General features: G+C 64.2%; 198 protein-coding genes, 1 tRNA gene, 3 pseudogenes and 4 riboswitches (1 of these 206 only partly in view). Of the genes and pseudogenes, 125 read left to right on the top strand and 77 right to left on the bottom strand.

Annotation, left to right across the window (positions count from 1 at the left end; translation table 11 throughout):
- The 26 genes from HHL14_RS15045 to HHL14_RS14920 all read left to right on the top strand — a co-directional run.
- Positions 1 to 1,080, top strand: partial view of a CoA-acylating methylmalonate-semialdehyde dehydrogenase gene (locus HHL14_RS15045; protein ID WP_169498405.1) — the 3' portion only. Its footprint begins 468 nt before the window's first position; the window shows 1,080 of its 1,548 coding nt (coding positions 469–1,548); the start codon falls outside the window, past its left edge; the stop codon is at positions 1,078 to 1,080.
- 144 nt (positions 1,081 to 1,224) lie between these two features.
- Positions 1,225 to 2,940 (top strand): GMC family oxidoreductase, encoded by a 1,716-nt coding sequence (locus tag HHL14_RS15040; RefSeq protein ID WP_169498404.1) that lies wholly within the window; start codon positions 1,225 to 1,227, stop codon positions 2,938 to 2,940.
- Positions 2,941 to 3,298: 358 nt separating this feature from the next.
- Positions 3,299 to 4,078 carry an ABC transporter ATP-binding protein gene (locus HHL14_RS15035; protein WP_169498403.1) on the top strand — a complete coding sequence of 260 codons (780 nt, stop codon included), beginning with the start codon at positions 3,299 to 3,301 and terminating at the stop codon, positions 4,076 to 4,078.
- On the top strand, positions 4,075 to 4,833 hold the full coding sequence (locus HHL14_RS15030) for an ABC transporter ATP-binding protein (RefSeq protein WP_169498402.1): 759 nt from the start codon (positions 4,075 to 4,077) through the stop codon (positions 4,831 to 4,833). Before HHL14_RS15035 ends, HHL14_RS15030 begins: the two co-directional genes overlap by 4 nt.
- A 93-nt stretch (positions 4,834 to 4,926) precedes the next feature.
- Complete coding sequence (locus HHL14_RS15025) at positions 4,927 to 6,141, top strand: ABC transporter substrate-binding protein (RefSeq protein ID WP_169498401.1); 1,215 nt, start codon at positions 4,927 to 4,929, stop codon at positions 6,139 to 6,141.
- A 324-nt stretch (positions 6,142 to 6,465) separates the two neighbouring features.
- Positions 6,466 to 7,350: a branched-chain amino acid ABC transporter permease gene (locus HHL14_RS15020; RefSeq protein WP_169498400.1), complete on the top strand. Its 885-nt coding sequence runs from the start codon at positions 6,466 to 6,468 to the stop codon at positions 7,348 to 7,350.
- Entirely contained in the window at positions 7,350 to 8,321 is a 972-nt protein-coding gene (locus HHL14_RS15015) for a branched-chain amino acid ABC transporter permease (RefSeq protein WP_169498447.1), read from the top strand. Before HHL14_RS15020 ends, HHL14_RS15015 begins: the two co-directional genes overlap by 1 nt.
- Positions 8,322 to 8,864: 543 nt before the next feature.
- Complete coding sequence (locus tag HHL14_RS15010; protein ID WP_169498399.1) at positions 8,865 to 10,031, top strand: ABC transporter substrate-binding protein; 1,167 nt, start codon at positions 8,865 to 8,867, stop codon at positions 10,029 to 10,031.
- Positions 10,032 to 10,494: 463 nt separating this feature from the next.
- Complete coding sequence (locus tag HHL14_RS15005; protein WP_169498398.1) at positions 10,495 to 11,655, top strand: ABC transporter substrate-binding protein; 1,161 nt, start codon at positions 10,495 to 10,497, stop codon at positions 11,653 to 11,655.
- A 231-nt stretch (positions 11,656 to 11,886) separates the two neighbouring features.
- Positions 11,887 to 12,942, top strand: coding sequence for a branched-chain amino acid ABC transporter permease (locus HHL14_RS15000; protein ID WP_169498397.1), 1,056 nt, complete (start codon positions 11,887 to 11,889; stop codon positions 12,940 to 12,942).
- A gap of 4 nt (positions 12,943 to 12,946) precedes the next feature.
- The gene (locus HHL14_RS14995; protein WP_169498396.1) at positions 12,947 to 14,731 is read left to right on the top strand and encodes a branched-chain amino acid ABC transporter ATP-binding protein/permease; all 1,785 of its coding nucleotides are present in this window, start codon (positions 12,947 to 12,949) and stop codon (positions 14,729 to 14,731) included.
- On the top strand, positions 14,731 to 15,507 hold the full coding sequence (locus HHL14_RS14990; RefSeq protein WP_169498395.1) for an ABC transporter ATP-binding protein: 777 nt from the start codon (positions 14,731 to 14,733) through the stop codon (positions 15,505 to 15,507). Before HHL14_RS14995 ends, HHL14_RS14990 begins: the two co-directional genes overlap by 1 nt.
- Positions 15,508 to 15,693: 186 nt before the next feature.
- Entirely contained in the window at positions 15,694 to 17,652 is a 1,959-nt protein-coding gene (mnmG, locus tag HHL14_RS14985; RefSeq protein ID WP_169498394.1) for a tRNA uridine-5-carboxymethylaminomethyl(34) synthesis enzyme MnmG, read from the top strand.
- On the top strand, positions 17,649 to 18,329 hold the full coding sequence (rsmG, locus tag HHL14_RS14980) for a 16S rRNA (guanine(527)-N(7))-methyltransferase RsmG (RefSeq protein WP_169498393.1): 681 nt from the start codon (positions 17,649 to 17,651) through the stop codon (positions 18,327 to 18,329). Before mnmG ends, rsmG begins: the two co-directional genes overlap by 4 nt.
- 75 nt (positions 18,330 to 18,404) lie before the next feature.
- On the top strand, positions 18,405 to 19,196 hold the full coding sequence (locus HHL14_RS14975; RefSeq protein ID WP_169498392.1) for a ParA family protein: 792 nt from the start codon (positions 18,405 to 18,407) through the stop codon (positions 19,194 to 19,196).
- A gap of 18 nt (positions 19,197 to 19,214) precedes the next feature.
- On the top strand, positions 19,215 to 20,102 hold the full coding sequence (locus HHL14_RS14970) for a ParB/RepB/Spo0J family partition protein (RefSeq protein ID WP_169498391.1): 888 nt from the start codon (positions 19,215 to 19,217) through the stop codon (positions 20,100 to 20,102).
- A gap of 637 nt (positions 20,103 to 20,739) precedes the next feature.
- Entirely contained in the window at positions 20,740 to 21,285 is a 546-nt protein-coding gene (locus HHL14_RS14965; protein WP_169498390.1) for an ATP synthase subunit I, read from the top strand.
- 165 nt (positions 21,286 to 21,450) lie between these two features.
- Positions 21,451 to 22,302: a F0F1 ATP synthase subunit A gene (gene atpB / locus HHL14_RS14960; protein ID WP_169498389.1), complete on the top strand. Its 852-nt coding sequence runs from the start codon at positions 21,451 to 21,453 to the stop codon at positions 22,300 to 22,302.
- Positions 22,303 to 22,384: 82 nt separating this feature from the next.
- Positions 22,385 to 22,654, top strand: a complete 270-nt coding sequence (gene atpE, locus HHL14_RS14955) for a F0F1 ATP synthase subunit C (protein ID WP_007180033.1) — start codon at positions 22,385 to 22,387, stop codon at positions 22,652 to 22,654.
- Positions 22,655 to 22,790: 136 nt separating this feature from the next.
- Positions 22,791 to 23,261, top strand: coding sequence for a F0F1 ATP synthase subunit B (locus tag HHL14_RS14950; protein WP_129956623.1), 471 nt, complete (start codon positions 22,791 to 22,793; stop codon positions 23,259 to 23,261).
- A 2-nt stretch (positions 23,262 to 23,263) separates the two neighbouring features.
- On the top strand, positions 23,264 to 23,803 hold the full coding sequence (locus HHL14_RS14945) for a F0F1 ATP synthase subunit delta (protein WP_169498388.1): 540 nt from the start codon (positions 23,264 to 23,266) through the stop codon (positions 23,801 to 23,803).
- A gap of 56 nt (positions 23,804 to 23,859) precedes the next feature.
- Positions 23,860 to 25,401: a F0F1 ATP synthase subunit alpha gene (atpA, locus tag HHL14_RS14940; protein ID WP_169498387.1), complete on the top strand. Its 1,542-nt coding sequence runs from the start codon at positions 23,860 to 23,862 to the stop codon at positions 25,399 to 25,401.
- A gap of 103 nt (positions 25,402 to 25,504) precedes the next feature.
- The gene (atpG, locus tag HHL14_RS14935) at positions 25,505 to 26,389 is read left to right on the top strand and encodes a F0F1 ATP synthase subunit gamma (RefSeq protein ID WP_169498386.1); all 885 of its coding nucleotides are present in this window, start codon (positions 25,505 to 25,507) and stop codon (positions 26,387 to 26,389) included.
- A 101-nt stretch (positions 26,390 to 26,490) separates the two neighbouring features.
- Entirely contained in the window at positions 26,491 to 27,885 is a 1,395-nt protein-coding gene (gene atpD, locus HHL14_RS14930) for a F0F1 ATP synthase subunit beta (RefSeq protein ID WP_169498385.1), read from the top strand.
- A 157-nt stretch (positions 27,886 to 28,042) separates the two neighbouring features.
- Complete coding sequence (locus HHL14_RS14925; protein WP_075303464.1) at positions 28,043 to 28,468, top strand: F0F1 ATP synthase subunit epsilon; 426 nt, start codon at positions 28,043 to 28,045, stop codon at positions 28,466 to 28,468.
- A 237-nt stretch (positions 28,469 to 28,705) separates the two neighbouring features.
- Complete coding sequence (locus HHL14_RS14920; RefSeq protein ID WP_169498384.1) at positions 28,706 to 30,436, top strand: AMP-binding protein; 1,731 nt, start codon at positions 28,706 to 28,708, stop codon at positions 30,434 to 30,436.
- 806 nt (positions 30,437 to 31,242) lie between these two features.
- On the opposite strand, the gene HHL14_RS14915 is transcribed toward HHL14_RS14920, so the two are convergent.
- Positions 31,243 to 32,043 (bottom strand): transporter substrate-binding domain-containing protein, encoded by an 801-nt coding sequence (locus tag HHL14_RS14915; RefSeq protein WP_169498383.1) that lies wholly within the window; start codon positions 32,041 to 32,043, stop codon positions 31,243 to 31,245.
- A 223-nt stretch (positions 32,044 to 32,266) separates the two neighbouring features.
- Between HHL14_RS14915 and hemE the strand changes: the two genes are divergently transcribed.
- The 3 genes from hemE to HHL14_RS14900 all read left to right on the top strand — a co-directional run bounded on the left by hemE (position 32,267) and on the right by HHL14_RS14900 (position 37,714).
- Positions 32,267 to 33,370, top strand: coding sequence for a uroporphyrinogen decarboxylase (hemE, locus tag HHL14_RS14910; RefSeq protein ID WP_169498382.1), 1,104 nt, complete (start codon positions 32,267 to 32,269; stop codon positions 33,368 to 33,370).
- Positions 33,371 to 33,834: 464 nt separating this feature from the next.
- A complete protein-coding gene (locus tag HHL14_RS14905; RefSeq protein ID WP_329601665.1) occupies positions 33,835 to 36,090 on the top strand; it encodes a primosomal protein N' in 2,256 nt (751 codons plus the stop codon).
- A gap of 169 nt (positions 36,091 to 36,259) precedes the next feature.
- Positions 36,260 to 37,714 (top strand): YeiH family protein, encoded by a 1,455-nt coding sequence (locus tag HHL14_RS14900; RefSeq protein WP_169498381.1) that lies wholly within the window; start codon positions 36,260 to 36,262, stop codon positions 37,712 to 37,714.
- Between the two features lie 507 nt (positions 37,715 to 38,221).
- Here the strand turns inward: HHL14_RS14900 and HHL14_RS14895 are convergent.
- On the bottom strand, positions 38,222 to 38,392 hold the full coding sequence (locus tag HHL14_RS14895) for a hypothetical protein (RefSeq protein WP_169498380.1): 171 nt from the start codon (positions 38,390 to 38,392) through the stop codon (positions 38,222 to 38,224).
- 322 nt (positions 38,393 to 38,714) lie between these two features.
- Here HHL14_RS14895 and putA point away from each other — a divergent pair, with 322 nt between their 5' ends.
- The 4 genes from putA (at position 38,715) to HHL14_RS14875 (ending at position 45,004) form a co-directional block, all read left to right on the top strand.
- Positions 38,715 to 42,644, top strand: coding sequence for a trifunctional transcriptional regulator/proline dehydrogenase/L-glutamate gamma-semialdehyde dehydrogenase (gene putA, locus HHL14_RS14890; RefSeq protein WP_169498379.1), 3,930 nt, complete (start codon positions 38,715 to 38,717; stop codon positions 42,642 to 42,644).
- A gap of 86 nt (positions 42,645 to 42,730) precedes the next feature.
- Complete coding sequence (locus tag HHL14_RS14885; protein ID WP_169498378.1) at positions 42,731 to 43,879, top strand: branched-chain amino acid ABC transporter substrate-binding protein; 1,149 nt, start codon at positions 42,731 to 42,733, stop codon at positions 43,877 to 43,879.
- 196 nt (positions 43,880 to 44,075) lie between these two features.
- Complete coding sequence (locus HHL14_RS14880; RefSeq protein ID WP_169498377.1) at positions 44,076 to 44,375, top strand: hypothetical protein; 300 nt, start codon at positions 44,076 to 44,078, stop codon at positions 44,373 to 44,375.
- 8 nt (positions 44,376 to 44,383) lie between these two features.
- Positions 44,384 to 45,004, top strand: coding sequence for a hypothetical protein (locus HHL14_RS14875; RefSeq protein ID WP_169498376.1), 621 nt, complete (start codon positions 44,384 to 44,386; stop codon positions 45,002 to 45,004).
- 76 nt (positions 45,005 to 45,080) lie between these two features.
- Here HHL14_RS14875 and HHL14_RS14870 read toward each other — a convergent pair whose 3' ends face one another.
- The 8 genes from HHL14_RS14870 to HHL14_RS14835 all read right to left on the bottom strand — a co-directional run bounded on the left by HHL14_RS14870 (position 45,081) and on the right by HHL14_RS14835 (position 56,800).
- Positions 45,081 to 46,826: a thiamine pyrophosphate-binding protein gene (locus HHL14_RS14870; RefSeq protein ID WP_169498375.1), complete on the bottom strand. Its 1,746-nt coding sequence runs from the start codon at positions 46,824 to 46,826 to the stop codon at positions 45,081 to 45,083.
- Positions 46,827 to 47,092: 266 nt separating this feature from the next.
- Positions 47,093 to 48,481: an L-serine ammonia-lyase gene (locus HHL14_RS14865; protein ID WP_169498374.1), complete on the bottom strand. Its 1,389-nt coding sequence runs from the start codon at positions 48,479 to 48,481 to the stop codon at positions 47,093 to 47,095.
- Between the two features lie 28 nt (positions 48,482 to 48,509).
- Positions 48,510 to 49,640 (bottom strand): alginate lyase family protein, encoded by a 1,131-nt coding sequence (locus HHL14_RS14860; protein WP_169498373.1) that lies wholly within the window; start codon positions 49,638 to 49,640, stop codon positions 48,510 to 48,512.
- 201 nt (positions 49,641 to 49,841) lie between these two features.
- Positions 49,842 to 52,778 (bottom strand): aminomethyl-transferring glycine dehydrogenase, encoded by a 2,937-nt coding sequence (gene gcvP, locus HHL14_RS14855; protein WP_169498372.1) that lies wholly within the window; start codon positions 52,776 to 52,778, stop codon positions 49,842 to 49,844.
- 91 nt (positions 52,779 to 52,869) lie between these two features.
- Entirely contained in the window at positions 52,870 to 53,250 is a 381-nt protein-coding gene (gcvH, locus tag HHL14_RS14850; protein WP_169498371.1) for a glycine cleavage system protein GcvH, read from the bottom strand.
- A gap of 59 nt (positions 53,251 to 53,309) precedes the next feature.
- A complete protein-coding gene (gcvT, locus tag HHL14_RS14845) occupies positions 53,310 to 54,428 on the bottom strand; it encodes a glycine cleavage system aminomethyltransferase GcvT (protein WP_169498370.1) in 1,119 nt (372 codons plus the stop codon).
- Positions 54,429 to 54,508: 80 nt separating this feature from the next.
- Positions 54,509 to 54,682, bottom strand: a riboswitch (glycine riboswitch).
- A 20-nt stretch (positions 54,683 to 54,702) separates the two neighbouring features.
- Positions 54,703 to 54,804: riboswitch (glycine riboswitch) on the bottom strand.
- A gap of 367 nt (positions 54,805 to 55,171) precedes the next feature.
- On the bottom strand, positions 55,172 to 55,522 hold the full coding sequence (locus HHL14_RS14840; RefSeq protein ID WP_169498369.1) for a hypothetical protein: 351 nt from the start codon (positions 55,520 to 55,522) through the stop codon (positions 55,172 to 55,174).
- Between the two features lie 228 nt (positions 55,523 to 55,750).
- Positions 55,751 to 56,800 carry an oxidoreductase gene (locus HHL14_RS14835; protein WP_169498368.1) on the bottom strand — a complete coding sequence of 350 codons (1,050 nt, stop codon included), beginning with the start codon at positions 56,798 to 56,800 and terminating at the stop codon, positions 55,751 to 55,753.
- A 390-nt stretch (positions 56,801 to 57,190) separates the two neighbouring features.
- Between HHL14_RS14835 and HHL14_RS14830 the strand changes: the two genes are divergently transcribed.
- Complete coding sequence (locus tag HHL14_RS14830; RefSeq protein WP_169498445.1) at positions 57,191 to 59,281, top strand: UvrD-helicase domain-containing protein; 2,091 nt, start codon at positions 57,191 to 57,193, stop codon at positions 59,279 to 59,281.
- Positions 59,282 to 59,417: 136 nt separating this feature from the next.
- Here the strand turns inward: HHL14_RS14830 and HHL14_RS14825 are convergent, their stop codons facing one another.
- Positions 59,418 to 60,314, bottom strand: a complete 897-nt coding sequence (locus HHL14_RS14825) for a c-type cytochrome (RefSeq protein WP_169498367.1) — start codon at positions 60,312 to 60,314, stop codon at positions 59,418 to 59,420.
- 306 nt (positions 60,315 to 60,620) lie between these two features.
- On the opposite strand from HHL14_RS14825, the gene HHL14_RS14820 reads away from it, so the two are divergent.
- The 7 genes from HHL14_RS14820 (at position 60,621) to rpsU (ending at position 68,063) form a co-directional block, all read left to right on the top strand.
- Positions 60,621 to 60,696 (top strand) — tRNA-Arg (locus HHL14_RS14820).
- Positions 60,697 to 60,900: 204 nt separating this feature from the next.
- Positions 60,901 to 61,071, top strand: a riboswitch (yybP-ykoY riboswitch).
- Positions 61,072 to 61,199: 128 nt separating this feature from the next.
- Positions 61,200 to 62,210, top strand: a complete 1,011-nt coding sequence (locus HHL14_RS14815; protein ID WP_169498366.1) for a sodium:calcium antiporter — start codon at positions 61,200 to 61,202, stop codon at positions 62,208 to 62,210.
- A gap of 469 nt (positions 62,211 to 62,679) precedes the next feature.
- Complete coding sequence (locus HHL14_RS14810) at positions 62,680 to 64,134, top strand: flagellin N-terminal helical domain-containing protein (protein WP_169498365.1); 1,455 nt, start codon at positions 62,680 to 62,682, stop codon at positions 64,132 to 64,134.
- 143 nt (positions 64,135 to 64,277) lie between these two features.
- Positions 64,278 to 65,873, top strand: coding sequence for a flagellar filament capping protein FliD (gene fliD / locus HHL14_RS14805; RefSeq protein ID WP_169498364.1), 1,596 nt, complete (start codon positions 64,278 to 64,280; stop codon positions 65,871 to 65,873).
- A gap of 20 nt (positions 65,874 to 65,893) precedes the next feature.
- Complete coding sequence (locus HHL14_RS14800; protein ID WP_169498363.1) at positions 65,894 to 66,193, top strand: flagellar protein FliT; 300 nt, start codon at positions 65,894 to 65,896, stop codon at positions 66,191 to 66,193.
- 297 nt (positions 66,194 to 66,490) lie between these two features.
- Positions 66,491 to 67,432, top strand: a complete 942-nt coding sequence (locus HHL14_RS14795; protein ID WP_169498362.1) for an aldo/keto reductase — start codon at positions 66,491 to 66,493, stop codon at positions 67,430 to 67,432.
- A 418-nt stretch (positions 67,433 to 67,850) separates the two neighbouring features.
- A complete protein-coding gene (gene rpsU / locus HHL14_RS14790; RefSeq protein ID WP_006050883.1) occupies positions 67,851 to 68,063 on the top strand; it encodes a 30S ribosomal protein S21 in 213 nt (70 codons plus the stop codon).
- Positions 68,064 to 68,230: 167 nt separating this feature from the next.
- On the opposite strand, the gene HHL14_RS14785 is transcribed toward rpsU, so the two are convergent.
- Both HHL14_RS14785 and HHL14_RS14780 read right to left on the bottom strand, forming a co-directional pair.
- Positions 68,231 to 68,656 (bottom strand): hypothetical protein, encoded by a 426-nt coding sequence (locus tag HHL14_RS14785; protein WP_169498361.1) that lies wholly within the window; start codon positions 68,654 to 68,656, stop codon positions 68,231 to 68,233.
- A 464-nt stretch (positions 68,657 to 69,120) separates the two neighbouring features.
- Entirely contained in the window at positions 69,121 to 69,717 is a 597-nt protein-coding gene (locus tag HHL14_RS14780; protein WP_169498360.1) for a DNA-3-methyladenine glycosylase I, read from the bottom strand.
- Between the two features lie 141 nt (positions 69,718 to 69,858).
- Here HHL14_RS14780 and HHL14_RS14775 point away from each other — a divergent pair, with 141 nt between their 5' ends.
- Positions 69,859 to 70,740: a BadF/BadG/BcrA/BcrD ATPase family protein gene (locus tag HHL14_RS14775; RefSeq protein WP_169498359.1), complete on the top strand. Its 882-nt coding sequence runs from the start codon at positions 69,859 to 69,861 to the stop codon at positions 70,738 to 70,740.
- A 57-nt stretch (positions 70,741 to 70,797) separates the two neighbouring features.
- Positions 70,798 to 71,619, top strand: a complete 822-nt coding sequence (locus tag HHL14_RS14770) for a Cof-type HAD-IIB family hydrolase (protein WP_169498358.1) — start codon at positions 70,798 to 70,800, stop codon at positions 71,617 to 71,619.
- Positions 71,620 to 71,816: 197 nt separating this feature from the next.
- Here HHL14_RS14770 and HHL14_RS14765 read toward each other — a convergent pair whose 3' ends face one another.
- From HHL14_RS14765 to aqpZ, 3 genes are all read right to left on the bottom strand, one after another.
- A complete protein-coding gene (locus HHL14_RS14765) occupies positions 71,817 to 72,110 on the bottom strand; it encodes a PXPV repeat protein (protein ID WP_169498357.1) in 294 nt (97 codons plus the stop codon).
- A 285-nt stretch (positions 72,111 to 72,395) separates the two neighbouring features.
- Complete coding sequence (locus HHL14_RS14760; RefSeq protein ID WP_169498356.1) at positions 72,396 to 73,178, bottom strand: histidine phosphatase family protein; 783 nt, start codon at positions 73,176 to 73,178, stop codon at positions 72,396 to 72,398.
- A 183-nt stretch (positions 73,179 to 73,361) separates the two neighbouring features.
- Positions 73,362 to 74,102, bottom strand: coding sequence for an aquaporin Z (gene aqpZ / locus HHL14_RS14755; RefSeq protein WP_169498355.1), 741 nt, complete (start codon positions 74,100 to 74,102; stop codon positions 73,362 to 73,364).
- Between the two features lie 293 nt (positions 74,103 to 74,395).
- Between aqpZ and HHL14_RS14750 the strand changes: the two genes are divergently transcribed.
- Positions 74,396 to 74,698, top strand: a complete 303-nt coding sequence (locus HHL14_RS14750; RefSeq protein WP_169498354.1) for an H-NS histone family protein — start codon at positions 74,396 to 74,398, stop codon at positions 74,696 to 74,698.
- A 288-nt stretch (positions 74,699 to 74,986) separates the two neighbouring features.
- Here the strand turns inward: HHL14_RS14750 and HHL14_RS14745 are convergent, their stop codons facing one another.
- On the bottom strand, positions 74,987 to 76,051 hold the full coding sequence (locus tag HHL14_RS14745; RefSeq protein ID WP_169498353.1) for a glycosyltransferase family 4 protein: 1,065 nt from the start codon (positions 76,049 to 76,051) through the stop codon (positions 74,987 to 74,989).
- An 824-nt stretch (positions 76,052 to 76,875) separates the two neighbouring features.
- Between HHL14_RS14745 and flhD the strand changes: the two genes are divergently transcribed.
- The 20 genes and pseudogenes from flhD to HHL14_RS14645 all read left to right on the top strand — a co-directional run bounded on the left by flhD (position 76,876) and on the right by HHL14_RS14645 (position 99,591).
- The gene (gene flhD, locus HHL14_RS14740) at positions 76,876 to 77,196 is read left to right on the top strand and encodes a flagellar transcriptional regulator FlhD (protein ID WP_169498352.1); all 321 of its coding nucleotides are present in this window, start codon (positions 76,876 to 76,878) and stop codon (positions 77,194 to 77,196) included.
- Complete coding sequence (gene flhC, locus HHL14_RS14735; RefSeq protein ID WP_169498351.1) at positions 77,196 to 77,828, top strand: flagellar transcriptional regulator FlhC; 633 nt, start codon at positions 77,196 to 77,198, stop codon at positions 77,826 to 77,828. Before flhD ends, flhC begins: the two co-directional genes overlap by 1 nt.
- A 134-nt stretch (positions 77,829 to 77,962) precedes the next feature.
- Positions 77,963 to 78,823: a flagellar motor stator protein MotA gene (gene motA / locus HHL14_RS14730; RefSeq protein WP_169498350.1), complete on the top strand. Its 861-nt coding sequence runs from the start codon at positions 77,963 to 77,965 to the stop codon at positions 78,821 to 78,823.
- 21 nt (positions 78,824 to 78,844) lie between these two features.
- Positions 78,845 to 79,852 (top strand): flagellar motor protein MotB, encoded by a 1,008-nt coding sequence (gene motB / locus HHL14_RS14725; RefSeq protein WP_169498349.1) that lies wholly within the window; start codon positions 78,845 to 78,847, stop codon positions 79,850 to 79,852.
- An 84-nt stretch (positions 79,853 to 79,936) separates the two neighbouring features.
- On the top strand, positions 79,937 to 80,314 hold the full coding sequence (locus HHL14_RS14720) for a response regulator (protein ID WP_169498348.1): 378 nt from the start codon (positions 79,937 to 79,939) through the stop codon (positions 80,312 to 80,314).
- A gap of 102 nt (positions 80,315 to 80,416) precedes the next feature.
- Positions 80,417 to 82,813: pseudogene (gene cheA, locus HHL14_RS14715) on the top strand (chemotaxis protein CheA); the annotation flags it as partial.
- Between the two features lie 174 nt (positions 82,814 to 82,987).
- Positions 82,988 to 83,524, top strand: coding sequence for a chemotaxis protein CheW (locus HHL14_RS14710; RefSeq protein ID WP_169498347.1), 537 nt, complete (start codon positions 82,988 to 82,990; stop codon positions 83,522 to 83,524).
- Between the two features lie 25 nt (positions 83,525 to 83,549).
- Positions 83,550 to 85,463 (top strand): methyl-accepting chemotaxis protein, encoded by a 1,914-nt coding sequence (locus tag HHL14_RS14705; protein WP_169498346.1) that lies wholly within the window; start codon positions 83,550 to 83,552, stop codon positions 85,461 to 85,463.
- A 207-nt stretch (positions 85,464 to 85,670) separates the two neighbouring features.
- Entirely contained in the window at positions 85,671 to 86,627 is a 957-nt protein-coding gene (locus HHL14_RS14700; protein WP_169498345.1) for a CheR family methyltransferase, read from the top strand.
- On the top strand, positions 86,624 to 87,349 hold the full coding sequence (gene cheD, locus HHL14_RS14695) for a chemoreceptor glutamine deamidase CheD (RefSeq protein WP_169498344.1): 726 nt from the start codon (positions 86,624 to 86,626) through the stop codon (positions 87,347 to 87,349). The genes HHL14_RS14700 and cheD overlap by 4 nt, the downstream gene beginning before the upstream one ends.
- A 5-nt stretch (positions 87,350 to 87,354) precedes the next feature.
- Positions 87,355 to 88,443, top strand: a complete 1,089-nt coding sequence (locus HHL14_RS14690) for a protein-glutamate methylesterase/protein-glutamine glutaminase (protein ID WP_169498444.1) — start codon at positions 87,355 to 87,357, stop codon at positions 88,441 to 88,443.
- Between the two features lie 62 nt (positions 88,444 to 88,505).
- A complete protein-coding gene (gene cheY, locus HHL14_RS14685; protein WP_169498343.1) occupies positions 88,506 to 88,901 on the top strand; it encodes a chemotaxis response regulator CheY in 396 nt (131 codons plus the stop codon).
- Position 88,902: 1 nt separating this feature from the next.
- Positions 88,903 to 89,613: a protein phosphatase CheZ gene (gene cheZ / locus HHL14_RS14680; RefSeq protein ID WP_169498342.1), complete on the top strand. Its 711-nt coding sequence runs from the start codon at positions 88,903 to 88,905 to the stop codon at positions 89,611 to 89,613.
- 511 nt (positions 89,614 to 90,124) lie between these two features.
- Positions 90,125 to 90,682: a DUF2844 domain-containing protein gene (locus tag HHL14_RS14675; RefSeq protein ID WP_169498341.1), complete on the top strand. Its 558-nt coding sequence runs from the start codon at positions 90,125 to 90,127 to the stop codon at positions 90,680 to 90,682.
- A gap of 14 nt (positions 90,683 to 90,696) precedes the next feature.
- Positions 90,697 to 92,001, top strand: coding sequence for a DUF3443 domain-containing protein (locus tag HHL14_RS14670; protein ID WP_169498340.1), 1,305 nt, complete (start codon positions 90,697 to 90,699; stop codon positions 91,999 to 92,001).
- Positions 92,002 to 92,175: 174 nt separating this feature from the next.
- Positions 92,176 to 93,402, top strand: a complete 1,227-nt coding sequence (gene flhB, locus HHL14_RS14665) for a flagellar biosynthesis protein FlhB (RefSeq protein WP_169498339.1) — start codon at positions 92,176 to 92,178, stop codon at positions 93,400 to 93,402.
- Positions 93,399 to 95,501 carry a flagellar biosynthesis protein FlhA gene (gene flhA / locus HHL14_RS14660; protein WP_169498338.1) on the top strand — a complete coding sequence of 701 codons (2,103 nt, stop codon included), beginning with the start codon at positions 93,399 to 93,401 and terminating at the stop codon, positions 95,499 to 95,501. The genes flhB and flhA overlap by 4 nt, the downstream gene beginning before the upstream one ends.
- Before the next feature lie 383 nt (positions 95,502 to 95,884).
- Entirely contained in the window at positions 95,885 to 97,969 is a 2,085-nt protein-coding gene (flhF, locus tag HHL14_RS14655; RefSeq protein ID WP_169498337.1) for a flagellar biosynthesis protein FlhF, read from the top strand.
- Entirely contained in the window at positions 97,962 to 98,831 is an 870-nt protein-coding gene (locus HHL14_RS14650; RefSeq protein WP_169498336.1) for a MinD/ParA family ATP-binding protein, read from the top strand. Before flhF ends, HHL14_RS14650 begins: the two co-directional genes overlap by 8 nt.
- Before the next feature lie 25 nt (positions 98,832 to 98,856).
- Positions 98,857 to 99,591, top strand: coding sequence for an RNA polymerase sigma factor FliA (locus HHL14_RS14645; protein WP_169498335.1), 735 nt, complete (start codon positions 98,857 to 98,859; stop codon positions 99,589 to 99,591).
- Between the two features lie 36 nt (positions 99,592 to 99,627).
- Here the strand turns inward: HHL14_RS14645 and HHL14_RS14640 are convergent, their stop codons facing one another.
- The 5 genes from HHL14_RS14640 to flgA all read right to left on the bottom strand — a co-directional run bounded on the left by HHL14_RS14640 (position 99,628) and on the right by flgA (position 103,170).
- The gene (locus HHL14_RS14640) at positions 99,628 to 100,038 is read right to left on the bottom strand and encodes a type II toxin-antitoxin system HicB family antitoxin (protein WP_169498334.1); all 411 of its coding nucleotides are present in this window, start codon (positions 100,036 to 100,038) and stop codon (positions 99,628 to 99,630) included.
- A complete protein-coding gene (locus tag HHL14_RS14635) occupies positions 100,035 to 100,217 on the bottom strand; it encodes a type II toxin-antitoxin system HicA family toxin (protein WP_169498333.1) in 183 nt (60 codons plus the stop codon). The genes HHL14_RS14640 and HHL14_RS14635 overlap by 4 nt, the downstream gene beginning before the upstream one ends.
- A gap of 315 nt (positions 100,218 to 100,532) precedes the next feature.
- Positions 100,533 to 100,979 (bottom strand): flagella synthesis protein FlgN, encoded by a 447-nt coding sequence (locus HHL14_RS14630; RefSeq protein WP_169498332.1) that lies wholly within the window; start codon positions 100,977 to 100,979, stop codon positions 100,533 to 100,535.
- 94 nt (positions 100,980 to 101,073) lie between these two features.
- The gene (gene flgM, locus HHL14_RS14625) at positions 101,074 to 101,430 is read right to left on the bottom strand and encodes a flagellar biosynthesis anti-sigma factor FlgM (protein ID WP_169498331.1); all 357 of its coding nucleotides are present in this window, start codon (positions 101,428 to 101,430) and stop codon (positions 101,074 to 101,076) included.
- Positions 101,431 to 101,658: 228 nt separating this feature from the next.
- Entirely contained in the window at positions 101,659 to 103,170 is a 1,512-nt protein-coding gene (flgA, locus tag HHL14_RS14620) for a flagellar basal body P-ring formation chaperone FlgA (protein ID WP_169498330.1), read from the bottom strand.
- 218 nt (positions 103,171 to 103,388) lie between these two features.
- Between flgA and flgB the strand changes: the two genes are divergently transcribed.
- The 9 genes from flgB (at position 103,389) to flgJ (ending at position 111,258) form a co-directional block, all read left to right on the top strand.
- Positions 103,389 to 103,886 carry a flagellar basal body rod protein FlgB gene (gene flgB / locus HHL14_RS14615; protein ID WP_169498329.1) on the top strand — a complete coding sequence of 166 codons (498 nt, stop codon included), beginning with the start codon at positions 103,389 to 103,391 and terminating at the stop codon, positions 103,884 to 103,886.
- Between the two features lie 91 nt (positions 103,887 to 103,977).
- The gene (gene flgC, locus HHL14_RS14610; protein ID WP_169498328.1) at positions 103,978 to 104,403 is read left to right on the top strand and encodes a flagellar basal body rod protein FlgC; all 426 of its coding nucleotides are present in this window, start codon (positions 103,978 to 103,980) and stop codon (positions 104,401 to 104,403) included.
- Positions 104,404 to 104,414: 11 nt separating this feature from the next.
- Positions 104,415 to 105,134, top strand: a complete 720-nt coding sequence (locus HHL14_RS14605) for a flagellar hook assembly protein FlgD (RefSeq protein ID WP_169498327.1) — start codon at positions 104,415 to 104,417, stop codon at positions 105,132 to 105,134.
- 52 nt (positions 105,135 to 105,186) lie between these two features.
- A complete protein-coding gene (locus tag HHL14_RS14600; RefSeq protein WP_169498326.1) occupies positions 105,187 to 106,722 on the top strand; it encodes a flagellar hook-basal body complex protein in 1,536 nt (511 codons plus the stop codon).
- A 17-nt stretch (positions 106,723 to 106,739) separates the two neighbouring features.
- Positions 106,740 to 107,498: a flagellar basal-body rod protein FlgF gene (flgF, locus tag HHL14_RS14595; RefSeq protein ID WP_169498325.1), complete on the top strand. Its 759-nt coding sequence runs from the start codon at positions 106,740 to 106,742 to the stop codon at positions 107,496 to 107,498.
- Positions 107,499 to 107,549: 51 nt separating this feature from the next.
- Positions 107,550 to 108,338 carry a flagellar basal-body rod protein FlgG gene (gene flgG, locus HHL14_RS14590; protein ID WP_169498324.1) on the top strand — a complete coding sequence of 263 codons (789 nt, stop codon included), beginning with the start codon at positions 107,550 to 107,552 and terminating at the stop codon, positions 108,336 to 108,338.
- A gap of 29 nt (positions 108,339 to 108,367) precedes the next feature.
- Positions 108,368 to 109,066, top strand: a complete 699-nt coding sequence (gene flgH, locus HHL14_RS14585; protein WP_169498443.1) for a flagellar basal body L-ring protein FlgH — start codon at positions 108,368 to 108,370, stop codon at positions 109,064 to 109,066.
- Positions 109,067 to 109,068: 2 nt separating this feature from the next.
- On the top strand, positions 109,069 to 110,238 hold the full coding sequence (locus HHL14_RS14580; protein WP_169498323.1) for a flagellar basal body P-ring protein FlgI: 1,170 nt from the start codon (positions 109,069 to 109,071) through the stop codon (positions 110,236 to 110,238).
- A 12-nt stretch (positions 110,239 to 110,250) separates the two neighbouring features.
- Positions 110,251 to 111,258, top strand: coding sequence for a flagellar assembly peptidoglycan hydrolase FlgJ (flgJ, locus tag HHL14_RS14575; protein ID WP_169498322.1), 1,008 nt, complete (start codon positions 110,251 to 110,253; stop codon positions 111,256 to 111,258).
- A 123-nt stretch (positions 111,259 to 111,381) separates the two neighbouring features.
- Here the strand turns inward: flgJ and HHL14_RS14570 are convergent, their stop codons facing one another.
- Positions 111,382 to 111,669: a hypothetical protein gene (locus HHL14_RS14570; protein WP_169498321.1), complete on the bottom strand. Its 288-nt coding sequence runs from the start codon at positions 111,667 to 111,669 to the stop codon at positions 111,382 to 111,384.
- 430 nt (positions 111,670 to 112,099) lie between these two features.
- On the opposite strand from HHL14_RS14570, the gene HHL14_RS14565 reads away from it, so the two are divergent.
- The 3 genes from HHL14_RS14565 (at position 112,100) to flgL (ending at position 116,408) form a co-directional block, all read left to right on the top strand.
- Complete coding sequence (locus HHL14_RS14565) at positions 112,100 to 112,873, top strand: flagellar brake protein (RefSeq protein ID WP_206002328.1); 774 nt, start codon at positions 112,100 to 112,102, stop codon at positions 112,871 to 112,873.
- A 302-nt stretch (positions 112,874 to 113,175) separates the two neighbouring features.
- On the top strand, positions 113,176 to 115,170 hold the full coding sequence (gene flgK / locus HHL14_RS14560) for a flagellar hook-associated protein FlgK (RefSeq protein WP_169498319.1): 1,995 nt from the start codon (positions 113,176 to 113,178) through the stop codon (positions 115,168 to 115,170).
- Between the two features lie 11 nt (positions 115,171 to 115,181).
- Positions 115,182 to 116,408, top strand: a complete 1,227-nt coding sequence (gene flgL / locus HHL14_RS14555; RefSeq protein ID WP_169498318.1) for a flagellar hook-associated protein FlgL — start codon at positions 115,182 to 115,184, stop codon at positions 116,406 to 116,408.
- A 604-nt stretch (positions 116,409 to 117,012) separates the two neighbouring features.
- Here flgL and HHL14_RS14550 read toward each other — a convergent pair.
- From HHL14_RS14550 to fliF, 17 genes are all read right to left on the bottom strand, one after another.
- A complete protein-coding gene (locus HHL14_RS14550) occupies positions 117,013 to 118,632 on the bottom strand; it encodes a type I restriction-modification system subunit M (protein WP_169498317.1) in 1,620 nt (539 codons plus the stop codon).
- On the bottom strand, positions 118,629 to 119,825 hold the full coding sequence (locus HHL14_RS14545) for an AAA family ATPase (RefSeq protein WP_169498316.1): 1,197 nt from the start codon (positions 119,823 to 119,825) through the stop codon (positions 118,629 to 118,631). Before HHL14_RS14545 ends, HHL14_RS14550 begins: the two co-directional genes overlap by 4 nt.
- A complete protein-coding gene (locus HHL14_RS14540; protein ID WP_169498315.1) occupies positions 119,822 to 121,114 on the bottom strand; it encodes a restriction endonuclease subunit S in 1,293 nt (430 codons plus the stop codon). The genes HHL14_RS14545 and HHL14_RS14540 overlap by 4 nt, the downstream gene beginning before the upstream one ends.
- Complete coding sequence (locus HHL14_RS14535) at positions 121,104 to 124,181, bottom strand: type I restriction endonuclease subunit R (RefSeq protein ID WP_169498314.1); 3,078 nt, start codon at positions 124,179 to 124,181, stop codon at positions 121,104 to 121,106. The genes HHL14_RS14540 and HHL14_RS14535 overlap by 11 nt, the downstream gene beginning before the upstream one ends.
- 807 nt (positions 124,182 to 124,988) lie before the next feature.
- Positions 124,989 to 125,771 carry a flagellar biosynthetic protein FliR gene (gene fliR / locus HHL14_RS14530; RefSeq protein ID WP_169498313.1) on the bottom strand — a complete coding sequence of 261 codons (783 nt, stop codon included), beginning with the start codon at positions 125,769 to 125,771 and terminating at the stop codon, positions 124,989 to 124,991.
- Positions 125,772 to 125,834: 63 nt separating this feature from the next.
- On the bottom strand, positions 125,835 to 126,104 hold the full coding sequence (fliQ, locus tag HHL14_RS14525) for a flagellar biosynthesis protein FliQ (protein ID WP_169498312.1): 270 nt from the start codon (positions 126,102 to 126,104) through the stop codon (positions 125,835 to 125,837).
- Positions 126,105 to 126,132: 28 nt separating this feature from the next.
- Positions 126,133 to 126,906, bottom strand: coding sequence for a flagellar type III secretion system pore protein FliP (gene fliP, locus HHL14_RS14520; RefSeq protein WP_329601664.1), 774 nt, complete (start codon positions 126,904 to 126,906; stop codon positions 126,133 to 126,135).
- Positions 126,907 to 127,025: 119 nt separating this feature from the next.
- A complete protein-coding gene (fliO, locus tag HHL14_RS14515; protein WP_206002327.1) occupies positions 127,026 to 127,634 on the bottom strand; it encodes a flagellar biosynthetic protein FliO in 609 nt (202 codons plus the stop codon).
- Positions 127,631 to 128,095, bottom strand: coding sequence for a flagellar motor switch protein FliN (gene fliN, locus HHL14_RS14510; RefSeq protein ID WP_169498311.1), 465 nt, complete (start codon positions 128,093 to 128,095; stop codon positions 127,631 to 127,633). The genes fliO and fliN overlap by 4 nt, the downstream gene beginning before the upstream one ends.
- A complete protein-coding gene (fliM, locus tag HHL14_RS14505; protein WP_169498310.1) occupies positions 128,088 to 129,086 on the bottom strand; it encodes a flagellar motor switch protein FliM in 999 nt (332 codons plus the stop codon). The genes fliN and fliM overlap by 8 nt, the downstream gene beginning before the upstream one ends.
- Positions 129,087 to 129,144: 58 nt before the next feature.
- The gene (fliL, locus tag HHL14_RS14500; protein ID WP_169498309.1) at positions 129,145 to 129,645 is read right to left on the bottom strand and encodes a flagellar basal body-associated protein FliL; all 501 of its coding nucleotides are present in this window, start codon (positions 129,643 to 129,645) and stop codon (positions 129,145 to 129,147) included.
- A gap of 866 nt (positions 129,646 to 130,511) precedes the next feature.
- Entirely contained in the window at positions 130,512 to 132,023 is a 1,512-nt protein-coding gene (locus HHL14_RS14495; RefSeq protein WP_169498308.1) for a flagellar hook-length control protein FliK, read from the bottom strand.
- 99 nt (positions 132,024 to 132,122) lie between these two features.
- Positions 132,123 to 132,572 carry a flagellar export protein FliJ gene (gene fliJ / locus HHL14_RS14490; protein ID WP_169498307.1) on the bottom strand — a complete coding sequence of 150 codons (450 nt, stop codon included), beginning with the start codon at positions 132,570 to 132,572 and terminating at the stop codon, positions 132,123 to 132,125.
- A gap of 77 nt (positions 132,573 to 132,649) precedes the next feature.
- Complete coding sequence (gene fliI, locus HHL14_RS14485; RefSeq protein WP_169498306.1) at positions 132,650 to 134,335, bottom strand: flagellar protein export ATPase FliI; 1,686 nt, start codon at positions 134,333 to 134,335, stop codon at positions 132,650 to 132,652.
- A complete protein-coding gene (gene fliH, locus HHL14_RS14480) occupies positions 134,329 to 135,012 on the bottom strand; it encodes a flagellar assembly protein FliH (protein ID WP_169498305.1) in 684 nt (227 codons plus the stop codon). Before fliH ends, fliI begins: the two co-directional genes overlap by 7 nt.
- Positions 135,005 to 136,000, bottom strand: a complete 996-nt coding sequence (gene fliG / locus HHL14_RS14475; RefSeq protein ID WP_169498304.1) for a flagellar motor switch protein FliG — start codon at positions 135,998 to 136,000, stop codon at positions 135,005 to 135,007. The genes fliH and fliG overlap by 8 nt, the downstream gene beginning before the upstream one ends.
- Entirely contained in the window at positions 135,990 to 137,786 is a 1,797-nt protein-coding gene (fliF, locus tag HHL14_RS14470) for a flagellar basal-body MS-ring/collar protein FliF (protein ID WP_169498303.1), read from the bottom strand. Before fliF ends, fliG begins: the two co-directional genes overlap by 11 nt.
- Positions 137,787 to 138,026: 240 nt before the next feature.
- Between fliF and fliE the strand changes: the two genes are divergently transcribed.
- From fliE to HHL14_RS14445, 5 genes and pseudogenes are all read left to right on the top strand, one after another.
- Complete coding sequence (fliE, locus tag HHL14_RS14465; RefSeq protein WP_169498302.1) at positions 138,027 to 138,362, top strand: flagellar hook-basal body complex protein FliE; 336 nt, start codon at positions 138,027 to 138,029, stop codon at positions 138,360 to 138,362.
- 431 nt (positions 138,363 to 138,793) lie between these two features.
- Positions 138,794 to 139,228, top strand: a complete 435-nt coding sequence (gene fliS / locus HHL14_RS14460; protein ID WP_169498301.1) for a flagellar export chaperone FliS — start codon at positions 138,794 to 138,796, stop codon at positions 139,226 to 139,228.
- Complete coding sequence (locus HHL14_RS14455; protein ID WP_169498300.1) at positions 139,225 to 139,551, top strand: flagellar protein FliT; 327 nt, start codon at positions 139,225 to 139,227, stop codon at positions 139,549 to 139,551. Before fliS ends, HHL14_RS14455 begins: the two co-directional genes overlap by 4 nt.
- A 319-nt stretch (positions 139,552 to 139,870) precedes the next feature.
- Positions 139,871 to 141,370: a flagellar hook-length control protein FliK gene (gene fliK, locus HHL14_RS14450; RefSeq protein WP_169498299.1), complete on the top strand. Its 1,500-nt coding sequence runs from the start codon at positions 139,871 to 139,873 to the stop codon at positions 141,368 to 141,370.
- Positions 141,370 to 141,639: pseudogene (locus tag HHL14_RS14445) on the top strand (EscU/YscU/HrcU family type III secretion system export apparatus switch protein); the annotation flags it as partial. The gene fliK and the pseudogene HHL14_RS14445, both read left to right, overlap by 1 nt.
- A 792-nt stretch (positions 141,640 to 142,431) precedes the next feature.
- On the opposite strand, the gene HHL14_RS14440 reads toward HHL14_RS14445, so the two are convergent.
- Positions 142,432 to 143,850: a coniferyl aldehyde dehydrogenase gene (locus tag HHL14_RS14440; RefSeq protein ID WP_169498297.1), complete on the bottom strand. Its 1,419-nt coding sequence runs from the start codon at positions 143,848 to 143,850 to the stop codon at positions 142,432 to 142,434.
- A 232-nt stretch (positions 143,851 to 144,082) separates the two neighbouring features.
- Entirely contained in the window at positions 144,083 to 145,774 is a 1,692-nt protein-coding gene (locus HHL14_RS14435; RefSeq protein ID WP_169498296.1) for an isovaleryl-CoA dehydrogenase, read from the bottom strand.
- Between the two features lie 328 nt (positions 145,775 to 146,102).
- On the opposite strand from HHL14_RS14435, the gene HHL14_RS14430 reads away from it, so the two are divergent.
- Entirely contained in the window at positions 146,103 to 147,758 is a 1,656-nt protein-coding gene (locus HHL14_RS14430; RefSeq protein ID WP_169498295.1) for a GMC family oxidoreductase, read from the top strand.
- 139 nt (positions 147,759 to 147,897) lie between these two features.
- On the opposite strand, the gene HHL14_RS14425 is transcribed toward HHL14_RS14430, so the two are convergent.
- Positions 147,898 to 148,866: a LysR family transcriptional regulator gene (locus tag HHL14_RS14425; protein WP_169498294.1), complete on the bottom strand. Its 969-nt coding sequence runs from the start codon at positions 148,864 to 148,866 to the stop codon at positions 147,898 to 147,900.
- Positions 148,867 to 148,985: 119 nt separating this feature from the next.
- Here HHL14_RS14425 and HHL14_RS14420 point away from each other — a divergent pair, with 119 nt between their 5' ends.
- From HHL14_RS14420 to HHL14_RS14365, 12 genes are all read left to right on the top strand, one after another.
- A complete protein-coding gene (locus tag HHL14_RS14420; protein ID WP_169498293.1) occupies positions 148,986 to 149,522 on the top strand; it encodes a CidA/LrgA family protein in 537 nt (178 codons plus the stop codon).
- Entirely contained in the window at positions 149,519 to 150,253 is a 735-nt protein-coding gene (locus HHL14_RS14415; RefSeq protein WP_169498292.1) for an LrgB family protein, read from the top strand. The genes HHL14_RS14420 and HHL14_RS14415 overlap by 4 nt, the downstream gene beginning before the upstream one ends.
- A gap of 78 nt (positions 150,254 to 150,331) precedes the next feature.
- A riboswitch (S-adenosyl-L-homocysteine riboswitch) is annotated at positions 150,332 to 150,467 on the top strand.
- A 33-nt stretch (positions 150,468 to 150,500) separates the two neighbouring features.
- Positions 150,501 to 151,919 (top strand): adenosylhomocysteinase, encoded by a 1,419-nt coding sequence (gene ahcY / locus HHL14_RS14410; RefSeq protein ID WP_169498291.1) that lies wholly within the window; start codon positions 150,501 to 150,503, stop codon positions 151,917 to 151,919.
- 196 nt (positions 151,920 to 152,115) lie between these two features.
- Entirely contained in the window at positions 152,116 to 152,469 is a 354-nt protein-coding gene (locus HHL14_RS14405; protein WP_169498290.1) for a phage holin family protein, read from the top strand.
- Positions 152,470 to 152,480: 11 nt separating this feature from the next.
- Positions 152,481 to 153,311, top strand: a complete 831-nt coding sequence (gene metF, locus HHL14_RS14400) for a methylenetetrahydrofolate reductase [NAD(P)H] (protein ID WP_169498289.1) — start codon at positions 152,481 to 152,483, stop codon at positions 153,309 to 153,311.
- A 374-nt stretch (positions 153,312 to 153,685) separates the two neighbouring features.
- Positions 153,686 to 155,344, top strand: coding sequence for an ABC transporter substrate-binding protein (locus tag HHL14_RS14395; protein WP_169498288.1), 1,659 nt, complete (start codon positions 153,686 to 153,688; stop codon positions 155,342 to 155,344).
- A gap of 211 nt (positions 155,345 to 155,555) precedes the next feature.
- Positions 155,556 to 157,187 carry an ABC transporter substrate-binding protein gene (locus tag HHL14_RS14390; RefSeq protein WP_169498287.1) on the top strand — a complete coding sequence of 544 codons (1,632 nt, stop codon included), beginning with the start codon at positions 155,556 to 155,558 and terminating at the stop codon, positions 157,185 to 157,187.
- Positions 157,188 to 157,349: 162 nt separating this feature from the next.
- Positions 157,350 to 158,360 carry an ABC transporter permease subunit gene (locus HHL14_RS14385; RefSeq protein WP_169498286.1) on the top strand — a complete coding sequence of 337 codons (1,011 nt, stop codon included), beginning with the start codon at positions 157,350 to 157,352 and terminating at the stop codon, positions 158,358 to 158,360.
- Between the two features lie 7 nt (positions 158,361 to 158,367).
- On the top strand, positions 158,368 to 159,285 hold the full coding sequence (locus tag HHL14_RS14380; protein ID WP_169498285.1) for an ABC transporter permease subunit: 918 nt from the start codon (positions 158,368 to 158,370) through the stop codon (positions 159,283 to 159,285).
- 1 nt (position 159,286) lies between these two features.
- Positions 159,287 to 160,294 (top strand): ABC transporter ATP-binding protein, encoded by a 1,008-nt coding sequence (locus tag HHL14_RS14375; protein WP_169498284.1) that lies wholly within the window; start codon positions 159,287 to 159,289, stop codon positions 160,292 to 160,294.
- Positions 160,291 to 161,307 (top strand): peptide ABC transporter ATP-binding protein, encoded by a 1,017-nt coding sequence (locus HHL14_RS14370; RefSeq protein ID WP_169498283.1) that lies wholly within the window; start codon positions 160,291 to 160,293, stop codon positions 161,305 to 161,307. The genes HHL14_RS14375 and HHL14_RS14370 overlap by 4 nt, the downstream gene beginning before the upstream one ends.
- Positions 161,300 to 162,637 (top strand): TraB/GumN family protein, encoded by a 1,338-nt coding sequence (locus HHL14_RS14365; RefSeq protein WP_230413047.1) that lies wholly within the window; start codon positions 161,300 to 161,302, stop codon positions 162,635 to 162,637. Before HHL14_RS14370 ends, HHL14_RS14365 begins: the two co-directional genes overlap by 8 nt.
- A gap of 80 nt (positions 162,638 to 162,717) precedes the next feature.
- Here the strand turns inward: HHL14_RS14365 and HHL14_RS14360 are convergent, their stop codons facing one another.
- A complete protein-coding gene (locus tag HHL14_RS14360) occupies positions 162,718 to 164,085 on the bottom strand; it encodes a methyl-accepting chemotaxis protein (protein WP_169498281.1) in 1,368 nt (455 codons plus the stop codon).
- Between the two features lie 295 nt (positions 164,086 to 164,380).
- Here HHL14_RS14360 and HHL14_RS14355 point away from each other — a divergent pair, with 295 nt between their 5' ends.
- The 4 genes from HHL14_RS14355 to HHL14_RS14340 are packed head-to-tail and all read left to right on the top strand — an operon-like array spanning position 164,381 to position 165,403.
- Positions 164,381 to 164,527, top strand: a complete 147-nt coding sequence (locus tag HHL14_RS14355; protein ID WP_169498280.1) for a type VI secretion system tube protein Hcp — start codon at positions 164,381 to 164,383, stop codon at positions 164,525 to 164,527.
- Entirely contained in the window at positions 164,524 to 164,811 is a 288-nt protein-coding gene (locus HHL14_RS14350; RefSeq protein WP_169498279.1) for a hypothetical protein, read from the top strand. The genes HHL14_RS14355 and HHL14_RS14350 overlap by 4 nt, the downstream gene beginning before the upstream one ends.
- Positions 164,808 to 165,113 carry a hypothetical protein gene (locus HHL14_RS14345; RefSeq protein ID WP_169498278.1) on the top strand — a complete coding sequence of 102 codons (306 nt, stop codon included), beginning with the start codon at positions 164,808 to 164,810 and terminating at the stop codon, positions 165,111 to 165,113. The genes HHL14_RS14350 and HHL14_RS14345 overlap by 4 nt, the downstream gene beginning before the upstream one ends.
- Entirely contained in the window at positions 165,110 to 165,403 is a 294-nt protein-coding gene (locus tag HHL14_RS14340; RefSeq protein ID WP_169498277.1) for a hypothetical protein, read from the top strand. Before HHL14_RS14345 ends, HHL14_RS14340 begins: the two co-directional genes overlap by 4 nt.
- 96 nt (positions 165,404 to 165,499) lie before the next feature.
- Here the strand turns inward: HHL14_RS14340 and HHL14_RS14335 are convergent, their stop codons facing one another.
- The 5 genes from HHL14_RS14335 to pxpB all read right to left on the bottom strand — a co-directional run bounded on the left by HHL14_RS14335 (position 165,500) and on the right by pxpB (position 170,039).
- Positions 165,500 to 166,456 (bottom strand): DUF979 domain-containing protein, encoded by a 957-nt coding sequence (locus HHL14_RS14335; protein ID WP_169498276.1) that lies wholly within the window; start codon positions 166,454 to 166,456, stop codon positions 165,500 to 165,502.
- The gene (locus tag HHL14_RS14330) at positions 166,453 to 167,208 is read right to left on the bottom strand and encodes a DUF969 domain-containing protein (RefSeq protein ID WP_169498275.1); all 756 of its coding nucleotides are present in this window, start codon (positions 167,206 to 167,208) and stop codon (positions 166,453 to 166,455) included. Before HHL14_RS14330 ends, HHL14_RS14335 begins: the two co-directional genes overlap by 4 nt.
- Before the next feature lie 355 nt (positions 167,209 to 167,563).
- The gene (gene pxpA / locus HHL14_RS14325) at positions 167,564 to 168,316 is read right to left on the bottom strand and encodes a 5-oxoprolinase subunit PxpA (RefSeq protein ID WP_169498274.1); all 753 of its coding nucleotides are present in this window, start codon (positions 168,314 to 168,316) and stop codon (positions 167,564 to 167,566) included.
- A gap of 14 nt (positions 168,317 to 168,330) precedes the next feature.
- A complete protein-coding gene (locus HHL14_RS14320) occupies positions 168,331 to 169,389 on the bottom strand; it encodes a 5-oxoprolinase subunit C family protein (protein WP_169498273.1) in 1,059 nt (352 codons plus the stop codon).
- Positions 169,386 to 170,039: a 5-oxoprolinase subunit PxpB gene (gene pxpB, locus HHL14_RS14315; RefSeq protein WP_169498272.1), complete on the bottom strand. Its 654-nt coding sequence runs from the start codon at positions 170,037 to 170,039 to the stop codon at positions 169,386 to 169,388. Before pxpB ends, HHL14_RS14320 begins: the two co-directional genes overlap by 4 nt.
- A gap of 228 nt (positions 170,040 to 170,267) precedes the next feature.
- Between pxpB and HHL14_RS14310 the strand changes: the two genes are divergently transcribed.
- Positions 170,268 to 170,780, top strand: coding sequence for a winged helix DNA-binding protein (locus HHL14_RS14310; protein ID WP_169498271.1), 513 nt, complete (start codon positions 170,268 to 170,270; stop codon positions 170,778 to 170,780).
- Between the two features lie 61 nt (positions 170,781 to 170,841).
- Here HHL14_RS14310 and HHL14_RS14305 read toward each other — a convergent pair whose 3' ends face one another.
- Positions 170,842 to 171,465 (bottom strand): 5-formyltetrahydrofolate cyclo-ligase, encoded by a 624-nt coding sequence (locus HHL14_RS14305; RefSeq protein ID WP_230413046.1) that lies wholly within the window; start codon positions 171,463 to 171,465, stop codon positions 170,842 to 170,844.
- Between the two features lie 20 nt (positions 171,466 to 171,485).
- On the opposite strand from HHL14_RS14305, the gene HHL14_RS14300 reads away from it, so the two are divergent.
- From HHL14_RS14300 to HHL14_RS14285, 4 genes are all read left to right on the top strand, one after another.
- A complete protein-coding gene (locus HHL14_RS14300) occupies positions 171,486 to 173,459 on the top strand; it encodes a lytic transglycosylase domain-containing protein (protein WP_169498270.1) in 1,974 nt (657 codons plus the stop codon).
- Between the two features lie 93 nt (positions 173,460 to 173,552).
- Positions 173,553 to 174,506 carry a complex I NDUFA9 subunit family protein gene (locus tag HHL14_RS14295; protein ID WP_169498269.1) on the top strand — a complete coding sequence of 318 codons (954 nt, stop codon included), beginning with the start codon at positions 173,553 to 173,555 and terminating at the stop codon, positions 174,504 to 174,506.
- 33 nt (positions 174,507 to 174,539) lie between these two features.
- Positions 174,540 to 175,193 carry a glutathione S-transferase family protein gene (locus HHL14_RS14290; protein WP_169498268.1) on the top strand — a complete coding sequence of 218 codons (654 nt, stop codon included), beginning with the start codon at positions 174,540 to 174,542 and terminating at the stop codon, positions 175,191 to 175,193.
- Positions 175,190 to 176,422, top strand: a complete 1,233-nt coding sequence (locus HHL14_RS14285) for a multifunctional CCA addition/repair protein (RefSeq protein WP_169498267.1) — start codon at positions 175,190 to 175,192, stop codon at positions 176,420 to 176,422. The genes HHL14_RS14290 and HHL14_RS14285 overlap by 4 nt, the downstream gene beginning before the upstream one ends.
- Before the next feature lie 41 nt (positions 176,423 to 176,463).
- Here the strand turns inward: HHL14_RS14285 and HHL14_RS14280 are convergent, their stop codons facing one another.
- Both HHL14_RS14280 and HHL14_RS14275 read right to left on the bottom strand, forming a co-directional pair.
- Positions 176,464 to 176,658 (bottom strand): DUF2905 domain-containing protein, encoded by a 195-nt coding sequence (locus HHL14_RS14280; protein WP_167047497.1) that lies wholly within the window; start codon positions 176,656 to 176,658, stop codon positions 176,464 to 176,466.
- Between the two features lie 31 nt (positions 176,659 to 176,689).
- Complete coding sequence (locus tag HHL14_RS14275; RefSeq protein WP_169498266.1) at positions 176,690 to 177,895, bottom strand: class I SAM-dependent methyltransferase; 1,206 nt, start codon at positions 177,893 to 177,895, stop codon at positions 176,690 to 176,692.
- 13 nt (positions 177,896 to 177,908) lie between these two features.
- Between HHL14_RS14275 and HHL14_RS14270 the strand changes: the two genes are divergently transcribed.
- From HHL14_RS14270 to glmS, 5 genes are all read left to right on the top strand, one after another.
- Positions 177,909 to 178,748: an SDR family oxidoreductase gene (locus HHL14_RS14270; protein ID WP_169498265.1), complete on the top strand. Its 840-nt coding sequence runs from the start codon at positions 177,909 to 177,911 to the stop codon at positions 178,746 to 178,748.
- A gap of 92 nt (positions 178,749 to 178,840) precedes the next feature.
- Positions 178,841 to 179,236: a dihydroneopterin aldolase gene (locus HHL14_RS14265; protein WP_169498264.1), complete on the top strand. Its 396-nt coding sequence runs from the start codon at positions 178,841 to 178,843 to the stop codon at positions 179,234 to 179,236.
- Between the two features lie 3 nt (positions 179,237 to 179,239).
- Positions 179,240 to 180,253: a tRNA 2-thiocytidine(32) synthetase TtcA gene (gene ttcA / locus HHL14_RS14260; protein ID WP_169498263.1), complete on the top strand. Its 1,014-nt coding sequence runs from the start codon at positions 179,240 to 179,242 to the stop codon at positions 180,251 to 180,253.
- Positions 180,254 to 180,407: 154 nt separating this feature from the next.
- A complete protein-coding gene (glmU, locus tag HHL14_RS14255; RefSeq protein WP_169498262.1) occupies positions 180,408 to 181,769 on the top strand; it encodes a bifunctional UDP-N-acetylglucosamine diphosphorylase/glucosamine-1-phosphate N-acetyltransferase GlmU in 1,362 nt (453 codons plus the stop codon).
- A 59-nt stretch (positions 181,770 to 181,828) separates the two neighbouring features.
- A complete protein-coding gene (gene glmS, locus HHL14_RS14250; RefSeq protein WP_169498261.1) occupies positions 181,829 to 183,646 on the top strand; it encodes a glutamine--fructose-6-phosphate transaminase (isomerizing) in 1,818 nt (605 codons plus the stop codon).
- A 184-nt stretch (positions 183,647 to 183,830) separates the two neighbouring features.
- Here the strand turns inward: glmS and soxR are convergent.
- Positions 183,831 to 184,283 (bottom strand): annotated as a pseudogene (gene soxR / locus HHL14_RS14245) (redox-sensitive transcriptional activator SoxR); the annotation flags it as partial.
- 151 nt (positions 184,284 to 184,434) lie between these two features.
- Positions 184,435 to 185,421, bottom strand: coding sequence for a hypothetical protein (locus HHL14_RS14240; protein WP_169498260.1), 987 nt, complete (start codon positions 185,419 to 185,421; stop codon positions 184,435 to 184,437).
- A gap of 372 nt (positions 185,422 to 185,793) precedes the next feature.
- Between HHL14_RS14240 and HHL14_RS14235 the strand changes: the two genes are divergently transcribed.
- The 3 genes from HHL14_RS14235 to HHL14_RS14225 all read left to right on the top strand — a co-directional run bounded on the left by HHL14_RS14235 (position 185,794) and on the right by HHL14_RS14225 (position 190,158).
- Positions 185,794 to 187,707 (top strand): alkaline phosphatase family protein, encoded by a 1,914-nt coding sequence (locus tag HHL14_RS14235; protein WP_329601663.1) that lies wholly within the window; start codon positions 185,794 to 185,796, stop codon positions 187,705 to 187,707.
- Between the two features lie 175 nt (positions 187,708 to 187,882).
- Positions 187,883 to 189,007, top strand: a complete 1,125-nt coding sequence (locus HHL14_RS14230) for a cytochrome-c peroxidase (protein WP_169498259.1) — start codon at positions 187,883 to 187,885, stop codon at positions 189,005 to 189,007.
- Between the two features lie 284 nt (positions 189,008 to 189,291).
- The gene (locus HHL14_RS14225) at positions 189,292 to 190,158 is read left to right on the top strand and encodes an MFS transporter (RefSeq protein WP_169498258.1); all 867 of its coding nucleotides are present in this window, start codon (positions 189,292 to 189,294) and stop codon (positions 190,156 to 190,158) included.
- Between the two features lie 10 nt (positions 190,159 to 190,168).
- Here the strand turns inward: HHL14_RS14225 and HHL14_RS14220 are convergent, their stop codons facing one another.
- Both HHL14_RS14220 and HHL14_RS14215 read right to left on the bottom strand, forming a co-directional pair.
- On the bottom strand, positions 190,169 to 190,765 hold the full coding sequence (locus tag HHL14_RS14220; protein WP_230413045.1) for a hypothetical protein: 597 nt from the start codon (positions 190,763 to 190,765) through the stop codon (positions 190,169 to 190,171).
- An 86-nt stretch (positions 190,766 to 190,851) separates the two neighbouring features.
- A complete protein-coding gene (locus tag HHL14_RS14215; RefSeq protein WP_169498256.1) occupies positions 190,852 to 191,112 on the bottom strand; it encodes a DUF6723 family protein in 261 nt (86 codons plus the stop codon).
- A gap of 429 nt (positions 191,113 to 191,541) precedes the next feature.
- Here HHL14_RS14215 and HHL14_RS14210 point away from each other — a divergent pair, with 429 nt between their 5' ends.
- The 3 genes from HHL14_RS14210 to HHL14_RS14200 all read left to right on the top strand — a co-directional run bounded on the left by HHL14_RS14210 (position 191,542) and on the right by HHL14_RS14200 (position 194,360).
- On the top strand, positions 191,542 to 192,225 hold the full coding sequence (locus HHL14_RS14210) for a lytic transglycosylase domain-containing protein (RefSeq protein ID WP_169498255.1): 684 nt from the start codon (positions 191,542 to 191,544) through the stop codon (positions 192,223 to 192,225).
- A gap of 217 nt (positions 192,226 to 192,442) precedes the next feature.
- On the top strand, positions 192,443 to 193,330 hold the full coding sequence (locus HHL14_RS14205) for a DUF2242 domain-containing protein (protein WP_169498438.1): 888 nt from the start codon (positions 192,443 to 192,445) through the stop codon (positions 193,328 to 193,330).
- 778 nt (positions 193,331 to 194,108) lie between these two features.
- A complete protein-coding gene (locus tag HHL14_RS14200; RefSeq protein ID WP_169498254.1) occupies positions 194,109 to 194,360 on the top strand; it encodes a hypothetical protein in 252 nt (83 codons plus the stop codon).
- Between the two features lie 70 nt (positions 194,361 to 194,430).
- Here the strand turns inward: HHL14_RS14200 and HHL14_RS14195 are convergent, their stop codons facing one another.
- Positions 194,431 to 195,360, bottom strand: coding sequence for a DMT family transporter (locus HHL14_RS14195; RefSeq protein ID WP_169498253.1), 930 nt, complete (start codon positions 195,358 to 195,360; stop codon positions 194,431 to 194,433).
- A gap of 235 nt (positions 195,361 to 195,595) precedes the next feature.
- On the opposite strand from HHL14_RS14195, the gene HHL14_RS14190 reads away from it, so the two are divergent.
- Both HHL14_RS14190 and HHL14_RS14185 read left to right on the top strand, forming a co-directional pair.
- Entirely contained in the window at positions 195,596 to 196,348 is a 753-nt protein-coding gene (locus tag HHL14_RS14190) for an IclR family transcriptional regulator domain-containing protein (protein WP_169498437.1), read from the top strand.
- Positions 196,349 to 196,616: 268 nt separating this feature from the next.
- Positions 196,617 to 196,832 (top strand): hypothetical protein, encoded by a 216-nt coding sequence (locus tag HHL14_RS14185; RefSeq protein ID WP_169498252.1) that lies wholly within the window; start codon positions 196,617 to 196,619, stop codon positions 196,830 to 196,832.
- Positions 196,833 to 197,040: 208 nt separating this feature from the next.
- On the opposite strand, the gene HHL14_RS14180 is transcribed toward HHL14_RS14185, so the two are convergent.
- The gene (locus HHL14_RS14180; RefSeq protein ID WP_169498251.1) at positions 197,041 to 197,319 is read right to left on the bottom strand and encodes a hypothetical protein; all 279 of its coding nucleotides are present in this window, start codon (positions 197,317 to 197,319) and stop codon (positions 197,041 to 197,043) included.
- 79 nt (positions 197,320 to 197,398) lie between these two features.
- Entirely contained in the window at positions 197,399 to 198,157 is a 759-nt protein-coding gene (locus tag HHL14_RS14175; RefSeq protein ID WP_169498250.1) for a Mut7-C RNAse domain-containing protein, read from the bottom strand.
- 93 nt (positions 198,158 to 198,250) lie between these two features.
- Between HHL14_RS14175 and HHL14_RS14170 the strand changes: the two genes are divergently transcribed.
- Positions 198,251 to 199,120 carry an NAD(P)-dependent oxidoreductase gene (locus tag HHL14_RS14170; protein WP_169498249.1) on the top strand — a complete coding sequence of 290 codons (870 nt, stop codon included), beginning with the start codon at positions 198,251 to 198,253 and terminating at the stop codon, positions 199,118 to 199,120.
- Between the two features lie 211 nt (positions 199,121 to 199,331).
- Positions 199,332 to 199,967, top strand: coding sequence for a LysE family translocator (locus HHL14_RS14165; protein ID WP_169498248.1), 636 nt, complete (start codon positions 199,332 to 199,334; stop codon positions 199,965 to 199,967).
- A 331-nt stretch (positions 199,968 to 200,298) separates the two neighbouring features.
- On the opposite strand, the gene HHL14_RS14160 is transcribed toward HHL14_RS14165, so the two are convergent.
- From HHL14_RS14160 to HHL14_RS14135, 6 genes are all read right to left on the bottom strand, one after another.
- Positions 200,299 to 201,123: an OmpW/AlkL family protein gene (locus HHL14_RS14160; protein ID WP_169498247.1), complete on the bottom strand. Its 825-nt coding sequence runs from the start codon at positions 201,121 to 201,123 to the stop codon at positions 200,299 to 200,301.
- A gap of 197 nt (positions 201,124 to 201,320) precedes the next feature.
- Positions 201,321 to 202,577, bottom strand: a complete 1,257-nt coding sequence (locus HHL14_RS14155) for a DUF2957 domain-containing protein (RefSeq protein ID WP_169498246.1) — start codon at positions 202,575 to 202,577, stop codon at positions 201,321 to 201,323.
- A 149-nt stretch (positions 202,578 to 202,726) separates the two neighbouring features.
- Positions 202,727 to 204,106 carry a DUF2957 domain-containing protein gene (locus HHL14_RS14150; RefSeq protein ID WP_169498245.1) on the bottom strand — a complete coding sequence of 460 codons (1,380 nt, stop codon included), beginning with the start codon at positions 204,104 to 204,106 and terminating at the stop codon, positions 202,727 to 202,729.
- 497 nt (positions 204,107 to 204,603) lie between these two features.
- Positions 204,604 to 205,551: an N-acetyl-gamma-glutamyl-phosphate reductase gene (gene argC, locus HHL14_RS14145; RefSeq protein ID WP_169498244.1), complete on the bottom strand. Its 948-nt coding sequence runs from the start codon at positions 205,549 to 205,551 to the stop codon at positions 204,604 to 204,606.
- Between the two features lie 336 nt (positions 205,552 to 205,887).
- On the bottom strand, positions 205,888 to 206,460 hold the full coding sequence (locus HHL14_RS14140; RefSeq protein ID WP_169498243.1) for a flavodoxin family protein: 573 nt from the start codon (positions 206,458 to 206,460) through the stop codon (positions 205,888 to 205,890).
- A gap of 275 nt (positions 206,461 to 206,735) precedes the next feature.
- Positions 206,736 to 207,332, bottom strand: coding sequence for a YbhB/YbcL family Raf kinase inhibitor-like protein (locus tag HHL14_RS14135; protein ID WP_169498242.1), 597 nt, complete (start codon positions 207,330 to 207,332; stop codon positions 206,736 to 206,738).
- Positions 207,333 to 207,608: 276 nt separating this feature from the next.
- Between HHL14_RS14135 and HHL14_RS14130 the strand changes: the two genes are divergently transcribed.
- On the top strand, positions 207,609 to 208,298 hold the full coding sequence (locus tag HHL14_RS14130; RefSeq protein WP_169498241.1) for a response regulator: 690 nt from the start codon (positions 207,609 to 207,611) through the stop codon (positions 208,296 to 208,298).
- 144 nt (positions 208,299 to 208,442) lie between these two features.
- On the opposite strand, the gene HHL14_RS14125 is transcribed toward HHL14_RS14130, so the two are convergent.
- Complete coding sequence (locus HHL14_RS14125) at positions 208,443 to 209,129, bottom strand: orotate phosphoribosyltransferase (RefSeq protein ID WP_169498240.1); 687 nt, start codon at positions 209,127 to 209,129, stop codon at positions 208,443 to 208,445.
- 323 nt (positions 209,130 to 209,452) lie between these two features.
- Here HHL14_RS14125 and HHL14_RS14115 point away from each other — a divergent pair, with 323 nt between their 5' ends.
- Together HHL14_RS14115 and HHL14_RS14110 are read left to right on the top strand one after the other, a co-directional pair.
- On the top strand, positions 209,453 to 210,715 hold the full coding sequence (locus HHL14_RS14115) for an MFS transporter (RefSeq protein WP_169498239.1): 1,263 nt from the start codon (positions 209,453 to 209,455) through the stop codon (positions 210,713 to 210,715).
- A 387-nt stretch (positions 210,716 to 211,102) separates the two neighbouring features.
- The gene (locus HHL14_RS14110; RefSeq protein ID WP_169498238.1) at positions 211,103 to 213,385 is read left to right on the top strand and encodes an NADP-dependent malic enzyme; all 2,283 of its coding nucleotides are present in this window, start codon (positions 211,103 to 211,105) and stop codon (positions 213,383 to 213,385) included.
- Positions 213,386 to 213,561: 176 nt separating this feature from the next.
- Here HHL14_RS14110 and HHL14_RS14105 read toward each other — a convergent pair whose 3' ends face one another.
- Complete coding sequence (locus tag HHL14_RS14105) at positions 213,562 to 217,164, bottom strand: indolepyruvate ferredoxin oxidoreductase family protein (RefSeq protein ID WP_169498237.1); 3,603 nt, start codon at positions 217,162 to 217,164, stop codon at positions 213,562 to 213,564.
- Between the two features lie 391 nt (positions 217,165 to 217,555).
- Between HHL14_RS14105 and HHL14_RS14100 the strand changes: the two genes are divergently transcribed.
- Positions 217,556 to 217,756, top strand: coding sequence for a hypothetical protein (locus tag HHL14_RS14100; RefSeq protein WP_169498236.1), 201 nt, complete (start codon positions 217,556 to 217,558; stop codon positions 217,754 to 217,756).
- A 176-nt stretch (positions 217,757 to 217,932) separates the two neighbouring features.
- Here HHL14_RS14100 and hppD read toward each other — a convergent pair whose 3' ends face one another.
- Positions 217,933 to 219,030, bottom strand: coding sequence for a 4-hydroxyphenylpyruvate dioxygenase (gene hppD, locus HHL14_RS14095; protein ID WP_169498235.1), 1,098 nt, complete (start codon positions 219,028 to 219,030; stop codon positions 217,933 to 217,935).
- A gap of 211 nt (positions 219,031 to 219,241) precedes the next feature.
- Here hppD and HHL14_RS14090 point away from each other — a divergent pair, with 211 nt between their 5' ends.
- Positions 219,242 to 219,739, top strand: coding sequence for an Lrp/AsnC family transcriptional regulator (locus tag HHL14_RS14090; protein WP_169498234.1), 498 nt, complete (start codon positions 219,242 to 219,244; stop codon positions 219,737 to 219,739).
- Between the two features lie 126 nt (positions 219,740 to 219,865).
- On the opposite strand, the gene HHL14_RS14085 is transcribed toward HHL14_RS14090, so the two are convergent.
- From HHL14_RS14085 to paaA, 8 genes are all read right to left on the bottom strand, one after another.
- Positions 219,866 to 220,534, bottom strand: a complete 669-nt coding sequence (locus HHL14_RS14085; RefSeq protein WP_169498233.1) for a GNAT family N-acetyltransferase — start codon at positions 220,532 to 220,534, stop codon at positions 219,866 to 219,868.
- 362 nt (positions 220,535 to 220,896) lie between these two features.
- Complete coding sequence (locus HHL14_RS14080; protein WP_169498232.1) at positions 220,897 to 221,508, bottom strand: TetR/AcrR family transcriptional regulator; 612 nt, start codon at positions 221,506 to 221,508, stop codon at positions 220,897 to 220,899.
- A gap of 11 nt (positions 221,509 to 221,519) precedes the next feature.
- A complete protein-coding gene (locus tag HHL14_RS14075; protein WP_169498231.1) occupies positions 221,520 to 222,335 on the bottom strand; it encodes a DUF1835 domain-containing protein in 816 nt (271 codons plus the stop codon).
- Positions 222,336 to 222,547: 212 nt separating this feature from the next.
- Entirely contained in the window at positions 222,548 to 223,636 is a 1,089-nt protein-coding gene (gene paaE / locus HHL14_RS14070; RefSeq protein WP_169498230.1) for a 1,2-phenylacetyl-CoA epoxidase subunit PaaE, read from the bottom strand.
- A gap of 1 nt (position 223,637) precedes the next feature.
- The gene (paaD, locus tag HHL14_RS14065; protein ID WP_169498229.1) at positions 223,638 to 224,204 is read right to left on the bottom strand and encodes a 1,2-phenylacetyl-CoA epoxidase subunit PaaD; all 567 of its coding nucleotides are present in this window, start codon (positions 224,202 to 224,204) and stop codon (positions 223,638 to 223,640) included.
- A gap of 7 nt (positions 224,205 to 224,211) precedes the next feature.
- Positions 224,212 to 225,015 carry a 1,2-phenylacetyl-CoA epoxidase subunit PaaC gene (paaC, locus tag HHL14_RS14060; protein ID WP_169498228.1) on the bottom strand — a complete coding sequence of 268 codons (804 nt, stop codon included), beginning with the start codon at positions 225,013 to 225,015 and terminating at the stop codon, positions 224,212 to 224,214.
- Between the two features lie 8 nt (positions 225,016 to 225,023).
- Positions 225,024 to 225,308, bottom strand: a complete 285-nt coding sequence (gene paaB / locus HHL14_RS14055; protein WP_169498227.1) for a 1,2-phenylacetyl-CoA epoxidase subunit PaaB — start codon at positions 225,306 to 225,308, stop codon at positions 225,024 to 225,026.
- A 36-nt stretch (positions 225,309 to 225,344) separates the two neighbouring features.
- The gene (gene paaA / locus HHL14_RS14050) at positions 225,345 to 226,343 is read right to left on the bottom strand and encodes a 1,2-phenylacetyl-CoA epoxidase subunit PaaA (RefSeq protein WP_169498226.1); all 999 of its coding nucleotides are present in this window, start codon (positions 226,341 to 226,343) and stop codon (positions 225,345 to 225,347) included.
- Positions 226,344 to 226,583: 240 nt separating this feature from the next.
- Between paaA and HHL14_RS14045 the strand changes: the two genes are divergently transcribed.
- The gene (locus tag HHL14_RS14045; protein WP_169498225.1) at positions 226,584 to 228,206 is read left to right on the top strand and encodes an NAD(P)/FAD-dependent oxidoreductase; all 1,623 of its coding nucleotides are present in this window, start codon (positions 226,584 to 226,586) and stop codon (positions 228,204 to 228,206) included.
- Between the two features lie 123 nt (positions 228,207 to 228,329).
- Positions 228,330 to 229,610 carry an SGNH/GDSL hydrolase family protein gene (locus HHL14_RS14040; RefSeq protein ID WP_169498224.1) on the top strand — a complete coding sequence of 427 codons (1,281 nt, stop codon included), beginning with the start codon at positions 228,330 to 228,332 and terminating at the stop codon, positions 229,608 to 229,610.
- 13 nt (positions 229,611 to 229,623) lie between these two features.
- Here the strand turns inward: HHL14_RS14040 and HHL14_RS32840 are convergent.
- Positions 229,624 to 229,803: hypothetical protein (locus HHL14_RS32840; protein WP_206002325.1), on the bottom strand; the 180-nt coding region annotated here is incomplete at its 5' end.

Raw genomic sequence — 229,803 nt, 5'->3', positions numbered from 1 at the left:
CCGCTCGGCGTGGTCGCCGGCATCACGCCGTTCAATTTCCCGATGATGGTGCCGTGCTGGATGTTCCCCGTCGCGATTGCGTGCGGCAACACCTTCGTGCTGAAGCCGTCGGAGCGCGATCCGTCGGCGGCGAACCGGCTCGCCGAACTGCTGAAGGAAGCGGGGCTGCCGGACGGGGTGTTCAACGTCGTGCACGGCGACAAGGTCGCGGTCGATGCGCTGCTCGTGCATCCGGATGTGAGCGCGCTGTCGTTCGTCGGCTCGACGCCGATCGCCGAATACATCTACACGGAAGGCACGAAGCACGGCAAGCGCGTGCAGGCGTTGGGCGGGGCAAAGAATCACCTCGTCGTGATGCCCGATGCCGATCTCGACCAGGCGGTCGATGCGTTGATCGGCGCGGCCTACGGTTCGGCCGGCGAGCGCTGCATGGCGATCTCGGTGGCGGTCGCGGTGGGCCATATCGCCGATGAGCTGATCGAACGTCTGACGCCGCGCGTGCAGAGCCTGAAGATTCTCAACGGCATGGAAGCGGCGGCCGAGATGGGCCCGCTCGTCACCGGCGCGCATCGCGACAAGGTGGTCGGCTATATCGACGCCGGCATCACGGCGGGTGCGAAGCTGGTGGTCGACGGACGCGGTCATCAGGTGGCCGGTCACGAGCAGGGCTTCTTCCTCGGCGGCACGCTGTTCGACGACGTGTCGCCCGACATGAAGATCTATCGCGAGGAAATTTTCGGGCCGGTGCTGTGTGTGGTGCGCGTGCCGGATTTCGCGTCGGCGGTCGAGCTGATCAACGCGAATCAGTTTGCGAACGGCGTGTCGCTGTTCACGTCCGACGGCGGTATCGCGCGGGCATTCTCGCGGCAGATCGAAATCGGCATGGTCGGCATCAACGTGCCGATTCCGGTGCCGATGGCGTGGCATTCGTTCGGCGGCTGGAAGAAGTCGCTGTTCGGCGATCATCACGCGTACGGCGAGGAAGGCGTGCGCTTCTATACGCGCTACAAGAGCATCATGCAGCGCTGGCCGGACAGCATCGCGAAGGGTGCCGAATTCACGATGCCGGTCGCCAAATAAGCGGGTGGTTTGCGTGGGCACGTGCGTCATCGCGCGTGCCCGCGAACAAAAAATAAAAGCCCGTCGTCGTGCCTGCAGTTGTGCCCACGGCAGAGCGAACTTCTATTCGCGCGGGCGGCGGCAAAATGCTTAGGAGACTGAACGATGAGTCACAGCGACAGTACGCTCGCGTCCGCCCGTCGACTCGAAGGCGAGTTCGACTACATCGTCGTTGGCGCGGGCACCGCGGGTTGCGTGCTGGCCAACCGCCTCACCGAAGATCCCGACGTCAGCGTGCTGCTGCTCGAAGCCGGCGGCAAGGACGACTATCACTGGATCCACGTGCCGGTCGGCTACCTCTACTGCATCGGCAACCCGCGCACCGACTGGCTGTACAAAACCGAGGCCGAGCCGGGCCTGAACGGCCGCGCGCTGTCGTATCCGCGCGGCCGCGTGCTGGGCGGCAGCTCGTCGATCAACGGCATGATCTACATGCGTGGCCAGCGCGAAGACTACGACGAGTGGGCGCGCGTGACCAACGACAGTTCGTGGTCGTGGGATGCGGTGCTGCCGGTCTTCAAACGCAGCGAGGATCATCACGGCGGGGCCAACGAATCGCATGGCGCGGGTGGACCGTGGCGCGTCGAAAAACAGCGCCTCAAATGGAAGATTCTTGAAGAGTTCGCGCAAGCCGCGCAGCAAACCGGCATCCCCGCCACCGACGATTTCAACCGCGGCGACAACACCGGCGTCGGCTACTTCGACGTCAACCAGAAGCGCGGCATTCGCTGGAATGCATCGAAGGCATTCTTGCGGCCCGCGATGAAGCGGCCGAATCTGACGATCATCACCGGCGCGCACACGCAGCGCGTGGTGTTCGAAGGACGCCGCTGCGTCGGCGTCGAGTATCGGGGCGGCGACGTCGATTACGTCGCGAAGGCGCGCTGCGAAGTGCTTCTCAGCGCGGGCGCGGTCAACTCGCCGCAGCTGCTCGAATTGTCCGGCGTCGGCAACGGCGCGCGTCTGCGGAATCTCGGTATCGAGGTCGTCAACGATCTGCGCGGTGTCGGCGAAAATCTGCAAGACCATCTGCAACTGCGCATGGCGTATCAGGTGCAGGGCGTGCGCACGCTGAACACGATGTCCGCGCACTGGTGGGGCAAGCTGATGATCGGCGTGCGCTACGCGTTGTTGCAGAGCGGGCCGATGTCGATGTCGCCGTCGCAACTCGGCGCGTTCGCGAAGTCCGATCCCGACGACCGCTCGCTTACGCGTCCCGATCTCGAGTATCACGTGCAGCCGCTGTCGCTCGATCGCTTCGGCGAGCCGCTGCATCGCTTCAATGCGTTCACCGCGTCGGTGTGTCAGTTGCGGCCCACCTCGCGCGGCAGCATCCACATTGGCTCGGCCGACGCATCGGCGCCGCCGTTGATCGCGCCGAACTATCTGTCCACCGATTACGACCGTCACGTCGCCGCGAACGCGTTGCGTCTCACGCGCCGCATCGCCGCGGCGCCCGCGCTCGCGCGCTATCAGCCGAAAGAAATTCTGCCGGGTCTGCAGTATCAGAGCGAAGCGGAATTGCAGCAGGCCGCGGGCGCGGTCGGCACGACGATCTTCCATCCGGTCGGCACCTGCCGCATGGGGACGACCGACGATCCCACGTCGGTGGTTGACAACCGCCTACGAGTTATCGGAGTGGAGGGCCTGCGTGTCGTCGATGCGTCGGTGATGCCGAACATCACGTCGGGCAACACGAATTCGCCGACGCTGATGATCGCCGAGCGCGCGAGCGACATGATTCGCGAGGATCGTCGCGCCCGCGTGAGCGGCAGTGTGTTCGCGCAAACCAGCGGCGCTGCGTCGATGTCCGCTGTGTGACAGCACCGATCAGGTGCGCAGACGTGCGAAGAAGTGCGCAGAAGAGCGAAGCAAAGTGTGAATCAAATGCAAAGAGACACACGACACGCGCGCATCGCATCGGTCATGTTTGCTGCCATCGTGGAGCGTGCGCCGCGCACGCACGGCACGGACCTTGCCCACTAAGTGCAAATCCCAATGAATGCGCTGCATCATTGGCGCGACAATGGCAGCCATGCTGCGTGTCGCGCCGTGGATTACCGTCCTGATTGGTGCAGCACGCCAACGAGCGGCAAGGGGTGCCGCCGTCATAACAAGTCGCGCAGGGTTCCGCGCGGAACGATCGTAGTGCTTCGCCTTACTCCGTATGGAAGGGAACATGATTCTCGGCGATACGATTCTCGAAACGCGCGGCCTCACCCGTGAGTTCAAAGGCTTTGTCGCCGTGAACGGAGTGAACCTGCGCGTGCGCCGCGGCTCGATCCATGCGCTGATCGGCCCCAATGGAGCAGGCAAGACCACCTGCTTCAATCTGCTCACCAAATTTCTCGAACCCACCGCGGGTCAGATCGTCTTCAACGGCGTCGACATCACCGGCGAACGTCCCGCGCAGATCGCGCGGCGCGGCATCATCCGTTCGTTCCAGATTTCCGCGGTATTTCCGCATCTGACGGCATTGCAGAACGTGCGTGTCGGTTTGCAGCGCTCGCTCGGCACCGCGTTTCACTTCTGGAAGAGCGAGCGTACGTTGCGGCGCCTGAACGATCGCGCGATGGATCTGCTGACCCAGGTCGGCCTGACCGATTTCGCCGATGTATTGACCGTCGAGCTCGCCTACGGTCGCAAGCGTGCACTTGAAATCGCCACCACGCTCGCGATGGAACCGGAGCTGATGCTGCTCGACGAACCCACTCAGGGCATGGGTCACGAAGACGTCGACCGCGTGACCGCACTGATCAAAAAAGTATCGGCGGGCCGTACGATCCTGATGGTCGAACACAATATGAACGTGATCGCCGGCATCTCCGACACGATCACCGTACTGCAACGCGGCGAAGTGCTGGCCGAGGGCAGCTACGCGGAAGTGTCGAAGAATCCGCTCGTGATGCAAGCCTATATGGGCAGCGCCGACGCGGCGCTCGCCGGAGCCCACGCATGAATACGACGGTCGAGCGCGAAGGGCTCGAAGCGAGCGAGACGAACAGCGGCGCGGCGGCGCTGGAAATAACGGGGCTGCAAGCCTGGTACGGGGAATCCCACATTCTGCACGGCGTCGATCTGAAGGTCGGCCGCGGCGAGGTCGTCACGCTGCTCGGACGCAACGGCGCGGGCCGCACCACGACGCTGCGCGCGATCATGGGGCTGACGGGGCGCCGCACCGGTTCGATCCGCATCGGCGGTCGCGAAACGATCGACCTGCCCACGCATCGCATCGCGCACTGCGGCATCGGCTATTGCCCGGAAGAGCGCGGTATTTTTTCGAGCCTGTCGTGCGAGGAAAATCTGCTGCTGCCGCCGCCCGTCGGCGACAAGGCGCACATGATGTCGCTCGAGGAAATCTACGCGATGTTCCCGAATCTGCACGAGCGGCGCATGAGCCAGGGCACGCGGCTCTCGGGCGGCGAACAGCAGATGCTGGCGGTCGCGCGGATCCTGCGCACTGGCGCAAATCTGCTGCTGCTCGACGAGATTTCCGAAGGCCTCGCGCCGGTGATCGTGCAGGCGCTCGCGCGCATGATTGTCACGCTGAAGGAGCGCGGCTACACGGTCGTGATGGTCGAGCAGAATTTCCGTTTTGCCGCGCCGCTCGCGGACCGTTTCTATGTGATGGAGCACGGCATGATCGTCGAGCATTTCGGGGCCAGCGAACTCGAAGGCAAGATGCCGGTGCTGCACGATTTACTGGGCGTATAAGCGCGCATGCGCACGCATCGCGAACCTGTGCGGGCGCAGTGGCACGCGCCCGACTGCCTCTGATAACCACAAGCGAAGAACCAGGAGACACGCATGAAAAAGAACCCACTCGCGCGCATTGCCTCGCTCTGTTTCGCGGTCGCCGCCGGCACCGCGCTCACGCTGGGCAGCGCGCAAGCGGCCGACGATGCCGTGAAGATCGGCTTCATCACCGACATGTCGGGGCTGTACGCGGATATCGACGGGCAGGGCGGTCTGGAGGCGATCCGGATGGCGGTCGCCGACTTTGGCGGCAAGGTCAACGGCAAGCCGATCACGGTGCTGTACGCGGATCACCAGAATAAGGCGGACATCGCGGCGTCGCGCGCGCGCGAATGGTTCGATCGCGATGGCGTCGACATGCTGATCGGCGGCACCAACTCGGCAACCGGTCTGTCGATGAACACCGTCGCGGGCGAGAAGCACAAGGTCTATATCAACATCGGCGCCGGCGCCGATACGCTGACCAACGAGCAGTGCACGCCGTACACGGTCCACTACGCGTACGACACGACCGCGCTCGCGAACGGCACCGGCTCGGCGGTGACGAAGCAGGGCGGCAAGACGTGGTACTTCCTGACGGCCGACTACGCGTTCGGCAAGGCGCTCGAAAAAGCGACTTCCGACGTCGTGAAGGCGAACGGCGGCCAGGTGCTCGGCGCGGTGCGTCATCCGCTGTCGGCGTCGGACTTCTCGTCGTTCCTGCTGCAGGCGCAGGCCTCGAAGGCGCAGATCCTCGGTCTCGCGAATGCGGGCGGCGACACGGTCAACTCGATCAAGGCCGCGAAGGAGTTCGGCATTCCGAAGACGATGAAGATCGCCGCGCTGCTGATGTTCATCGACGACGTGCACAGCCTCGGGCTCGAAACCACGCAAGGTCTGGTGCTGACCGACAGCTGGTACTGGAACAAGAACCCCGACACGCGCAAGTGGTCGCAGCGCTACTTCGACAAGATGAAGAAGATGCCGTCGAGCCTGCAGGCCGCCGACTACTCGGCGACGATGAACTATCTGAAGGCGGTGCAGGCAGTCGGCTCGAGCGATCCGGACAAGGTGATGGCGCAACTGCGCAAGGCGAAGATCGACGACTTCTACGCGAAGGGCTACATCCGTCAGGACGGCAGCATGATCCACGACATGTACCTGATGCAGGTGAAGACGCCGGCTGAATCGAAAGAGCCGTGGGACTACTACAAGATCATGGCGACGATTCCGGGCGACCAGGCTTTCACGACCAAGGCGCAGACGCGCTGCGCGTTGTGGAAGTAAGCGCGGGTTTGTACACGGATCGGCAACAGGCGGTCAGCTGACCGCTGCAATCTGAAACATCCGCCGCTGATCGGCTCACGAGCCGCCGCGAATGCACTGCGTGGTCTTGCGGCGCGTTCGCGGTGGGGTAGGGGTTCATGCCAGCGGCAACGCGTTTCATTGACCGGCGAAAGAGTGCGCGGGCGACGAGCGCGCGAGAGCGGGAAGGGCGCAATGACGCGTGATGAACGCGACGCCGCGCGCATCTCGATGCGCACCGCTCGCCGGCCGGATCGTGCGTGACCGATCTCACCTTGACGATCGCTTGAAGGGCGAAGGGCTTCAATGGACATCTTTGGCGTTCCGCTACCGGCGATGCTGAGCCAGCTTCTGCTCGGGCTCGTGAACGGCTCGTTCTACGCGATTCTGAGCCTTGGGCTGGCGATCATTTTCGGCCTGCTCAACGTGATCAACTTCGCGCATGGCGCGCTGTTCATGCTCGGCGCGATGCTCGCGTGGATGGGGCTGTCGTATTTCAATCTGCCGTACTGGGTGATGCTGGTACTTGCGCCGCTGATCGTGGGCGTGTTCGGCATTGTGATCGAGCGCTCGATGCTGCGCTGGCTCTACAAGCTCGATCACCTGTACGGGCTGCTGCTGACGTTCGGTCTCACGCTCGTGATCGAAGGCGTGTTCCATTCGATCTACGGTTCGTCGGGCCAGCCGTACGACGTGCCCTCGGCGCTCTCGGGCGCGACCAACCTCGGCTTCATGTTCCTGCCGAACTATCGGGCGTGGGTCGTGGTGGCGTCGCTCGTCGTGTGTTTCGCGACGTGGTTCGTGATCGAGAAGACGCGGCTCGGCGCGTATCTGCGCGCGGGCACCGAGAACCCGAAGCTCGTCGAGGCGTTCGGCGTCAACGTGCCGCTGATGATCACGCTGACCTACGGCTTCGGCGTCGCGCTCGCGGCGTTCGCCGGCGTGCTCGCCGCGCCGGTGATCCAGGTGTCGCCGCTGATGGGCCAGCCGATGATCATCACCGTGTTCGCGGTGGTCGTGATTGGCGGGATGGGCTCGATCATGGGTTCGATTCTCACCGGCCTGCTGCTCGGCGTGATCGAAGGGCTCACGCGTGTGTATTACCCGGAAGCGTCGGCGACGGTCGTCTTCGTGATCATGGCGCTGGTGCTGCTCGTGCGTCCGGCGGGTCTTTTCGGCAGGGAAAAATGATGCAGAGAAAAGTGCTCTACGGACTGCTGCTGGTCGTCCTGCTCGCGGTGCCGGTGCTCGGCATCTATCCGCTCTTCGTGATGAAGGTCCTGTGCTTCGCGCTGTTCGCGGCCGCCTTCAATCTGCTGATCGGCTACACCGGGCTCCTGTCGTTCGGTCATGCGATGTTTCTGGCGTCGGCCGGCTACGTGACCGGCTACGCGATGCAGACGCTCGGCTTCCCGCCCGAGCTCGGCGTGCTGAGCGGCACCGCGGCGGCGACGCTGCTCGGGCTCGTGGTCGGCTTCTTCGCGATCCGCCGCCAGGGCATCTACTTCTCGATGGTGACGCTCGCGCTCGCGCAGATGGTCTACTTCGTGTTCCTGCAGGCGCCGTTCACGCATGGCGAGGACGGCCTGCAGGGCGTGCCGCGCGGCAAGCTGTTCGGGCTCGTCAATCTGTCTTCGGATGTCACGCTGTATTTCGTCGTGCTCGCGGTGGTCGTCGCCGCGTTCCTGTTGATCGTGCGCATCGTGCATTCGCCGTTCGGCCAGGTGCTGGTCGCGATCAAGGAGAACGAGCCGCGCGCGATCTCGCTCGGCTACGACACCGATCGCTTCAAGCTGCTCGCGTTCATTCTGTCGGCGGGGGTCGCGGGGTTGGCGGGCTCGCTGAAGGTGCTGGTGCAGGGCTTCGAGACGTTGAGCGACGCGTACTGGACCATGTCCGGTCTGGTGATCCTGATGACGCTGGTGGGCGGTATGGGCACGCTGTTCGGGCCGTTGCTCGGCGCCGCGCTGATCGTGTCGCTCGAAGACCGGCTCGGCGATATCGGCGGGGCGCTGGCGTCGATCACCGGGGTCGACTGGTTCCGTTCGCTCGGCGAGTCGGTGACGATCGTCACGGGGCTGATTTTCATCGCGTGCGTGCTGGCGTTCCGGCGCGGCATCGTTGGCGAAATCGTCGCGCGGGTGCGGCCTTTGCGGGCGTGATATCGCGCCTTGCAAACGGCCAGTTGATGCAGTGCGATATCGAATCGATTCAGAATCCGATTTAATCTGCCGCAAGCTGGAAATGCGATGGGTCGGGCACTCCGTTGAGCTATGGCAAACTGGATGCCGAAAATCAACTGAACGTGCCCTAATTCGGTGCGGCAGTGCACCACTAGGGTAATTGCTAGTTGTGACGGCTTATGCGGTCGTTTAATCTTCATGCAGTTCTGATGCACCACGAATTTGCAGGTGGAGAACGAGGAGACAATTGAGGCACTCAGTGCCCAGACGAAAGCGCTGTTGGATTGATATCCAACAGCGCTTTTTATTTGTGCTTTCGAAATAAATCGACGAAACAATCTGGCTAATTTCGTAGCTATTTTTTATTCGTCCGATAACGCTGTTTTTAAACGTCACAAGCCTGCAAAATGCTTGCAGCGCGGCGCTTGCCTCCGCTAAACTCGCTATTCGCCGACCACTGAGTCGGTATTTAAATCTGCGGATTTAAATTCAATTGAATAACGGGGTTAATAGAGGAGCAGAATGAAGTCGGCATTGCGTTGGATCAGCGCGGCATTGGTCGCCACCGGAGTTTCGGCCGCATGGAGCGGTCATGCGTTCGCGGACGTGAAAATCGGCGTCACCGTGTCGGCAACCGGGCCGGCCGCCTCGCTCGGCATCCCCGAAAAGAACACGATTGCGCTGCTGCCGAAGGAAGTGGCAGGCCAGAAAATCGACTACATCGTCCTCGACGACGCCACCGACTCCACCCAGGCGGTCAAGAACGCCCGCAAGCTCACCAGCGAAGACCACATCGACGCGCTGATCGGTTCGACCGTCGTGCCGAACTCGCTCGCGATGATCGACATCGCGGCCGAATCCTCCACGCCGATGATCTCGATGGCCGCGGCCGCCGGCATCGTCGAACCGATGGACGCGAAGCGCGCATGGGTCTTCAAGACGCCGCAGAACGACATCCTGATGGCTACCGCGATCGCGCAGCACATGGCGAATCACGGTGTGAAGACGGTCGCGTTCATCGGCTTTTCCGACGCATACGGCGAAAGCTGGTTCAGAGAATTCAGCAAGGCCGCCGACCTTGCGAAGATCAAGGTCGTCGCCAACGAGCGTTTCGCGCGCAACGATGCATCGGTCACGGGCCAGGTGCTGAAGATGATGTCGCAGAACCCGGACGCGGTGCTGATCGCCGGGGCAGGCACGCCGGCCGCGCTGCCGCAGAAGACGCTGAAGGAGCGCGGCTACAAGGGCAAGTACTATCAGACGCACGGCGTCGCCAACAACGACTTCCTGCGCGTGTGCGGCAAGGATTGCGAAGGCACGTGGCTGCCGGCCGGCCCGCTGCTGGTCGCCGATCAGCTGCCCGATGCGAATCCGGTGAAGAAGAGCGCGCTCGCGTACAAGCATGCATATGAAGCCGCGTACGGCGCGGGTTCGGTGTCGACGTTCGGTGGTCACGCATGGGATGCGGGTCTGCTGCTGCAGCACGCTATTCCGCTCGCGCTGAAGAAGGGGCAGCCGGGTACACCGGCCTTCCGCGAGGCGCTGCGCGCCGCGCTCGAAGGCACTAAAGACCTGCCGGCCTCGCACGGTATCTTCAACATGAGCGCGAACGACCACGCCGGTCTCGATCAACGCGCCCGCGTGATGGTGCAGATTGTCGACGGCAAGTGGAAGCTCGCCGGCGACTGAGTGAAGGCGCAGCGATACGGAACCCCAGCAAAAAAGACGCGTGCAGTCGACGCGTCTTTTTTATTGCCCGCGTCCCGCGTTTTTTCGTGTGTCTGTGTCTCGAAAAAGTGTGGCGTCGCTGCTTCAGGACAAACCCGCATTTTGGGTTCGTTCTATTGACCGTCGAAAATGCACAACGCAAACTACTAACATATTAGTGGTTTGAGAACGATCGAACGAAACAGGATCGCGGCACAGAAACCGCGACGCTTCGTGGCGCTTCATGTGATTCACGTGAAGGCCAATCCGCACCACGCGACAGGAGGGGTACCCAACAGAACCGCGAAGGTATTCGCATCCAGCAGGGAAAAGCAGGGAAAACCATGCTTGGCACATGCGTACCCGGACCGGATAAAGGATCAGACACCCGGCCCCTGAAGCCGGCTTATAGGTAGGCGTTTTTCAAGGCGTTTGGAGACTCGCAATGAAAAAGACAACGCAGTGGGTACGCACGGGCATCGCGATGGCGCTGATGTGCGGTGCGGGGGCGACGTTCGCACAGGTGAAGATCGGCGTCACACTGTCGACGACGGGGCCGGCCGCATCGCTCGGCATTCCGGAGAAGAACACGATCGCGTTGCTGCCGAAAGAGATCGGCGGCAAGACGGTGACGTACATCGTGCTCGACGACGGGTCGGATACGAGCAAGGCCGTGCAGAACACGCGCAAGCTGATCGACGAAGACCACGTCGACGCGATCATCGGTTCGACGGTCACACCGAACTCGCTCGCAATGCTCGATCCCGCCGCCGAAGGCAAGACGCCGGTGATCTCGCTGGCCGCATCGGCGGCGATCATCCAGCCGATGGATGCGAAGCGCGCGTGGGCGTTCAAGCCGCCGCAGAACGACAGCCTGATGGCCGACGCGATCGCCGACTACATGGCGCACCACGGCGTGAAGACGGTCGGCTTCATCGGCTTCTCGGATGCGTATGGCGATAGCTGGAACAATGTGTTCGCGGCATCGGCGAAGGCGCACAACCTGAAGATCGTGTCGAACGAGCGCTTTAACCGCACCGACGCATCGGTGACGGGGCAGGTGTTGAAGACGATGGGCGCGAATCCGGACGCGGTGCTGATCGCCGGCTCGGGCACGCCGTCGGCGCTGCCGGCCAAGACGCTGAAGGAGCGCGGCTACAAGGGCAAGATCTATCAGACGCACGGTGTCGCCAACAACGACTTCCTGCGCGTGTGCGGCAAGGACTGCGACGGCGAATTGCTGCCGGCCGGCCCGATCCTCGTCGTCGATCAACTGCCGGATTCGAACCCGGTGAAGAAGTCGTCGGAAGCCTATAAGAGCGCGTACGAGAAGGCCTACGGCGCGGGTTCGGTCGCGACCTTCGGCGGTCACGCATGGGATGCCGGCCAGATGCTGCAGGCCGCGATTCCGGTTGCGCTGAAGACGGCGCAGCCGGGCACGCCGGAGTTCCGCGTGGCGCTGCGCAGCGCGCTCGAAAACATCAAGGAACTGCCGGTGTCGCACGGCATCATGAACACCACCGCGACCGATCACAACGGGCTCGATCAGCGCGCCCGCGTGATCGTGCAGATCGTCGACGGCAAGTGGAAACTGCAGAACGATTAAAAACGACAAGCAAGACAACAAGCAGAATAACAAGCGGTACGCGCCTCTCGCGCAATCAGGCGGTGCATGACGCCGCCTTGCCATTGGGTTCGACGACAATGGCATCGACCGCCGCGTCGTGTCCCGGCGCGGCGGTTGTCTTTTCCGCATTGCAGGTCGATGGACGGCCACGCGCCGCGCCGTCGCGACTGTTTCCCGGTTTTCGATTTCGACGCTTCAGGACGAGGAAGTATGGATCTATCAATTGCGGCGATCCTCGCGCAGGACGGCATCACCACCGGCGCGATCTACGCGCTGCTCGCGCTTGCGCTGGTGCTGGTGTTCTCCGTGACGCGGGTGATCTTCATCCCGCAGGGGGAGTTTGTTTCGTACGGCGCGCTGACGCTCGCCGCACTGCAGACGCAGAAATTTCCGGCCACCTGCTGGCTGCTGATGGCGATGGGCGCGGCATGCTTCGTCGTCGAGACGGCGGCTGTGCTGCGGCATGCGGAGCGGCGTCGTTACGCGGCCCGCACGCTGCCGATGCTGGCAGGGAAGTACCTGCTGTTCCCGATCGCGGTCTACGCGCTCACGCGCGGCGTTTTCATGCAGCCGCTGCCGATGATCGTGCAGATCGCGCTGACGCTGCTGATCGTGATTCCGATGGGACCGTTCGTGTACCGGCTCGCGTATGAGCCGATCGCGGAGGCGACCACTCTGCTGTTGCTGATCGTCGCGGTCGCCGTGCACTTCGCGATGGTCGGCCTCGGGCTCGTGATGTTCGGCGCGGAAGGCTCGCGCACCAACGCGTTTTCCGACGCGACGTTCAACGTGGGCAGTCTGTCGATCTCCGGGCAGAGCCTGTGGGTGATCGGTACCGCGGTCGTGCTGATCGGCGCGCTGTATCTGTACTTCGATCGCTCGATTTCGGGCAAGGCCTTGCGTGCGACGTCGGTGAACCGGCTCGGCGCGCGCCTCGTCGGCATCGGCACGACGCAGGCGGGGCGCCTCGCGTTCACGCTTGCGGCCGGGCTCGGCGCGCTGTGCGGCATCCTCGTCGCGCCGCTCACCACGATCTACTACGACTCGGGTTTCCTGATCGGTCTGAAGGGCTTCGTCGGGGCGATCATCGGCGGTCTGGTCAGCTATCCGCTCGCGGCGGCCGGCTCGATTCTGGTTGGTCTGCTCGAATCGTATTCGTCGTTCTGGGCCAGTGCTTATAAGGAAGTGATCGTGTTCACGCTGATCATCCCGGTGCTGCTGTGGCGCAGTCTCGCGACCCCGCACGCCGAAGAGGAAGAGGAGTGATGCGATGAAACGGATCATGCAAAAGAAGTTCTTCTGGTTGTTCCTCGTGGTGCTGTTCGCGTTGCCGGTGCTGCCGCATCCGATCCATGTGCCCGAGTATTGGGTCACGCTGCTCAACTACATCGGCCTGTATTCGATCGTCGCGATCGGCCTCGTGCTGCTCACCGGTATCGGCGGGATGACGAGCTTCGGGCAGGCCGCGTTCGTCGGCATCGGTGCGTATGCGACCGCGTATCTGACGACGAGCTACGGCGTGTCGCCGTGGCTCGCGTTGATCGCGGGCGTGATCGTGACCGCGCTGGTCGCGCTGATGCTCGGCCTCGTGACGATGCGTTTGTCCGGCCACTTTCTGCCGCTCGGGACGATCGCGTGGGGGCTCGCGCTGTTCTACCTGTTCGGCAATCTCGAGATGCTCGGCAAGTACGACGGCATCAACGGGATTCCGGTACTGAATGTTTTCGGGATAAATCTCGAATCCGGGCGCCATATCTATTACCTGATCTGGCTGGTCGTGCTCGGCGCGGTCGTCTCTGTTCAGAATTTGCTTAATAGCCGACCGGGACGGGCGATTCGTGCGCTGCGCGGCGGCGGTCTGATGGCCGAGGCGATGGGCGTCAATACGGGCTGGATGCGCGTCGTGATTTTCGTCTATGCGGCGGTGCTGGCTTCAGTGTCGGGCTTTCTGTACGCGCATCTGCAACGCGCGGTGAATCCGACGCCGTTCGGCCTGAATCACGGCATCGAGTTTCTGTTCATGGCGGTAGTGGGCGGTGTGTCGCACGTGTGGGGCGCAGTGCTCGGCGCGGCGATCCTGACCGTGCTGCAGGACTATCTGCAGACCTTGCTGCCGAAGTTGCTCGGCGAGAACGGCAACTTCGAGGTGATCGTGTTCGGCATCATCATGGTGCTGCTGCTGCAGTACGCGCGGCAGGGCGTCTGGCCGTTCGTCGCGCGCTTTTTCCCGCGTGGTCCGCGCGCGCATCTCGCAGAGCATGCCGAGTCTCTGCCGCAGCGCAACAAGCCGCAGGCCGGCGAAGATCTGCTGACGGTGAACAAGGCACGCAAGCAGTTCGGCGGCCTGGTCGCGGTGAACGACGTGAGCTTCGAGGTGAAAGCAGGGCAGATCATCGGCCTGATCGGGCCAAACGGCGCCGGCAAGTCGACGACGTTCAACCTCGTCACCGGCGTGCTTCAGGCGACCAACGGCGAGATCACGTTCCGTGGCGAGCGTATCGATGCGCTGAGTTCACGTGAAATCGTCAAGCGCGGGATCGGCCGGACGTTCCAGCACGTCAAGCTGCTGCCGGGCATGACGGTGCTCGAGAACGTCGCGATCGGTGCGCATCTGCGTGGCCATGCGGGCGTGTGGCGCAGCATCGTGCGATTGAACAGCGCCGAAGAGGCGCGGCTGATGGCCGAAGCCGCCCGGCAGATTCGTCGCGTCGGACTGGAGCAGCACATGTACGACGAAGCCGGCAGTCTCGCGCTCGGGCAACAGCGGATTCTCGAAATCGCCCGCGCGCTGTGTTGCGATCCGACTCTGCTATTGCTCGACGAACCGGCAGCCGGTTTGCGTTATCAGGAGAAGCTGCAACTGGCGGATCTGCTGCGTCGGCTGAAGGCGGAAGGGATGAGCATCCTGCTGGTCGAGCACGATATGGATTTCGTGATGAATCTGACCGATCGACTCGTGGTGATGGAATTCGGTACGCGGATCGCCGAAGGTTTGCCGCAGGAGGTGCAGCAGGATCCGGCGGTGCTCGAAGCGTATCTGGGCGGGGTGGAGTGATGGACAACACGAAGACGACGGGCGTGGCCGCAGCTGCGCCGATTCTCGAGGTGAACGGCTTGTCGGTGCGCTACGGCAAGGTCGAGGCGCTGCACAACGCGGCGATCAAGGTGCGGGCAGGGCAGATCGTTTCGGTGATCGGTCCGAACGGCGCGGGCAAGTCGACGCTGCTCAACGCGATCATGGGCGCCTTGCCGACCACCGGCCATGCGAAGGGCGCGATCAGGTATCAGGGCGATGACGTTAGCGCGGTGCCGGTCGAAAAGCGGGTCGCGTTCGGCATGTGTCTGGTGCCTGAGAAGCGCGAGTTGTTCGCGTCGATGTCGGTCGAGGACAATCTGGTGCTCGGCGCTTATCGACGCAAGCGGGCAGGGGAGCGCAATTTTCTCGATCAGCTTGAGCCGGTGTTCGGGTTGTTCCCGCGATTGAAGGAGCGCCGTAAGCAGGCGGCCGGTACGTTGTCGGGCGGGGAGCGGCAGATGCTCGCGGTCGGCCGTGCACTGATGGGCAAGCCCGATCTGCTGATGCTCGACGAGCCGAGCCTGGGTCTGGCGCCGCTGATCGTGAAGGAAATCTTCCACATCATCAGCGCGCTGCGGCAGACAGGTGTCGCGACGCTGCTGATCGAGCAGAACGCACGCGCCGCGCTGCAAATTTCCGACTATGGCTATGTGCTTGAAACCGGTGAGTTAGCGCTGGAAGGGCCGGCGGCGGATCTCGCGCAGAATCCACGCGTGATCGAAACATATCTGGGGTTGGCCAAAAAAGTGGCGTAATTCTTTGTGCCGGCAGCACTTTTCTAGCTGGCCGTGGTCTTTAGAAGCGGTGTGTTTCACGTGAAACACACCGCTTTTTTTATTTATTAGCCATTCGGACGAATTCGGGCCAAAACCGAACCCGCTATAATTCGCCCATACATTCCTTTTGAAGGCTCACGCGACGATCTGGCGTGAGATCTCGCGATGCTTTTTCCCACAGAATTTGACGTAATCGTCGTTGGCGGCGGTCATGCCGGCACCGAAGCCGCTTTGGCCTCGGCGCGCATGGGCAGCAAAACGCTGCTCCTGACCCACAACATCGAAACCCTCGGGCAGATGAGCTGCAATCCGTCGATTGGCGGTATTGGCAAGGGCCATCTGGTCAAGGAAGTCGATGCACTCGGTGGTGCCATGGCTGCGGCCACCGATGAGAGCGGCATCCAGTTCCGCATCCTGAATTCGTCCAAAGGACCGGCGGTCCGTGCGACGCGCGCTCAGGCCGATCGGGTGCTGTACAAGGCGGCGATCCGTCATCGGCTCGAGAACCAGCCGAATCTTTGGCTGTTCCAGCAGGCCGTCGACGATCTGATGGTGGAGGGCGATCGCGTGGTCGGTGCCGTCACGCAGGTGGGCATCCGTTTCCGCTCGCGTGCTGTGGTGCTGACGGCCGGTACGTTCCTCGACGGCAAGATCCACGTGGGTCTGAACAACTACACCGGCGGTCGCGCAGGCGATCCGGCAGCGGTTTCGTTGTCCGCGCGCCTGAAGGAACTGAAGCTGCCGCAAGGGCGGCTGAAGACCGGGACGCCGCCGCGTATTGATGGTCGTACGATCGACTTCTCGCAGCTCGAAGAGCAACCCGGCGATCTGGATCCGGTGCCGGTTTTCTCGTTTCTTGGGCGTGTCGAGCAACATCCCCGGCAGATCCCGTGCTGGGTCACGCATACGAATGAGCGTACGCACGACATCATTCGCGGCGGTCTCGATCGTTCGCCGATGTACACGGGCGTCATCGAAGGGGTGGGGCCGCGCTACTGCCCGTCGATCGAGGACAAGATTCACCGCTTTGCGTCGAAGGAATCGCACCAGATTTACCTCGAACCGGAAGGGCTGACGACCAATGAGTTCTATCCGAACGGAATCTCGACGAGCCTGCCGTTCGACGTTCAGCTCCAACTGGTGCGCTCGATGCGTGGCCTCGAGCATGCGCACATCCTCCGGCCCGGCTATGCGATCGAATACGATTATTTCGATCCGCGCGGGCTGAAGGCATCGCTGGAAACCAAGGTGATCAGCGGTCTGTTCTTCGCTGGGCAGATCAACGGCACGACCGGGTATGAAGAGGCGGCCGCGCAAGGCCTGCTGGCCGGCATCAACGCGGGTCTGTTCGTGCAGGGCAAGGACGCATGGTGCCCGCGTCGCGATCAGGCCTATCTGGGCGTGCTGGTCGACGATCTGGTCACGCGTGGTGTGTCGGAGCCGTATCGGATGTTCACGAGCCGCGCCGAATATCGTCTGAGCCTGCGTGAAGATAACGCCGATATGCGTCTGACCGAGATCGGCCGCGAACTCGGCGTGGTCGACGATGCGCGTTGGGGCGCGTTTAGTCGCAAGCGGGAGGCTGTTTCACGTGAAACAGAGCGCCTGCGCACGACGTGGGTCAATCCTAAGACGTTATCGGCCGACGAAGCGACGGCCTTGCTCGGCAAGCCGATCGATCACGAGTACAGCCTCGCGGACCTGTTGCGCCGCCCGGGTGTCAGCTATGACGGCGTGTGCGGGCTGCGTGCCGGCGCCTGCGGTGCGCCGGAAGCGCTTGCCGAAGACCCGGTATTGCTCGCGCAGATCAAGGAGCAGATCGAGATCGGCGTCAAATATCAGGGCTATATCGACCGTCAGGCGGGTGAAATTGAGCGCAACGAGGCGCACGAGAACACGCGTTTGCCGGAAGGGCTGGACTACGCGGAAGTCCGTGGGCTGTCGTTCGAGGCGCGTCAGAAGCTGATGCAATTCCGGCCGGAAACGATCGGTCAGGCGTCGCGTATCTCGGGTATCACGCCGGCGGCGATTTCGCTGCTGATGGTTCATCTGAAGCGCGGCCTCGGTCGTCGTCCGTCGAAACCCGCCAAGCCCGCCGCTGACAGCACGCCGGTGGTGCAATGACGGCAGAGCAGAGGGGTATCGATCAGCAGGCGTTGGCGCCGCTGCTAGCGGACGGCATCCGTGAACTTGGGCTCGAATTGAGCGACGTGCAGCAGCACAAGCTGCTCGACTACGTCGCGCTACTCGCCAAGTGGAACAGCGTCTACAACCTGACGGCGATCCGCGATCCGCGGCAGATGCTGATTCAGCACATTCTCGATTCGCTATCGATCGTCCCGCATCTGGCGCCGCTCGGCCCGTCCTCGGTGCTCGACGTCGGTTCGGGCGGCGGCATGCCGGGTATCGTGCTGGCGATCGTGCTGCCTGAATGGACCGTCACGACGAACGACATCGTTCATAAAAAGACCGCGTTTCAGGCGCAGGTGAAGGCCCAGCTGGGGCTGACGAACCTGTCGGTTGTGACCGGTCGGGTCGAAACGCTGAAGCCCGGCGCCGAAGTACCGGCAAAGTTCGACGTAATCGTTTCGCGCGCATTCGCAGAGCTCTCGGATTTCGTTACACTGGCCCGTCATCTGGTTGCGGAGCAGGGTGCGATCTGGGCGATGAAGGGCGTGCGGCCGGACGGCGAGATCGAACGTTTGCCGGCGGGCGCCCACGTGGAACAGATCATTCGTCTGAACGTTCCTTCGCTCGATGCCGAGCGGCATCTGATCAAGGTACGGGTGGACGCCGAATGATGACATCTGCCACGATGGCCTTGTAACACCTCCACGATTTTCACTTCATCAAGCAGCAAAAGGGACACACCAACGATGGCAAAAATCTTCTGCGTTGCGAACCAGAAGGGTGGTGTCGGCAAGACGACCACCACAGTCAATCTGGCCGCAAGCCTGGCAGCGCAGGGACAGCGAGTCCTTCTCATCGATCTGGACCCGCAGGGCAACGCCACGATGGGCAGCGGTATCGACAAGGCCGAATGTGCGAACACGGTCTACGAAGTGTTGGTGGACAACGTGTCGGTGGCCAGTGCGCGCGTGCGGCCGGAGGCGGTCGGCTATGACGTGCTGCCCGCGAACCGCGAGCTCGCGGGTGCCGAGGTGGAACTCGTCAGCGTGCAGAATCGCGAGCGGCAACTGAAAACGGCGCTGGCAGCGGTCGAGAACGAATATGATTTCGTGCTGATCGATTGCCCACCGGCGCTCTCGCTGCTGACGCTCAATGGCTTGTGCTCTGCGCACGGTGTCGTGATTCCGATGCAGTGCGAGTACTTTGCTCTCGAAGGGCTGTCCGACCTTGTCAATACGATCAAGCAGGTCCACGCGAACATGAACCGTGACCTGAAGGTGATCGGTCTGCTGCGCGTGATGTTCGATCCGCGCATCACGCTGCAACAGCAGGTCTCGGATCAGTTGAAAGAGCATTTCGGCGACAAGGTGTTCGATGTGGTGATTCCGCGTAACGTGCGGCTTGCCGAGGCACCCAGTTACGGCTTGCCGGGTGTGGTGTTCGACCGGGCGTCGCGCGGTGCGCAGGCATACGTGCAGTTCGGCGCCGAAATGATTGAGCGGGTGCGCGCGCTGAACGACGCGCCCCAGGCATCCTAAGCGGATCGAGGAAGCACGATGAACGCAGTAGCAAGAAAGAAGGGATTGGGCCGCGGTCTGGAGGCATTGCTCGGCGGCACCGCGGATATCACCGAGGCAGTAGCGGTTGAAGGCGCGCCCAACGTATTGCCGCTCGGCAAGATGCAGGCGGGCAAATACCAGCCGCGTACGCGGATGGACGAGGGCGCGCTGCAGGAGCTCGCGGCGAGTATCCGTGCTCAAGGTCTGATGCAACCGATTCTCGTGCGTCCGATCGCGGCGGATCGCTACGAGATCATCGCGGGCGAGCGGCGTTTTCGCGCGGCGCGCATCGCGGGTCTCGAAGAGGTGCCGGTACTGGTGAAGGACGTGCCGGATCAGGCTGCCGCGGCGATGGCGCTGATCGAGAACATCCAGCGCGAAGATCTGAATCCGCTCGAAGAGGCGCAAGGCATTCAGCGCCTGCTTGACGAGTTCAATTTCACGCATGAGCAGGCGGCGGAATCGGTTGGACGTTCGCGCAGCGCGGTGTCGAACTTGCTGCGTCTGCTGAACCTCGCGACGCCGGTGCAGACCATGTTGCTGGCCGGCGATCTGGACATGGGGCACGCTCGCGCATTGCTCGCTGTCGATGCCGCGACGCAGATCACATTGGCCAACCAGGTCGTCAATAAGCGCTTGTCCGTGCGCGAGACCGAAAAGCTCGTCGCGATGACCACGAAGGTGACGCCGGCCGTGAAGGCACGCGCGAATCCGGACGGCGGCCGGGATACGCGGCGACTCGAAGAGGAGTTGTCGGATCTGCTGGCGGCTACGGTGAAAATCAAACTCGGCCGACGCGGCCGCGGCCAGGTCATGGTCGACTTCGGCGACCTCGATGCGCTGGAGGGCATTCTTTTGCGTTTACGCGGAAACGCCAGCGTCTGAACGTAAATTGGCTTGCGGCCGACGTATCAGCAGCGCCGCAAGCTATCTCTTATATGCGGGATAGCGGGTTCGGCGGGACAGGAGTAGGGCTCCTTTTAAACCGTCCAGGCTAACTTCGCTATCTCGACATCCACACGGTTTCGCACTCCAGGCCAATTACTACGGAATCCAAAGTAATTGCACGGGAGATAATCAGTAATCCAAATCTTGTTCGAGGCGCACCAAGGTAATAATCCTTACGGGGTGCTATCACGAACGCGTTTCGTCACCGCAAAGCCCGCTTTGCGCAGGCTTCACCATTGCGTCGTGCCTGTCAGTCCATCCCTTAAAAAAAGCGCTAATTGTTGCATTTTCGACACGTCTGTCACGGCGTCCGTATGAGCTATCCACGAGCTCCGCTCGACGCGATTCGCAGCATGGATTTGGTTAGCCCCCGTCCGCCTTACATTTGACGTGTATCGTGCGATTCACAAGCGTTTTACCGTATCGTGAAGACGCTTTTCACGCGGCTGATAGGCCGGGCTAAAGTCTTGAATTGCCTGCAACTATCGCTTACAATCGCCCGGATTTAATTGCACGGCCACCCCGTAAGCGCTGCGTAAACTCGCAGGCTGGGACGAGACTTCGGAACATTGTGATGGCGGTCAAAACGTCAAATCTGTCGCCGGAAAATGGTGACGACAGACACCGCGCTGAACGCCAGGTACCCGATACGTCCGCCAGTCGGCAGTTCGACCCGGGCGAAGCGTGGGATGACGCGCAGGAAGATAACAATATCGTTCCGCTCACGCGGGCCGAAGCGGAAAAGCTGTTTGGTCCGGGCGTGGGTCGTCCATCGCGTGTGACGCCTTTTCGGGTTGTCGCTGCGCAAATGGTTTTGTCCCTGGTTGCTACGCTGGTGTGGTGGCTGTTTTACAAGCCGCCGGGCGCTGCTGCGCTGTCCGCGTTCCTGGGGGGAGCAATCTGCTGGGTGCCGGGCGCGTTGTTCGCGGCACGTTTGAAGAAATTGGGCGGCGCCGAGACCGTGATGAGCTGGATGGTCGGCGAAGCGCTCAAGATGGGGACAACGATTGCGATGTTTGTCGCGATCGCCTTCTGGTACCACGACGTACGCTGGATTCCGCTGCTCGTGACCTACCTCATCGCGCTGAAGACTTACTGGATCGCCTTGGCGTGGCGCTAAGGTAGCAGCACAAAAAATAGCGGCAAAAAGAATTTAAGGCCGGCGCATGGCGCTGGTATCCGGTGTGAGGATGAGACAGGCCCACACCCGGCGCGTTCCTGCAATAGAGCATTTCGGCGGGAGCGGCCTGAGACGATTTTCGACAATTTGGGTGGCTTTAACGATATGGCAGCTAGCGAAGGCACGCGCGCAATGGATCCGTCCGAGTACATCGCGCACCACTTGCAGAACTTTTCCACCGCGCACCAGACGTCGATTTTCGACATCCATGTGTGGAATCTCGACACCCTCTTCTGGTCGATCGTGTGCGGTCTCGCCACGATCTTCATCCTGCATCTGGCAGCCCGCAAGGCAACGTCCGGCGTGCCGGGCCGTTTCCAGTGCGCAATCGAAATGCTGGTCGAAATGGTCGAGGATCAATCGAAGTCGATGATCCACGGCTCGCGCACCTTCATCGCACCGCTCGCGCTGACCGTGTTCGTCTGGGTCGCGCTGATGAACTCCCTCGACTTCATCCCCGTCGACCTGCCGGGCCGCGTGATCGGCTGGCTGGGTCTGTCCGAAGCCATCCCGCACCATCGCCTCGTGCCGACCGCCGACCTGAACGGCACGATCGGTATCGCGCTCGGCGTGTTCGTGCTGATGATTTACTACAACTTCAAGATCAAGGGCGCCGGCGGCTTCGTGCATGAACTGCTGTCCGCTCCGTTCGGCGCGCATCCGCTGCTGTGGATCCCGAACCTTGCACTGAACATCATCGAGTTCGTCGCGAAGACGGTCTCGCTCGGCATGCGGCTGTTCGGCAACATGTACGCGGGCGAACTGTTGTTCCTGCTGATTGCCCTGCTCGGCAGCATCTGGAGCTTCGGCGCGGACACGACGGTGCTTGGCTTCATCGGCCACGTGATCGCCGGCACAGTGTGGTCAATCTTCCACATCCTGATCGTTCTGCTGCAGGCGTTCATTTTCATGATGCTGACGCTGGTGTACATCGGCCAGGCACACGACGCGCACTAACCTGCGTCGTCACAAAGAATCGCTTTAGTTTTTAAATCCCAGTTCCAACCAGTTCTAAAAGACTTTTCACAAAGGAGTGATCATGCAAGCTTTCATCGCCAACATCCAGGGTCTGACCGCCATCGGTATCGGCATCATCATCGGCCTGGGTGCAATCGGCGCCTGTATCGGTATCGGTCTGATGGGCGGCAAGTACATCGAAGCATGTGCTCGTCAACCGGAACTGATGAACCCGCTGCAAACCAAGATGTTCCTGCTGGCTGGTCTGATCGATGCGGCGTTCCTGATTGGCGTTGGTGTGGCAATGCTGTTTGCGTTCGCGAATCCGCTGCTCTCGAAGCTGGCAGGCTGAGGTTCCTCGGAGGTTTGCGTCTGAGCTATAACTGGTAAGGACGCAGGGCGGAACGGGTACTGGGGCGCTGATCGAGCAGAATCGATGAGCGCCTTGCCGTTTCACTTTCCGAACTAGCAACGTTTAAGGAAACACCGTGAATCTCAACGCAACCCTGTTTGCGCAAATGGTCGTGTTCCTGATCCTCGCGTGGTTCACGATGAAATTCGTGTGGCCGCCGTTGATCAACGCCCTCGACGAGCGCGCGAAGAAGATCGCCGACGGTCTGTCCGCCGCGGAAAAGGGCAAGCAGGAACTCGAAGCCGCTCACAAGCGCGTCGACCAGGAACTCGCCCAGGCTCGCAACGACGGCCAGCAACGTATCGCTGACGCTGAAAAGCGCGCTGTCGCAGTCGCCGACGAAATCAAGGCTCAGGCACAGGCGGAAGCCGCCCGTATCATCGCGCAGGCCAAGGCCGACGCGGATCAGCAAGTCGTGAAGGCGCGCGAAACGCTGCGCGGCGAAGTCGCTGCACTCGCTGTGAAGGGCGCTGAACAGATCCTGAAGCGCGAAGTCGACCAGGCAGCTCACGCTGACCTGCTGAATCAACTGAAAGCCGAGCTCTGATCATGGCCGAACTTGCAACCATCGCCCGTCCGTACGCGGAAGCGCTGTTTGGCGTGGCCGAAGCTGGTGACATCGCCGCCTGGTCCACGCTCGTGCAGGAGCTGGCACAGGTTGCGCGTCTGCCCGAAGTGCTGTCGATCGCCTCGAGCCCGAAAGTGAGCCGTGCCCAGGTTAGCGATCTGCTGCTGGCTGCGGTCAAGTCGCCGCTCAAGGACAACGCGCAAGCGAAGAATCTGGTGCAGATGCTGGTCGACAACCATCGCCTGCAATTGCTGCCGGAAATCGCCTCGCAGTTCGAAGAGTTGAAGAACGCCCGCGAAGGGGCGGCAGATGTGCTGATCACCAGCGCATTCCCGCTCGAAGGTGCGCAGTTGAACGAACTCGTCGCAAGTCTCGAACGCAAGTTCAAGCGCAAGCTGAAGCCGACGGTCGAAGTCGACCAGTCGTTGATCGGCGGCGTGCGTGTGACGATCGGCGACGAAGTGCTCGATACCTCGGTCCGCGCGCGGCTTGCCAGCATGCAGACGGCCCTGACGGCCTGAAGCGCCTCGCGCTTTAGCGGCTGGCACGCAACAGAATTGACTATCAGGAGCGAATAATGCAACTCAATCCCTCTGAGATCAGCGAGCTGATCAAGAGCCGGATCCAGGGCCTTGACGCGAGCGCAGACGTTCGCAACCAGGGCACCGTGATCTCCGTGACCGACGGTATCGTGCGTATCCACGGCCTGTCGGAAGTGATGCAGGGCGAAATGCTCGAATTCCCGGGCAACACCTTCGGTCTCGCACTGAACCTCGAGCGCGACTCGGTCGGCGCCGTGATTCTGGGTGAGTACGAACACATCTCGGAAGGCGACGTCGTCAAGACGACGGGCCGCATTCTCGAAGTGCCGGTGGGTCCGGAACTGCTCGGCCGTGTGGTCGACGCACTCGGCAACCCGATCGACGGCAAGGGCCCGCTGAACGCAAAGATGACCGACGCGATCGAAAAGATCGCTCCGGGCGTGATCTGGCGTAAGTCGGTTTCGGAGCCGGTCCAGACCGGTCTGAAGTCGATCGATGCAATGGTGCCGATCGGCCGCGGCCAGCGCGAGCTGATCATCGGCGACCGTCAATGCGGCAAGACCGCAGTTGCCGTCGACGCGATCATCAACCAGAAGGGCAAGAACCTCGTCTGTATCTACGTCGCGATCGGCCAGAAGGCTTCGTCGATCATGAACGTGGTGCGCAAGCTCGAAGAATCGGGCGCGCTCGAATACACGATCGTCGTCGCCGCTTCGGCTTCGGATTCGGCAGCGATGCAGTACCTCGCGCCGTACGCCGGCTGCACGATGGGCGAATACTTCCGCGATCGCGGCCAGGACGCGCTGATCGTTTATGACGACTTGACCAAGCAGGCTTGGGCATACCGTCAGATCTCGCTGCTGCTGCGCCGCCCGCCGGGCCGTGAAGCTTACCCGGGTGACGTGTTCTATCTGCACTCGCGTCTGCTCGAGCGTGCTGCTCGCGTCTCGGAAGAGTACGTCGAGAAGTTCACCAACGGTGAAGTGAAGGGCAAGAGCGGTTCGCTGACGGCACTGCCGGTCATCGAAACGCAGGCTGGCGACGTGACCGCATTCGTTCCGACGAACGTGATCTCGATTACCGACGGCCAGATCTTCCTTGAAACCGACCTCTTCAACGCAGGTATCCGCCCGGCAATTAACGCCGGCGTGTCGGTGTCGCGTGTGGGTGGTGCGGCTCAGACCAAGGTCGTGAAGAAGCTGTCGGGCGGTATCCGTACCGACCTCGCACAGTACCGTGAACTCGCTGCGTTCGCGCAGTTCGCGTCGGACCTCGACGAAGCGACCCGCAAGCAGCTCGAACGCGGCCGCCGCGTGACGGAACTGCTCAAGCAGCCGCAGTATCAGCCGCTGCAGGTGTGGGAACTGGCTGTGTCGCTGTTCGCGGCGAACAACGGCTACCTCGACGATCTGGAAGTCGCTCAAGTCCTGCCGTTCGAAAAGGGCCTGCGCGAATACCTGAAGTCGAGCCATGCTGACCTGATCAAGCGCATCGAAGACACCAAGGAACTCTCGAAGGACGACGAAGGCCTGCTGCACACGGCCCTCAAAGACTTCAAGAAGTCCGGCGCTTATTGATCCGCGAGAGACACGCAAGGCATAAACGGATCCTGAAGCGGCGCGGGCCGCATGCAAGTGCCCCCGCACCGCTTCGGCCGCTTTGCATGGGAAGGAGCAAGCAATGGCTGGAATGAAGGAAATTCGCGGCAAGATCAAGAGCGTGCAAAACACGCGCAAGATCACGAAAGCGATGGAGATGGTGGCCGCATCGAAGATGCGCCGCGCTCAGGAGCGCATGCGCTCTGCTCGCCCGTACGCCGACAAGGTCCGCGATATCGCTGCGCACATGAGCCGTGCGAACCCCGAGTATCGTCACCCGTTCATGGTGTCGAACGAAGGCGCGAAGGCGGCCGGCATCATCCTCGTCACGACCGATAAAGGTCTGTGCGGCGGGATGAACACCAACGTGCTGCGCGCATCGGTGCAGAAGTTCAAGGAACTGGAAGGCCAGGGCAAGACGGTCGAGGCAACCGCGATCGGCAGCAAGGGTCTGAGCTTCCTGAACCGTCTGCATGCGAAGGTCGTGTCGAACGTCGTGCATCTGGGCGATACGCCGCATCTGGAAAAGCTGATCGGCGCGGTGAAGGTGCAGCTCGACCTGTACTCGGAAGGCAAGGTTTCGGCGGTGTACCTCGCGTACACGCGCTTCGTCAACACGATGAAGCAGGAGCCGGTGATCGAGCAACTGCTGCCGCTGTCGGCAGACCACTTCGAGCGCAAGGAAGAAGACGGCACGACGCCGAGCACCCAATGGGACTACATTTACGAGCCGGATGCTCAGGCCGTGGTGGACGAACTGCTGGTGCGCTATGTCGAAGCGCTGGTCTATCAGGCCGTCGCGGAAAACATGGCATCGGAACAGTCGGCCCGGATGGTGGCGATGAAGGCCGCTTCGGACAACGCGAAGACGGTCATCAACGAACTGCAGCTCGTGTACAACAAGAGCCGTCAGGCCGCGATCACGAAAGAACTGTCGGAAATCGTCGGTGGAGCGGCGGCGGTCTGATCCTGATCAGGCATGTCGTTTCGTGTGCGCCTTCGCGGCGCACCCATCGAAGAAACTGCGCCTTTGCGCGAGTGAAGAATTGAGTATCTAAAGGAAAAGCGATGAGTACTACTGCTTTGGTAGAAGGCAAGATCGTACAGTGCATCGGCGCGGTGATCGACGTGGAATTTCCGCGTGAAACCATGCCGAAGATTTACGATGCGCTCATTCTCGAAGGTTCGGAGCTGACGCTCGAAGTCCAGCAGCAACTGGGCGACGGCGTGGTCCGTACCATCTGTCTGGGTGCATCGGACGGTCTGCGCCGCGGCACGATCGTGAAGAACACGGGCAAGCCGATCAGCGTGCCGGTCGGCAAGCCGACCCTCGGCCGTATCATGGACGTGCTGGGTCGTCCGATCGACGAAGCCGGCCCGATCTCGAGCGAAACCACGCGCTCGATCCACCAGAAGGCGCCGGCGTTCGACGAACTGTCGCCGTCGACGGAACTGCTCGAAACCGGCATCAAGGTTATCGACCTGATCTGCCCGTTCGCAAAGGGCGGTAAGGTGGGTCTGTTCGGTGGCGCGGGTGTGGGCAAGACCGTGAACATGATGGAACTGATCAACAACATCGCCAAGGAGCACGGTGGTTACTCCGTGTTCGCCGGTGTTGGCGAGCGTACCCGCGAAGGGAACGACTTCTATCATGAAATGAAGGACTCGAACGTTCTCGACAAGGTCGCGCTGGTGTACGGCCAGATGAACGAGCCGCCGGGCAACCGTCTGCGCGTCGCGCTGACCGGCCTGACGATGGCCGAGCACTTCCGTGACGAAGGCCTCGACGTGCTGTTCTTCGTCGACAACATCTACCGTTTCACGCTGGCCGGTACCGAAGTGTCGGCACTGCTCGGCCGTATGCCGTCGGCAGTGGGCTATCAGCCGACGCTGGCTGAAGAAATGGGTAAGCTGCAAGAGCGTATTACGTCGACCAAGACCGGCTCGATCACGTCGGTTCAGGCCGTGTACGTCCCTGCGGATGACTTGACCGACCCGTCGCCGGCTACGACCTTCGGCCACCTGGACGCAACCGTCGTGTTGTCGCGTGACATCGCTTCGCTGGGTATCTACCCGGCAGTGGACCCGCTCGATTCGACCTCGCGTCAGATCGACCCGAACGTGATCGGCGAAGAGCACTACTCGATCACGCGCGGCGTGCAGCAAACGCTGCAGCGCTATAAGGAACTGCGCGACATTATCGCAATTCTGGGCATGGACGAACTCGCGCCGGAAGACAAGCTCGCCGTGGCGCGCGCTCGTAAGATCCAGCGTTTCCTGTCGCAGCCGTTCCACGTCGCTGAAGTGTTCACGGGTTCGCCGGGCAAGTACGTGCCGCTGAAGGAAACGATCCGTGGCTTCAAGATGATCGTTGAAGGCGAGTGCGACCACCTGCCGGAACAGGCGTTCTACATGGTCGGCACGATCGACGAAGCCTTCGAAAAGGCCAAGAAGATCCAGTAAAGGTCGGGTGTAACGAAGCGGGCGCCGCCTCGCGCGTATCGATACGAGTGATGTATCGATACGCAAAGCCGGCGCCTCTTACTACGCTCAACCCTGCCTTGCACGGGACGGGAGTCGGCGTTAAAACGCCTGCTTCCGTCGACAGGAGTCGACACTTATGGCAACCATTAAAGTAGACGTCGTCAGCGCGGAAGAGGAAATCTTCTCGGGCCAGGCGAAGTTCGTCGCGCTGCCGGGCGAAGCGGGTGAACTCGGCATTCTGCCGGGCCACACGCCGCTGATCACGCGGATTCGTCCGGGTGCGGTGCGCATCGAAGCCGAAAACGGCGAAGAAGAGTTCGTGTTTGTCGCCGGTGGCATCCTCGAAGTTCAGCCGGGCGCAGTGACGGTTCTCGCCGACACTGCGATCCGCGGCAAGGATCTCGACGAAGCCAAGGCCGAAGACGCGCGCAAGCGTGCGGAAGAAGCGCTGCAGAACACGGGCTCGAACCTCGAATACGCAACCGCGCAAGCGGAACTCGCGTACGCGACGGCACAGCTCGCGGCAATTCAGCGTCTGCGCAAGCTGCGCGGTCAGCACTGAAGCGACACGTAGTGGAAGAAAGCAGCCCGCGCGGCTGCTTTTTTTTGATCACTAGTTGACGTTTACGGAAAGGTAATGGAAATTCGCAGCTCGGGAGCGTGAACAGGCCGCATGCTGCGAATAACGGCGCGCCGATGCGCTGCGGGTAAGACTTGATGCCGGTCGCACTTTCACCGGTGCACAATCGATTTCAAATTCATTTCAAGCGGGCGCGCGGGCGCTCACGGAGACAACACCATGGCAACGCATAGCTCGGGCGAAGGTGCACTCATCGAACCTACGGACGGACTGTCGTACGTACGCGGGTCGACCGACAATCCGTTGAGCGAAGCGACCGTCGGCGAATTTCTGCACGATACCGTCGCGCGCTTTCCCGATCGGCCGGCTGTGGTGTTTCGCGAGCAAGGCATCCGCTGGACGTGGCAGGCGTTCTCGAACGAGGTCGACACGCTGGCGTCCGGGCTGCTGGCGCTCGGCGTCGCGAAGGGCGATCGCGTCGGCATCTGGTCGCCGAACCGCGCGGAGTGGCTGCTGACGCAGTTTGCGACCGTACGCATTGGCGCGATTCTCGTCAACATCAATCCGGCTTATCGGCTCGCGGAACTCGAATACGCGCTGAACAAGGTCGGCTGCAAGGCGATCATTGCCGCGGAGCGCTTCAAGACGTCGATGTATCTGGAAATGCTGCAGGAGCTGGCACCCGAGCTTGCCACGCAGGCGCCCGGCGAGCTTCATGCGGCGCGGCTGCCCGAGCTACGCTACGTGATCCGCATGGGCGACACGCAGACGCCGGGCATGCTGAGCTTTTCGGATGTGCTCGAGCGCGGTCGTGCGTCGTTCGACGTCGCGCCGCTCGACGCGATCGGCGCCACGCTGTCGTGCCATGACCCGATCAACATCCAGTTCACGAGCGGCACGACCGGCAATCCGAAGGGCGCGACGCTGACGCATCGCAACGTCGTCAACAACGCGCGTTATATCGCGATGGCGATGCGGCTCTCCGAGCAGGACGGCCTGTGCATACCGGTGCCGCTCTATCACTGTTTCGGCATGGTGCTGGCGGTGCTCGCGTGCGTGTCGGTCGGCGCGAACATGGTGTTCCCTGGCGAGGGCTTCGATCCGGCCGCGACGCTCGCCGCGACCGCGGAAGAGCAATGCACCGCGCTGCATGGCGTGCCGACCATGTTCATCGCCGAGCTCGACCATCCGGATTTCGCGTCTTACGACTTCTCGCGTCTGCGTACCGGCATCATGGCCGGCTCGCCGTGCCCGATCGAGACGATGAAGAAGGTCGTCTCGAAGATGCACCTGAGCGAGATCACAATCGCCTACGGCATGACGGAGACGAGCCCCGTGTCGTTCCAGAGCTCGACAACCGATCCGCTCGACAAGCGCACCACGACGGTCGGCCGCATCCAGCCGCATCTCGAAGTGAAAATCGTCGATCCGCTCGGCAACGTCGTACCGGTCGGCGAAACCGGCGAGCTATGCACGCGCGGCTATTCGGTGATGCAAGGCTATTGGGGCGACGAAGCGAAGACACGCGAGAGCATCGTCGATGGCTGGATGCATACCGGCGATCTGGCGACGCTCGATAGCGAAGGCTACTGCAACATCGTTGGCCGCCTGAAGGACATGCTGATTCGCGGTGGCGAAAATATCTATCCGCGCGAGATCGAGGAGTTTCTGTTCCGCCATCCGAAGATCCAGAGCGTGCAGGTATTCGGCGTGCCCGACACGAAGTACGGCGAGGAAGTCTGCGCGTGGATCGTGCTGCGGGCCGGCGAACAGGCGACGGGCGAAGAGATCCAGCAATTCTGCCAGGGGCAGATCGCGCACTACAAGATACCGAGGTACATCCGCTTCGTCGACGAACTGCCGATGACCGTGACCGGCAAGGTGCAGAAGTTCATCATGCGCGAGCGGATGATGGGCGAGCTGAAGCTGAACGAGAACAAGACCGCATGACGCGCCGCGAGCGTTCGAACTGGCAGGTCGGGGTGACGACGAGGGAAGGGGGGAGACACCTGCTGGAGGCGGGCATTTCGCTGCGCGCAAACGTTTGAGCAGACGAAAAAAAGCGGGCCTGGAGCCCGCTAAAAACCACACGCTACGGGGTTAGCGCGAGGAGACCAAAGATGGGACCGACTCATAACGACCCTGTGTCGATTACGGCCCCAACAGGGATGCCCCTTCACAGGGCTTCGGCAAACGCCGACCGGCAAGTGCATCGTATCCGCTCACACCACGCACCCAGCCACATCCGTGTTGAAACCGTTTAGGGCATTGTGGGCGAATTGCCCAGGCAACACGGTAACAAAGTGTTTCAGGTTGTAACGCCCGCCAGATAAGGCGTTGCGGGATTTATTGCCAAATTAAATCGTTTAAAACGTAAAAATTACTGATGATTTTCTCGCAGTGTCATACGGGTGATTGATGCCATTCGCGAGGCATATTGCGGCATAAATGAATCGGTTGATTCCGCATAAATGGTTGCATACGCATCTTTCGCACGATGCACTCCCCTTGTTACAAGAACTCGGACACTGCCCCGAATTTCGAACTCTTAGCGCAGACAAAAGTGGTGCATCACAGCAATTCCGCTGCTGCCGTCGGCTGTATGAAAAAGGGTGCGATCACGTATCGCGAAAGCTGTTTCGACACGTTTGTTCTGGCCCGTAAAGTCGCGCTTGGTTACACGATCGTTTGAGCTTCGTCCGGCCGTTCGCACCTTGCTGTCCACACGCAGGGGCGAACGGCCGGTACTACCGGCCTTACTTCAACCACTTATCCGAAATGACCTGATATTCGCCCGTGGCTCGCGCGAGATGCAGCCACTGATCGACGTATTGCTGGAACGCGACGTCGCCGCGCGGCAGCAGCCATGCCTTCTCACCGTACTGGAACGGCTTGTCCGGATGCACCGAGCACAGGCCCGGGTTCAGCTTCTGTTGCAGCAGGGTCTCCGATGCGTCCGTCACCATCACGTCGGCCTTGCCCGCGAGGATCTGCTTGAAGATCGTCACGTTGTCCGGATAAACGGTCACGTTCGCATGCGGGAAGTACTGTTTCGCAAACTTCTCGTTGGTGCCGCCGGGGTTGACGATCACCCGCGTGGGCGGCTGATCGATCTGCGCGACGGTCTGGAATTTGTTGACGTCGTCGCAGCGGACGATCGGCGTCTTGCCGTCGATCATGTAGGCCTGTGTGAAGAACGCACGCTTTTGCCGCTCGAGTGTCGGCGACACACCGCCAATGCCGATATCGCATTTCGCCACAAAGTCGTTCATCAGATTCGACCATGACGTTTTGACGAACTCGACCTTCACACCAAGCGATTTGGCGAGCGACTCCGCCATATCGATGTCGATCCCTTCGAACTGGCCATCGCCCTTGTAGAACGAGTACGGCTTGTAGTCGCCGGTCGTGCAGGCGCGCAGCGTGCCGCGGCTCATGATTTCGTCGAGGCGGGAAGGGGTGGTCGCGGCGGCCGGGGCGGTCTGTGCGCTGGCCGCGCCGACGTGCATCAGGACGCCGGCCAGTGCGCCGAGCATTGCGAGTGCTGCCTTGTTCATCGAGTCCAGTCTCCTTGTGGTGTGTAATTGGTCGGTAAGGCTGTCGGATAGTAGCCCGGCCGCGCGAGCTTGAACATCGGCCGTTCAGCCAGGGGCGGCTGGGCGCATCTGATTGCACCTGCGCTAGCGCAACAGTTATGGCCTCGATGTCCGGCAATGGCGATGAGGCGAGCCGGGTCCGGTAAAATGCCTTCTTGCCCTTAGCTCTTCAGTCGTACGCAACGTGGCCCATCAACTCCTGAACGACACTTTCCTGCGCGCCTTGCTGCGCCAGCCGACCGATTACACGCCGATCTGGCTGATGCGCCAGGCTGGCCGTTATCTGCCGGAATACAACGCCACGCGCGGCCGCGCGGGCAGTTTCCTCGGCCTGGCGAAGAACCCGGCTTTCGCGACGGAAGTCACGTTGCAGCCGCTGGAACGCTACCCGCTCGACGCCGCCATCCTGTTTTCCGACATCCTGACCGTGCCCGATGCGATGGGCCTCGGTCTCGAGTTCGTCAACGGCGAGGGTCCGAAATTCGCCCGTCCGGTGCGTACCGAGGAAGACGTTGCCCGTCTCGCGGTGCCGGACATCGACGCGACGCTGCGCTACGTGACCGACGCCGTGCGCGAAATCCGCGTGGCGCTCAAGGACGCGCAAGGTCGCCAGCGGGTGCCGCTGATCGGCTTTTCGGGCAGTCCGTGGACGCTCGCGTGCTACATGGTCGAAGGCGGTGGCTCGGCGGACTTCCGCACCGTCAAATCGATGCTGTATGCACGTCCCGACCTGCTGCATCGGATTCTCGAAGTCAACGCACGCTCGGTCGCCGAGTATCTGAACGCGCAGATCGAAGCCGGCGCGCAGGCGGTGATGATTTTCGACACGTGGGGCGGAGCGCTCGCGGACGGCATCTATCAACGCTTCTCGCTGCACTACATCCAGCAGGTGGTCAGCCAGCTGAAGCGCGAGCACGACGGCGAAAAAGTGCCGGTGATCGCCTTCACCAAGGGCGGTGGCCTGTGGCTCGACGAGATCGCCGCGAGCGGCGTCGACGCGGTCGGCCTCGACTGGACCGTGAATCTCGGCCGCGCGCGCGAACGCGTCGGCGGCAAGGTCGCGCTTCAAGGCAACATCGACCCGACGGTGCTGTTTGCGCCGCCCGCCGCGATCCGTATGGAAGCGCGCGCGGTGCTCGACAGCTTCGGCAATCACCCGGGACACGTTTTCAATCTCGGCCACGGCATCTCGCAGTTCACGCCGCCGGAGCACGTCGCCGAGCTGGTGGACGAAGTTCATCGACACAGCCGCGCGATTCGTAGTGGTGCGCATACTCCAGCGACTTGACGCTGTAATCGTTACCACTTTTTGTTGCGTCGCAGCGAAGTGGGCTCTGAGCCTAAGGTTAAAAACGCCCTACACACGCCGTCAGATGGCGCTCCTGTGCTTGTCAAGACTTGACTTATGCACATTGTCCACGCTGCGGCGCGGTAGAGCTTTTAATCGTGCCCCGACCCTTGCAAATTCTCGGCGAATTTGATCTAAGCCTTGTCTGGCAAGGGTTTGCGGGAATCGCGGGGAAATGTGCGGAACCCCACAAAAGGCCGTGGCTACACGGTTTGCGGCCGGTCGGAGCGAAGTTCTTAACAAAGTTATCCACAGGGCGCGGGCCGAGTGCAATTGTTCAGCCGAATCCAAAACTTAGCGGCGAAATTGAAGTTTTACTTTAACTTCGACGGCTTCGCCTCCTGTGCCATCTGTCCCGCCGTGCGGCTTCACGCCGCGGCAGGCGCTTTTTTCCCGCGCGTCGCGTGAACCCGGTGTTCGTCCGCGTCGCGCTGGACCATCCGCTGCCGACCCTGTTCGACTATCGCTGCGCCACGCCTGATATTGCCGAGGGGGCCGTGCCGGGCATGCTCGTCAGCGTGCCGTTCGGCAAGCGGCACGTGGTGGGGCTCATCTGCGAAGTAACCGCTCACAGCGAGCTGCCGGCCGAGCGTCTGAAGGCTGTGGATAACCTTTGCACCGCCTGTCCGCCGGTTTCGTCGCACTGGCTCGCGCTAGCCGCGTTCGCCGCCGACTACTACCAGCGCGGTCTCGGCGAAGTCGCGCTTCCCGCGCTGCCGCAGGCGCTGCGCGATGCGTCGCGCTGGTCGCGGCTGTTCGCGCCCGAAGAGCGCTATCGTCTGACGCCCGAGGGCCGCACGGCTTTGCCCGACACGCTGCCGGCCCGTGCGACCGCGCTCAGAAAGCTCGCCCAGGCGCTCGTCGACAGCGACTTTCTGCTTGCCGCCGACGCCCGCGCGTTGCATCCAAAAGCCGTCGCGACGCTGGACACCTGGCAGTCCGCCGGCTGGGTCGCGCTCGACGTGATCGAAGCGGCCTCGGTGCCGGCCGCTGCGGCGTCTCCGGACGCTCCCACTCCGGTGCTGCCCACGCTCACCGACGAACAGACCGCCGCCGTCGAAGCGATCCGCGGCGCCGACGGCTTCGCGCCATTCCTTCTGCACGGCGTGACCGGCAGCGGCAAGACCGAGGTGTATCTGCGCGCGCTCGCCGAGATTCTGGCCGCTAAGCCCGACGCGCAGGCGCTGGTGCTGGTGCCCGAAATCAATCTGACGCCGCAGTTCGAAGCCGCGTTCCGCGCCCGCTTCGCCGCACTCGACGGCACCGCGATCGTCACGCTGCACAGCGGCCTTGCGGAGGGCGAGCGCGCCCGTCACTGGTTCGCCGCGCACACTGGCCGCGCGCACATCGTGCTCGGTACGCGGCTCGCGGTGCTCGCGTCGCTGCCGCAACTGGCGATCATCGTCGTCGATGAGGAGCACGATCCGGCCTACAAGCAGCAGGAAGGCCTGCGCTATTCGGCGCGCGATCTGGCGATCTATCGCGCGAAGCAGCTTGGCGTGCCGGTCGTGCTGGGGTCGGCTACGCCATCGCTGGAAAGCTGGTGGCAGGCTGATCAGGGGCGCTACAAGCGGCTCACGCTGTCGCGTCGCGCGGTGGCGGACGCGGTGCTGCCGAGCGTGAGGCTGATCGATCTCGAAGAAGAGCGCCGGCGCGGCCGCGCGTCGTTCGAAGGTTTGTCGGGGCCGCTGATCGCCTCGCTGAAAGCGCGCCTCGAGCGCGGCGAGCAAAGCCTCGTGTTCCTGAATCGGCGCGGCTACGCGCCGCAACTCGCGTGCGACGCCTGCGGCTGGGTCGCCGGCTGCCCGCGCTGCAGCGCCTACGTCGTGCTGCACAAGCCGGAGCGCGCGCTGCGCTGCCATCACTGCGGCTGGGAAGCGCGCATCCCGCGCTCATGCCCGGAGTGCGGCAATGTCGATATCGCGCCGATGGGGCGCGGTACGCAGCGCGTCGAGGAAACACTCGCGAACGCGGTGCCGGGCGCCCGCGTGTTGCGTATCGACGCCGACAGCACGCGTCGCAAGGGCAGCGCGCAGGCGCTGTTTTCCGATGTGCACGCGGGCGAGGTCGACATTCTGGTCGGCACACAGATGATCGCGAAGGGGCACGATTTCCAGCGCGTGTCGCTGGTTGGCGTGCTGAATGCCGATACCGCGCTGTTCTCACACGACTTTCGCGCGAGCGAACGTCTGTTCGCGCAGCTGATGCAGGTCAGCGGCCGCGCGGGCCGCGCCGGGTTGCCGGGCGAAGTGCTGGTGCAGACGCGCTATCCGCGTCACGCGCTGTATCACGCGCTGAGCCGCCACGACTACGTTGGCTTCGCGAACGCGACGCTGGCCGAGCGGCGCGATGCGCATCTGCCGCCATTCGTCTACCAGGCGCTGCTGCGCGCCGAAGGCCGCACGCTCGAAGCCGCGCTCGCGTTTCTGCAGCAAGCCGCCGCCGAACTCGCCCATATTCCCGCCGCCGCGCGCGTGACCGTCTACGATGCGGTGCCGCTCACCATCGTCAAGGTGATGCACGTGCATCGTGCGCAATTGCTGATCGAAAGCGCGTCGCGCGCCGCGCTGCAAGCGACGCTGCATGCGTGGCAGCCGCTGTTGCGCGGCCTCAAGGGTGTGCTGCGCTGGAATCTCGAAGTCGATCCGCTCGACATCTGACGCCAGCAATCTGGTTACGCTCGCCATACTTCTTTGCGTCATATCCATAGAGCGAATGATCGTTTCGCTTTGGGCGGTCGCTCGCCTATAGTCGCGAAATCGGCGCATCTTCGGGTAAAACGACAATATTTTCGCGCCGGTGCCACTCAACTTTTGCGGGGCATCTGCAATGAGCGATACGCATCACGTCGGCTCGACCGGCGCCGCGCCGGGACGACGGGAAGGTACACAAAACGCGCCATCGAACGCGCAACCCGGGGTCCAAACCACGCGAGGCAGCGGTTTTTCGCTGACCGAAGACTGGCTTGCCGCCGGCGTCGGCCTGCTCGTGATCGGGATCGCGTGGGCGTTGTTCGCCACGGGTGACAGCATCCGGTGGCTCGCGGTCGCGCCGGCTAAATGGTCGAGCGTCGGCCAGGCCGCGCAGGATATCGGCCGGCATTTGCCCAACTACGTTGCGCTATTTGCTACGTTCGCCGTGCTATTCGGGGCGAGCGTGGCGTTGCTCAGACAGCGCGTCGGGGCGTTTCTGGCGGCGTTCGTCGTCGTTTTCGTCGCGTCCGCGCTGATCCTGACGCTCGGCGCGTGGGTCGACGCGTCGAAGTACAACCTCGAACCGCCGCTCGTCGCGCTGGCGCTCGGGCTCATCGTGTCGAATGCGCTGACTTTGCCCGAGTGGCTGTCGGTGGGATTGCGCGTCGAGTTTTACATCAAGGTCGGCATCGTGCTGCTCGGCGCGACGCTGCCGTTCACGCTGCTGGTATGGGCCGGGCCGGTTGCGGTCGCGCAGGCCAGCATTGTGTCGCTCGTGACGTTCTTCGTGATCTTCTTTGCCGCGCGGGCGTTCGGTCTCGAACGACGTTTCGCCGCCGTGCTCGGCGTGGGTGGCGCGGTGTGCGGCGTGTCGGCGGCGATCGCCATTGCCGGCGCGGTGCGCGCGAAGCGCGAGCAGGCTTCGGTGGCGATCACGCTGGTCGTGCTGTGGGCGATCGTGATGATCTTCGTGCTGCCGTTCGCGTCGCGCTCGCTCGGACTGTCGACGGCGGTCGCCGGCGCATGGATCGGCACCTCGGAATTCGCCGATGCCGCCGGCATCGCCGCCGCGCAGGCCTACGGCGATTTCGCGCGACACGCGGGCGGCGCGATCGCCGGCGCGCCGGAGGCCTCGTTGCAGGCGTTCACGCTGATGAAGGTGGTCGGCCGCGACATCTGGATCGGCATCTGGGCGTTCGTGCTTGCGATTGTCGCGACCACGCGTTGGGAGGCGCAGGACAGCGGCGTGAAGGCGCGCCCGAATGCCGGCGAGATCTGGGCGCGTTTTCCGAAGTTCGTGATCGGCTTCGTGATCGCATCGGCGTTGGTCACGTGGATCGCGAGCCATTACTCGCTCGCCGATTACCGCAAGGTCGTGACGCCCGATTTCGTCGCGCCGATCACGGTGCTGCGCACGTGGGCGTTCACGTTCTGCTTCCTGAGCATCGGACTGACGACGCGCTTCCGTTCGCTGGCGGCAACCGGTGTGAAGCCGTTTCTCGCGTTCACGGCGGGCGTCGTGGTCAATATCGCGATCGGCTATGCGCTGTCCGCGCACATCTTCGCGTCGTACTGGAACAGCCTCGGGTGAACTGAAGTGAAAATTTCGAGGGATTGTTCGATGCGTGCTGCATCGTCGCCTGCATACAACAGTGAATTCGATACGACGGAGGTGCGTTGCTGCGCGACATGCCGGTATCGTGAGGAAGAACGTCGCGCGCTCGAACAGCGCATTCCAGGGCTCGTGGCCTTCGGTTCGGGATTTGGCGCGAGCGTCGCGGAAAGCCGGTTGTGCCGGTTGCACGACCAGCTCGTGTCGCCCGGCGATAGCTGCGCGCGCTTCGAGTCGGGCAGTGGGACTCGTTTAGAGCCGGGCGCGTAGACCCGGAGGTCGCGCCAAGCCGACGCATCGAGCCGAAACGGCAATCGCTGGCATCGGAACGCCCGCGCATCGATCCTCCATGCGCGCAGCAGAACGCCGAGCCCGAGTCAAAGCCCAAGCCGGCCAGCGGCCCTCATACTGCCCCCGACAAAGACCCACGCAACGACCCCGCGCGCGACCATCGTCGCCGCGCGGCACCCCCGCGTTCCCGTCAGGTCAGTCGTTCAGTGCAGCCTGGGTATTGCCCGCCGACGCACGCGATGCCGCGCGCGCCGCTTTCTCGTCCGTCTCGCGTCGATTCGAGTTGCCGGCCGCACCTCGAATGAAGAACACCGCGCAGGCCGCGCACATCGCCCAGATGCCCAGTATTACCAGCCACTTTTCCATTGCACCAACCCTCGAATACCCCGTTTATCTTTTTTCGCGTGCCCTGAAACCCCGTTTCGGGCCGGCCGTCGCCGTGCTTCTGTATATCGGCGGCTGCAGTCGTTTGATAAGGCTTATTTGAAAAAGAATCACGCCAGGGAAAGTACCGATCGTAAAGGCGCTCGCGGCGAGTTGTGCCATCGGCCGGAAAGCCACGTCGTATAAGGCTTTCAGCGGGGTGCAACCATAGCCGGAGACTGGTTGCACCTTTTTATTTGGAGGCGTACGATTCGCCCAACTTTTGGTCTTTCGCCGGCTTGCGCCCGGTATCGAAGAAGGAAACATGGCTAGCACCACCCTTGGCGTCAAGGTCGACGACCTCCTGCGTTCCCGGCTGAAAGATGCCGCTACCCGCCTCGAGCGCACTCCGCACTGGCTGATCAAACAGGCGATCTTCGCGTACCTCGAAAAGATCGAGCACGGCCAGTTGCCGGCCGAACTGTCGGGCGCGACGGGCGCGGCCGAGTTCGCCGATGGCGCGGCCGTCGAACACGAAGAAGACGGCGTCTCGCACCCGTTCCTCGATTTCGCGCAGAACGTGCAACCGCAATCGGTGCTGCGCGCGGCGATCACCGCCGCGTATCGCCGCCCGGAACCCGAGTGCGTGCCGTTCCTGCTCGGCCAGGCGCGTCTGCCGGCCAACCTCGCGGGCGACGTGCAGGCGATGGCCGGCAAGCTCGTCGAAACGCTGCGCGGCAAGAGCAAGGGCGGCGGCGTCGAAGGGCTGATCCACGAATTCTCGCTGTCGAGCCAGGAAGGCGTCGCACTGATGTGCCTCGCCGAAGCGCTGCTGCGCATCCCCGATCGCGCGACCCGCGACGCGCTGATCCGCGACAAGATCAGCAAGGGCGACTGGAAATCGCACGTCGGTCAGGCACCGTCGCTGTTCGTCAATGCCGCGACCTGGGGGCTGATGATCACCGGCAAGCTGGTGACGACCAATAGCGAGACGAATCTGTCGTCGGCGCTGACGCGCCTGATCGGCAAGGGCGGCGAGCCGTTGATCCGCAAGGGCGTCGACATGGCGATGCGCCTGATGGGCGAGCAGTTCGTGACCGGCGAGAACATCTCCGAAGCGCTTGCGAACAGCCGCAAGTACGAGGCGCGCGGCTTCCGCTACTCCTACGACATGCTCGGCGAAGCAGCCACCACCGAGGCCGACGCGCAGCGCTACTACGCGTCGTACGAGCAGGCGATCCACGCGATCGGCAAGGCGGCGGGCGGTCGCGGCATCTACGAAGGTCCGGGCATTTCGATCAAGCTGTCGGCGCTGCACGCACGCTACTCACGTGCGCAGCAGGAACGCACGATGAGCGAACTGCTGCCGCGCGTGCGCTCGCTCGCGATCCTCGCGCGCCGCTACGACATCGGCCTGAATATCGACGCGGAAGAGGCCGACCGGCTGGAGCTGTCGCTCGATCTGCTCGAAGCGCTGTGCTTCGATCCGGAGCTGCAGGGCTGGAACGGCATCGGCTTCGTCGTGCAGGCGTATCAGAAGCGCTGCCCGTTCGTGATCGACTACCTGATCGATCTGGCGCGCCGCAGCCGTCACCGCATCATGGTGCGCCTCGTGAAGGGCGCGTACTGGGACACGGAAATCAAGCGCGCGCAGGTCGACGGCCTCGAAGGCTATCCGGTCTACACGCGCAAGATCTACACGGACGTGTCGTACGTCGCGTGCGCGAAGAAGCTGCTCGGCGCGCCCGATGCCGTTTATCCGCAGTTCGCGACGCACAACGCGCACACACTGTCGGCGATCTATCACCTCGCCGGCAACAACTACTACCCCGGCCAGTACGAGTTCCAGTGCCTGCACGGCATGGGCGAGCCGCTGTACGAAGAGGTCACCGGCCGCGACAAGCTGAACCGTCCGTGCCGCGTGTATGCGCCGGTCGGCACGCACGAGACGCTGCTCGCGTACCTCGTGCGCCGGCTGCTGGAGAATGGCGCGAACACGTCGTTCGTGAACCGCATCGCCGACGAAACCGTCGCGATCAAGGACCTGATCGCCGATCCGGTCGAGGAAGCGTCGAAGATCGTGCCGCTCGGCGCACCGCACGCGCGCATTCCGCTGCCGCGCAATCTGTACGGCGCCGAGCGTCTCAATTCGATGGGGCTCGATCTGTCGAATGAACATCGGCTGGCGTCGCTGTCGTCGGCGTTGTTGGCGAGCGCGCATCATCCGTGGCGCGCCGCGCCGATGCTCGAAGACAACGAGATCGCCGTCGGCGCCGGGCGCGACGTGCGCAATCCGGCCGATCAGCGCGACCTCGTCGGCACGGTCGTCGAGGCCACCGCCGAACACGTGAGCGCCGCGCTCGGTCACGCGGTCGCCGCCGCGCCGATCTGGCAGGCGACGCCGGTCGAAGCGCGCGCCGATTGCCTCACGCGTGCCGCCGATCTGCTCGAAGCGCAGATGCACACGCTGATGGGGCTGGTGGTGCGCGAAGCGGGCAAATCGCTCGCGAACGCGGTGTCGGAAATCCGCGAGGCGATCGACTTCCTGCGCTACTACTCGACGCAGATCCGCAACGAGTTTTCGAACGACACGCATCGGCCGCTCGGTCCGGTGGTCTGTATCAGCCCGTGGAATTTCCCGCTGGCGATCTTCATGGGCCAGGTGGCCGCCGCGCTCGCGGCCGGCAACACGGTGCTCGCGAAGCCCGCTGAACAGACGCCGCTGATTGCCGCGCAAGCCGTGCGGATTCTGCGCGAAGCCGGCGTGCCGGCGGGCGCGGTGCAACTGCTGCCGGGCGACGGCGAGACGGTCGGCGCCGCGCTGGTGGCCGACCCGCGCACCCGCGCGGTGATGTTCACCGGCTCGACCGAAGTCGCGCGCCTGATCAACAAGACGCTGTCCGGCCGGCTCGACCCGGACGGCAAGCCGATTCCACTGATCGCCGAAACCGGCGGCCAGAACGCGATGATCGTCGATTCGTCGGCGCTCGCCGAGCAGGTCGTCGCCGACGTGCTGCAATCGTCGTTCGACTCCGCCGGTCAACGTTGTTCGGCGTTGCGCGTTCTTTGTCTGCAGGACGATGTCGCGAACCGTACGCTCGACATGCTGAAGGGCGCGATGCGCGAGCTGACGCTCGGCAATCCGGACCGCCTGTCGACCGACGTCGGCCCGGTGATCGACCTCGACGCGAAACGCGGCATCGACGCGCACGTCGCGACGATGCGCGAGAAGGGCCGCAAGGTCGAGCAACTGCCGCTGCCGGAAGGCGCTGCGCAAGGCACGTTCGTGCCGCCGACGCTGATCGAGCTCGACAGCATCGACGAGCTGAAGCGCGAAGTGTTCGGCCCGGTGCTGCACGTGGTGCGCTATCGCCGCAGCCAGCTCGACCGCCTGCTCGAACAGATCCGCGCGACCGGTTACGGCCTGACGCTCGGCATCCATACGCGCATCGACGAGACGATCGCGCACGTGATCGGCCGCGCGCACGTCGGCAACATCTACGTGAACCGCAACGTGATCGGCGCGGTGGTGGGAGTGCAACCGTTCGGCGGCGAAGGGCTGTCGGGCACGGGGCCGAAGGCGGGGGGCGCGCTGTATCTGCAGCGTCTGCTGGCGACGCGGCCGGCCGGTCTGCCGAAATCGCTCGCGCAGGCGCTGGTGATCGAAGTACCGCAGGCGGCGGAAAAGGGCGACAATCCGTCCGCCGCGCTGACCGCGCTGCGCGACTGGCTGATCGCCGAGCGCGAGCCGCAGCTGGCGGCGCGCTGCGACGGTTATCTGTCGCACGTGCCGGCGGGTGCAACCGCCGTGCTGGCGGGGCCGACCGGCGAGCGCAACACGTACACGCTCGGCCCGCGCGGCACGGTGCTGTGCATCGCGTCGACCGCGAGCGGCGCGCGCGTGCAGTTCGCGGCGGCGCTGGCTACCGGTAATCGAGCGTTGTTCGAAGGCGCGGCTGGTGAACAATTGGTATCGCAGCTGCCTGCGTCGCTGAAGTCGCATGCGAGCGTGAAAAAGAGCGCCGACGCGACGTTCGACGCGGTGCTGTTCGAAGGCGACAGCGATGAACTGCTGACGCTGGTGAAGGAAGTCGCGAAACGGCCGGGCCCGATTGTGTCGGTGCAGGGCGTGGCGGCCCGGGCGCTCGCGAGCGGCGACGAGGACTACGCGCTCGAGCGTCTGCTCACCGAGCGCTCGGTCAGCGTGAACACCGCGGCGGCGGGCGGCAATGCAAATTTGATGACGATCGGTTGAGCGAACCTCGGCGATCCCTCAATAGAACGGAAGCGGCACGGCGACCCCGAAACCGCTTCATCCACACCTGGTATCAAGGAGAAGCTATGCAACACAAAATGAAACAGCTGGCAGGCGCAGCTCTGGTTGCTGCTATGTCGCTGGCGGGGACGGCCAATGCTCAATCGACGGAAGACGTGAAGGTGGGTTTCGCCGGTCCGATGACGGGCGCGCAGGCTCACTACGGCAAGGACTTCCAGAACGGCATCGTGCTCGCGGTCGAAGAATTCAACGCGACCAAGCCGGTGATCGGCGGCAAGCAGGTTCGTATCGTGCTCGACTCGGCCGACGATCAGGCCGACCCGCGCACCGGCACGACGGTGGCGCAGAAGCTCGTGGATGACGGCATCAAGGGCATGCTCGGCCACTTCAACTCGGGCACCACGATTCCGGCTTCGCGCATCTACGCGAACGCGGGGATTCCGCAGATCGCCATGGCGACCGCGCCGGAATACACGCAGCAGGGCTTCAAGACGACCTTCCGCATGATGACGTCCGACACGCAGCAAGGCTCGGTCGCCGGCACGTTCGCGGTGAAGAACCTCGGCATGAAGAAGATCGCGATCGTCGACGACCGCACGGCTTACGGCCAGGGTCTGGCCGATCAGTTCGAGAAGGCTGCGAAGGCGGCGGGTGCGACGATCGTCGATCGTGAATACACGAACGACAAGGCCGTCGACTTCAAGTCGATCCTGACCAAGCTGAAGTCGACCAACCCGGATCTGATCTATTACGGCGGCGCGGATTCGCAAGCGGCACCGATGGTCAAGCAGATGAAGCAGCTCGGCGTGAAGGCGCCGCTGATGGGCGGCGAAATGGTGCACACGCCGACCTTCATCAAGCTCGCGGGCGACGCGGCGAACGGCACGGTGGCCTCGCTCGCCGGCCTGCCGCTCGACGAAATGCCGGGCGGCAAGGCGTACGTCGAGAAGTACAAGAAGCGCTTCAACGAAGACGTGCAGACCTACTCGCCGTACGCATACGACGGCGCGATGGCGATGTTCACCGCGATGAAGAGCGCGAACTCGACCGACCCGGCGAAGTACCTGCCGGTGCTGGCGAAGACCTCGATGCCGGCCGTGACGACCAACAACCTCGCGTACGACGCGCATGGCGACCTGAAGAACGGCGGCATCACGCTGTACAAGGTGGTCGACGGCAAGTGGACGACGCTGCAGAGCGTGGGCGGCAAGTAAGCTTTTTTGCCGGCTGTCTGCTTTGCGAAAAACCCCGCTTTGGCGGGGTTTTTTTATTGATCCGGTGTGCCGCTATCAGGTGCCCGATTTTTTCTGTTCGACTTCTACCGAAAAAAATTCCACCGACAATCACCCATGGCACCGCGAAAGTTTTCGATTGATTTATACGAGACCTGTCGTACAATTGGAGGTGTGATTGTCGATACCGAACAAGTACAAGCAGGTGAAACACGCGGTCATTTCCGCGTTACGCTCCGGGCAGTTTCAACACGAGGCCCGCTCGGGCATCGACGTGAAGAATCTGCTTGCGACCGGGCAGATTAGCGCTCAATTCGTCGAGTCGTTGATTGCACGAAGCGACGGCACGCAATACAGCTCGTCGCCTCATCACAGTGCTCCTGCCGTCGACGTTCACATCATCGTGTCCGGTGGCTGGTATGTGAAGTTTTACTTCGTGGGCGATCCGGAAACTGTGTTTATCAGCGTACATCAGTGAGTGAGCCGATGAAGATGAAGCTGTATGAAGAGGGCGAAAAGAGCAAGGCCATCTGTGCTCATTGCAGGCAACTGGTGAGCACGACATTTCTGCGCCGGGACGTGCCTTTTAGCGACGGCAAGGGCACGGTAAAAAACATTCTTGCGGCGGTCTGCGATGTCTGCGACCGGGTCGTCGCGGTGCCGGCTCAGTCCACTCCCGCGATCCGCGAAGCTAGGCAAAAAGAGGTCAAGCCCATCGAGGCGCAACTTCCTGCGATCTATCTCGACGTTCTCGACCTCGCCGCTTACATGATCGATAGCACGAACTCGACGGAGTTTCGTAAGGTGTTGATGATGCTCTATCTGCATCGGTTTGCGTCCGGCGAATATCCGCGGACAAGGTTGATCAACGCGCATCGATCGGCGATAGAGCACTTCAAGGAGCATCGCGGTGCGGCGCGCAGGCGACTGTCGATGAAAGTGACGCCCCGCATCGCGGAAGATCTGAGAACGCTGATGGATGAGACGACGCTGAGCCAGACCGAAGTGATCAAATCGGTGATCTATCAGATTCGATCCGACGTGATCGAAGCGCAGAAGCCCGCGCTATTGAAGGAGCTTGGCGTGTTGTCGATCATCTACGCGTAGCAGTCACGCTTAGCCGTCGTCGCTGACTCACGAACAAAGCCTGCGGGCACCTGACCCGCGGGCTTTGCCGTTCAGCTCACGACTCCCCCCGCATCTTCCTTCCCTGTTCCCGAATCTGCTCCAAACTCGCGGCCGGCGTGCTCGCCTCCTGCGGCATCCGGATCTCGATCACCGCCGGCAACTGCGATTCGATCGCGCGCTGCAACGCCGGCAGAAAATCTTCAGTGCGTTCGACCGTTTCGCCATGCGCGCCGAACGATCGCGCGAACGCCGCGAAGTCTGGATTCGTGAGACCCGTGCCGTGCACGCGATGCGGATAGTGCCGCTCCTGGTGCATGCGGATCGTGCCGAAGTGACTGTTGTTGACGACGATGAACAGCACGCGCAGGTCGTACTGCATCGCCGTCGCGAGTTCCTGTGCGGACATCATGAAGCAGCCGTCGCCGGCGAGCGCGACCACCGCGCGTTGCGGATACAGCGACTTCGCCGCGAGCGCGGCCGGCACGCCGTAGCCCATCGCACCGCTTGTCGGCGCGAGCTGCGAGCGGAAGTGTCGATACGAGAAATGCCGATGCAACCACGTCGCGTAGTTGCCGGCACCATTCGTCAGGATCGCGTCGTCGGGCAGATGCGCACGTAACTGCTGAATCACTTCGCCCATCTGCACGTCGCCGGGAATCGGCCGCGGCTTGCGCCATTCCAGATACGCGCGATGCGCTTCCTGTGCGGCGTCCTCCCAGGCAAGCTTGCCGGACGACGACGGTTTCAGTTCCGCCAGCAGCGCCGCCAGCTCGGGCATGCCGGAGACGATCGGCAGATCGGCCGCATACACGCGACCGAGTTCTTCCGCGCCCTGATGCACGTGCACGAGCGTCTGCTTCGTCTTCGGAATGTCGAGCAGCGTGTAGCCGTTGGTCGTCGCTTCGCCCAGGCGCGGCCCGAGCGTCAGCAGCAGGTCGGCGTCGCGGATACGCTGTGCGAGCGCCGGATTGATGCCGAGGCCGATGTCACCCGCGTAGTTCGGATGCTCGTTGTCGATGGTGTCCTGGAAGCGGAACGCGAGGCCGATCGGCAACTGCCAGTTCTCGACGAAGCGGCGCAGGTCCGCGCACGCGGTCGGCGTCCAGCCGCTGCCGCCGGCGATCACCATCGGCCGCTGCGCGCGTTCGAGCAGCTCGCGCAGCTTCGTCATCTGCGCGGCCGACGGCGATGCCGCCACGCGTTGATACGCGGGTGCGCCGGCAACGGCATCGCACGCATCGCTCAACACGTCTTCCGGCAGCGACAGCACGACGGGCCCGGGTCGTCCCGAGGTCGCCGTGTGAAACGCGTGGCTCAGATATTCGGGGATGCGCTTCGGGTCATCGATTTGCGCGACCCACTTCGCCATCTGACCGAACATGCGTCGATAGTCGATTTCCTGAAACGCCTCGCGATCCAGATGCTCGCGCGCGCATTGGCCAATCAGCAGGATCATCGGCGTCGAGTCCTGGAACGCGGTGTGCACGCCGATCGACGCATGCGTTGCGCCTGGCCCGCGCGTAACGAGCGCGACGCCTGGGCGGCCGGTCAGCTTGCCGACCGCTTCGGCCATGTTCGCGGCCGCGGCTTCGTGACGGCAGACGATCGTCTGGATGCGCGCGGTTTCATCGTGCAGCGAATCGAGCACGGCGAGGAAGCTTTCGCCGGGCACACAGAACACGCGTTCGACACCGTGCGTGAGCAGCGCATCGACGATGAGGCGCGCGCCAGTCGTGCGAGCGGGATGAGGAGCGGTGGAAGCAGAAGCGGAATCAGCAGCGGGAGCATTCGGCAGCGACATTGCGAAGAAGCCTCCTGACAGTGCATGTTGTGCGACGGGATGGGATGAGGCCGCATCGGCGCAACACACAGCTTCGGCCGATGGACGCTTCGACAGCTTACGCCGGCCACGCGGGCGCTGTCACGGCGCAGTGCAACCGTGCGACGCGGAAACCGGCCGGCATCGTAGCGTCGCATCGTCGCAGGGTCGCTGCATCGCGCACAAACAGAAACGCGGGCCACCAGGGCCCGCGTTCTTTATCCGCGTTCAAACACCGCGCGCGTCGATCAGCACTCGACGATATTCACCGCGAGCCCGCCGCGCGAGGTTTCCTTGTACTTGGTCTTCATGTCCGCGCCGGTTTCGCGCATCGTCTTGATGACCGAATCGAGCGACACGTAGTGGCTGCCGTCGCCGCGCAACGCCATGCGCGCCGCGTTGACCGCCTTCACCGAGGCCATCGCATTGCGCTCGATGCACGGAATCTGCACCATCCCGCCGACCGGATCGCAGGTGAGCCCGAGGTTGTGCTCCATGCCGATTTCGGCGGCATTCTCGACCTGCTTCGGCGTGCCGCCCATCACCGCGGCGAGCGCACCGGCGGCCATCGAGCACGCGACGCCGACTTCGCCCTGGCAGCCCACTTCCGCGCCGGAGATCGACGCGTTCAGCTTGTACAGGATGCCGATTGCGGCGGCGGTCATCAGGAAGTCGATCACGCCCTGCTCGTTCGCGCTCGGCATGAAGCGCGTGTAGTAATGCAGCACCGCCGGGATGATGCCGGCCGCGCCGTTGGTCGGTGCGGTAACGACGCGCCCGCCCGCGGCGTTCTCTTCGTTGACGGCGATCGCGTACAGGTTGATCCAGTCGACCATCGACAGCGGGTCCTGCAGCGCGCGCTCAGGATTGCCGGTCAACGCGCGATACAGTTGCGGCGCGCGCCGCTTCACCTGGAACGGGCCGGGCAAGTGACCGTCGGCATCGGGATTGTTGATGCCACAACCGCGCGCGACGCACGATTGCATCACCTCCCAGATCTTCAGCAGACCGGTACGCGTTTCTTCTTCGCTGTGCCACACGCGCTCGTTTTCCCACATCAACTGCGCGATGCTCTTGCCGCTCGACGCGCACAGCGCGAGCAATTCGTTGGCGGTCCGAAACGAATACGGAAGCTGATCGACCGCGCTCAACACCTTCGTGTTCGGCGCGCCGGCCGTGACGACAAAACCGCCGCCGACCGACAGATAAGTCGACTCGCGCAGCGTCGCGCCTTGCGCATCGAACGCATGCAGCTTCAGGCCGTTCGGATGTTCGGGCAATGCCTGACGATAAAACGCGATGTGGTCCTTCTGCACGAACGGCACGTCGTGCTTGCCGAGCAGCGCGAGCTTGCGCGACGTGCGCACCGCTTCGAGCCGCTGCGCGATGGTCTCGGGATCGACGGTGTCGGGGGCGTCGCCCATCAGGCCGAGCATCACGCCGCGATCGGTGCCGTGGCCTTTGCCGGTCGCGCCGAGCGAGCCGTACAGTTCCGCTTTCACCGACGCGACGCTGTCGAGCAGGCCGTCGCGTTCGAGTCCCTGGACGAACATCAGCGCCGCGCGCATCGGCCCGACCGTATGCGAGCTCGACGGACCGATGCCGATTTTGAAGAGATCGAAAACGCTGACTGCCATGTACTGCTCCTACCGGTAAATAAAGGGTTTAGCGCGCCGGCAGCGGCAAACACACGGCGAGCCACGCGGGCGGCGTCGGTGCGAGCTGCAGCGCGACTGGCGTAAAGCGTCCGTCCAGACGCGCGGCCAGGTGAAACAGTTCCGTCGCGTTCTTCGGGTCCCACTGACCCGAATAGCCGGGCAAGCCGGCCTCGCGACGTTTTGCATCGAACGGGACGCTCGAATGCACGAATTCCTCGTGGGTCTGGCTGCCGGTGGCGAACGGCACCAGCCAGTTCAGCGCGGCGAGCAGGGTCGCGCCGTTCGCGCCCTTCTCCTGCAGCCAGTTGCGGTTATGGCGGCGCGCGGCGAGCGCGGCCGTGACCAGCGGCTGCAGATCGTAGGTCACGTAGTGCAGCGCATCGCGCTCGTTGAAGTCGATCGTCGAGCCGTCCGGCGCGATGTTGTCGCCGATATGTTCGACGAACAGCCGCTGCGCGATGCCGATCATCTTGCGATTGTCGAGCGTGAACGCCGCCATCGCGATCAGCTTGATGCGGTGACTCTGCCAATTGTTGCGGAACGTGCCGGTGAGCGGCCGCGGCTGGCCGTCGATCTGCGCGATGTAGCCGTTCGCGAGCTTCGTCAGGAACGCCATCGACGCATTGCGCGTTTTCACCGGCAACGCGCTCGCGGTCATGTCGTACGCGAGAATCAGGCCTTCGAAATGCGTTTCGTCGATCGGGTTGAAGCTCGGCTGATACGTGGTGACCCATGCGTACAGCAGACGATCGACGAGCTTCAGGAAACGGTCGTCGCTGGTTGCACGCCACGCGAGCGCGGCGTCGCGCAGCAGATCGAGATCCTTCTCCGCTTCGACGCTCTGATCGTAGAGGCCTTCGTGCGGCAGCGTGCCCTCGGTGTGCAGCTTCGCGAGCGCATGCGGCTGGTCGTTCAGATGCGCCTGCACGTTGCTGACGAGTGCCTTCACGCCGGGATCGGCATTGGTGCGCTCGCTGGTCTGCAACGCGGGCGCCGCGCAGAAATTCATCGCGGCGTGCGCGTGGCGCAACGGCAGAAGCATTGCCGCGCCGGCCAGCAACACGGCATAAGCGGGCCGCCATGGATGGGCTGCGACAGCTTCGGCCCGGCTTTGCATCGATCGCACCTTTCGCGCCATGCGGAACTCCTCGTTTGGCTGATTCGGTGTGTGATGTTAGCCGTTTGCGGCCCTGAACGACAGAACCGCGCCGGAACCGCCCGGCGTCGTCGCCGCACCTCGCGCTGCCTCGCCGTCTGCTTCGGCGTGTTGCTGCCGTGACCGGCGGCGGGCGATGCGCATGGTGCGGCGCTGACTCGCGTACGTGTACGTTACTGCGCGTTACTCGTAGTCGGCGATCGGCACGCAGGAGCAGAACAGGTTGCGGTCGCCGTACACGTTGTCCGCGCGGCCGACCGGCGGCCAGTACTTCTTCGCGATCAGCGTGGGCAGCGGATACGCGGCGGTTTCGCGCGCATACGCATGCTTCCAGTCGTTGGCGATCACGACTGCCGCGGTGTGCGGTGCGTGCTTCAGCGGATTGTCCTCGCGGTCCGAACGGCCTTCTTCGACCGCACGGATTTCCTCGCGAATCGCGATCATCGCTTCGATGAAGCGATCGAGCTCTTCCTTCGATTCCGACTCGGTCGGCTCGACCATCAGCGTGCCCGGCACCGGGAAGCTCATCGTCGGCGCGTGGAAGCCGTAGTCGGCGAGGCGCTTGGCGACGTCGTCGACGGTGATGCCGCTCGTGTCCTTGATCGGACGCAGATCGAGAATGCACTCGTGCGCGACGAGGCCGCCGGGGCCCGAGTACAGCACCGGATAGTGCGGCGCGAGCTTGTTGGCGACGTAGTTCGCGTTGAGGATCGCGGTTTCGGTCGCGGCGGTCAGGTTCTTCGCGCCCATCATCGCGATGTACATCCACGAGATCGGCAGGATCGACGCCGAACCGTACGGTGCGCTCGACACTGCACCGATGCCTTGCGGCGCGCGCTCGTAGCCCGACGAAGTCTGGTTCGGCAGGAACTGCGCGAGGTGCGCGCCGACCGCGACCGGACCGACGCCCGGTCCGCCGCCGCCGTGCGGAATGCAGAACGTCTTGTGCAGGTTCAGGTGCGAGACGTCGCCGCCGAACTGACCCGGCGCGCACAGACCGACCATTGCGTTCATGTTCGCGCCGTCCACGTACACCTGGCCGCCGTGCGCGTGCACGATCTCGCAGATTTCGCGGACGTTCTCTTCGAACACGCCGTGCGTCGACGGATACGTGATCATGATCGCCGCGAGTTTGTCCGCGTGTTGCGCGGCCTTCTTCTTCAGATCTTCGATGTCGACGTTGCCCTGCGCGTCGCATGCCACGACCACGACCTGCATGCCGGCCATCTGCGCCGACGCCGGGTTCGTGCCGTGCGCCGAAGCGGGAATCAGGCAGACGTTGCGATGCGCTTCGCCGCGCGACGCGTGATACGCGTGAATGATCAGCAGACCCGCGTACTCGCCCTGCGAGCCCGCGTTCGGCTGCAGCGACACGGCCGCATAGCCGGTCGCGGCAACGAGCATCTCTTCGAGCTGATCGATCATCTCGCGATAGCCGACGGTCTGCTCGGCCGGTGCAAATGGATGGATCTGGCCGAATTCGGGCCACGTGACCGGCAGCATTTCCGAGGTCGCGTTCAGCTTCATCGTGCAGGAGCCGAGCGGGATCATCGAGCGGTCGAGCGCGAGGTCCTTGTCCGACAGGCTACGCAGATAGCGCAGCATTTCCGTTTCCGAATGATGACGGTTGAACACGTGGTGCGTCAGGTATGCGCTCGTGCGTTCGAGCGCGGCCGGCACCGACGCGGTGTTCGACGCGGTCAGTGCGGCGTCGAGCGCGTCGACTTGCGGCACATCCTTGGCGCCGGCGGCCTGCGCGAACACCGCGAGCAGATCGGCGAGGTCGCCGCGCGTGGTGGTTTCATCGACCGACACGCCGACCTGCGTGTCGCTGACGCGGCGCAGGTTGATGCGCTTCGCGAGCGCGGCGTCGTGCAGCGCTTGCGTGCGCGCGCCGGTGTCGAACGTGAGCGTGTCGAAGAAGGTTTCGTTGACGAGCGTGTAGCCGAGTTGCTTCGCGCCTGCGGCGAGCAGCGCGGCGACGCGGTTCACGCGCAGCGCGATCGTCTTCAGGCCGCGCGGGCCGTGGTAGACCGCGTACATGCTCGCCATGATCGCGAGCAGCGCCTGCGCGGTACACACGTTCGAAGTCGCCTTTTCGCGGCGGATATGTTGCTCGCGCGTTTGTAGCGCGAGACGCAGCGCGGGGTTGCCTTGCGCGTCGACGGTCACGCCGACGAGACGGCCCGGCATCTGCCGCTTGAATTCGTCGCGCACCGCGAGGTACGCGGCATGCGGGCCGCCAAAACCGACCGGCACGCCGAAGCGTTGCGTATTGCCGACCGCGACGTCCGCGCCCCATTCGCCCGGCGGCGTGAGGACGGTCAGCGCGAGCAGGTCGGCGGCGACTACCACGTGGCCGCCAGCCGCGTGGATCGCTTCGGCCAGCGCGCGGTAGTCGCGCACGTCGCCGTTCACACCCGGGTATTGCAGCAGCACGCCGAACGCGTTCGCGTTGGCGGCTTCGGCGGCCGGGCCGACCTTCACTTCGATGCCGACCGGCGTCGCGCGCGTCTTCACGACTTCGATGGTTTGCGGCAGCACGTCGTCGGCGACGAAGAACACGTTCGACTTCGGCTTGCCGACGCGTTGCAGGAGCGTCATCGCTTCGGCGGCGGCGGTCGCTTCGTCGAGCAGCGACGCGTTGGAAATGGCGAGGCCGGTCAGGTCGGTGACCATCTGCTGGAAGTTCAGCAGCGCCTCCAGACGGCCCTGGGAAATTTCAGGCTGATACGGCGTGTACGCGGTGTACCACGCCGGATTTTCCAGCACGTTACGCAGGATCACCGTCGGCGTATGGGCGTTGTAGTAGCCCTGACCGATGTACGAGCGGAACACCTGATTCTTGTCCGCGAGTTCGCGCAGCGCGGCGAGTGCTTCGGCTTCGCTCTTCGGTTGCGCGAAGGGGCCGAGCGGCAGCGTTTCGGTGCGGCGGATCGTCTTCGGGATGACGGCGTCGATCAAGGCCGCGCGCGATGCGAAGCCGAGTGCTTCGAGCATCGCTTGCTGGTCGGCCGTATCCGGGCCGATATGCCGTTCGGCGAAGGCGTCGTGCACTTCGAGCGCGGCGAGCGAGAGAGGAGTGCGGTTCATCAGACGATCCGGGTGTTCGAGCTTCATGGGTGTTCCTGGCGGTGCGGCGCGCGCCGTATTGCGAGCGCCGCACCTGACGGTTAAAACGTGTGAGTCAGGCCGTGACTCGAGCGGGGACTCAGGCGCCGATCGACTTCGCGTACGCGTCGGCGTCGATCAGACGGTCGAGCGATGCGCCGGCGGCCGGCTTGATCTTGAAGAGCCAGCTTTCGTACGGCTCGCTGTTGACGAGCTCGGGCGAGTCGATGACGTCCTGGTTCGCCTCGATGACCTGGCCCGCGACCGGCGCGTAGATGTCGGAAGCGGCCTTCACCGATTCGATCACGGCGACGGCGTCGCCGGCGTTCACGGACTTGCTCAGTTCCTGGACTTCGAAGAAGACGATGTCGCCGAGCGCTTCCTGCGCGTGGTCGGTGATACCGACCGTCAGCGTGCCGTCCGCTTCGGTGCGGACCCATTCGTGCGATTCGGTGTATTTCAGATCGGCCGGGATGCTCATTGGATGCTCCTGAACGGAATGTTCGTTAATGATTGGAATTAGGGGCGTGCGTTGGCCGCTTAAACCGCCAGCACTTTGCCGTTGCGCACGAACGGCAGTTTTACCACGCTTGCGGGGCAGGCTTTATCGCGAATCTGGACGTGCACGGTGTCGCCCGGCTGCACGCCCTTGGGCACGCGCGCGAAGGCGATCGATTCCTGCATCGTCGGCGAAAACGTGCCGCTCGTGATTTCGCCGTCGCCGTGCGGCGTGACGACTTTCTGATGCGCGCGCAGCACGCCGGCGGCCTTGCCGTTGTCCTTCAGCAGGATCAGGCCGACGAACGCTGAGCGCGAGCCGTCGGCTTCGAGTTTGCCCTTGCCGACGAAGTCGCGCGGCGCGGCGAGGTCGACGGTCCACGCGAGGCCGGCGTCGAGCGGCGAGACGTTGTCGTCCATGTCCTGGCCATACAGATTCATGCCGGCTTCGAGACGCAGCGTGTCGCGCGCGCCGAGACCGGCCGGGCGCACGCCTTGCGCCTGCAACGCGTTCCACAGCGCTTCGACGTGAGCGGCCGGGACGATGATCTCGAAGCCGTCTTCGCCGGTGTAGCCGGTGCGCGCGACGGTCAGCTCGCCGAACGGCGTACCGTCGACGCGTGCCGCATTGAACGGCTTCAGCGCTTCGGTCGCGGCGCGCGCGGCCGGCACGGTCTGCCAGGTTTTTTCGCGCGCGTTGGGGCCTTGCACGGCGACGATCGCGAGATCGCGGCGCGGCGTGATGGTCAGGCCGTAGCCGCCTTCGGCGTTGAGCTGGCCGAACCACGCGATGTCTTTATCGGCGGTACCGGCGTTGACGACCACGCGGAAGTGGTCTTCGGCGAAGTAATAGACGATCAGATCGTCGATCACGCCGCCGTTCGGGTTCAGCATGCAGGAATAGAGCGCGCGGCCCGGCGTTTGCAGCTTTGCGACGTTGTTGGCCAGCGCGAATTCGAAGAACGCGCGCACGCGCTCGCCGGTGAAGTCGACCACGCACATGTGGGACACGTCGAACATGCCGGCGTCGGTGCGCACCGCGCGATGTTCTTCGATCTGCGAGCCGTAGTTGACAGGCATGTCCCAGCCGCCGAAATCGACCATGCGGGCGTTGAGCGCGCGGTGAGCGGCGTTGAGCGGGGTGTGTTTGAGTTCGGTCATGGGGCCTCGGGCGTCTCGCGAAACAAAAAAGGCCATGCGGCGCAACGCCTCGCGGCGGTATGCCTGCGAGCGTGATCCTGCATGACCCCTCTGTCCTCGATACCTGAGAGATTGCGCTGCCGTGACGGTGCTGTCTGTGCTCGCTAGCGAGCCTGCTTCGTCACGGTGAAACGCGCGCCCCTTCGGTGGGCAGCCTGCCTGCTGTGCACGACGTGCGACGCGGATGGCTACTGCCGCTCTCCAGAGTGCGAAAAACCGCCGGAGGGCGGGTTTTTCGACGCGGTCGGTCCTTTTGCCTGAGAGTTTGCGGGTGTGCCCCTTCGGCGGCGCGGCCTGCGATTTTTCTGCGGCCAGCGCGCTCTCCCGACGCGTGCGGCGAATTTACGCGACGGGCCGGGGCTTGTCAAATAAAGGCCCGCGCGCCGTGGGGGCCGGGTTGACGGAGCGGTCGGCGTCAAAAAAGAAAAGCGCGGGACCATGAGGCCCGCGCTTTTTGCGTCGTGTGCGGCGGATTTGGAGCGGTGACGGCGCAATGCGTCGGAGTGGGCGCTTACCTGTTACCTGTTACCTGTTACCTGTTACCTGTTACCGGTTACCTGTTACCGGTTACCGGTTACCGGTTACCGGTTACCTGTTAGCGCGCACTTCGGCGCGCGCTAACGGGCATTGGCTCGCGCCTGCCAACCGGAACGCCGGCTGAGTTGCCCGTCCGACGACCCTGGTCCTCGGACTCAATCGGCTGGTTACTCGCCGATCGCGTGCGCCGCGTTATCCAGTTCCTGATTCAGCACACGCTGCTCTTCGGCCGACAAACCGCCGCCGTGTTGCGCGGCCATGTCGTGCGCTTCCTGGCGGATCGTCTCGAGACGGTGATGCAGCGCGGCACCTTGCGGCGGCGGGTAATAGCCCTGGGTCACGCGGTTGTCGATGCGGCGCGAAAGGTTGTCGATGCGGCCATCGACCTGATGCAGGCGCTGATCCGCGATCTGCTGCGGATTCGGACCCGGATGCGGCGCGGGCGGCGGCGTCATCACGCAGGCGGCGACGGAGGCGAGCAGCGCGCAGGCGGCAAGGGCACGGATGAGACGAGGCATGGATTCTCCGGGGAGTCGTTGTCGTTTGGGTGTTACCCCGCTAGCAACGGATGATGACGGCTGTCCGCTGACCGGGCAGCCGTCGAATTTGTAACGTTATGTTCCTTTCGGGGATGTCAGGAAAGCCCGGCTGGGCGGGCTTTCGCGCCGTCTCGCGCCATGCCGTTTTTGGTACACAAAGCGGTGCGGCGCGGGATAGACGCAGACGGACGCAGACCGGCGACGAACTCAGCGGATCCGCTCGAACGGCAGCCGCACGCCCTGTTCGGAACTGCGCGCGGCCAACTCGATGATCGTCATCACGTCGACGGCATCCTGTGCGCTGACCGGGAACGCGACGCCGTTCTGGATCGCGTCGGCCAGCGCGATGTAGAAGCCGACGTAGTCGCCGTTGCGCGTCGGCAATTCGCGCTCGACTTCCTGATCGCCTTCCAGCACGCGCAGGATGCCGTTCGTGTTGCCGCCGCCGAAGCCTTCGTCGCCGGGACGCAGACCGGCCTTCAGCTGATCTTCCTGGGTGTCGAGGCCGTACTTCAGATAGCTGCCGCGCGTGCCGTGGATCGCGAAGCGCGGTCCGGGGATCGCCGTCAGCGCGCTCGCGTGCAGCACGACTTCGAATTCCGGATAGCCGAGCTGGAGGTGCACGTAGTCGGGTGCGCTGGCGTCGTCGCGATGCGCGCGCACCGTCGCCGATACGGTCTGCGGCGCGCCGAACAGTGCGAGCGCCTGGTCGATCAGGTGCGGGCCGAGGTCGAACAGCAGACCGCCACCGCGCGTCACGTCTTCGCGCCAGCGCTGACGCACGCCGGGCCGGAAGCGGTCGAAATGCGATTCGTACTGAGTCACGCGTCCCAGTTCGACGCGTGCGAGCAGATCGCGCACGGTCAGGAAATCGCCGTCCCAGCGACGGTTGTGAAAGGGCACGAACAGCTTGCCGCGGGCGAGCGCGATGTTGGCGAGCGTGTGGGCGTCGGCGGCGTTCAACGTGACCGGCTTGTCGACGACTACGTGCTTGCCCGCCTCGAGCGTGCGGCGCGCGAGGTCGAAGTGGGTGTCGTTCGGCGTCGCGATCACGACGCAGTCGATGTCGTCGAGCGCGAGTAGCGCGTCGAGATCGGCGACGATTTTCGCGTGCGGATAGTCGGCACGCGCGCGCTCGGCCTGGCCCGTCGCGATGGCGGCGACGCTGGCGCGCCCGCAATGTTCGATCACCGGCGCGTGAAACGTCGCACCGGCGAACCCATAGCCCATCAATCCAATCTTCAGCGATGCGGACATGCGTGTCTTCCTGCAGGAACGGCGCGCCGCCTTGCCACCGCGGCGGCGGCGCGCAATCTCGTTATTGTGGCACTTGCGGGATGGACTGGGGGAGCCGTAGTGGCGGGCGGTCGCGATGCGTCGTCCGGCAGGGCATACAGTCCATCGAGAGCAAGCAGCGAAGTGACCCGTGGCGGTAACCGTGGTGGCTCGCCTGCGCGAGCAGGCGTTGCAGGTTGCAGGTCAACCGCCGGGAGAAGCATCCGAGGTAAGCATGTTAACATCGCTCCTCTCGCGCGAAGCACGCCATGCAGGACCGCGGCGGCGCGCAGCATGCCCCCGGGCTTCCGGTCGGCGCCTCCCGCCGGCGCGACCACGACCGCCCTCAACCGTATTACCCATCCACAGACGATGTCCGCAGGCCTGAACCCCGCTCAAAGTGAAGCGGTCCGTTATCTCGACGGTCCCTGTCTCGTGCTCGCCGGCGCCGGCAGCGGCAAGACGCGCGTGATCACGCAGAAGATCGCGCACTTGATCGAAGCGAAAGGCTTCGAGCCACGCCACATCGCCGCCGTCACGTTTACGAACAAGGCCGCGGCCGAAATGCGCGAGCGCGTCGGCAAGCTGCTCGAAGGCAAGACCTTGACCACACCGGGCAAGGAAGGCCGCAAGGTGCCGGTGAACCAGCTGACGGTGTGTACCTTCCACTCGCTCGGCGTGCAGATTCTGCGCCAGGAAGCGGAACACGTCGGCCTGAAGCCGCAGTTCTCGATCATGGATTCCGACGATTGCTTCGGCATGATCCAGGAACAGGTCGGCTCGACGGACAAGGGTTTCATCCGCAAGATCCAGTCGATCATCTCGCTATGGAAGAACGGCCTGATCATGCCCGAGCAGGCGATCGCGACCGCGTCGACCGAGGACGAGCATCAGGCGGCGATCGTCTACCGCAACTATGTGGCGACGCTGCATGCGTATCAGGCGGTCGATTTCGACGATCTGATCCGCCTGCCCGCCGAATTGTTCGCGAACAACGAGCCGGTGCGCGACCGCTGGCAGAACAGGCTGCGCTATCTGCTGATCGACGAGTATCAGGACACCAACGCGTGCCAGTACGAACTGGTGAAGCTGCTGGCCGGCAAGCGCGCCGCGTTCACCGCGGTCGGCGACGACGATCAGGCGATCTACGGCTGGCGCGGCGCGACGCTCGAAAACCTCGGCCAGCTCGGCAAGGATTTTCCGCACCTGCATCTGATCAAGCTCGAACAGAATTACCGCTCGACGGTGCGCATCCTGACCGCCGCGAACAATGTGATCGCGAACAACCCGAAGCTGTTCGAGAAGAAGCTGTGGTCCGAGCACGGCATGGGCGACACGATCACCGTGACCGGCTGCAACGACGAGGAGCACGAGGCGGAATCCGTGGTGTTTCGTCTGTCCGCGCACAAGTTCGAACGGCGCACCAATTTCCGCGATTACGCGATCCTGTATCGCGGCAACTTCCAGGCGCGCATCTTCGAACAGGTGCTGCGTCGCGAGCGGATTCCGTACGTGCTGTCGGGCGGGCAATCGTTCTTCGACAAGGCCGAGATCAAGGACATCTGCGCGTATCTGCGCCTGATCGCCAACGCCAACGACGACCCCGCGTTCATCCGCGCAATCACGACGCCGCGTCGCGGTGTCGGCAATACGACGCTGGAAGCGCTCGGCGCGTTCGCGGGGCAGGCGAAGGTGTCGCTGTTCGAGGCGGTCTACATGGGCGGCATCGAGGCGCGCCTGTCGCCGCGTCAGATCGAGCCGATGCGCGCGTTCTGCGATTTCATGCAGCGCCTGACCGACCGCGCGGAAAAGGACGCGGCGGGCACGCTGCTCAACGAGCTGATGGACGCGATCCACTACGAGGCGTATCTGTACGACGCGTTCGACGAACGCCAGGCACAGGCGAAGTGGCAGAATGTGCTCGAGTTTCTGGAGTGGCTGAAGCGCAAGGGTACGAAGGAGGAGCCGGCGGGTGGCGCGAACGCCGAGGCGACCGGCTACGACACCGCCGATGGTTTCGGCGACACCGGCAAGAACCTGCTCGGCCTGATCCAGACGGTCGCGCTGATGTCGATGCTCGAAGGCCGCGAGGAAGATCCGGATGCGGTGCGGCTCTCGACGGTGCATGCGTCGAAGGGGCTCGAGTATCCGCACGTGTTCCTGGTGGGCGTCGAGGAAGGCATCATGCCGCATCGCGGCGGCGCCGACGACGAACCGATCGACGATTCGCGCATCGAGGAAGAGCGCCGGCTGATGTACGTTGCGATTACGCGCGCGCAGCGCAGCCTGCATCTGAACTGGTGCAAGAAGCGTAAGCGCGCGCGGGAGACGGTCGTCTGCGAGCCGTCGCGCTTTATCAATGAAATGCTGCTCGACGATGCGCCGCCGCCGACGGCCGAGGAGGCGCCGATGTCGCCGAAGGATCGGCTGGCGAGTTTGAAGGCGTTGTTGCAGAAGGCTTGAGGGGCGGCGGGCGCGCCGCGAAACGTCGTGGCAATCAATGACGCATAAAAAATCCCTGCATCGCATTCGCGTATGCAGGGATTTTTTTATCCGGCGACCGAAATGGGCCGCCGCGCGCGGGGCAAGTACGCCTGTTTTACTTCACCGCGCTGACCATATAGTCGACCGCGGCCTTCACGTCCGCATCCGATGCGTTCGAGCCACCCTTCGGCGGCATCGCGCCCTTGCCATGCAGCGCGTAGTTGTAGACCGTGTCCATCGAGTCCTTCAGGCGCGGCGCCCACGCTTCCTTGTCGCCGAATTTCGGTGCGTTCAGCACGCCGGCCGCGTGACAGGCCTGACATACCGCCTGATACAGCGCCTTGCCGGCCTGCGACGCGTCCGCGCTCGCTGCGCCGCCGGCTGCCGGAGCGGGCGTTTGCGGCACGCTGGCCATGGCCGCCATCGCTGCGGCGGCTTGCGCCGCGCCGGCGTCCGATGCGCCAGCGGCTGCCCCTGCGGCGGCGCCGGAGGCCGCGGCTGCGCCTGCCGCCGGTTGGGCCGGCTCGGGGAAGCTCGCGCCCGAGTTGTTCGCCATATAGACGACCGCGCGGGCGATTTCGAAATCGCTGTAGTCGTCGGGGCTCGTGCCGCCGCGCGGCGGCATTGCGCCTTTGCCGGACAGCGCGGTGTGCCACAGCGTGTCGAAGCCTTGCGCGATGCGCGGCGCCCAGTCGGCGGTATTGGTGAATTTCGGCGCGCCGGCCGCACCCGACGCGTGACACGCCGAGCAGACCGCCTTGTAGACTTCCTCGCCGCTCTTGTAGACGCGCGGTGCGTTGGCGTCGCGAATCTCGACCTGGGCGAGCGGATGGATGCGGGAGGTGACTTCGGCTTCGGAGAGGGAGTCGGTGCCGGCACCGGTGCGCGTCGAATTATCGACGTAGACCGCGAGCAGAACGATGATGATGATCGGCACAGCGAACCCGGCGATGACCGCGGCGATGAGCTGTGCTGGGGTTTTGATCGGGGCTCCGTGTGGTGCTTCGCTCATGCTTGTCTCGTCTCCGTGGGTATGTGAGCGGTACAGCGCGACGGCAACTTCTTGTTCTTGATCAGGCACGGACGATTATAGACGCAACATTTCGGCGGCGGCGAGCAGCCCGGCCGGTGTTCAGCAGGCGTTTACCCGGAGCGGTGCGGCCAGGGGCTGTTCGTCCGGAAGGCTTGCGGGTGGGCCGCGACGGCCGTTCGGTGGACGGTGCGGCCGAAACCGGGTATCCTTGCGGTCTCTCGCTTTGGCGTCGCGTCCGTTCTGGCTGCCGCGCTCTCGCGTAGTCCACGCAGTTTTTGCGTTGAAGCGCCCGTAGCTCAATGGATAGAGTACTGCCCTCCGAAGGCAGGGGTTGCTGGTTCGATCCCAGCCGGGCGCGCCAAGTCTTCTTTCCCCCCCAGTTTCCCCTCTCGCGCAAGCACTCGTGTCGAACACGACGTCCGCAGCCCGCCCCGCATCAGCCCCAAAAATTCCCACAGCCCTCAGTCCCCCCACTCCTCAGCGCGCCATCGCACCCCCCCGCACAACCAAACCCCACCCCCGCGACACCCTGAAGCTTGTTGAAAGCTTCCCACCCCAGTAAAATCCCAAAGTCACTGGGGAGTAGCCTTCCTTCATCCTTTGAAGGGGAGCGCGTCAACATACTTGATCTGCGGATCATGGCGCGTTCGACCGGGTCGGTTTGGCGAGACCATTGACGTACTGCCTCGTTCTGGTCGGACGGGCGGCAGTGCGTCATTGGTTCGTAGGTACGTCCGACCGTGGAGTTTGCCCCGTGAATCACCGTAGCTCACCATCAGTTTCCCCGCATCCTTTCGCACCATCCCGCCACTCGCCCAATCCCGCGAGCCGCCGCGCGTGTCGCGCATCGACGGGGAACCGCGCATGACAGGTCTGTTCGTCGAACTCGCAATCATGCTGGTCGTCATTCTGGTGGCGGCCGAACTCTTCACCAATGCGCTCGAACATCTCGGCGAGCGCCTGAAAATCTCCGAAGGTGTGACCGGCTCGCTGTTCGCGGCGGTCGGCACCGCGTTGCCCGAAACTCTCGTGCCGTTGCTCGCGATCATGGGAAGCCGGGCCGGTAACACCGTCAATCAGGAAATCGGCGTCGGCGCAATTCTCGGCGCGCCGCTGATGCTCTCCACGCTGTCCACGTTTCTGATGACGCTCGCGATCCTGCGCATGCGCGGCCTCAAAGGCAGCATCGCGCCCGAGCGTACCGGCTTTACCCGCGACCTCAACTATTTCCTCTGCGCGTTCGTGCTCGCCGCCGTCGCGATGTACGTGCCGCACGAGCAGATGATCGTGCGCGCGCTCTTCAGCATCGCGCTGGTCGGCGTGTACGTCACTTACGTGGTGATGACGTTCCGCGCCTCGACCGGGCTCGTCGATGCGGGGCACGGCACCGAGGCGCCCGGCAAGATGCTGCTTTCGCGTCTCGGCGTACCGACCAATCTCGCGACGATCGCGCTGCAGCTCGTCGCCGCGGTCGCGCTGCTGATCTGGGGAGCCGAGGGTTTCATCCACGGCGTGCGGGGCGTGTCCGAGGCGCTGCGCATATCGCCGCTGCTGTTGTCGCTACTGATTATTCCGATTGCCACCGAATTGCCGGAGAAGGTCAACAGCATCCTGTGGGTGCGTCGCGGCAAGGACACGCTCGCGTTCGGCAACATCACCGGCGCGATGGTGTTCCAGGGGACGCTGCTGCCCGCGATCGGCATTCTGCTCACGCCATGGACGCCGCGTGTCGAAGTGGTGACCGGCGTCGTGATCACGCTGGCCGCGGCCGCGTGGCTGCGCATCAACGCCCGCGCGCGGGGCGTGCCGGTCTGGGCGCTACTCATGTGCGGCGTCTTGTACGTCACCTATCTGGCGATCACGTTGTCGCGCTGAAGCGGTAGCACGCGCCGGCCTGCCGGCACCGCGCAGGAAGCGACACCAGCCTGCCGGGACGCGCCCCGTCGGTCGAGGCCGACACAGGCCGACGACGCATTCCGGCAGCACCTCCTTTCACGCATCCACGCGGCGAACCAGCCGACCTTACGTTGTCCGGCGCGGAATCCGAACGTTCCGCGCCCACTCGGCGACGAGCTTCTGCAGGCGCTCGACGCCCATATCGATCCTGTTTATCGGCACGCGCCGGGCGAGCTTGAGGCCCACGCGCGCGTCTCGCACAGCCGATCCCGCGTGCCGTCCATCCAGCCTCGCCACGCGACGAATGTCCCTGTTTGGCCCTTAAAGTTTTTCCGGGCGGGGCCGATACCCCAAACAAGGCGGGCGGCAAACGAACAGCTTCCGCGTTCGCTGATGCCTTGGTCTACACGGCATGTAACGGGCCGATGGCCCCAATAGGAGAATTTCCATGCTCGGAATTAACAGCAACATCAACTCGCTGGTTGCACAGCAGAACCTGACTGGCTCGGGTAGCGCACTGTCGCAGGCAATCACCCGCCTGTCGTCGGGCAAGCGCATCAACAGCGCGGCAGACGACGCAGCAGGTCTCGCAATCTCGAACATCATGCAGACCCAGATCAACGGTCTGACGCAAGGTGTGTCGAACTCGAACGACGGCGTGTCGATGGTGCAAACCGCGTCGAGCGGCCTGTCGTCGCTGACGAGCAGCCTGCAACGTATCCGCCAGCTCGCGACGCAAGCATCGAACGGCAGCATGACCGACACCGATCGCGCAGCGCTGCAACAGGAAGTGACGCAGCAGATCCAGGAAGTGAACCGTATCGCGTCGCAAACGACGTACAACGGCATGAACGTGCTGAACGGTTCGATGGGCGCGGTTTCGTTCCAGGTCGGCGCGAACGTTGGTCAGACGATCAGCCTGAACCTGTCGCAAGGCGTGTCGGCAGCGTCGCTGGGTGGCGGTGCGGTGAAGGCGGGCGACACGGTTGCGTCGCTGGCGGTTTCGCTCGATTCGACCGGTGCCGCGTGGAATTCGGGCACGTCGACGGGCACGGAAGTGACCCAGCTGAACGTTCTGTCGGACGGCAAAGGCGGCTTCTCGTACACCGATCAGAACGGCAACGCACTGTCGTTCTCGGCGGTGTCGAGCCCGGCTGCGACGACCGATCTGCTGACCAACACCAACGGCGTTCTGTCGATCAACTCCACCGGCGCGCTGGATGCGACCACCGAGATGGGCGCAATCGATACGGATAACGCGGCCAATTCGTACACCTCGGGCACGACGCTCGGCACGATCACGGGCCTCGATATCGATTCGACGACCGGTGCAAATCAAACGGGCACGCAAGCGTCGACCGACATCACGTCGATCACGGTGAAGTCGGACGGTAACCAGGGCTACACGTTCTGGGACCAGAACGGCAACCAGATCACGTCGAACACCACGGCAGGCGCTGCGATCCTCGGCACCAACGGTCTCGGCTACACGGCGGCTTCGGGCGGCACCGCGGCAACGATGACCCCCGGCACCGCCATTTCGCAAACCGGCACGAATGCGTGGTCGGCAGCTTCGACCGCCACGACGCAAACCGTCGACCAGATCGACATCAGCACGGTCGCTGGCGCGAACAAGGCGATCGAATCGATCGACGACGCGCTGGATACGGTCAACAACCTGCAAGCAACGCTCGGCGCGGCACAAAACCGTTTCACCGCAATCGGCACCACGCAGCAAGCTCAGTCGACCGACCTGTCGTCGGCTCAGTCGCAAATCCAGGACGCCGACTTCGCACAGGAAACGGCTGCCCTGAGCAAGGCGCAGGTGCTGCAGCAAGCCGGTATCTCGGTGCTGTCGCAAGCTAACTCGCAGCCGCAGCAGATCCTGAAGCTCCTGCAGTAATACGCTTCAGCTAGCATGCGTTCCGCGCCCGTTCGCCCTACCCGGCGCGCGGAACGCAAACCGGTCGGGAGGCTTGCCTCCCGATTCCCGTTTTACAGACTCGAACCGATTTACCCGGCATCGCCGAAACCCGGAGCCCGTCCATGTCCACCGTATCCTCGACCGCAAGTACGATCGCCAGTACTGTCGCGACGACCACTGCCGCGACCAACGCTGCATTGCAGGAAGCCGCACAGTCGGTCATCAGCGGTTCGACCGGCAATTCGTCGATGGACGTGAGCTCGCTCGTCACCGCGCTCGTCAACTCGAAGATCGCCGGGCAGGCCGCGAGCCTCGCCGCGCAGACGACCCAGGACAACACGGAAATCTCCGCGTACGGCACGCTCTCCGCCGCGCTTTCCGCGCTGCAGGCGAGCCTGACTTCGCTCGCCAACGGCTCGACCGTCAACGATTTCACGGCGACCGCGAGCGGCAGCGGCCTGACGGCGACGGCCGCCAGCGGCGCGGTGGCAGGCTCCTATTCGGTCGACGTGGCCCAGGTCGCGACCGCGCAGGTGCTGACGTCGTCAGGCTATAGCGCGACCAAGGCGCTCGCCACGGGGTCGAGCACGATGACGTTGTCGGTCGGCGGCGCGAGCACGACGATTTCGCTCGATAGCTCCAACAGCACGGTGTCCGGCATCGCCGCGGCGATCAACAGCGCGAGCAACAACCCAGGCATCACGGCGACGGTCGTCAACGGCGCGGACGGCGCTCACCTCGTGCTGCACTCGACCTCGACGGGTTCGTCGAATGCGATCAGCGTCCAGATCAGCGACTCCACGTCGAGCGACGCACTGAACAACCTGGCCGTGTCGAGCAACAAGGGGACGTCGCTGAGCGGCAACGCGAGCGCGACCACCGCGCAGCTCAAGGCGAATCAGTCCACGCTCAACGACGGCACATCGACGGGCGCGACCAGCACCGCTTACTGGACCCAGACGACGGCCGCGCAAGACGCCTATTTCACGATCGACGGCACCGGCGTGACCAGCTCGACGAACACCGTGACCTCGGCGCTGTCCGGTATCACGCTGAATCTGTCGGCGGCCTCCGTCGACACGACGGGTTCGTCGCCGCAGACGCTGACGGTTGCGCAGGACACCACCTCGCAGGCCAGCACGATCAACCAGTTCGTGACGCTGTACAACACGCTCGTCACGACGATGGGCACGCTGACCTCGTACAGTTCGACGTCGACTTCCCAGGGCGTGCTGCTCGGCGACTCGACGCTGAACATGATCCAGAACCAGCTGGCTTCGATCGTGGCGACGGGCGTGAAGGGCAATAACACGACGACGAGCCTCGCGGCGATCGGTATTACGCTGGGCGCGGACGGCTCGCTGTCGGTCGACAGCGACACGCTGAACAGCGCGCTGCAGAACAAACAATCGACGGTGGCGACGCTGTTCAACTCCACCAATGGCGTGGCGGAACAGTTGAACGCCAACATCACGAGCTACCTGTCGAGCACCGGCGTCATCGCGAACCGCACCGACGCGCTCAACTCGGACCTGACCAGCCTGTCGACGCAACAGTCGTCGCTGTCGGACTATCAGGCACAGCTCACGAGCATGTACACCGCGCAGTTCACGGCGCTGAACACGCTGATGGCGACGATGAACAACAACTCGCAATATCTGACGCAGCTCTTCGGCGGGACGAACAGCGCCGGCGCGCTGGCGACCAACAAGAACTAAGCGGCACAGGAGCTGACGACATGGAATCCACGACGCTCATCGATCGCATCTGGCAACTCACCAAGTCTATCGAGCAGGCTGCCGCAGTCGCCGAATGGGAGCGGGCGGCGCAGTTGGCCGGCGAGCGCTCGCCGCTGCTCATGTCGCTGTCCGCGCAGCAGACCGATGCCGCGCTCGAGGTGCTCCGCGAGGTTCATGCGATCGACGCGCGAATTGCCGCCGAAGCCCGTCTCGCGCAGACCGAGCTGGACACCGAGTATCGGGCGGCGATGCAGGCGACCCGCAATGTGAACCTGTATCAGCGGGTCGCGCAGTTCTGAAGGTGGTTGGCATCGGTGGATGCAGCGTCTATGCGGAGCAGCGTCTACGCGAGGGCGCGTGGCCGTCTGCTGGGCGCGCGCGTTGATGCGTTGATCGTATTGCGCTCGTTTTACCGCGCCTTGCCTTGTTTTGCCTGAATGAAGTCGCGCTGGTTCCATGAGTCGCACGGCGCTCGCGCGCCCGTCATGGCGGACTGAGTCCGCAAAAAAAATCCCCTCCGTACCCCTACTCCCGACGCGCTGCAGGCATTGAAAAGCCGGCGTATGCTGCTTTTTCTCAAAGACCCGGGAGAAATCATGCAGAAGCGCAGGATTGGCCGTTCCGAATTGCAGGTCGTGCCGCTGATGTTCGGTGGCAATGTATTTGGCTGGACCGCCGACGAAGCGACGTCGTTTTCGATTCTCGACGCGTTCGTCGACGCAGGACTCAATTTCATCGATACCGCCGACGTCTACTCCGCCTGGGTGCCGGGCAACCAGGGCGGCGAATCGGAGACGATTCTCGGCAAATGGTTCCGCCAGAGCGGCAAGCGCGAGCACATCGTGCTCGCGACCAAGGTGTCGAAGCATCCGCAGCGCAAGGGGCTGTCGGCCGCGAACATCCAGGCAGCCGTGGAAGATTCGCTGCGGCGCCTGCAAACCGATTACATCGACATCTATTTTTCCCACGACGACGACACCGCCACGCCGCTCGCCGAAACGCTCGGTGCGTACCAGAAGCTGATCGAGGCAGGCAAGGTGCGAGTGATCGGCGCGTCCAATTACAGCGGCGCGCGCGTCGAGGAAGCGCTCGCGGTATCGCGCCAGCACGGGCTGCCCGAATATCAGCTGTTGCAGCCCGAATACAATCTGTACAACCGCGCCGAATATGAGCGCGACACCGAGCCGGTGGCGCTTGCGAATCAGCTTGGGGTGGTCGTGTACTACAGCCTCGCGAGCGGCTTCCTGTCGGGCAAGTACCGCAGCCAGGCCGATCTGGCCGGCAAGGCGCGCGGCAGCCGGGTCGAGAAATATCTGAACGGGCGCGGGTTACGGATTCTCGGCGCGCTCGATCGCGTCGCCGAGCGGCACGGCAGTACGCCGGCCGCGGTTGCGCTCGCCTGGTTGATCGCGCGACCCAGTGTTACGGCCCCAATTGCGAGCGCGACGTCGGTCGAGCAGTTGAAGAGCCTCGCCGATGCCGTCCGGCTCTCGCTGAGCGCCGCCGACGTCCGCGAACTGGACGAAGCGAGCGCCTGAGCGCGGGCAGGGCGGTTCGTCGCGGCTTGGTTGCGCCATGGCCCCGGGAAAGGCCTGGCGCAATCGCTAAACCCCTGGTAGGATGGAGAGTTTCCTGATATCATCGGGAGTGAATTGAGATCTTTGCCTGTTTCGTCAGTATTTTTCATTGATGAAAGGTTGGCGAAACGGCAACAGACGCGGCTTTTGCATTACGTCTGTCCGCGTTCCGCGGTGAACTCCCCACCTCTCTTTTCCGGCCTCCGTGGCCGATTGCCTCTCGCTTCATTCGTGGTTTGGCCGGGGTTGTCCATCAACCTCGCGTTTGCCTGTTACTGGCCATGAATCGGAGCGACCGGAGAGCCGGCGCGTGAGTGGTGACCCCAGCGGTTACTGCCATGCAATTAAACCCGTATCTAGTGATTGAGTTAGGAATTACATGACGACGATTCTTCTGAAGGAAAACGAGCCGTTCGAAGTGGCAATTCGCCGCTTTCGTCGCGCAATCGAAAAGAATGGCCTGATCGCTGAACTGCGTGAGCGCCAGTCGTACGAAAAGCCGACCACGGCTCGTAAGCGCAAGAAGGCTGCTGCTGTTAAGCGCCTGCACAAGCGTCTGCGCAGCCAGATGCTGCCGAAAAAGCTGCACTAAGCACGCTTTTTTGCACACGCCGAACGGCGGTGTGAGCTTCGAAAGAAGCCACATCGCCGTTTTGCTTTTGGGGCGTCCGCGCTGTCTGCGAATGCGTCGCCCGCGCCGGAGTCGGTCAATCAGACCGGGCTTTCTGGCTGCTTCAGGCTTCCATTCCCAAGCCGTTTTTAGGCCGCGCTTTTCAGTCGGTCGGCGGACAGGCTGAATTCCCGGGCGATCGAACCGAGTCGCTCGCGCCATTCCCATGTGCCGAAGACGTCGTGCACGTTTTGCAGGCAACTGAGCAGATCGATGGTCACCGCGTCGTACACATTGATGCGCGCGCGCAGCAGCGCTTTCTTCAGCGCAGCCACGCCGACATCCATATAAGCGGGCACTTCCGCCGGCGCTTTGCCGATAAAGCGCACCGGTACGCCTTCCATCGCCGTCATATAGTCGCGCGGCTTGATGAAACTGCCGACCGGGCAACCTCCGCAGTAGCCGCGATAAGCGCCGCCGCCTCTCGGCAGCAACGCGGCGCGCTTCTGCTCGAACAGGTGGGTGACCGCCTGATCGAAGATGTGCTGATGGCTCAGGAAGCTGAATGTTTTCATGGTTGGTCTCCCGCGCCTTGAGCGGCGGCTTTTTGTTGTCGAACGCGCACCGTGCGATGCCAGTCACGACCAGTATCCACCGCCCGGCGCCTGGCGAAACGCGGACTAGCGTCGCGAAAAGGCTTCAATTCCCCGCTTTGCCTGCGCGTTGTCGCGCAGCGCTGATAACCGTATAACGACCGACCTGCAAACGAAGTGCAGGGGGGCTTTACCGGATAAGCGTGGGGAAATGACTGCGTTGGCTCGACGACTGGGGCGTCTGCCGTTTGCCGGTTGCCGCGCGGCGGCGTGCGGCAACCGGCGTAGCAGAGCGCACGGCGAATGGCGGGGGCCGTGTCACGCACGAGCCCACTTGCGCGTTTTGTTTCTCGAGGCCGCGTTCAGGTCATCAGACCCACATATCAGGCAGCTCGGACATCGCAGTAAAGAAAGCAGCAAAAAACGGCGCAAAAAACGCGTCTACCTCACCGGGCTTTACGACGCCCCCCTTTCTTGCCCAGCGACACACAATGCGCCCGGCACATGCAGGTCGTCTCGTGATCGTTGACCATGCCGACCGCCTGCATGAACGCATAGCAGATCGTCGAGCCGACGAACTTGCAGCCGTAGCGTTTGAGCGCCTTGCTCAACGCGTCCGAGATGTCCGTCGAGGCCGGCGCGTGCTTGTACGAAGCCCACTCGTTCTGGATCGGCGTATCGTCGACGAACGACCACACGAAGTTCGCGAGCGAACCATGCTCCGCCTGAATCTGCTGAACGGCGCGCGCGTTGAGAATGGCCGCTTCGATCTTGCCGCGATGACGCACGATGCTTTCGTCCGCGACCAGCGCGTCCACATGCTTCGGCGTGAAGCGCGCGACCTTGTCGATATCGAAGTCGGCGAACGCGCGGCGGTAGCCGGCTCGCTTGTTGAGTATCGTCGACCACGACAGGCCAGCCTGCGCGCCTTCGAGCACGAGCATCTCGAACAGGTGTTGATCGTCGCGCGAGGGCACGCCCCATTCGCTGTCGTGGTACTGTGCGAGCGCTTCGCTCGATACCCAGTTGCATCGTTGTGTCACTGTCGCGCTCCCGCATGGTCAGGTGGTTCGTCAGCATAGCTGAAGCATCGTGCGCCGCAAGCCTGGCCATTCGGCTAATTGCGGGAGCGTTATTGACCTGCCACGCTATGCGCTATTCACCCACGAAACTCATTCGATTCGATGAACCATGACCTCTTTCTGATCGGTGTCGATGGCGGCGGCACCGGCACGCGCGTCGTGCTCGGCGGCGCCCAGGGGCGCGAACTCGCGCAGGCAGCGAGCGGGCCGTCGGGACTCGGGCTCGGCATTCCGCTCGCGTGGCAGTCCATTCAGGCCGCGTGTGGCGAAGCGTTCGACCGCGCCGGTATCGCGTTGGACTGGTCGCGCTGCGTGCTCGGCTGTGGGCTGGCCGGCGTCAACAATCGCGACTGGCTCGCCGAATTCCACGCTCACGCGCCGCGGTTGGCTGGCCTTGTGGTCGAAAGCGATGCCTATACGACCTTGCTCGGCGCGCACGACGGCGCGCCCGGCGTGATCGTCGCGTTGGGCACGGGTAGCGTGGCCGCCTCGCTCGCAAGCGACGGCGAATTCCGGATGGCGAGCGGCTATGGTTTTCCATCGGGCGACGAAGCGAGCGGCGCATGGCTCGGCCTCAGGTTGATCGTCCATGCACAGCAGGCGCTCGATGGCCGCGTGCCCGTCGACGATCTCGTGCATGCGTTGCTCGCGCATACCGGCGCGCAGGATCGTGACAGCCTCGTCGTGTGGTTGTGCGCGGCCAATCAGACCGCTTATGCGCGACTCGCGCCGATCGTGATCGCTTATCGCGAGCATCCGTTCGTGGCGCGGCTGCTCGGCGAAGCGGGCGCCGAGGTGGGCAAGATGATTGCCGCGCTGGATGCCACGGGCGCGTTGCCCGTCGTGTTGTGCGGCGGCCTCGGCGCGCCGCTGCGCGAGTACGTGCCGTCGATCTATCAGGCGAGGCTGCGCGAGCCGCTCGCGGATTCGGCGCACGGTGGATTGCAGCTGGCGCGCCGGGAGGCGGCGCGGCTTGCGGGGTGAGACCTGTAAAATACGCACTTTGACGCTGCACTGACGGTTCGGCCGTCCGCCTCCACCATGTACAAAGTCATCGCCACGGATCTCGACGGCACACTGCTCAACGCCGACCACCAGGTGGATCCGTTCACGGTTGCCACGGTGCGCAAGCTCGAAAGCGACGGCCTGCAGTTCGTGATCGCCACGGGGCGGCACTACTGCGACGTCGCGGGAATTCGCGACCTGCTCGGCATCAATCCATATCTGATCACGTCGAACGGCGCGCGCATTCACGCGCCGGACAACACCGTTATCCATACCGACGATTTGCCGCCGGCGATCGTTCAGCGTCTCGTGCTGCCGGAAATCGTCGGCGCGCATGGTCGCGTGATCGTGAATCTGTTTGCCGACAGCGCCTGGCTGATCGACCGCGATGCGCCCGACCTGCTGAAGTTTCATCAGGACTCGGGCTTCACCTATGAAGTGACCGACCTGCCGAAGCACCACGGCGAGGACATCGCGAAGGTGCTTTACATCGGCGATCCGGCCGATCTCGCGCAGATCGCCGCCAACCTCGAACGCGAATTCGGCGAGCGCCTTTACGTGACGTATTCGCTGCCGGACTGCCTGGAGGTGATGACGTCCAACGTATCGAAGGGGCGCGCGTTGCAGATCGTGCTCGAGCGTCTTGGTGTCGACGCGTCGCACTGCGTCGCGTTCGGCGACAACATGAACGACATCGATCTGCTCGAAACGGCCGGTCATCCGTTCATGATGAACAACGCCAATCCCGATCTGATCACGCGTCTGCCTCACGTACCGCGCATCGGCAACAACTTCGAGGCAGGCGTCGCGCATCATCTGCGCAAGCTTTTTTCTCTCAACGACGAACTCGCGTCCTGAGTCGTTCCCGCTTGCGATGAAAACAGAACGGCCCGCATCCGCTTACGTGGATGCGGGCCGTTGACATTGGCTCGTGTAGCGCGGCATTTCAATTCGTCGAGTTCATGGGCGGCGCTCAGCCCGAAACCCGAACCAAATCCCAAGCCTCGAACCTTCTCGCTACGCCAGCCTGACCAGCGTCACTTCACCCGTGCCGATCAATCGCGCCAGCCGCGATGCTCGCCGTGATCGCCGCGACCCCAACGATGATCGTCACGGCCCCAGCCGCGGTCATAGCGGTGATAGTCGCGGTAGTAGTAGTCGCGCCCGTAACGTTGATGCCACCCGCCGTAGTACACCGGCTCTGGCGCCGCATAAACGCGCGCGGGTGCGGCATAAACCGGGGCGCCGAGCGACAGGCCGACGTTCAGATCCGTGTGCGCCTGCGCGACACCGCATGCGCCCGCCGCGAGTCCGGCAGCAACCAGCAAGTGAGTGACGATGCGTTTCATGTGGTTCTCCTGTGAAGCGACGTAGGTGTGTCGCACAGGACCAATGTACGCACTCGATGCGGTGCTGACTGCGACGAGATGTTACGGACTGCAAGCATCGTCGAAGCAATGACAGGAGGCGGAAAATATGACGCATTCGACGCACGGGCGGACCGCGACTGTCTCGAAACCCCGTCTTATAAGGCATCGGGTCGAGCGCATTCGCGCTAAGCATCGGTTTGCCATGCCCTCTCGCCGATTTACTCCGCGGCGCGCGTAATTGCGGCTTACATCTGTATTACCCGATTAATCCGCCGCATTGGCCGAGGCATTCGCATTTGCCGATTTCGCGGCCCCCGGTAGTGAAGCCGATGCCGCTCCACCCGGCAATGCTGCGCAAGGGCAATCGGTGGCACGGCCGTCGAGTCCTTCGCGATCGTGTTTGAAACTCGCGCGAGGCGTGCCGTTCTGCCAGTCGAGTTGCACGATATAGATGCTGTCGAAGTCGTTGCTATGCCACTTCGGTACGTCGGCCGCATTGCCACCATGCGCGCTCAGCATTTGCCGCAGCAATTGCTCGATCAGCCGATGCTCCCACGCAATCACGATCAGCTTGCCGCGATTGGCCGGGTCGACGAGCGCATTGCCGAGCTGATCGATCTGTGCAAAACCGTACGGCGTTTGCACGGGCAGCTGGAATTGGATCGCCGTGGGTTCGATCGTCGCGAGCGGCCGGACGTAATAGTACGAATGGCCGCTGTCGTTTTTCTTTTGGCCGGGGTCCGGCGCATAGATCGCATCGGGCTTGCCGAACTTGGCGGCGATGACGGCCGGCAACGCGAGCGCGCGGTTGAGGCCCTGGCAGTCGAGTTGGCCGTAGCCTTGCGCGGGCTTCTCGCCGTGTCGAACGAAAACGAGCGTTTCGATATTGCCGTTGGCCGAGGTCGGCGCCGAGGCCGCAGCGGCCGCAGCGGCCGCTGCGGTGGCAGTCGCCGTGGCAGCCTGTGCTCCCTGGACCAGCGACACGCTCACGCACAAGCCGCCGAGCGAAAGCGCGACGCCATGCAGAAATCCGCGAAAACGGTTCATCGATTGCACCTGTGCGAGGCTGGGGAGTCGCCCGATTCTAGCAGCGGCCTCACCGAGGGAGGCCGCTGCGCGATGTATCGCGCATTGCTCGCCACAATTGAAAACGGGCGCCGCAGCGCCCGTTTTTTTGGCCGATCGCGTGAAGATCACGCGACGGTTCTGTCAAACCATGCCGTCAAACCATCAATCCAGCGCGAGCTTGCGCGCCGCGTCGCTGCGGTCTTCGGCAATCAGCGGATACACGACACCCGCGATCACCGCACCGATGATCGGCGCGACCCAGAAGAGCCACAGCTGATCGATCGCCGCGCCGCCGACGAACAGCGCCGGGCCGGTCGAGCGTGCCGGATTGACCGACGTGTTGGTGACCGGAATCGAGATCAGGTGAATCAGCGTGAGGCACAGGCCGATTGCGATCGGTGCGAAGCCGGCCGGCGCACGACGGTCGGTCGCGCCGAGAATCACGAACAGGAAGAAGCCCGTCATCACCACTTCGCAGATGAACGCAGCGGCGAGCGAGTAATGGCCCGGCGATTGTTCGCCGTAGCCGTTGGTCGCGAAGCCGCTCGCGACCAGATCGAAGCCCGGCTTGCCCGATGCGATCAGCGACAGCACGAAGGCGCCGAGCACTGCGCCGATGACCTGCGCGATGATGTACGGCAGCAGGTCGCGCGCCGGAAAGCGGCCGGCGACGGTCAGGCCGACGCTCACTGCCGGATTCAGGTGGCAGCCCGAAATATGGCCGATCGCAAAGGCCATTGTCAGCACGGTCAGGCCGAACGCGAGCGACACGCCGACGAAGCCGATGCCCAGACCATGAACCGGCCCGGCGAAGTTCGCGGCGAGGACCGCGCTACCGCAACCCCCGAGCACGAGCCAGAAGGTGCCGAACACTTCGGCAACAAGGCGCTTTGACAACTGCATGATTGATGATCCTAAAAAGAATTGGATACGTCAGTAGAGCGCATCGATAACGACGAATACGCCCCTTGAGCGCGCAATTCTAGGTAGGCATCGACAAAGCGGGTGTCAACAATTGTCAATCTCAACAGGATTTAGAAACTATTGCAGGATAAAGTGGATGTTTTACATTTCACCGGTTCTTTTCTTAATAATTATCAGAGGAAAACTTGCTAAACCGGTATTATTGGCCATTGCGAATTTTTATAATTACAGTTAGTCTGCGGTCGAATGAGTTCTAGAAAAGGGAGAACCGAATGTCTCAATATGCAGATCTGAAGGCGCAGATCGCCAAATTGCAGGCGCAGGCTGAAGAAGCTCGGCGTACCGAGATTGACAATGTCATCGCTGACATCCGCCAAAAAATCGCCGAATACGGGCTGTCCGCACAGGATCTCGGCTTCGCGGTCGCGGCCCGGCGCGGTCGTCCGCCGAAGAAGGCTCCGCTGCCGGCGAAGTATCAGGATCCTAAATCGGGCAATACGTGGAGTGGACGCGGCAAACCACCCAAGTGGATCGTCGGCAAGAATCGCGAACGCTTTTTGATTGGCTCGGCCTGAGCCAGTGGCGATCTGTCGCGCGGGAGCGTGAAAGCGCGCTGAAGGTTTTTTTGCCGCGAGGCTTATTGGTCCTGCGCTAATGCAGGATGGAAGCGCAACCATTCCTGCATTAAAAAAGCCGCCCATGCGAGGCGGCTTTTTTTCGTCCTGTCACAGGATATCTACGATTTGCGCTCGCGCAAACGATTCCGATGACGATTCAGTGGTAATTCGAGCGTTCAAAGCGAAGGTTCAAAACACGCTGAAAACGGCCGGCTGCAAATGCGCCGGCCGTTTTTTCAGGCTCGCTTAGCCCACCGCTACCTGGCGCAATACCGGGCGCCGCTGCGTTTCAATCAACGCCGAATAGCCGTCGATATAGTTCTGGGCCATCGTTTTCGAACTGAAGCGGCGTTCGAACTGCGCGCGGATTTCGCTGCGCGACAGCTCGTCCAGACGTTGCAGCGCGGCCACCGCGCCTTGCACGTCCTCGACGATATAGCCGGTCACGCCGTGGTCGATCACTTCCGGCACCGAGCCGCGGTTGAACGCGATGACGGGCGTGCCGCACGCCATCGACTCGATCATCACGAGGCCGAACGGCTCCGACCAGTCGATCGGGAACAGCAGCGCCTTCGCGCCCGACAGGAACTCGGGCTTCTGCGCCTCGTTGATTTCGCCGACGAATTCCACATGCGCCATCGACAGCAACGGCTCGATGTCGCGTTTGAAATACTCCATGTCGACCTTGTCCACCTTGGCGGCGATCTTCAGCGGCAAACCGCTTTGGGCAGCGATCTTGATAGCTGTATCGACGCGCTTTTCCGGACAGATGCGACCGAGGAAAGCCAGGTATTCGGGCTTCTTGTGCGGCTGCGGCGTGAGCAGTTGCTCCGGCAGGCCGTGATAGATCGTGTTCAGCCAGTTGGCCTGCTGCAGCGGAATGCGCTGCGAATCGGAAATCGACACGACCGGCACGTGCGAGAACGCATCGAACACCGGCTGCAATTCCGGCAGATCGAGACGGCCGTGCAGCGTGGTCACGAACGGCGTATCCATCGTCGTGAACAGCGGGAACGGCATGTAGTCGAGGTGAAAGTGCAGCACGTCGAATTCGTGCGCGACCTTGCGCACCTTTTCCATCATCAGCACGTGCGGCGCGAGCGCGTCGCGAATCGTCGGATCGAGTCGCAGCGCACGCGGCCAGCAAGCCTCCAGGTTGGCGGAGGTGACCGAATCGCCGCTCGCGAATAGCGTGACGTCGTGGCCCAGATCGACCAGGGCTTCGGTCAGATACGACACGACGCGTTCGGTGCCGCCATAGAGTTTCGGGGGTACGGCTTCGTAAAGCGGCGCGATTTGTGCGATTCGCATGCGGTTTCTCCTGTGTCGATCGGCGTTGGCGCTCAGAGTTGACGCTTCGCGCCTGACGCCGATCCCATCAAAATTGCCTGAATATGGCTTCGCACGGGGGCGCTCGAATAGGCGCGAGGAGCGAATGCCAGACGGACGGTTGGGCGCGGTTTTGCCGCCGCCCGAGGGTGCTCCGAATTGGTATCGGGTTATCCCTTAGCTTCATTATCGGGATCGACCGCGCTAATTCGAGCTATTTTTCAATCGCTTAATGTTGTTACAGCGCGAAACATCGGCCGTTACAGCATGCGGGCCGGCTTGGATCGCAGGCTTTCCCGATTATCGGGAGCGTTATTCCGCATGCTCGATAAACGCCCCGACAAGCCGGATGCATTGCAGCAAGCGGCGGACCTGAGGGTCGAAAGAAGCGGGAGCGTCGTCTAACCTAGCCAGATTGCGGGCAAATGAAAAGGTCTTATAATTGTTTTTCGCCGTTTTAACGATGCGTTGAACCGGTCCCTAAAATTCACCATCCGGTACACGCTGCGGTCGCTCGAATTTCCAGCACGCATTCCCAACGCGCATTCTGGCGTCCCGCGCCACACCCGTTCAATCCCATTTACGGCTTCGCCGCAGCCGCGTCTGTAGGAAAAATTCCTACAGAAATGACGGATTAATCCGTCAAACAGGTTGGGTGTCTCTCCGATTTTCGTCGGCCGCCCCTTTCGGGACAATGCTCGCAAGACAGGAACGAGCCGATTCGCGCGGTGCAAGTGCGCGCGTTCGAGCAAACGTTTCCGCAAAAAGCGGCCTGACCAGCCGAATAAACGAACCGGGGGGAAATCATGAGCACGACTAGCGATATGCTCAATGAGATCAGGGAAGTTAACCTGTCCTATCTGCTGCTCGCCCAGCGTCTGCTGCGCGAAGACAAGCCGATGGGCATGTTTCGCATGGGTATTTCAGATCAACTGGCCGACGTGCTCGCCAATCTGTCGTTGGCGCAGACCGTCAAGCTCGCGGCGTCGAACCAGATGCTGTGTCGCTTCCGCTTCGACGATCACGCGGTGCTGTCCGCGCTCGCCGACAAGGACAAGTCGCGCGCCGTCGCGCAGGCGCATTCGGCGATTCTGATGGCGAGCCAGCCGGTCGAGCATCTCGGCTGATGGCCATCAAGAGTGTCGTCCTCGAAGTCCGCGAAATCACGCTGGCGATCGAGCTGATCGAACTCGGCGCGCGTCTGCAGCTGCTGGAGGCCGAGACCAGCCTGTCGCGCGACCGGCTCATCAAGCTGTACAAGGAACTGAAAGGGGTCTCGCCGCCCAAGGGCATGCTGCCGTTCTCGACGGACTGGTTCATGACCTGGCAGCCGAACTTTCATTCGTCGCTGTTCTACAACATCTACCGTTTCATGGCCGGTTACGGCGGCTGCCGCGCGATCGAATCGATCGTGAAGAGCTACCGGCTGTATCTGGAACACGTGCAGTTGCACGACGACGAACCCGTGCTGAGCCTCACGCGCGCGTGGACGCTGGTGCGCTTCTTCGACTCGGGGATGCTGCAGATGAGTACCTGCCGCCGTTGCAGCGGGAACTTCGTGGCCCACGCGCACGATCCGCAGCACGCGTTCGTCTGCGGGCTGTGCCAGCCGCCGTCGCGCGCGGGCAAGACGAAGAAGGCGGCGCAAACCCGCGCCGTCGCGATGCAGCTCGAACAGCAGACGCCGCCGCTCGTGGCCGCCGGCGTCGAGCGGACCGTGAGCAGCGTCGCCGAACCTCTCGCCATCGCCGATCTCTGAGCGCCGCCACCGCTGGCCGCACGCCTCTGGTTTACACCGGAGCGGCGCGACTCTTTTCCCCCGAAAGTTTTCCGCCCGGTTGCCGTAAACCTGACTAACGACGGTAACCGTCGCTTTTTTGTGAGGGCTCGGCAGTGCTGATATTCGTGGGAACACTCGTGACGCTATTGTCCGTTTTCGGCGGTTATGCGCTCGAAGGCGGCCATCTCGGCGCGCTGCTGCAACCCGTTGAAGTGCTGATGATCGCCGGCGCCGGTGTGGGCGCGTTCATTCTCGGTAACGGAATGAAGACGATCAAGGCGACAGTGCGCGTCATCCCGACCCTGTTCAAGGGCGCCAAATACAACAAGGACGTCTATATGGAGCTGATGGCGCTCCTGTACGTCCTGCTGGCCAAAGCGCGCAAGGAAGGCACGCTGACGCTGGAAGCCGACATCGACGATCCGTCGAAGAGCCCGATCTTCACGCAGTACCCGAAGATCCTCGCCGACAAGCACATCATCGAATTCCTGACCGATTACCTGCGGCTGATGGTCGGCGGCAACATGAACGCGTTCGAGATCGAAAGCCTGATGGACGAGGAGATCGAGACGCACCATCAGGAAGGCGAAGCGCCCGCGCACGCGCTGACCAAGGTCGGCGACGCAATGCCCGCGTTCGGTATCGTCGCCGCGGTGATGGGCGTGGTGCACACGATGGCCTCGGCCGACAAGCCGCCCGCCGTGCTCGGCGAAATGATCGCGCAGGCGCTGGTCGGCACCTTCCTCGGCATTTTGCTTTCGTACGGGCTGATCGGCCCGCTCGCGAGCGTCGCGGAGCAGCGCGTGACCGAGTCGACCAAGATGTTCCAGTGCATCAAGGTGACGATTCTCGCGAGCCTGAACGGCTACGCGCCGGCGATTGCCGTCGAGTTCGGCCGCAAGGTGCTGTTCTCCACCGAGCGTCCGTCGTTCGCCGAGCTCGAAGAGCACGTGCGTCGCGTGAAGGCGAAATAACAGGGCGGCGGGAACGAAACGATGAGCAAGGACAAAGACCGCGCGATTGTCGTCAAGCGCTCCGCGCCGAAAAAGTCCGGCCATCACGGCGGCGCGTGGAAGCTCGCCTACGCGGACTTCATGACCGCGATGATGGCGTTCTTCCTGCTGATGTGGCTGCTCAGCTCGGCCTCCACGGTGCAGTTGCGCGGCATTGCCGACTACTTCAATCAGCCGCTGAAGATCACGCTGTGGGGCGGCGATCGCAGCGCCGAAGATTCCAGCATCCTGAAGGGCGGCGGCCGCGACATCTCGACCGACGCGCAGGGCGTGACCCGCTCGACCGACGGCAGCAACAATCGCTCGGAGCGCACCGCGTCGCACAACAACGAGGATTCGGTGAAGCAGTTGCAGGGCGAGCTCGAGCGCCAGGAACAGGTGCGTCTGCACGACCTGCAGGTCAAGCTGATGGCCGCGATCGAGGCCAACCCGGTGCTGCGCCAGTTCAAGCAGCAGATCCGCATCGACTCGACGCTGACGGGGCTGCGCATCGAGATCGTCGATTCGCAGAAGCGGCCGATGTTCGCGACCGCCAACGACGAAGTCGAGCCGTACATGCGCGACATCCTGCGCGAGATCGGCCACACGCTGAACGACGTGCCGAACCGCATCATCGTGCAGGGCCACACCGATGCCGTGCCGTACGCGGGTGGCGACAAGGGTTATAGCAACTGGGAGCTGTCGGCCGATCGCGCGAACGCGTCGCGGCGCGAGCTGATCGCGGGCGGCATGGACGAAGCGAAGGTGATGCGCGTGCTCGGTCTCGCGTCGACGCAGAACCTGAACAAGGCGGATCCGCTCGATCCGGAGAACCGCCGCATCAGCATCATCGTGCTGAACCGGAAGTCGGAAGAGGCGCTCAATCACGACGACTCGACGACGACCACCCTGTCGGACGACGCAGCCGGCTCCAGGCCGCTGCTGCAAAAACTTGCGCAGCCGGCGACGGCTGCGCCGAAGGTGCCGGCGCCCGCGCCGGCGGCCCAGTAACGGAACGCGGCCGCCGGGCCGGAGTGCGCGCCTGAGCGGCGCACCCAGCCGGGCGGCGCCCAGATGAAGCGCAGCGAGGTTTTCATGATCAGGCACATCCTGGCAATCGACGATTCGGCATCGATGCGGCAGATCCTTGCCGCCACGCTGACGGGCGCCGGCTACGAGGTCACGCTCGCGGCGGACGGCAACGAAGGGCTCGAAAACGCGCTCGCGATGGCGTTCGACCTGGTGCTGACCGATCAGCACATGCCGGGCAAGACCGGCCTCGATCTGATCACCGCGCTGCGTAACAACCCGGCCTATCAGGCGACGCCCATCCTCGTCCTCACGACGGAATCGGGCGAGCCGTTCAAGGACGCGGCGCGCGCTGCGGGCGCGACCGGCTGGATCGAGAAGCCGCTCGACCCGGACATGCTGACCGAACTGGTGGCGGCGCTGGCCGAACCGGACCCGGCCTGAGCGCGGCCTTCAGACCCAGCTTAAACACAGTACAGACCAGTTCCCGACGACGCGGCTGCACCGCAGCGCACGCCAGACAGGAACCCTCGCGGTGAACCAGGCATGACACTCGACATCACACAGTTCTATCAGACGTTCTTCGACGAAGCGGACGAACTGCTCGCGCAGATGGAGCAGTTGCTGCTCGATCTCGACGTGGCCCACCCGGATCCCGAAGACCTCGCGGCGATCTTCCGCGCCGCGCATTCGATCAAGGGCGGCGCGGCGACCTTCGGCTTCACCGCGCTCACCGAGACCACGCACATTCTCGAATCGCTGCTCGATCGCGCGCGCAACAACGAACTCGTGTTGCGCAAGGACATGATCGACACGTTCCTCGAAACCAAGGACGTGCTGTCGGGTCAGCTCGCGGATTACCGCGCGAGCGCCGAGCCCGATGCGGCGGTGGCGCGCGCGATCTGCGCGAAGCTCGAACAGCTGCATGCGGAAAGCCGCATGGGCGGCGCGCCGGCGGTAACGGCGCCGGTTGCGAGCGCATCCGCGCCGGCAGTAGCGCCTGCATCGGCACCGGCCGCTGCCGTCGCGGCGAGCACGGCCACAACACAGGAACAACAGGGCACCCCGCCCGAGCACGTCGTCGAACAGGCGGTGCTGGTGGCGGGCGAATGGACGGACGGCGAACCGGCGCAGACCGGGCAAGCCGCAAGCGCAGAGACGGCGGGCGCGGCCGCGCAAGCCGACGGCGCCGGCCCTCATCTGAAAATTACGCTACGGGGCGTGGGAGAGAAAGACCAGGAACTGCTGGCCGAAGAGCTGGGCAATCTTGGCAATATCGTCGGGCAGGTCAAGAGCGGCAGCGATCTGATGCTGTGGTTGTCGACCGACGTAACCTCCGACGACATCATCGCCGTGTGCTGTTTCGTGATCGACGAAAGTCAGATCACGATCAGCCGCGGCACCGCGCCGGCCGACGACGCGCAGCAGGGCGAACCTGGAACGCCCGACGCTGCCGCCCCGACGCCGGCGCACACCGTGCAGGACGCGTACGCCGCACCCGCGACGTACGCGCATCCCACGAGTCACGCGGAACACGCAGCATCGTCGGCCCCGGCGGCCTACATCGCTGCGCCCGCCAACGCTTCAAACGGCGCGTTGACCCATGCGTCCGCCACGCATGCGGCGGGCAACGTCAGCGATGCCGCGCACGGCTTCGGCGAACCGGCTGCTGCAGCATTCGCTGCGGCCCAGCCGGGCACAGCCAAAGCGGCAGCCGCGCCGGCCGAGCAGGACCGCAAGGCCGCGCGTCCGGCCGCCGCGGCGGCGAGCGGCGAAGGCAGCTCGATTCGCGTCGGCGTCGAGAAGGTCGATCAGCTGATCAACCTGGTCGGCGAACTGGTGATTACCCAGGCGATGCTCGCGGAAACCACCAGCACGTTCGATCCGGCGCTGCACGACCGGCTCTTCAACGGCATGGCGCAGCTCGAGCGCAACGCGCGCGATCTGCAGGAAGCGGTGATGTCGATCCGCATGATGCCGATGGATTACGTGTTCAGCCGCTTCCCGCGTCTCGTGCGCGATCTCGCGGCGAAGCTCGGCAAGGAGGTCGAACTCGTCACCTTCGGTCAGGCGACCGAACTCGACAAGAGCCTCATCGAACGGATCATCGATCCGTTGACGCACCTCGTGCGCAACAGCCTCGATCACGGCATCGAAACGGTCGAAGCGCGGCGCGCGGCGGGCAAGGATTCGACCGGTCAGCTGGTGCTGTCGGCGGCACACCATGGCGGCAACATCGTCATCGAAGTGAGCGACGACGGCGCCGGCCTGCGCCGCGACAAGATTCTCGCGAAGGCGGCCAGGCAGGGCATGCAGGTCAGCGAAACCATGACCGACGAAGAAGTCTGGAACCTGATCTTCCTGCCGGGCTTTTCGACCGCCGAGCAGGTCACCGACGTGTCGGGCCGCGGCGTCGGCATGGACGTGGTCAAACGCAACATCCAGTCGATGGGCGGTCACGTCGAGATCACGTCGCACGCCGGCAAGGGCAGCACCACGCGCATCGTGTTGCCGCTCACGCTGGCGATTCTCGACGGCATGTCGGTGAAGGTCGGCAACGAGATCTTCATCCTGCCGCTGAACTTCGTGATGGAGTCGCTGCAGCCGCAAGCCGAAGACATCTACACGGTCGCCAACGGCGAGCGCGTGGTGCGCGTGCGCGGCGAGTATCTGCCGCTCGTCGCGCTGCACGAGGTGTTCAACGTGCAGGACGCGAAGCAGGAGCCGACCCAGGGCATCGTCACGATCATGCAGACCGAGGGACGCCGCTTCGCGATGCTGATCGACGAACTGGTCGGCCAGCAGCAGGTGGTCGTGAAGAATCTGGAAACGAATTACCGCAAGGTGCACGGCATTTCCGCGGCAACCATTCTCGGCGACGGCAGCGTCGCGTTGATCGTGGACGTCGCGGCGCTGAATCGCGAATCGCGTCACGCGCATGGTCATGCGGCGCACGGCCATGCGCCGGCAAAGCAGACGCAGGCGCAGCCGACGCAACATCCGACGCAGCACGCGCAGCAACAGGCGCTGAGCGTCGCGTGACGCGCGGCACCGGTCGCCGGCACAGACAACGCAACACCTACTCAACTTACTTATCCCAACCGTTTGGGGGCTAACGTGGCAGAAGTCCAATCCATCAATTCGAGCGTCGCGAACGCGAGCGGGACGAATGGTCGCCGCGACGCGCAGCAGGCCGACGCCGGCGGTCAGGAATTCCTCGTCTTCACGCTCGGCGCGGAAGAATACGGCATCGACATTCTGAAGGTGCAGGAAATCCGCGGCTACGACAGCGTGACGCGCATCGCCAACGCGCCCGAGTTCATCAAGGGTGTGATCAACCTGCGCGGCATCATCGTGCCGATCGTCGACATGCGCATCAAGTTTCATCTGGGCCGCGTCGAGTACGACCACCAGACCGTCGTGATCATCCTGAACGTCGCGCATCGCGTGGTCGGGATGGTGGTGGACGGCGTGTCGGACGTGCTGACGCTCGCGGTCGACCAGATCATGCCGGCGCCGGAATTCGGCGCGACGCTGACGACCGAATACCTGACGGGCCTCGGCACCGTCGACGGCCGCATGCTGATCCTGATGGACATCGAGAAGCTGATGACCAGCCAGGAAATGGCGCTCACCGAAACCCTCGGCGTTTAACCGCACACCGCAACGGAGCATCAGGATGTTGAGCAGATGGTCGATCCGCACCTCGCTGACGATGGTGGGGGTTCTTCTCGTCACGTTGACCGTGGTGGTCGGCGCGCTCGGACTCACCGCGTTGAAGCGCGCGAGCGACTCGCTCGATCGCATCGCGCGCGGCGAGCTGGTCGCGATTCACGCACTCGATGACGCGTCGGCGTACCTGCTGCGCTCGCGCGTCGCGATCGACCGCTTCAACACGCTGACGGCCGCCGGCAACGCGGACGAAGCGAAGAAGGTCCTCGATCGCGCGCAGGAACTGCTCGGCAAGGGCAACCAGAGCTGGCAGACCTATCTCGACGCGCCGAAGCACGTCGTCGATCAGGCCTTGCTCGACGACGTGCTCGCGAAGCGCGCGACGGTGATGCACGACGGCGTCGACGTGGAATTCACGGCGCTGAACGCGAACAACCTCGACGCCTATCACGCGGTCGCCGACACGAAGATCAGCCCGATGTTCATCGCCTACGACGCCGCGGCGTCGTCGGTCATCAAGGCGCTGCAGCAGAGCGTGCTCGATCAGCAGGCGAGCGCGCAGGCGAACGCGTCGCTGATGATGACGCTGATCGTCGCCGTCACGGTGCTTGCGTTGCTGCTGGTGGTCGGTATCCGCTTCGCGCTGCGCGGGCTCATCGTGCAACCGCTGAACGACGCGACCGCGTGCTTCGAGCGGATCGCGGCCGGCGATCTGGCGGGCCCGGTCGACGTGCGCGGCAGCAATGAAATCGGCCGCCTGTTCGCCGGCATCAAACGGATGCAGGAAAGTCTCGCGACGATGGTGCGCGCGGTGCACGGCAGCACCGAATCGATCGACACCGGCGCGCGCGAAATCGCGATGGGCAACACCGATCTGTCGCAGCGCACCGAGCAGCAGGCCGCGTCGCTGCAGGAAACCGCGTCGAGCATGGATCAGTTGACCAGCACGGTGCGGCAGAACGCCGAGAACGCGCGCCAGGCGAGCCAGCTCGCGGTCAACGCGTCGGACATCGCGACGCGCGGCGGCGACGTGGTGAGCCAGGTCGTCACGACGATGCAGGAGATCGCGGGCAGCTCGAACAAGATCGTCGACATCATCGGCGTGATCGAGGGCATCGCGTTTCAGACCAATATTCTCGCGTTGAACGCGGCGGTCGAAGCGGCGCGCGCGGGTGAGCAGGGTCGCGGCTTCGCGGTGGTCGCGGGCGAGGTGCGCAGCCTCGCGCAACGCAGCGCGAGCGCGGCCAAGGAGATCAAGGAGCTGATCGGCGATTCGGCCGACAAGGTTCACAGCGGCTCGGAACTGGTCGGCCGCGCGGGCACGACGATGGACGAAATCGTCCAGGCGGTGCGGCGCGTGACCGACATCATGGGCGAGATCAGCGCGGCGTCGGAAGAGCAGTCGGGCGGCATCGAGCAGGTCAATCGCGCGGTCGTGCAGATGGATTCGGTGACGCAGCAGAACGCGGCGCTGGTCGAGCAGGCGGCGGCCGCGGCGGCATCGCTCGAAGATCAGACGCGCCAGTTGCAGGCGGTGCTGAGCGGCTGGAAGGTGAGCGCGGCGCAGGCGCGTCATGCCGCACCGGCACTGGCGACGGCCGCGCGTACGCAACCGACGGCTCAGGCGAGCGGCGGTGCGAGCGTGCAGTTCGCGAAGGCCGCGCCGAAAGCGGCGGGTGCGGCGAGTGCGGCGAGTGCAACGTCCGCAGCAACCACCGCGAGCGCGAGCCACACCACGCATCCAGGCAACTCGACCCCGCTCGACGCCGCCCCCCGCATCGAATCCGCGCTAAAGCCGAAGCTGAAGCCCAGGCAGGCCGCAGCGACGCCGCGCGCGTCGACCGAACCGGCGACCGCACCGCGTGCTGCCGTGGCGAGCCCGACGACGGCCGGCTCCGACGCGGACTGGGAAACCTTCTAGGCAACGGCAGAACGACGACATGCGGTCAATCGGCATCGCGCCCGCTGACGGGCAACGCATCGAAGCACGCGGACAACGCGTGTCGCGGGCCGGCCGTCTGTCGACGACATTCGCGGGATGGCGCGACCCCGCGAAGACGATTCCTTCCTCCCGGGCCGGCTGGCTGGGCGGCAAGCAGGATGGCTCCTATTGCAGGCAGGAATGCTCATGATGGCAACGCGCGCACCTCGACACCCCGCACGCGCGGCATCCGACCGGACAGAGCCGGCCAGGTCCGCCGAAACGGGACGCGATTTCGAATTCACGCCGGCGGATTTCGCCCGCATCCGCGATCTGATTCATCGCGCGGCGGGTATTTCGCTGTCGGACCACAAGCGCGACATGGCGTACAGCCGCCTCGCGCGCCGTTTGCGCGCGCGCGGCCTCGAGACGTTCCGTCACTATCTGGATCTGCTCGAAGCGGAAAACGATCCGGCCGAGTGGGAAGCGTTCACCAATGCGCTGACCACCAACCTGACCGCGTTCTTCCGCGAAGCCCATCACTTTCCGATCCTCGCCGAGTTCGTGCCGCGTCGTGCGCAGCCGGTGTCGGTGTGGTGCTCGGCGGCTTCCACCGGCGAAGAGCCGTATTCGATCGCGATGACGCTGATCGAAGCGCTCGGCGAGAGCGGCGCGCGCCAGGCGTCGGTGCTCGCGACCGATATCGACACCCAGGTGCTCGCTAAAGCCGAAGCCGGCGTCTACCAGTTCGACCAGGTCAAGCATCTGTCGCCCGAGCGTCTGAAGCGCTTCTTCCTGAAGGGCACGGGCGCGCATGCGGGAATGGTCAAGGTGCGGCCCGAAGTGCGCGCGCTGGTGCGCTTCGAACAGCTGAACCTGACCGATCGCGATTACCAGTTGCGCACGCAGTTCGACGCGATCTTCTGCCGCAACGTGATGATCTATTTCGACAAGCCGACCCAGGCGCAGGTGCTCACGCGCTTCGAGCCGCTGATGAAGCCGGGCGGTCTGCTGTTCGCCGGTCATTCGGAGAATTTCACGTACGTGACGCAGGCGTTCCGGCTGCGCGGCCAGACCGTCTACGAACTGACGCGCGACGGCGGCGGTGCCCGGACTTCGTCGCGCGCGACTGCCGCGTCGCAACCGAGCGGGGTGGTGGCATGAGCAGCGCGTTGCCGATCGCCTCCAATCTGTACTACGACAACCACTTCCAGCGCCCCGGCGTGAAGCTGTTGCCCAACGAGTTCTACACGACGCACGAGGACATGGTGCTCGTGACGGTGCTCGGCTCGTGCGTGGCGGCCTGCATCCAGGACCGCACCGCGGGCATCGGCGGCATGAATCACTTCATGCTGCCCGACGATGGCGCCGACGTCGTGCACGCCGCGTCGGATTCGATGCGCTACGGCGCGTACGCGATGGAAGTACTGATCAACGAACTGATCAAGGCCGGCGGCCGGCGCGAGCGTTTCGAGGCCAAGGTGTTCGGCGGCGGCGCGGTGCTCGCCGGCATGACGACGATGAACATCGGCGATCGCAATTCGGAATTCGTGCGCCGCTATCTGGCCACCGAGAAGATCCGCATCATCGCCGAGGACCTGCAGGGCTCGCATCCGCGCAAGGTCGCGTTCATGCCGCGCTCCGGTCAGGTGATGGTGAAGAAATTGCGCTTGCAGCAGGAAGCGGGCGTCGCCGAGCGCGAGCAGGCGCTCGTGCGGCAAAGCGCCGAAGCGCGCGCCGAGCGGCTCGCGGCGGCGCGCAAACGGGTCGAACTGTTCGCCTCGCCGAAAGCCGCATCCGCACCGGCGCGACCGAGGATCGAACTGTTCGGCGCGAGCCCGCGCCCGATTTATTCCAACAACGCCAGAACCACAGAGGAGGCGTGAGCGCTGTGCAAAAGATCAAGGTATTGTGCGTCGACGATTCGGCGCTGATCCGCAGCCTGATGACCGAGATCATCAACGGCCAGCCGGATATGACGGTGGTGGCGACCGCGCCCGATCCGCTCGTCGCGCGCGAGCTCATCAAGCAGCACAACCCGGACGTGCTGACGCTCGACGTCGAAATGCCGCGCATGGACGGCCTCGACTTTCTCGAGAAGCTGATGCGGCTGCGGCCGATGCCGGTCGTGATGGTGTCGTCGCTGACCGAGCGCGGCAACGAAATCACGCTGCGCGCGCTCGAACTCGGCGCGGTCGATTTCGTGACCAAGCCGAAGGTCGGCATTCGCGACGGCATGCTCGAGTACTCGGAAAAACTCGCCGACAAGATTCGCGCGGCGGCCCGCGCGCGCGTGCGCCAGGCCGCGTCCGCGCAGCATGCGGCAACGCCCGCCGCGCATGCGTCGCTCGGCGCGGCGCCGCTGTTCAACAACCCGCTCGTGAGTACCGAGAAGCTGATCATCGTCGGTGCATCGACGGGCGGCACCGAGGCGATTCGCGAAGTACTGGTGCCGCTGCCGCCCGATGCACCCGCGGTGTTGATCGCGCAGCACATGCCGCCGGGCTTTACCAAATCTTTCGCGCAACGCCTCAATGGTTTGTGTCGTATTACCGTTAAAGAAGCAGAGCACGGCGAACGTGTGCTGCCGGGTCACGCGTATATCGCGCCGGGCCACGCGCATCTGCTGCTCGCGAGGAGCGGGGCGAACTACATCGCGCATCTGTCCGACGACCCGCCGGTGAACCGGCATCGTCCGTCGGTCGATGTGCTGTTCCGCTCGGCCGCGCAGCATGCGGGCAAGAACGCGGTCGGCGTGATTCTGACCGGCATGGGGCGCGACGGCGCGGCCGGTTTGCTGGAGATGAAAAAGGCCGGCGCGTACACGCTGGCGCAGGACGAAGCAAGCTGCATCGTGTTCGGCATGCCGCGCGAGGCGATCGCGCTCGGTGCGGCCGACGAGATCGCCGCGCTGCCCGACATGAGCCGACGCGTGATGGCGCGTCTGGCGTCGATGGGCGAGCGCGTTCAGCGGGTCTGATGCGGGCCGAAAAAAATTGACGCGGCGCCGAGCCGCATCATGGATCAAGCAAAGGGAAACAAATGGATAAGGGAATGAAGATTCTGGTGGTTGACGATTTTCCGACGATGCGCCGGATCGTCCGCAACCTGCTGAAGGAACTGGGCTACTCGAACGTCGACGAAGCGGAAGACGGCCAGGCCGGTCTCGCGCGTCTGCGCGGCGGCAGCTACGACTTCGTGATTTCCGACTGGAACATGCCGAACCTCGACGGTCTCGCGATGCTCAAGGAAATCCGCGCCGACGCGCACCTCACGCACCTGCCGGTGCTGATGGTGACGGCCGAGTCGAAGAAGGAAAACATCATCGCGGCGGCGCAGGCCGGCGCGAGCGGTTACGTCGTCAAGCCGTTCACGGCCGCGACGCTCGACGAGAAGCTCAACAAGATTCTCGAGAAGATGGCGAAAGCCGGGAGCTGACGTGACGCCGCCGACCCAAACGCCTGGTGCCGAAGCGGCCCACGAGAGCGGCGACTTCGCGTCGGACCGCATCCTCGCCCGCATCGGTCAACTGACGCGCACGCTGCGCGATTCGATGCGCGAGCTCGGACTCGACAAGCACGTCGAACGCGCGGCCGAAGCGGTGCCCGATGCGCGCGATCGCCTGAAGTACATCGCCGACATGACCGAGCAGGCCGCCGAGCGGGTGCTGTCGGCGATCGACGTCGCGAAGCCGATCCAGGAGCAGTTGCACAAGGACGCCGGCGAACTCGATGCCCGCTGGGAGCAGTGGTACGCGGCGCCGATCGAGCGCGAGGAAGTGCGCGCGCTGATGAACGACACGCGTACCTTCCTGCGCGGCGTGCCCGAATCGACCGGCGCGACCAATGCGCAATTGATGGAGATCATGCTCGCGCAGGATTTCCAGGATCTGACCGGCCAGGTGATCAAGAAGATCACCGACGTCGTCTATCTGATCGAGCAGCAACTGCTCGGCGTGCTGGTCGAGAACATCGCGCTCGAACGGCGCGAGCAGTTCGCGGCGAACGCGGCGGCGCTCAAGGCCGAAGTGTCGCCGACCGGCAGCCCCGAGCATCTGCTCAACGGTCCGCAGATCAATCCGGAAGGCAAGGCCGACGTGATGCAGGATCAGTCGCAGGTCGACGATCTGCTCGCGAGCCTCGGCTTCTGAGACGGCCCGGCGGATGCGCCGGGCTTTTTTTCTTTCGCGGTCCGCGGGCCGCGGTCCGTTTTTTTGCCGCTCGCTTTTCTCCGCGTGCCGGCCGTGCTTCGCCGGTTTGCGCCGGCGATTTCCTCCCGCCATTTCCTTCGGCGCTTTGCCGTCTCGCCGCTGCGCGTTTCATCCGCTGCTTTCGCTGTTGCCTGCGTTGCTACCTTCTCCTCCGCCACGCCGCGCGTTCCAAACACGCGTTCGACTCACCCCAAACGCAGCGCTTTCAGACAATCCCTCACCGGTAAGAGACGGTAAGCCGCGCGGGCGGGCGCGCGTTCTGTCGAGCGTCATGAACCGCAGGCATACTACCGGGTTGAAGCGGTACGGCGCCCACCATTGCAGCGCCGGGCGTTCGCGCGGTGAGGGAGACTCCCCAGGGGCGCGGGCGCGGCGGTGCCGTATCATCTGCCTACATGTGGCCACTTCGCGCTACCCGCGAAGCGCGCCGCAGTTCGGGAGGAGCATCGTCATGTGGAGTTGCGTACGTCGCGCCGGATTCCTTACGGCGCTGGTATTACCGTGTTCGCTGTGGGCTTTGACGGCCACGCAGTCCGCCTATGCGGCACTCGGCAGCACGCCGATGACGCCGCCGTCCGACGCCTCGGTGTCGTCGCGCGTGGTTCAGCCCACGAGCGGCGCGACGCAGAGCGTGATGCGCTCCGCATCGAGCGCGGCATCGTCTGCCTCATCCACGTCGTCGACCTCTTCCTCCTACACGGTGCGCGAGACCACGTACGGCAACGGCACCGTGGTGCGCGAATATGTGACCACCGGCGGCGCCGTGTTCGGCATCGCGTGGCACGGTCCGCAGATGCCCGACCTGAACGATCTGCTCGGCAGCTATTTCTCGCAGTACGTCGCCGGCGTGAAGACCACGAAGGCGGCGCGCGGCAATGTGCGCGGTCCGGTCAGCGTCGAGCAGAGCGGACTCGTGGTGCACTCGGGCGGCCACATGGGTGCGTTCAGCGGCGTCGCATGGCTGCCGTCGGCGCTGCCCTCGGGCGTCAGCAGTTCCGACATCCAGTAACGGCGAGGACGACGATGCGAACCATGCACACGAGCGTGAAACTCAAGGGCTGGCTGCAGGCCGCGTTGGCCGTGCTGCTCGCGGCGACGCTGGTTGCCTGCGGCGGCGGTGGCGGCAGCAACGATTCCGGGTCGAACAACAGTTCGTCGGACCCGCTGAACGGCGGTTCGCTGCCGGCCAGCCCGACCCAGCAACCGATCGCCGCGAACGGCACCAACGCGGTGGCGATCACCGTCGGCCAGGGCGTGAACGGTGTCATCAATATTCCGACCGTCAGCGTGACGATCTGCGCGCCCGGCTCGACCGGCAACTGCCAGACCATCAATAACATCCAGGTCGACACCGGCTCGTTCGGGCTGCGCGTGGTCGGCTCGGTGCTGAATTCGTCGCTGATCGGCGCGCTGCCGGTCAGCACGCTGTCGGGCAGCGGCGCGCAGCTCGCCGAATGCGCGACCTTCGCGGACGGCTACACGTGGGGCTCGGTGCGCACCGCGACCGTGACGGTCGGCGGCGAAACGACGACCACCAGCATCCCGCTGCAGATCATCGGCGATATGGCGGCGAGCACCGTGCCGTCGCGCGGTTGCAGCGGCTCGGCGGAGAACACGGTCGCCGATCTCGGCGCGAACGGTATTCTCGGCATCGGCACCGCGCCCACCGACTGCGGCGCGACCTGCGTGAACGCCGCCACCGCCGCGAACTACAGCAACTACTTCGCGTGCCCGAGCGGCACGTCGTGCACGCGCACCGCGGTGCCCCTCGCGCAGCAGGTGGCCAACCCGGTCGCGAGCTTCCCGGTCGACAACAACGGCGTGATCGTCATGATGCCGCCGATCTCGAACGCCGGCCAGGCGTCGGCGACCGGCACGCTGGTGTTCGGTATCGGCACGCAGTCGAATAACGCGCTCGCCGCGTCGCAGACCTTCACGACCGACGCGTACGGCGACCTGAACAACAGCGTGTTCAACGGCACGACCGTGCAGGCGTTCCTCGACTCGGGCTCGAACGGCTATTTCTTCACCGACAGCTCGCTCGCGCAGTGCGGCAGCAACTACTCCGGCTTCTACTGTCCGGCGTCGGCGCAGACCCGCACACTGACGCTGGTCGGCCTGAACAACGTGTCGACGAGCGCAAGCATCGGCATCCTCAGCGCGCAGACCCTGTTCGGCAACGCCAGCAACTACGCGTTCAACGACCTCGCCGGTCAGATCGGCAGCAACAGCTTCGATCTGGGGCTGCCGTTCTTCTACGGCCGCCACGTGTACTACCACCTCGACCAGACCGCGAGCGGCGGTCCGTCTCCGTACGTCGGCTACTGAAGCCGCGCGTCGAACCGATGCCGCAGAGCCCGCGCGAGCGCGCGCGGGCTCTGCGGTCATCCGCCGAAATACCCCCGTTTCCCCGCCTTTATCCGTCGATCGACGCTTGCGTCGAGCGGGAATAATCGCTCTCACTGGAAAGAGGCGCCGTGCCTCGGCCGACTGGAGAGCTTTGTGGCAGAGGACAGCGACCTCGAAAAAACCGAATCAGCCACTCCCCGGCGCCTGCAGAAGGCGCGCGAGGAAGGGCAGATCGCGCGTTCGCGGGAGCTGTCGACGTTCGCGTTGCTCGCAGCCGGCTTTTACGGCGTCTGGGGCCTGTCCGGTCACATCGGCGAGCATCTGCAAAACATGCTGCGCGCGTCGTTCACGTTCAATCACGCGAGCACCTTCGACACCAGTCTCGTGCTGGCTGGCGCCGGCGCGGCCGCGCGCGAAGGCCTCTACGCGCTGCTGCCGGTTCTGGGTCTGACCGGCGCGGCAGCCCTGCTCGCGCCGATGGCGCTCGGCGGCTGGCAGCTATCGGCGAAGGGGCTCGAACCCAAATTCAACCGGCTGAACCCGATCGAAGGCTTCAGCCGGATGTTCTCGATCAACGGGCCGATCCAGCTCGGCATGTCGCTCGCGAAAACGCTGGTGGTCGGGATAATCGGCGGCACCGCGATCTGGAATCGCCGCGAGGAAATCCTCGCGCTCGCGACCCAGCCGCTCGATCTCGCGCTCGCCAACTCCGTGCATCTGATCGCGGTGTGCTGCGGGATGACGGTGGCCGGCATGTTCGCAGTGGCCGCGCTCGACGTGCCGTACCAGCTGTGGACCTTCCACAAGAAGTTGCGCATGACCAAGGAAGAAGTGAAGCGCGAGCATCGCGAGAGCGAGGGCGACCCGCACATCAAGGGCAAGATTCGTCAGCAGCAACGTGCGATCGCGCGGCGCCGGATGATGGCGCAGGTGCCGAAGGCCGACGTGGTGGTGACGAACCCGACTCACTTCGCGGTCGCGCTGCAATACACGGACGGCGAGATGCGCGCGCCGAGGGTGGTCGCGAAGGGCGTGAACCTCGTGGCCGCGCGGATTCGCGAGATCGCCGCCGAAAACAACGTGCCGCTACTCGAAGCCCCGCCGCTCGCGCGGGCGCTCTATCACAACGTCGATCTGAATCGCGAGATTCCGGGGCCGCTGTATGGCGCGGTCGCCGAAGTGCTCGCGTGGGTGTACCAGCTGCGCCGCTTCAAGACCGAAGGCGGCGAAAAGCCGGTCGCGCCGACCGATCTCGACGTGCCCGCCGAACTCGACCAGGGCGGCGTGTCGGACGCAGACGCCGCCGAGGAAGCCGCCGACACGCTCGACCCGAATCGCGACGACGACGCCAACAACTCTACCAACGGAGCCTCCGCATGAACGCTCGCGCCGGATTCCTCGGCCGACGGCCGGATGCGTTGAGCAGCACGAATTTGCGCGCCCTCGCCGGGCCGGTGCTGATCTGCATGATCCTCGGCATGATGATTCTGCCGTTGCCGCCTTTCCTGCTGGATCTGCTGTTCACCTTCAACATCGCGCTGTCGGTGATGGTGCTGCTCGTCAGCATGTACACGATGAAGCCGCTCGACTTCGCCGCGTTCCCGAGCGTGCTGCTGTTCTCGACGCTGCTGCGGCTGTCGCTGAACGTCGCGTCGACGCGGATCGTGCTGCTCGAAGGTCATACCGGACCCGACGCGGCCGGCCAGGTGATCGAGTCGTTCGGCCACTTTCTCGTCGGCGGCAATTTCGCGGTCGGTATCGTCGTGTTCATCATCCTGATGGTGATCAACTTCATGGTGATCACCAAGGGCGCGGGGCGGATCGCTGAAGTGTCCGCGCGCTTCACGCTCGACGCGATGCCCGGCAAGCAGATGGCGATCGACGCCGATCTGAACGCGGGCCTCATCAACGAAGAGCAGGCTCGCAAGCGCCGCGCGGAGGTGTCGCAGGAAGCCGAGTTCTACGGCTCGATGGACGGCGCGAGCAAGTTCGTGCGCGGCGACGCGATCGCGGGTCTCCTGATCATGGTGATCAACATCATCGGCGGGCTGATCGTCGGGATGGTCCAGCACGACATGAGCTTCGCGGCGGCGGGCAAGAACTACACGCTGCTGACGATCGGCGACGGTCTCGTCGCGCAGATTCCGTCGCTGGTGATTTCGACGGCGGCCGGCGTGATCGTGTCGCGCGTCGCGACCAACGAAGACATCGGCACGCAGCTGACCGGCCAGCTGTTCACGAACCCGCGCGTCCTGATGATCGCCGGCTGCATCCTGGTGCTGATGGGCCTGATTCCGGGCATGCCGCACTTCGCGTTTCTGATCCTCGGCGGCGGCCTGGTCCAGCTCGGCCGCACAATGAAAAAGCGCAGCGAGGAGCGCAAGAATGCGCCGGCGCTGGTCGACGTCACGCCGGCCGCGCTGGCGCCGATCGAGAACACCGAGGCAAGCTGGGACGACGTGACGATGATCGACACGCTCGGCCTCGAAGTCGGCTACCGGCTGATTCCGCTCGTCGACAAGAATTCGGACGGCGAGCTGCTGAAGCGGATCAAGAGCATCCGCAAGAAATTCGCGCAGGAAATCGGCTTCCTGCCGCCGGTCATCCATATTCGCGACAACCTCGAATTGCGGCCGAACGGCTATCGGATTGCACTGAAGGGCGTCGAGGTCGGCGCGGGCGAAGCGTATCCGGGCCAGTGGCTCGCGATCAACCCGGGCCAGGTATCGGCCGCGCTGCCGGGTACGCCGACCCAGGACCCGGCGTTCGGCCTGCCGGCGATCTGGATCGATACGAATCTGCGCGAACAGGCGCAGGTGTACGGCTATACGGTGGTCGATTCGAGCACCGTGGTCGCGACGCATCTGAATCACCTGGTGGTCACGCATGCATCGGAGCTGCTCGGCCGCCGCGAGGTGCAGTCGCTGATCGAGCGGATGCAGAAGGACACGCCGTCGCTCGTCGACGATCTGGTGCCGAAGCTGCTGCCGCTCACCACGCTGCAAAAGGTGCTGCAGAACCTGCTCGAAGAAGGCGTGCCGATCCGCGATCTGCGCACGATTCTCGAAGCGCTGTCCGAGCACGCCGCGAAGATCACCGATCCGCACGACCTCACCGCGGCGGTGCGGCTCGCGCTCGGCCGCGCGATCACGCAGCAGTGGTTCCCGGGCATCGGCGACATGCAGGTGATGGGGCTCGACGCGAACCTCGAACGGGTGCTGTCGCAGGCGCTGTCGACCGGGCCGAACCCGGGACTCGAGCCGGGGCTCGCGAATACGCTGCTCATCGAAACGCAGAAGGCGATGACGCGCCAGCAGAACCTCGGCCTCTCGCCGGTGCTGCTCGTGCAGCATGCGTTGCGGCCGATGCTCGCGCGTTTCCTGCGCCGCAGCCTGCCGCAATTGAAGGTGCTGTCGTATGCGGAAGTGCCCGATACGCGCAACGTCAAGGTGGTGAATGTGATCGGCGCGCACGGCTGAGCGTGCTCGCGGAGATCGGCTCGCATGATGCGCGGCCGACTCGCAAGGCTTACCGAAAAATCGCCGACCGGCGCTCCAGTGGGGCGCCGGTTTTTGTTTGGGCGGCGGCTTTGGCAACTGTTTTGGCGGCCACATTGGCGAGCAGCTTTTTGCACCGCGGTGAGTGGCCTCGCGAGGCTCGCCGCACGCGCGTCCGGCCTCATGAAAGTGCGCTTCGTAGCCTGCTCGAAGCAGATGTCGGCGCGGTGTCCATCGCGCGAATTACCCACCTTTAACGGTCTTTATCCATCGATCGTCGCCCGACGCCTTTCGCAATAATTGATCTCAATGGGAAGCGGTGTATTGCCGGTCCGTCAGTCCGTCTACCTCATCGGGGGTCTAGTTTGAACATTCGTAAATTTGTCGGTGCTACCAGTCGCGATGCGTTGCGGCTCGTTCGCGAAGCACTAGGCCCCGATGCGGTCGTGCTGTCGAATCGCACGATGGACGATGGCAGCGCTGAAATCGTCGCGCTCGCCGACAGCGATCTCGCCGCACTCACGCCGAAGGCACGCGAAGGCGCAAGCGCGGCGGCGTTGCGCGGCGGTTCCGCGATGCCGACGAATCCGTACGCGAGCGGGATGCCGGACGTGTTTTCGTCGGTGTTCGGCGCGAGCCCGGAAGCGGGGGGCGAGGCGATGCCGGCGAATGGGGCGACGAACCTGGCGGGGGAAGGCGCGGCTTATTCCACTGTTCATGCCATCGCTCATTCCGTCGAGGCCCCGGCTCACGAAGCATCGGCCGCCGCGAGCGCCGCGCTGAATTCTGTCGCGCCGAAAGTGACGCAGGCGACGCAAGCGCCGAAGGCCGCCATGAATCCGGCGATCCATCTGGGCGCACAGGCCGCGCTCAACCCGTTGTCCGCACCGACGACCGCGTTGCCCGGCAATCCGCTCGACCACGCGACGGTCCAGACGACGTCCGCAAGCACCGCAAGCATCAACGCCTCCACCGCAAGCCAACCGTCGTCCAGTGCAGCCAACGCGCCGGCCGGTTCGAGCGCGCGTGCCGCAGCGACGCGGCTGTCGGAAGACATTCGCGCGGATCTGCTGAAGGCCGCCGGCGTGCCGGTGCCGCCCGCCCCCGCTTCGATCGATGTCGCCGCGCCGCGCACGATGGCCGAATCGAACCCGTGGCTGATCGATCACGCGCGTCGCATCGCCGCCGAACAGCAGCAACAGCGCGGCGAATACAGCGCGCGGCCGGCGGCGATGACGCCATCGGTTGCGACCGCGCGCGGCCTCGGCAGCGCGATCGACGTGCGCGAGGCTGGCGTTCGGCCGACCGCCGTGCCGCCGGTGATCGACACCCCCGACTGGGCGCGCGAGGCCGCTGAAGCCGCCGCGCGCCGCGCCGCCCAGAAGATCGCGCCGGTGCCGTCCGCGACCGACGAAACCCGCACGCCGGCCGCCGTCGCCGAAGCGATCAAGGTGCGCATGGAGCAGGTCGTCAAGGACACCGTGATGAACGAGCTGTCGTCGATGCGCGGCATGATGGAAGAGCACTTCGCGGGCCTGCTGTGGGGCGAGCGTCAGCGCCGCAACCCGGCGCGCGCCGAGCTGACCAAGCATCTGTTCGCGGCGGGCTTCTCCGCGCAACTCGTGCAGATGATGGTCGACAACCTGCCCGAAGACGTCGACACGATGGACGGCGGGATGGACTGGGTGCGCTCGGTGCTCGCGTCGAACCTGCCGGTGATGGAAAACGAAGACGCGCTGATGGAGCGCGGCGGCGTGTTCGCGCTGATGGGCCCGACCGGCGTCGGCAAGACCACCACCACCGCGAAGCTCGCGGCGCGCTGCGTGATGCGCTTCGGCGCGAGCAAAGTCGCGCTGCTGACGACCGACAGCTACCGGATCGGCGGTCACGAACAGCTGCGTATTTTCGGCAAGATTCTCGGCGTGTCGGTGCATGCGGTAAAGGACAGTGCCGATCTGCAACTCGCGCTCTCCGAGCTGCGCAACAAGCACATCGTGCTGATCGACACGATCGGCATGAGCCAGCGCGACCGCCTCGTGTCCGACCAGATCGCGATGCTGTGTCGTGCCGGCCAGCCGGTGCAGCGCCTGCTGCTGCTGAACGCGACGAGCCACGGCGACACGCTGAACGAAGTCGTGCAGGCCTATCAGCGCGCGCCGGACCAGCAGCCGCTCGCCGGCTGCATCGTGACCAAGCTCGACGAAGCGACCAACCTGGGCGGCGTGCTCGACACGGTGATCCGCTACAAGCTGCCGGTGCATTACGTATCGACCGGACAGAAGGTGCCGGAGAACCTGTACGTCGCGACGAAGAAATTCCTGATCAAGAGCGCGTTCTGCATTCCGCGCGACCACTCGCCGTTCGTGCCGCAGGACGACGACATTCCCGCGTTGCTGTCCGCGCTGTCCGCCCGTTCGACCGCCGAGCTGCACGAGGTTCGCTTTGGATAAGGTCGTGTCGGATCAGGCGGAAGGACTGCGGCGGATGCTCGCGCGCAAAGGCGCTCGCGTGATCGCGGTGACGGGAGCGGCGGTGGGCGTCGGTAGCACGACGGTGGCCGTCAATCTCGCCGCGGCGCTCGCGCAGCAGGGCAAGGACGTACTCGTGATCGACGAGTGCGTGGGCGAGCGCTCGGTGAGCGTGATGCTCGGCGGTTTGCGCGGCGCCGGCAATTTCGCGGCGGCGATGCGCGGCGAAATTCCGGTCGACTTCGCCGCCGCGCGTCACGCGCTCGGCTTTTCGGTACTGGCCGCCTCGCGCAATAACCGCGAGGGGCACACGGCCGCCGACTTCAGCGTGTTGCTCGGCGGTTCCGCCGACATCGTGCTGATCGACGCGCAACTCGACGAGCAGAGCCACCTGTCGGAGCTCGCGAAGCAGGCGCACGACGTGATGATCGTCACGCGCGTGTCGGCCCAGGCAATCACCGAAGCGTATGCGTGCATGAAGCGCTTGCACTACGCGCATGCGCTCGCGCAGTTTCGCGTGCTCGCGAATCACGTGCAAAGCGTGCACGACGCGCAGGCCGCGTTCGCGAATCTGGCCGGCGTGGCGAGCCGCTACCTGAGCGTGGCGCTCGAAGACGCCGGCTGCATTGCCGCCGACGTGCGCATGGCGCGGGCGCTGGAGTTGTCGCGCTGCGTGGTCGACGCGTTTCCGTCGACGCCGGCCGCGCGCGACTTGCGCCACCTCGCCGCCGAATTGCAGTACTGGCCGATGCGGCCAGCGATGTCGTCGCAAACGCCCTGGCGGGCGCCTGCGACAGTTACAGCGGCGCACCACGCCGACCAACCGTCCGCGCAGCACGCCTGAAGGCGCCGCGGACAAGGGGAGCACGATGTACAACGCTCAGGGAAAGATCTCTCAGGCCGAAGTTCTGACGAAGTACGCACCGCTGGTGCGTCGACTCGGCTTGCAGCTGGTCGCGAAAATGCCGGCGAGCGTCGATCTCGACGATCTGATTCAGGCCGGCATGATCGGTTTGCTGGATGCCGCCGGCCGCTACAAGGAAGATCAGGGCGCGCAGTTCGAAACCTATGCGAGCCAGCGGATTCGCGGCGCGATGCTCGACGAGCTGCGCAGCAACGACTGGCTGCCGCGCAGCTTGCGGCGCACTTCGCGCGAAGTGGAAACGGCGGTGCACAAGGTCGAGCAGAACCTCGGCCGCTCGGCGAGCGAAGCCGAGATCGCCGAGCATCTGCAGATGCCGCTCGACGAATATCAGTCGATGCTGCAGGACCTGCACGGCAGCCAGTTGATCTACTACGAAGATTTCGACCGTTCCGCCGACGACGAGCCGTTTCTGGACCGCTACTGCGTCGATCATTCGGATCCGCTCTCGGCGTTGCTCGACGACAGCCTGCGTTCGGCGCTCGTCGAGGCGATCGACCGGCTGCCGGAACGCGAGAAGCTGCTGATGTCGCTGTACTACGAGCGCGGCATGAACCTGCGCGAGATTGGCGCGGTGATGGAGGTCAGCGAATCGCGCGTGTGTCAGCTACATAGCCAGGCCGTGGCGCGTCTGCGCACGCGGTTGCGTGAAATGGCCTGGGCGAACGCGGAAGCGAACTGAAGCCGCCGCGGCGGCCCGCCCGCTGCACGCCGTTCGTTACGCCTGCGCCATTTCGTGCTCGGCGGCCAGCGCGAGAAAAGCCGAGCGCGACATACCGCGCGCGGTCGCATACGCGTCGATCTCCAGAACCAGAACTTCGGGCAGCGAGATGTTGATGCGGATCGCCTTCTTCAACGCCGGGATATTGCGCGTTGTCACGAACCCCCACGCAAAACCCGCGAATTCGGGATTGTCGCGATGCGCCTGCAGCGTGCCCGGTTCGGGCAGCGGCAATCCTTCGTCCAGCAAAGTATCGAGATGCGATTCGATCGCTTCCTTCGCGTTCGCGAACGCTTCTTCGAGTGTGTCGCCCGCGGAGTGGCAACCCGGGATGTCGGGCACCACCACGCCGAACGCGTGGGTGCCGTCTCCGGGTTCGATGGCGATCGGGAAGATCAGATGCTTCATTTGAGCCCCGCCTGTTTCAGAATGCTGTTCACGGTGCCGGCCGGCAAATCCTTTTTCGGGTGCGGGACGGTCACGAGACCACGTCTTTCCGCGTGCCGGAAATGATGGTGGCTGCCCGAAATTCGCACGAGCTGCCAGCCATTGGCTTGAATCAATTTGACGACTGCTGCGCTGTTCATACATCTTACCCTCCATCATACACACGACTACACAACATTTCCAGAGGCGAGATTCGCCTGTCGGCGTGCTGCAACGTCGAAATCGAGGCAGCGGCGAAAGCTCGGTGAAGTCGTTATTTCAACGTGAGGAGATAGCTCTGCGCTAGCTAGCCGGATGGCTAACGCAGGCTGGAAGGAAGAGGGTGGGCAGTCAAAAACGGAGGTGAAAAGCCGGCGACCAAAAAGAAAAAAGGCCCGTCGATAACGGGCCTTTCCATCAATCCTGTTGCGGCTACTGCGTTAGTTGCGGTTGCAGCCGGGCAAAAAACGCTTCGCTCAAAGTCCCGATTGCGCCGGGATGCGCCCATCGGGCCCGTACAGGTTGGTCTTGCGCGGCACATTGACCTGCAGCGCTTTAAGCGCGCGCTGGTTGTAGTCCATGCGCACACGGATCAACTCGCCATTGTTGGTGTTCGCGCGGCGCGCGCGCTCGGCCGCTTTTTGCAGCAGCTTCCATTGCGTCGCGACGCGCGTGTCGGTGTTCGCCGCGAGCTCCATGCCGGACCAGCCGCCCGGAAAGCCCAGTTCGGCCAGTTGCGCGTCGCGCGCGGCTTCGAGCCTCGCGAGTACGCCGATCAGCTCGGTCTTCTTCTCGACGATCGCAGGCAACTGCTCGAGCGGCGATACCGCCGTCAGCGCCCTGGTTTCGAGGGTGAGGATCGAGGCGAACGCCTCGACGGTCGAATATTCTTCGATCAGGGTGGCAACCAGAGCGTCTTTCATGTCCACAACTCGCTACGCGCGGCGGCTCGCGATGTACACGCGAGCCGGGTTGGTCGGACGTCGCCCGGCCAGTCACCGCGCGGCGAAGCGCCGCTCAGTTGCCGTTCGACGAGGATTTGTTCTGCAACAGGTCGCGTGCCGTCTGCAGCACGCCGTCGGCGATCTTGCCGGAGTCGATCTGCAACGTGCCGTCCTTGATCGCCTGTTTGATCGACTCGACGTGCGCCGTGTCGATGTCGGCCGAACCGGATGCGGCAAGGCTGCGCAGATGCTGCGACAGGCCCGACAGGCTCACGCTCGCGTCGCCCGACGCGGTGCTCGCGGCCGACGTGGCCGTGCTCGCGCCTTGCGTGGCGCTGGCTGCCGGCGCGGCGTCGCCGCTTTGCTGCGAACGGGACAGGGCGTCTTTCAACGTCGGCAGATTCGAAGAGGTGGTGGAATCGACTTTCACGATTGGCTTCCTGAACGATTTGATTCTGATAACGGCAAGCGTTGATCAAAACTTTAGCGCAATCGCTCGATGCCTGGCCCGGCTTTGCCTGGCCATCCGCCCCCTTCAATACCGCCAGCGCTGCATCAACGGCCGTGTTCGCCGCCGACTCGGCCAGCGCCGCGTGCCCAGCCCGCGTTGCCACGGAGCAAACCCGGGCGCCCGCGGGCCGGCTTGCCGCCACCCCGTTCACATCTGGATTTCCACCGTGCCGCCGTCCTTGACGATGCCGGAGATGATCTGCCCGTTCGCGGTTTTCACCCGCACCTGCTGTCCGGGCGATGCGTTGTTCATCGCGCTGCCTTCGGACGAAATCGAGAAACCGTCGCCGGCCGCGACGACCCGCACGGTCTGGCCGATCGCCACCGCCGACGCACTCCTCAGCATGTCGCGACGCAGCGGCATGCCGCCCGCGATCCGCACCAGCGATACCGAGCCGACCGCCTGCGACGGATCGGTGACGATCGCCTGCGGCAGACCGCTCAGGTCGCCGTCGCGTGCGACGAGGTCGGCGGCGGTGAGTACCTCGCCGGGCGCCATCGCGCGGGCGGCGAGGTAGTAGGTGGCGTGCAGCGCGATGCGCGCCTGCAGATAGATGGTCCACGGATGCTCGCCCGCACAGCGCACGCCGACCGTCGAGCGGCCCCACAGGCGCGCGCCGGTCGGCATGAACGGCGCGAGCGCCGAGCATGCGGCGAGGCCGCGCGGAAACGCGGGCGCGACGGTGATGTCGACCTTGCCGGGCAGGCCGATCGCCTGTTGCTGCAGGAAGGCGAGGGCTGCCGCGTGAATTGCTTCGGGGTCCTGCTGACCGGGCAGCGGCGCGGGCGTGGCGCCGACGGTGGCGGCAGCGGCTGTGGCGACCGCAGCGCCCGTCGGCGGATTTTTCGGTGCAACGCCTGGTGCGGCCGCGCGCAGCATCGCGGGCGGAATTCTCGCGCTTGTCACCGTGCTCGTCACCGCGCGCGGTTGCGCGCCCGCCGTCGCGATCGGTTTGCCGTTCGCGCCGAGTTCCGGCGGCTCGCCGCGCGACGCGAGGCTGTCGAAGCCGGCGCCTTGCGGCGCATTCGCGGCGACCGCGCGGGCGTCGGCATCGCTGGCGCGACCGGAGGAGGGTGTCACGATCACCGGCACCACCGCGCGCGCGCCCGTTTCGACGTTGACGCGCGCCACGCCTGCTGCCCCTGCGTTGGCCGGCGGCGGAATCGTCACGACGCCGTTGGCGTCCGGTTTGAAGTTGGTGCGGATCATCGTCGGCGCGGCGGGCGCGGTTTCGCCGCTGCCCGGAATGACGATCGCGTCGGTCGCGTTCGCGGCGCGCGCGAACGGATCGTTCTCGCGCTGGGCCGGCGCGCGACCCAGCGATTGCGCGGTCGCCGCGGCAAGCGATGCCGCCGACGCGCTGCGCTGCGCCGGCGTCTGGATCTTCTGCACGAGGTCGTTCAGCGCGGCGGGATTCTTCTCACCGGGTCCCGCGATCACGATCGGGCCGCCCGCGTCCTGCGCCTGGCTCGTGGTCGGCAGTAGCACGATGCCGCCCGCGACCCACACCGCGACGTTGACGATAAGCCGCGTCAAACAACGCGCACAACCACGCATGAAGCCACGCAGTGCCCGACGCGCGAACCGGCCTCCACCCACGCGACGCACCGTCGTGCGCTGCGCACGCTGCGGCAAGGCGGAAGTGGACTGGCTGCTCATCACGGTTCTCCATCGAATGCATCGGTACGCCTTGCATTCTAGAGAGCGACCCTCGCGCGCAAACGTCGAATAGAAGCCCCCTTTCCCGGTTATTCGTCCGATTGCCGCTTGCACCCCGCCCATAAGATGCATCTCATGCAAAAAGGCCTTTCCACTCGCCGCGCACCGTGCGTGACGCAGGCATCGAAAGGCCTCGGGAACGTTCTCGGGAGATTTCTATGCTGGACAAACTCGACGCCGAATTCGCGTTCGGCAGGCAGGCGATGGATGTGCGCGCATACCGGCAGGAACTGCTGTCGTCGAATATCGCCAATGCCGACACGCCCGGCTACAAGGCCCGCGACGTCGATTTCGCATCGTCGCTCGCCGGCGCGTTGAAGAAGAGCGGCGGCAGCACGGCGGCCCAAGGCGCGTCGAACACTTCGACGCTGGCGATGACGCAGCCGGCCGGCGTGACGAGCGGCATGTCGATGAGCGCGACCGAGCCCGGCCACATGAGCGGCAAGGCCACGCTAACGGCGACGGGCGGCAGCCCGGACGACTACGGCAACCTGCAATACCGGATTCCGTCGCAGCCCTCGCTCGACGGCAACACCGTCGACGTCGATACCGAGCGCGTGCAGTTCGCCGACAACACGCTGCATTTCGAATCGGGCATGACGGCCGTGTCGAATCAGATCAAGACGATGCTCGCGGCGATCACGTCGGGCTCCTGAGCCCGTCATCGCACGCCGGCACGAACACGTACAGAAGCGCTACGGGACTTAACGAGAAGCCGGTGCGAACCGGCAGGAGAGGTCAGGAAACATGCCATCCCTGATGAATATTTTTGGTGTTGCGGGCTCCGCGATGTCGGCGCAGTCGCAGCGGCTCAACGTGACGGCGTCGAACCTCGCCAACGCGGACAGCACGACCGGCCCGGACGGCCAGCCGTACAAGGCCAAGCAGGTCGTGTTCGCGGTGAGCCCGCTCGGCGGCGCGCGCTCGGGCTCAGGCCAGCAGGTCGGCGGTGTGCAGGTGACCGGCGTGGTCGACGATCCGTCGCCGATGAAAACCGCGTACGAGCCCGGCAATCCGGCCGCCGACGCGAATGGCTACGTGACCTTGCCCAACGTCGATCCGGTGCAGGAAATGGTCAACATGATTTCGGCTTCGCGCTCGTATCAGGCCAACGTCGAAACGCTGAACACCGCCAAAACCCTGATGCTGAAAACGCTCACGATCGGAACCTGAGGAGACCCGTCTTGACCACCAACACCACCATCGGCAGCAGCGGCACGACCGTCTCGCAGACGCTGCTCGACACGATGAACGGCGCGAGCAGCAGTTCGAGTTCGACCAGCTCGACGAGCAGCTCGGGGACGTCGGCCACCGATCTGCAGAACACCTTCCTGCAACTGCTCGTCGCGCAGTTGAAGAACCAGGACCCGACCAATCCGATGGACAGCTCGCAGATGACCTCGCAGCTCGCGCAGATCAGCACGGTGCAGGGCATCGGCCAGCTCAACACGTCGCTATCGTCGCTGTCGTCGCAACTGGCGGCCGGCCAGCAGTCACAGGCCGCGCTGCTGATCGGCTCGACCGTGCTTGCGCCGGGAAGCTCGATCACAGTGGCGAGCGGCAAGGCGAGCGAGTTCGGTGTCACGCTCGCGAACGACGTCAGCGATCTGCAGGTCGTCGTGAAGAATTCGGCCGGCTCGATCGTCAACACGATCGATCTCGGCAAGCAGTCGGCCGGCACGGTCCCGGTGGGCTGGACGCCGACCGACTCGGCGGGCAACACGCTCGCCGACGGCACCTACACGATCACCGCGACCGGCACGATCAATGGCCAGCAGGCAACCGCCACCACGCTCACCGGCGCGACCGTCGAAAGCGTCGTGCAGCAGAGCAGCGGCACGCCGGGCCTCGTGCTGTCGAACGGCTCGACGGTCGGCCTGACGAGCGTCGCCGCGATCCTCTGAGCGGCAGCGGCCAGATCAATCAAGTTACGACTTAGCAGATACGGAGTCAGTCATGGGTTACCAACAAGGTTTGAGCGGGCTGTCGGCGTCGTCGAGCGATCTCGACGTGATCGGCAACAACATCGCCAACGCCAACACGGTCGGCTTCAAGAGCGGCACCGCCGAATTCGCCGACATGTACGCGAATTCGATCGCGACCGCCGTGAGCCAGCAGATCGGCATCGGCACGCAGCTGTCCGAAGTGCAGCAGCAGTTCTCGCAAGGCACGATCACGACGACCAACCAGGCGTTGAACGTGGCGATCAACGGCAACGGCTTCTTCCAGATGTCGAACAACGGCACGCTGACCTATTCGCGCAACGGCGTGTTCCAGCTCGACAAGAACGGCTACATCACCAACGCACAGGGCCTCGACCTGATGGGCTACGCGGCCAACAGCTCGGGCATCATCAACACCGCGCAGACCGTGCCGCTGCAGGTGCCGACCGCGAACATCGCGCCGCAGGCGACCACCACGATCACCGCGGGCCTGAACCTGAACGCGCAGGACGCCATCATGCTCGGCGCGCCGACCGTGCAGGCCAGTAACACCAACACCGGGTCGCTGACCACGACCGGCGCAACGATCACCGACGCGACCGCGGGCACCAATACCGACAACTACACGATTACGTTCGACGGCGCCGGCGGCTACTCGGTGCAGGACACGACGTATCCGAACTCCGCCCCGGTGACCGGCACCTACACCGCCGGCACCGCGATCACGCTCGGCAACGGCGAAAGCATCACGTTCAGCGGCACGCCGGCAGCAAACGACAGCTACTCGGTCACGCAGAACCCGACCGCCTTCAACCAGAACAGCTCGACGACCTACAACTACTCGACCAGCACGACCGCCTACGACACGCTCGGCGGCTCGCAGACGGTCAACATGTACTTCGCGAAGACGGCCTCGGGAACGTGGAACGTGTACGCGGGCTCCGCGACCGGCACCGCGACGCTGATCGGCACGGCGAACTTCAATTCGTCGGGCACGCTGGTCAGCACGAGCCAGGCCGATACGTCCACGACGCCGACCACCTATACCCCGACCACCACGCTCGGCGCGTTCAACGTGGCGATCCCGACCACCGACGGCTCGGGCACGCCGCAGAACATCACGCTGAACATCGCCGGCACCACGCAGTACGGCGGCAAGGACGGTGTGAACAGCCTGTCGACCAACGGCTATGCGGCGGGCCAGCTGACCAGCTTCACGGTCGGCAGCGACGGCACGCTGACCGGCAACTACTCGAACGGCCAGACCGCCGCGCTCGGCCAGATCGTGCTCGCGAACTTCTCGAACGAGAACGGCCTCGTCGACCTCGGCAACAACGAATACGGCCAGACCTCCGCTTCGGGCGTCGCGCAGATTTCGACGCCGGGCTCGACCAATCACGGCGTGCTGCAAGGCGGCGCGGTCGAGAACTCGAACGTCGACCTGACGAGCGAGCTGGTCAACCTGATCACCGCGCAGCGCAACTATCAGGCGAACGCGCAGACGATCAAGACCCAGCAGGCCGTCGACCAGACCCTGATCAACCTGTAAGCGAACGGGACCTCCTCATGGATCGGCTGATCTACACCGCGATGTCGGGCAGTACGCAGGCGCTCGAGCAACAGGCGATCGTCGCGAACAATCTCGCGAACGCATCGACGACGGGCTTTCGCGCACAGCTCGAAACCTTCCGCGCCGTGCCGATGTCGTTCGGCGACGGCAGCACGGTCAACGACGACACCACCCGCACTTTCGTGCTGTCGTCGACGCCGGGCGCCGACTACACGCCGGGGCCGATCCAGCAGACCGGCAATCCGCTCGACGTCGCGATCGAGGGCGCGGGCTGGCTGTCGGTGCAGACCGCCGACGGCAACGAGGCCTACACGCGCGCCGGCAATCTGCACATCGACGAAAACGGCCAGCTCGTGAACGCGACCAACCAGGTCGTGCTCGGCAACGGCGGTCCGGTGTCGGTGCCGCCCGGCGCGCAGATCACGATCGGCAAGGACGGCACGGTGTCGGCACTGACGCCGGGCGATCCGCCGACCGCGGTCGTGACCGTCGACCAGCTGAAGCTCGTGAACCCCGATCCGCAGTCGCTCACGCGCGGCGACGACGGCCTCTTTCGTACCGCCGACGGCAACCCCGCCGACGCTGATCCAACCGTCACGCTGGCGCCGGCATCGCTCGAGGGCAGCAACGTGAATCCGGTGAGCGCGATGGTCTCGATGATCACCAACGCACGGCAGTTCCAGATGCAGACGCAACTGCTGCAGAACGCCGACAAGAACGATCAGTCCGCCAACCAGCTGCTCAGCTTCAGCTAACGAATTGCCACGGCGCGCTTGAGAGCGCGCCCGTGACCTGGGAGAAAAATTGTGAATCGCTCGCTCTACATCGCCGCTACCGGCATGAATGCGCAACAGGCGCAGATGGACGTGATCTCGAACAACCTCGCGAACGTCAGCACCAACGGCTTCAAGGGCTCGCGCGCGGTGTTCGAGGATCTGCTGTATCAGACCATCCGCCAGCCCGGCGCGAACTCGACGCAGCAGACCGAACTGCCGTCCGGCATCCAGCTCGGCACCGGCGTGCAGCAGGTCGCGACCGAGCGTCTGTACACACAGGGCAACCTGCAGCAGACCGGCAACTCGAAGGACGTCGCGATCAACGGCGCCGGCTTCTTCCAGGTGCAGATGCCCGACGGCACCACCGCCTACACGCGCGACGGCTCGTTCCAGACCAACGCGCAGGGCCAGCTCGTGACCTCGAGCGGCTACCAGGTGATCCCGGCGATCACGATCCCGAACAATGCGACCTCGATGACGATCGGCAGCGACGGCGCGGTGTCGATCACCGTGGCGGGTTCGAGCGCGACGCAGCAGCTCGGCTCGATGCAGATCGCGACCTTCATCAACCCGGCCGGCCTCGACGCGAAGGGCGAAAACCTGTTCGCGGAGACCGCATCGTCGGGCGCGCCGAACGTCGCGCAGCCGGGCCTGAACGGCGCGGGCACGCTCAACCAGGGCTATGTGGAAGCGTCGAACGTGAACGTGGTGCAGGAGCTGGTCAACATGATCCAGACGCAGCGCGCGTACGAAATCAACAGCAAGGCCGTGACCACGTCCGATCAGATGCTGCAGACCTTGAGCCAGATGCAGGTTTGAGGACTGGGAATTAAAGGCGGTAAATGATGATGTCGCACTCCACTCGTACTCCGGTTCATTCGCGCACGGCCGAGGCGCTCGTGCAGCTCGCGCTGCTCGCCGCGCTCGGCGGCTGCGGCCTCGTGCCGAAGGAACCGATCACCCAGCAGCCGATGACCGCGCTGCCGCCGGCGCCGCCGCAGGCCCAGGCGCCGGGCTCGATCTACAACCCGGGCTACGCGGGCCGTCCGCTGTTCGAAGATCAGCGGCCTCGCAACGTGGGCGACATCATCACGATCGTGATCGCCGAGAACATCAACGCGACGAAGAACTCGGGCGCGAATGCGAGCCGCAACGGCAACACCGCCTTCAACGTGCCGACCGCCGGCTTTCTCGGCGGGCTGTTCGGCAAGACCAACCTGAGCGCGACCGGCACCAACGGCTTTGCCGGCACCGGCGGCGCGAATGCGTCGAACACCTTCAACGGCACGATCACCGTGACCGTGACCGGCGTGCAGGCGAACGGCAACCTGATCGTGAGCGGCGAGAAGCAGATGCTGATCAATCAGGGCAACGAGTTCGTGCGCTTCTCGGGCGTGGTGAATCCGAACACGATTTCGAGCCTCAACGCGGTGTATTCGACCCAGGTCGCCGACGCGAAAATCGAGTACTCGGCGAAGGGCTACATCGACGAAGCGCAGAACATGGGCTGGCTGCAGCGGTTCTTCCTCAACGTGTCGCCGTGGTGAGCATGAACGCGATCTCCAGAACCTTGTCGCGCGCGGGCCGCGCCATTCTGTTCGTCGCGCTGGCCGGCGCGGCGTTGCCGGCGGCGACGCCCGCGCATGCGGAGCGTCTGAAGGATCTCGCGCAGATCCAGGGCGTGCGCGACAACCCGCTGATCGGCTACGGCCTCGTGGTCGGCCTCGACGGCACCGGCGACCAGACCACGCAGACGCCGTTCACCACGCAGACGCTCGCCAACATGCTGGCGAACCTCGGCATCTCGATCAACAACCAGGCGGCGGGCTCCAGCAACTCGCAGTCGTCGCTGTCGAACATCCAGTTGAAGAACGTCGCTGCGGTGATGGTGACGGCGGTGCTGCCGCCGTTCGCGCGGCCCGGCGAGCAGATCGACATCACGGTGTCGTCGCTCGGCAATGCGAAGAGCCTGCGCGGCGGTACGCTTCTGCTCACGCCGCTCAAGGGCGCCGACGGCCAGGTGTATGCGCTCGGCCAGGGCAATGTCGCGGTGGGCGGCGCGGGCGCGAGCGCGAACGGCAGCAAGGTGCAGGTCAACCAGCTGGCGGCCGGGCGCATCGCGAGCGGCGCGATCGTCGAACGCTCGGTGCCGACCTCGGTGTCGCAGGCGGGCACGATGCAGCTCGACCTGAACGACATGGACTACGACACCACGCAGCGCGTCGTCGCCGCGATCGACAACGCGTTCGGTAGCGGCACCGCGACCGCGCTCGACGGCCGCACGATCCAGTTACGCGCGCCGGCCGATCCGCAGCAGCAGGTCGCGTTCATGGCGCAATTGCAGAACCTCGACGTGCGGCCCGCGCAGGCGGCCGCGAAAGTGATCCTGAACGCGCGCACCGGCTCGATCGTGATGAACCAGATGGTCACGCTGCAGAACTGCGCGGTCGCGCACGGCAATCTGTCGGTGGTGATCAACACGCAGCCGGTGGTGAGCCAGCCGGGCGCGTTCTCGAATGGCCGCACGGTGGTCGCGCAGCAGTCGCAGATCCAGATGAAGCAGGACAACGGCGCGCTGAAGATGGTGAATGCCGGTGCGAACCTCGCCGAGGTGGTGAAGGGGCTCAACGCGCTCGGCGCAACGCCCGCGGATCTGATGTCGATCCTGCAGGCCATGAAGGCGGCCGGTGCGTTGCGCGCCGACCTGGAAATCATCTAAGGAAGACGCCAGATGAATTCGGATACGACCCATTCCGTCAGTTCCGCGAACGACCTCAGTAGCCGGTTCGCACTCGACGTGCAGGGCTTCGGCGCACTCAGCGCGCAGGCGAAGGCTTCGCCGCAGGCCGGCATGAAGATGGCCGCGCAGCAGTTCGACGCGGTGTTCACGCAGATGATGCTGAAGAGCATGCGCGATGCGACGCCGCAGGACGGTCCGTTCGATTCGCACGACACGGCGACCTTCACGTCGATGATGGATCAGCAGATGGCGCAGCAGTTGTCGAAGAAGGGCATCGGCGTCGCCGACGCGATGCTCAAGCAGCTGATGCGTAACCAGGGCATTCAGGCGGGCGGCGCGAACGGCGGCGCTGGCGCGAGCGGTTTCGCCGGCATGGCCAACGCGCTCGGCGGCGGCAGCGGTGGCGGCGACGAAGGCCAGAGCGCGGCGCTCAATGCGCTCGCGCGCGCCTACGGCAATGCCCAGGCAAACGGCCAGCTCGCGCTCGGCAAGGGCTACTCGGCCAATAGCGCGCTGACCCCGCCGTTGCGCGGCGACGGCAGCTCGTCGAAGGTCGACGCGTTCGTCGACAAGCTCGCCGCGCCGGCTCAGGCCGCGAGCGCCGCGACCGGGATTCCGGCGCGCTTCATCATCGGCCAGGCCGCGCTCGAATCGGGCTGGGGCAAGAGCGAGATCAAGAAGACCGACGGCTCGACCAGCCACAACGTGTTCGGCATCAAGGCGGGCAACGACTGGACCGGCAAGACCGTGTCGACGGTCACGACCGAATATGTGAACGGCACGCCGCATCGCACGGTCGAGAAATTCCGCTCGTACGACTCGTATGAAGAGGCGATGAAGGACTACGCGAGTCTGCTGAAGAGCAATCCGCGCTACGCGCAGGTGATCAATTCGTCGCGCGACGTGAATGGCTTTGCCAACGGCATGCAGCGCGCCGGTTACGCGACCGACCCGCACTACGCGAAAAAACTGCTGTCGATCATGCAGAAGATGAGCTGATTCAGAATGCAGGCGACGGGGCCACTTGCATAAGAAGACGGAGGAGGCCGGCTGCCGCGAGGCGGTCGGCCGATCCGCGACGATCGGCCGAACAGGAAAATACTCAGCCATCCAGATGAAGCGCTATTCGGCGGACGGGGCGGGACGCCCGATTGCGTCCGGATGAGGTGTCACGCTGATGTATTGCTTCAGCGCGGGTTGATGCACGGCCAACAGGCCAAACACCACACCGCCGATTGTGCGGGCGGATTCGTCATCGAGCTTGAAGTCGACATCTTCCAGACGCCAGGGAACAACCAGTGCGGCATTCATTTGTCCGGCAAGCGAATCTCGAGGCAGCGTGCAGACTTTTAGTTCCTGTTCGTCTTCGTCATAAGCGATGACAACGTAGCGCGGTGGTCTCTTTTCCATCTCAACCCGCTCCTCTCACACTGTCCGAGAAAAGATGCCCACGCTTGCCTGTATTGAGACTGCCGTAATAGCCAAAACTCATAGCTGAACCCATGCATTGACGACGTCTGACTCTACTCCCGATGAACATCCCGAAATAGCATCCGGATCAGATTTGCGCGGGCTGTGCGGGTAATAAGCGACAGAATCGGGCTGCGGGAACGGAGAGCGAAGCGAACCGCGTTTTAACGTTTGCGCGAAATTTCCAGCAAATATTTAATAAAAGCCCCTAAATTTTGGCTGAATGCTGCCGCTAACGAGTTAGACCCGATACCGGAATAGCGTTGTAAGGTCCGGTCGAACGCGCGCGTTGCGGCTTTGCAGGAAGACCGAGAATATCGACGGTCGAGCTGCGGCACGCGCCCGCAAGAACATGCAAACCGGCAAGCCCATGGATATGAATCAGTCGAACGGCCAGACCGACCTGCGCGGCCAGTCGCACATCCCGCAAGACGACAGCGTGCCCGACTTCGGTCGCCGCAATCCGCTGGAAATCGGCGTGCAATTGCGCAACCTCGTCAATCGCGGCGATTTCCTCACCGTCGAATATGCGGGCGGCCAACTCGTCACGCGTCTGCTCGACGTCGACGTGCGCGAGCGTACCTTCACCTTCGATTGGGGCGCGCTCTCCGAGCAGAACCGCGGACTGCTCGGCGCGCCGCGCTGCCAGTTCCACGCCGCACCCGACGGCGTGCGCGTCGAGTTCGCGACCGCGACGCCGCGCGAAACGCGCTTCGAAGGACTGCCCGCGTTCGAGGCCGACTTCCCCGACGTGCTGTTCTACGTGCAGCGCCGCGAATACTTCCGCGTGAGCGCGCCGATTCTCGACCCGTACATGTGTACCGGCCGCTTCCCCGAGGGCGACGCGTTCCGCTTCGAGGTGCACGATCTGTCGCTGGGCGGCGTCGGCATGCGCACGACCGACGATCGCGTCGCCGAATTACCGATGGGCACGCGCCTGATGGACTGCGAGCTCGTGTTCGGCGGGCTCGGGCGGCTGTCGCTCGATCTGCAACTGGTGTCGCATCGCTCGCTCTCGTTGCCGAACGGCACGCAGCGCTATCAGCTCGGCTTCCGTTTCCTGTCGCTGCCGGGCAGCGCGGAAAACACGCTGCAACGGCTTATCACGCAGCTGGAAATGAAACGCCGTTCGCTGGTGCGGTAAGCGAAGCGGGACGCGGCATGCCGCACGCCCGCAACCGGGCGCGCACCGAACACGATTCACATGGTGCGATCCGCCCACTCGGCTCGCACCAACGTTTCGAGCTGCGAAGCAAACGTTGCACTCGCCTGCGCGGCAACGCGCGCGGCTAGCAAAAACGCAAGCAAACACGTCAGCGCCAACACGACGTAAACGCCGACTCGAACGCAATGGAATGGCCCTCAATTTTTCGCACGGCGGGCCGTTAAAGAGGATGTTCCAGTAACGCGGCGGCATGTCTGCGATGCCGCCCCTCAGGATGACGCATGTCCAGCACTCTCTTGACTATCGGCCTTAGCGGACTCAACGCGGCCCAATGGGGTTTGACGACGACTGGTGAGAACATCAGCAATTCGTCGACGCCCGGCTACTCGATGGAAACGCCGGTGTATTCGGAGGCGAGCGGCACCTATACCGGCTCCGGCTATCTGCCGATGGGCGTCTCGACCGACACCGTGCAGCGCCAGTACAGCCAGTACCTCTCGACCGAGCTGAACAACGCGCAGTCGACGAGCAGCTCGCTCAGCGCGTACAACACGATGATCACGCAGCTCAACAACCTGGTCGGCATTCCGACCTCGGGGATTGCGAGCGCCATCACCGGCTATTTCACGGGCCTGCAGAACGTGGCCAACGACGCGTCGAGCACCTCGACGCGGCAGACCGCGATCAGCGACGCGCAGACGCTCGCCAACCAGATCAACGCGGCGGGCGAGCAATACGACTCGCTGCGCGCGAGCGTCAACACGCAGCTGAGCAACGCGGTCACGCAGATCAACACCTATACCGCGCAGATCGCGTCGCTGAATACGCAGATCACCCAGGCGAGCGCGCAGGGCCAGCAGCCGAACCAGTTGCTCGACGCACGCGACGAAGCGGTGTCGAACCTGTCGCAACTGATCGGCGTGTCGGTGGTGCAGGACAACGGCAGCTACAGCCTGTTCATGTCGAACGGGCAGCCGCTGGTGCTGTCCGGCAACAGCTTCAATCTCGGCACGGCGACCTCGTCGAGCGATCCGAGCGAGCTGTCGGTGCAGTATCTCGGCCAGGCCGGCGCGAAGCCGACGCCGACTCCGCAGACGCTGTCCGACACCAACGTGTCCGGCGGCACACTGGGCGGCCTGCTGCAGTTCCGCTCGCAAACGCTCGATCCAGCCGAAGCGCAACTCGGCGCGATCGCGACGAGCTTCGCCGCGCAGGTCAACCAGCAGAACGAACTTGGCCTCACGCTGAACGGCACCGCGGGCGGTGCGCTCTTCACCGTCGGCTCGCCGACCGTGTACTCGAACTCGAAGAACACCGGCACCGCGACGCTCGGCGTGTCGTTCGCCGACGCGACGCAGCCGACCACCGGCGACTACACGCTGTCGTACGACGGCAGCACCTACACGCTGACCGACAACCAGACCGGCGGCATCGTCGGCGCGGCGTCGAACCTGAACAACCCGATCGGCGGCCTGCAGTTCTCGGTCGCGAGCGGCACGATGAACGCGGGCGACTCGTTCTCCGTCCAGCCGACGCGCGGCGCGCTCGACGGCTTCGCGCTGACCACCACCTCCGCGTCGGCAATCGCGGCGGCGGCGCCAGTGCTGGCGTCGGCGTCGTCGTCGAATACCGGCAGCGCGACGATCACGCAGGGCACGGTGACGAGCGGCTACAGCGCGCCGACCAGCGCGTCGACGATCACCTATACGTCGGGCACTGGCCTCACCGGTTTTCCGGTCGGCTCGGTGGTGACGGTCGCCGGCTCGCCGTCCACGTCGTACACGATCAGTTCGTCGACGACGGCGGTGCCGTACTCGTCGTCCTCGGGCGCGACGCTGACGATCACCAACCCGAGCAATTCGACGAGCGCGGGCGTGATGAACAACGTGACGGTCACGCTTAGCGGCGCGCCCGCCAACGGCGACACGTTCACGATCGGGCCGAACACCGGCGCGGCCAACGACGGCCGCAACGCGCAACTGCTGTCGAACCTGACCACCGCGCAGGTGCTCTCGGGCGGCACGTCGACGCTGACGTCCGCGTACGCGACCTACGTGAACAACATCGGCAACCAGGCTACCCAGATCCAGACCTCGGCCACCGCGCAAAGCACGCTGGTCACGCAGATCACGTCGGCGCAGCAGTCGGTGTCGGGCGTCAATATCAATGAGGAAGCAGCGAATCTGCTTCAGTATCAGCAGCTCTATCAGGCCAACAGCAAGGTCATCCAGACCGCGCAGACGCTGTTCCAGACGCTGCTCGGCATCTTCTCGTAAGGGCTTGAATCATGCGTATCTCCAGCGCCGAGTACTTCAGCATGAACGTGGCGACGATGAGCAACCAGCAGGCTCAGTTGTCGCAGATCTACCAGGAAATCTCGAGCGGTTCGAGCCTGACCACGCCCGCGGACAATCCGCTCGGCGCGGCGCAGGCCGTGCAGCTCAGCTCGACGGCGACCGCGCTGTCGCAGTACACGACCAACCAGAGCGCGGCGCTGTCGTCGCTGCAGGCCGAGGATTCGACGCTCAGCAGCGTGCTGAGCACGTTGCAAAGTGTCAATACACAGGCCATCCGCGCGAGCGACGGTTCGTTGAACGACGCCGACCGCACGGCGATTGCGGCGCAGCTGACGAGCCTGCGCGACCAGTTGCTGACCTACGCGAATTCGACCGACAGTGCCGGCAATTCGCTGTTCTCAGGCTTTCAGAATTCAGCCCAGGCGTTCACGACCAACGCGAGCGGCGCCGTGGTTTATTCGGGCGACACCGGCACGCGCATGGTGCAGGTCACCGGCAGCAACCAGGTGGCGACCGGCGATAACGGTCAGGCGGTGTTCATGAGCGTCGGCGCGGCCAATGCCGAGCCGATCGCTAGCGGCAATTCGGCGAATACCGGCACAGGTGTGATCGGCGCGGTGACGGTGAACGATCCGACCAACGTGGCGAACGCGGACTCCTACCAGATTGCGTTCAGCGGCAGCGGCTCGACGCTCGCCTATACGATCACCGACACCACCACCGGCGTGGCCGGCACGCCGCAGACCTACACGGCGGGCTCCGACATCACGATGGCCGGCCAGACCGTCGCGATCACCGGCACGCCGGCCGCCGGCGACAACTTCACGGTGCAGCCGGCCAAGCAGGCAGGCACCGACGTGTTCGCGAATCTGAACGCGATGATCTCGGCACTGCAGCAGCCGGTCACGGGCAATACGGCGGCCACCGCGAATCTGCAGAACGCGCTGAACACGGGCATGTCGCAGCTCTCCAATACGCTGAGCAACGTCACCGCGATCCAGGCGTCGGTGGGCGGCCGCGAACAGGAAGTGCAGGCGTTGCAGACGGTCACGCAGACCAACTCGACGCAAACGCAAAGCGATCTCTCGGACCTGACCTCGACGGATCTGGTATCGACGATCAGCAAGTACACGATGCAGCAGGCGGCGTTGCAGGCTTCGCAGCAGGCGTTTGTGCAGATTCAGAATATGTCGTTGTTCCAGTACATCAATAATTGATGCATACGGCGGCAGCCGGAAAAAAGACTCCTTTGCTGGTTTCCGGGGCGTTGCCGACAGGTTGTAGTTGGCCGATACTGTTGAAAAAGTCGCTGCGCGGCCTGAGCAATCAGCAACCGATAAAATCGACCTCTCAGATCGACCCGCAAGCCGCCCGCGAATGTTGGTCAAGGGTGAGAAGACCCCCAAAAGTCTCGCGAGACACACGGTTAGCGACTTTTTCAACAGTATCGGCCATAAGCAGACGGTGACGACAGACAGCTTCCCGGCTCCTCGTCTCGTCGACGTCGCGCCGGAAGTAACCGTCAAGTGTTCGCAAAAACGAGACACTACAGAGGCAGACGCGCATCGGTAGGCGACGCTCGGAGCGATTGAGACGCGGCATAAGGGCTCGAGACCATACCGGTTCCCAATCTTCCTGGAGTCCTGCGTGCAAGCCATTGACCGGCAGCCCCGGCGGGCGCCGGACGGCGCACTTGTTCACCACGAGCGCCGCCGCCCGGAGCAGACTACATTGGACCGTCTGGTGCAGCAGCATGCCGAGACTATCTTCGCGCGGGCCGAGGGTGAGGAGGGGCCTGCACGGACAAGTCAGTGTGAGCGTCTATGGCAACGGCTTCAAATCCAGTTCTTTAAGGAAAGCGTTGTGCTTGTCCTTCGCAGCCGCAATCGCCTTTTCAATCTCCACCAGCTCTTGGTGAGTCTCATCCAGAACAATCTCCGTCTCGCTCACCGCCGTGCTGATATAGCGCGAGATGTTCAGGTTGAAATCGTTCTTTTCGATCTCGGCCATCTCCACCTTGCGTGAGTAGCGCGTCTCTTCCTCGCGGAACTGGTAGGTCTTGATGATCTTGGCGATGTGCTCGGGCTTGAGCTGGTTCTGGCGTTTGCCTTTTTCGAAGTGCTCCGGCCCGCTTGCGTTAATGAACAGGACATCGTCCGGCTTCTTGCACTTCTTCAACACCAGGATGCAGACTGGGATGCCGGTGGAATAGAACAGATTGGCGGGCAGGCCGATCACCGTGTCGATGTGCCCGTCCTTCAGCAGTTTGGTGCGAATGCGTTCTTCCGCCCCACCTCGGAACAGCACGCCGTGCGGCAGGATGATGGCCATTACGCCTTCGTCTTTGAGGTAGTGGAAGCCATGCAGCAGGAAAGCGAAGTCGGCAGCGGACTTGGGCGCGAGGCCGTGGCTCTTGAAGCGCACGTCGTCGGCCAGCGCGTCGGTCGGTTCCCAGCGGTAGCTAAAAGGCGGGTTGGCGACGATGGCGTCAAATCTTGGCTTCTTGGCCGGATTCTGCTCCCGCATCATGTCCCACTCGTTGAGCAGGGTGTCGCCGTGGAAGATCTCGAACTCCGTGTCCTTAACCCCGTGCAGCAGCATGTTCATGCGCGCGAGGTTGTAGGTCGTGATGTTCTTTTCCTGTCCAAAGATCTTGCCGATGGTGCCGTCCGCCTTGGCCACCTTCTTGCGCACGTTGAGCAACAGCGAGCCAGAGCCGCAGGCAAAGTCCAGCACGCTTTCCAGCCGCTTCCTGGTACCGGTTTTGGGTTCCTGACTGTCCAGCGTGACGATGGCGGAGAGGATGTCGGAAATCTGCTGCGGGGTGTAGAACTCGCCCGCCTTCTTGCCGGACCCAGCGGCAAACTGGCCGATCAGGTATTCATAGGCATCGCCCAGCGCGTCGATGTCCGTGGAGAACTCCGCCAGCCCTTCCGCGATCTTCTGAATGATAGCGCAGAGCTTAAGGTTCCGGTCGGCGTAGGTTTTGCCGAGCTTGGGAGAACTCAGATCGATCTCGGAGAACAGGCCCTGAAAGGTGCTCGCGAAGGATTCCGTCTCGATGTACTTGAAGCCCGCTTGCAGCGTGTTCAGTAGCTCCGCGTTCTGGGTGCGGGCCAGGTTGGCGATGCTGTTCCAGAGGTGCGCGGGCTGAATGACGTAATGCACCTTGCGGCGCATCTGCTTCTCGAACGCCGAAACGTCGTCAATGTTGTTCGCATACCAGAGCGCCAGCGGCACCTCGCGGGTGTTGCTTTCCACATCAGGGTAGTCCCGCCCCAACTCCTTCATTGCCGCCGTTTCGTAATTGTCCGAGAGGTAGCGCAGGAAAAGGAAGGACAGCATGTAGTCGCGGAAGTCGTCCGCATCCATGGCCCCGCGCAATTGGTCAGCGATGCTCCAAAGGGTCTGGTTGAGTTGCTTTTGATTGGATTCGTTCATAGGGTCGTGGCCGGTGCGGCGGCGGGTGCTGTAGGTGCTGCGGTCGGTGTCGGTGCCGTCTCAAGAATGTCAGGCAGGTCAAACTGGAATTTGGCGGTGAAGTCTCCCAGAATGCGCCGGAACAGCTCTTTGTTGTCCTCCCCCATTTCGGTCGGTTCGTGGATGGCGTATTTGCCGTGACTGAGGAGGTTCAGCGCGCGGTTGTAGAGTGCACGGTCTTCCTCGATGCTCAGCGCCTTGAGGCAGAAGGAGATGTCAGCGTGGCCGAAGAACGACGCCGTTTTTTCCATGATGCTGCGCAGGGCGTTGAAGTGGAAGGTGTAGAGCTTGCCGGTGTTGGGGGCCGCGGCAAGTTGAAGCTCAGCGAGTGACGCGACGTGATGGAAAAAGGGCGTGTCCTCGGTGGCTCGCAGGGTATATGCACCGTCTCCGTTCGGGCGGTGCAGAAAGTAGCGCTTGTGGTTCACCCTCGGCTCGCCCTCTTTCGCTCTGCCAATCTCGTTGCACATCACGTTGAAGAAAAGGGCGTGATGAGACGAGAAAACAACCTTGATGGGCGCGGGAGCGCCGTTCTGGCCTTTGCGGCTCGCAGCCCGGCGCAGGAGTTGGGCGAGGTCGCAGGCCACGGCGATAGCGTTGTTATCGTCCAGTGAAGAGATGGGGTCATCGATGTAGAGATATTTGTTGGACTGATAGGAGACGTGACCGTCGAGCATCCGCTCGCAAATGGCCATGAAGAGGCACCAGATGAAGATGTTCTGCTCGCCACGGGAGATCTTGATGTTCTCGGCTTCACCATTGCGGAAAGAGACCTTCCATGTCTCGTAGTCAATGTCGAAATCGAAGTCCGCGTAGCGGTCGAGATAGCCCGCAATCGTTTCGTCCAGTGCGAGGTCTTTCAGGCCATTGAAGAAGGTGGAGTTGGGATTGAGTTGGAGCTGTCGAACAGCATCACCGTCTAGATCATTGTCCCAGGTGAACAAGTCTTCGGTAAATGCGTTGAAGTAGAGGGTGTCGGCAGTGCCATTGTTCTTGCGCTTTCCCTCTTCCTTGAACTCCATCGACAGCCGCGTCTTGCCAGTGCGGTTGTAGGCATACATAAGGATGAGCTCTACTCCGCCCAGATCGTCACGCAGCTTTCTCGTGAGTGTCCTGAGGTTGGCGTATTTGTTGATCTTTGGCTTTGCGCTCATGCATTAACCTCTTCCGAGGATGGGAAGAGCTTCTGCATCAACCCTTTTTTGTGGGTCTTGATGGCTTCGAGGTTTTGAGTTTCGGCGGTGATCAGCGCGTCGAGACTGCTCAGACACGAAGCGATACGTTGTTGCTCGGGGAGCGTTGGCGGCCAAGCTAGCTCAAGCGCGCTGAACCTAGAACTGCCAAGATGAGCCACTGAGGTTGTTTTAGTCGCAATTCCTGCAAACGTCCCGTCCTTCTGGCATTTTCGAAAGACTTGTGCAGCGAACTCCGGACATGTTGATGGGAAAGAACGAAAGCGAAGCAATTGGTTCTGCATCGCACAGCGTCCTCCGAACTCGCCGCGGTATAGCGACGCACGGCCCACGAGCTCCAATGATTGCCCTTCGTTCAGCAGGATGTCCTTGTCGAGAATCTCGAATCGGCTGAACTCAGCGTCGGTCATGGGCATCGTCAGCATGTCTGAGAGATCGATTGCACCGTCCAAGACGTTTTTCGTTCGTAAATATGGTCGCAGTTGGCCCGGCGCATTGACCGCCAATGCCTTTCCCGCGAGCACCTCGCCCCGTTCATCGACCCGCCTCGCTACCCACTCCCCGGCATTCTGGAATTCGGGGAAGCGGAGGCGAGGTTGGGTTTCGCCTTTGCGGGGGAAAAGCTGCTGCATCAGCCCTTTTTTATGGGACTTGAGTACGTCTAATTTGCGCGCCTGCGCAGCGATCACTCCATCTACCGAACTCAGGCACTCGGCAATCCTTTGTTGTTCGGTGGGTTTGGGAACCGGCAGCATCAGATCTGAGAACTGCGCGTAGCTGATCATCTTTCCATCACGCAACCCTTCGAGGTTTTTAGTGAGAATTCGAATGAATCGATCAGTCTTGAGGTAGTGTCGAAAGTACTCGTCGCTTCCTTCACCCCGACGACGGAGGATTACATAGGCCGGGCTACAGATTCCGTGATAACGGGAATACTCAATACCGCCTTGGAACGATCTGAGACTAATAATGAAGTCGCCGACGCGAACGACTTTGTAGCTCCCGAGGCTCTTCTCAGTTACCGAGACGTGATAGTCAATCATGTGCCGGGGAATTGCCCCGTGCTCCTGGGTGATTGCCAGAACAGGAAGACCCGGCTTAGGATTCCGGTCATTAATCTGATTAAACAACGAGCCACCCGCTTCGAGTGCCCACCCCTCTTCCCCCCGGAACGCAGGAAATCGTAGCTTCGGCACCAGCGCAGGCTTTGCCTCTTCCTTTGCCGTAGCGGTTTTTTTCTTACTGCTCATACGCACTGAGTCCTGAAATTTCGCGGCCACCGGCGCGTTTAGTGAGGAGGGAGTGGAGGTCATCCATGAGGGCTAGTTCGGCCTTGGTGCGGGCTTTCCAGCCGAGGTCGAGTGGGGCCATCAGGTCACTGAGTTGCTCGCCATCGAAGATCATGCGGTCGAGGATGCCGTCCACGAAGCTTTGAAGGGCGGCGGTGGTGAGGCCGTGCTTCGCTGCGATGTCGGCGAGTTCTTTGGCGCTTTTCTCCGACTTGAAGCGGGTATAGCCGTCGCGGATGGCGGTTTCAGAGAGGCCCTCACCCGCCTGGAGAGTGGCGATGTATTCGGCGATGTCGTCGCGCTCATTCATGAACTTGGCATCGGCGCTGATGAGCCCGATGAGTTCCTCGCGAGTCATCTTGGCCTTGCCGGGCCCCTTGGCGGAGAACTTGGCAATAAGGCCCATGATGTAGTCGTAGTCGATGACGGCGGAAGCGAAGAGGACAAACTCGAAGTCGAGCTGGTCCACGAGATCATCGTTGCCGGGGCCATCAACTTCCTTGACGTCTTTGCCCTGCTGCGCTCTGAGCTCTTTGGCAGTTTGAAGATACTGGCCTTTGAAGCCGCGCAGGTTTTCATCGGGCAGCACCTGTTCGATGGCGGCTTTGTTGTCTTCGCTGAGGTCGGTGTATTGGTCCAGCTGGGTTTTGAGTCGCTGGACTTCCTTGAAGTAGCTGATGAAGGCGGCGCGGGCCTCGTCGCCCTTCAGGTTGGCTACGGCGGATGGCGTGCAGGCAAGGCCTTGGGACGTCATGAAGTCGTCCAACTTCTGCACTGCGGTCTCCAGCTTCTGGATGACCACAGGCGCCTTGTCCACGAGCCAGATTTCCCCCGCCTGCTCGTCGGTCTTCTCTCCGGAGAAGAGGGCGATGGCAGCATCGACGGAATCTTGCTGCTGGCGAAAGTCGAGGATGTTGCCGTAGGGCTTGGTGCCGTTGAGCACGCGATTGGTGCGGGAGAACGCCTGGATCAAGCCGTGGTGCTTGAGGTTCTTGTCCACATAGAGCGTGTTCAGGAACTTGGAATCAAAGCCAGTGAGCAGCATGTCCACTACGATAGTGATGTCGATCTTCTGCGCGGCAGGGTAGTCGGCATTGGGCCACTGCTGGTCCTTGATGCGCTTCTGCACATCCTGGTAGTAGAGGTCGAACTCGCTCAAGCGGTGGTTAGTGCCGTAGCGGGCGTTGTAGTCAGCGAGGACGGCCTTGAGCGCAGCTTTCTTTCCCTCGGGATCTTCTTCGTTGTCCACCTGTTCCTGCGGCAGGTCTTCCTGGATCTGCTTGACGTCTGGGTCGCCCTCGGCAGGCGGGGAGAAGACGCAGGCAATGTTCAGCGGCTTAAAATCGGGATCGGTGGCCTGCTTGTCCGCCTGCATGGTCTTGAACAGAGCGTGGTATTCGATGGCGTCGTTGATGGACGCGGTGGCGAGGACCGCGTTGAAGCGGCGCCCGCCGGTGGCTGCATTGTGCTTGGCAAGAATGGCATCGATGACGGCCTTCTTGGCAATGGCTTCGCCGGGCTTTGGTGGGTTCTTACCCTCGGGCTTGAAGTAGTCGACGTGGAAGCGCAGGACGTTGCCATCCTCGATGGCATGGGTAATGGTGTAGGCGTGGAGCTGCTTGTGGAAGAGCTCCTCGGTGGTCCGATACGAGGCCACCTCACCGTCGATTTTTATGCGACTGGCGTTGCCGTTGGGTCCACCGAATATCGGCGTGCCGGTGAAACCGAAGAGCTGCGCCTTCGGGAAAAATGCTTTGATGGCCTTGTGATTGTCGCCAAACTGCGAACGGTGACATTCGTCGAAGATGAAGACAATGCGCTTGTCCTGCAGTGCTTCGAGCTGTTCTTTGTAGGTGGCTTGGCCGTTTTTGCTGCGCTGCTTATTGCGCTTGCTGTTTTCGTCCAGCGCGAGGCCGAGCTTCTGAATGGTGGTGACGATGACCTTGTCGGCGTAGTCCTCTGAAAGCAGGCGGCGCACGAGGGCAGCGGTGTTGGTGTTTTCTTCGACGCAGCCTTCCTGAAATCTGTTGAATTCTTCCCGCGTCTGGCGGTCGAGGTCTTTTCGGTCCACGACGAACACACACTTGTGAATGTGGTCGTTTTCCTTCAACAGGGTAGAGGCCTTGAAGGACGTGAGCGTCTTGCCGCTGCCAGTGGTGTGCCAGATGTAGCCGTTGCCGTTGTCTTCGTCGATGCACTTGACGATGTGTTGCACGGCATAGACCTGATACGGCCGCATGATCATAAGCTTTTGCTCACCCGCAAGCAGCACCATGTAGCGGCTGATGGTGCGGCCGAGGTCGCACTTTCCCAGGAAGCGTTCGGCGAACTCGTCGAGTTGGGTGATCTTGCGGTTGTCCTCGCCGGCAAACTCATAGATGGGCAGAAAGCGCTCGTCGGCATTGAAGGCGAAGTGGCGGACGTTGTTGTTGGCGAAGTAGTAGGTGCGGTCGCGGTTGCTGACGATGAACAGCTGCATGAAGCAGAGCAGCGTCTTGGTGTAGCCGTTGCCCGGGTCGTGCTTGTATTCGACGATCTGTTCCATGGCCCTGCGTGGATTCACGCCCAGGGTTTTCAGCTCGATCTGCACACAGGGCACGCCGTTGATGAGGATGAGAACGTCGTAGCGGTGGTGGCTGTTGTCAGTGTTGATGCGGAGCTGGTGAACGACCTCGAAGTGGTTTTTGCACCAGTCCTTGATGTTCACCAGCGTGTAGTTCAACGGCGTGCCGTCGTCGCGGGTGAAGGCATTGATGCCGCGCAGGGTCTTGGCAGCGGTGTAAACATCCGGGGTAACTATTTCATCCAGGAGCCTGGCGAACTCGGCTTCGGTCAGCTTGATGCGGTTGAGGGCTTCGAACTTCTCCCGGAAGTTCCTTTCCAGCGCGGCGCGATCGCGAATGTCGTCGCGGTATTCGTACTTCAAGTTCTGAAGCTTGCCAAGGAAGCCGTATTCGATGTGCTCTTCTTTGAGGAGAGGGCTCGGTGCTCCGGACGGCAGATCGTAGGTGAACTTGGATGAAGGCATGGGGGAGGAATGTGCGTTGGCTATGGATCGGAAGGCAATGCGGGTGGCGGGTCGCTATGTTTTGTGTCCGTTGGGATGTACTACAACCACTTATAGCTCGCCAGTGTGAGGTCCAACGTTCCGCTCATGTGTCGTGGGAGGCCTTGATGCGCGGGCTCTGGTCGAGCGCCAACTTCGCAAATCCGCACTCGGTAACGATTTTTCGGCGCGATCACGCCCCACGGCTCGTCATCGAACGAAAGACTTAGCTTGGACCCGGTCCAGGAACGTTTCGAGGTTCTACTCTGCCAACTGCTTACTGCTTGCCGTTATCAGCCCTCTATTCTAGCCGAGGCAACCTTTCGCCTGCCGGCGCTTCTCGTCCTGCTGCCGGTTCACGTCGGGCAACGGAGAGTTCAAGGAACCCTCCTCAAGGCCCTTCGTGTTCGTGTTGTATGCCCACCGCTGGCGGCGTTTTCCCTATTCCGCTTGCGGGATAGGTCTATCGCTTCCTTTGAAATAAGTATGAGCGGACAAAAGCGTGACTCTCGGACCTGAACGGCTTCATCTGCGCAGAGGCCGGCCCAGATCTTCGCAAGGAGCTAAGCCTGTGAGACATCGTTGGAAGCCCGCAAGCTGTAGCCGTGCGCAAAAGTCGGTAGACGTCCACTATCGATCGTGATCTGAACCGCCTCGTAAGGGGTTGTGAATGCCTGCTTTGGACAAATCTGACAGACCGCTTAGGGTCGAGCGGAACCCCTTCCCCGGAAATCTACGATGAACCAAAACCGGCGCACGTCGGTTTTTTCGTCCGCCGTCCACCGCCCCTCACCTCAGCCCCGCCGCGACCCGCCCCATCTGATCAATACCGCTGTCGAACAGCCGCACGAAGAACGGAATCATGTTCGGCAGCATCAGTTGCACGAGCAGCAGGCCGACCAGCATTGTCAGCGGAAAGCCGATCTGGAACACGCCGATCTGCGGCGCCGCGCGGTTCAGGATGCCGAGCGCGAGGTTCGCGATCAGCAGCGCGACGACTACCGGCAGCGACAACAGCAGCCCCGCCGAGAAGATCGCGCCACCCCAGTTCGCGAGCGTTTGCCAGCCGTGCGGCGCGAGCAGGTTGGCCGACACCGGCACCGACTGGAACGTCGTCACCAACGCGGCCAGCATCTGCAGATGACCGTCGACGGCGAGAAACGCCAGCATCGCGATCGTCGTCATGTAGCGCGAGATCACGACGCCGGAGCCGGTCGCCTGCTGGTCGAAGAAGGTCGCGAAGCCGAGGCCCATGCCGAGGCCGATGAAGTAGCCGGTGGCGTCGATCGCCTGGAACACGATCTGCATCGTCACGCCGAGCGCGATGCCGATCAGGAACTGGTTGACGAGGATCCACACGCCGTCCGCGGAAAACACCGTGACCTGCGGCAGCGCGCCGATGGTCGGCGCGACGACGATCGTCGTGAACGCGGCGAGACCAATTTTCACGCGCGAGGGCATCGACGCGTTGCTGAAGAGCGGCGCGGTCGCGATCAGCGCGGCGATGCGCGCGAACGGCCACAGAAACGCGGTCAGCCAGACGTTCAGTTGCGCGTAGGTGACCGTGAACATGACAGATGGGCGATAAAGCGGCGGGGCAGGGGAGCGGGCTCGAAACGGGCTCGGAGCATGCGCTCAGTTGACCAGCGTCGGAATCGCGCTGAACGTGTGGCGCAGATAGTCGAGCATCGTCGTTAGCATCCACGGACCGGCGATCACCAGCGTGAGCGCAATCGCGAGCAGCTTCGGGATGAACGACAGCGTGCTTTCGTTGATCTGCGTGGCGGCCTGGAACAGGCTCACGAGCAGACCGACGACGAGCGCGACGAGCAACAGCGGGGCGGCGAGGATCAGGCCGACGTACATGGCCTCGTGGGCCAGCGTCATGACTGCTTCGGGTGTCATCGTGAGTACCTTGCGAAAGCGGGTCCGCTCAGACGAAGCTCTGCGCGAGCGAGCCGAGCAACAGTTGCCAGCCATCGACGAGCACGAACAGCATCAGCTTGAACGGCAGCGAAATCGTCGCCGGCGACACCATCATCATGCCCATCGACATCAGCACGCTCGCGACCACCATGTCGATGATCAGGAACGGAATGAAGATCGTGAAGCCGATCGTGAAGCCGGTCTTCAGCTCGCTCGTCACGAACGATGGCACCAGCAGCGACAGCGGCACATCCTCCGGCCCTTGCATCGGCGCCGCGTGCGAGATGCGCGCGAACAGGGCGAGATCGCTCTCGCGGGTCTGTCGCAGCATGAAGGTCTTGAACGGCGCGACGCCGCGCGCGACCGCCTGGTCCATCGGCAGCGAGCCTTCGGAGAACGGCCTGTAGCCTTCGTTATAGGCCTTGTCGAGTACCGGCGACATCACGAACAGCGTGAGGAACAGCGCGAGCCCGACCAGCACCTGGTTCGGCGGCGTGGTGGTCGTGCCGAGCGCCTGGCGCAGCAGCGACAGCACGATGATGATGCGCGTGAAGCTCGTCATCATCAGCACCATCGCGGGCAGGAACGACAGCATCGTGAGCAGCAGCATCGTCTGCACGCTCAGCGAATAGGTCGTGCCGCCGTTCGGGCCGGCGCTCGTCGTGAACGCGGGCAGGCCGGCGGTCTGCGCGAACGACAGCGTCGGCAGCGCGAACAGCAGCGCCGCTATGGCGAGCGGCAGCCACGGGGCGAGGCGGCGCAGCGGCGTGAAAAGCTGCATGAGAAGCTGCACGAAGCGCGATGTTGCGCGCGGCAAACGTGCCGCCTCATCGCGCGCGACAGACGCCGCACGTCCCACACATTCCGCCTGAAAACCCGACTGCATGAAACTGACCTGCATCACCGATCCCCGCCGCCGTGCGCGTTGAAACGTTTGCCCACTTCGCCTTTCAGGGCGTCGCGAAAGCGTTGACCAAAAGTGCCGGGAAGCTGACCGACGGCCGGCGGATTCGACGCGGCGAGCGGATCGGTCGCCGCGGTCGCATCGGTCGCGACGGAGCCGGCCGGCATCGTATGCAGGAGCCGCACGTTGCCGGGCGCCGCGCCGAGCACGAGCCACGTATCGCCGATCTCGACGACCGCAACGCGCTCCTTGCCGCCGAGCGAAGCACCGCCGATCGTCCTGACGAGACCGCCGCGCTGGCCGGATTGCAGGCCGAAGCGTCGCGCGAGCCACGCGCAGCCGAACACGAGCGCGATCACGACCGCGAGGCCGACGAAGGTTTGCAGCACCGCGCCGACACCGAGCGCGGGCACCGCACTGCCGGCGCCGACGCCCGAGGCGATCTGCGCGGCGTTGTTGACCGCGTTGATATCAGCCGCCTGCGCGGTTGACGGCGCGACGAGCGCCGTGACGTCGACCGCGAGAACCGCGCTCGCCGCCGCCACCGCCCGAAGCAGAACATCGCGCGACGCAACCCGCACGCCGTGACTGGTCACGCGTTTCATCGATTCAGCTTCCGGATGCGTTCGGACGGCGTGATGATGTCGGTCAGCCGGATGCCGAACTTGTCGTTGACGACTACCACTTCGCCCTGCGCGATCAGGCAGCCGTTGACCAGCACATCCATCGGCTCGCCGGCGAGGCCGTCGAGTTCCACCACCGAGCCCTGCGCGAGCTGCAGCAGGTTGCGGATCGCGATCTTGGTGCGGCCGAGTTCGACCGTCATCTGGACCGGGATGTCCAGGATCATGTCGATGTCGTTGCGCGTCGCGGTCGGCTCGACCTTCGACAGCGGCTGGAACACGCCGGCCGCGGTCGGGTTGACTTCGGCGTTGCCGTTCTGCTCGGCGAGCGCGCTCGCCCAGTCGGCCATCGCCGCGTCGTCGTCCTCGGCGCCGAGCGCCGCTGCGGCCATTTGCTCGGCCGCGGCCAGTTCGGTCTCGGGCTTTGCGTTCAGGTCACTCATATCCACCTTCCTTCATCGTGTCGGCTGCGCTGATCATCTTCTGGACCCGCAACGCGTATTGACCATTGAAAATTCCGTAGCCGCATTCCATCACTGGCACGCCGTCGACTTTTGCGGTGATGTGCTCGGGAATGTTGATCGGCAGAACATCGCCTTTGCGCATGTTCAGGATCTGTTCGAACGTGACCGGCACCTGCGCGAGGTTGGCGGTCAGTTGCACTTCGGCGGCCTGCACCTGCTGCGACAGCACCCGCACCCAGCGGCGGTCGACGTCCATCGCCTCGCCCTGGATCGGCGAGGACAGCACGTCGCGGATCGGTTCGATCATCGAGTACGGCATGCAGATGTGCAGCGTGCCGCCCGTCGAGCCGAACTCGATCGAGAACTGCGTGACGATGACGATTTCGTTCGGCGTTGCGACGTTGGCGAACTGCGTGTGCATTTCCGAGCGCACGTATTCGAACGACAGCGGGCGCACGCTTTTCCACGACGCCGTGTAGTGCTCGAACGTCAGGTTGAGCAGCTTCATGATGATGCGCTGCTCGGTCTGCGTGAAATCGCGCCCTTCGACGCGGGTGTGAAACCGGCCGTCGCCGCCGAACAGGTTGTCGACCACGAAGAACACGAGGTTCGGGTCGAACACGAACAGCGACGTGCCGCGCAGCGGTTTAACGTGCACCAGGTTGAGGTTGGTCGGGATCGGCAGGTTGCGGGTGAATTCGCTGTACTTCTGCACCTTCACCGGACCGACGGAGATCTCCGCCGAGCGCCGCATGAAGTTGAAGATGCCGACGCGCAGCAGACGTGCGAAGCGATCATTGATGATCTCGAGGCCGGGCATCCGGCCGCGGACGATCCGCTCCTGCGTCGCGATGTTGTACGGGCGTACGCCGGTGCGTTCGCTCTGCTCGGTTTCGGTGTCGGATTCGCCGGTGACGCCCTTGAGCAGGGCATCGACCTCCTCCTGGGACATGAACTCTTCGTGGCCCATGGCTTATTCCTCGTGCGTCCCTTGGCGGTTGATGGTGGCGGTGCTGGACGGGGTCACGTCACTGCACGACGAATTCGGTGAACAGCACGTCCTGCACGCGGATCGGCGGCGTGCCCTTGTCGGTCGGCTCGGTGATCAGCGTTTTCAGTTCGTCGGCGAGCGCGCGCTTGCCGTCGAGCGGCGCGAGCTCGTCGGGGTGCTTGTTCGACAGCGCGAGCAGGATGTGGCTGCGGATTTCCGGCATGTGCTCGGTGAGCACCTGCTGGGTGGCGGCGTCGCTGAGCTTGAGCGTGAGGCCGATGCGCAGGAAGTGCTGCTGGCCGTCGTCGGATTGCAGGTTGACGGTCATCGAGTCGAGCGGGAAGAACAACGGCGCCGCAGTTGGAGGCGGCGCGGCTTCGACCGACGCGGCAGCGGGCGCGCGTTTGGCCATGAAGAACCACACGCCCGCGCCGGCGGCGCCCGCGGCGATGAGCGCAATGAGGACGATCAGGATGATGCGCTTCATGGGGCCCGGCGAGGCGGGCGCGGCTTGCTGGGGAGCGGTCGTGGTTGCCATTTGGGGGTGCTTTGCTAGCCCATTGCTAGCCTTTAGTCAGGGTTAGGGGGATTGTTGTTGATTTGCCTGCGGCGCGATGGGTCGAACAGAAGGGCTATTTCTGGCTATCTCTGGTATTTAAGGTTTTTTGCCCCTCGGCGGGGCGGCGCTTTTTTTTCGTTGTTCTTGGCTTTTTTGGCCTTTCCTTGCTTTCCTGGTGGTTTATTAGCGTTGCCCCTGTGCGGGGCGGCACCTACTTTCTTTGCTTGCTGCAAAGAAAGTAGGCAAAGAAAGCAGCTTCAAACCGCTAATTCTTAAGTGGGCACCTCGGTCAACCGCCGGCAGTGGTGCATCTGGAATCTGTCACCTCGCACACTCCCCGTTAGTGACAAAGCCGTCATTCTTCCCACTTCGCACTGCGTGCGTCGTGGACGGGTCTGCCTGGGAAACCTGTGGGGCTGGTTGCTCTGTGGGGGCCGTCGGCTGCGCCTCGGCCAGCCGCCCTAAAAGACCGGTGGCCAAATCAAGGTCTGTTCGTTGGCGACACGCCAAAACAACCGATCGGTTGGACCGGGGCTTGCGCCTGGCGACACGCCGAAACGACCGATGGTTTGTGACCGGGGCTTCGGCGCGCGCAGCGTCGCCGGAAGGATGACTGCCTTGTCACTCACGGGGAGTGTGCGAGATGACAGATTCCAGATGCACCACTACCGGTGGTTAACCGAGGTGCCCACTTAAGAATTAGCGGTGTGAAGCTGCTTTCTTTGCCTACTTTCTTTGCAGCAGGCAAAGAAAGTAGGTGCCGCCCCGCACAGGGGCAACGCTAATAGACCAAAAGCAAATCAAGGAAAGGCCAACAAAAGCCAGACCAACGAAAAAACAAACCATCAAGCAAACGTATCAACCAACCCCACCTGCTGCCGCACGGCACTACTAGCCACGACGACATCGTCAGTCCCTGAGAACGAGCCGCCGGCAGCAAAACCACCACTATTAGAAGAAGACTTTCCTCCCGACTGCCCCGCGCCAGCGCCCCCCTCCTGTTGTTGCCCGCTCTGCCGCGCAAACCCATCGCTGACGCTCGCACTCCCCAACCCGATTCCATTCGACTCCATCGCCTCGCGAAGCTTCGGCAATGCCGCCTCCACTGCCTCCCGCACCGACTGGTGCTGAGACACAAACAACGCATGCGCATGGTTATCCGCGACCTGCAGCACCACCTGCAAAGGCCCCAGGTCCTTCGGGTTCAAGGTCAGTTCGGCGCTCTGCGAATGCGCGTTCGACAAAAACACCACCTTCTGGCTCAGCGCGTCTTCCCAGTCGCTCGTGCCGACCTGCGGCGTCAGTGCGTTCGAAGCGGCCGCTGCCGCGCTCGCGTTGCCGGTGCTCTGCGCCGAAGCCGTCGTGCTCGCAGCGTTGGCCGCCGCCTGCGTCGCGGCGAGTTCGGCGGTGGCGGCGTCGGCTGCGCTGCGCGCCGAGGCCAACATGTCCGCCTGGCCGCTGCTTGCCGCCGCCGCGCTCAACGCGTCGGCCGTCGATTTCGCCGTCGACGGATCGGTGAGCGCAGTCGCGGCGGCCGTGGCCGTCGTCGTCGCGTGGGTCGCGATGCCCTTGCCGTCGCCGAACAGGCCGCTTGCGAGCGTCTTGCCGTCCGATGTGCCGTTCAGCGCGCTCTTCGTGCTGGCAAGGGCGCTCGCCGTCGTCGCGGTTCTGGCCGCCGCGCCCGCTGCGAGCGCCTGCGTCGGCACCGTCCCCTGGCCCCCCGATAACGCCGACAACGCGCTGTGCAACGCGTCCTGCAGCGTCTTCGGATCGACCGTGCCGGTGGTGCCCGTAGCGTTGCTCGCCAGCGTTGTCGCGGTCGTGCCCGCGAGTGCTCCGAGCGCGTCGGTGGCCGAGGTCGTGGTGTCGCTCGTGCCGGTATTGCCGCTGTTCGCGTCAGTGCCGTTGGCCGCAGCCTGCGCCTGGGCGGCGGCCGCTGCTGCGGCTAGCGCGCCCGCGTCGGTCTGCGCCTTGGTGTCGTTCTGTTTTGCGTGCGTGCTGCTCGATCGGCTGCCCGACGCCTGCTGCGTATGCGCGCTCGACGAAGCCGCCGTTGCTGTCGACGTCGTCGATGCCGTGCCGGTCGATGTGCCGCTGCCGTTCTGATTGCTGCTCGCGCTCTTCGGTGCGGCAGCCGGCGGCGCCGTGTGCACGCTCGACGTCGACATTGACGTCTGCGTTGCCGCCGAACTCGTCTGTTGGCTCGCGCTGTTCTGCTGCTCGATGCTTTGCTGCAAAGTCTGCGCGAACGCGCTCGCGTTGGCCGCCGCACTCGCGGCCGCACCGCTCGACGACGCGTCGCCGCCCGTGCCGAGCAGCGAGCTGAGTTGTGAGCCGATCTGTGAAAGAAGCGACATAAGGAATCCTGTCAATCCGTCAAACGGGGTGAGGCCGGGCGTGTGCGATGCACGTGATGCACGTGATGCGCATGCTGCGTCGCCTACGGCCCGCGTGTTTTACGCGCCCTCGGCGCGCATGCGCAGAATTCGCGCTGCGTATTCGTCGGCGTCGCGCTGCTCGCGCCGCGCGGTGACTTTCGCTTCGGCCGCTTCGCCGCGCGCCTGCAACACTTCGTACGAGCCGAGTTTCTGTTTCTGACGCTGCCAGTCGGGCTTCGCCGCTTCGACGCGCGCGGTCGCCGAGTTCAGCAGGTTGCGCTGCTGTTCGATCGCGGCATCAAGCGTGTCGATGAATGCCTGGAAGTTACGCATGTTGCCGGCCGGCATGCCCGACTGCGCGCTCTCGGTGAAGCGCGCGTGGTACTCGTCGCGGTACTGCACCAACGCATCGAGCTGCGCGGCGACGTCGTTGCGCTCGCGCTGCGCGCGACCCAGGCGCTGCGCTGCGGCGTCGACGTCGTCCTGCGCGAGACCGATCAGCGTCTTGATCGGAAAATGTTTCGCCATCGTCAGCCTCCTCGGGCCGGTTCAGGTTGCCTGTTCTTCGCTCGCCGCACGCTCTCGGCGCGCCGGCGAACGCGTGCTTAAACGAACAGCGCGTTCAGCATGTCGATGCTCGGTTGAAAGTTCGCGCACTCGCGAAAGCCTTGTTGCAGAAACTGTTCCATGCGTGGATACAACGCGATCGCGCGATCGAGCACCGCGTCGCGCCCGCTCGAATATGCGCCGACGTTGATCAGATCGCGGTTGCGCTGGTAGCGCGACAGCATCTGCTTGAACATACGCGTTTTATTCAGGTGGTTATCGTCGATCAGCGCGGTCATTGCCCGGCTAATCGACGCTTCGATATCGATTGCCGGATAGTGGCCCGCTTCGGCGAGCGAGCGCGACAGCACGATGTGGCCGTCGAGAATCGCGCGCGCCGAATCGGCGATCGGGTCCTGCTGGTCGTCGCCTTCGGTGAGCACCGTGTAGAACGCGGTGATCGAACCGCCGCCCGCCGGGCCGTTGCCGGTACGCTCGACGAGCGCCGGCAGCTTCGCGAACACCGACGGCGGATAGCCCTTGGTCGCCGGCGGTTCGCCGACGGCCAGCGCGATCTCGCGCTGCGCCATCGCGTAGCGGGTCAGCGAATCCATCAGCAGCAGCACGTGCTTGCCCTGGTCGCGGAAATATTCGGCGAGCGAGGTCGAGTACGCGGCCGCCTGCATGCGCAGCAGCGGCGACACGTCGGCGGGCGCGGCGATCACGACCGAGCGCGCGAGCCCCTCCTCGCCGAGGATCTGTTCGATGAACTCTTTCACTTCGCGGCCGCGTTCGCCGATCAGGCCGATCACGATCACTTCGGCGCTGGTGTAGCGTGCCATTGTGCCGAGCAGCACCGATTTACCGACGCCAGACCCCGCGAACAAACCCATGCGCTGACCGCGTCCGACGGTCAGCAGCGCGTTGATCGCGCGCACGCCGACGTCGAGCACCTTGTGGATCGGCTCGCGGTTCAGCGGGTTGATGACGGGTGCGGACAGCGGCGCGTCGGTTTGCGCGCCGAGCGGGCCGAGTCCATCGAGCGGCCGGCCCGACGCATCGAGCACGCGGCCGAGCAACTCCCAGCCGACCGGCAGACGCTTCGCGCCCGCGAGCGGATCAGCGATCGGCGCGGTTTCGAGCGGATAGACGCGCGCGCCGGGCAGCAGGCCGATCACTTCGGTGGTCGGCATCAGGAACAGTTTGTCGCCGGAGAAGCCGACTACTTCGGCTTCGGCCATCGGCAGCGAACTGCCAGGCGGCAATTCGATCATCACCTCGGCGCCGACCGACAGACGCAGCCCGACCGCTTCGAGCACCAGACCGGCCGCGCGCGTCAGACGTCCGCATGCGCGCAGCGGCTTGGCGATCGCGTTGCGCGCGCGCAGTGCGTCGAGCTGGCCGCGCCAGGCCTGCGTGTGCGGATTGGTGTCGAGCGCGGGATCGTAGGGCGGGGGAGGCGGCACGTGAGCCGCCGTTCGTGTTGCTGCAACGCCGGTGTCGGCGGCAGCTACGGTGTTTGTGGCGGAATCACGGCTGACGGCCGCACCGCTCGCCGGATGCTGATGCTGATGCGGCGCGGCATGCGCCTCGCTGGCCGCGGCGATCGCGCTCTCCAGCTCCGCGAGGCTTCCAGGCTCCGGCGCCTGGGCAAGCTCCTCGGCGCTGAACGACGCCAGCGCCAGTTCGCGTTCGAGCGGCGTCAGATCGCTCGCGCGGATTTCTTCGACGGTCGGCTTCACCATGTGCTCACCTTGCCGAGCGCGGCGGCGACGCGCTGCCAGCGCGTGTCGATGCCGGCGTCCACTTCGCCGCTGCCGGCCTGCGCGCGGCAGCCGCCACGTTCGACCGATGAGTCGGTGCGCACGGTCCAGCCGCGCGTTTGCAATTCTTCCAGCAGATACGCCTCGACGACCGGCAGATCGGCGGGACTGACGATCAGCGCCGGCGCGCCGGTCAGCGCGGGCTCGGCGGCCAGCACTTCGCGCGCGGCCGCGATCAGCGCGGTCGGGTCATGCTGTACGTGCTGGCGCACCACCTGCTGCGCGATATCGAGGGCGAGTGCGATCAGCGTTTCGGAGATCGTGTGCTGCGCGCCGTCGAGCGCGGTTCGGAAGGTTTCGGCGAGCGCGGCGAGCTGCATCGCCTGTTCGCGCGCCTCGGCCTGGCCCTGCTCGAAACCGCGCGCGTGGCCCTGGTCGTAGCCGGCCTGATAGCCGAGCGCCTGGCCGGCCACGTGGCCGGTCGCGACGCCTTGTGCATGCGCGGCGTCGCGACGGCGGTCGAGTTCGGCTTCGAACGCGCGCTCGTCGAATTCGGGTTCGGCCGGCGGCGGCGCGGGCGGCACCGGATCGAACGATGCCATCTCCCAGCGCTGGTAGGCCGAGAGGCTTTCCTTCGCCGCGGAGTTCGGATCAGACATAGGCGTCTTCCGCCTTGCCGCCGAGCACGATCTGGCCGCTCTCGGCGAGGTTGCGCACGATCTGCAGGATGCGGCGCTGTTGCGTCTCGACTTCCGACACGCGCACCGGGCCGCGCGCGTCGAGGTCTTCGGCGAGCAGTTCGGCCGCGCGTTGCGACATGTTCGACAGGAACTTCTGACGCAGCGCGGGCGGCGCGCCCTTCAGCGAAATGATCAGCGCCTCGGACTCGACTTCCTTCAGCAGCAACTGGATCGCGCGGTCTTCGAGGTCGAGCAGGTTCTCGAACACGAACATCTGGTCGATGATCTTCTGCGCGAGTTCGGCGTCGTACTGGCGGACGTTTTCGATCACGCCTTCCTCGTGATTGCTCGACATGAAGTTGAGGATCTCGGCGGCGGTGCGGATGCCGCCCATCGGGCTGCGCTTGAGGTTGTCGCTGCCGGATAGCAGGGCCGTCAGCACGTCGTCGAGTTCGCGCAGCGCGGCCGGCTGGATGCCGTCGAGCGTCGCGATGCGCAGCAGTACGTCGTTGCGCAGTCGGTCGCTGAAGCAGCCGACGATTTCCGAGGCCTGATCGCGATCCAGATGCACGAGGATCGTCGCGATGATCTGCGGATGCTCGTTCTTGATCAGCTCCGCGACCGCGGCCGAGTCCATCCACTTCAGCCCTTCGATGCCGCTCGTGTCGCTGCCCTGCAAAATCCGGTCGATGATCACGCCGGCCTTGTCGTCGCCGAGCGCCTTGGTCAGCACCGAACGGATGTACTCGTTCGAATCGAGCGACATGCCGGTGTGCTGCTCGGCTTCCTTGCAGAACTCCTGCAGCACTTCGTCGATCTGCTCGCGCGTCACGTTCTTCAGCGCGGCCATCGCGACGCCGATCTTCTGGACCTCACGGGGGCCCAGAAACTTGAACACCTGCGCCGCCTCTTCCTCGCCGATCGACATCAGCAGCAGCGCGCTCTTCATTACGCCTTCAGCGCTCATCGGACACCCAGTTCTTGACGACGGTTGCTACGATCTTCGGATCCTGACGCGCGATGCTGCGCGCGAACTCCAGGTTCCGCTCATATTTGTGCTTCGCGTTTTCGAGCGCGAGCTTCTCGGCGTCGGCCTCGATCTCGACGACCGCGCCGTCGCGTTCCTCGGCCGGGATGCCGTCGAGCAGCACCGGCTCGTCGGGCGAGGGCAGCGCGGCGACCGGCGCGGGCGGCGGCGGGAACGCGCGGCGCAGCGCCGGCTTGACCATCACGAAGTACAGGAACAGGGCCACCGCGCCGATGCCGAGGTAGGTCGCGATCTGCTTGTAGAGCGCGAGCATGTCCGGCGTGCGCCACCAGGGCAGGTCGGCGTTCGGATCGACTTCGGCGGTGAACGCGCTATTGACCACGTTGACCGAGTCGCCGCGCTGCGCGTCGAAGCCCATCGCGTCCTTCACCAGTTGGGTGATCTGCGCGAGCTTGTCGGCGCTGACCGGCTGCATCGTCGCGTGACCCTTCGCGTCGACGACCCGCAGATAGTTGACGACCACCGCGACCGACAGCCGGCGGATGCCGCCCATCGGCTGGTCGATGTGGCGCACGGTCTTGTCGAGTTCGTAGTTGGTGGTCGCGTCCTTGTGATCGCTGACCGGCGTGGTGGTTACGCCGCTCGCGCCGTTGCCGGCGACGATCGGCGCGGACGCCGGTTGCGGCGGCTGGTTCGACAGTGCGCCCGGCACGCCCGAGGCGCCGCCCTGCGACATTTCCGTCGCGCTGCTGGTCTGCTGGCTACGGATCGCCGCCTGCTGCGGATTGCCGTTCGGGCCGTAGTTTTCCGAGGTCTGTTCGCTGTGCGAGAAGTCGATGTCGGCGCTGACCTGCGAATGCGCGTTGCCGGGGCCGAACAGCGGCGCGAGGATCGCGTCGATGCGTTGCTGGGTGTTGCGCTCGATCTGCTGGCGGAACTTCAACTGCGTCGCGTCGAGACCGCTGCCGTTGCTCGGCTGGGTCAGCAGATTGCCGTCCTGGTCGAGGATCGTCACGCCCTTGGCCGGCATTTCCGGCACCGCCGACGCAACCATGTGCGTGATCGCGACCACCTGGCCTTCGTCGAGCACGCGGCCCGGATACAGCTTGACCAGCACCGACGCCGACGGCGGTTCCTTGTCGCGCACGAACACGGTCGGCTTCGGGATCGCCAGATGCACGCGCGCCGACTTCACCGACGAGATCGATTCGATCGTGCGCTCCAGCTCGCCTTCGAGCGCGCGCTGATAGTTGATCTGCTCGTCGAACTGGCTGATGCCGAATTTCTGGTTGTCCATCAGCTCGAAGCCGACCGAGCCGCTCTTCGGCAGACCCTGCGACGCGAGACGCAGACGCATCTCGTGAACCTGCTCGGCCGGCACGAGGATCGCGCCACCGCTGTCGGACAGCTTGTACGGGATGTTGGCCTGTTGCAGCGCGGCGATGATCGAGCCGCCGTCGCGGTCCGACAGGTTGCTGTAGAGCACCTTGTAGTCCGGTGCGCGCGACCACAGGAACAGGCCCGCGACGACCGCCACCAGCAGCGCGATCGCGAACACCAGCGGCGCGCGCGGATTGCCGCGCATCTGCGCGAGGCCGGACAGGCGCTGACCGAAGTTGCCGCCCATGGCGCCGAGGCCACCGAGCCCGCCGAGGTCGGCGCCGCCGCCGGCCTGGCCAGCGGCGGCTTGCCCGGGCGCGGGCTGCGCGCCGGCGAGCCCCATGCGGGCGTCGGGGTTGATCAACGAGTTGGCTGACGAATCCATGCGTCGGGTATCTCCGGGGGATGCTTTGGCGTTCTGTCGCGCGCTCGCGCCGGGGCTCGGCGGGCGGACGGACAGAGACTTTCACCGTTGAAATTATCCGGGGCACGGCTCAAGCCGATTGCTTGAATAGAGCCGGGTTTCCCCCCTAGTTTCGGGACTTTCCCGCAGGGGCCGCTGCTATGCTTTCAGCCAGATCGGTGAGCCTGTCGGCAAGCCGTTCGTTCATTCAACGGAGAAAACATGACCATGCCCGTGAACGCGTTGTCGTCGGCGCTGCAACAGATGCAGGCGATGGCGGCGCAGGCGGCCGGCGGCACGAGCCCGGCGGCAGAACAGTCCGGCGCGGCCTCGCCGACGAGTTTCGCGTCGGCGCTGAAGGCGTCGCTCGACAAGATCAGCAGCGACCAGCAGACCGCGGTCAGCGAATCGCAGGCGTTCGAACTCGGCTCGTCGAACGTGTCGCTGAACGACGTGATGGTCGACATGCAGAAGGCCAACGTCGGCTTCCAGTTTGGCCTGCAGGTGCGCAACAAGCTGGTCTCCGCCTACAACGAGATCGCGCAGATGTCGATCTGAGCGGGCTCGCGCGAGGTTGCGCGCCGACGCGTGGATGCTGCGCGGCGGCGTGACTGGCGGTGGTGCCGATGCCATTGCCATTGCCGGTGTGCGGTGTGCGGTGTGGGCGTTGGCATGTGCATGGGCGTTGGCGTTGGCGCGGTCTTGCGACCGCTTCACAACCGCTTCGCAGCAGCACCGGTTCGTGCCGCCTGGCATCGCCTGTTCGCGCTGCGCTTCGTGCTGCCTTGCGCTGTGTTCCATGCGCCGCCCGAGGCCTCGTGGGCGATGTCGGCGCGCGCCGGGTCAGCGCCTCTCACCCCTCCTTACATTGGCCTAAAGCTTTGTCGCTGGCCATCCGATAACCAGGGTACAGGTCAGTGCGGGCGCGGCGACGCGCGGCGCGGCCATGCCACGAGTCAACCGCAGTCAGTATCAGAGGAGGAGCGCCGATGTTTTCCCCGGGACACGCTGGAGCCAATGCGTATGCGCGCGTCGGTGTCGAGACGGCCGTGATGGGCGCAAGTCCGCATCGTCTCATCGTGTTGTTGTACCAGGGCGCGCGCCAGGCGATCGCGCAGGCGCGCATGCATCTGCAGCAAGGTAATGTGGCTGAGCGCGGAATGGCGATCAGCAAGGCGATCCGGATCGTCGAGAGCGGATTGCAGCAGTCGCTCAACCTCGAGGTGGGCGGCGAAATCGCGGGGCGGCTGAACGCGCTGTACGACTACATGAAGCGCCGGCTGCTGGAAGCCAACATCAAACAGAGCGAGGCGATGCTCGTGGAAGTCGACGGTCTGCTTGCGACGCTCGAAGAGGCATGGATCGGGATTGCCCCGGAGGTCGCGCGGATGGCAGCCCAGCCAGCCGCGGAAAGCCTGCGATGACATCGAACGCAGAATATTTTGCCCGCTATGAAGCGGTGGCCGCGTTGTCCTGCCAGATGCTGATCGCTGCCCGGCGTGCGCTGTGGACCGATCTCGTCCATTTGCAGGACGAGTATCGGCATCTGGTCGACGCGCTGCGCGAAGCCGACGACGGCGTCAAGCTCGACGAAACCGAACGGCTGCGCAAATACGCGCTGATCCGCCAGATTCTCGCCGACGACGCCGCGATCCGCGATCTCGCGAATCCACGCATGGCGAATCTGTCGGCGCTGTTCGCCGGCCGGCCGACGCGCGTGCTGAAGGAGTTGTACGGCGCGCGCTGAAGGTGGCGCGTGGGGGCTTGCGCCATGGGGCGCGCGAACGCCGCTCATGTCGCTCATGCCGCCCGGGTGTTGCGGGTGTTGTGTGAGCCGTGCGGGCGATACGGCTGCCGTGCGTGTGCCGGCACGATCTACCGCCGCGCGATACGGCCTGAACGACCAGAGCATCGGGCGATGTTGCGTGAGCTGCGGAGGCGATGGGCAAGCGCGATGGAGCTGCGTGCGCATGCCGGCATGATCCGCTGCCGCGCGATGCGGGCCCGAACGACCAGAGCAATCAGAGCATCGGGCGCGCTGCCGCCGATGCGACCAGGGAACCGGCATGAACGGAATCGATTCGGCCATTACTGCGGTGCTTTCGAGCCGGATCGACAGCCTGCTCGGCATCGCGCCGGGAACCGCGACCACGTCGCAGACCGGCGCGACCGGCGTCGATACCGCGCCGGCCGAGGTCGTGACCCAACCGACGGCCGCGCCGCAGCCGTCCGCGCAAACCGCGTTGTCGGCGGTCGCGCTGACGCTCAACGCGATCGCGCATTCCGGCGGCGAAGCGACGCCCGCCGTGCTCGGCGACACGCCGATCTGGCCGGCCGCACCGGCGCTCGACGTCGCCGTCGCCGTCGAAGGCGTGCCGCTCGATGCGGCGACCAACGCTTCCTCCTCCTCGTCGACTTCCTCCACGCCCAACGCTTCCGCCACCGGGACAACCACAACCAGCGCGACCGCCGCCGCCAGCGTGGCCGCCGCCGAAGTGCCGGTCGCAGCATTGGCGGCCGCGCTCGCCCGCACGGTCGGCGACAGCGGCCTGTTCTACGAAGCGCATCTCGCGGCCTGGCTGGTCGGCCAACGCTCGCCGGCCGAACTGGCGGGCGAGGCGCAAAACCGGCTGGTGGCCGGCTTGGCGGTGACACCTGGCTGGAGCGACGCGGATGACGGGACCGCTGTGCCGGGCGCCGGCGCGTGGCCGAGCCAGACGGGTGCGTCGGCCGATGACATGGCGACCGCAATGCCACGTGGCAACCCAGGCAACCCGGGCGGCACGGCGAACGGCGCGCTGGGCAACTTTGCAGGTGCGCCGACCGACCCCAACGCCGCCGCGCATGCGATGCCGTCGATTCTGACCGCGCAGGCTGCGCGCCTGGCCGCGGGCGAGGTGCTGGCGAGTTCGGTGTCGGACCTGAACGGCCAGTCCACGCACGCGGGGCTGCATGGCGGCGCGCCGCAGACCGCCGATGCGGATGCGACGCAGAACGCGCAGGCGATGGCCGCGGCGGTTCATCCTGCGACCGTGCCGCTGGTGCGCCAGCAGCTCGATCTGCTGGCGACCGGGCAGTTTCGCTGGAGCGGCGAAGCGTGGCCCGGCGCTCGACTGGATTGGACCGTCGAGCAGGACGGCGACGAATGGGATCGCAGCGGCGGGGGCCTCGCGAGCGAGGACGACCAGCCGTGGCGCACACGCTTAACGTTGTCGCTGCCGACGCTCGGCACCGTCGATGCCGAACTGACGCTGACCGGCATGCGACTGACCGCGCGAGTGCAGGCGAGCCCGAACGGCGCGGCACGGCTCTCGACGCAGGGCGACAGCTTCCGTCAACGGCTCGCGGCGGCGGGCATCGAGTTGCAGGGACTGACGATTCGCGAGATCGGCGGCGGCACGCCGGGGATGACGGCAAGTGCTGCGGGGGCGGCGGGCCTGGCGGGTGCGCAGGCGGCGTCCGCGTATGTGCGCTCGGCGGCGGCAGCAGCGGCTTCCACGCCTCAGCCGACGGCGACGCGTGGCGCTTCGACCACGGCGCGCGACGATTTCGATTGGGAGATCTGATGAGCCGGACCCATCGACGCAGCGCGGCTGCGCTCGTGTACGACGCCCAGGGCGGGGAGCCCACGCCGCGCGTGGTCGCGAAAGGATATGGGCTGCTCGCCGAGATGATCGTGCTGCGCGCGAAGGAGGCGGGGCTGTATGTGCACGAGGCGCCGGAGATGGTGTCGCTGCTGATGCAGGTGGACCTGGATGCGAGGATTCCGCCGCAGTTGTACCAGGCGGTGGCCGAATTGCTGGCCTGGTTGCATCGGCTCGAAAGTGGGGTGGACGCGCTGGCGCGCGAATAGGTTTTTTTTGTTGGTCTGGATGGGGTTTTTGCCGTTCGGCAGGGTTTGGTTTTTTCGTTGTTCTGGCTTTGTTGGCCTTTCCTTGTTTTGTTGTCGGTCTATTAGCGTTGCCCCTGTGCGGGGCGGCACCTACTTTCTTTGCTTGCTGCAAAGAAAGTAGGCAAAGAAAGCAGCTTCAAACCGCTAATTCTTAAGCGGGCACCTCGGTCAACCACCGGTAGTGGTGCATCTGGAATCTGTCATCTCGCACACTCCCCGTTAGTGACAAGGCAGTCATCCCTCCGGCGACGCTGCGCGCGCCGAAGCCCCGCTCACCAGCCATCGGTCTTTTTGGCATGTCGCCAGGGCGCAAGCCCGGGTCAACACAGTAGGTGTTTTGGCGTGCCACGCTTGGGCCCTGATCTCACCACCGGTTTCTTAGGCCACCTGGCCGAGGCGCAGCCGACGGCCCCCACAGCGCAACCAACCCCACAGGGTTCTCTGGCAGACCCGTCCACGACGCACGTAGTGCGCAGTGGGAAGCATGATGGCTTTGTCACTACCGTCGAATGTGCGGGGGCACAGATTCCAGATGCACCACTACCCCCTCCGAGCCAGGGGACCCACTTAAGAGTTAGCGGTTTGAAGCTGCTTTCTTTGCCTACTTTCTTTGCAGCAGGCAAAGAAAGTAGGTACCGCCCCGCATAGGGGCAACGCCAATAGACCGACAACAAAACAAGGAAAGGCCAACAAAAGCCAGAGCAAAGACAAAAAAGGCCCCACCCTGCCCAAGGGTCAAACCTTCATCATGAGTTTCAACAACGCATTAACCCGCTTCCCATACGGCGGCGAAATCCACCCGCGCGCATTCAGCCGCGCCTGCACCAACACCGGCTTCATCTTGGAAAAAGTAACGAACCCCTCATACCCGTGATACGCCCCCATCCCGCTCGCGCCAACCCCGCCGAACGGCAAACTCTCACACGCGAGATGCATCAGCGTTTCATTCACCGCCATCCCCCCCGCAATCGTCTCCTGCGTGACCCGCTCGACCGTCCGCGAATCGTCGGCGTACAGATAGAGCGCCAGCGGCCGCGGCCGCGTATTGATCCACGCAATCGCGTCATCGAGCGTGTCGTACGGCACGAGCGGTAGCAGCGGGCCGAAAATCTCCTCCTGCATCAGCGCGCATTCGTCCGGCGCCCCCGTCACCACGATTGGTGGAAAACGTCGGCTCGCCGCATCGGGTTGCACGTCGGTCAGCGGATGCAACTGCGCGCCGGCAGCCTGCGCTTCGTCCGCGAGACGCTCGAGGCGCTCGAAATGCTGCGCCGAAATGATCGACGTGTAGTCCGGGTTCTGCGCGAACTCGGGATACATCTTCGCCATCCGCGCGCGTGCCCGCTCGACGAACGCCTGCTCCCTGCCGCGTGGCACCAGCACGTAGTCGGGCGCGACGCAGGTCTGACCCGCGTTCAGCGTCTTGCCGGCGACCAGGTTGTCGACCGCGTTGTCGAAGCGCGCGTGCGCGCCGATGATCGCCGGCGACTTGCCGCCGAGCTCCAGCGTGACCGGCGTCAGATGTTCTGCCGCCGCGCGCATCACCTCGTGACCGATCTTCGTCGAGCCGGTGAACAGCAGATGATCGAACGGCTGCGCGCTGAATGCGGCCGCGAGCGACGCGTCGCCGTTGACCACCGCGACGTGATTGCGCGCAAAGGCCTGGCCGATCAACTGCTCGAACAAGGCCGACGTGCGCGGCGTCAGTTCGGACATCTTGATGATCGCGCGATTGCCGGCCGTCAACGCGCTGATCAGCGGCCCGACCGCGAGCAGCACCGGATAATTCCACGGCACGATGATGCCGACCACGCCGAGCGGCTGCGGCACCACCTTCGCGCGCGCGGGCAGCAGCCACTTGTTGGTGCTGCGGCGCTGCGGCTTCATCCAGCGTTTGCCGTGACGCAGCGCGGCGTTGATCTCCTCCTTCACGAGCAGAAATTCGGCGAGCATCACTTCCTGTTTCGCGCGATTGCCGAAGTCCGCATTCATCGCTTCGGCAAGGGCGTCGCGATTGTCGAGCATCAGCTTGCGCAACGTGCGCAGGTGCGTCGCGCGCGTGTCCCACGATGGATACGGCGCGCGCAAATACGCATGACGCTGATCGCGCAGCAGCGCTTCGAGTGCGGCGACCTCCGGCAAATCGTTCTTCATCTGTATCCACTCCCTGATCGATGATGACGCGCGTGATGCGCTTATTGGTGTGTCGGTCTATGTCGGATCGGCGTTGGCGCGCGTCGCTGAATTGAGTCAGATGCGCGCTCGCCGGCCTGGTACGGTTGAATTCTTGCGTGAATTGCCGTGCGTATTCGCGTGCGAAACCCGGCAGCGACATGCAGATGCGAACTCACGCGGCCAACCTACGCGGCAAACTCAGCCGCAACGTTCACGCAGCAAACGCTCGCTCGATGATCGCCGCGTGATCGAACGTCGCCGGCAGCGTGCCGTACACGCGGCCGCTTTCGCCACAGCCCTCCGCAATACGCGTCGCGATGAACGCATCGGCGACGTATGCGGGTGCGTGGCGCGCAAGCAGCGTCGCCTGCGCGATCAGCACGATCTGCTGCGCGATGCGTCGCGCCGACGCTTCGCGTTGCTCGGCCGGTCCGTTCAGCGTGGCCGCGAGTTTCGCGAGCGCCGCGGCGAGCGCCGGATGCGCGCGCGCATCGTCCTGCCAGGCGGCGAACAGTGCCTGCGCGGCTTGCGGCTCTCGCTCCATCGCGCGCAGCACGTCGAGGCACATCACGTTGCCGGAGCCTTCCCAGATCGAATTGACCGGCGCCTCGCGGTAGAAGCGCGCCATCGGCCCGGTTTCGACATAGCCGTTGCCGCCCCAGACTTCCATCGCCTCGCCGGTGAATTCGAGCGCGCGCTTGCAGACCCAATATTTCGCCGCCGGCGTGACGATGCGCCGCCACGCGCGTTCGGCAGCCGACGCGGCCGAGGCCGTATCGGCCGATTCTTCGAACGCACGCGCAAGGCGCATGAACAGCACGGTCGCCGCTTCCGATTCCAGCGCGAGATCGGCGAGCACATTGCGCATCAGCGGTTGCTCAGCCAGTGGCCGGCCAAACGCGCTGCGATGACGCGCGTGATGGATCGCCTGCACGAGCGCCGCGCGCATCAATGCGGCGCTGCCGATCACGCAGTCGAGCCGCGTGTAGTTCGCCATTTCGATGATGGTCGGCACGCCGCGTCCTTCGTCGCCGATCATCACGCCGTACGCGTCGAGAAATTCGACTTCGCTGCTCGCGTTCGAGCGATTACCGAGCTTGTCCTTGAGCCGCTGGACCTGCACCGCATTCTTGCTGCCGTCCGGCGCGAAACGCGGCACGTAAAAGCACGATAAGCCTTCGTGCTGGTCGGTGCGAGCGAGCACCAGATGCGCATCGCATTGCGGTGCCGAGAAAAACCATTTGTGACCGATCAGCCGATAAGCGCCGCCGCGTCCGCCGGCGCCATCGAGCGCGTGGGCGCGGGTCTGGTTGCTGCGCACATCCGAGCCGCCCTGTTTCTCGGTCATGCCCATGCCGATCATTGCAGAACGTTTCTGCGCGAGCGGCAGGTCGCGCGCATCGTGCTCGCGCGCGTAGAGCGGGTCGCGCAGCGTGGCGAACAGCGCGGGTTCGCGTTGCAGCACGGGGATGCTCGCGAAGGTCATCGTCAGTGGACAGAGCGAGCCGGATTCGATCTGCGCATGCAGAAAGTAGCCGGCGCAGCGCGCGACCATCGCGCCGCGCTGCGGATCGGAGAACGGCAGCGCATGCAGACCTTCGCGGCGCAGCAGCGCGAGCAGCGAATGCCACGCGGGATGAAACTCGAGCGCATCGATGCGCTCGCCGCGCGGGCTATGTGTGATGAGTTCGGGCGTGTGACGGTTCGCGAGTTCGGCGAGCGCGAGGGTCTCGGGCGTGGTGAGCGCCGCGCCGTGCCGCAGCAGCGCATCGCGATGCCACTGCGCGCCGTCGCGTTCGACGGCCGCGCTCAACGCGACATCGCTTGCGAACAGGTTGTAGTCCGCGAGCGGCGGCGCCTGATTCGTCACCTCGTGAGTCTGGCCGAAGCCGTGCCGTTCCATCTGCTGTCTCCGTGCTTGATCCATTGTGCGCCGCTTTGCCGAGGGCGTCGGTGGTGCGCTGTTTGAGCGCCGCGTGCGATGCCGCATGCGGAAAGATGGTGCGCGCCGCGCGCTGTTTGAATGCCGCGCCCGCCCGACTGGCGGGCTCGCGCTCGTGCTCAGGCGCGTCTTTCATCATAGGGGCGCGCCGCGGCCGGTGATTAGAGGAATCGCTCTGTCCCGAAGCCGCCGCGCTGCCGGAACGCTCCCTACAATGCGCAGAAAACACACGTAGACAAGTGTGCACGAGACAGGGGCGGCGAGCAACGCGTCCCATCAGGAGGAGCGCATGCAATACGACTACATCATCGTCGGCGCGGGCTCGGGCGGATGTTCGCTCGCGAGCCGGCTCGCCGATAGCTGTCCCGACGCGACCATCGCGTTGATCGAAGCCGGGCCGCATACCGATCGCAATCTGTTCGTGAATATGCCGGTCGGCGTCGCGGCCGTGGTGCCGCACAAGCTGAAGACCAACTACGGTTTCCTGACCACACCGCAGCCAGGGCTCGCCGGACGCCGGGGTTATCAGCCGCGTGGGCGCGGCTTCGGCGGATCGAGTGCAATCAACGCGATGATCTACACGCGCGGTCATCCGCTCGACTACGACGAATGGGCGAGGCTCGGCTGCGACGGCTGGTCATGGGAGGACGTGCTGCCGTATTTCCGCCACGCCGAGGGCAACGAGCGCGGCGCCGATGCATGGCATGGCGACGCCGGCCCGCTGACGGTCTCCGACCTGCGCTTTCGCAATCCGTTTTCGAAGCGTTTCGTGCAGGCCGCGCTCGAAGCCGGCTATAAGCCGAACGCCGATTTCAATGGCGCGGATCAGGAAGGCATCGGTTTCTATCAGGTCACGCAGCGCGACGGCCGCCGTTGCAGCGTCGCGCGCGCGTATATCTACGACCGGCCGCGCGCCAATCTGCACACCATCGCCGATGCGACCGTGCTGCGTATCGTGTTCGACGGCAAGCGCGCGAGCGGCGTCGAGATCGTGCGCGGCGGGCGCACCGAAACGCTCGACGCGCGCGCCGAAGTCGTGCTCGCGGCGGGCGCGTTCAATTCACCGCAACTGCTGATGTGCTCGGGCATCGGCCCGGCCGCGCAACTGCGCGCGCTCGGCATCGATGTGTTGCACGACGCGCCGGAGGTCGGCCAGAACCTGATCGATCACGTCGATTTCACGATCAACAAGCGCACGAAGTCGATCGAGCCGACCGGCTTTTCGGTGCGCGGCATCGCGCGGATGCTGCCGCAGTTCACGACCTTCATGCGGCACGGACGCGGCATGCTGTCGAGCAACGTCGCCGAGGCGGGCGGCTTTCTGAAGAGCCGGCCGACGCTCGATCGACCCGACCTGCAACTGCATTTCTGCGCGGCGCTCGTCGACGATCACAACCGCCACATGCATTGGGGCCACGGCTATTCGCTGCACACCTGCGTGCTGCGTCCGCATAGCCGCGGCACGGTCACGCTCGCGAGCGCCGATGCGCGCGTCGCACCGCTGATCGATCCGCGTTTTCTCAGCGATGCGCGCGATCTCGATCTGCTGGTCGAAGGCGTGAAGATGGCGCGTCGCATTCTCGATGCACCGTCGCTCGCGCTGCATGGCGGCACCGAGCTGTACACGCGGCCGGGGCAGTCGGACGCGGAGCTGCGGCAGGCGATCGCCGAGCATGCGGACACGATCTATCACCCGGTCGCGACCTGCCGGATGGGCAGCGATGCGCGTTCGGTGGTCGATCCGCACTTGCGGGTGCGCGGTGTGACGGGCTTGCGGATCGTCGATGCGTCGGTGATGCCGACGCTGATCGGCGGCAACACCAATTCGCCGACGGTGATGATCGGCGAGCGCGCGGCGGACATGATGGCGGCGAGCCGGCGGGAAGGGGCCAGCGGGTTGAGGATCGTGACGGGTACGGGCGGGATGGCGGCGCGGGCGGCCTGAAACGGCGGCAAGTGGACTGCGGCAGGCGCAATGCGTCTCCGCTGGCCAGGACGTCTGCGCGGCCTGCGCGCTTGCGCGGCGCTCTGCGTGGCGGATCTCCGCGAAGGCGCTATCGGCCACGCGGTAAAGCCGCCGCCCCTCACTCCGCCGATGGCGTTTGCCCCTCATCCTCCAGCGCGATTCCGCTGAAGCCGATCGCCGGCCCGAGCATGAAGTCGTCGCTGACATGCGTCGGCAGCGTTTCGCGCGCGACGTCGAGCCACGCGCGCGCCGCATGCGACAGATAGCCGTTGCGGCGCCAGCCGATCGCCATTTCCCACGGAATCTCCGGTTCGACGACCGGCAGGCAGGTGAAGCGCGCGGGATCGAGCCGCCGGCAATACGGCGCGGGCAGCAGCGCGATGCCGACGCCGGCCAGCACCAGCGCCGCCATGAAATCCCAATGCCCGCTACGCCCGACGATCGCCGGCGCGAAACCCGCTGCGCGGCACGCGTTCAGCACGACGTCGTTCAGCGCGAGGCTCTCGCCGTAGAACACGAACGGTTCGTTGGCGAGTTGCGCGAGCGGCACTTCGCGCAGCGCGTCCCAGCGCGAACCGGTACGCGCGACGAGCCATAGCAACTGGCGGCTCATCGGCAGCACGTCGATGTTGTCCGGGTCGACCGGCTGCAGCACCCCGCCCAATTCCAGCTCGCCGTTGATCAACGCGGTTTCGATCGCGCGCGAACCCTGCTCGAACAGCTTCAGCTCGATCTTCGGATAGCGCTGGCGGAATGCGGCGATGGCCGGCGTGAACAGCGCCCCGCCCATCGGAGGGATGCCGATCGTCAGTTCGCCGCGCCCGAGCGTGTCGAGATCGTTGAGTTCGGCCTGCAACTGCGCGTGCGCGGCGAGCACGTCCTGGCCGCGCTGATAGATGATCCGGCCGACGTCGGTCAACACCATCTGCCGGCCATCGCGTAGCAGCAGCGGCGAGCCGATCTCGTCTTCGAGTGACTTGACCATCTTGCTGATGGTCGGCTGCGTGACGAACATCTGCTCGGCGGCGACGGTGAAGCTCTGTTGACGGACCACTTCGACGAAATAGCGCAGCGCACGTAGTTCCATGAACGGGCTCCTGGTCCCCGAGATTCCAGTTTGGAATGATTTGAATGATTGTAAGTCATTATGTTTATGATGCCGTGCACCCTATACTGCCTTTCACTTGAAGTCAGCCAGGGAATGCCATGTCCACGCCAGTTTTAGCCCGCTCCGTCAGATCCGCCGCCAGCCGCGCGGGCGACGGCACGGCGGGCGTCGGCGGGCAGGGCGGGCAGGGTGGCGAGGAGCATCTCTCGGGTGTCGGCCGGGTAGCACGGATCGTCGTGCAAAGCGCCGCGATCGCGGCCCTCTGGATTGCCGCCGACTTCATGGTGCGCCACCTGCATCTGCCGGTGCCGGGCGGCGTGGTCGGTTTGCTGGTGCTGCTCGCGCTGCTGTTTTGCGGCGGCGTCGCGCCGCGCTGGGTCAAGGCCGGCGCCGACTGGCTGCTGTCCGACATGCTGCTGTTCTTCATTCCGGCGGCGGTCGCCGCCGTGCAATACGGCGGCCTGTTTCGCGCCGACGGCTGGCGCCTCGCGCTGGTGGTGGTCGCCGGCACGCTGATGGTGATGGTCGCGGTGGCCTTCGCGGTCGACCGGGCCGCGCGCCTCGAACGTCGTCTCGCGCTGCGCCGCGTGCGTGCGGTCCGCCGCGCCACCGCTGTTCCATCCGCCCGCCGATGAGCGCGTCCTATTCGTCCCTGCTCGCCGCGCTGTTCGCCGATGATGCGTCGCGCCTGATCGCGGCCGGCTGTCTGGTGCTGACGATCGCGCTGTATTTCGCGTCGAAGGCGCTGTATGCACGCGTGCGCTCGCCGTGGCTCACGCCGATGCTGACGGTGCCGGCCGCGCTGGTTGCGATCGTCGCGCTCGCGCACATTCCGTATCGCGTGTATTTCGAGGACACCCGCTGGCTGATGTGGCTGCTCGGCCCGGCGACGGTCGCGTTCGCGGTGCCGATCTACGAATACCGCGCACTGCTCAAACGCCACTGGATTTCGCTCGCCGTCGGCGTGACGGTGGGGATTCTCGTCGGTGTCGGCGGTTCGCTGCTGCTCGCGAAGCTGCTGCATCTGTCGCCCGAATTGCAGCGCAGCCTGATGACGCGCTCGGTCTCGACGCCGTTCGCGCTCGCCGTGTCCGACAAGATCCACGCGCCCAGAGACCTGACCGCGCTGTTCGTGATCGCGACCGGCGTCTGCGGGATGCTGTTCGGCGAGCTGGTGCTCGCGTTCGTGCCGCTGCGCACGCGGCTCGCGCGCGGCGCGCTGTTCGGCGCGGCCGCGCATGGCGTCGGCACCGCGAAGGCGCGCGAGATCGGCAGCGAGGAGGGCGTGGTTTCCAGCCTGACGATGATGATCGCCGGCGTCGCGATGGTGCTGCTCGCGCCGATGCTCGGCGTGCTGCCGATCTGAACGTTCGCGCGGCCGTTCCCGGCCGTCCAGGCGCGCCTGAGCCGCCAGCGTCATCCCAATTTGCTACAATCGCCGTTCGTCTTCGAGGAGCGTTGCGACGGGTACCGCGAATCTGTATTCGCCGGCCGCCCGCCAGGCTCGAAGGCTTCAACCGGCAGCATGGAGGCGCGCCTCGCGCGTTTTCAGCCCCTGCCTCAAACCGCGCTCACGTCACATTTCTAGTCAATTTCTTAGAAAGGAGGGCGTGATGAACGCCGCAGTCATCGATTCCCAGAAGCAGGATTACATTGTTGCCGACATGTCGCTCGCCGACTGGGGTCGCAAGGAACTCACGATCGCCGAGACCGAAATGCCCGGCCTCATGCAAACGCGTGAAGAGTACAAGGCGCAGCAGCCGCTGAAGGGCGCGCGCATCGCAGGTTCGCTGCACATGACGATCCAGACCGGCGTGCTGATCGAGACGCTGACGGCGCTCGGCGCCGACGTGCGCTGGGCCTCGTGCAACATCTTCTCGACCCAGGACCACGCCGCTGCCGCAATCGCGCAAGCCGGCACGCCGGTGTTCGCGTTCAAGGGCGAATCGCTCGACGAATACTGGGAGTTCTCGCACCGTATCTTCGAATGGCCGAACGGCGAGTTCGCCAACATGATCCTTGACGACGGCGGCGACGCAACGCTGCTGCTGATCCTCGGCTCGAAGGCGGAAAAAGACCGCTCGGTGATCGCCAAGCCGACCAACGAGGAAGAAGTCGCGCTGTACAAGTCGATCGCCGCGCATCTCGAGATCGACCCGACGTGGTACTCGAAGCGCCTCGCCGCGATCAAGGGTGTCACCGAAGAAACCACCACCGGCGTGCATCGTCTGTACCAGATGGAGAAGGAAGGCCGTCTGCCGTTCCCGGCCATCAACGTCAACGACTCGGTCACCAAGTCGAAGTTCGACAACCTGTACGGCTGCCGCGAGTCGCTCGTCGACGGTATCAAGCGCGCGACCGACGTGATGATCGCGGGCAAGATCGCGGTCGTGGCTGGCTACGGCGACGTGGGCAAGGGCTGCGCGCAATCGCTGCGCGGTCTGGGTGCGACCGTGTGGGTCACGGAAATCGATCCGATCTGCGCACTGCAGGCTGCGATGGAAGGCTACCGCGTCGTGACGATGGAATACGCGGCCGACAAGGCCGACATCTTCGTGACGGCAACGGGCAACTACCACGTGCTGAACCACGACCATCTGAAGGCGATGCGCCACAACGCGATCGTCTGCAACATCGGTCACTTCGACTCGGAAATCGACGTCGCGTCGACCCGTCAGTACACGTGGGAAAACATCAAGCCGCAAGTCGACCACATCATTTTCCCGGACGGCAAGCGCGTGATCCTGCTGGCTGAAGGCCGCCTCGTGAACCTCGGCTGCGCGACCGGCCACCCGTCGTTCGTGATGTCGAACTCGTTCACGAACCAGACGCTCGCGCAGATCGAACTGTTCACGCAGGGCGCGAAGTACGAGAACAAGGTGTACGTGCTGCCGAAGCATCTGGACGAGAAGGTCGCGCGTCTGCATCTGGCGCGCATCGGCGCGAACCTGACCGTGCTGTCGGACGAGCAGGCCGGCTACATCGGCGTCGACAAGAACGGTCCGTTCAAGCCGAACCACTACCGCTACTAAGCATCGCCTGCACCCGCGAGCCGGCCTGGCGTATCGATGCATCCGTGCACCTTGCCCAGCCAGGCGCGCGGGCGCGGCGGCGCTAGCGGCATGACGGTCTGAGCATCGGGCGGCGCGTAATGCGCCGCTTTGTTCACCCGCGCCGTTTTCGTTTAATGGACAGCCTGCCCGCGCAGGTGCTTACAAGGAGCTCTTTATGACCGTGCTGTTGACCTGGCTCATCAACGCGCTCGCGCTGCTGATCATCACGTACATCGTTCCGTCGATCCATATCCGCAGCTTCGGCACCGCGCTGATCGTCGCGATCGTGCTCGGCCTCATCAATGCGGTGCTGCGGCCGGTGCTGATCCTGCTGACGCTGCCCGTTACGATTCTCACGCTCGGCCTGTTCATCCTCGTCGTCAATGCGCTGTGCTTCTGGCTGTGCGCGTCGCTACTGAAGGGCTTCGAGGTGTCGGGTTTCTGGTCGGCATTCTTCGGCTCGATCCTGTACAGCATCGTGTCGTGGCTGCTGTCCGCGCTCATTTTCGGCAACCGCAGCTTCGGTTGATCTTTTAGCTTATGAATCCGATCGAACTTTCATTCGAATTCTTCCCGCCGAAGACGCAGGAAGGCGTCGACAAGCTGCGCGCGACGCGCGCGGCACTGGTGCCGCTCAAACCCAAGTTCGTGTCCGTCACGTTCGGCGCGGGCGGCTCGACGCAGCAAGGCACGCTCGATACCGTCGTCGATATCGCGAAGGAAGGGCTCGAGGCCGCGCCGCATCTGTCGTGCGTCGGTTCGTCGAAGGAAAGCCTGCGGGCGATCCTGAACGAGTACCGCGCGCACGGCATCCGCCACATCGTCGCGTTGCGCGGCGACCTGCCGTCGGGCATGGGCGCGGTCGGCGAACTGCGCTACGCGTCGGAGCTCGTCAGCTTCATCCGCGCCGAGTTCGGCGACTGGTTCTGGATCGAGGTGGCCGGCTACCCGGAATACCATCCGCAGGCGCGCTCGCCGCGTCACGATCTGGAGAACTTCGCGCGCAAGGTGAAGGCCGGCGCGAATTCCGCGATCACGCAGTACTTCTTCAACGCGGACGCGTATTTCCGTTTCGTCGACGATGCGCGCCAGCTCGGCGTCGACGTGCCGATCGTGCCCGGCATCATGCCGATCACGAACTTCTCGCAGCTGATGCGCTTCTCCGAGATGTGCGGTGCCGAAGTGCCGCGCTGGATCGCGCGCCGGCTGGAGAGCTACGGCGACGACCGCGAGTCGATCCGCGCGTTCGGGCTCGACGTGGTGACGGACCTGTGCCGACGCCTCGTCGATGCGAAGGTGCCGGGTCTGCACTTCTATACGCTGAACGCCGCGGCGTCGACGAAGACCATCTGCGAGCGGCTCGGCGTTTGACGTAGCGCGTCACGCCGGTCTCACCGATAAGCCGCGCGGCCGCAATGGCCGCGCGGCTTTTTTCATATAGGCCCGGTGGCATTGGCCGGCGCATCCGGCCGGCCAGCCCACCTGGCGCGCGGCGACGCGTCAAGTTGGGACGTCGCCTGGTCGCTTATCGGCCGCCTATCAACCGCTTATTTACCGCTTATCCGCCCCTCCCCGACCGCCATCACGCGGTGCCCAGCTTCCCCCAAACCACCCGCCACACGCCATCGCGCGCCGAACTACCTGCCGAATTCGCACCGAAAAGCGTGGTAAGTCCCTGTTGAAGCTCATTTTTGTGCTGTCTATGATCGAAACGCAGCTAACCCGGCTGCTGTGCGGAGGACGATATGACAGTGACAAGAAAGACTGCGGCACACCGGCTGTTCGCGCTTCATCGATTCTGCCTGCCGGCTCTCGCCGCGCTCACGGTCGCCACGAGCGGCCTCGTACCCGCCGCGTCGCAGGCGGCCACGCTGCCCGACAAGACGCTGGTGTTCTGTTCCGAAGGCAGTCCGGCAGGCTTCGACACCGCGCAATACACGACCAGCGTCGAATTCAGCGCCGGGTCGTACACGGTCTATAACCGCCTCGTCGAATTTGCGCACGGCAGCACGGACATCGAGCCGGGCCTCGCCGAAAAGTGGGATGTGTCGCCCGACGGGCTCATCTACACGTTCCATCTGCGCCCGGGCGTCAAATTCCAGACCACCTCGTTCTTCAAGCCGACGCGCGAATTCAACGCGGACGACGTCGTGTTCACCTACGAGCGCATGCTCGACCCGGAGAACCCGTTCCGCAAGGCGTATCCGGTCAATTTCCCGTACTTCAACGACCTCGGGCTCGCGAAGAACATCGCCAAGATCGAGAAGATCGATCCGTACACGGTGCGCTTCACGCTGAAGGAAGTCGACGCGCCGTTCCTGCAACAGATCGCGATGCCGTTCGCATCGATCCTGTCGGCCGAATATACGGATCAGCTGTTGAAAGCGGGCAAGGCGTCCGACATCAACCAGTATCCGGTCGGCACCGGACCGTTCATCTTCCGTAGCTACACGAAGGACGACACGATCCGCTTCGACGGCAATCCCGATTACTGGAAGCCGGGCAACGTGAAGGTCGGCAAGCTGATCTTCGCGATCACCGTCGACCCGGCGGTGCGCCTGCAGAAACTGAAGCGCGGCGAATGCCAGGTGATGTCGTATCCGCGTCCGGCCGATATCGCGACCGTGAAGGCCGATTCGTCGCTCGCGATGCCGAACGAAGTCGGCTTCAACCTCGGCTATATCGCGTACAACACGTCGAAAAAGCCGCTCGACAACGTGCTGGTGCGCCGCGCGCTCGACATGGCGGTCCACAAGAAGGCGATCATCGACGCGGTCTACCAGGGCGCGGGCCAGGCGGCGACCAACCCGATGCCGCCGACCCAATGGGGCTACAACAAGAGCCTGAAGGACGCGCCGTACGACGTCGACAAAGCGAAGGCGCTGCTCAAGCAGGCGGGCTACCCCGACGGCTTCGAGCTGACGCTGTGGGCGATGCCGGTGCAGCGGCCGTATAACCCGAACGCGCGTCTGATGGCGGAAATGCTGCAGTCCGACTGGGCGAAGATCGGCGTGAAGGTGAATATCGCCACCTACGAGTGGGGCGAGTACATCCGCCGCGCGCATGCGGGCGAGCATCAGGCGATGCTGATCGGCTGGACCGGCGACTATGGCGATCCGGACAACTGGCTCGGCGTGCTGCTCGGTTGCGATGCGGTTGCCGGCAGCAACTTCTCGAAGTGGTGCTACAAGCCGTTCGACGATCTGATCAAGAAGGGCCGCAGCACCACCAACATGGCCGAGCGCACCAAGGCCTACATGCAGGCGCAGGAGATCTTCAAGGATCAGGTGCCGTTCACGCCGATCGCGCATTCCACCGTCTACCAGCCGATCAGCAAGAACGTGACGGGCTTCAGGATCGATCCGTTCGGACCGACGCAATTCATGGAGGTCGGACTGAAATAAGCCGGATGCATCGGCGAGGCGGCGCGTTTCTTGCACCGCCTCGCCGGGGCGGTGCGAACCGGCCGCCCCGGTTGCCCCTGCACACGACAAAACGTTTGCCCAAAGTGTTTCCTATCGTCAACACGGGGAATTTGCTCCGCTTGGTCGCTGGGCCAAGCTCAAGTAATATCCCGCTACGCTGGCTCAAGCCGGTCCCGTACCTGGAGGAAACATGAAGCAAAACAACCTGTTGCACGTCGCGCGTATCACCACGCTCGTCGCTGCCGCAGCGGCATCCCTGATTGGCGCAAGCAGCGCGCACGCCGCGGGGATTCCGAACAAGACCCTCGTTTATTGCTCGGAAGGCAGCCCCGCGGGTTTTGACCCGGCGCAATACACGACGGGTGTGGATTTCACCGCCAACACGTTCACCGTCTATAACCGCCTCGTCGAATTCGAACGCGGCGGCACCAAGGTCGAGCCGGGCCTCGCGGAGAAGTGGGACGTCTCGCCGGACGGCAAGACCTACACGTTCCATCTGCGCCACGGCGTGAAGTTTCAGACCACCTCGTTTTTCAAGCCGACGCGCGAATTCAACGCCGATGACGTGATCCTCACGTTCGAGCGCATGCTGGATCCGAACCAGCCGTTCCGCAAGGCGTATCCGGTGCAGTTCCCTTACTTCACCGACATGGGCCTCGACAAGCTGATCACGAAGGTCGAGAAGGTCGACCCGTACACGGTCAAGTTCACGCTGAAGGAAGTCAACGCACCGTTCATCCAGAATCTGGCGATGGAATACGCGTCGATCCTGTCGGCCGAATATACGGATCAGTTGATGAAGGCCGGCAAGGCCGCCGACATCAACCAGTTCCCGGTCGGCACCGGTCCGTTCATCTTCCGCAGCTACACGAAGGACGCGACGATCCGCTTCGACGGCAACCCGGATTACTGGAAGCCGAACGCGGTGAAGATCTCGAAGCTGATCTTCTCGATTACGCCGGATGCCGGTGTGCGCGTGCAGAAGATCAAGCGCGACGAATGCCAGGTGATGAGCTATCCGCGTCCGGCCGACATCGCGCCGCTGAAGGCCGAGCCGAACATCGACATGCCGTCGCAGCCGGGCTTCAACCTCGGCTACCTCGCGTTCAACGTCACGCACAAGCCGGTCGACAAGGTCGAAGTGCGTCAGGCGCTCGACATGGCGATCAACAAGAAGGCGATCATCGACTCGGTGTACCAGGGCGCGGGCCAGCTCGCGACGAACCCGATGCCGCCGACGCAGTGGTCGTTCGTCAAGGGCCTGCCGGCCGCGTCGTTCGATACGGCCAAGGCCAAGGCTTTGCTCGCGAAGGCTGGCTATCCGAACGGCTTCGACATCACGCTGTGGGCGATGCCGGTGCAGCGCGCGTACAACCCGAACGCGCGTTTGATGGCGGAAATGATCCAGGCCGACTGGGCCAAGATCGGTGTGAAGGCGAAGATCGTCACGTATGAGTGGGGCGAGTACATCAAGCGCGCGCACGCGGGCGAAGACGACACGATGCTGATCGGCTGGACCGGCGACAACGGCGATCCGGATAACTGGCTCGGCACGCTGCTCGGCTGCGACGCGATCAACGGCAACAACTTCTCGAAGTGGTGCTACAAGCCGTTCGACGATCTGATCCAGAAGGGCCGCACCACCTCCGACGTGGCGGCGCGCACGAAGATCTACGGCGACGCGCAGCATATCTTCGCGCAGCAACTGCCGTTCGCGCCGATCGCGCACTCGACCGTCTATCAGCCTGTCAGCAAGAAGGTGGTCGACATGCGCATCGAACCGCTCGGTTACGCGCGCTTCGACGGCGTCAGCGTCAAGTAAGCTGGCTACCGGGCCGGCCGATAAGCCGGCAAGGCAGCCGTAAAATTCACGCAGTACGCTTTTCGCACGGTTGGAAAACTGGTCGAAATGGTCCGGCGACCGGGGTCACGAGCCCTCGTCGCCGGTTGCGTTTTTTCATCACCAGTCCCATAGGAGCGAGCTATGTTCCGCTTCGTTTTGCGCCGCATCGGTATGGTGATTCCGACGTTCATCGGTATCACGATCCTTGCGTTCGCACTGATTCACCTGATCCCCGGCGATCCCATCGAAGTGATGATGGGCGAGCGCGGCGTCGACCCGGCCATGCATGCGGCCGCGATGCACCGCCTCGGGCTCGACGAGCCGCTGCCCATGCAGTACTTCCATTACATCGTTCGCGCGCTGCACGGTGATCTCGGCACCTCGATCATCACCAACACCAGCGTGATGGGCGAATTCCTCGCGCGCTTTCCCGCCACCGTCGAGCTGTCGATCTGCGCGATGCTGTTCGCGCTCATCGTCGGGCTGCCGGCCGGCGTGTTCGCGGCGCTGCGGCGCGGCACCGTGGTCGATCACGGCGTGATGGGCACCGCGCTGACCGGCTACTCGATGCCGATCTTCTGGTGGGGCTTGATCCTCATCATGGTGTTCTCGGTGAAGCTCGGGCTGACGCCGGTGTCGGGCCGCATCGCGGTCGAATACGACATCCCGCACGTGACCGGCTTCATGCTGATCGACTCGCTGATGTCGACCGACGAAGGCGCGTTCAAATCGGCGCTGAGCCATCTGATCCTGCCGGCCATCGTGCTCGGCACAATTCCGCTCGCGGTGGTCGCGCGGATGACGCGCTCGTCGATGCTCGAAGTGCTGCGCGAGGACTACATCCGCACCGCGCGCGCGAAGGGTCTGTCGCCGGTGCGTGTGATCGTCGTGCATGCGCTGCGTAACGCGCTGATTCCCGTGGTGACCGTGATCGGTCTGCAGGTCGGCACGCTGCTCGCGGGCGCGGTGCTGACCGAGACGCTGTTCTCGTGGCCGGGCATCGGCAAATGGCTGATCGATGCGATCGGCCGACGCGATTATCCGGTCGTGCAGGGCGGTATTCTGATGATCGCGACGCTGGTGATCGTCGTGAACCTCGTCGTCGATCTGTTGTACGGCGTGTTGAATCCCCGCATCCGCCATACGAGGTAACGCGAAAATGGCAGACATTCAAAATACAGTCCCCCAGTCGGTTACGCCTCCCAGCGGCCGCGCCATCGCGGCCCGCGAATTCTGGGCCAATTTCTCGCGCAACCGCGGTGCGGTCGGCGCGGGCGTGATCGTGCTGCTGCTGGTCTTCGTCGCGATCTTCGCGCCGCTGATCGCGCCGCATAGCCCGATCGAGCAGTACCGCGACTTCGTCAAGATTCCGCCCGCGTGGCTCGACGGCGGCAACTGGAAGTTCATTCTCGGCACCGACGAAGCGGGCCGCGACATCCTCTCGCGTCTGATGTACGGCGCGCGGCTGTCGTTCTGGATCGGCTTTGTCTCGGTCGTGCTCGCGCTGATTCCGGGCATCGTGCTCGGGCTCGTCGCCGCGTTCTTCGAGAAGTGGGCCGACACGCCGATCATGCGCATCATGGACGTGCTGCTCGCATTGCCGTCGCTGCTGCTCGCGGTCGCGGTGGTCGCGATCATCGGTCCGGGTCTCGTCAATACGATGCTCGCGATCGCGATCGTCGCGCTGCCGGGCTACGTGCGTCTGACGCGTGCGTCCGCGCAGGGCGAGTTGCAGAAGGAGTACGTGACGGCTTCGCGCGTCGCGGGTGCGAGCACGCTGCGGCTGATGTTCTCGCAGGTGCTGCCGAACTGCACCGCGCCGCTGATCGTGCAGGCGACGCTCGGCTTTTCGTCGGCGATTCTCGATGCCGCCGCGCTCGGCTTTCTCGGCCTCGGCGTGCAACCACCGTCGGCGGAGTGGGGCGCGATGCTCGCGTCGGCGCGCGACTACATCGACAGCGCATGGTGGATCGTCACGATGCCGGGCCTGTCCATCCTGATCTCGGTGCTGTGCATCAACCTGCTCGGCGACGGGCTGCGCGATGCGCTCGACCCCAAACTGAAACGGATGGCCTGATATGAGTAACAACCTGCTAACCATCCGCAATCTCGCGGTCAACTTCAGCGGCCTGCCCGCGGTCGATCGCATCAATCTCGATGTCGCGCCGGGCGAAGTGCTGGGCGTGGTCGGCGAATCGGGCTCGGGCAAGAGTGTGACGATGATGGCGCTGATGGGCCTGATCGATGCGCCCGGCAAGGTCACCGCCGACGAAGTCACGTTCGACGGCAAGGACCTGCTGAACGCGTCGGCGAAACAGCGCCGCAAGATCATCGGCAAGGACATCGCGATGGTGTTCCAGGACGCGCTGACGAGCCTGAACCCGAGCTACACAGTCGGCTATCAGATCAGGGAAGTGTTGAAGCTGCACGAAGGGCTGCGCGGTTCGGCGCTCGACAAACGCGCGCTCGAACTGCTCGATCAGGTCGGCATTCCGGACGCGAAGAACCGTATCGGCGCGTTTCCGCACCAGATGTCGGGCGGCATGAACCAGCGCGTGATGATCGCGATGGCGATCGCCTGCAACCCGAAGCTGCTGATCGCCGACGAGCCGACCACCGCGCTCGACGTGACGATCCAGGCGCAGATCATGGAATTGCTGATGCGCCTGCAGAAGGAACGCGGGATGGCGCTCGTGCTGATTTCGCACGATCTGGCGGTGGTGTCGGAAGTCGCGCAGCGCGTCGCGGTGATGTACGCGGGCGAGGTGATCGAGACGAACAAGGTGCCGGATATTTTCGCGGCGCCGCATCATCCGTACACCGAAGCGCTGCTCGCGGCGATTCCCGAGCACAACGTGGGCGCGGTGCGGCTCGCGGCGTTGCCGGGCATGGTGCCGGGCCGCGACGACCGGCCGAAGGGATGTCTGTTTGCGCCGCGCTGCAAGTACGTGGTCGACGACTGCATGAAGGCGCGGCCGGCGCTCGCGCCGCTGCCGGGTCATGCGGAGTTCACGCGCGTGCGCTGCATCAAGCCGCTCAACGTCGACAAGGACGCCAACGTTCACACGCAAGGAGGCGCCCGATGAACGCCGTACCCGAAACCCGTCGCGAAGCTTGCGGCGGCGATCACGTGTTGGTCGCCGATAATCTCGCGCGCTACTACACGGTCAAACGCGGCATGTTCGCGCAGGGCACGGTGAAGGCGCTCAACGGCGTGTCGTTCGCGCTCGAACGCGGCAAGACGCTGGCGGTGGTCGGCGAGTCCGGCTGCGGCAAGTCCACGCTCGCGCGTCAGCTGACGATGATCGAAACGCCGAGCGCGGGCCGTCTGTTGATCGACGGCGAGGATGTGGCCGGCGCGAGTCACGAGAAAATCGCAGCGCTCAGGCGGCGCGTGCAGATGGTGTTCCAGAACCCGTTCGCGTCGCTCAATCCGCGCAAGACCGTCGAGCAGACGCTCGGCGAGCCGCTCGCGATCAACACGCCGATGAGCGCGACCGAGCGCGCCGAGCGGATCGCGCAGATGATGCGCACCGTGGGCTTGCGTCCCGAGCACGCGAAGCGCTATCCGCACATGTTCTCGGGCGGCCAGCGTCAGCGCGTGGCGATTGCGCGCGCGATGATCCTCGATCCGCAGATCGTGGTCGCCGACGAACCGGTGTCCGCGCTCGACGTGTCGATCCAGGCGCAGATCCTGAACCTGTTCATGGACCTGCAGGAGCAGTTCAAGACGAGCTACGTGTTCATCTCCCACAACCTGTCGGTGGTCGAGCACATCGCCGACGATGTGATGGTGATGTACTTCGGCGGCGTCGCTGAACTCGGCGACAAGCAGCGCATCTTCTCGAAGCCGCGCCATCCGTACACGCGCGCGCTGATGTCGGCGACGCCGTCGATCTTCGAGGCGGACCGCACGATCAAGATCAAGCTGCAGGGTGAGATGCCGTCGCCGCTGAATCCGCCGTCGGGCTGCACGTTTCATCAGCGCTGCCCGTATGTGATCGAGCGTTGCCGCAGCGAGGAACCGAAGCTGCGTGACGTGGATGGGCGGATGGTGTCGTGTCATCGCGCCGAAGAGGTGGGGGACGTGGATGCCTGATGGGGTGGCGGCGCGTCGTCTTGCGCGCCGCTTGCGTGAGGGCGGCCGCGCGGCCGTCTTCGCGCGGCGCTGCGGAGCGCGGGGGCCGACAGGCGCCGCGTTCCGCGGTGCATTTGCCGGCGGGTTCGCCGGTGTGTTGGCTTACTCGTTGCTCCCTACGTTGTTGCATGCGGTTTTTCGCGCTTTTTTCCGGACGTTTGTCCGCCGGGGCAAGCGCGCGCTTTTCCTCCAATTTCCTTCCGCATTTCCCCCCGCGTTTTTTCCCACGCTTTTTCCAGCGCTTTTTCCCGCATCACGTGCCGCGTTTTTCCGCATCGCCTGCGCGCTGTCGATGAGCGTGGCCGTACCCGGCATCGCGTACGCGGCTGGCGCTGCGGCCAATGCGCCGGGCCAGGCGGGCCGTCCATCGGTCACGGTGCCCGTTGCACCGCCGCCGCCGTCGATGGCGCCACCCGCGACGCCCGGCACCACCGCCAGCGGCCCGGTGCGCCAGCAGCCGGCGCGCATGCCGTTCTACGTCGCGACGCGCGGCACCACCACCCTTTACGTGCTCGGCACGCTGCACGTCGGCGACCCCGCCGACTATCCGGCGGGACAGCCGTTTCGTCCGTCTATTCTGGCCGCGCTAGCCGCCTCGCAGACGCTCGCGCTCGAGCTGTCGCCCGACGAACTGCTGGTGTCGCAGGACGACGTGTCGAAGTACGGCATTTGCAAGCACGACTGTCTACCCGGCCTGTTGCCCGATCCGCTCTGGCGCAAGCTCGCGCTGCGTCTGCGCGGCAATCCGGCCGCGCTCGACGCGATCAAGAAGATGCGGCCGTGGCTGGCCTCGCTGGTGGTCGAGACCTACGACTCGCTGTCCGCCGGATTGCAGACCGAGTACGGCACCGAAGCGCAATTGCAGAACGTGTATCTGAAGACGCGCGGCAAGATCGTCGGGCTGGAGACGCTCGCGCAGCAGATGCGCGCGTTCACCGGACTCTCGGCCGCGCAGCAGCGCGAGATGCTCGCGCAGGACCTGGTGCAGACGCCCGCGCAGAACGTCGAGGACGTGCGCACGCTGCATCGCTTGTGGCGGGTCGGCGATGCCGATGCGATCGCCGCGTGGCAAGCCGCGAAGTCGGAGAAGCTCGCGCGCGACAAACACGTGTCCGCGACGATCGACAACCGCATCGTCTACGAACGCAATCGCCGCTTCGTCACGAAGATGCTGCAGCTCGCCGCGCCGAACAAGCCGGTGTTCGTCGCGATCGGCGCACTGCATCTGGGCGGGCCGAAGGGCGTGCTGCAGCTGCTGCGGCAGCACGGCTTCGTGGTCGAGCCGGGTTGAGGCCCAGGTTGAGAATCGGGTGAGGGGCGGGTTGAAGCCCGGCCTGCGGCAGCTAACGCCGCAGGGTTCGGAAGGTCCGCTTAGAAGGTCTGCCAGTCGGCGTCGGAGGCCGATGCGAGCGCGGGTTCGAGCTTCGCGACCGGCGCCGCTTTGCTCACGCCGTTACGCTCGATAGCGGCAGGCGCCGCTGCCTTCGACGGCGCGAGATCGTGCGAGCTTGAGACTGCAACGGACGCCGCCGCGGGCCGTGCGGCGCGCATCGCGGGTAATGCCGGAGCGCGCGTCTTCGGCAACTGCGACGCCACGCTGCGCGCCGTCGCTTCACCGCTGCCCACCTTGAACGCCGACACCACCCCAGCGAGTTTCGCCGCCTGCTCTTCGAGCGATTGCGCGGCGGCCGCCGCTTCCTCGACGAGCGCCGCGTTCTGCTGCGTGACCTCATCCATCTGGTTGACCGCCTGATTGACCTGCTCGATGCCGCGGCTCTGTTCTTCCGACGCCGCCGCGATTTCACCGACGATGTCCGAGACCTGACGGATCACCGTCGTGACCTCGCCCATCACGGTGCTGACTTCGACCGCTTGCGTCGAGCCGGCCTGGATCATCGATACCGACGAACCGATCAGCTCCTTGATCTCCTTCGCCGCCGCCGCCGAGCGCTGCGCGAGGCTGCGCACCTCGCTCGCGACGACCGCGAAGCCGCGGCCCTGTTCGCCGGCGCGCGCGGCTTCGACCGCCGCGTTCAGCGCGAGGATGTTGGTCTGGAACGCGATGCCCTCGATCACCCCGGTGATCTCCGAAATCTTGCTCGAACTGCCGCTGATCCGGCCGATCGTGGCGGCCATCGCCTGCACCGCGTCGTTGCCGGTCGCGGCCATGCTGGCGGCGTTGGTGGCGAGCGTGTTCGCCTGGCGGGCGTTGTCGGCGTTGTGCTTCACCGTTTCGGTGAGCTGCGTCATGCTCGCGGCGGTCTGTTCGAGCGACGCGGCCTGTTCCTCGGTGCGCGCGGACAGATCGAGATTGCCGGCGGCGATTTCGCGCGTCGCGGTGCTGACCGAATCGGTCGATGCCCGCACGATCACGATGTTTTCCTCGATCCGACGCAGCAGCGCATCGAACGCGACGGCGCCGCGGCCGAACTCGTCCATGCGTGGGCTGGCTGCGCGGCGCGACACGTCGAGCGTGTCGGCGATCTCCTGAAACTTCTTGCGCTGCCGGATCAGGCCGCCGCAGACGATCTTATGCAGATGGAACCCGCCGTATAGCGCAATCGCGCAGCCGAGCCACGCCACCGCGACCAGTGCAGTGAACAGCGGCCGTGCCGCCGCGTCCGCGCTCAACTGCGACAAACCGACGACGCCCGCGAGGCCGGTGAAAAAGGTCAGCGCGACGCAGCTGCCGAATATCGCCAGGATCCGGACCCTGATCGTGAGATGGGACTTCTGCACTTCGCCTCCGTTTTTATGAACTATGCATAACCCGTGTTCTGGAACGAGAACTTCAAAGGTTCAGCCCGGGAGTACGGCAGATTCGTCGCTTTCTGAAGGGCGGCGGGAGGTTTTCCTGAGGATGGGGTTTCGGTTGCTTACGGGGGAGGGCGTCCGTGCGGCGGGTGGATTCATCGTACGGCCGCGTCGGAAAATCTGGCGGACGTTGGATTTCTCGGAATAGTCCTGTTGGTTTTGCATCCTCGCTTTGATAGCTTGTTTGAGAGTTATTTTTAATCAAGCGGGAGTGACGAGAGTGGCGCAGGACATTTTTATCAAGATCAGCGGTATCGATGGCGAATCGCAGGACGCGGCGCATCTGAATGAAATCGAAGTGATCGGATGGCGCTGGCAGGTCGAACAGCAAGCGGCGATGCGGACGGGCTCGGGCCGAGAGCAATGAAAAAGGCACTGATCTGTGTTGCACTCGCGCTACTGATGACGATACCCGTCGGAGTCGGGATTGCCCACATCCCATGGGTTTATCAATGGTTTGGAAGCGGTGCGGGTTACGAGTTTTATTCCCCGCTTTTCGATGCTCTGGGCGCGGACGGTACTGAAGAGAACTCGGAGATCATTGTCGGATCGCTGTACCTTCTCGGGTTCGTCGTCTCGCTCGTGTTCGTTGTTATCGGCTGGGCGATCGTTGGCCGTTTGCGTCGTCGGCGCAGGTGGGAGTCGCGATGATGCAATCGCCGATAAAAAGGATATCGATTTGCTTCGCGCTTGCTCTGGTGATGACGTTACCCGTCGGATTCGGGATCGCCCGGCTGGGTGCCTATGAATGGCTCGACAGCGACGCGGGCTTTCGCCTCTTGCGACCGCTTTTCGACGCGTTCGATGCGCACGGTTGTGAAGGCTACTCGGATGTCATTGTCGGGACGTTGCTCGTCGTTAGCTTCGTGCTGTCGCTCGTGTTCGTCGTCGCCGGCTGGGCGATCGTCAGACGTTCGCGTCGTAAGCGCCGATCTACGGTTGAGTCGCGATGATGAAGCCGTTAATAAAAAAGACTCTGACCTGCCTCGCGCTCACATTACCTCTGACACTGCTCGTCGCAATCGGGATTACAGGCCTTCAATGCGTCAACGAATGGCTTGACCGCGGAGACGGCTATGACTTCTTCAAACCGCTTTTCAAAACATTCGGTGCGTTCGGCAGTGAAGGTCACTCGGACGTCATCTTTGGAACGCTATATATCGTCAGCTTCTTCGTGTCGCTGGTGTTCGTCGTCGTCGCGTGGTCGATCGCCAGCTACTGGCGCCGCAAGCGTCACTCTTGAGTCGACGTCCACGTCGATCTCGCCAGCCTCCGCCGAACGAGGCGCTGCGCGTCACCACCAGCGCCTCCTCCACAACACCACCCCGCCAAAAACCCGCTACAAAAACATCAGGAAATTCAGCAGGAAGATGTTGATCACCAGCATCGTCAGCGCTGTCGGTATCTGCACCTTGATCACCGCGTTCTTGTCGGGCAACTCCAGCAGCGCGGCCGGCACCATGTTGAAGTTCGCGGCCATCGGCGTCATCAGCGTGCCGCAGTAGCCGGAGAACATGCCGATCGCGGCCATCACCGCCGGGTTGCCGTGAAACACGCCGACCAGAATCGGCACGCCGACGCCGCCCGTCATCACCGGAAACGCGGCGAAGCCGTTGCCCATCACCATCGTGAACAGCGCCATGCCGATGCAGTAGACGGCCACCGCGACGAAGCGGTAGTCGAGGCTGATGTACGACGTGGTCACGTGCGCGACCGCCTTGCCGACGCCCGCGTCGGAGAACACGAGGCCGAGCATGCCGAGCATCTGCGGCAGCACCGCCGCCCACGACAGCGCATCGACGAGCCGGCGCGCTTCCTTCATCGACTGCCCGACGGTGTCGCGCGTGATCACGCAGGCGATCGCCAGCGCGATCACGCAGCCGAGGCCAAAGCCGATCAGCGTCACGTTGGCCTTGTCGAAGAGCGGCACGCCGCCGAACACGAGATGGCTGGCCGCGAGCGTGACGATCACGGTGACGACCGGAATCGTCAGCGCGGGCACGAACAGCCTGTTGCCGAGGCGCGTGGCGCTCGCCTTGCGCGCCTCCGGCGATAGCGTCTTCGGCTTGCCCGCGGTAACGCCGCCAAAGCCCGCGATCAGCGCCATCGCGATCACCGCGACGCCGACCACCGCCGGCGGCAGCCAGTCGCCGATCAGGAAAATGAGCGCGTACAGGATCCAGAAGCCGCCCGCGGTGAAACGGCGCGGATGTTCGCGATCGATGACGATCATGCCGCCGACAATCAGCAGCACGATGCCGAGCAGCCAGAACAGGTAGGTGATCGTGAAAGTCATGCTTCGTCTCCGGTGGTACGCGTGGCCGAAGAGGGGGTCGCCGGCGGTGGGGCGTCCGCCGCGTTGCCGCGCAATTCGCGTTCGAGCCGGCGATCGAGCAGCCAGAGCCGGAAGCCGTGCACGATGAACGCGCTGACCGCGGTCGGAATCCCCCACATCGCGACGCGCAGCGGCTCGACGACGATGCCCGCTTCCTTCAGGAAGGTCGTCATCAGCACGATCGCGCCGAACGCGACGAACACGTCCTCGCCGAAGAACAGACCGACGTTGTCGGTCGCGGCGGAGAATGCGCGCAGCCGGAAGCGCACTGCGTCGCCGATCTTGCCGAAGCGGTTTTCGGTGGCGCCCTCGGCCATCGGCGCGATCAGCGGACGCACCATCTGCGGATGGCCGCCGAGTCCGGTCAGCCCGGCCGCGGCGGTCAGCTCGCGCACCAGCAGATAGACGATCAGCAGCCGCCCGGCGGTAGCCGCCTTGATGCCGCTGATCCACGCCTGCGCGCGCTCGCGCAGCCCATGCCGTTCGAGCAGGCCGATCACGGCGAGCGGCAGCAGGATGATCAGCGGGATGTTGCGCGTCTTGATGAAGCCGGTGCCGATCAGCGCGAGGATTTTTTCGGGTGGGAAATGCGCGGCGAGACCGGTGACGATCGCGGCGACGGCCACGATCAGCATCGGATTGAAGCGCAAGAGAAAGCCGACGATGATGACGGCCACACCAATGAGCGGCCATAGACTGACGGTTGTCTGCATCAGGATCTCCATGAAGTTTCGACTTCGCCGCGCGTGGCGGCTGGGCGTGACCGGCGCGCGGGATACGTGCGCCGGCTTGCTGCCGCGGCTCTGCGGCCGCGTTGAACTCTCTGTACCTGCCTGCACGACGTTTCTGCATGACGCAGGCCGCTGCCTTCGCGGTTTGCCGCCGGCACCGCGAAGATGCCGTCGCTGGCAAACGCCCCGCGTGGGAGCGGGGCGTGGAATCGGTGATGCGCGGCTCTGTGGGGCGAGCCGCAGGGTCGGGGCTGATGGCGGTGTCGCGAGCGCTCAGACGCTCAACGCTTAGCCGCCTGGCCGTCTAGATGCGACCGACCCTCAAACATCCGGATGCTCAAACGCGCACCGCGCTCGCCGCATGCACGTCGATCCCTGCGGCATCGAGCGCGCCGCGGATGCGCCGCGCGAACGCGAGCGCATGCGGGCCGTCGCCGTGCAGACAGATGGTCTGCGCGTTCAGCGGCACCCATTGACCGTCGACGGACTTCACGCGCTGCTCGCGGATCATCGCGAGCGTGCGCGCGAGCACTTCGTCCTCGTCGTCGAGCAGCGCGCCCGGCTCCTTGCGCGGCACAAGCGAGCCGTCCGCGCGATAGCCACGGTCGGCGAACACTTCCTCGATCGCGACGAGGCCCGCGTTGCGCGCGGCTGTGACGAGTCCGCTGTTGGCGAGCGCGAACACCGCCACGGACGGGTCGAAGTCATGCACCGCCGAGACGATCGCATCGGCGATCTTCGCGTCGCGCGCGGCCTGGTTGTACAACGCGCCGTGCGGCTTCACGTGCGCGATGCGCCCGCCCTCGGCCTGCGCGATCGCCGACAGCGCGCCGAGCTGATACAGCACGCCCGCGTAAATTTCGCCCACCGGCAGGTCCATCTCCTTGCGGCCGAAATTCTCGGGATCGTTGAAGCTCGGATGCGCGCCGATCGAGACGCCTTTCTGCACCGCCCAGCGCACGCAGTCGCGCATCGCGTTCGGGCCGCCCGCATGCCAGCCGCACGCGATGTTGGCCGAACTCACGAGGTCGAGCAGCGCTTCGTCGGTGCCGCAACCTTCACCCAGATCGGCGTTCAGATCGATTTCCATGGTGATTCCTCTACTCAGTTTTCCTGCGCCACGAGCGCCGCCTGGCGCGCGCATCGCTCTTCATGCATCGCGATCGCGGCATCGATCTGCCGCAGATACGCGCGTTCTTCCAGCAAAGCCTGGCGCGCCTCGTAGGGCGACGTCGGGATAAAACGGACGGCCGCGTTCAGGCGCACCTGGGCCAGTTTCCACAGATCGGCCTGGATCACCACGCCGATCTTCGGATAGCCGCCGGTGGTCTGCGCGTCGCTCATCAGCACGATCGGCTGGCCGTTCGGCGGCACCTGGATCGTGCCGGGCAAGACAGCATGCGACAGCAGATCGGTCCTGTGTGTGCGCTTCAGTTCGGTGCCGGCGAGGCGGTAGCCCATCCGGTTGCTGTTCGGCGTGACGAGCCATTCGTCGGACCAGAACGACTGCTGCGCGTCCGGGGTGAAGCTGTCGTATTCGGGGCCTTGCAGCACGCGGATCGGAATCGCCCACGGCACGCCCGACGGATGCCGGCCGCGCCGCAACGGCTCGTGGACCAGCACGAACTTGCACCAGGCGGGCGCCTTCACCCCGAACTCGGGCGCCTCCGGCGTGAAGCCGACGTGGCCGCGCTGCGGCGGCGCGCCGACCGGCAGGCGGTCGCCGTCGTTCAGCGCGCGCCCGCCGAGTCCGCCGAAATGGCCGGCGAGGTCGGTGCTGCGCGAGCCGAGCACCGGCAACACGTCGATGCCGCCGGCCACGCACACGTAGCCGCGCATGCCGCGCTTCGCCGCGTTCAGCACCAGCTCCTGGCCGGCCTGCACGGGCAGGCTCCACCATGAATAGACCGGTTTGCCGTCGAGCGTCGCGCCGAATTCGGTGCCAGTGATCGCGACCCGCGTCGCGCGCAGAAAGCGCAGCACGGTCGGGCCGAACGTAATTTCGAGGCCGGCCGCGTCGGGCCGGTTGCCCACCAGCCGGTTGCCGACTTCGAGCGACAGCCGGTCGAGCGCTCCGCCCATCGCGACGCCGAGATGCCGATGGCCGTGGCGGCCGAGGTCCTGGATCGTGGTCTGCAGACCCGCGCGAATCACGTCGATCATGCGTGCATCCCCGCGATCGTGAAGCGCACCCGGTCGCCGGGCTGCAGCAGGGTGGGCGGCCGGCGCACCGGGTCGAACAGCGGCACGTCGGTGCGGCCGATCAGTTGCCAGCCGCCCGGCGACACCGCCGGATAAATGCCGGTCTGTTCGCCGCCGATGCCGACCGAGCCCGCCGCCACTTCGAGCCGCGGCGACGCGCGCCGCGGTGCGTGCAGCGCGGCTTCGAGCCCGCCCATGTAGGCGAAGCCCGGCTGGAAGCCGAGAAAGAACACCACGTAGTCGCCGCCCGCATGACGCTCGACGACCTCGCGCGCGGTGAGGCCCGTATGCTCGGCGACCGCCTGCAGATCGAGGCCGAATTCGCCGCCGTACTGCACCGGAATCTCGACCTCGCGGCCGGGGGCGGTGTCTTCATCCGCCGCGTTCCAGGCCGCCAGCAACTGCTCGCCGAGCGCGTCGGCGTCGGTGTCGAGCGGATCGAACACGAGCGTCAGGTTGTTCATGCCGGGCACGACCTCGAGCACCTGCGGCCAGTCGCGCGCGGCCAGGGCGGCGGCCCACACGCGCCGCTGGCACTCCAGCGTGGCGGGCGACGGCGCGGCGCACACGAGTGCGGTATCGCCGAGCGGAAAGATTCGTGGTTGGCTCATGGCTGGACGGCCCGGATCGAGTCGGAAGAGGGGACGGACCGTGCGGCATGGGCGCGCAGGTCCGGCACGGAGTCGAGGCTGGTGAGGCTGGTTGGAGCGAACATTATCAATAAAATGTCGATGATTTATCAATAAGTCTTTTTCCGGATCGTCGGCGGCGAGGGCGCGTCGTACACTTGCCGCACTTTCCACCCCAATCTTTCAGCACACTGCGTGCGGGAACCTCGTATGACGCGTCATCCCACCAAGATCGTTTCGTCGGAACATCTGGTCTCCGAGACCAGCGCGGAACTGTCCGAGCTGGAGTACGCGCTGATCATGGCGGGCAACGCGTTCAACCGCTGGATGGTGCGCTGCATGTCGGCCGCCGGCGACAAGGACATGACCGCGATCGAGGTGTCGCTGCTGCACCACGTGACCCACCGCGAGCGTCGCAAGAAGCTCGCGGACATCTGCTTCGTGCTGAACATCGAGGACACGCACGTCGCTACCTATGCGCTGAAGAAGCTCGTAGCTAGAGGGTATGTAAAAAGCGAAAAGATCGGCAAGGAAGTGTTCTTTTCGGCGACCGCCGCGGGCCGCGCGCTGTGCCTGAAATATCGCGAGGTGCGCGAGAGCTGTCTGATCTCGACGCTGCAGGAAAGCGGCTTGACCAATCAGCAGATCGGCGAGGCCGCGCAGCTGATGCGCAATGCCTCGGGGCTTTACGACACGGCGGCGCGCGCGGCGGCGTCGCTGTGACGGGCGTTGCAAGGGTGTTGCTGTGAGGGTGGCGTTGCGCGGGGCGCGCTAAAGTTGGTTGCTAACTCGGATCGTGCCGCGGGGCCCGCTCCGGCAGCCCCGGATGAAACCCCGCCTCGGTGACGATCAGATCGAGCGGAATGTCGTGCGCCTCGCGCTGAAGCGCGTCGGTGCGGCACGCTTCATACGCGATGCCGACCGTGATCGGCCGCTGGGCCGCCGGCCAACCGGCCAGCGTGCGGTCGTAGTAGCCGCCGCCGTAGCCGAGGCGATAGCCGTCGGCATCGAAACCGACGCACGGCACGAACAGCAGCTCGGGCACCACGACGCGGCCGGAGGTCGGCTCGGCAATCCGGTGATGACCGATGCGCATCGCGGTCTCAGGCGTCCACGCATGGAACTCGAGCGGCGTGCCGCGCTCTCTGATGATGGGCAGACTGGCTTCGCGATGCGCGTCGGCGGCGAGCCAGATCGACACCGCGCCGCGCGCGTCGAACTCGCCCGCGAGCGGCCAGTAGAACCCCACGCTGCCCACCGCATAGTGCTTCAGCGCATCGAGCACGCGACGCCCGAGCGCGGCATTCTTCGCCGGCTCGGAAGCCGCTTGCAGCCGGGCTTCCAGTAGTCTTTGACGCAACGCCTTTTTCGTTATCGGGATAGGGTTGCATGCTATGCTTGGGTCCAATTCGCGCTCCAGAAACAACGATGTCAAAACGCCTTTTTCGAGTATATCGCGCAGCCGGTATCGCGCTGGCCGCAGCGGCGCTCGTCGCGTGCAGCACCGCTTCGGCCGTCAAACCTGTCCCGCTCTCGCAACTCACCAACGCGAACGACGACCAGATCTTCGTCCAGCTTCGCGAGGCCGCGCGCACCAATGACGCGGCGCGCGCGGCCCAGCTCGCGAGCATGATTCCGAACTATCCGGCGCCGTCGTATCTGGAGTATTTCCAGATCAAGCCGCAGCTGTTCGATTCGGGCGGCCATGCGCGCGTCGACGCGCCGGACGCGCCGGTGCTCGCGTTCCTGCAGAAGTACGACGGCCAGGCGATCGCCGACCGCATGCGCAACGACTACCTGACCGTGCTCGGCACGCGTCACGACTGGCGCAACTTCGATCAGCAGTACGCGAAGTTCGTGCTCGACGACGACACCCAGGTCAAGTGCTACGCGCTCGAATCGCGCGCGTCGCGCGGCGAGAACGTCGCGGATGCGGCGCGTGGGCTGCTGGTCGATCCGAAGTGGTACGGCGACGGCTGCGTCGATCTGATCACGGTGCTCGGCGTGAACCGCCAGTTCAGCACCGACGACCTCTGGCGGCAGATCCGCCTCGCGTACGAACAGAACTACACGAGCACCGGCAGCAAGCTGGTCGATGCGCTCGGCGATCAGGCGCCCGATCCGGTGCTGTTCGGCCAGGCGGTCAATACGCCGCCGCTGCTGCTCGCGCGCGGCGTCGGCGCCGATCCGCAATCGCATCAACTGGCGCTGCTCGCGATCACGCGCATGGCGCGCAACGATCCGGCCATGGCGGCGGCCACGTTCGCGTCGGTGGCGCCGTCGCTGAATTCGCCGGAGCGCGCAATCGGCTGGGGCACGATCGGCTATCAGGGCGCGCTCAAGCAGATGCCGGCCGCGGTCGACTGGTTCCGGCTGTCGGCGAACGCGCCGCTGTCGAACCCGGCGTATGAATGGCGCACCCGCAGCGCACTGCTCGCCGGCGACTGGAACATGGTGCGCTGGTCGATCGAGCAGATGCCCGACGGACTGCGCAAGCAGCCGTCGTGGGTGTACTGGCACGCACGCGCGCTCAAGCAGGCGGGCGACGTCGACACGGCCAACCAGGAATTCCAGTCGATCGCGTCGAACTTCAACTTCTACGGCCAGCTCGCCGCGGAAGAACTCGGCCAGAAGATCACCGTGCCGCCGAAAACCACGGTCACCGACGCCGAAGTGCAGCAGGCCGGCAACACGCCCGGCTTCGATCTCGCGCAGCGTTTCTACGCGCTGAATCTGCGGCTCGAAGGCAATCGCGAATGGAACTGGCCGCTGCGGCAGATGACCGACCGGCAACTGCTCGCGGCCGCCGAGTACGCGCGTCGCATCCAGATGTACGACCGCACGGTCAACACCGCGGATCGCACGAAGAGCGAGCACGATTTCTCGCTGCGCTATCTGTCGCCGTTCCGCGATATCGTCGAGCGCGACGCGCAGTCGAGCGGGCTCGACATCGAGTGGGCGTACGGGCTGATCCGCCAGGAGTCGCGCTTCATCATCAACGCGCGTTCCGAAGTCGGCGCGGGCGGCTTGATGCAGCTGATGCCGGCCACCGCGCAGCTGGTCGCGAAGAAGATCGGTCTCGGCCCAGTGTCGCGCGAGCAGATGAACGACATCAACACCAACATCCTGCTCGGCACCAACTACCTGGCGATGATCTACAATCAGTTCGACGGGTCCGCCGTGCTGGCCACCGCTGGCTACAACGCAGGTCCGGGCCGTCCGCGCAACTGGCGGCAGTCGTTGCAACGTCCGGTTGAAGGCGCGATCTTCGCCGAGGCGATTCCGTTTCAGGAAACCCGCGACTACGTCAAGAATGTGTTGTCCAACACGGTCTACTACGCGGCATTGTTCGAAGGCCGTCCGCAATCGCTGAAGGCGCGTCTGGGTTACATCGCACCGTAAGCGCCGTGCCGCCGCGTGCCTTGAGCCTACCAGGCTCCAAGGCCGCGGCGCGTCTCGTCAGCCGTTGCCGCGGCTTCCATCAGGGAGTCGAAAATGCGACATCAAGCCATCGCGATCATCGGCGGCTCCGGCTTCATCGGCAGCTACCTCGTCAACGCGCTTGTCGAGCTGGGCAAGGACGTGCGCATCGCCACCCGGCGCCGCTATAACGCGCGTCATCTCACCATGCTGCCGATCGACGTCGTCGAAGCCGACGTGTTCGATCCGGTGCAGCTTGCGCGCTTCGTCGAAGGCGCCGATTGCGTGATCAACCTCGTCGGCGTGCTCAATAGCAAACGCGGCAAGCCGTATGGCGAAGCGTTCGCGCATGCGCACGTCGAACTGCCCACGCGCATCGTCGCCGCGTGCGAAGGCAAGGGCGTGCATCGGCTGATTCATCTGAGCGCGCTCGGCGCCGATTCGAACGGGCCGAGCATGTACTCACGCTCGAAAGGCGACGGTGAGAAGGCCGTGCACGGCGCGAGCGTCGCGTGGACGATCTTCCGGCCGTCCGTCGTATTCGGCCCCGAAGACGAGTTCCTCAACAAGTTCGCATTCCTGCAACGCGTGTTTCCGGCCATTCCGCTTGCGATGCCCGACGCGCAGTTCCAGCCGGTGTATGTCGGCGATGTCGCGAAGGCGATCGTCAACGTGCTCGATCTCGATGCCGCCACCGGCCATACCTACGAACTCGGCGGCCCGACCGTCTACACGCTCGAAGACCTCGTGTCGTATTGCGGCGACGTGATCGGCAAGCATGCGCGCATCATCCGCCTGCCCGAACCGCTCGCGCGCCTGCAGGCGCTCAGCTTCGAAATGGCGCCCGGCGAACCGGTGATTTCGCGCGACAATCTCGATTCGATGAAGGTCGCCAACATCCTGAGCGGACCGCTCGCGCCCGAACTCGGCCTCGAGCCGACCAGCATCGAAGCGATCGTGCCGACGTATCTGACCGGGGCGTCCAAAGGGTCGCGTCTCGACACCTTCCGCGCCAGCGCCGGCCGCTGAAGCATTCTCTTTCCACTCATTTTCCTATCCCGCATGAAGCTGCTCATTGGTGACAAGAATTACTCGTCCTGGTCGATGCGTCCGTGGCTGCTGTTCACGCATTTCGGCATTCCGTTCGACGAAGTGTTGATCCAGCTGAACCAGCCGGACACTAACGCGAAGATCCGCGCACAGGTGCCGCGCGGGCCGGGCAAGGTGCCTTGCCTGATCGACGCTGCGGGCCAACCGGTCTGGGATTCGCTGGCGATCGCCGAAACGCTCGCCGAGCGTTTCCCGCAGCACGCGCTGTGGCCGCGCGATGCGGCGGCGCGCGCACACGCGCGTAGCGTCAGCGCGGAGATGCATTCGGGCTTCGGCGAACTGCGCTCGAACATGTGGATGAACATTCGCGCGTCGTTCGCGGGCAAGAACGCGACGCCGGGCGCGCTCGCCGACATCGCGCGGATCGAGGCGATCTGGAGCGACTGCTTGCAAAGCTACGGCGGCCCGTTCCTGTTCGGCGAGTTCGGCATTGCCGACGCGATGTACGCGCCGGTCGCGATGCGTTTCAACACGTGGAAACCGGCGCTCTCGGAGACCGCCGCCGCGTACGTCGAGCGGCTTACCGCGTTGCCCGCGGTCCAGGCGTGGATCGACGCTGCTCACAAGGAAACGCACGCGATTCCCTATCAAGACGAATGCCCATGAATATCTATGCAGTAGGCGGTGCGGTGCGCGACGAGCTGCTCGGCGTGCCGGTGCAGGATCGCGATTACGTGGTGGTCGGCGCGACGCCGGAGCAGATGGTCGCGCAGGGTTATCGGCCGGTGGGCAAGGACTTCCCGGTGTTTCTGCATCCGCAGACGCACGAGGAATACGCGCTCGCGCGCACCGAGCGCAAGACCGCGGCCGGCTATCACGGCTTCCAGTTTTTCTATGCGCCTGACGTCACGCTCGAGGAAGACCTCGCGCGCCGCGATCTGACCATCAACGCGATGGCGCGCGAAGTGCGTCCGGGCGGCGAGCTGACCGGCCCGGTCATCGATCCGTTCAACGGTCAGGCCGATCTGCAGGCGCGCCTGTTTCGCCACGTCAGCGATGCGTTCCTGGAAGACCCGGTGCGAATTCTGCGCATCGCGCGTTTCGCGGCGCGTTTCGTCGATTTCACGGTCGCGCCGGAAACGATGGCGCTGATGTGCAAGATGGTCGCCGACGGGGAAGTCGATGCGCTGGTCGCCGAACGTGTGTGGCAGGAGGTGTCGCGTGGCTTGATGGAGAAGAAGCCGTCGCGGATGTTCGAAGTGCTGCGCGAATGCGGCGCGCTCGCGCGGATTCTGCCGGAGATCGACGCGCTGTTCGGCGTGCCGCAGCGCGCCGACTATCACCCGGAGGTCGATACCGGCATCCACGTGATGATGGTGGTCGACCATGCCGCGCAGCAGGGCTACACGCTGCCGGTCCGTTTCGCCGCGCTCACGCACGACCTCGGCAAGGCGACCACGCCCGAAGACATCCTGCCGCGTCACCTCGGCCACGAGGGCCGCAGTGTCGATCTGCTCAAGCCGTTGTGCGAACGGCTGCGCGTGCCGAACGAGTGCCGCGACCTCGCGGTGTTGGTCGCGCGCGAGCACGGCAATATTCATCGCGTGATGGAAACGGGTGCGGCCGCGCTGGTGCGCCTGTTCGAGCGCAGCGACGCGATCCGCAAGCCGGCGCGTTTCGCCGAAGCGCTGCAGGCCTGCGAATCCGATGCGCGCGGGCGGCTGGGCTTCGAGATGAACGAGTATCGCCAGGCGGAGCGCTTGAGGGTGGCCTTGGTCGCCGCGCGCGGCGTGGATGCGGGCGCGGTCGCAAAGCGTCTCGCCGATGCGCCGGCCGGCATCAAGGACGCCGTGCATCAGGAGCGCGTGCGCGCGGTGGAAGCGGTGCTCGCCTAGTGCGGCGCTGTGGCGGTGTCGCGGCAGTGCGCGGGCGTTGTCTACAGCGCCCGCGCCAGCAGCGACAACAGCATCGACAGCACCAGCGTCGACATAAATGGAAACGGATACTCGCGGCCGAACAGGCGTAGGGTCACGTCCCCAGGCATCCGGCCGATGCCGAGCTTCCTCAGCCACGGCCAGCACGAGGACAGCACCGCGACGGCAATGAAGGTGGTCAGCAGCCAGCGAATCATCGCGAGTCCTTGCGCTCCGGCGGAGCAAAAATCACAGCGTATGCGAGCGGTCGCCGCTCGAAAACGCGCGCAGCGTATCGTCGAGCCCGCGCGAAAAAGCGATCACCTTGAACAGCTCGCCCATTTCCGCCTCGGACAGCAGCTTCTGCACCGCATTCGCGGCCGGCAGGAAACGCGCGGTGTCGGTGGGATCGATTTCGCCGAGCGCTTCGGTGATGCCCGCGTTCAACAGAAAGCGCGCCTGCGACGTGAAGCCGAGCAGATCCGCGCCGGCTTCGGTACCCGCCTCGGCGATGCCGGTGAATTCGACGTGCGCGGTGATGTCCTGCAAGCCTGGATACAGAAACGGATCGCCATGCGCGCGATGCCGGTAATGGCACATCAGCGTGCCCTGCGCGCGCTGTGCGTGGTAGTACTCGTGACGCGGAAAGCCATAGTCGAGCAGGAAAATCGCGCCGCGCGCGAGCATCGTGCAGATCGTGCGCGTGAAGGCCATCGCGGCTTCGTGCGTTTCGGTCAGGTACTCGTCGCCCGCGCCGGTTTCGCGGGTCGCGTCGATCTCGGTCAGCAGCGCGAGGTCCGAGGCTGCGGTGACCGGCCGGTCGTCGAATGCGAAAGCGCCGTCGCGCCACACCACGCCGCGCTCGCGCCAGGCACCGCCGCTGTGCGCGAACAGGCGCACGGGCATCGCGTCGAGCACCTCGTTGCCGATCACGACACCCTCGAAGCGCTCCGGCAACGCGTCGAGCCAACGCACTTTGGCCAGCAGCGCGGGCGCGGCCGCCGCGATCGTGTCGCGTTGCCGCTCGCGCAGTTCGCCCGACAGATCGACGATCGAATAGCTGCCGAACTCGGCGCCGAGCGCATCGAGCGCGGTGAGCAGGCCTGCCGCGAGCTTGCCGGTGCCGGCGCCGAATTCCATCACGTCGCGTGTGCCGCTCGCCTGCAACGCTTCGGCCACTGGGCGCGCGAGCGTCGCGGCAAAGAGCGGCGACAGTTCCGGCGCGGTGACGAAGTCGCTGCCGTCGTCGCCGCGCAGACCGAATTTGCGCGCACCGCCGCTGTAATAGCCGAGCCCCGGTGCGTATAGCGCGCGTTCCATGTAGCGGTCGAACGGCAACCAGCCGCCGGCCGCGTCCAGCTGCGCGCGGAGCTGCGCAACCAGCGCGTCAGACTGTTCGAGCGCGCTCGGGCCGGGAGCAGGTAAACTATCGGGTTGGTGAGCTTTCGGATTCATCCCCGCATTGTAAATGACCGTCTCCTCGGACAACGCTGCCCGCGCGGCCGAAGCGGCGCCTGCCGCCCGGCCTGAAGCCTCCCGCACCGTGCTGATTACCGGCGGCGCGCGTCGTATCGGACGCGCGCTCGCGCTCGGTTTTGCCGCGCGCGGCTGGGACGTGGCCGTGCACTACGGCGCATCGCGCGAGGAAGCCGACGAAGTGGTCGCGCAAATCGCCGCCATGGGCCGCCGCGCGGTCGCGCTGCATGCCGAACTGGGCGACGAGGCGCAGGTCGCGCGGCTGCTGCCGGACTGCACCGCGGCGCTTGGGCGGCCGTCGTGCATCGTCAACAACGCGTCGCGCTTCGAGGAAGACACGGCGCGCGACGTCGGCTACGAGCTGCTGCTGAAGCTGACCGCGATGAACGTCGGCGCGCCGCTGGTGCTCGCGCGCATGCTGTACGAGGCGACGCCGGACGCGGCGCTGAGCGACGAAAGCCAGCGCGGCGTCGTCATCAATGTGCTGGACCAGAAGCTGTACAACATGAACCCGGACTATCTGTCGTACACGCTGTCGAAGGCGGCGCTGCAGACCGCGACGGTCGCGCTCGCTCAGGCGCTCGCGCCGAAGCTCCGGGTGGTCGGGCTCGCGCCCGGTCTGACGATGCAATCGGGCGACCAGACCCGGGACGGGTTTGCGACCGCTCACCGAATGACGCCTCTGGGCCGTGCGTCGCGGCCGGAGGATATCGTCGCCGCCGCGCTGTATCTCGCGGATGCAGGCGGCGTCACCGGAACGACGCTGGTGGTCGACGGCGGGCAGCATCTCGTGCCGCTGCCGCGCGACGTAATGTTTTTGACGGGCGCCTGACACGCGCGCGCGGCCGGCCTCGCCGAGGCCCCCGCCGTGCATGACGAAGCGCCCACTTGCGTGCAAAGCACGCTTTTTTGACTGGAACGAACATGTTTGCCGCTCTTTCGCATCCCCGGCTCGCCGATTGCCGCCGGCTCTTTCTGCGCAATTACGAAGTGCACATCAACATCGGCGTGCACGATTTCGAAAAGCGCGGCGAACAGCGCGTCGTGATCAACGTCGAACTGTTCGTGCCGCTCGCGCTGTCCACGCCGGTGCATGACAAGCTCAACGAAGTCGTCGACTACGACTTCATGCGCTCGACGATCGCGCAGCGCGTCGCGCAAGGCCATATCCATCTGCAGGAAACGCTGTGCGACGACCTCGTGCGCACCATGCTCGAACATCCGCAGGTGCGCGGCGCGCGCGTGTCGACCGAGAAGCCGGACGTCTATCCGGACTGCGACGCGGTCGGCGTCGAAGTCTTCCGCATCAAGGAGGATTGAGCGATGAACGCGCCGGACATGCTGAATCAGACCGCCGAAGCGGCCGAAGCCACCGAGGCCGCCGAAGCCACGGGGGCCGCCCGCGTGCATAAATCCCCGCTCACGCGCCGCGAGCAGAAGGAAGCGTACGAGAACAACAAGCTGTTCAAGCGCCTCGCGCGCCAGGTCGGCCAGGCGATCGGCGACTACAACATGATCGAGGACGGCGACAAGGTGATGGTGTGCCTGTCGGGCGGCAAAGACAGTTACGCGATGCTCGAGATCCTGATGCGGCTGCGCGAGCGCGCGCCGATCAACTTCGAGATCGTCGCGGTGAACCTCGACCAGAAGCAGCCGGGCTTCCCCGAGCACGTGCTGCCCGAGTACCTGAAGCAGCTCGACATCCCGTTTCATATCGAGAATCAGGATACCTACAGCATCGTCAAGCGGCTCGTGCCGGAGGGCAAGACCACCTGCTCGCTGTGCTCGCGGCTGCGTCGCGGCATCCTGTATCGCGTCGCGGGCGAACTCGGCGCGACCAAGATCGCGCTCGGCCACCATCGCGACGACATCCTGCAAACGCTGCTGCTGAACATGTTCTACGGCGGCAAGTTGAAGGGCATGCCGCCGAAGCTGCAATCGGACGACGGCAAGAACATCGTGATCCGCCCGCTCGCGTACGTGAAGGAAACCGATCTGGAGAAATACGCTGAGTTGCGCGAATTCCCGATCATTCCGTGCAATCTGTGCGGTAGCCAACCGAACCTGAAGCGCGCGGAAATGAAGGCGCTGATCCGCGACTGGGAGAAGCGCTTCCCGGGTCGTATCGAGAACATGTTCAACGCGTTGTCCAACGTGGTGCCGTCGCATCTGATGGATCACCAGCTGTTCCCGTTCGCGGCGCTGCGCGCGAGCGGCGAGGCCGATCCGAACGGCGACATCGCGTTCGACGAGGAGCCGTGCTCGACCGGCGCCGACGAAGGCGCGCCGCTGAACGGCGCGAAGACCATTTCGCTGGTCCAGTTCGACGACCTCTGACACGTTTTCCGCGCTTACGAAAAGTGCCTGTTCAGCAGGCATTCCGGCGTTTTTACGCTGGTTTCGAACCCCTGCCAGGGCCGCGTCAGCGGCCTTTTTCGCAGGTGCAGCATGATAGAATCGTCGGCTCCAAACTCGTCTGATTGCCGACGCCATGAACATCGTGATTTTGGCGGCAGGCACCGGCAAGCGCATGCGGTCCGCGCTTCCCAAGGTGCTCCATCCCCTGGCCGGCCGGCCGCTCCTCGCTCATGTCATCGATACCGCTCGCGCGCTGAAGCCCGCGCGCCTGATTGTCGTGATCGGCTACGGCGCCGAAGCCGTGCGCGAAGCTGTTGCGGCGCCCGACCTTCAATTCGCGGTGCAGGAGCAGCAGCTCGGCACCGGCCACGCGGTGCAGCAGGCGCTACCGCTGCTCGATCCTTCGTTGCCCACGCTGGTGCTGTACGGCGACGTGCCGCTCACGCGCGCGCAGACGCTGCACGCGCTGACCGAACGCGCGGGCCAGGACGGCTACGGCGTGCTCACCGTCACGCTCGATGACCCGAGCGGTTACGGGCGCATCGTGCGCGATTCGCACGGCAAGGTGCAGCGCATCGTCGAGCAGAAGGACGCGAGCCCCGAGCAGTTGAAGATCGCCGAAATCAACACCGGCATCATCGTTGCGCCGACGGCACGCCTCGCCGGCTGGCTCGCGGCGCTGAAAAACGACAACGCGCAAGGCGAGTTCTATCTGACCGACGCGGTCGAGATGGCGATCGAAGCCGGCCTCGAAGTCGTCACCACGCAGCCCGACGACGAGTGGGAAACGCTCGGTGTGAACAGCAAGCAGCAGCTCGCCGAACTCGAACGGATCCATCAGGGCAACGTCGCCGACACGCTGCTGGTGGCGGGCGTGACGCTCGCCGATCCGGCGCGTATCGACGTGCGCGGCACGCTCGAATGCGGCCGCGACGTGTCGATCGACGTGAACTGCGTGTTCGAGGGCCGCGTCACGCTGGCCGATAACGTCACGATCGGGCCGAACTGCGTGATCCGCAATGCGACGATCGGCGCGGGCACGCGGGTCGACGCGTTTACGCACATCGAAGGTGCAGAGGTCGGCGCGAAGGTCGTTCTGGGTCCGTATGCGCGCTTGCGCACAGGCGCGGCGCTGCAAGACGAGTCTCATGTCGGTAACTTCGTCGAGATCAAGAACGCGGTGCTCGGTCATGGCTCGAAAGCCAACCACCTCACCTACATCGGCGACGCGGACATCGGCGCGCGCGTGAACATCGGCGCGGGCACGATCACCTGCAACTACGACGGCGCCAACAAATTCCGCACCGTGATCGAAGACGACGTATTCGTCGGCTCGGACACGCAACTGGTCGCGCCGGTGCGCGTAGCGCGCGGCGCGACGATCGCGGCGGGCACGACCGTCTGGAAAGACGTCGGCGCCGATGCGCTGGTGCTGAACGACAAGACTCAAACGAGCAAAACGGGCTATGTGCGCCCGGTCAAAAAGAAAAGCTGAGGGATACGGCGCGCCCATGAGGCGCGCTCACTGAATCCGGCTCTGAAAAGGAATACACCATGTGCGGCATTGTCGGCGCGGTTGCGCAACGTAATATCGTTTCCGTCCTGATCGAAGGACTGCGGCGCCTCGAATATCGCGGCTACGATTCGTGCGGCGTCGCCGTGCTCGGCGCGAACGGGCCGAGCCGCGCGCGCAGCGTTGCGCGTGTCGCCGATCTGGAAGCGCAGGTGCGCGACGGCCACCTCGAAGGCGTGACGGGCATCGCGCATACGCGCTGGGCCACGCATGGCGCGCCGGTCACCAACAACGCCCACCCGATCTTCTCGAAAGATGCGCTCGCGTTGGTACACAACGGCATCATCGAGAACTACGAAACCTTGCGCGAAATGCTGCGGGGCAAGGGTTACGAGTTCGTTTCGCAGACCGACACCGAGGTTATCGCGCACCTGATTCACAGCCTGTATCGCGGCGACCTGTTCGCGGCGGTGCGCGAAGCGATCGCGCAGTTGCACGGCGCGTATGCGATCGCGGTGCTGCATAAGGACCAGCCGCACACGGTGGTCGGCGCGCGCCAGGGCTCGCCGCTCGTGGTCGGACTCGGCGAGGGCGAGAACTTCCTCGCGTCGGATGCGCTCGCGCTCGCGGGCAGCACCGAGCGCTTCATCTTCCTCGAAGAAGGCGACGTCTGCGAACTGTCGCTCGACGGCGTGCGCATCGCCGATCGCAACGGTTACGAAGCGCAGCGCGAAGTGCGCCAGGTCGCGGCGTATGGCGGCGCGGTCGAACTCGGCCCGTATCGCCACTTCATGCAGAAGGAAATTTTCGAGCAGCCGCGCGCGATCACCGACACGATTCCGCAAGCCGATGCGTTCGACGCGTCGATCTTCGGCGAGGGCGCGAGCGACGTGTTCGCGAACATCGACAGCCTGCTGATCCTCGCGTGCGGCACCAGCTACTACTCGGGGCTGACTGCGAAGTACTGGCTCGAATCGCTCGCGAAGATCCCGACTCAGGTCGAGATTGCGAGCGAGTATCGCTACCGCGAGTCGGTGCCGAATCCGAAGTCGCTGGTGGTGGTGATTTCGCAGTCGGGCGAAACCGCCGATACGCTCGCCGCGCTCAAGCACGCGCAGGAACTCGGCCACAAGCACACGCTCGCGATCTGCAACGTCGGCACGAGCGCGATGGTGCGGCAGACGGAACTGTCGTTCCTCACGCACGCGGGCCGCGAGATCGGCGTGGCGTCGACGAAGGCGTTCACGACGCAACTGGTCGCGCTGTTCACGCTGGCGGCGACGCTCGCGAAGCTGCGTGGACGTCTTAACGACGAGCAGGAAGCCGGTTATCTGAAGCAGTTGCGCCATCTGCCGGCAGCGCTCAATAGCGTGCTCGCGCTGGAGCCGCAGATCATCGCGTGGTCGGAGGAGTTTTCGCGCAAGGAGCACGCGCTCTTCCTCGGACGCGGCATGCACTATCCGATCGCGCTCGAAGGCGCGCTGAAGCTGAAGGAAATTTCGTACATCCATGCCGAGGCGTATCCGGCCGGCGAACTCAAGCATGGGCCGCTCGCGCTTGTCACCGAAGCGATGCCGGTCGTGACGGTCGCGCCGAACGATGCGCTGCTGGAGAAGCTGAAGTCGAACATCCAGGAAGTGCGCGCGCGCGGCGGCGAGCTGTATGTGTTCGCGGACGCGGATACGAAGATCGTCAATGACGAAGGGCTGCACGTGATCCGGATGCCGGAGCACTATGGGCTGCTGTCGCCGATTCTGCATGTGGTGCCGCTGCAGTTGCTCGCGTATCACACAGCGTGTGCGCGGGGGACGGATGTGGATAAGCCGCGGAATCTGGCGAAGTCGGTGACGGTGGAGTGAGGGGGGAGTAAAGCGCTCCCGACGTTCCACCAGAATCGCCAGCATCTCCAAAGAAGCACACCATGACGCCCCGCACCCTCGGGGCGTCGTCGCAAGAAACCCCGGCCTCACCATTGCGCCAAACGGCAAACCCGCCCGGCGATTCCCTCGCTCTCCCGTCAACCCCACCACCTCCATCAAACTGCCCCAACCACCGTCGCGGCCCTTGCCCCGTCTCTCCAGCACGATCATCCGGATTGATCATCTTGCAGTGCTCAAGCGACAGGCACCCACACCCGATGCAGTGATCCAGATCCATATGCAGCCGTTGCAGTTCGAGAATCTGCGCGGCCACCCGCTCTTTCCAGTCGCGCGATAAACGCTGCCAGTCGTGATTGGGCGGCAGAGTATCGGTCGGCAGGCTCGCGAGTTGTTCGGAGATCTCGTCGAGCGAATAGCCGATGCGTTGCGCGAACACGATGAACGCGACGCGCCGTAACGTCGAACGCGGGTAATAGCGATGGCTCACGCCCTCCGGCTTCGAATGGTTCAAGCCGCGCGCCTCGTAGAAGCGCAGCGCCGACGACGCCACGCCGCTGCGCGCGGCGACTTCGCCGATCGATAGCAACGGGTCGTTGGTTTTTCTGGTCGCTCGCATTGTCGTTGCCTCCCGCCCGTCGGTTTCAAGTTGGCTTCAACTTGCACTTCGGCGGTAACTCTACGCCGTCGCGACGCTTGTTTTCAGAGCGGCCGCGTCTCGCGTATTCGCGGATGCGAATACGCAGATCGTCGAAGAACCGCTGAGTTCGCTAGTGGCTTCGCGCCAGCACCGCGACCCGCATCGACAACGACGACTGCGTGTTGGTGCTATGCCATGTCGGTACGCGGTGTTCGGCCTGATTGCCACCAGAGTTCAGCATCCCGAGCGCATCGAAGGTCCCGAGGAACTGGTCGTAACGTTTGACGTCCGCGTCCTCGCCAACGACGCAGCCGAAGGTCATCACGTGAAGACGCGCGAGATGCTCGGGCGGCAGATCCGCGATCGCGTTGCCGATGACGAGTGCCCCTTTGCTATGCCCGATCAGCGTGTCGACATTGCGCGCCGCTTTGAGAATCGCATGCAGGACATCGGATGAGCCGCTGCCGCGACGAAACACCGGCACCTGGGTACCCGGCGCCTTCGCATGACCCGGGGTGGTCGCGAGAAGCCGACGTCCGACAGACGCCGCCCCCGGCGCAATCTGCGCGAGCCATTCCTGCACGGGCTGCTTGATCCAGTAGCTGTACATCTCGAAGCCGAACCAGCCACCGAGCGCTTGCTGGACGACATCGGCGAGTCCATAGCCTGGCACGATCGCCGCAACCGGTTTGCCTAACGCAGTGGACGCATTCCACGCGAGCGCGGCCGAGCCAAGCGCGGAACTGCCGACGCCACTCACCGAAATCGTATCGACCCGACGAGCGCCGTCCCTGGCCGGGTCGAGAAAGGTCTCGACGTTGATAAAGCGCCGGACATGAGGCGCGTTGGCCGCATCGATGACGAGAATGGACCCTTCGGGATTGAGCAGCGCGCTGAGATTGGTCTGTTCCCGCAACGGCTGGCCCGTTTCCCCATCGACCCAGTCGACTTCGATGCCTTCGTGCACCAACCCCCGCCTGAATGCCGGGACATCGTAGAAAGCGAAATCGATCATCGTATTGGCGAAGCGCAGCCCGGCAATCACCGGCTCGATCTGGGCACGCTGCACCTCGAAGTTGGCGAGCGGCAGCATGAAGTAATCCAGCAGGGTGCGCATGGGGTTCAGCCTCGAGAGGGGAGGGGATGGCCTGACAGACAGGAGAGGGTGCGCCTGGCACGCATCGGGTGTCGAGCGGCGAGCGTCGTCGTTGATGGAAGCACAACGCGTTCGACTGGATTTAAGACGACGCCTCGGCTTTGTTCCAGCGCCCGTCGTCACGCTTGTGTGCGGTGCCCCACATTCGTTGGCTAGGGCAAGCATCTTGCATTTTCCTTGCGCCCCGACTGCTTACGCGTATGTAACTTTGCTGTCACGCAAACGCCTTATGCTTCGCGCCGAAGTAATAAAAGGCAAGCCGAGGTAATAAAACCAACATCGGGTGAGACTACGCAAGGGCGCGTACTTATCCGGCACGCGATGGGAGCGCACGTGACTTTTGCAAAGAACAAGAACCCGATGTGGCGTAAAGGCGCATTCGCGCTGCTGGCCAGCATCGGTCTGGCGGCCGGCCTGAGCGCCTGCGGAGACAATGTCGATAACTCGTCCCACGCTTCCGCCGACACGACCCCGCAGGTTGCCGGCCAGGTGCTCGGCAGCTACATCCAGAACGCCAAGGTCTGTATCGACCTCAACGACAACGGCAAGTGCGATAGCAACGAACCGTATGCGATGAGCGATGCCAAGGGCAAATTCTCGATCGCCAACACGAGCGGCAGCACCAGCTGGAAAAACCTGGTCGCCGATCTGACCAGCGCCCGCGAAAACGATGCCAACGGCAACGACATGGGCACCAGGTTCGGTTCGGGCGCATTCTTCCTCGCTCCCAACGGCGCGACCAGCACGGTCAGCGCGATCACCACGCAACTGGCCCAGCTGGTTGCCGGCGGCTCCTCGCTGAGCGACGCCAGGAGCACGCTGGCCACCAGATACGGCGGCGTGTCGACCGACAAACTGCTGGCCGACTTCAACACCGACAGCAGCCTCGCCAGCGTCAAGACCGCCAGCGACAACTACATCAAGACCGTCGTCGGTTCGAAGGCCGTGCGTCACGTGTTCGTGATCACGCTTGAAAACAAGAACTACGCCGAGTCGTTCGGTACGACCGAAAGCACCAGCAGCCAGGACCCGTATCTGAAGTCGCTCGTTCCGCAAGGCGCGCTGCTGACCAACTACTACGGCACCGGCCACGTCAGCCTCGACAACTACATCTCGCTGATCAGCGGCCAGCCGTCGACGGTCGATACCGAGACCGACTGCTTCAGCCTCTGGTCCGACATCGTCGATGCCGGCAACGACAGCGGTAATGCGAAGGTCCTGAAGGCCGGCACCGACGCGAACGGTCACGCCGGCGGCGGTTGTGTGTTCCCGGCGCGCGTGAAGACGCTGCCGAACCAGCTCGATAACGCCAAGCTGACCTGGCGGGGTTACATGGGCGATATGGGCAACGACCTGAATCGCGACGGCACGAAGGCATGCAGCTTCCCGACCCGTACCGCGAAACTGGCGGGTAAGGACCCGTCGAAGGCGGTCGACGGCACGCAGTCGGCGCAGGCAAGCTCCGCATCGGGTGACGTCAAGGCTGATGCATACGCGACCCGTCACAACCCGTTCGCGTATTTCCACTCGATCATCGACGACACCGACTACTGCGACCAGCACGTCGTGAATCTGGACGACAACCTGCAAAACGATCTGCAGTCGGTCGACACCACGCCGAACTTCGTGTTCATCACGCCGAACCTGTGCGACGACGGCCACGACGGCGACGGTACGGGCGCGGCAGGCAAGGGCTGCAAGAGCGGCGCGCCGGGCGGCCTGACCTCGATCGACGCGTTCCTGAAGAAGTGGATTCCGATCATCCAGGCTTCGCCGGCATACAAGCAGGACGGCCTGATCGTGATCAACTTCGACGAATCGAACGCGGCCAGCTCGCCGATGACCACGACGTTCAACTCCGCGTACACGCAGATGAACCTCACGATCAATCTGGCGGGCGCATCGTGCTGCACGCAGCAGACCGGTCCGAACGTCAAGCGTCCTGACGATCAGATCATGTCGACGATGCCGATCGCGTATGCGTCGTCGCTGGGTATCAACGCCGCGTCGCTGCCGTCGACGGTTCAGACGATCCAGATCGGCATGCACTACGACGGCGTGGGTGGCGACCGTACCGGCGCCGTGCTGCTGTCGCCGTTCATCAAGGCGGGCACCACGATCGATACCGGCTACAACCACTACGCGTTGCTCAAGAGCCTGGAAAACATGTTCGGTATGCCCGAGTATCTGGGCTACGCGGACGATGCCAACCTGGCGACTTTCGGGTCCGACATCTTTAATCAATAAGACACAGATGTTTTCTCTCTGTACTAAAGGGACCGCCCGGGGGGCGGCCCTTTTTTTCATTGCCAGCGTTTTCCTGACGGGCTGCGGCCAGAAGGACGAACCGCTCGGCGTAGCCGCCGCCGCTACCGTTGCAGCACCTGCTTCGGCACCTGCTTCGACGCCGTCCAGCAAGGACATGGCGCAGCTCGGCAAGCTGGCGTTCTTCGATCCGTCGCTGTCGGGTTCCGGCAAGCTGTCGTGCGCGAGCTGTCATAGTCCGGAGCATGCGTACGGTCCGCCGAACGGGCTCGCGGTGCAACTGGGCGGTGCCGACATGAAGCACTACGGCACCCGCGCGGTGCCGTCGCTGCGTTATCTGCGGCGCGTGCCGATCTGGACGCACACGTATGCGAGCAGCTTCAAGGAACGTCTCGAAGACGGCGACAACATGCCGTCCGGCGGTTACACGTGGGACGGCCGCTTCGACCGTCCCGCCGACCAGGCCGCGTTTCCGTTGCTGAACGCCGACGAGATGGCCAATGCGAACGCCGCCGACGTGACGGCGAAGCTGAGCAAAAGCGCTTACGCGGCGCGTTTCCGCGAAGTGTTCGGTCAGGACATCTTCTCGCGTCCGACCGATGCGCTCGCCGCGCTCGGCAAGGCGCTCGAACGCTTCCAGTTCGACGACCCGAGCTTCCAGCCGTTCGACAGCAAGTTCGACCAGGTGCTGGACGGCAAGGCGAAGTTCACCACGCAGGAAGCGCGCGGCTTTGCGCTGTTCGTCGATCCGGATCGCGGCAACTGCGCGTCGTGCCACCTGGTGGATAAGGGCGCGGCCGGCGCGCATCCGACGCTCACCGACTACAACTTCCAGACGCTCGGCGTGCCGCGCAATCCGGAGATTCCGGCCAACGCGGATCCGAAGTACTACGACATGGGACTGTGCGGCCCGTTCCGGACCGACAAGACCGACGCGACGTGGTACTGCGGGATGTTCAGAACGCCGACGCTGCGCAACGTGTCGACGCGTCGCGTGTTCTTCCACAATGGCCGCTTCCATACGCTCGAAGAGTCGTTGCGCTTCTACGTGCAACGCGACACCAACCCGGGCAAGTGGTATCCGCATCCGGGCGGCAAGCAGCAGTTCGACGACCTGCCGGTGAAGTATCAGAGCAACATCGATCATCGCAATGCGCCGATGACGAATCACAAGGGCGGCAAGCCGGTGTGGTCCGAAGGCGATATTCGCGACGTGATGGCGTTTCTCGATACGCTCAACGATAGCGACGCGAAGCCGGTTGGGAAAAGCGCCGCGCATTGAGCGCGATAGCGTGTAGTTGGTCTTTGGTTCGGCCGTTTGGCTGTCCGGCTGGCTTTCCGACGGGGAGCCGGCTTCTCACTCGGCCACGATAAGGCTCTGCGCTCGCAGGGCGTTATCGTGGCTCGTCTCCACGGCTCACCGCCGCCGTTAGCTTCCGTCACTTCCCGACGATCCCCACGCGTCATCGAACTGTCGACGCTTCAAAGCGCACTGTTCTCGTCCCGCCGCTTGACTTCAAGTTAACTTCAACTTGCCCACTACGCGGCAAGTCTGTTTCAGCCGCGATGCGTCGAAGCGGACATCGATCCGAGGAGAACAACGATGACCACGCCAGCTCATCCCATCCCACGTATCACCCCACGCCGCGCACGCCGGGGCTCGCGATCGCGACCGTCGTGTTCGCGGGCATCGCGACGTCGATGCTGCTCGGGCCGTTGCTCGACGGCTGGCGCGGCGCGTGGCGAGCGAGCGCAGTGTTGGTGCTCGTCGCGGCCGTCGCGCTGTTCTTCACGACACCGGCCGATACGCCGACGCCGCGCGTGCCCGGACAGTCGGTCGGCACGGCATTGCGCGCGGTGGTCGCGTCGCGCGCCACGACGCTGCTCGCGCTGTGCTTTGCCGCGTATAACGTGCAATTCTTCTCGGTGATGACGTTCCTGCCGGTGTTCCTGATGCAGCGCCTCGGCGTCGCGCTGTCGACGGCCGGTGTGATCGGCGCGGCAATCGTCGCCGCGAATGCGATCGGCAATCTCGCGGCCGGCGCATTGCTCGCGCGCGGTATGCGCGCCGGTCCGCTGCTCGCGACGGCGGCCATCGCGATGGGCTGCACCGGCGCGGGGCTGTTCCATCCGGCGCCGCCCGCGCCGCTCGCGGTCGCGCTCGGCTTCCTGTTCTCCGCGTTCGCCGGGATGCTGCCCGCGACGGTGCTGGCCAGCGCGCCGTCGACGGCACCGACGCCGTCGCTCGCGCCGTTGTGCATCGGCTGGGTGATGCAGGGCAATTACCTTGGACAGGTGATCGGGCCGCTGCTGATTGGGGCGATTGTCGGCGGGGCGGGGGGGGCGGGCGCGATGGGTTTGCTGCTGGTGGCCGCCGCGATCGGCGCGGCGTTCGGGCTGGCGCTGCCGCAGCCGCGGGTGGTGGCGGCCTGAGCCGCTCCGGTCAGACTTTGGCCAACGCGACCGCCAGCGCCGACACGAACTCGGCCTGCACGCTATCGCCGACGTTGAGGTCGTCGAGCGGCACGTCGCGCGCGACGCGCAGCACTTGCCGATACCCGGGGCCGTGCAAGGTCAGGAGGCGCTCGTCGCGATCGATATCGACAACCGTCGCGACGATTCGCACCCGATGTGCGGACGCGGCCCGCCCCGCCGAAGCGGGCAACGCAACCGTCGTTTCGAGCCGCTCGCGCACGCCGTGGGACTCGACCCGGTCGACGCGAATCAGCAACGCCGGCTGATACGCAACATTCAATCTGTCGCCGACTCGCAGCCGGTGCGTGTCCACGATCGCGGGATTCACGTCGACATCCGCGAGCTGGCCGCGGGGACCGCGCAACGTCACCTTGTTGGCGGCGGGATCGATTGCGACGACGCGCACCTGCATATGCTCGACCTCGACCTGCCGCAGCGCCGCCTGCACGGTCGACGCGGAAACCGGCGCGCGCTGCGCGAAACCGGGCTGACTGAACGCGCCGGCGAGCATGCCCGCGCTGCCCGTCATCGCGACCAGCCATCCTGCTTTGCGCCTGGCACTCATGGCACGCATCCGTTGCTCCTGAAGTTGTCGCTGCCGTTGCCGTCGGCGGGTTCCGGCAGGCGAGCTCGTTTGCGGTGCGCCGAAGCCTACAGCTCCGGCCGTGCGAGATCGCTCGCGACGATGTGTTCGCCGTAGACCTGCGCGGCCGCGAGCGCTTCGACGCGAGTCGCGTGTGGGCCGAGTTCGGGGGCGCCGTCGAAGGGGAACAGCACGCGGGAGTCGGTGGTGCGCACCACCTTCAAGACGCCGAAGAAACGCCGGTAGCCGGCCATCTTCGCGCTCGCCGAAATCTCGAAGTCGTCCTCCGACGTGCCGGGGACGCTGGGAATAAACGCGGTCTTGCTCATTCTGAAAACGTCGGTTGATCGATCGTGCGGTGCGAGCCTAGTGAGAGCGTGGCACCCGGTAGTCCCGCTGCAGCCTGTGCGGGCGAACTGCATTGTCTCAAATTCGTGGAAGGAGCCCCGGCGTCGGCGGCAAACGTCGGATCTGAGTTCCTCCTTCTAGACGGACGGAAGCGGTGTTTTTTACCTAAAACGCAACTAACAGAATTAGTGATTTTCAGTTCGAAAAACCGTTCAGCAGCCGTGGGGGGCGGCACTTTCACCTCAGTCGTTACCTCTGACTATATTCGCTGCATTGCATCGAAAGCATCGCGAGCGAGCGACAAGGGTTCTGTTCGCCATTGATTTAAAAGACAAAAATTGTAGAGAGCCGGTTTGCGCTGACTCCGTGACGCTATAATGCGCGGATCTTTGTTACCTTCTGGCCCCGTCATGAGTCGGTTAATTTGCCTGATTGTGCTGTCGCTCGGCCTCACGCAAATCGCGGCCGCCGACGAAAACGGCGACCGCATCACGGCGTATCTGACGCACAAATTCGGGGTCAACAAAGACAAAGCGCAAAAGATTTCCGACGCGGTGCAATCCGCTGCCTCCAAATATTCCCTCCCTCCGGCGCTGCTGCTCGCCATCATCTCGATCGAATCCCGCTTCAAGGAAAAAGCCCGTGGCTCCAATGGTGCAACCGGGCTGATGCAGGTCGTGCCGCAGGCGCATCGCGGGCTGCTGCGTAACGTCAAGGACCTGACCGAGCCGGTCGCGAACATCGAAGTCGGCTCCGCGATCCTCTACGGCTACATGCGTTCGGCCAATGGCGATCTGAATGCCGCGCTGAAAAGCTACGGCGGCTCGAAGGCTTATGCGCAGAAGGTCAATCTGCGCGTCGAGGATTTCGCGGCAATCGCGACGCCTCAGGACAATGCTCAAGGCAGCAATGGCGCGGCCGCATCGTGTGAAGCCGATCGGTGCGCGGGAACGAACCAGTGGGCCGATGCGTTCAGCGTGCCGACGTCGGTTGGTGCGGTGGCGGCAAGCGGGGCGGTGGCGGCATCCGCAACGGCTGCGCCCGCTTCAACATCGACAGCGACTCCGGCTTCGACGCGCACTGCGTCGAAGTAACCGCCACGCTCACAGCGTCTTCCTGCCTGTTTTCCTGACGATCGGCTGCGGCTGGGCTGCGTTCGACTTCAACGTGTGGACATCTCGGCTTGATGCATCGGTTAGGCGCGGTAATGCGGCGCCGCGCCGACGTTGCCCGCTTTTTACGCACCTGAGCCGACCCGCTCTACAATGCATTCCCATTCGCGCTCACGAGGCGCGCTCCTTGCCATCGACCATGCAGATCCCGTTTTCCAGATCCACCGCCGCGGCCGTGTTCGGCCTGCTGGCGCTCGCGGCATGCAGCAGCACGCCGCAACCGAAACTCACTGAGGAAATGTTTGAAACCGGCGCGAGCCCGTACGCGCGCAATTTCAATTCGAACACGATCGATAGCTGCGAAGCGGCGCGTCGAGCGTTACTGAGCCAAGGCTATCTGACGACGATGCCGCGCGCCGATACCGTCGACGGTACCAAGAATTTTCAGCCGACCAGCGATACGCACGTGGTTGTCGAATTTCACGTCGTCTGCACGCCGGGCGAAGAGGCGGCGGACAGCAGCATCGTTTACGTGAACGCGGTGCAAAACGGCTTTGCGCTGAAGAAGAGCGATACGTCGGCGAGCGTCGGACTGAGCGTGCTTGGCTCGCTGTCGCTGCCGATCCGCTCGAATAGCGACGCGATGGTGAAGATCTCGAGCGAGACGATTCCGTCGGGCAAGTTCTACGACCGGTTTTTCGCGCTGGTCGATCATTATCTGCAGACGGTCGTGCGCACGCAGCCGGTTGCGGGCAGCAGGATCGAAACGCAGATCCTGCCGATGCAGGTCGCGACTCCGCTTCAGTTAACCACGATTCAGGCTCCGGCTACGGCTCCAGCCGCGACAACCGTGCCGGTTCAACCGAACGGAGCTGTCCCCGCACAGATCGCGACATCTGCGCCGGCTCAACCGGCGACGCCTGCGCCTACCCAAACCACACTGCCAACGCCAACAACAGCAACCCAACCTGCGCCAGCAGCAGTGTCAATCGCACCCGCCGTACCCGTCGAACAACAACTACCCGATCCAATCGGCCAGGCTGCCGCAGCCGCCGAGGCCGCGAGCGCTACGACGCTCGTGCCGTGATTCCAGCGCGACGGCGCTCGGGGTTGAATTAGGGCTGGTCAACATCTGACCAGCCTGTCATCCCGACGCGCAGCGTTATTGCCTTATGGTGTTTACCGTATACGTATACATAGTAGTAGTTAACAAGGCGTTAACCATTCTGTGGATAACTCTCAAATGTCATGTCGCATCAACACGATGCGAGATCGATAACCCTACGGAATACGTCTGTAGAAAAACTACATAGCCGGGATAAGTTTGAAGCACCGTTAACCGACTCCCTGCTTTATCAAGATTTCGCACACAGGCTGTTAGCGGTGCTATCCCACGGTTGTTCAGAGCCTTCTGTGGATAACCTGACCCTCCAAACTCCTATCCACAGGCCCCTGAGCGGGCGATTCGCGCGATGCGAAGCGCTCGTTAACGCACAGACTCCCGCTGCCTGCGCGCGCACATTGAGAACGCGGAACAAAGATTGCGCGCCTTTCTATTACCAACATAACTGTTGCTATTTCGTCAAAACCATTTAGCCCACGAGCAATCAGGCATAAAGTTAAAGTGCTTTGTGAGGTTTCTGGTGCAGTGCGGGGGGATGTATGAAACGCAGATCAGCACGACAGCTAGTCCATCTTCTTTCGGACCTTCGGCATGCGGCCCATTGCAGCGCGTTGCGCGCGGCCGCAACCAATCGGGCGATGGCACTCGCTGCCGTCGAGGCTGACGAAGACGTCACCTCCGACGACGACAGCACCGAGTCCACCCGCGACGCCTATCGCGACAAACTGTTCCGGAGCCGGTCATGAGAGCCGCGAGCGAACGGTCGTTGCGGTTTCTGGTCGAGAAGTGGCTTGCGCCGTCCCCTTCGGAGCCGGTTCATGTGACCGAATTCAGCCGCACGCGCGTAGGCGGGCGGCGCTATGTGAGGGTGGAGACGTCGCAGGAAGAGGGCGGACGCGGTTTGTTCTTCTTCCGTCACGATGACGGCTGCTGGTGTGTGTTCCCGCCGACCGCCGATACGCCGAATCTGTTTGCGCATCCGCGCGCGGCATAGCGCGAGAACGAGCGCGAAGCTTCCAGGGGCGCAACTCTTCTGCTCTTGCGCCCGCAACCCACACGGTCGTTTACAACGCCTTCGGCACGCGCTCCCGTCCGCGTTTCCATCCCGGCAAGACCTGACACACGATCAATCCCGCCAGCATCAACGCGCAGCCGAACAACGCCCGCGCCGTCAACGTTTCGCCGAGCACGAGCCAGCCGGCGAACGCCGCGAACACCCCTTCCATGCTGAAGATCACCGCCGCGTGCGATGGCGCCGCATAGCGCTGCGCGACCACCTGAATCGTATAAGCGATGCCAACCGACAACGCCCCGCCGTACACGATCGTCGGTGCCGCGCGGGCGATCACGGCGGCGCTCAGCGGTTCGATCGCGAGTCCGATCAGCAGACATACGACGCCGCAGGTCACGAACTGCACGAGCGCAAGCATCAGGGTGTCGTGGCGCGCGGCGAAACGGCCGACCAGCATCATCTGCGCGGAGATCACCAGCGCGCCCGCCAGCTGATACCAGTCGCCGTACAGCATCGAAAAATGCTCGTCGACGCTCAGAAAATACATGCCGAGCGCGGCGAGCAACGCGCCGAGCCACGTGCCAAGGCCGGTTCGATGGCGAAACAGCACGCCGAGCAGCGGCACGATCACCACGTAGAGCGAGCTGATGAAACCGGCGTTGGCGACCTTCGTGTATTGCAGGCCGATTTGCTGCAACGAAATCGATACCGCCAGCACGACGCCAAGCAGCGCGCCCGCGCCGAGCAGTTCGCGGGCGCCGCCGGGCTCGCGCTTCGTCAGTTCGGCGAGCGCCTGGCGACGCACGCAGACGATCATCGTCAGCACGACGAGCGCGCCGAGCAGAAAGCGCAGACCGGTGAACAGGAACGGGCCGATCGCATCGAGACTCAGACGCTGCGCGACGAACGCGGAGCCCCAGATCAACGCGGCGATCAGCATCAGCACGTTGGCGCGCAGGTGTTGGCGGGTATCGGGATTCAAGATTTGTTCTGGTTCTGGATGAGGGCCGTGCCGGCGGGCGGTGCGGCGACGGCACGCGGCGCGCTGCCGGTAAGGAATCGCTCACATCATACGTGGTCGTCGCGGGCGGCAGGCAAGCCACGCGACTCGCGCGATAATCGCGCAACAGCCGCACGCCGGCCAATCCGCTGCAAGGCCAATCGACGCGCCGGCTTCGGACCTAACCGCGAGCCCCTGCTTTCCCTAGGCAAACATGATGGACGACAAGGACTGGATCGCGGGCGCCGCGAAAGCGCTCGCAATCATCGAAGCATTCGACGAAGAGCACGCCCGCATGACGCCGACCCAGGTCGCCGCGCGTGCGGGCCTGTCGCGCACGGCCGCGCGTCGCTATCTGCTGACGCTACGCGAGCTCGGCTACGTCGACACCGACGGCAAGCTGTTCTGGCTCGCGCCGCGCGTGTTGCGGCTCGGCCAGTCATATCTGGATTCGGCGCGGCTGCCGCGCACCGTGCAGCCGTTTCTGCAGCGAATCACCGCCACCGTGCAGGAAACCGCGCTGGTCGCGATTCTCGACGAACACGACGTGGTGTATGTCGCGCGCAACGGCGTCAATCGGGCGATGGCGGTCGGCTTCGTGACCGGCTCGCGCGCGCCGGCGCCGCTGTCGTCGGCGGGGTTGGTGCTGCTCGCGTCGCAGGCCCCCGACAGCATCGACGAATGGCTCGCGTCCTATCCGATCAAGGTTTTCACGCCGTACACCTATTCGACGGTCGAGCGCCTGCGCGAAGCGCTCGGCGAAATCCGCCGCAACGGTTATGCGATCACCGATCAGCAGCTCGAAGTCGGTGTGCGCGGTATCGCGGTGCCGTTGCGCGACCGGCATGGCGCGGTGGTCGCGGCGATCAGCGTCAGCATGTCGATCGGCGAGGAGTCGGCGAGCGCCGCGCTACAACGCGTGCTGCCGACGCTGCAGGAAACCGCGAGCCTGCTGCGCAATCTGGTCTGACCGCGGTTGCGCAGCGCCCGGCCGAGGCGGCGCGCAAGCGGTTTCGACGCGTCTAGGTAATGTCCCTGGTACGGAATACTGAATAAATGAAAGCACGCTGAAAGCAGGCTGTCTCTCAGAAAATACATATCGAGTTTTACGCATGACAAACCGCCTACGCTTGGGTAATACTCTCCCGCGGGGAGCACAGGGCGCGTCGCAGCCCGACTCTACCGTGCAGCTATCTTCATTTACATTTGACTCAGTCGTCTGGTTTGGGGAACAACACATGAAAAAAGTTATCGTCTCGCTCGCAGCCGCTTCGATCGCGCTGGTTTCGGTTCAGGCATTCGCACAGGCATCCGACGCAGCTGCTGCGCCGGATGCGGCTGCTAGCGCACCGAAGAAGCACCACGTCAAGAAGCTGAAGACCCACGGCAAGCGTGCTCCGGTTTCGGCGGCAGCTTCGGCAGCCGGCACGAACGACAAGGGCGCGGCGAACTAAGCTGAACGCCCGCTCGTCGGGCGTGCCGTACCGGTCGCTGCAGCGCGCCGCTAGCGGTCGATGCAGCCGGGTAGGGCAAACAGCGTTGCCAGCAAAAAGGCCAGAGCTTGTGCTCTGGCCTTTTTGTATTTGCGGCGGCGTTGATGCGGCATGAATGCGGCATGGCTGCCGCTTTTGCGCGGTGTTGGCCGCGCGGCGCGCGAACCGATCAGCCCGCGAGCCCGCGTCGGATCACCTCGTCCAGCAGCCCGTTGAGGCCGTCCGGATGAGTGGTGGCGCGGGTCTTCAGTTCGTTCACGAGGTCGCCGTTGAGCTTGCACGCAAACGCGACGAGGCCCTGAGCCTGATCGAGCTTGCGCTGCTCGCGCCGGTCGACTTTCGGCTCGTCCGCCGCGCCTTTGGCGCCGCGAGGCACGCCCGCCTGCTTCATCGCATTGTTCAGTTTCAGCGCCTTGTTCTTTTCAAGGTCGGTTTTTTTCATCGCCATGGAAGGCCTCTGCTAAGTAGATCAGCCCGCATTGTACGCAAGCGCGCGGCGCCAAAGGCATCGCGCGTCGGTGGCCGCGTTATCCGGTGCGCTGCGGCGCGGGCACGGACACGCTATCGAGCAACGCCCGCATCCGCTGCCAGTGGGTGCCTTCCCAGAACACGCGTTGGCATACGTCGCAGGTGACGAAGCGACTGTGTCGCTGCAGCACGCCGTGCGGCACGCGTGGGCCGGCTTCTTCGCGGGCAATGCGCCTGAGCGGCGCGTTGCACATCAGGCAGAGCCGGAACGGCTGCGCACTGCGCGCGAGATCGAGCCGCTCAAACACCTCGCGCAACTGCTCGCGCGGGCGCAGTGCGCGCACGTAGCAGCCATGCGTGATGTTGCGGCGTTTCAGCAATTCGCGGTCGCGCGTGAGGACAATCCGCTGTTGCGCGGCGGCGAGTGCCTCGATGTCGGCGTCGGGGTAGTGGTTGTCGTAGAGCGTATCGAAGCCGGCGAGCCGCAGCAGCGGCGCGAGGCCGCCGAGGTGCGCATCGGCGATGAAGCGCATCACGCGCAGCGGCCGTTCGCGCACGCGTAGCAGCGGCTGGATGTCGAGCGCTTCGAACTTCGGATAGACGGCGACACGATCGCCGTCCGCGAGCGGATGGTTGAAGCCGACCGATACGCCGTTCACCAGGATCAGTTCGACCTCGGTATGTGGCACCCCGAGCACTTCGATCATGTGCTTGGTGGTCGCGTCGCGCGCGCAGACGCACGCGAACTCGTGCCGCCGCAACTGGCGGGCGAGAAAGTCGTTCAGCTCCTCGTAGAAGCGGAATGTCGCGGTGACCATGTCGGCAGTATCGCACCGCTCGTGTTGCGCATTGTCCTGCGCGTGTCGCATGAGTGTGCTTTACTTCGGGTTCTTTAGTTGACGGAGCGATAGATGGACATCGGTTTTATCGGTCTCGGCGAGATGGGCGCCGCGATGGTTGCAAACATTCTGAAAGCCGGGCACCAGGTGCGCGTGTGGAACCGCTCGCCGGAGAAAGCCCAGCCGCTGGCGGCACTCGGCGCGCAGGTCGTCGCGACGCCGGCCGAAGCGTTTGCGGGCGACGCCGTGTTCTCGATGCTGGCCGACGATGCCGCGCTGCGCGAGGTCATCACCGCGTCGCTGCTCGAGCACGCGCCGCGCGGGCTGATCCACGCCAACATGGCGACCATTTCGGTCGCGCTCGCCGAAGAACTTGCGACCGCGCATGCGTCGCGCGGCGTGCACTACGTCGCCGCGCCAGTGCTCGGCCGGCCGGATGTCGCGGCGGCGGGCAAGCTGACGATCGTCGCGGGCGGGCCGGCCGAGTCGATTGACCGGCTGCAACCGGTTTTTGACGTGATCGGCCAGAAAACCTGGCGCATCGGTTCGCTGCCGCAACAGGCGAACGTGATGAAGCTCGGCGCGAATTTCATGCTCGGCGCGGCGATCGAGACGCTCGGCGAAGCTGCCGCGCTCGTCACCGGCCATGGCCTTGCGATGCAGGACTTCCTTGACGTGATCACGAGCGGCCTGTTCCCGGGGCCGGTGTATTCGGGCTACGGCAAGCTGATCGCCGAGCAGCATTTCGAACCGGCGCTGTTCAAGGCGCGCCTTGGCCTGAAGGACGTGCGCCTCGCGCTCGCCGCCGCCGACTCGGTAACGACGCCGATGCCGGTCGCGAGCGTGGTGCGCGACAGCCTGATCGAAGCGATCGCACATGGCGACGGCGAGAAGGATTTCGCGGTGCTGGGCCAGGTCGCGATGCGGCGCGCCGGCCGCTGATAGCTGGAGCGTTGCTTGTAGTCGATCGCCGCGTGTTGGCGATCGACTGCGACGCCGATATTTGACCGCAGCCGCGAGCGCATTCGAACGCACGTGTTCGCATGCGCCCGTTGTCCCCGTTGTGCTGGTCTCCAGGCACAGCCGCTTATATCTGACCGCGCCGGCCGGCAAGGCATAATAGCCGTCCGATTCTTTTTATCCCCGATTTCCGATGACTCTGCATACTTGGTGGCTGTTCGCCGCCACCGTCTTCGTCGTGTCCGCGATTCCCGGTCCGAACATGCTGCTCGTGATGACCCACGGCGCCCAGCACGGCCTGCGCCGCGCGAGCGCGACGATGGCCGGCTGCCTGTCGGCGCTGGTGCTGATGCTGACGGTGTCGGCGGCGGGTCTTGGGGTGTTTCTGTCCGCGTGGCCGACGATGTTCAACGCGCTGCGCCTGATCGGCGCGGCCTACCTCGTGTACCTCGGCATCAAGGCCTGGCGCGCCCCCGCCGACGAAGCCGCCGCGCAGAACCTCGACGAGCTGTCGGCGAAGCCCGCGCGCTCGCGTTTCGCGCTGTTTCGCAATGGCTTCCTGGTCGCCAGCAGCAACCCGAAGGCGATCCTGTTCGCGGCCGCGCTGCTGCCGCAATTCATCGACGCCACGCTGCCGAAGCTGCCGCAGTTCGGCGTGCTGCTCACGACCTTCGCCGCGATCGAGGTCAGCTGGTATCTGGTGTATGCGGGCTTCGGCACGCGCATCGGCGCGAAGCTGAAGAGCCGCAGCGTCGCGAGGATGTTCAATCGACTGACGGGCGGCGTGTTCGTCGGCTTCGGCGCGATGATGGCGTTGGTGCGCCACTAGTACCGTAAGGCGGCGCATTGCGTGTCGCCCGGCTTAGGGAGAGAGAGGAGGACATAGCGCAGGTGAATGTGACTGTTGTATGTTGGCAACATCGAGGGTCAACCCTAATTTGCATGTTGCAACGCACCAAGCTGTTTGCTATAGTACGTCTTGTCTCCTCCATGTCTCCTCTGATATGGATTCAGCCCGCCAACCTAGGCGGGCTTTTTTTTGCCCGAAATCTGGCTTCAGCCGCGCAGCGGCACCGTATTCAAGGCGAATAAAAAAGCCGGCGACCCTTGGCGGGGTCGCCGGCTTTGTCGTTTTTGTTGTAGCGGCGCGTGCCGCGAGCTCAGAACTTATACGACACGGCCAGGAAGGAAATGATCGGGTCGGCGGTCAGTTCCGCCTTCGATACCCCCAGCTCCGTACCGTCCGCCGCCTTGATGATGACCGACGACGTCGTCTTCAGCGGGATATACGTGACCGAGGCCACCAGCCCCCAGTGATCGGTGATGTTGTACGCGAGACCCGCATTGAACACCGGCGCCCACGACGACGACGCCTTCGCCGACACCTGCGTCTGCCCCGTTTTCCCCGCGCCGGTGGCGAGCACCGCGCCGAGGTTGTCCTGCGTCGACTTTACGAAGTTCTGGCTCAGCTGGAGGTCGGAGAACCAGTTGTAGGACACGCCGATACCGACGAACGGCCGCAGTTTTGCGGTCGGCTCGTTGAAGTAGTACTGGAACAGCAGCGCCGGGCTCCACTGGCGCACGCTCTTCACGATCGGATTGGCCTGCGGATCGCCGAGATTCTGCTGGCCGAGCGCGCCGGCCGGTCCCGGCGGCTTCACTATGCCGTGACCGTAGATCTTGAAGGTCGGCGGCACGCCGGCCACGGTCGTCACCGCGATGTGATCGGTCAGGTAATGGCTGAACACCAGGCCGACCGTATTCGCGGAGTTGGTCGACAGCCCCGTGCCGGGCGACGTGAACGAGTTCGGCAGACGCAACGGCGTGTTGATCGGTGTCGGCGCGACGTTGGTCGTGAGCGGCGTGCTCGAGTCCTGCGGCATCACGTGGAACCAGCCGAGCACAGCGACGTTGTCGCCCGCATGCTGGGCGTACGCACTGGCCGACAGCAGCGTCGCCAGTATCGCGAGACAGAATCTTTTCATTGTGTTCCTCCTCTGGCGCCCGCCCGGCTGGACGCACGACGGGCGACGGCGGGCGTCGGCCCGACTGCTGCGCTGGATGTTCGTGGGGCGCCGGTCGCCGCGTCGTCGGCCAGGCGCTCCGCCAGGCGGGGCGCGGTGCGACGCGACAACCGGGATGCGGACGCCGCCCGGTTCGGCGGCGCCGCATCCGGCGCTCGTTACTGGACGAAGGCGCCGATCGTGAAGTACGGCGACGAAGCGTTGGTCATATCGAGGTAACCGAACACGCCGCCCGTGAAGATCATCTTGCCGGTCGGCGTGGTACCGGTCGACGCGCCCACATGCGTGGTCGTCACGACACCCGGCACGGTCTGCGTGAAGCTCAGATCGAGCGCGGTCGCGAGCGACGCCTGCGATGCGTTGAACGGATCGAGCAGCGTCGCCTCGGTGCCTTCGAGCGCGGTCGTGCGGTAGTCGAACTGGCTGTCGACGCCGATGTACTCGCCGTTCTGCGCGCCCACCGTGGTCGCCGTCTGCGGCGCGAGGATCGAGATGCCGGATTCGTCGTCGGCGTACGGGCCGAGTTCGCCGTTGACTGCCGTGGTCGCCGACGAGTTGGCCGCGCCGGTGCGCACGAGGATCGGCACCAGCTGATTCTTCAGCTTGCCGACGATCATGTAGCCGCGCGCTTTCGGCGTCGTCGCGAGGGTCGGCTTGGCCTGACCGAGGAACTTGTCGGTCTCGAATGCGCCGCTGCCGTCGGCCGCCGCGGCGAAGTTGGTACCCGGCTGCTGGCAGCTGCCCGCGTTGACGCCGGTGTTGTCGCACTCGCTCCACGTGCCGTCGGCGTTGATCGTGATCTTCGAATCGACCGCGACCGGCGCGAAGTTCTGCGACGGCACCTGGTGATAGCCGACCTGGTTGTAGGTGCCGGCGACGTTGGCGAGATTCGTTTCAATCGACGAGAAACCGATGAACGGGTAGTACGGGAACGTGGTGTCGGGCACTGCGCCGACGCCGAGCACGCCACCGAACGAGATTTCCGCGCCGGGGATCGTGCCGCCCGCCACGCCTTCGCCGACGAAAATCCGCGCCGGACGGCTCGAATCGAGACTTGCGCCGTTCAGGCGGAACGCGCACTGGTTCAGCTTGCTGGTCGGCAGCAGAGTTTCCTGGGTCAGCGTGCCGCTTGCACTCTGGCCCGCGCGCGTCGGCATGACCGTGCCGGTGGTCGCGGGAATCGGCGACTCGATGTAGCTGATCTGCCAGGTCATCCTGGTCGTATCGAGCTGCAGCTTGACGAGTTCACCGTCGCCGCCGCCGCCGGTGAAGACCGTGCCGTAGTCGAGCGCGGAAGGACACAGCCGTGTTTCGGTCATCGGTCCGTCGCCGTTACTGCTGCCACCGCCGCCGCCCCCGCACGCCCCCAGCAACGGTGCGGAAAGAGCCAGCACCGACAGGATTCTCCAATTCATACCGCCTCCCGAATGTTCTCGTTGTATGTGGCCGGCTCCCATTCCGGCCACCTTGTGTTCGATGTGTCCCGCGCCGCGTACGCGGGGCGACTGCGCGTTGCGCGCAGCCGGTCCTTTGCCTGTTGCCCGTGTTGCTCGTAGTGCCTGCGTTACTTGCTGATCTGTGCGCCGATGCCGAAGTAGGGCGCGCTCGGCGTATCGGCGTTGGCCGACGTCGACGTGATGCCGCCGTTCTCCGTGCCCTGGATCACGGTCGCGTACAGGCCGCCGGATGCGATCGCGAGGCCGGCGTTGCCGCTGCTGTCCTGCACGTTGACGAGGCCCGGGGTCGATGCGCCGTAACTGAGGCCAACCGTGCTTTCCGCGGCCGATGTCGACGGATTGATGAAGGTCGCGGCCGCACCCTGCACCAGCGTCGCGGTGTACTTGAAGTTCGAATCCGCGCCGACGTAGCCGCCGTCGAAACCGCCCGACGCGAGCGGCGTCGCCGCGGCGAGCATCGCGATGCCGGATTCGTCGTCGACCTTGGCGGCCAGCAGGTTGCTGGTATCGACGAAACCGGTGCGGACCACCAGCGGGATCGTCGTGCCGTTCAACTGGCCGAGGATCATGTGCGAGGTCGCGTAGTTGCCGGTGCGCAGCGGGTTGGTGCTGGCGCCACTGCCCGGCACGATCTGCGGCGGGTTGGTGCTGTCGAAATAGCCGTTGCTGTTCAGCGTTAGCGCGTTGCCGGTCGACAGGCAGCCGGTCGAGCTCGACGACGTGCAGTTGCCGCTCGCGTCGAAGGTCTCGATCGAGTTCGTCGCGACGGTCTCGTAGTTCGCGGTCGGCGACAGGTGATAGAGCAGCGCGTTATAGGTGCCGGGCAGCTGCGTGAGATCGGTGGTCGTGCTCGCGAAGCCGAGGAACGGATAGAAGTCGAAATGCCGCTTGTTGACCGCGCCGATGGTCGTGACGACGAGGTTGATGCCCGCATATTCGATCGTCGCGCCGGGGATGCCGCCGCCCGCGACGCCCTTGCCGATCAGGATCATCGGCGGATTCGGGTTGTTGACGAAGTCGGGCGTCGTGTAGGTCGTGCCGTCCGACGCGGTGCCGGTGCCCGCGCCGAGAATGAACGCGCAGCGCGTCTGTTCGGCGGTCGGCAGCATGCCGGTCGGCGGGTGGATCACCGCGCCGGCGATCTGCGTGCCCTTGCGCGTGATGGAGACGCTTGCGCTGGTGAGAGGAATCGGCGATTCGAGCCACTTCAGCGTGTAGGTCATCGCGGTGGCGTCGATGTTCAGCTGCACGATTTCGCCGCTGCCGGCGCCGCCGAGATAGGTGCTTTTGACGATGTCGGCGGTATCGGGACACAGCGTGGCCGTCGTCGCGCTCGAGGTCGGCGCGCCTTGCGTGCCGCAGCTCGAACCCGAGCATTGGGTCGGCGTGACCGGGCTCGGATCGCCGGCCTTGCCGCCGCCGCAGGCAATAAGGAAAGGCGCTGTGGCAATGGCCATTGCCAGGCCGCGAGTCATGGCGTGCGACATGCTGCTGTCTCCCTTCGTGTAATTGTGCGGAGTCATTTTGCTGTGCGTTTATTGGCTGTCAATTGAATGAGCCGTCTAAAAAGGTCGATTCAAACAGCGTGAATTTCAGCGCACGCGCATGGCACGGATGGTCGCCGTCCTTTTAAACGCCAAACGATTTTTCGTGTCGCACGCGCCATTGTTGCCTGGCGGCATCGCCTTATTGGGCAAGCATCGCGACAAAAAGGCTCTATGATCCTGGCACGACCGTTCGGGAAAAAATCGGGTGTTTCCCTATGCGGCAATCTGTGCAGTCGGATTCGAGTGAGGGCACGAATTACCGAATGCGTTTAGGGGTTCCGTTTTTATATTTCAAGTAATTCGGGCGACTACTAATAAGGATTTTTAAACGAATTGGGAGGCGCGTGTTTTCAAACGAAAAAGCCGGTCTTTACAGACCGGCTTTTCAGGGGGCGGTGAACGGTGAGTGGGATATGACCGTTCTGGCAACGGGCGGCTTAGCGTTTCAAGCCGGTGTCTTCGGCCGCGCCGATCGCGAGATTCATACACTGGATCGCCGCACCCGATGCGCCCTTGCCGAGGTTGTCCAGACGCGCGACGGTCACGAAGCGCTCCTCGTTGCCGAACACGAACAGGTCGACGCGATTGGTGTCGTTGTTCGCCTGCACGTCGAAGAAGCCGCTGTCGAGATTCGCGTCCGCGTTGAACGGCGCGACGTGGACGAACGCTTCGCCCGCGTAGTACTCGGCGAACAACGCCTGCACGTCCTGTGGCGTGGCCTTCTTCGCGAGCTGGCTCGGCGAGAAGTAAGTGGTGACCGCGAGGCCCTTGTAGAAATCGCCGACGATCGGCGTGAAGATCGGCGCCGACGTCAGACCCGTATGAGCGGCCATTTCCGGCAGATGCTTGTGCGTGAGGCCGAGCGCGTAAGAACGCGGGCTCTTCAGCTTGTCGTTACCGCCGGCTTCGTAGTCGGCAATCATCTTCTTGCCGCCGCCGCTATAACCGGTGATCGAATACGCATGCGCGGCGAACTCGGGTGCGACGACGCCGGCTTCGATGAGCGGGCGCATTGCCAGTACGAACGCCGACGCGTGGCAGCCCGGCACGGCGATGCGCTTCGCGGTGCGCAGACGCTCGCGCTGCGAGCGGGCCAGTTCGGGCAGACCGTAGGCCCAGTCGGGCGAGGTGCGGAACGCGGTGCTCGCGTCGAGCAGCACCGTGCGATCGTTGTCCACCAGCGACGCGGATTCGCGCGAGGCGACGTCGGGCAGGCACAGGAACGTGACGTCCGACGCGTTGATGAGACGACGGCGCTCGTCGAGGTCCTTGCGCTTCGCTTCTTCGATACGCAGGATCTCCACGTCGGCGCGCTGCGACAGGTATTCAAAAATCTTCAGGCCGGTCGTGCCTTCCTGTCCGTCGACAAAAACTTTCGTGCTCATCTCGATCTCACTCGCTGGAAACGGGGCGCGACGCCGCGCCGGAATGCTATTTTAAGACCTCATCGCCGCGCCGGTGCGGTAAGGCGCCAAAAAACGACGATGCGAACGACGATGAGCGCGCAAAGCGACATCGGCGTGACCTGTTACGCGGCAGATGCGGGCAGATGACGGCGGATTGGCGGCAACGCGACAGCGACGGTGATTCCGTTGCGGCAGATCCGCCGAGGTGCGCGCGGCAGGCCGTGGAGCGCGCCGCATGCCGCCGATGCCGTGCGGTTCAACGGCGCTGCCCGCTCACTACGCCGGTTCCTTACGCCTGCTCCTCAGGCCTGCTCATTAGGCCCGCGTGGCGATCCAACGCTCCGTGACACCCGCAATCCGCGCACCGAAGCTGCGCGCGGTTTCCAGGTCGCCCGACGGCGGCGCTTCCTCGGCCGACGCATCGGCCGCCGACTGCGTGAGCAGCCCGGCAAAACCGCCGACGTAGTTCAGATCGTTGCGGGTCGCCGCCTTCGTGTTCGCCGGCATCATGCCGGTGCCCGCCCAGATCATGCTGTGCTGCATTGCCAGCGTGATGAAGTACTGGATGGTCGAGAACTTGTCGCCGTTCATCGATGCGGAGTTCGTGAAGCCGGCCGCGATCTTGTCCCGCCAGGCCTGGCTGAACCACGGCTTCGAGCTCGCGTCGGCGAACTTCTTGAAGTCGGCGGACGGGCCGCCCATGTAGGTCGGCGCGCCGAAAATCAGCGCGTCGGCAGCGGCGAGTTCGTCCCACGACGCATCGTCCATGTCGCCGACCGGCATCAGCTTCGCGTCGGCGCCTGCGTCGAGCGCGCCCGCGAGCACGGCTTCCGCGACTTTCTTCGTGTGGCCGTAGCCGCTGTGATAAACGATGACGATCTTCGACATGGAGCGCTCCGGCAAAGTGATCGGGCAGGGTGAACGGAACAGGCAAAGCGATGCGGGGTGGTGCGCGGGCGCACGCAAATGCCGGCGCGGCGTGACGTGGGTGACGGCTCGTCGCCGCGCCTGACGCTACGCGTACGTTAGCGTGCGCAGATGACAACAAGGTCTCATCGCGTCATCGGGCCGCATGGTGAACCAACCAGCGAATCGACGGAACACGCAGCAATGCGGATGGCTCGACCCAAACGGCCCGGCCAGCCACCGCCGCAAACCCGTCGCTAGCGTCCGTAGTTGACCACCAGCCGCGCGCTGCCGATCGACGCGGTACCGATCTCGTGATCGAACATCAGCGCGGGACGGCCTTGCGCGAGACGCAGATCGACCGCGTTCAGCGCGTACACGGTGATGATATAGCGATGCGGTTTGCCCGGCGGCGGGCATGGGCCGCCGTAACCATCGGTGTCGAAATCGTTGCGCGCTTCGACCGCGCCGAGCTTCTTCAGAAATCCCGACGAACTCGCGTTCTCGGGCAGGCTATCGACGGTGGCCGGAATGCCTGCCACTGCCCAATGCCACCAGCCGCGCCCCGGCGCGTCTTCGTCGAACATCGTGATCGCGAAGCCGCGCGTGCCGGCCGGCGCGTCGCGCCATGTCAGTTGCGGCGAATGGTTGCCGCCTTTGCAGTCGTTCTGGTCGAACACCTGGGCGGTCGGTACGGTGCCGCCCGCGCGCAGGTTCGCGCTAGTCAGAGTGAATGCGCCGTCGGCGCGTGCGACGGAACTTTGCGTCGCCGATAGCGCAAGCATCGCGCAGACGGCGAGAGATCGATACCACCACGAGGAAGCCAGCGAAACAACCAGGCAACGCGCGTGCATGTGCCGTTTCTCCTGTCAGGGCGCGAGGCGCGGGTCCTCGCGATGGTTGTTGTCCTTAATTGAGCCCTAAAGTGGAATCAAGTCTAACCCAAGCTGAGCGCTGATTAGCTCTACGATGCATTGTCGTGCGTGCTTCGTGGAATTAGAAGATAGTAAATCAACTATAGTGGTGAGCATTATTGGGCAACCAGGTGCGCGCTTTATTCGGTTGAATAATCAACGCAGAAATAAGTGTTGGAAGTTGTGGAGACCGGTTTATCCGTCCGAAGGAGGACGATGCAAGTTGCACTCAGGGTCGTGGTTGCGGATGACCACCCCGTTATTCTGTTTGGCGCCGAGCATGCGCTACTCAAGTTTCCCGGTCTGCAAGTCGTTGGGCGTGCGAGACAATCCACCGAACTCGTCAGGATGCTGCACGCCACGCCGTGCGACGTACTCGTCACCGATCTCGCCATGCCGGGCGGACAGTATGGCGATGGTCTGCAACTCATCGGCTATCTGCGGCGCAATTTCCCGAAGCTGCCGATCGTCGTCCTCACCATGCTGGAGAATGCCGCGCTGCTCAAGCGCCTGAATGAATTGGGCGTGACGGCTGTCGTCAATAAATCGGACGATCTGAGCCACATCGGGCTCGCGGTGCAGTACGTCAGCCGTCGCATGAGCTATCTGAGTCCGTCGGTGAAGACTGCGCTCGATGCGTTGCGGGTCACTTCGGCTGGCACACGCGAAGACGCAATGCTGTCGCGGCGCGAACTCGAAGTCGTGCGGCTGTTCGTCTCGGGTATGACGATCAAGGAAATCTCGGAGCGTTTGAATCGCAGCATCAAGACCATCAGCACGCAGAAAAACGCAGCGATGCGCAAGCTCGGCATTGATCGCGATTCCGAACTGTTTCTGTATGCGCAAAGCAATGGCCTGTTGAATCTGTCGTCGGCGGTACCGGACGAGACCGCGTACGAATCCTGATCCCGTATGTATTTTTGCTGGCGCTGGCAGCGCGAATGAACGCGTATAAAAAAAGCCGCCTGTTTTGCAACAGGCGGCTTTTTAATTCAATTTGCATAAAACGACCACGCGTTAGCGTGGCGTAATTGCATGGTGATTGCTTTGTTATTGCGGCGTTGACGTGGCGCCACCGTGCGCGGCCGACCATTCGGCCGGTGCGTGCAGGAATTTTTCCACTTCGTCGAGCGTCTTCGTGTCGAAGTACTTGTTTTCCTTCGCGACGCGCAGCACGTCCCACCACGTGGCGAGCGCGTGCAGGTCGACGTCGATGTCTTTCAGCACCGACACGCTTTCCTTGAAGATGTTGTAGTGGAACAGCACGAAGCAGTGGTTCACCGTTGCGCCGGCGGTGCGCAGCGCGTTGATGAAGTTGATCTTGCTGCGGCTGTCGGTGGTCAGGTCTTCGACGAGCAGCACGCGCTGGCCTTCGGTCAGCAGACCTTCGATCTGCGCGTTACGGCCGAAACCCTTCGGCTTCTTGCGCACGTATTGCATCGGCACCATCAGGCGGTCGGACAGCCACGCTGCGAACGGGATACCAGCGGTTTCGCCACCGGCGACCGCGTCGATCTGCTCATAGCCGACGTCGCGCAGGATCGTCGCTTCGGCCATTTCCATCAGGCCGCGGCGCACGCGCGGATACGAGATCAGCTTGCGGCAGTCGATGTACACCGGGCTCGCCCAGCCGGACGTGAAAATGTACGGTTTCTCCGCGTTGAAATGCACTGCTTGCACTTCGAGCAGCATCTTGGCGGTAGTGTCGGAGATCGTCTGGCGATCGAAGCCTGTCATGGGCGGATCCTTCGGAGTGAGCGGGGGAGAAGCGGGCGCGGGGCCCGGTGGCGCAGCAAGCGGGGTATGCCGCGCCATGCTGGGCGGAATACGCGGCCGGCAGTAGAGCAGACCGGCTTTTGCTACGCGCGTGGGCGGCTATTTTACCCGAAATGGCTCGGCCCGAGGAGGCCGTCGGCGGTGCGTAGGGCGCGCACGTCGTTCGCGGGGCGTCCATGCAGCGTCCGCGGCTCGTCTTGTGACCGGGCAAGGCCGCCTTTACACTCACGCGACTTTTCCGGGCGCCACGCCGCGCCCGATCCCTGACCTACGGAATCCTTTCAATGAACGCCGTTCCTCCCGCCTCCGCGACTGAAACCGGCGCCGGCACAGGCACCAGCGCCGCCGCCGCCGTCAAACCGGGCTACGCGGGCCGCGCGCTGCTCGCCTCGGTGCTCGGCTATGCGATGGACGGCTTCGATCTGCTGATCCTCGGCTTCATGCTGCCGGTGATTGCCGTCGACCTGCATCTGAGCTCGGCACAGGCCGGCGCGCTCGTCACGTGGACGCTGATCGGCGCGGTCGCGGGCGGCGTGATCTTCGGCGTGCTCAGCGATTATTACGGCCGCGTGCGCATGCTGACGTGGACGATCCTGATCTTCGCGGTCTTCACCGGTCTGTGCGCGCTCGCGCAGGGTTATGCGGATCTACTGATCTACCGGACCATCGCCGGGATCGGCCTCGGCGGCGAGTTCGGCATCGGCATGACGCTGGTCGCCGAAGCGTGGCCGGCGGCGCAGCGCGCGCGGGTGTCGTCGTATGTCGGGCTGGGCTGGCAGCTCGGCGTGCTGGCGGCCGCGCTGCTCACGCCGTTGCTGCTGCCGGTGATCGGCTGGCGCGGGATGTTCGCGCTCGGCCTGCTGCCGGCGCTCGTGTCGTTTTTCGTGCGACGCGGCGTCGAGGAGCCGGCGTTGTTCAACGAGCGCGTCGCGCGCGGCATGCGCAAGCTGCCGCTCAAACTGCTGTTCGCCGATGCGCGCACCACGCGCGCGAGCCTCGGCGTGACGATCCTGTGTTCGGTGCAGAACTTCGGCTATTACGGGCTGATGATCTGGCTGCCGAGCTATCTGTCGAAGACTTTCGGCTATTCGCTGACCAGATCCGGGCTGTGGACCGCCGCGACGATTCTCGGCATGGCAGCCGGCATCTGGCTGTTCGGCATCGCCGCCGACCGCTTCGGCCGCAAGCCGACGTTCCTGTTTTACCAGGCGGGCGCCGTGGTGATGGTGTTCGTGTACGCGCAATTGACCACGCCGGTGGCGCTGCTGATCGGCGGCGCGGCGATGGGCGTGTTCGTGAACGGGATGATCGGCGGCTACGGCGCGCTGATTTCCGAGCTTTATCCGACCGACGCGCGCGCGACCGCGCAGAACGTGCTGTTCAATGCGGGCCGCGCGGTCGGCGGCTTCGGCCCGGTGGTGGTGGGCGCGCTGGCGGCGCGTTATTCGTTCGCGGCGGCGCTTGGGCTGCTCGCGTCGATCTATCTGCTCGACATCGTCGCGACACTGTTTCTGATTCCTGAACGGCGCGGCGCCGAACTGGAGTAACGAACGCTTGTAACGGACAGCTGGCCGCGGCTGCCGATTCAGTGCGCCATTCGAGTGTCGAATAACTGCGAATGCGTGGCCGATGTGCCGCGCATCATCAAACTGTTACGGGGCGGAAAACCGCGCGGAGATGCGGCGTCGCAGCATCTCCAGCCCCTGTTTCGCTAATGGCGAGTCCTGTTAACCACCCAGTGCATCGACGCATCCGGGGTGTACACTGATCGGCCCGCGAAGCACTCCACATCGTCCCGTACTTCGTCGAGGTAAGTCATTCGCCAACCGGCGCATGCGAAAACCGCCTCGGTCGGCTATCCGTCTGACAGATGCAAGCGAAGCAACGGTGTGGTGCCCCCGGTGCCCAATTACTTACGTCTCGCAGGCCTAGAAATGGACGAACAACTCAAGCAAAGCGCTCTCGCATACCACCAGAATCCGAAACCCGGCAAGATTTCGGTGACGCCCACCAAGCCGCTGTCGAACCAGCTGGATCTGTCGCTGGCGTATTCACCGGGTGTCGCCGCGGCCTGTATGGCAATTTACGAGACCCCGCTCGACGCCCAGAAGTACACGTCGCGCGGCAATCTCGTCGGCGTGATCACGAACGGCACCGCGGTGCTCGGTCTCGGCAACATCGGCCCGCTCGCCGCGAAGCCGGTGATGGAAGGCAAGGGCTGTCTCTTCAAGAAGTTCGCCGGCATCGACGTGTTCGACATCGAACTCTCCGAGTCGGACCCGGACAAGCTCGTCGAGGCGATCGCGATGCTCGAGCCGACGCTCGGCGGCATCAACCTTGAAGACATCAAGGCGCCCGAGTGCTTCTACATCGAGAAGAAGCTGCGCGAACGTATGAAGATTCCGGTCTTCCACGACGATCAGCACGGCACCGCGATCATCGCGTCGGCGGCCATCCTGAACGGCCTGAAGGTGGTCGGCAAGAAGCTCGACGAAGTGAAGCTCGTCTGTTCGGGCGCGGGCGCGGCGGCGATCGCGTGTCTGGACCTGCTCGTCAATCTCGGCCTGTCGAAGAAGAACATCCTCGTCACCGACTCGAAGGGCGTGATCTACGAAGGCCGCGGCAACCTCGATCCGTCGAAGGAACGCTATGCGGCGAATACCGACGCGCGCACGCTGGCCGACGCGATCCGCGGCGCCGACGTGTTCCTCGGCTGCTCGAGCGCCGGCGTGCTGAAGCCGGAGATGGTCGTCGAAATGGGCACGCAGCCGCTGATTCTCGCGCTCGCGAACCCCGAGCCGGAAATCCGCCCGGAAGACGCGAAGAAAGTGCGCCCGGACTGCATCATCGCGACCGGCCGTTCGGATTACCCGAACCAGGTCAACAACGTGCTGTGCTTCCCGTTCATCTTCCGTGGCGCGCTCGACGTCGGCGCGACCACGATCACGGAAGAAATGAAGCTCGCGTGCGTGCGCGCGATCGCCGAGCTGGCCGAGGAAACCGACCAGGGCGATGAAGTCGCGAAGGCCTACGAAGGCCACTCGCTCGAATTCGGTCCCGAGTATCTGATTCCGAAGCCGTTCGATCCGCGCCTGATCATCAAGATCGCGCCGGCCGTCGCGCAAGCCGCGATGGATTCGGGCGTCGCGACCCGTCCGATCCTCGACATGGACGCGTACCGCGAAGAACTCGGTACTACCGTCTACCGCACCGGCATGGTGATGCGTCCGGTGTTCGCGGCGGCGAAGTCGGAGCCGGCTCGCATCGTGTTCGCGGAAGGCGAAGACGAGCGCGTGCTGCGCGCCGCGCAATTCGTGCTGCTCGAAAAGATCGCGAAGCCGATCCTGGTCGGCCGTCCGTCGGTGATCGAGATGCGTCTGAAGAAGATGGGCTCGAAGCTCAAGTGCGGCGAAGACTTCGAGGTCGTCGATCCGGAAGACGATCCGCGCTATCAGAAGAGCTGGCAGGCGTATCACGAACTCGGCGCGCGCGAAGGCGTGACGCCGGACGTCGCGAAGGCCGCGATGCGCAAGTTCAACACGCTGATCGGCGCGATCCTCGTGCGTCTCGGCGAAGCCGACGGCATGATCTGCGGGATGATCGGCCAGTACCACACGCACCTGAACTTCATCGAGAAGGTGCTCGGCAAGGCCGACGACGTGCAGAACTTCGCCGCGATGAACCTGCTGATGCTGCCGGGCCGCAACCTGTTCATTTGCGATACGTATGTGAACGAAGTGCCGACCGCCGAGCAACTGGCCGACATGACGATGCTCGCCGCGCGCGAAATCGAGAAGTTCGGCATTACGCCGAAGGTCGCACTGCTGTCGAACTCGAACTTCGGCAGCGCGCCGTCGTCGTCGTCGCAACGCATGGCCGCCGCGCGCAAGTTGATCATGGAGCGCGCGCCGTCGCTCGAAATCGACGGTGAAATGCATGGTGACGCGGCGCTGTCGGAGACGATCCGCAAGGCCGCGTTCCCCGGCACGACGCTCGCCGGCGAAGCGAACCTGCTGATCATGCCGAACGTCGAAGCGGCGAACATCGCGTACAACCTGCTGAAGGTGGTGGGCGGCGAAGGCGTGACCGTCGGTCCGTTCCTGCTCGGCGCGGAAAAGCCGGTGCACATCCTGACGCCGGCCGCGACCGTGCGACGGATCATCAACATGACGGCGGTCGCTTCGGCGAACGCGCGCAAGTCGGTGAACGCGAAGTAAGGTGTAGCGCGTGAAGCTGAAGCGCGCGGGCCGATAAGGCGCGCGCTGCGACGGCCTCAGCAACGACAACGCCACGGAACCCATGAGGTTCCGTGGCGTTTTTTTATGGGCGTAAAAAAAGCGGCGATCCGTGAGGACCGCCGCTTTTGCGTTTCGGCTACGTCGGCGAAAACGCGTCAGGCCGCGTGCTGCGTCTTGCCTGCATCGGGTGAGCGCCAGCGCGAGAGCAGCTCGTTCCACCTGATGCGCACGCCCTTCAGGTTGTTTTCCTTCACGTGCCCATAACCGCGGATGCCGTCTGGCAGATTCGCGAGCTCGACCGCGAGATCGCGTTTCTGCGCGGTGAGTCCGCCGATCAGCTCGCGCACCAGCGCTTCGTATTCGCCGATCAGCGCGCGCTCGGTGCGACGCTCCCCGGTGTTGCCGAACACGTCGAGCGCGGTGCCGCGCAGGAACTTCAGCTTCGCGAGCATGTGCATCGCACGGAACATCCACGGACCGTATTTCTTCTTCACCAGATGGCCGTGCGCGTCTTTCTTCGAGAGCGTCGGCGGCGCGAGATGCAGATGCAGCTTCCAGTCGCCTTCGAACGTCGCGTTCAGTTTTTCGATGAACGCCGGGTCGCTATACAAGCGCGCGACCTCGTATTCGTCCTTGTACGCCATCAGCTTGTGCAGATTTTTCGCGACCGCCTCGGTGAGCGGCAACTGGCCGTCGACGGCATCGAGCGCTTCTTCGGCGGTCCGCACCTGCGACACCAGCGCGCGATAACGCTGCGCATACGCGTGGTTCTGCCACGCGGCGAGGTAGTCGGCGCGCTTGTCGATCAGCGTGTCGAGCGCCTTCGGCGTGTGCAGCGCGATGATCTTGCCGCCCGCGGCATCCGTTGCCGCCGCGCCGCGTCCTTGCGTTTGCGCGAGCTTGCGCACCGCGCCGAGATCGTGCGCGGCGCGCCGGCCCCATTCGAACGCCGCGCGGTTCTTGTCGATCTGCACGTTGTTCAGCTCGATCGCGCGAATCAGCGACTCGTGCGTGAGCGGCACCCAGCCGCGCTGCCACGCGTAGCCGAGCACGAACGGATTCGTGTAGATCGCGTCGCCGAGCAGCGCGACCGCGAATTGATTCGCGTCGACGGTCGAGACGTTGTCGTCGCCGGCCGCGGCGCGCACGTCGGCTTCGGTGCTGCTGCCGGGGAAGCGCCAGTTCGGGTTCTTGATCAGTTCGGCCGTCGGCGTGTGCGCGCTGTTCAGCACCACGCGCGTGCGATCCGCCTGCATGCGCGACACGCATTCGTCGCTGGCGGTCACGATCGCGTCGCAGCCGATCACGAGGCTCGCTTCGCCCATCGCGATGCGGGTCGCGTGGATATCGGCGGGCTGGTTCGCGATCTGCACGTGGCTCATCACGGCGCCGCCTTTCTGCGCGAGGCCGGTGACGTCGAGCACGGTGACGCCCTTGTTCTCCAGATGCGCGGCCATGCCGAGCAGCGCGCCGATCGTGACGACGCCTGTGCCGCCGACGCCCGTCACCAGCACGCCGTACGGACGGTCGATGGACGGCAGCTCGGGTTCCGGCACCGGCGGCATCGCGTCGGCCTCAACGCCCGACGCCGCTTTCGGCTTGCGCAATTGCCCGCCCTCAACGGAGACGAAGCTCGGGCAGAAGCCGTTCACGCACGAGAAGTCCTTGTTGCAGGTCGACTGGTTGATCTGGCGCTTGGTGCCGTACTCGGTGTCGAGCGGCTCGACCGACAGGCAGTTCGACTTCACCGAGCAATCGCCGCAGCCTTCGCAGACCGCCTCATTGATGACGACGCGCCGCGCCGGATCGGGATACGTGCCGCGTTTGCGGCGGCGGCGTTTTTCGGTCGCGCAGGTCTGGTCGTAGATCAGGATCGTGGTGCCCGAAACTTCGCGCAGCTGACGCTGCACGTCGTCGAGCTGGTCGCGGTGATGAATGTCGACGCCCGGTGCGAGGCCGACGTTGGCCGCGTACTTCTCCGGCTGATCGGTGACGATGACGATTTTCGCCGCGCCTTCGGCGGCCAGTTGATGCGTGATCTGCGGCACGGTCAGCACGCCGTCGACCGGCTGGCCGCCGGTCATCGCGACCGCGTCGTTGTACAGCAGCTTGTAGGTGATGTTCGCCTTCGACGCGATCGCCGCGCGGATCGCCAGCAGCCCCGAGTGGAAGTAGGTGCCGTCGCCGAGATTGGCGAATACGTGCTTGTCGTTCGTGAACGGCGCCTGGCCGATCCACGCGACGCCTTCGCCGCCCATCTGGCTGAACGTGCTGGTGCTGCGATCCATCCAGACCGTCATGTAATGACAGCCGATGCCGGCCATCGCGCGCGAGCCTTCCGGCACGTTGGTCGACGTGTTGTGCGGGCAGCCTGAGCAGAACCACGGCTTGCGCTCGACTTCGACGCGAGGCCGCGCGAGCGCCTTTTCCTTCGCTTCGATCACCGTGATGCGCGCGGCGATACGCGCGCGCACGTCCGACGGCAAATCGAACTTGTCGAGCCGCGTGGCGATCGCCTTCGCGATGATCGCGGGCGACAGCTCGTAATGCGCCGGCAGCAGCCAGTTGCCCATCGGCACCGACCATTCGCCGCCCGCGCCGTCCTTTTCGTCGAACTTGCCGAACACGCGCGGACGCTGCGCGTCGGGCCAGTTGTACAGCTCTTCCTTGATCGCGTATTCGAGGATCTGGCGCTTTTCCTCGACCACCAGAATTTCGTGGAGACCGCGCGCGAAGGCCTGCGCGCCTTGCGCTTCGAGCGGCCACACGCAGCCGACCTTGTACAGACGGATGCCGATGCGCGAGCAGGTTTCGTCGTCGAGACCGAGGTCGGTCAGCGCCTGACGCACGTCGAGATAGGCTTTGCCGCCGGTCATGATGCCGAAGCGCGCGTGCGGCGAATCGATTTCGACGCGGTCGAGCTTGTTCGCGCGCACGTAGGCGAGGCCGGCATACCACTTGTAGTCGAGCAGCCGCGCTTCCTGCACGAGTGGCGGGTCGGGCCAGCGGATGTTCAGGCCGCCGTCGGGCATCATGAAATCTTCCGGCAGGACGATCTGCGTGCGGTGCGGATCGATATCGACGGATGCCGACGATTCGACCACGTCGGTCACGCACTTCATCGCGACCCACAGGCCCGAGTAGCGGCTCATCGCCCAGCCGTGCAGGCCGAAGTCGAGATATTCCTGCACGTTCGACGGAAACAGCACCGGCAGCCCGCAAGCCTTGAAGATGTGTTCGGACTGGTGCGCGAGCGTCGAGGATTTGGCCGCGTGGTCGTCGCCGGCAAGCACGAGAACGCCGCCGTGGCGCGACGAGCCGGCCGAGTTGCCGTGCTTGAAGACGTCGCCGGAACGGTCGACGCCAGGGCCCTTGCCGTACCACATCGAGAACACGCCGTCGTATTTGGCGCTCGGGTACAGATTGACCTGCTGCGAGCCCCATACGGCGGTGGCGGCAAGGTCTTCGTTGACGCCGGGCTGGAACACGACCTGATGCGCGGACAGATGCTTTTTGGCTTTCCACAGCGACTGGTCAAGTCCGCCGAGCGGTGAGCCACGGTAGCCGGAGATGAAGCCGGCCGTGTTCAGGCCGGCGGCGCGGTCGCGTTCCTGCTGCAGCATCGGCAGACGTACCAGCGCCTGGATGCCGCTCATGTACGCGCGGCCGCGATCGAGGGTGTATTTGTCGTCGAGCGTGACGGAAGACAACGCGGCTTCGAGCGAGGCTCGCTGACCTGCGTCTAGCGGGGCATTCATTATGTGTACTCCTCCACTCAGCTTGGGATCACCAAAACTTTTCTGGGCCCCGACATCTTGTGAATGCTGGGGCCGGGGTCGTCATATTGACGCGTTTTAGCCGATGGTAGCACTGGTGGAAACCCGCCGCAGTGGTTTCAAAAAAGCTTGTGCGCGATAGATTTTTGAGTCGAAACGTTGCGCGTTGTCGGCAAATTTCATGCAATTGAGCTGCATTTGGAGACGAATACGCTGATGTTGCGACTGCGCATGTAACAGGGTGTAAAAACTGCAAATCTGCCGAACTGTAGTGAAAACAACTGTCTAATCCCCGACCTGCAAGCAGTGCCCGTGTAACGCCGCACATTCTGCGCGGCTTCGGGGCAGCAGGGCAGTTAGACAAGGAGTACGCATGAACACTAGAAACATCCAGACCTTCCTGATGGTTTCCGCCGCCTTTTTCGCCATGAGTGCGCCGGCGCGGTCGAACCCGGGCAGCATGGGCGCACTTTCCAACGCGATCAACCGTACCGCGCAGGTCGCGCCGGCGCGTGAGGAAACGAGCCGGGCCACGCGGTCGTTCAAGCTCGACGAGGATCGGCAGAATTCGTGACGCGCCGCGCAGGCGGAGCGTCTTTCAGCAACCACCGGCCGCGGCTTCGACGAGAGCGGCGGCGTAAATAAGCAAAAAGGGCGAGGATCTTGCGATCCTCGCCCTTTTTTCATGTGCGTTTTTATGTGCGCTCTCATGCGCGTTGCCGGCCGGCAGACCGGCCGGCGGCCCGGCGCTCAGCTTTTGTCCTGCACCACGCCGCGGCGAATCTGGTCGAGTTCGATCGATTCGAACAACGCCTTGAAGTTGCCTTCGCCGAAGCCCTGATTGCCTTTGCGCTGGATGATCTCGAAGAAGATCGGGCCGATCTGGTTCTCGGTGAAGATCTGCAGCAGCAGATCGTCCGGCGCGCCGTCGATCAGGATCTTGCGCTTGCGCAGTTCGTCGAGCGGTTCGCCGTGATTGGGCACGCGGCGGTCGACGAGTTCGTAGTAGGTATCGATCGTGTCGAGCAGCGAGATGTTCGATTCGCGCAGGCCGTCGACGGTGCGGTAGATGTCGCCGGTGCCCAGTGCAATGTGCTGAATGCCTTCGCCGTGATAGGCGTCCAGATATTCCTGGATCTGGCCGGCGGTATCCGAACCTTCCTCATTGATCGGAATGCGGATCTTGCCGCACGGCGAGGTCATCGCTTTCGACTTCACGCCCGTCACCTTGCCCTCGATGTCGAAGTAGCGGACTTCGCGAAAATTGAACAGGCGCTCGTAGAACTCGGCCCATTCCTGCATGCGGCCGCGATGCACGTTGTGCGTCAAGTGATCGATATAGGTGAGACCGTGGCCGGCTGGGTTCGGGTTCGCGCCGGGGATCGGTTCGAAGTCGACGTCGTAGATGTCGATATCGCCGATGCTGTTCGGCTGCGCGCCGTTCTTGCCGCGCCAGCGATCGACGAAGTAGATCAGCGAATCGCCGATGCCCTTGATCGCGGGGATGTTCAGCTCCATCGGGCCGGTCTTGTTATCGAAGCCCCACGCGCCTTTTTCGAGTGCCTGGCTGTAGGCCTTGGCCGCATCCTGAACGCGAAACGCGATCGCGCAGATCGACGGACCGTGCAGCCGCGTGAAGCGCTGCGCGAACGAATCCTTTTCGGCGTTGACGATGAAGTTGATGCCGCCCTGGCGATACAGCGTGACGTCCTTATGCCGATGTCGGGCGACGGCGGTGAAGCCCATGCGCTCGAACAGTTTGCCGAGTGCTTTCGGGTCGGGTGCGGTGTATTCGATGAATTCGAAGCCGTCGGTGCCGACGGGGTTCTCCCAGGTTGAAACCTGCATAGTCTGTCTCCGGTGTCGATGAGCGCAAGCGCTGACGTATGGCTTCATGCCCTGCGGCCATCCGGGGCAGCACGTCAGCGCTTGCCCTTGATAACCGCGACCAAGTAAAGCAAGTGTAGAGCTGTGAAGAGGGCGAAAACTTGCGAACTTAATCGCACGTCGCTAGGCTTGAGCCAGTTTATGGCTCAATTCAAACGATATGCGGCATAACATGGCTAATTCAGAGATAGATGCGATCGACCGGCGCATCCTGACCATCCTTCAGGAGAATGGCCGGCTGTCGAATCAGGAAATTGCGGAGCGGATCAATCTGTCGCCGAGCCCGTGCCTGCGACGGATTCGCCGGCTCGAGGAAAGTGGCGTGATTCGCGGCTATGTGGCGCTGCTCGACGCGCAGCGCCTCGGCCTCGATCTACTCGCGTATGTCAGCGTGCGGCTCGAGAAGGGCGGCGGCCGGGCGTTCAGCCCGCATGGCGAAGCGACGCACGCCGATCTGTTCGGCGCGGCCGTGCAGACATGGCCGGAAGTGGTGGCCTGCCACGCAATGACCGGCGAGATGGACTACCTGCTGCGCGTCCAGGTCGAGGACATGGCGCACTTTTCGCGCTTTGTGCAGGATCAGTTGCTGCGTCACCCGTCGGTGATCGATGTGAAATCGAGCTTTTCGCTCGAAAAAATCAAGGAAACGACAGCGCTGCCTATTTTGTAGGCGCGTTGTGAGCGCGCTTGCAGGCGCCGACTCCAGGCACTGATTCCAGGCGAGAAGCGGGAGACCGCGGATAGAAAAAAGGGCGACCTTGCGGCCGCCCCTCTCTCATTTCCCCGTAGCGATTATTCAGGCAGCGACAGCCGCCGGCATGAACGACTCGAACAGTCGCGATGCCTGGCGCGCCTGGCGCTTAAGTGCGTAGTCGAACACTGCGGCTTGCTCCTGCAGCATTTCCGCAAGAATGCTCGACTGGTCGGCCGGTGACAGCGTCAGATAGGCGTCTGCTTCGCCGTACGCGTATTCGATCTTCATACCGGCCTTTTTGGCGATGTGCATCATTGTCGAATTGCGCGACAGACAGTGGATGTAGAGCATCGTCACGTGCGTGTTGCGGCTACGGATCGCCGCGCGCTCGAACAGCCGGGTGCCGATACCCTGACCGCGTGCGCTTTCGAGCACGGACACGCCGAATTCGGCGGTGCGCTTGTCGCCTTCGGCCGGCAGATAGGCCAGATGGCCGACGCCAGTCAATTCCAGCTTGCTGTTGAACACGCCGAACACCGTGTCACGCGTGAAGTCGATCGCACGCACGTAGTTTTCGATCACGTGGTTCGGGACGACCTGACCGAAACGCAGCAGACGGTCATCTTCGTCGAGCGCGAGAAAGTGGGTGAGCAGCCGCTCACGGTCGATCGCGGTGAGTTCGCGGACCAGAACGGGCGCACGTCCGGCAGACAGCGACGGACGATCGTTCGAGGCGATCGGCTCGGCGGAGCTAGGGGGCAGCAGGTTCATGGTCGGGTTCTCCTTTTGATCAGACGGTGTTGTGCACCGCAAAATCAATTTTACCGGAAAGCCAAGACTATCACTAGGGAAAACCCGTACTAAAATCTGAAGAAAATATCTAAAACACTAAAGCCCTATTTTTAATTTATTGATTTTTAACGAATAAATAAAATGAACGAGCGTTCGTGACAAGATGCCGCATGAATCGTAGATTCGCGCGGTCATTGGTGTGAACAATGTTGCTTTGCGGCATTGGTTAATTTTGCCGGAAGCCTCGACTGCCCCGTGCGAGGCGCCATCCAGATCGGATGGGCCGCTTCAGGTGCTTCCTCTACGGCAAGTCCGGCGGGCCAATTCGAGCCGCCTCAGCTTTACTTCGCCGGTGTCGACCCCAAACCATGGTCGACCATACCCACGACCTGCTCGGCGAATTCGGCGTAGCCCATCCGGCCGTCGGGCTTCAGCCACGTGAACGTCCAGTTGATCATGCCGAACACCATCATCGTGAGTGCGGTCTGGTTGTCGCGGGTCGCGCGCTCCGGATACGCGCGCGCGAGCTGCCTCGCGAACGCCGCGACCACGTCGCGCTGACGGTTCAGGATGATTTCGCGCTGCGCATCGACCAGATACTTGACGTCGTTCAGCAGCGCGACGTGCCGACTGTGCGACGTCTCGTATTCCGACAGGAACGCGCGGATCAGCTCGGCAAAACTCTCGCGCTCACTCAGGCCGCGCCGCTGGCTCGCACCTTCCACTTCCGCGATGATCAGCATCAGCCGCTTCGTGTAGCGATCGAGCAGGTCGAACAGGATCGCTTCCTTGCTCTCGTAATAGTGATAGAGACGCGCTTTCGAGGTGCCGCTCGCGGCGGCGAGATCGGCCATCGACGTGCTCGGGTAGCTGGTCTGCGCGAATTTGGCCGCAGCCAGTTCGAGAATCTGCTCGCGTTGGGTTTCGTGGTCGGGGGCTCGGGTGCGGGCCATAGTTGTCTGTTTTATTGAGGTGAGCAGGGAGCGAGCGCCGCGCACAGTTCGAGCGAGCGCCATGCGTTCGCGTCGCCGCGCAGGCGGATGCGCCGCAGCGCCGCGAGTTCGCGCATGCGCCACAGCACGATGCTGTCGCTGACGAGGAACCACAGCTCGGCGGTCATCACGTCGGCGGCGACGCGCGACGCGGGCTGCCAGTCGTTGCCCGCGCGATCGAGGATCAGCGCATCGAGCTCGGCGAAGCTGCTGCTCCTGAACGTGTTGTCGCGCCAGCGCCGGGTCTCCCCGTTGGCATGCTTGACCTCCTGCCATTCGAGCGCGAGCCGGCTGATGCGCAGCACCGAAATCGGCGCCGCGTCCGGCAGACGTGCCTGCAGCACGTCCGGCGCGAACATGCCGACCGACGTCGCGCGGTCCTTGCGGGTATGCGCCCACGCCTGCGGATCGGTCAGATCCGCAACCGACAGACGCACTTCGTTCAGGCGCTGCGGACTGTTGCGCAGCAGATAGCAGACGCGCCGCAGCATCAGCTGATCGGACGAGCTTTCGCCGTGCCAGACCACGAGATTCGCGGTGCTGGTCACGAGATTGTTGAGCATCGTGGTCTGCTCGCGGAATTCGCGCAGAAAATCCCGACGCGTGTCGCCGCTGACGCGCTCCCAGAAGTCGGCGCGCACGTGCGGCCCGTCGTCGACACCGCGCAAGGGACCGACCGCGAGATCGTCCCGCAGCGCCTGCACGCGGTCGTCCCGGCCCGCCTGGGTCAGCGCGGTGCGCAGGGATTCGGCGGCGACGTCGCCATTGGTGAGGTGAATCGTGCTCATTGGCAAAGGCTGGCTGTGACGCTAGCGGCTGTAACGAAAAGAGGCCGCTCGCCGATCGGGAAACCGATGTCCCCGTCGATGAGCGGCCCCTAGTGTAAGCGGATCGAGAAATGGCCGAAAGCGGCGGCCGTCGTGTTATCCCGGTGCTGTGGTCAAGCCGCGCGGCCGCCGATACACGGTCAGTCCGCAGTCAGGCTAAGCCTGCGCGCGAATCAGCGCTCGTCGTAACTCACCACCACGCGCTCGCTAACCGGATGGCACTGGCAGGTCAGCACGAAGCCGTCGCGGATCTCGTGCTCTTCGAGCGTGTAGTTCTTTTCCATCTTCACTTCGCCTTCCAGCACCTTCGCACGACAGGTGCAGCAGACGCCGCCCTTGCACGCATACGGCAGCGCGAGGCCCGCGCGCAAGCCGACGTCGAGCACGCTGACGCCCTGATACGGCAGACGCAGCTTGCGCCGCTTGCCGTCGAGCACGATTTCGAGGTCGGCGGCGGGGGTGTTTTCGGTGATTTCGACCGGCGGCACGCCCGCTTGCGGCAGCGGCGTGCCAAAGCGCTCGACGTGCACCTTGGCGGGCGGCACGCTGGCTGCCTTCAACGCGGCCTCGGCGGCGTCCATCATCGGTGCGGGGCCGCAGATGAACGCTTCGTCGATCGCGTCGGCCGGCAGCAGCTGTTCGAGAAAGGCTGCGCACTTTTCCTGATCGAGGACGCCGTTGAACAGTTCGACGTCCTGCAGATCGTCCGACAGCACGTGATACAGCACGAAGCGGTTCATGAAGCGGTTCTTCAGATCCTCGAGCTCTTCGGCGAACATGATCTGATCGACGCTGCGGTTGCCGTAGACCAGCGTGAAGGTGCTGCGCGGCTCGACTTCGAGCGTGGACTTGATGATCGCGAGCACCGGCGTAATGCCCGAACCGCCCGAAAACGCGAGGTACTGCTTGCCCTGATCGGCGTTCAGATGCGTGAAGAAACGGCCGTCCGGCGTCATCACGTCGATCGTGTGACCGGGCTGGAGCGTGTCGAACGCGAAGTTCGAGAAACGCCCGCCGCGCACGCGCTTGATGCCGATGCGCAGTTCGCCGTCGCGATCGTAGTCGGTGACGCCGACGCAGATCGAATACGAGCGGCGCGTTTCCTCACCGTCGATATGCGTCTTCAACGTGACGAACTGGCCCTGCGTGAAGCGATACAGATCGCGCAGTTCGAGCGGGACTTCGAAGGCGACGGAGACCGCGTCGGCGGTTTCGGGGCGCACTTCGCGGATACGCAGCGGATGAAATTGCGGGGTGGCCATATCAGTACGGTTTGAAGTAGTCGAAGGGTTCGCGGCAGTCGATGCAGCGATACAGGGCCTTGCAGGCGGTCGAGCCGAATTGCGCGAGCCGCTCGGTGTGGGCGGAACCGCAGCGCGGGCAGGCCGGCGCCGGTAGCGAGCGTGGCACGAAGCGGATGACTTTCTCTTTCGAGCCGGCGCTGGCGTTCGCGTCGTGGCTGCCGCATTGGCCTGTCGGCGGTGCGATGCCGTAGGCGCGGAGTTTTTCGCGGGCGTCGGCGGTGATCCAGTCGGTGGTCCAGGCCGGCGCGAGCACGGTGGCGATCCGGTACGGCCCGAGCTGCGCGGCGTCGAGCGCAAGACCGATGTCTTCCGCGATCTGCGACATCGCCGGGCAGCCCGAGTAAGTCGGCGTGATGACGACTTCGAGTGCGCCGTCGGCAGCGTGCCGCACGTCGCGCAGAATCCCGAGCTCGCGGATCGATACCACCGGGATTTCCGGATCGGGCACCGCTTCGAGCACGCTCCATGCGCGGTTGAGCGTGGCGTCGGTCGGGTTCGCGGTGTGCGGGGCGGTCGAGGTCGTCATGGCGTGCTTACCAGGTGGCGCCCGGATGCTGGCGCGCGAGGCTCTGCATCTCGGCGAGCACGAAACCCATGTGCTCGGAATGCTCGCCGTGCTTGCCGGTCGTCACGTGCTTGACCGGCTCGGGCAGCGTCAAGGTGGCTTCGTCGAGCGTCGCGTGGATGTCGGCGAGCCACGCGGTTTCGAGTTCCGACGTGCGCGGGCCGATGCCCGCCGCGGCGATCACGTCTTCCACCGCGTCCGCGCTGAAGAATTCCCGCGTGTACGGCATCAGATAGTCGAGCGCGGCCTGCGCGCGACGGTGCGACTCATCGGTGCCGTCGCCGAAGCGGATCAGCCACTCGCTCGCGTGGTGCACGTGGTACTGCGTTTCCTTGATCGACTTCGCCGCGATGGCCGCGAGTTGTTCGTCGGTGGAGGCGGTCAGCGCGCTCCACAGATGCATCATCAGCGCCGAGTACAGGAAATTACGCACGATCGTGACCGCGTAGTCCTTCTCGGCATGCGCGGTGCCGGCAAGCGGGCCGTAATGCGGCAGCTCGGCGAGCGTGTAGTTCGCGAATTCGCGCTCGGCGCGGAAGTACGCGTAATCGTCTTCGGTGCGCTGACGGCCGTTGAGCTGCTGGTCGAGCGTGGCGGCGTGCGTGTAGAGCAGACGCGCCTGGCCGATCAGGTCGAGGCTCATGTTCGACAGCGCGATGTCCTCTTCGAGGATCGGGCCGTGGCCGCACCATTCGGAGTTGCGCTGACCAAGGATCAGCGCGGTATCCGCGAGGCGCAGCACGTACTGGAGATGTTCAGGCGTGATAGACATGGCCGCGCTTACATGTGGTTGACTTCGTCGGGGAGCGTGTAGAACGTCGGATGGCGGTAGATCTTGTCCGCCGCCGGTTCGAACAGCTCGGCTTTTTCGTCCGGCGCGGAGGCCGTGATCGCCGACGACGGCACCACCCAGATGCTCACGCCTTCCTGGCGGCGCGTGTAGACGTCGCGCGCCATGCGCAACGCCATCTGCGCGTCGGCGGCGTGCAGGCTACCGCAGTGTTTATGGTCGAGTCCCTGCTTGCTGCGCACGAACACTTCCCAAATCGGCCATTCCTTGTTCATTGCTGATCTCCTGATTCCTCTGATGTGCGGCGCCGTTCAGGCGGCTTGCTGGTGCGCGCGCTGGCGCTTTTTTTCGGCATGGGCGAGTGCGGCTTCGCGCACCCAGGCGCCGTCGTCATGGGCTTTCACGCGGGTGGCGAGACGCTCGCGGTTGCACGGGCCGTCGCCGTTGACGACGCGCCAGAACTCTTCCCAGTCGATGTCGCCGTAGTCGTAATGGCCGCGCGCCTCGTTCCATTTCAGGTCCGGGTCTGGCAGCGTGACGCCGAGCACCTTGGCCTGTTCGACGGTCGCGTCGACGAATTTCTGGCGCAGGTCGTCGTTGGTGATGCGCTTGATGCCCCACTTCGCCGACTGGTTGCTGTGAACCGAATCCTTGTCGCTCGGGCCGAACATCATCAGTACCGGCCACCACCAGCGATTCACCGCCTGCTGGACCAGTTCGCGTTGCGCGTCGGTGCCGGCCATCATCGACAGCAGCGCGTCGAAGCCCTGACGCTGATGGAACGACTCTTCCTTGCAGATCCGGATCATCGCGCGGGCGTACGGGCCGTACGTGCAGCGGCACAGCGGAATCTGGTTCATGATCGCCGCGCCGTCGACCAGCCAGCCGATCACGCCGACGTCGGCCCACGTGGGCGTCGGGTAATTGAAGATGCTCGAATATTTGGCCTTGCCGGAGTGCAGCGAGGCGATCAGCTGATCGCGCGAGACGCCGAGCGTTTCGGCCGCGCTATACAAATAGAGGCCGTGGCCTGCTTCGTCCTGCACCTTGGCGATCAGGATCGCCTTGCGCTTGAGGCTCGGCGCGCGCGTGATCCAGTTGCCCTCCGGCAGCATGCCGACGATTTCCGAATGCGCGTGCTGCGAGATCTGCCGGACCAGCGTTTTGCGGTACGCGTCAGGCATCCAGTCTTGCGGCTCGATCTTGCCGTCCGCGGCCATGACCGAGTCGAAGCGCGCCTGTTCGGGCGAATTCGCGTCCGCGTCGAGCGGGGCGACATTGCCGGGAATATCCAGGGATTGCGTGTACATGGGGGACGCTCTCTGCGGAAGTTGTCTGTGTCGGTGCAGTATAAATCAACCGACCGGTCGGTTAATAAATTTTTTGAAGATAATCAGGGGAATCGATAGGGTGGAGGGAGGGCGTCGGCGTCTGGCCATCGATACCTTTGCGGCGGGTTCGACCACTGCTCGTCGCCCCGCTCCGACACTTACGCCGGTAAAATTGCGAATTGGCCGCGATTTGCGGCCCACTTGCATCTCCGGTACCTCATGTTACGTCTAAGCGAAATCAAACTCCCGCTCGATCATCCCGAGAGCGCTCTCGAGGCGGCCATCCGTGCGCGCCTCGCGGAACTCGGCGTGGCGAAAGACGGGCTCATCCGATACACCGTGTTTCGCCGTGCGCACGACGCGCGCAAACGCGCCGACATCAAGCTCACCTACATCGTCGATGTCGAGGTCCAGGATGAAGCGGCCGCGCTGAAGCGGCTCGCCGACGTGCCGCATTGCGGCGTGGCGCCCGACATGAGCTACAAGTTCGTCGCCCACGCGCCCGCGCAACTGAGCACGCCGCGCCCGGTCGTGATCGGCATGGGGCCGTGCGGGCTGTTCGCGGGGCTGATCCTCGCGCAGATGGGCTTCCGGCCGATCATCCTCGAGCGCGGTAAGGCCGTGCGCGAGCGCACCAAAGATACCTTCGGCCTGTGGCGCAAGTCGGTGCTCAATCCCGAGTCGAACGTGCAGTTCGGCGAAGGCGGCGCGGGTACGTTCTCGGACGGCAAGCTCTACAGCCAGATCAAGGACCCGAAGCACTATGGCCGCAAGGTTCTCGACGAATTCGTGCAGGCGGGCGCGCCGGAAGACATCCTGTATCTGAGCCGGCCGCATATCGGCACGTTCCGGCTTGTCAGCATGGTCGAGAAGATGCGCGCGAAGATTCACGAGCTCGGTGGCGAAGTGCGTTTCGAAACACGCGTCGACGACATCCACATCGACGATGGCAAAGTGCGCGGCCTGACGCTGTCGACCGGCGAAACGCTGCGCTGCGACCACGTGGTGCTGGCGGTCGGCCACAGCGCGCGCGACACGTTCCAGATGTTGTTCGACCGTGGCGTCTACGTCGAGGCGAAGCCGTTCTCGCTGGGTTTTCGCATTGAGCATCCGCAAGGTGTGATCGATCGCAGCCGTTTTGGCAAATTTGCCGGTCACAAACAGCTCGGCGCAGCCGACTATAAGGTAGTGCACCACTGCAGCAACGGGCGTGCGGTTTACAGCTTCTGCATGTGTCCGGGCGGCACGGTGGTCGCGGCTACGTCGGAACCGGGGCGTGTCGTGACGAACGGCATGAGCCAGTACTCGCGCGCGGAGCGTAATGCGAACGCGGGTATCGTGGTCGGCATTACGCCGGAAGACTATCCGGGCGGCCCGCTTGCCGGTATCGCGTTCCAGCGCAAGTGGGAAGAGCGGGCGTTCGAACTCGGCGGCGGCAACTATATGGCGCCGGGGCAGCTGGTTGGCGACTTTATCGCGGGGCGGCCGTCCACGTCGCTCGGTTCGGTGGTGCCGTCGTACAAACCGGGCGTGCGGCCAACCGACCTCAGCACCGCGCTGCCCGACTATGCGATCGAGGCGATCCGTGAGGCGCTGCCGCAGATGGAAAAGAAAATCGCGGGTTTCGCGATGCATGACGCGGTGCTGACGGGCGTTGAAACGAGAACCTCGTCGCCGGTTCGTGTGCGTCGCGGCGACGATTATCAGAGCGTCAATACCAAAGGGCTGTATCCGGCGGGCGAGGGCGCGGGGTACGCCGGTGGGATTTACTCCGCGGCGATCGACGGAATCGAGGTTGCCGAGGCGGTCGCGCTGCAAATCATGAGCGAGCAGAACGGCTGAGTTGGAACGGGCATCAATGTGCGATGCCTGGCGCGAAGGGAGGCGCGGGTGATTGGGCGCGATCGTCGGCTGTCACCGTGGCGATCGGGCACAATGCGCGTTTCGCCTCAACCGATCATCCGAATGACCCTTCGCACTTTGGCTGCCGCATGCGGCGCGGCGCTGCTTGTTCAATTTGCTCCATTGGCGGTTTCCTCGCGCGCAGTCGCAGCCGAAACGCCCGGACATTGGGTCGCCGTGTGGGCGACCGCGCTGCAACCCATTCCGCAGCGGGCTGAACTGCCGGCGCTGTATCGCGCGCCGGAAGTTGCCGGGCGCACGGTCCGACAGATCGTTTATCCGACGCTGTCCGGGACTACCGCACGAATTCATCTGAGCAATGTGTACGGCAAGGCGCCGCTTGTGATCGAGGATTTGCGCATTGCGCGCTCGGCTGGCGGCGCGGCGGTGGCCGAGGGCAGTGAAAGTCGCGTGACGTTCGGCGGCCGGGGTGTGGTCAGCATTCCGCCGGGCGGGGAACTGGACAGCGATCCGATTGCGATCCAAATCACCGAGGGCAAGCCATATGCGATCAGCGCGTTCATGGGGCCGGATCAGCTGATCGTCGCGTGGCACCGCGTGTCGAATCAGGTGAGTTACGTGTCCACTCCAGGCAATCATGCGGCCGACGCCTCCGCTGCGGCGTTTCGCGGCCGATTCACCCAGTACGCGTGGGTGACGGGGTTATCGGTGGAGGCACCGGCGTCGACCTCGACCGTTGCCGCAATCGGCGACTCCATCACCGACGGCATGCGTTCCAGCCTGAATCAGAATCGTCGTTGGCCGGACGGATTGGCCCGGCGGTTGGCGGCGGACGGCGCGCAGTCCGCCGCGGTCGTCAATCTTGGTATTAGTGGTAACCGGCTGCTGAGCGACTCGCCTTGTTATGGGGATGCGCTCGCGAGTCGCTTCGAGCGCGACGTGTTGCGGCGCCCGGGCGTGAAGGCCGTGGTTCTGCTGATCGGTATCAACGACATCAACTTCGCGGCGATGCCTCCACATGGCGGCCTCGACTGCGATTTTCCGCATACCTCGGTAACGGCCGCCGATCTGATTGCCGGCTACCAGCGGGTGATCGCCGCTGCGCGGCACGCTGGTGTAAAGGTGTTCGGCGCGACGCTGACGCCGGCGTCCCTGCCGCCGGAGCGGGAAAACATCCGGCTCGCGGTCAATCAGTGGATCCGAACGAGCCATGCTTTCGACGGTGTCGTCGACTTTGACGCGGCGCTACGCGACAGGGCACAGCCGGATCGTCTGCAACGCGCTTTCGATAGTGGCGATCACATTCATCCTGGCGACGCAGGCTACGCGGCGATGGCCGATGCGATCCCTGTTGAGGCGCTCCTGAACGCCACCCGGAAGTGAGCGCCAAGATTTTTTAAGCGAAAGCGAAAATGGTGTTGACGAAACGATAAAGAGTCTCCATAATCCCGTTTCTCTGCTGCAGACGCAGCGACGCAAACGAAGCGGTGCCGGTGGTTGTAGGTGCTGTGATTTGCGAACGATCTTTAAAAACTAACAGCCGATAAGTGTGGGCGCTTGATGCGGAAATGCACTG

It is taken from the genome of Paraburkholderia antibiotica (assembly GCF_012927125.1).
Lineage (GTDB): Bacteria > Pseudomonadota > Gammaproteobacteria > Burkholderiales > Burkholderiaceae > Paraburkholderia > Paraburkholderia antibiotica.
Note: the sequence above shows the minus strand (reverse complement) of the source record. Positions and strands in the feature narration are given on the sequence as shown.

What these genes read in the sequence shown, in the direction of transcription:
- HHL14_RS15040 (WP_169498404.1), top strand. Translation starts at nt 1,225, where the DNA reads ATGAGTCACAGCGACAGTACGCTCGCGTCCGCCCGTCGACTCGAAGGC.
- HHL14_RS15035 (WP_169498403.1), top strand. Translation starts at nt 3,299, where the DNA reads ATGATTCTCGGCGATACGATTCTCGAAACGCGCGGCCTCACCCGTGAG.
- HHL14_RS15030 (WP_169498402.1), top strand. Translation starts at nt 4,075, where the DNA reads ATGAATACGACGGTCGAGCGCGAAGGGCTCGAAGCGAGCGAGACGAAC.
- HHL14_RS15025 (WP_169498401.1), top strand. Translation starts at nt 4,927, where the DNA reads ATGAAAAAGAACCCACTCGCGCGCATTGCCTCGCTCTGTTTCGCGGTC.
- HHL14_RS15020 (WP_169498400.1), top strand. Translation starts at nt 6,466, where the DNA reads ATGGACATCTTTGGCGTTCCGCTACCGGCGATGCTGAGCCAGCTTCTG.
- HHL14_RS15015 (WP_169498447.1), top strand. Translation starts at nt 7,350, where the DNA reads ATGCAGAGAAAAGTGCTCTACGGACTGCTGCTGGTCGTCCTGCTCGCG.
- HHL14_RS15010 (WP_169498399.1), top strand. Translation starts at nt 8,865, where the DNA reads ATGAAGTCGGCATTGCGTTGGATCAGCGCGGCATTGGTCGCCACCGGA.
- HHL14_RS15005 (WP_169498398.1), top strand. Translation starts at nt 10,495, where the DNA reads ATGAAAAAGACAACGCAGTGGGTACGCACGGGCATCGCGATGGCGCTG.
- HHL14_RS15000 (WP_169498397.1), top strand. Translation starts at nt 11,887, where the DNA reads ATGGATCTATCAATTGCGGCGATCCTCGCGCAGGACGGCATCACCACC.
- HHL14_RS14995 (WP_169498396.1), top strand. Translation starts at nt 12,947, where the DNA reads ATGAAACGGATCATGCAAAAGAAGTTCTTCTGGTTGTTCCTCGTGGTG.
- HHL14_RS14990 (WP_169498395.1), top strand. Translation starts at nt 14,731, where the DNA reads ATGGACAACACGAAGACGACGGGCGTGGCCGCAGCTGCGCCGATTCTC.
- mnmG (WP_169498394.1), top strand. Translation starts at nt 15,694, where the DNA reads ATGCTTTTTCCCACAGAATTTGACGTAATCGTCGTTGGCGGCGGTCAT.
- rsmG (WP_169498393.1), top strand. Translation starts at nt 17,649, where the DNA reads ATGACGGCAGAGCAGAGGGGTATCGATCAGCAGGCGTTGGCGCCGCTG.
- HHL14_RS14975 (WP_169498392.1), top strand. Translation starts at nt 18,405, where the DNA reads ATGGCAAAAATCTTCTGCGTTGCGAACCAGAAGGGTGGTGTCGGCAAG.
- HHL14_RS14970 (WP_169498391.1), top strand. Translation starts at nt 19,215, where the DNA reads ATGAACGCAGTAGCAAGAAAGAAGGGATTGGGCCGCGGTCTGGAGGCA.
- HHL14_RS14965 (WP_169498390.1), top strand. Translation starts at nt 20,740, where the DNA reads ATGGCGGTCAAAACGTCAAATCTGTCGCCGGAAAATGGTGACGACAGA.
- atpB (WP_169498389.1), top strand. Translation starts at nt 21,451, where the DNA reads ATGGCAGCTAGCGAAGGCACGCGCGCAATGGATCCGTCCGAGTACATC.
- atpE (WP_007180033.1), top strand. Translation starts at nt 22,385, where the DNA reads ATGCAAGCTTTCATCGCCAACATCCAGGGTCTGACCGCCATCGGTATC.
- HHL14_RS14945 (WP_169498388.1), top strand. Translation starts at nt 23,264, where the DNA reads ATGGCCGAACTTGCAACCATCGCCCGTCCGTACGCGGAAGCGCTGTTT.
- atpA (WP_169498387.1), top strand. Translation starts at nt 23,860, where the DNA reads ATGCAACTCAATCCCTCTGAGATCAGCGAGCTGATCAAGAGCCGGATC.
- atpG (WP_169498386.1), top strand. Translation starts at nt 25,505, where the DNA reads ATGGCTGGAATGAAGGAAATTCGCGGCAAGATCAAGAGCGTGCAAAAC.
- atpD (WP_169498385.1), top strand. Translation starts at nt 26,491, where the DNA reads ATGAGTACTACTGCTTTGGTAGAAGGCAAGATCGTACAGTGCATCGGC.
- HHL14_RS14925 (WP_075303464.1), top strand. Translation starts at nt 28,043, where the DNA reads ATGGCAACCATTAAAGTAGACGTCGTCAGCGCGGAAGAGGAAATCTTC.
- HHL14_RS14920 (WP_169498384.1), top strand. Translation starts at nt 28,706, where the DNA reads ATGGCAACGCATAGCTCGGGCGAAGGTGCACTCATCGAACCTACGGAC.
- HHL14_RS14915 (WP_169498383.1), bottom strand. Translation starts at nt 32,043, where the DNA reads ATGAACAAGGCAGCACTCGCAATGCTCGGCGCACTGGCCGGCGTCCTG.
- HHL14_RS14900 (WP_169498381.1), top strand. Translation starts at nt 36,260, where the DNA reads ATGAGCGATACGCATCACGTCGGCTCGACCGGCGCCGCGCCGGGACGA.
- HHL14_RS14895 (WP_169498380.1), bottom strand. Translation starts at nt 38,392, where the DNA reads ATGGAAAAGTGGCTGGTAATACTGGGCATCTGGGCGATGTGCGCGGCC.
- putA (WP_169498379.1), top strand. Translation starts at nt 38,715, where the DNA reads ATGGCTAGCACCACCCTTGGCGTCAAGGTCGACGACCTCCTGCGTTCC.
- HHL14_RS14885 (WP_169498378.1), top strand. Translation starts at nt 42,731, where the DNA reads ATGCAACACAAAATGAAACAGCTGGCAGGCGCAGCTCTGGTTGCTGCT.
- HHL14_RS14875 (WP_169498376.1), top strand. Translation starts at nt 44,384, where the DNA reads ATGAAGATGAAGCTGTATGAAGAGGGCGAAAAGAGCAAGGCCATCTGT.
- HHL14_RS14870 (WP_169498375.1), bottom strand. Translation starts at nt 46,826, where the DNA reads ATGTCGCTGCCGAATGCTCCCGCTGCTGATTCCGCTTCTGCTTCCACC.
- HHL14_RS14865 (WP_169498374.1), bottom strand. Translation starts at nt 48,481, where the DNA reads ATGGCAGTCAGCGTTTTCGATCTCTTCAAAATCGGCATCGGTCCGTCG.
- HHL14_RS14860 (WP_169498373.1), bottom strand. Translation starts at nt 49,640, where the DNA reads ATGGCGCGAAAGGTGCGATCGATGCAAAGCCGGGCCGAAGCTGTCGCA.
- gcvP (WP_169498372.1), bottom strand. Translation starts at nt 52,778, where the DNA reads ATGAAGCTCGAACACCCGGATCGTCTGATGAACCGCACTCCTCTCTCG.
- gcvH (WP_169498371.1), bottom strand. Translation starts at nt 53,250, where the DNA reads ATGAGCATCCCGGCCGATCTGAAATACACCGAATCGCACGAATGGGTC.
- gcvT (WP_169498370.1), bottom strand. Translation starts at nt 54,428, where the DNA reads ATGACCGAACTCAAACACACCCCGCTCAACGCCGCTCACCGCGCGCTC.
- HHL14_RS14840 (WP_169498369.1), bottom strand. Translation starts at nt 55,522, where the DNA reads ATGCCTCGTCTCATCCGTGCCCTTGCCGCCTGCGCGCTGCTCGCCTCC.
- HHL14_RS14835 (WP_169498368.1), bottom strand. Translation starts at nt 56,800, where the DNA reads ATGTCCGCATCGCTGAAGATTGGATTGATGGGCTATGGGTTCGCCGGT.
- HHL14_RS14830 (WP_169498445.1), top strand. Translation starts at nt 57,191, where the DNA reads ATGTCCGCAGGCCTGAACCCCGCTCAAAGTGAAGCGGTCCGTTATCTC.
- HHL14_RS14825 (WP_169498367.1), bottom strand. Translation starts at nt 60,314, where the DNA reads ATGAGCGAAGCACCACACGGAGCCCCGATCAAAACCCCAGCACAGCTC.
- HHL14_RS14815 (WP_169498366.1), top strand. Translation starts at nt 61,200, where the DNA reads ATGACAGGTCTGTTCGTCGAACTCGCAATCATGCTGGTCGTCATTCTG.
- HHL14_RS14810 (WP_169498365.1), top strand. Translation starts at nt 62,680, where the DNA reads ATGCTCGGAATTAACAGCAACATCAACTCGCTGGTTGCACAGCAGAAC.
- fliD (WP_169498364.1), top strand. Translation starts at nt 64,278, where the DNA reads ATGTCCACCGTATCCTCGACCGCAAGTACGATCGCCAGTACTGTCGCG.
- HHL14_RS14800 (WP_169498363.1), top strand. Translation starts at nt 65,894, where the DNA reads ATGGAATCCACGACGCTCATCGATCGCATCTGGCAACTCACCAAGTCT.
- HHL14_RS14795 (WP_169498362.1), top strand. Translation starts at nt 66,491, where the DNA reads ATGCAGAAGCGCAGGATTGGCCGTTCCGAATTGCAGGTCGTGCCGCTG.
- rpsU (WP_006050883.1), top strand. Translation starts at nt 67,851, where the DNA reads ATGACGACGATTCTTCTGAAGGAAAACGAGCCGTTCGAAGTGGCAATT.
- HHL14_RS14785 (WP_169498361.1), bottom strand. Translation starts at nt 68,656, where the DNA reads ATGAAAACATTCAGCTTCCTGAGCCATCAGCACATCTTCGATCAGGCG.
- HHL14_RS14775 (WP_169498359.1), top strand. Translation starts at nt 69,859, where the DNA reads ATGAACCATGACCTCTTTCTGATCGGTGTCGATGGCGGCGGCACCGGC.
- HHL14_RS14770 (WP_169498358.1), top strand. Translation starts at nt 70,798, where the DNA reads ATGTACAAAGTCATCGCCACGGATCTCGACGGCACACTGCTCAACGCC.
- HHL14_RS14765 (WP_169498357.1), bottom strand. Translation starts at nt 72,110, where the DNA reads ATGAAACGCATCGTCACTCACTTGCTGGTTGCTGCCGGACTCGCGGCG.
- HHL14_RS14760 (WP_169498356.1), bottom strand. Translation starts at nt 73,178, where the DNA reads ATGAACCGTTTTCGCGGATTTCTGCATGGCGTCGCGCTTTCGCTCGGC.
- aqpZ (WP_169498355.1), bottom strand. Translation starts at nt 74,102, where the DNA reads ATGCAGTTGTCAAAGCGCCTTGTTGCCGAAGTGTTCGGCACCTTCTGG.
- HHL14_RS14750 (WP_169498354.1), top strand. Translation starts at nt 74,396, where the DNA reads ATGTCTCAATATGCAGATCTGAAGGCGCAGATCGCCAAATTGCAGGCG.
- HHL14_RS14745 (WP_169498353.1), bottom strand. Translation starts at nt 76,051, where the DNA reads ATGCGAATCGCACAAATCGCGCCGCTTTACGAAGCCGTACCCCCGAAA.
- flhD (WP_169498352.1), top strand. Translation starts at nt 76,876, where the DNA reads ATGAGCACGACTAGCGATATGCTCAATGAGATCAGGGAAGTTAACCTG.
- flhC (WP_169498351.1), top strand. Translation starts at nt 77,196, where the DNA reads ATGGCCATCAAGAGTGTCGTCCTCGAAGTCCGCGAAATCACGCTGGCG.
- motB (WP_169498349.1), top strand. Translation starts at nt 78,845, where the DNA reads ATGAGCAAGGACAAAGACCGCGCGATTGTCGTCAAGCGCTCCGCGCCG.
- HHL14_RS14720 (WP_169498348.1), top strand. Translation starts at nt 79,937, where the DNA reads ATGATCAGGCACATCCTGGCAATCGACGATTCGGCATCGATGCGGCAG.
- HHL14_RS14705 (WP_169498346.1), top strand. Translation starts at nt 83,550, where the DNA reads ATGTTGAGCAGATGGTCGATCCGCACCTCGCTGACGATGGTGGGGGTT.
- HHL14_RS14700 (WP_169498345.1), top strand. Translation starts at nt 85,671, where the DNA reads ATGATGGCAACGCGCGCACCTCGACACCCCGCACGCGCGGCATCCGAC.
- cheD (WP_169498344.1), top strand. Translation starts at nt 86,624, where the DNA reads ATGAGCAGCGCGTTGCCGATCGCCTCCAATCTGTACTACGACAACCAC.
- cheY (WP_169498343.1), top strand. Translation starts at nt 88,506, where the DNA reads ATGGATAAGGGAATGAAGATTCTGGTGGTTGACGATTTTCCGACGATG.
- HHL14_RS14675 (WP_169498341.1), top strand. Translation starts at nt 90,125, where the DNA reads ATGTGGAGTTGCGTACGTCGCGCCGGATTCCTTACGGCGCTGGTATTA.
- HHL14_RS14670 (WP_169498340.1), top strand. Translation starts at nt 90,697, where the DNA reads ATGCGAACCATGCACACGAGCGTGAAACTCAAGGGCTGGCTGCAGGCC.
- flhA (WP_169498338.1), top strand. Translation starts at nt 93,399, where the DNA reads ATGAACGCTCGCGCCGGATTCCTCGGCCGACGGCCGGATGCGTTGAGC.
- HHL14_RS14645 (WP_169498335.1), top strand. Translation starts at nt 98,857, where the DNA reads ATGTACAACGCTCAGGGAAAGATCTCTCAGGCCGAAGTTCTGACGAAG.
- HHL14_RS14640 (WP_169498334.1), bottom strand. Translation starts at nt 100,038, where the DNA reads ATGAAGCATCTGATCTTCCCGATCGCCATCGAACCCGGAGACGGCACC.
- HHL14_RS14635 (WP_169498333.1), bottom strand. Translation starts at nt 100,217, where the DNA reads ATGAACAGCGCAGCAGTCGTCAAATTGATTCAAGCCAATGGCTGGCAG.
- HHL14_RS14630 (WP_169498332.1), bottom strand. Translation starts at nt 100,979, where the DNA reads ATGAAAGACGCTCTGGTTGCCACCCTGATCGAAGAATATTCGACCGTC.
- flgA (WP_169498330.1), bottom strand. Translation starts at nt 103,170, where the DNA reads ATGAGCAGCCAGTCCACTTCCGCCTTGCCGCAGCGTGCGCAGCGCACG.
- flgB (WP_169498329.1), top strand. Translation starts at nt 103,389, where the DNA reads ATGCTGGACAAACTCGACGCCGAATTCGCGTTCGGCAGGCAGGCGATG.
- flgC (WP_169498328.1), top strand. Translation starts at nt 103,978, where the DNA reads ATGCCATCCCTGATGAATATTTTTGGTGTTGCGGGCTCCGCGATGTCG.
- HHL14_RS14600 (WP_169498326.1), top strand. Translation starts at nt 105,187, where the DNA reads ATGGGTTACCAACAAGGTTTGAGCGGGCTGTCGGCGTCGTCGAGCGAT.
- flgF (WP_169498325.1), top strand. Translation starts at nt 106,740, where the DNA reads ATGGATCGGCTGATCTACACCGCGATGTCGGGCAGTACGCAGGCGCTC.
- flgH (WP_169498443.1), top strand. Translation starts at nt 108,368, where the DNA reads ATGTCGCACTCCACTCGTACTCCGGTTCATTCGCGCACGGCCGAGGCG.
- HHL14_RS14580 (WP_169498323.1), top strand. Translation starts at nt 109,069, where the DNA reads ATGAACGCGATCTCCAGAACCTTGTCGCGCGCGGGCCGCGCCATTCTG.
- flgJ (WP_169498322.1), top strand. Translation starts at nt 110,251, where the DNA reads ATGAATTCGGATACGACCCATTCCGTCAGTTCCGCGAACGACCTCAGT.
- HHL14_RS14570 (WP_169498321.1), bottom strand. Translation starts at nt 111,669, where the DNA reads ATGGAAAAGAGACCACCGCGCTACGTTGTCATCGCTTATGACGAAGAC.
- HHL14_RS14565 (WP_206002328.1), top strand. Translation starts at nt 112,100, where the DNA reads ATGGATATGAATCAGTCGAACGGCCAGACCGACCTGCGCGGCCAGTCG.
- flgK (WP_169498319.1), top strand. Translation starts at nt 113,176, where the DNA reads ATGTCCAGCACTCTCTTGACTATCGGCCTTAGCGGACTCAACGCGGCC.
- flgL (WP_169498318.1), top strand. Translation starts at nt 115,182, where the DNA reads ATGCGTATCTCCAGCGCCGAGTACTTCAGCATGAACGTGGCGACGATG.
- HHL14_RS14550 (WP_169498317.1), bottom strand. Translation starts at nt 118,632, where the DNA reads ATGAACGAATCCAATCAAAAGCAACTCAACCAGACCCTTTGGAGCATC.
- HHL14_RS14545 (WP_169498316.1), bottom strand. Translation starts at nt 119,825, where the DNA reads ATGAGCGCAAAGCCAAAGATCAACAAATACGCCAACCTCAGGACACTC.
- HHL14_RS14540 (WP_169498315.1), bottom strand. Translation starts at nt 121,114, where the DNA reads ATGAGCAGTAAGAAAAAAACCGCTACGGCAAAGGAAGAGGCAAAGCCT.
- HHL14_RS14535 (WP_169498314.1), bottom strand. Translation starts at nt 124,181, where the DNA reads ATGCCTTCATCCAAGTTCACCTACGATCTGCCGTCCGGAGCACCGAGC.
- fliR (WP_169498313.1), bottom strand. Translation starts at nt 125,771, where the DNA reads ATGTTCACGGTCACCTACGCGCAACTGAACGTCTGGCTGACCGCGTTT.
- fliQ (WP_169498312.1), bottom strand. Translation starts at nt 126,104, where the DNA reads ATGACACCCGAAGCAGTCATGACGCTGGCCCACGAGGCCATGTACGTC.
- fliP (WP_329601664.1), bottom strand. Translation starts at nt 126,906, where the DNA reads ATGCAGCTTTTCACGCCGCTGCGCCGCCTCGCCCCGTGGCTGCCGCTC.
- fliO (WP_206002327.1), bottom strand. Translation starts at nt 127,634, where the DNA reads ATGAAACGCGTGACCAGTCACGGCGTGCGGGTTGCGTCGCGCGATGTT.
- fliN (WP_169498311.1), bottom strand. Translation starts at nt 128,095, where the DNA reads ATGAGTGACCTGAACGCAAAGCCCGAGACCGAACTGGCCGCGGCCGAG.
- fliM (WP_169498310.1), bottom strand. Translation starts at nt 129,086, where the DNA reads ATGGGCCACGAAGAGTTCATGTCCCAGGAGGAGGTCGATGCCCTGCTC.
- fliL (WP_169498309.1), bottom strand. Translation starts at nt 129,645, where the DNA reads ATGGCAACCACGACCGCTCCCCAGCAAGCCGCGCCCGCCTCGCCGGGC.
- HHL14_RS14495 (WP_169498308.1), bottom strand. Translation starts at nt 132,023, where the DNA reads ATGTCGCTTCTTTCACAGATCGGCTCACAACTCAGCTCGCTGCTCGGC.
- fliJ (WP_169498307.1), bottom strand. Translation starts at nt 132,572, where the DNA reads ATGGCGAAACATTTTCCGATCAAGACGCTGATCGGTCTCGCGCAGGAC.
- fliI (WP_169498306.1), bottom strand. Translation starts at nt 134,335, where the DNA reads ATGGTGAAGCCGACCGTCGAAGAAATCCGCGCGAGCGATCTGACGCCG.
- fliH (WP_169498305.1), bottom strand. Translation starts at nt 135,012, where the DNA reads ATGTCTGATCCGAACTCCGCGGCGAAGGAAAGCCTCTCGGCCTACCAG.
- fliG (WP_169498304.1), bottom strand. Translation starts at nt 136,000, where the DNA reads ATGAGCGCTGAAGGCGTAATGAAGAGCGCGCTGCTGCTGATGTCGATC.
- fliF (WP_169498303.1), bottom strand. Translation starts at nt 137,786, where the DNA reads ATGGATTCGTCAGCCAACTCGTTGATCAACCCCGACGCCCGCATGGGG.
- fliE (WP_169498302.1), top strand. Translation starts at nt 138,027, where the DNA reads ATGACCATGCCCGTGAACGCGTTGTCGTCGGCGCTGCAACAGATGCAG.
- fliS (WP_169498301.1), top strand. Translation starts at nt 138,794, where the DNA reads ATGTTTTCCCCGGGACACGCTGGAGCCAATGCGTATGCGCGCGTCGGT.
- HHL14_RS14455 (WP_169498300.1), top strand. Translation starts at nt 139,225, where the DNA reads ATGACATCGAACGCAGAATATTTTGCCCGCTATGAAGCGGTGGCCGCG.
- fliK (WP_169498299.1), top strand. Translation starts at nt 139,871, where the DNA reads ATGAACGGAATCGATTCGGCCATTACTGCGGTGCTTTCGAGCCGGATC.
- HHL14_RS14440 (WP_169498297.1), bottom strand. Translation starts at nt 143,850, where the DNA reads ATGAAGAACGATTTGCCGGAGGTCGCCGCACTCGAAGCGCTGCTGCGC.
- HHL14_RS14435 (WP_169498296.1), bottom strand. Translation starts at nt 145,774, where the DNA reads ATGGAACGGCACGGCTTCGGCCAGACTCACGAGGTGACGAATCAGGCG.
- HHL14_RS14430 (WP_169498295.1), top strand. Translation starts at nt 146,103, where the DNA reads ATGCAATACGACTACATCATCGTCGGCGCGGGCTCGGGCGGATGTTCG.
- HHL14_RS14425 (WP_169498294.1), bottom strand. Translation starts at nt 148,866, where the DNA reads ATGGAACTACGTGCGCTGCGCTATTTCGTCGAAGTGGTCCGTCAACAG.
- HHL14_RS14420 (WP_169498293.1), top strand. Translation starts at nt 148,986, where the DNA reads ATGTCCACGCCAGTTTTAGCCCGCTCCGTCAGATCCGCCGCCAGCCGC.
- HHL14_RS14415 (WP_169498292.1), top strand. Translation starts at nt 149,519, where the DNA reads ATGAGCGCGTCCTATTCGTCCCTGCTCGCCGCGCTGTTCGCCGATGAT.
- ahcY (WP_169498291.1), top strand. Translation starts at nt 150,501, where the DNA reads ATGAACGCCGCAGTCATCGATTCCCAGAAGCAGGATTACATTGTTGCC.
- HHL14_RS14405 (WP_169498290.1), top strand. Translation starts at nt 152,116, where the DNA reads ATGACCGTGCTGTTGACCTGGCTCATCAACGCGCTCGCGCTGCTGATC.
- metF (WP_169498289.1), top strand. Translation starts at nt 152,481, where the DNA reads ATGAATCCGATCGAACTTTCATTCGAATTCTTCCCGCCGAAGACGCAG.
- HHL14_RS14395 (WP_169498288.1), top strand. Translation starts at nt 153,686, where the DNA reads ATGACAGTGACAAGAAAGACTGCGGCACACCGGCTGTTCGCGCTTCAT.
- HHL14_RS14390 (WP_169498287.1), top strand. Translation starts at nt 155,556, where the DNA reads ATGAAGCAAAACAACCTGTTGCACGTCGCGCGTATCACCACGCTCGTC.
- HHL14_RS14385 (WP_169498286.1), top strand. Translation starts at nt 157,350, where the DNA reads ATGTTCCGCTTCGTTTTGCGCCGCATCGGTATGGTGATTCCGACGTTC.
- HHL14_RS14380 (WP_169498285.1), top strand. Translation starts at nt 158,368, where the DNA reads ATGGCAGACATTCAAAATACAGTCCCCCAGTCGGTTACGCCTCCCAGC.
- HHL14_RS14375 (WP_169498284.1), top strand. Translation starts at nt 159,287, where the DNA reads ATGAGTAACAACCTGCTAACCATCCGCAATCTCGCGGTCAACTTCAGC.
- HHL14_RS14370 (WP_169498283.1), top strand. Translation starts at nt 160,291, where the DNA reads ATGAACGCCGTACCCGAAACCCGTCGCGAAGCTTGCGGCGGCGATCAC.
- HHL14_RS14365 (WP_230413047.1), top strand. Translation starts at nt 161,300, where the DNA reads ATGCCTGATGGGGTGGCGGCGCGTCGTCTTGCGCGCCGCTTGCGTGAG.
- HHL14_RS14350 (WP_169498279.1), top strand. Translation starts at nt 164,524, where the DNA reads ATGAAAAAGGCACTGATCTGTGTTGCACTCGCGCTACTGATGACGATA.
- HHL14_RS14345 (WP_169498278.1), top strand. Translation starts at nt 164,808, where the DNA reads ATGATGCAATCGCCGATAAAAAGGATATCGATTTGCTTCGCGCTTGCT.
- HHL14_RS14340 (WP_169498277.1), top strand. Translation starts at nt 165,110, where the DNA reads ATGATGAAGCCGTTAATAAAAAAGACTCTGACCTGCCTCGCGCTCACA.
- HHL14_RS14335 (WP_169498276.1), bottom strand. Translation starts at nt 166,456, where the DNA reads ATGACTTTCACGATCACCTACCTGTTCTGGCTGCTCGGCATCGTGCTG.
- HHL14_RS14330 (WP_169498275.1), bottom strand. Translation starts at nt 167,208, where the DNA reads ATGCAGACAACCGTCAGTCTATGGCCGCTCATTGGTGTGGCCGTCATC.
- pxpA (WP_169498274.1), bottom strand. Translation starts at nt 168,316, where the DNA reads ATGGAAATCGATCTGAACGCCGATCTGGGTGAAGGTTGCGGCACCGAC.
- HHL14_RS14320 (WP_169498273.1), bottom strand. Translation starts at nt 169,389, where the DNA reads ATGATCGACGTGATTCGCGCGGGTCTGCAGACCACGATCCAGGACCTC.
- pxpB (WP_169498272.1), bottom strand. Translation starts at nt 170,039, where the DNA reads ATGAGCCAACCACGAATCTTTCCGCTCGGCGATACCGCACTCGTGTGC.
- HHL14_RS14310 (WP_169498271.1), top strand. Translation starts at nt 170,268, where the DNA reads ATGACGCGTCATCCCACCAAGATCGTTTCGTCGGAACATCTGGTCTCC.
- HHL14_RS14300 (WP_169498270.1), top strand. Translation starts at nt 171,486, where the DNA reads ATGTCAAAACGCCTTTTTCGAGTATATCGCGCAGCCGGTATCGCGCTG.
- HHL14_RS14295 (WP_169498269.1), top strand. Translation starts at nt 173,553, where the DNA reads ATGCGACATCAAGCCATCGCGATCATCGGCGGCTCCGGCTTCATCGGC.
- HHL14_RS14290 (WP_169498268.1), top strand. Translation starts at nt 174,540, where the DNA reads ATGAAGCTGCTCATTGGTGACAAGAATTACTCGTCCTGGTCGATGCGT.
- HHL14_RS14285 (WP_169498267.1), top strand. Translation starts at nt 175,190, where the DNA reads ATGAATATCTATGCAGTAGGCGGTGCGGTGCGCGACGAGCTGCTCGGC.
- HHL14_RS14280 (WP_167047497.1), bottom strand. Translation starts at nt 176,658, where the DNA reads ATGATTCGCTGGCTGCTGACCACCTTCATTGCCGTCGCGGTGCTGTCC.
- HHL14_RS14275 (WP_169498266.1), bottom strand. Translation starts at nt 177,895, where the DNA reads ATGAATCCGAAAGCTCACCAACCCGATAGTTTACCTGCTCCCGGCCCG.
- HHL14_RS14270 (WP_169498265.1), top strand. Translation starts at nt 177,909, where the DNA reads ATGACCGTCTCCTCGGACAACGCTGCCCGCGCGGCCGAAGCGGCGCCT.
- HHL14_RS14265 (WP_169498264.1), top strand. Translation starts at nt 178,841, where the DNA reads ATGTTTGCCGCTCTTTCGCATCCCCGGCTCGCCGATTGCCGCCGGCTC.
- ttcA (WP_169498263.1), top strand. Translation starts at nt 179,240, where the DNA reads ATGAACGCGCCGGACATGCTGAATCAGACCGCCGAAGCGGCCGAAGCC.
- glmU (WP_169498262.1), top strand. Translation starts at nt 180,408, where the DNA reads ATGAACATCGTGATTTTGGCGGCAGGCACCGGCAAGCGCATGCGGTCC.
- glmS (WP_169498261.1), top strand. Translation starts at nt 181,829, where the DNA reads ATGTGCGGCATTGTCGGCGCGGTTGCGCAACGTAATATCGTTTCCGTC.
- HHL14_RS14240 (WP_169498260.1), bottom strand. Translation starts at nt 185,421, where the DNA reads ATGCGCACCCTGCTGGATTACTTCATGCTGCCGCTCGCCAACTTCGAG.
- HHL14_RS14230 (WP_169498259.1), top strand. Translation starts at nt 187,883, where the DNA reads ATGGCGCAGCTCGGCAAGCTGGCGTTCTTCGATCCGTCGCTGTCGGGT.
- HHL14_RS14225 (WP_169498258.1), top strand. Translation starts at nt 189,292, where the DNA reads ATGCGTCGAAGCGGACATCGATCCGAGGAGAACAACGATGACCACGCC.
- HHL14_RS14220 (WP_230413045.1), bottom strand. Translation starts at nt 190,765, where the DNA reads ATGAGTGCCAGGCGCAAAGCAGGATGGCTGGTCGCGATGACGGGCAGC.
- HHL14_RS14215 (WP_169498256.1), bottom strand. Translation starts at nt 191,112, where the DNA reads ATGAGCAAGACCGCGTTTATTCCCAGCGTCCCCGGCACGTCGGAGGAC.
- HHL14_RS14210 (WP_169498255.1), top strand. Translation starts at nt 191,542, where the DNA reads ATGAGTCGGTTAATTTGCCTGATTGTGCTGTCGCTCGGCCTCACGCAA.
- HHL14_RS14205 (WP_169498438.1), top strand. Translation starts at nt 192,443, where the DNA reads ATGCAGATCCCGTTTTCCAGATCCACCGCCGCGGCCGTGTTCGGCCTG.
- HHL14_RS14200 (WP_169498254.1), top strand. Translation starts at nt 194,109, where the DNA reads ATGAGAGCCGCGAGCGAACGGTCGTTGCGGTTTCTGGTCGAGAAGTGG.
- HHL14_RS14190 (WP_169498437.1), top strand. Translation starts at nt 195,596, where the DNA reads ATGGACGACAAGGACTGGATCGCGGGCGCCGCGAAAGCGCTCGCAATC.
- HHL14_RS14185 (WP_169498252.1), top strand. Translation starts at nt 196,617, where the DNA reads ATGAAAAAAGTTATCGTCTCGCTCGCAGCCGCTTCGATCGCGCTGGTT.
- HHL14_RS14180 (WP_169498251.1), bottom strand. Translation starts at nt 197,319, where the DNA reads ATGGCGATGAAAAAAACCGACCTTGAAAAGAACAAGGCGCTGAAACTG.
- HHL14_RS14175 (WP_169498250.1), bottom strand. Translation starts at nt 198,157, where the DNA reads ATGGTCACCGCGACATTCCGCTTCTACGAGGAGCTGAACGACTTTCTC.
- HHL14_RS14170 (WP_169498249.1), top strand. Translation starts at nt 198,251, where the DNA reads ATGGACATCGGTTTTATCGGTCTCGGCGAGATGGGCGCCGCGATGGTT.
- HHL14_RS14165 (WP_169498248.1), top strand. Translation starts at nt 199,332, where the DNA reads ATGACTCTGCATACTTGGTGGCTGTTCGCCGCCACCGTCTTCGTCGTG.
- HHL14_RS14160 (WP_169498247.1), bottom strand. Translation starts at nt 201,123, where the DNA reads ATGAAAAGATTCTGTCTCGCGATACTGGCGACGCTGCTGTCGGCCAGT.
- HHL14_RS14155 (WP_169498246.1), bottom strand. Translation starts at nt 202,577, where the DNA reads ATGAATTGGAGAATCCTGTCGGTGCTGGCTCTTTCCGCACCGTTGCTG.
- HHL14_RS14150 (WP_169498245.1), bottom strand. Translation starts at nt 204,106, where the DNA reads ATGTCGCACGCCATGACTCGCGGCCTGGCAATGGCCATTGCCACAGCG.
- argC (WP_169498244.1), bottom strand. Translation starts at nt 205,551, where the DNA reads ATGAGCACGAAAGTTTTTGTCGACGGACAGGAAGGCACGACCGGCCTG.
- HHL14_RS14140 (WP_169498243.1), bottom strand. Translation starts at nt 206,460, where the DNA reads ATGTCGAAGATCGTCATCGTTTATCACAGCGGCTACGGCCACACGAAG.
- HHL14_RS14135 (WP_169498242.1), bottom strand. Translation starts at nt 207,332, where the DNA reads ATGCACGCGCGTTGCCTGGTTGTTTCGCTGGCTTCCTCGTGGTGGTAT.
- HHL14_RS14130 (WP_169498241.1), top strand. Translation starts at nt 207,609, where the DNA reads ATGCAAGTTGCACTCAGGGTCGTGGTTGCGGATGACCACCCCGTTATT.
- HHL14_RS14125 (WP_169498240.1), bottom strand. Translation starts at nt 209,129, where the DNA reads ATGACAGGCTTCGATCGCCAGACGATCTCCGACACTACCGCCAAGATG.
- HHL14_RS14115 (WP_169498239.1), top strand. Translation starts at nt 209,453, where the DNA reads ATGAACGCCGTTCCTCCCGCCTCCGCGACTGAAACCGGCGCCGGCACA.
- HHL14_RS14110 (WP_169498238.1), top strand. Translation starts at nt 211,103, where the DNA reads ATGGACGAACAACTCAAGCAAAGCGCTCTCGCATACCACCAGAATCCG.
- HHL14_RS14105 (WP_169498237.1), bottom strand. Translation starts at nt 217,164, where the DNA reads ATGAATGCCCCGCTAGACGCAGGTCAGCGAGCCTCGCTCGAAGCCGCG.
- HHL14_RS14100 (WP_169498236.1), top strand. Translation starts at nt 217,556, where the DNA reads ATGAACACTAGAAACATCCAGACCTTCCTGATGGTTTCCGCCGCCTTT.
- hppD (WP_169498235.1), bottom strand. Translation starts at nt 219,030, where the DNA reads ATGCAGGTTTCAACCTGGGAGAACCCCGTCGGCACCGACGGCTTCGAA.
- HHL14_RS14090 (WP_169498234.1), top strand. Translation starts at nt 219,242, where the DNA reads ATGGCTAATTCAGAGATAGATGCGATCGACCGGCGCATCCTGACCATC.
- HHL14_RS14085 (WP_169498233.1), bottom strand. Translation starts at nt 220,534, where the DNA reads ATGAACCTGCTGCCCCCTAGCTCCGCCGAGCCGATCGCCTCGAACGAT.
- HHL14_RS14080 (WP_169498232.1), bottom strand. Translation starts at nt 221,508, where the DNA reads ATGGCCCGCACCCGAGCCCCCGACCACGAAACCCAACGCGAGCAGATT.
- HHL14_RS14075 (WP_169498231.1), bottom strand. Translation starts at nt 222,335, where the DNA reads ATGAGCACGATTCACCTCACCAATGGCGACGTCGCCGCCGAATCCCTG.
- paaE (WP_169498230.1), bottom strand. Translation starts at nt 223,636, where the DNA reads ATGGCCACCCCGCAATTTCATCCGCTGCGTATCCGCGAAGTGCGCCCC.
- paaD (WP_169498229.1), bottom strand. Translation starts at nt 224,204, where the DNA reads ATGACGACCTCGACCGCCCCGCACACCGCGAACCCGACCGACGCCACG.
- paaC (WP_169498228.1), bottom strand. Translation starts at nt 225,015, where the DNA reads ATGTCTATCACGCCTGAACATCTCCAGTACGTGCTGCGCCTCGCGGAT.
- paaB (WP_169498227.1), bottom strand. Translation starts at nt 225,308, where the DNA reads ATGAACAAGGAATGGCCGATTTGGGAAGTGTTCGTGCGCAGCAAGCAG.
- paaA (WP_169498226.1), bottom strand. Translation starts at nt 226,343, where the DNA reads ATGTACACGCAATCCCTGGATATTCCCGGCAATGTCGCCCCGCTCGAC.
- HHL14_RS14045 (WP_169498225.1), top strand. Translation starts at nt 226,584, where the DNA reads ATGTTACGTCTAAGCGAAATCAAACTCCCGCTCGATCATCCCGAGAGC.
- HHL14_RS14040 (WP_169498224.1), top strand. Translation starts at nt 228,330, where the DNA reads ATGACCCTTCGCACTTTGGCTGCCGCATGCGGCGCGGCGCTGCTTGTT.